This window comes from Variovorax paradoxus, from assembly GCF_022009635.1.
GTDB lineage: Bacteria > Pseudomonadota > Gammaproteobacteria > Burkholderiales > Burkholderiaceae_C > Variovorax.
The window spans coordinates 4,099,227-4,326,325 of record NZ_CP091716.1; the positions used below are offsets into that span (position 1 = coordinate 4,099,227).

At 67.0% G+C, this 227,099-nt stretch carries 192 protein-coding genes, 3 pseudogenes and 1 riboswitch (2 of these 196 cut by a window edge); of the genes and pseudogenes, 74 read left to right on the forward strand and 121 right to left on the reverse strand.

Annotated features, from left to right (window positions below):
• The 4 genes and pseudogenes from L3V85_RS19025 to L3V85_RS19040 form a co-directional block, all read right to left on the reverse strand.
• Positions 1-183 carry the 5' end (the start) of an NAD(P)-dependent oxidoreductase gene (locus L3V85_RS19025; protein WP_237674300.1) on the reverse strand. 819 nt of this gene lie to the left of the window's left edge, so 183 of the gene's 1,002 nt are visible here — the first part of the coding sequence; the start codon lies at positions 181-183; the stop codon falls past the left edge of the window.
• A 34-nt stretch (positions 184-217) separates the two neighbouring features.
• On the reverse strand, positions 218-1,267 hold the full coding sequence (locus tag L3V85_RS19030; RefSeq protein WP_237674301.1) for a LacI family DNA-binding transcriptional regulator: 1,050 nt from the start codon (positions 1,265-1,267) through the stop codon (positions 218-220).
• A 42-nt stretch (positions 1,268-1,309) separates the two neighbouring features.
• Positions 1,310-3,187, reverse strand: coding sequence for a TRAP transporter large permease subunit (locus tag L3V85_RS19035; RefSeq protein WP_414080236.1), 1,878 nt, complete (start codon positions 3,185-3,187; stop codon positions 1,310-1,312).
• A 27-nt stretch (positions 3,188-3,214) separates the two neighbouring features.
• Positions 3,215-3,988: pseudogene (locus L3V85_RS19040) on the reverse strand (TRAP transporter substrate-binding protein); the annotation flags it as partial.
• A gap of 156 nt (positions 3,989-4,144) precedes the next feature.
• On the opposite strand from L3V85_RS19040, the gene L3V85_RS19045 reads away from it, so the two are divergent.
• A complete protein-coding gene (locus L3V85_RS19045) occupies positions 4,145-5,872 on the forward strand; it encodes an IS1634 family transposase (RefSeq protein ID WP_237674302.1) in 1,728 nt (575 codons plus the stop codon).
• A gap of 37 nt (positions 5,873-5,909) precedes the next feature.
• On the opposite strand, the gene L3V85_RS19050 is transcribed toward L3V85_RS19045, so the two are convergent.
• Complete coding sequence (locus L3V85_RS19050; RefSeq protein WP_237674303.1) at positions 5,910-6,206, reverse strand: hypothetical protein; 297 nt, start codon at positions 6,204-6,206, stop codon at positions 5,910-5,912.
• Between the two features lie 175 nt (positions 6,207-6,381).
• Between L3V85_RS19050 and L3V85_RS19055 the strand changes: the two genes are divergently transcribed.
• Entirely contained in the window at positions 6,382-6,909 is a 528-nt protein-coding gene (locus L3V85_RS19055; protein WP_237674304.1) for an HD domain-containing protein, read from the forward strand.
• Positions 6,910-6,912: 3 nt separating this feature from the next.
• On the opposite strand, the gene L3V85_RS19060 is transcribed toward L3V85_RS19055, so the two are convergent.
• The 13 genes from L3V85_RS19060 to L3V85_RS19120 all read right to left on the reverse strand — a co-directional run bounded on the left by L3V85_RS19060 (position 6,913) and on the right by L3V85_RS19120 (position 21,920).
• Positions 6,913-7,737, reverse strand: coding sequence for a M15 family metallopeptidase (locus L3V85_RS19060; RefSeq protein ID WP_237674305.1), 825 nt, complete (start codon positions 7,735-7,737; stop codon positions 6,913-6,915).
• Between the two features lie 15 nt (positions 7,738-7,752).
• Positions 7,753-8,631: a glycoside hydrolase domain-containing protein gene (locus tag L3V85_RS19065; protein WP_237674306.1), complete on the reverse strand. Its 879-nt coding sequence runs from the start codon at positions 8,629-8,631 to the stop codon at positions 7,753-7,755.
• Positions 8,632-9,274: 643 nt separating this feature from the next.
• Entirely contained in the window at positions 9,275-10,750 is a 1,476-nt protein-coding gene (locus L3V85_RS19070; RefSeq protein WP_414080237.1) for a flavin-containing monooxygenase, read from the reverse strand.
• Between the two features lie 10 nt (positions 10,751-10,760).
• A complete protein-coding gene (locus tag L3V85_RS19075; protein ID WP_237674308.1) occupies positions 10,761-12,341 on the reverse strand; it encodes an MFS transporter in 1,581 nt (526 codons plus the stop codon).
• Positions 12,342-12,478: 137 nt separating this feature from the next.
• The gene (locus tag L3V85_RS19080) at positions 12,479-13,108 is read right to left on the reverse strand and encodes a PqiC family protein (RefSeq protein ID WP_237674309.1); all 630 of its coding nucleotides are present in this window, start codon (positions 13,106-13,108) and stop codon (positions 12,479-12,481) included.
• Positions 13,105-14,751 carry an intermembrane transport protein PqiB gene (locus L3V85_RS19085; protein WP_237674310.1) on the reverse strand — a complete coding sequence of 549 codons (1,647 nt, stop codon included), beginning with the start codon at positions 14,749-14,751 and terminating at the stop codon, positions 13,105-13,107. The genes L3V85_RS19080 and L3V85_RS19085 overlap by 4 nt, the downstream gene beginning before the upstream one ends.
• Complete coding sequence (locus tag L3V85_RS19090; RefSeq protein WP_237674311.1) at positions 14,748-15,494, reverse strand: paraquat-inducible protein A; 747 nt, start codon at positions 15,492-15,494, stop codon at positions 14,748-14,750. Before L3V85_RS19090 ends, L3V85_RS19085 begins: the two co-directional genes overlap by 4 nt.
• Positions 15,491-16,138 carry a paraquat-inducible protein A gene (locus L3V85_RS19095; protein WP_237674312.1) on the reverse strand — a complete coding sequence of 216 codons (648 nt, stop codon included), beginning with the start codon at positions 16,136-16,138 and terminating at the stop codon, positions 15,491-15,493. The genes L3V85_RS19090 and L3V85_RS19095 overlap by 4 nt, the downstream gene beginning before the upstream one ends.
• 20 nt (positions 16,139-16,158) lie before the next feature.
• The gene (locus L3V85_RS19100) at positions 16,159-17,616 is read right to left on the reverse strand and encodes an MFS transporter (RefSeq protein WP_237674313.1); all 1,458 of its coding nucleotides are present in this window, start codon (positions 17,614-17,616) and stop codon (positions 16,159-16,161) included.
• A 3-nt stretch (positions 17,617-17,619) separates the two neighbouring features.
• On the reverse strand, positions 17,620-18,834 hold the full coding sequence (locus L3V85_RS19105; RefSeq protein WP_237674314.1) for a multidrug effflux MFS transporter: 1,215 nt from the start codon (positions 18,832-18,834) through the stop codon (positions 17,620-17,622).
• A 61-nt stretch (positions 18,835-18,895) separates the two neighbouring features.
• A complete protein-coding gene (locus L3V85_RS19110) occupies positions 18,896-20,227 on the reverse strand; it encodes an LLM class flavin-dependent oxidoreductase (protein ID WP_237674315.1) in 1,332 nt (443 codons plus the stop codon).
• A 3-nt stretch (positions 20,228-20,230) separates the two neighbouring features.
• Positions 20,231-21,091, reverse strand: coding sequence for a CmcJ/NvfI family oxidoreductase (locus L3V85_RS19115; protein ID WP_237674316.1), 861 nt, complete (start codon positions 21,089-21,091; stop codon positions 20,231-20,233).
• Between the two features lie 31 nt (positions 21,092-21,122).
• Positions 21,123-21,920 (reverse strand): SDR family NAD(P)-dependent oxidoreductase, encoded by a 798-nt coding sequence (locus tag L3V85_RS19120; RefSeq protein WP_237674317.1) that lies wholly within the window; start codon positions 21,918-21,920, stop codon positions 21,123-21,125.
• A 198-nt stretch (positions 21,921-22,118) separates the two neighbouring features.
• Here L3V85_RS19120 and L3V85_RS19125 point away from each other — a divergent pair.
• From L3V85_RS19125 to L3V85_RS19135, 3 genes and pseudogenes are all read left to right on the forward strand, one after another.
• Positions 22,119-24,004: pseudogene (locus L3V85_RS19125) on the forward strand (M48 family metallopeptidase).
• A gap of 52 nt (positions 24,005-24,056) precedes the next feature.
• Positions 24,057-25,355 carry an MFS transporter gene (locus L3V85_RS19130; protein ID WP_237674318.1) on the forward strand — a complete coding sequence of 433 codons (1,299 nt, stop codon included), beginning with the start codon at positions 24,057-24,059 and terminating at the stop codon, positions 25,353-25,355.
• A 31-nt stretch (positions 25,356-25,386) separates the two neighbouring features.
• Positions 25,387-25,764: a VOC family protein gene (locus tag L3V85_RS19135; protein WP_272933830.1), complete on the forward strand. Its 378-nt coding sequence runs from the start codon at positions 25,387-25,389 to the stop codon at positions 25,762-25,764.
• 31 nt (positions 25,765-25,795) lie between these two features.
• Here L3V85_RS19135 and L3V85_RS19140 read toward each other — a convergent pair whose 3' ends face one another.
• Positions 25,796-26,419 carry a pyridoxamine 5'-phosphate oxidase family protein gene (locus L3V85_RS19140; RefSeq protein ID WP_237674319.1) on the reverse strand — a complete coding sequence of 208 codons (624 nt, stop codon included), beginning with the start codon at positions 26,417-26,419 and terminating at the stop codon, positions 25,796-25,798.
• Between the two features lie 45 nt (positions 26,420-26,464).
• Positions 26,465-27,631, reverse strand: a complete 1,167-nt coding sequence (locus tag L3V85_RS19145) for an MFS transporter (protein ID WP_237674320.1) — start codon at positions 27,629-27,631, stop codon at positions 26,465-26,467.
• A 78-nt stretch (positions 27,632-27,709) separates the two neighbouring features.
• Here L3V85_RS19145 and gcvA point away from each other — a divergent pair, with 78 nt between their 5' ends.
• Together gcvA and L3V85_RS19155 are read left to right on the forward strand one after the other, a co-directional pair.
• On the forward strand, positions 27,710-28,606 hold the full coding sequence (gcvA, locus tag L3V85_RS19150) for a transcriptional regulator GcvA (RefSeq protein ID WP_237680603.1): 897 nt from the start codon (positions 27,710-27,712) through the stop codon (positions 28,604-28,606).
• A gap of 75 nt (positions 28,607-28,681) precedes the next feature.
• Positions 28,682-29,932, forward strand: a complete 1,251-nt coding sequence (locus tag L3V85_RS19155; RefSeq protein WP_237674321.1) for an MFS transporter — start codon at positions 28,682-28,684, stop codon at positions 29,930-29,932.
• Positions 29,933-29,941: 9 nt separating this feature from the next.
• Here L3V85_RS19155 and L3V85_RS19160 read toward each other — a convergent pair whose 3' ends face one another.
• The 4 genes from L3V85_RS19160 to L3V85_RS19175 all read right to left on the reverse strand — a co-directional run bounded on the left by L3V85_RS19160 (position 29,942) and on the right by L3V85_RS19175 (position 35,557).
• A complete protein-coding gene (locus L3V85_RS19160; protein ID WP_237674322.1) occupies positions 29,942-30,478 on the reverse strand; it encodes a methylated-DNA--[protein]-cysteine S-methyltransferase in 537 nt (178 codons plus the stop codon).
• A gap of 2 nt (positions 30,479-30,480) precedes the next feature.
• On the reverse strand, positions 30,481-31,707 hold the full coding sequence (locus L3V85_RS19165; RefSeq protein WP_237674323.1) for a YbfB/YjiJ family MFS transporter: 1,227 nt from the start codon (positions 31,705-31,707) through the stop codon (positions 30,481-30,483).
• 64 nt (positions 31,708-31,771) lie between these two features.
• Entirely contained in the window at positions 31,772-34,849 is a 3,078-nt protein-coding gene (locus tag L3V85_RS19170; protein WP_237674324.1) for an FAD-binding and (Fe-S)-binding domain-containing protein, read from the reverse strand.
• Positions 34,850-34,864: 15 nt separating this feature from the next.
• Positions 34,865-35,557: a GntR family transcriptional regulator gene (locus tag L3V85_RS19175; RefSeq protein WP_237674325.1), complete on the reverse strand. Its 693-nt coding sequence runs from the start codon at positions 35,555-35,557 to the stop codon at positions 34,865-34,867.
• 122 nt (positions 35,558-35,679) lie between these two features.
• On the opposite strand from L3V85_RS19175, the gene L3V85_RS19180 reads away from it, so the two are divergent.
• The 3 genes from L3V85_RS19180 to L3V85_RS19190 all read left to right on the forward strand — a co-directional run bounded on the left by L3V85_RS19180 (position 35,680) and on the right by L3V85_RS19190 (position 38,906).
• A complete protein-coding gene (locus L3V85_RS19180) occupies positions 35,680-36,921 on the forward strand; it encodes a pyridoxal-phosphate-dependent aminotransferase family protein (RefSeq protein WP_237674326.1) in 1,242 nt (413 codons plus the stop codon).
• A gap of 85 nt (positions 36,922-37,006) precedes the next feature.
• Positions 37,007-37,984, forward strand: coding sequence for a Bug family tripartite tricarboxylate transporter substrate binding protein (locus L3V85_RS19185; RefSeq protein ID WP_237674327.1), 978 nt, complete (start codon positions 37,007-37,009; stop codon positions 37,982-37,984).
• A gap of 151 nt (positions 37,985-38,135) precedes the next feature.
• A complete protein-coding gene (locus L3V85_RS19190) occupies positions 38,136-38,906 on the forward strand; it encodes a fumarylacetoacetate hydrolase family protein (protein WP_237674328.1) in 771 nt (256 codons plus the stop codon).
• Here L3V85_RS19190 and L3V85_RS19195 read toward each other — a convergent pair.
• On the reverse strand, positions 38,855-39,817 hold the full coding sequence (locus tag L3V85_RS19195; RefSeq protein WP_237674329.1) for a LysR substrate-binding domain-containing protein: 963 nt from the start codon (positions 39,815-39,817) through the stop codon (positions 38,855-38,857). The genes L3V85_RS19190 and L3V85_RS19195 overlap by 52 nt on opposite strands.
• Positions 39,818-39,911: 94 nt before the next feature.
• Between L3V85_RS19195 and L3V85_RS19200 the strand changes: the two genes are divergently transcribed.
• The 3 genes from L3V85_RS19200 (at position 39,912) to L3V85_RS19210 (ending at position 43,452) form a co-directional block, all read left to right on the forward strand.
• A complete protein-coding gene (locus L3V85_RS19200) occupies positions 39,912-41,102 on the forward strand; it encodes an MFS transporter (RefSeq protein ID WP_237674330.1) in 1,191 nt (396 codons plus the stop codon).
• Between the two features lie 72 nt (positions 41,103-41,174).
• Positions 41,175-41,699 (forward strand): GNAT family N-acetyltransferase, encoded by a 525-nt coding sequence (locus tag L3V85_RS19205; protein WP_237674331.1) that lies wholly within the window; start codon positions 41,175-41,177, stop codon positions 41,697-41,699.
• A gap of 28 nt (positions 41,700-41,727) precedes the next feature.
• Positions 41,728-43,452, forward strand: coding sequence for a sensor domain-containing diguanylate cyclase (locus tag L3V85_RS19210; RefSeq protein WP_237674332.1), 1,725 nt, complete (start codon positions 41,728-41,730; stop codon positions 43,450-43,452).
• An 18-nt stretch (positions 43,453-43,470) separates the two neighbouring features.
• On the opposite strand, the gene L3V85_RS19215 is transcribed toward L3V85_RS19210, so the two are convergent.
• Entirely contained in the window at positions 43,471-46,206 is a 2,736-nt protein-coding gene (locus L3V85_RS19215; protein ID WP_237674333.1) for a sensor domain-containing diguanylate cyclase, read from the reverse strand.
• Between the two features lie 161 nt (positions 46,207-46,367).
• On the reverse strand, positions 46,368-46,694 hold the full coding sequence (locus tag L3V85_RS19220) for a metalloregulator ArsR/SmtB family transcription factor (RefSeq protein ID WP_237674334.1): 327 nt from the start codon (positions 46,692-46,694) through the stop codon (positions 46,368-46,370).
• Positions 46,695-46,788: 94 nt separating this feature from the next.
• Here L3V85_RS19220 and L3V85_RS19225 point away from each other — a divergent pair, with 94 nt between their 5' ends.
• Entirely contained in the window at positions 46,789-47,172 is a 384-nt protein-coding gene (locus tag L3V85_RS19225) for a thiol-disulfide oxidoreductase DCC family protein (RefSeq protein ID WP_237674335.1), read from the forward strand.
• Positions 47,173-47,186: 14 nt separating this feature from the next.
• Complete coding sequence (ubiG, locus tag L3V85_RS19230; protein ID WP_237674336.1) at positions 47,187-47,891, forward strand: bifunctional 2-polyprenyl-6-hydroxyphenol methylase/3-demethylubiquinol 3-O-methyltransferase UbiG; 705 nt, start codon at positions 47,187-47,189, stop codon at positions 47,889-47,891.
• A gap of 14 nt (positions 47,892-47,905) precedes the next feature.
• Here ubiG and L3V85_RS19235 read toward each other — a convergent pair whose 3' ends face one another.
• The gene (locus L3V85_RS19235; protein WP_237674337.1) at positions 47,906-48,592 is read right to left on the reverse strand and encodes an FMN-dependent NADH-azoreductase; all 687 of its coding nucleotides are present in this window, start codon (positions 48,590-48,592) and stop codon (positions 47,906-47,908) included.
• 104 nt (positions 48,593-48,696) lie between these two features.
• On the opposite strand from L3V85_RS19235, the gene L3V85_RS19240 reads away from it, so the two are divergent.
• On the forward strand, positions 48,697-49,692 hold the full coding sequence (locus tag L3V85_RS19240; RefSeq protein WP_237674338.1) for a LysR substrate-binding domain-containing protein: 996 nt from the start codon (positions 48,697-48,699) through the stop codon (positions 49,690-49,692).
• A 28-nt stretch (positions 49,693-49,720) separates the two neighbouring features.
• Here L3V85_RS19240 and L3V85_RS19245 read toward each other — a convergent pair whose 3' ends face one another.
• From L3V85_RS19245 to L3V85_RS19255, 3 genes are all read right to left on the reverse strand, one after another.
• The gene (locus L3V85_RS19245; protein WP_237674339.1) at positions 49,721-49,924 is read right to left on the reverse strand and encodes a hypothetical protein; all 204 of its coding nucleotides are present in this window, start codon (positions 49,922-49,924) and stop codon (positions 49,721-49,723) included.
• Between the two features lie 172 nt (positions 49,925-50,096).
• Entirely contained in the window at positions 50,097-50,666 is a 570-nt protein-coding gene (gene mntP, locus L3V85_RS19250; protein WP_237674340.1) for a manganese efflux pump MntP, read from the reverse strand.
• 12 nt (positions 50,667-50,678) lie between these two features.
• A riboswitch (yybP-ykoY riboswitch) is annotated at positions 50,679-50,852 on the reverse strand.
• 343 nt (positions 50,853-51,195) lie between these two features.
• Positions 51,196-52,101 (reverse strand): LysR substrate-binding domain-containing protein, encoded by a 906-nt coding sequence (locus tag L3V85_RS19255; RefSeq protein WP_237674341.1) that lies wholly within the window; start codon positions 52,099-52,101, stop codon positions 51,196-51,198.
• A gap of 138 nt (positions 52,102-52,239) precedes the next feature.
• On the opposite strand from L3V85_RS19255, the gene L3V85_RS19260 reads away from it, so the two are divergent.
• On the forward strand, positions 52,240-52,911 hold the full coding sequence (locus tag L3V85_RS19260; RefSeq protein WP_237674342.1) for an FMN-dependent NADH-azoreductase: 672 nt from the start codon (positions 52,240-52,242) through the stop codon (positions 52,909-52,911).
• A gap of 14 nt (positions 52,912-52,925) precedes the next feature.
• Here L3V85_RS19260 and L3V85_RS19265 read toward each other — a convergent pair whose 3' ends face one another.
• The 21 genes from L3V85_RS19265 to L3V85_RS19365 form a co-directional block, all read right to left on the reverse strand.
• Entirely contained in the window at positions 52,926-53,831 is a 906-nt protein-coding gene (locus L3V85_RS19265) for an SDR family oxidoreductase (RefSeq protein WP_237674343.1), read from the reverse strand.
• Between the two features lie 110 nt (positions 53,832-53,941).
• Positions 53,942-54,880 carry a glutathione S-transferase family protein gene (locus tag L3V85_RS19270; protein WP_237674344.1) on the reverse strand — a complete coding sequence of 313 codons (939 nt, stop codon included), beginning with the start codon at positions 54,878-54,880 and terminating at the stop codon, positions 53,942-53,944.
• Between the two features lie 47 nt (positions 54,881-54,927).
• On the reverse strand, positions 54,928-56,568 hold the full coding sequence (locus tag L3V85_RS19275; protein WP_237674345.1) for an isovaleryl-CoA dehydrogenase: 1,641 nt from the start codon (positions 56,566-56,568) through the stop codon (positions 54,928-54,930).
• A gap of 98 nt (positions 56,569-56,666) precedes the next feature.
• Positions 56,667-57,683, reverse strand: coding sequence for an NADP-dependent oxidoreductase (locus L3V85_RS19280; RefSeq protein ID WP_237674346.1), 1,017 nt, complete (start codon positions 57,681-57,683; stop codon positions 56,667-56,669).
• A 24-nt stretch (positions 57,684-57,707) separates the two neighbouring features.
• A complete protein-coding gene (locus L3V85_RS19285) occupies positions 57,708-58,172 on the reverse strand; it encodes a PaaI family thioesterase (RefSeq protein ID WP_237674347.1) in 465 nt (154 codons plus the stop codon).
• Positions 58,173-58,181: 9 nt separating this feature from the next.
• The gene (locus L3V85_RS19290) at positions 58,182-58,979 is read right to left on the reverse strand and encodes an SDR family oxidoreductase (protein ID WP_237674348.1); all 798 of its coding nucleotides are present in this window, start codon (positions 58,977-58,979) and stop codon (positions 58,182-58,184) included.
• 28 nt (positions 58,980-59,007) lie between these two features.
• A complete protein-coding gene (locus tag L3V85_RS19295; protein WP_237674349.1) occupies positions 59,008-59,310 on the reverse strand; it encodes a Dabb family protein in 303 nt (100 codons plus the stop codon).
• A gap of 15 nt (positions 59,311-59,325) precedes the next feature.
• The gene (locus L3V85_RS19300; protein ID WP_237674350.1) at positions 59,326-59,577 is read right to left on the reverse strand and encodes a hypothetical protein; all 252 of its coding nucleotides are present in this window, start codon (positions 59,575-59,577) and stop codon (positions 59,326-59,328) included.
• Positions 59,577-61,430: an acyl-CoA dehydrogenase gene (locus L3V85_RS19305; RefSeq protein ID WP_237674351.1), complete on the reverse strand. Its 1,854-nt coding sequence runs from the start codon at positions 61,428-61,430 to the stop codon at positions 59,577-59,579. The genes L3V85_RS19300 and L3V85_RS19305 overlap by 1 nt, the downstream gene beginning before the upstream one ends.
• 139 nt (positions 61,431-61,569) lie before the next feature.
• Positions 61,570-62,745 (reverse strand): acetyl-CoA C-acyltransferase, encoded by a 1,176-nt coding sequence (locus L3V85_RS19310; protein WP_237674352.1) that lies wholly within the window; start codon positions 62,743-62,745, stop codon positions 61,570-61,572.
• A 46-nt stretch (positions 62,746-62,791) separates the two neighbouring features.
• Positions 62,792-64,267 carry a M20 family peptidase gene (locus tag L3V85_RS19315; RefSeq protein WP_237674353.1) on the reverse strand — a complete coding sequence of 492 codons (1,476 nt, stop codon included), beginning with the start codon at positions 64,265-64,267 and terminating at the stop codon, positions 62,792-62,794.
• Between the two features lie 31 nt (positions 64,268-64,298).
• Entirely contained in the window at positions 64,299-66,404 is a 2,106-nt protein-coding gene (locus tag L3V85_RS19320; RefSeq protein ID WP_237674354.1) for a 3-hydroxyacyl-CoA dehydrogenase NAD-binding domain-containing protein, read from the reverse strand.
• Positions 66,405-66,554: 150 nt separating this feature from the next.
• Positions 66,555-67,250 (reverse strand): ABC transporter ATP-binding protein, encoded by a 696-nt coding sequence (locus tag L3V85_RS19325; protein WP_198085045.1) that lies wholly within the window; start codon positions 67,248-67,250, stop codon positions 66,555-66,557.
• A 1-nt stretch (position 67,251) separates the two neighbouring features.
• Complete coding sequence (locus L3V85_RS19330; RefSeq protein WP_237674355.1) at positions 67,252-68,022, reverse strand: ABC transporter ATP-binding protein; 771 nt, start codon at positions 68,020-68,022, stop codon at positions 67,252-67,254.
• Entirely contained in the window at positions 68,019-69,347 is a 1,329-nt protein-coding gene (locus tag L3V85_RS19335) for a branched-chain amino acid ABC transporter permease (protein WP_237674356.1), read from the reverse strand. The genes L3V85_RS19330 and L3V85_RS19335 overlap by 4 nt, the downstream gene beginning before the upstream one ends.
• 4 nt (positions 69,348-69,351) lie before the next feature.
• Positions 69,352-70,305: a branched-chain amino acid ABC transporter permease gene (locus L3V85_RS19340; RefSeq protein WP_237674357.1), complete on the reverse strand. Its 954-nt coding sequence runs from the start codon at positions 70,303-70,305 to the stop codon at positions 69,352-69,354.
• A gap of 80 nt (positions 70,306-70,385) precedes the next feature.
• Positions 70,386-71,618: a branched-chain amino acid ABC transporter substrate-binding protein gene (locus tag L3V85_RS19345; RefSeq protein WP_237674358.1), complete on the reverse strand. Its 1,233-nt coding sequence runs from the start codon at positions 71,616-71,618 to the stop codon at positions 70,386-70,388.
• A gap of 218 nt (positions 71,619-71,836) precedes the next feature.
• Complete coding sequence (locus L3V85_RS19350; RefSeq protein WP_237674359.1) at positions 71,837-73,066, reverse strand: branched-chain amino acid ABC transporter substrate-binding protein; 1,230 nt, start codon at positions 73,064-73,066, stop codon at positions 71,837-71,839.
• A 142-nt stretch (positions 73,067-73,208) separates the two neighbouring features.
• Complete coding sequence (locus L3V85_RS19355) at positions 73,209-74,852, reverse strand: 3-(methylthio)propionyl-CoA ligase (RefSeq protein WP_237674360.1); 1,644 nt, start codon at positions 74,850-74,852, stop codon at positions 73,209-73,211.
• Positions 74,853-74,966: 114 nt separating this feature from the next.
• Entirely contained in the window at positions 74,967-76,853 is a 1,887-nt protein-coding gene (locus L3V85_RS19360; protein WP_237674361.1) for a CocE/NonD family hydrolase, read from the reverse strand.
• Between the two features lie 46 nt (positions 76,854-76,899).
• Positions 76,900-78,732 (reverse strand): carboxylesterase/lipase family protein, encoded by a 1,833-nt coding sequence (locus L3V85_RS19365; RefSeq protein WP_237674362.1) that lies wholly within the window; start codon positions 78,730-78,732, stop codon positions 76,900-76,902.
• A 149-nt stretch (positions 78,733-78,881) separates the two neighbouring features.
• Here L3V85_RS19365 and L3V85_RS19370 point away from each other — a divergent pair, with 149 nt between their 5' ends.
• The 6 genes from L3V85_RS19370 (at position 78,882) to L3V85_RS19395 (ending at position 83,684) form a co-directional block, all read left to right on the forward strand.
• Complete coding sequence (locus L3V85_RS19370; RefSeq protein ID WP_237680604.1) at positions 78,882-79,961, forward strand: AraC family transcriptional regulator; 1,080 nt, start codon at positions 78,882-78,884, stop codon at positions 79,959-79,961.
• Positions 79,962-80,021: 60 nt separating this feature from the next.
• Entirely contained in the window at positions 80,022-81,503 is a 1,482-nt protein-coding gene (locus L3V85_RS19375; RefSeq protein WP_237674363.1) for a protein adenylyltransferase SelO, read from the forward strand.
• A complete protein-coding gene (gene msrB / locus L3V85_RS19380) occupies positions 81,500-81,916 on the forward strand; it encodes a peptide-methionine (R)-S-oxide reductase MsrB (protein WP_237674364.1) in 417 nt (138 codons plus the stop codon). The genes L3V85_RS19375 and msrB overlap by 4 nt, the downstream gene beginning before the upstream one ends.
• Positions 81,917-81,926: 10 nt before the next feature.
• A complete protein-coding gene (locus tag L3V85_RS19385; RefSeq protein WP_237674365.1) occupies positions 81,927-82,469 on the forward strand; it encodes a septation protein A in 543 nt (180 codons plus the stop codon).
• Positions 82,466-82,759: a BolA family protein gene (locus L3V85_RS19390; RefSeq protein ID WP_237674366.1), complete on the forward strand. Its 294-nt coding sequence runs from the start codon at positions 82,466-82,468 to the stop codon at positions 82,757-82,759. Before L3V85_RS19385 ends, L3V85_RS19390 begins: the two co-directional genes overlap by 4 nt.
• Positions 82,760-82,898: 139 nt before the next feature.
• Complete coding sequence (locus L3V85_RS19395) at positions 82,899-83,684, forward strand: peptidylprolyl isomerase (protein WP_237674367.1); 786 nt, start codon at positions 82,899-82,901, stop codon at positions 83,682-83,684.
• 63 nt (positions 83,685-83,747) lie between these two features.
• On the opposite strand, the gene L3V85_RS19400 is transcribed toward L3V85_RS19395, so the two are convergent.
• Together L3V85_RS19400 and purL are read right to left on the reverse strand one after the other, a co-directional pair.
• On the reverse strand, positions 83,748-84,059 hold the full coding sequence (locus L3V85_RS19400) for a hypothetical protein (protein WP_237674368.1): 312 nt from the start codon (positions 84,057-84,059) through the stop codon (positions 83,748-83,750).
• A 5-nt stretch (positions 84,060-84,064) separates the two neighbouring features.
• Positions 84,065-88,033, reverse strand: a complete 3,969-nt coding sequence (gene purL / locus L3V85_RS19405) for a phosphoribosylformylglycinamidine synthase (RefSeq protein WP_237680605.1) — start codon at positions 88,031-88,033, stop codon at positions 84,065-84,067.
• A 155-nt stretch (positions 88,034-88,188) separates the two neighbouring features.
• Here purL and map point away from each other — a divergent pair, with 155 nt between their 5' ends.
• The 11 genes and pseudogenes from map (at position 88,189) to L3V85_RS19460 (ending at position 106,949) form a co-directional block, all read left to right on the forward strand.
• Positions 88,189-89,013, forward strand: a complete 825-nt coding sequence (map, locus tag L3V85_RS19410) for a type I methionyl aminopeptidase (protein ID WP_237674369.1) — start codon at positions 88,189-88,191, stop codon at positions 89,011-89,013.
• A 22-nt stretch (positions 89,014-89,035) separates the two neighbouring features.
• On the forward strand, positions 89,036-91,642 hold the full coding sequence (locus L3V85_RS19415; RefSeq protein WP_237674370.1) for a [protein-PII] uridylyltransferase: 2,607 nt from the start codon (positions 89,036-89,038) through the stop codon (positions 91,640-91,642).
• 93 nt (positions 91,643-91,735) lie between these two features.
• Positions 91,736-92,773 carry a GGDEF domain-containing protein gene (locus tag L3V85_RS19420; RefSeq protein ID WP_237674371.1) on the forward strand — a complete coding sequence of 346 codons (1,038 nt, stop codon included), beginning with the start codon at positions 91,736-91,738 and terminating at the stop codon, positions 92,771-92,773.
• Positions 92,774-94,861 (forward strand): sensor domain-containing diguanylate cyclase, encoded by a 2,088-nt coding sequence (locus L3V85_RS19425; RefSeq protein ID WP_237674372.1) that lies wholly within the window; start codon positions 92,774-92,776, stop codon positions 94,859-94,861.
• 200 nt (positions 94,862-95,061) lie between these two features.
• Positions 95,062-95,535 (forward strand): cellulose biosynthesis protein BcsD, encoded by a 474-nt coding sequence (bcsD, locus tag L3V85_RS19430; protein WP_237674373.1) that lies wholly within the window; start codon positions 95,062-95,064, stop codon positions 95,533-95,535.
• A complete protein-coding gene (gene bcsR, locus L3V85_RS19435) occupies positions 95,532-96,029 on the forward strand; it encodes a BcsR/BcsP family cellulose biosynthesis protein (RefSeq protein WP_237674374.1) in 498 nt (165 codons plus the stop codon). Before bcsD ends, bcsR begins: the two co-directional genes overlap by 4 nt.
• Before the next feature lie 2 nt (positions 96,030-96,031).
• Positions 96,032-96,829, forward strand: a complete 798-nt coding sequence (gene bcsQ / locus L3V85_RS19440) for a cellulose biosynthesis protein BcsQ (protein WP_237674375.1) — start codon at positions 96,032-96,034, stop codon at positions 96,827-96,829.
• Positions 96,826-98,991, forward strand: a pseudogene (bcsA, locus tag L3V85_RS19445) (UDP-forming cellulose synthase catalytic subunit). Before bcsQ ends, bcsA begins: the two are co-directional and overlap by 4 nt.
• Complete coding sequence (gene bcsB / locus L3V85_RS19450; RefSeq protein WP_237674376.1) at positions 98,988-101,327, forward strand: cellulose biosynthesis cyclic di-GMP-binding regulatory protein BcsB; 2,340 nt, start codon at positions 98,988-98,990, stop codon at positions 101,325-101,327. Before bcsA ends, bcsB begins: the two are co-directional and overlap by 4 nt.
• 7 nt (positions 101,328-101,334) lie before the next feature.
• Positions 101,335-102,642, forward strand: a complete 1,308-nt coding sequence (gene bcsZ / locus L3V85_RS19455) for a cellulose synthase complex periplasmic endoglucanase BcsZ (protein ID WP_237674377.1) — start codon at positions 101,335-101,337, stop codon at positions 102,640-102,642.
• On the forward strand, positions 102,618-106,949 hold the full coding sequence (locus L3V85_RS19460; RefSeq protein WP_237674378.1) for a cellulose synthase subunit BcsC-related outer membrane protein: 4,332 nt from the start codon (positions 102,618-102,620) through the stop codon (positions 106,947-106,949). The genes bcsZ and L3V85_RS19460 overlap by 25 nt, the downstream gene beginning before the upstream one ends.
• A 58-nt stretch (positions 106,950-107,007) precedes the next feature.
• On the opposite strand, the gene L3V85_RS19465 is transcribed toward L3V85_RS19460, so the two are convergent.
• Both L3V85_RS19465 and L3V85_RS19470 read right to left on the reverse strand, forming a co-directional pair.
• A complete protein-coding gene (locus L3V85_RS19465; RefSeq protein ID WP_237674379.1) occupies positions 107,008-108,321 on the reverse strand; it encodes a putative bifunctional diguanylate cyclase/phosphodiesterase in 1,314 nt (437 codons plus the stop codon).
• A 222-nt stretch (positions 108,322-108,543) separates the two neighbouring features.
• Complete coding sequence (locus L3V85_RS19470) at positions 108,544-108,879, reverse strand: hypothetical protein (protein ID WP_237674380.1); 336 nt, start codon at positions 108,877-108,879, stop codon at positions 108,544-108,546.
• 160 nt (positions 108,880-109,039) lie between these two features.
• On the opposite strand from L3V85_RS19470, the gene L3V85_RS19475 reads away from it, so the two are divergent.
• The 3 genes from L3V85_RS19475 to L3V85_RS19485 are packed head-to-tail and all read left to right on the forward strand — an operon-like array spanning position 109,040 to position 111,772.
• On the forward strand, positions 109,040-109,717 hold the full coding sequence (locus L3V85_RS19475) for an HAD family hydrolase (RefSeq protein WP_237674381.1): 678 nt from the start codon (positions 109,040-109,042) through the stop codon (positions 109,715-109,717).
• Positions 109,714-111,369, forward strand: coding sequence for a phosphoglucomutase (alpha-D-glucose-1,6-bisphosphate-dependent) (gene pgm, locus L3V85_RS19480; RefSeq protein ID WP_237674382.1), 1,656 nt, complete (start codon positions 109,714-109,716; stop codon positions 111,367-111,369). Before L3V85_RS19475 ends, pgm begins: the two co-directional genes overlap by 4 nt.
• A 4-nt stretch (positions 111,370-111,373) precedes the next feature.
• On the forward strand, positions 111,374-111,772 hold the full coding sequence (locus tag L3V85_RS19485; protein ID WP_237674383.1) for a PPC domain-containing DNA-binding protein: 399 nt from the start codon (positions 111,374-111,376) through the stop codon (positions 111,770-111,772).
• Between the two features lie 6 nt (positions 111,773-111,778).
• Here L3V85_RS19485 and L3V85_RS19490 read toward each other — a convergent pair whose 3' ends face one another.
• The 5 genes from L3V85_RS19490 to L3V85_RS19505 all read right to left on the reverse strand — a co-directional run bounded on the left by L3V85_RS19490 (position 111,779) and on the right by L3V85_RS19505 (position 116,641).
• Complete coding sequence (locus L3V85_RS19490) at positions 111,779-113,143, reverse strand: homoserine dehydrogenase (protein ID WP_237674384.1); 1,365 nt, start codon at positions 113,141-113,143, stop codon at positions 111,779-111,781.
• Positions 113,144-113,249: 106 nt separating this feature from the next.
• A complete protein-coding gene (locus L3V85_RS37355) occupies positions 113,250-113,375 on the reverse strand; it encodes a hypothetical protein (RefSeq protein WP_272933840.1) in 126 nt (41 codons plus the stop codon).
• Positions 113,376-113,413: 38 nt separating this feature from the next.
• The gene (locus L3V85_RS19495) at positions 113,414-114,469 is read right to left on the reverse strand and encodes an amino acid ABC transporter permease (RefSeq protein ID WP_237674385.1); all 1,056 of its coding nucleotides are present in this window, start codon (positions 114,467-114,469) and stop codon (positions 113,414-113,416) included.
• A complete protein-coding gene (locus L3V85_RS19500; protein WP_237674386.1) occupies positions 114,466-115,479 on the reverse strand; it encodes an amino acid ABC transporter permease in 1,014 nt (337 codons plus the stop codon). Before L3V85_RS19500 ends, L3V85_RS19495 begins: the two co-directional genes overlap by 4 nt.
• Before the next feature lie 127 nt (positions 115,480-115,606).
• On the reverse strand, positions 115,607-116,641 hold the full coding sequence (locus tag L3V85_RS19505) for an amino acid ABC transporter substrate-binding protein (RefSeq protein WP_237680606.1): 1,035 nt from the start codon (positions 116,639-116,641) through the stop codon (positions 115,607-115,609).
• 153 nt (positions 116,642-116,794) lie between these two features.
• Here L3V85_RS19505 and L3V85_RS19510 point away from each other — a divergent pair, with 153 nt between their 5' ends.
• Entirely contained in the window at positions 116,795-117,190 is a 396-nt protein-coding gene (locus L3V85_RS19510) for a DoxX family protein (RefSeq protein WP_093240394.1), read from the forward strand.
• 3 nt (positions 117,191-117,193) lie between these two features.
• On the opposite strand, the gene def is transcribed toward L3V85_RS19510, so the two are convergent.
• The 5 genes from def to smc form a co-directional block, all read right to left on the reverse strand.
• Positions 117,194-117,733, reverse strand: coding sequence for a peptide deformylase (def, locus tag L3V85_RS19515; protein WP_237674387.1), 540 nt, complete (start codon positions 117,731-117,733; stop codon positions 117,194-117,196).
• Between the two features lie 49 nt (positions 117,734-117,782).
• A complete protein-coding gene (locus tag L3V85_RS19520; RefSeq protein ID WP_237674388.1) occupies positions 117,783-118,199 on the reverse strand; it encodes a hypothetical protein in 417 nt (138 codons plus the stop codon).
• A gap of 113 nt (positions 118,200-118,312) precedes the next feature.
• A complete protein-coding gene (gene ligA, locus L3V85_RS19525; RefSeq protein ID WP_237674389.1) occupies positions 118,313-120,397 on the reverse strand; it encodes an NAD-dependent DNA ligase LigA in 2,085 nt (694 codons plus the stop codon).
• A 22-nt stretch (positions 120,398-120,419) separates the two neighbouring features.
• Positions 120,420-121,523, reverse strand: coding sequence for a cell division protein ZipA C-terminal FtsZ-binding domain-containing protein (locus tag L3V85_RS19530; protein ID WP_237674390.1), 1,104 nt, complete (start codon positions 121,521-121,523; stop codon positions 120,420-120,422).
• Between the two features lie 16 nt (positions 121,524-121,539).
• A complete protein-coding gene (smc, locus tag L3V85_RS19535) occupies positions 121,540-125,055 on the reverse strand; it encodes a chromosome segregation protein SMC (protein ID WP_237674391.1) in 3,516 nt (1,171 codons plus the stop codon).
• A gap of 114 nt (positions 125,056-125,169) precedes the next feature.
• On the opposite strand from smc, the gene L3V85_RS19540 reads away from it, so the two are divergent.
• Both L3V85_RS19540 and L3V85_RS19545 read left to right on the forward strand, forming a co-directional pair.
• Positions 125,170-125,928: a hypothetical protein gene (locus L3V85_RS19540; protein ID WP_237674392.1), complete on the forward strand. Its 759-nt coding sequence runs from the start codon at positions 125,170-125,172 to the stop codon at positions 125,926-125,928.
• 117 nt (positions 125,929-126,045) lie between these two features.
• On the forward strand, positions 126,046-126,738 hold the full coding sequence (locus L3V85_RS19545; protein WP_237674393.1) for a mobilization protein: 693 nt from the start codon (positions 126,046-126,048) through the stop codon (positions 126,736-126,738).
• A 21-nt stretch (positions 126,739-126,759) separates the two neighbouring features.
• On the opposite strand, the gene L3V85_RS19550 is transcribed toward L3V85_RS19545, so the two are convergent.
• The 11 genes from L3V85_RS19550 to L3V85_RS19600 form a co-directional block, all read right to left on the reverse strand.
• Positions 126,760-128,205: an efflux transporter outer membrane subunit gene (locus L3V85_RS19550; protein WP_414080140.1), complete on the reverse strand. Its 1,446-nt coding sequence runs from the start codon at positions 128,203-128,205 to the stop codon at positions 126,760-126,762.
• Positions 128,162-130,171 (reverse strand): macrolide ABC transporter ATP-binding protein/permease MacB, encoded by a 2,010-nt coding sequence (gene macB / locus L3V85_RS19555; protein WP_237674395.1) that lies wholly within the window; start codon positions 130,169-130,171, stop codon positions 128,162-128,164. Before macB ends, L3V85_RS19550 begins: the two co-directional genes overlap by 44 nt.
• The gene (gene macA / locus L3V85_RS19560; RefSeq protein ID WP_237674396.1) at positions 130,168-131,325 is read right to left on the reverse strand and encodes a macrolide transporter subunit MacA; all 1,158 of its coding nucleotides are present in this window, start codon (positions 131,323-131,325) and stop codon (positions 130,168-130,170) included. Before macA ends, macB begins: the two co-directional genes overlap by 4 nt.
• A 211-nt stretch (positions 131,326-131,536) precedes the next feature.
• Entirely contained in the window at positions 131,537-132,040 is a 504-nt protein-coding gene (locus L3V85_RS19565) for a disulfide bond formation protein B (RefSeq protein WP_237674397.1), read from the reverse strand.
• Positions 132,037-133,134: a sulfate/molybdate ABC transporter ATP-binding protein gene (locus L3V85_RS19570; RefSeq protein ID WP_237674398.1), complete on the reverse strand. Its 1,098-nt coding sequence runs from the start codon at positions 133,132-133,134 to the stop codon at positions 132,037-132,039. Before L3V85_RS19570 ends, L3V85_RS19565 begins: the two co-directional genes overlap by 4 nt.
• 19 nt (positions 133,135-133,153) lie before the next feature.
• Complete coding sequence (gene cysW / locus L3V85_RS19575; protein ID WP_237674399.1) at positions 133,154-134,056, reverse strand: sulfate ABC transporter permease subunit CysW; 903 nt, start codon at positions 134,054-134,056, stop codon at positions 133,154-133,156.
• Between the two features lies 1 nt (position 134,057).
• Positions 134,058-134,945, reverse strand: a complete 888-nt coding sequence (cysT, locus tag L3V85_RS19580; protein ID WP_106934391.1) for a sulfate ABC transporter permease subunit CysT — start codon at positions 134,943-134,945, stop codon at positions 134,058-134,060.
• Positions 134,946-135,962: a sulfate ABC transporter substrate-binding protein gene (locus tag L3V85_RS19585; RefSeq protein WP_237674400.1), complete on the reverse strand. Its 1,017-nt coding sequence runs from the start codon at positions 135,960-135,962 to the stop codon at positions 134,946-134,948.
• A complete protein-coding gene (locus tag L3V85_RS19590) occupies positions 135,959-136,534 on the reverse strand; it encodes an RBBP9/YdeN family alpha/beta hydrolase (protein ID WP_237674401.1) in 576 nt (191 codons plus the stop codon). The genes L3V85_RS19585 and L3V85_RS19590 overlap by 4 nt, the downstream gene beginning before the upstream one ends.
• A gap of 21 nt (positions 136,535-136,555) precedes the next feature.
• Complete coding sequence (locus tag L3V85_RS19595; protein WP_237674402.1) at positions 136,556-137,197, reverse strand: peroxiredoxin; 642 nt, start codon at positions 137,195-137,197, stop codon at positions 136,556-136,558.
• A gap of 114 nt (positions 137,198-137,311) precedes the next feature.
• Positions 137,312-138,226 carry a LysR family transcriptional regulator gene (locus L3V85_RS19600; protein ID WP_237674403.1) on the reverse strand — a complete coding sequence of 305 codons (915 nt, stop codon included), beginning with the start codon at positions 138,224-138,226 and terminating at the stop codon, positions 137,312-137,314.
• A gap of 134 nt (positions 138,227-138,360) precedes the next feature.
• Here L3V85_RS19600 and L3V85_RS19605 point away from each other — a divergent pair, with 134 nt between their 5' ends.
• Entirely contained in the window at positions 138,361-139,008 is a 648-nt protein-coding gene (locus tag L3V85_RS19605; RefSeq protein WP_237674404.1) for an FMN-dependent NADH-azoreductase, read from the forward strand.
• A 68-nt stretch (positions 139,009-139,076) separates the two neighbouring features.
• On the opposite strand, the gene L3V85_RS19610 is transcribed toward L3V85_RS19605, so the two are convergent.
• The 4 genes from L3V85_RS19610 to L3V85_RS19625 are packed head-to-tail and all read right to left on the reverse strand — an operon-like array spanning position 139,077 to position 141,953.
• Positions 139,077-139,631 carry an NADPH-dependent FMN reductase gene (locus L3V85_RS19610; protein WP_237674405.1) on the reverse strand — a complete coding sequence of 185 codons (555 nt, stop codon included), beginning with the start codon at positions 139,629-139,631 and terminating at the stop codon, positions 139,077-139,079.
• A 45-nt stretch (positions 139,632-139,676) separates the two neighbouring features.
• Positions 139,677-140,408, reverse strand: a complete 732-nt coding sequence (locus L3V85_RS19615; protein ID WP_237674406.1) for an amino acid ABC transporter permease — start codon at positions 140,406-140,408, stop codon at positions 139,677-139,679.
• Positions 140,399-141,106, reverse strand: a complete 708-nt coding sequence (locus tag L3V85_RS19620; RefSeq protein ID WP_337250089.1) for an amino acid ABC transporter permease — start codon at positions 141,104-141,106, stop codon at positions 140,399-140,401. Before L3V85_RS19620 ends, L3V85_RS19615 begins: the two co-directional genes overlap by 10 nt.
• Before the next feature lie 13 nt (positions 141,107-141,119).
• Positions 141,120-141,953: an ABC transporter substrate-binding protein gene (locus L3V85_RS19625; protein WP_237674407.1), complete on the reverse strand. Its 834-nt coding sequence runs from the start codon at positions 141,951-141,953 to the stop codon at positions 141,120-141,122.
• A gap of 171 nt (positions 141,954-142,124) precedes the next feature.
• Between L3V85_RS19625 and L3V85_RS19630 the strand changes: the two genes are divergently transcribed.
• From L3V85_RS19630 to L3V85_RS19650, 5 genes are all read left to right on the forward strand, one after another.
• Positions 142,125-143,096, forward strand: a complete 972-nt coding sequence (locus tag L3V85_RS19630) for an aliphatic sulfonate ABC transporter substrate-binding protein (RefSeq protein WP_237674408.1) — start codon at positions 142,125-142,127, stop codon at positions 143,094-143,096.
• Between the two features lie 22 nt (positions 143,097-143,118).
• Positions 143,119-144,342: an N-methyl-L-tryptophan oxidase gene (gene solA, locus L3V85_RS19635; protein WP_237674409.1), complete on the forward strand. Its 1,224-nt coding sequence runs from the start codon at positions 143,119-143,121 to the stop codon at positions 144,340-144,342.
• A gap of 72 nt (positions 144,343-144,414) precedes the next feature.
• The gene (gene panE, locus L3V85_RS19640) at positions 144,415-145,347 is read left to right on the forward strand and encodes a 2-dehydropantoate 2-reductase (RefSeq protein WP_237674410.1); all 933 of its coding nucleotides are present in this window, start codon (positions 144,415-144,417) and stop codon (positions 145,345-145,347) included.
• A gap of 4 nt (positions 145,348-145,351) precedes the next feature.
• Entirely contained in the window at positions 145,352-146,047 is a 696-nt protein-coding gene (locus L3V85_RS19645) for an Asp/Glu/hydantoin racemase (RefSeq protein WP_237674411.1), read from the forward strand.
• 72 nt (positions 146,048-146,119) lie between these two features.
• Positions 146,120-146,353 carry a hypothetical protein gene (locus L3V85_RS19650; RefSeq protein WP_237674412.1) on the forward strand — a complete coding sequence of 78 codons (234 nt, stop codon included), beginning with the start codon at positions 146,120-146,122 and terminating at the stop codon, positions 146,351-146,353.
• A gap of 788 nt (positions 146,354-147,141) precedes the next feature.
• On the opposite strand, the gene L3V85_RS19655 is transcribed toward L3V85_RS19650, so the two are convergent.
• The 3 genes from L3V85_RS19655 to L3V85_RS19665 are packed head-to-tail and all read right to left on the reverse strand — an operon-like array spanning position 147,142 to position 164,127.
• Positions 147,142-147,996: a hypothetical protein gene (locus L3V85_RS19655; protein ID WP_237674413.1), complete on the reverse strand. Its 855-nt coding sequence runs from the start codon at positions 147,994-147,996 to the stop codon at positions 147,142-147,144.
• Entirely contained in the window at positions 147,959-148,990 is a 1,032-nt protein-coding gene (locus L3V85_RS19660) for a hypothetical protein (protein WP_237680723.1), read from the reverse strand. Before L3V85_RS19660 ends, L3V85_RS19655 begins: the two co-directional genes overlap by 38 nt.
• A complete protein-coding gene (locus L3V85_RS19665; RefSeq protein ID WP_237674414.1) occupies positions 148,969-164,127 on the reverse strand; it encodes an Ig-like domain repeat protein in 15,159 nt (5,052 codons plus the stop codon). The genes L3V85_RS19660 and L3V85_RS19665 overlap by 22 nt, the downstream gene beginning before the upstream one ends.
• Here L3V85_RS19665 and L3V85_RS19670 point away from each other — a divergent pair, their 5' ends adjacent.
• The gene (locus L3V85_RS19670; RefSeq protein WP_237674415.1) at positions 164,128-164,520 is read left to right on the forward strand and encodes a hypothetical protein; all 393 of its coding nucleotides are present in this window, start codon (positions 164,128-164,130) and stop codon (positions 164,518-164,520) included.
• Here the strand turns inward: L3V85_RS19670 and L3V85_RS19675 are convergent.
• A complete protein-coding gene (locus L3V85_RS19675; RefSeq protein WP_237674416.1) occupies positions 164,517-165,875 on the reverse strand; it encodes an NAD(P)/FAD-dependent oxidoreductase in 1,359 nt (452 codons plus the stop codon). The genes L3V85_RS19670 and L3V85_RS19675 overlap by 4 nt on opposite strands.
• A 117-nt stretch (positions 165,876-165,992) precedes the next feature.
• On the opposite strand from L3V85_RS19675, the gene L3V85_RS19680 reads away from it, so the two are divergent.
• Positions 165,993-166,997 carry an alpha/beta hydrolase family protein gene (locus tag L3V85_RS19680; RefSeq protein WP_237674417.1) on the forward strand — a complete coding sequence of 335 codons (1,005 nt, stop codon included), beginning with the start codon at positions 165,993-165,995 and terminating at the stop codon, positions 166,995-166,997.
• A 4-nt stretch (positions 166,998-167,001) separates the two neighbouring features.
• On the opposite strand, the gene L3V85_RS19685 is transcribed toward L3V85_RS19680, so the two are convergent.
• The 20 genes from L3V85_RS19685 to L3V85_RS19780 all read right to left on the reverse strand — a co-directional run bounded on the left by L3V85_RS19685 (position 167,002) and on the right by L3V85_RS19780 (position 183,680).
• A complete protein-coding gene (locus L3V85_RS19685) occupies positions 167,002-168,807 on the reverse strand; it encodes a family 2A encapsulin nanocompartment cargo protein cysteine desulfurase (protein WP_237680608.1) in 1,806 nt (601 codons plus the stop codon).
• 66 nt (positions 168,808-168,873) lie between these two features.
• A complete protein-coding gene (locus tag L3V85_RS19690) occupies positions 168,874-169,806 on the reverse strand; it encodes a family 2A encapsulin nanocompartment shell protein (RefSeq protein ID WP_106934382.1) in 933 nt (310 codons plus the stop codon).
• Positions 169,807-169,870: 64 nt separating this feature from the next.
• Positions 169,871-170,140, reverse strand: coding sequence for a helix-turn-helix domain-containing protein (locus L3V85_RS19695; RefSeq protein ID WP_081269389.1), 270 nt, complete (start codon positions 170,138-170,140; stop codon positions 169,871-169,873).
• Complete coding sequence (gene epsC, locus L3V85_RS19700) at positions 170,137-171,054, reverse strand: serine O-acetyltransferase EpsC (RefSeq protein WP_237674418.1); 918 nt, start codon at positions 171,052-171,054, stop codon at positions 170,137-170,139. The genes L3V85_RS19695 and epsC overlap by 4 nt, the downstream gene beginning before the upstream one ends.
• A gap of 52 nt (positions 171,055-171,106) precedes the next feature.
• Positions 171,107-171,592, reverse strand: a complete 486-nt coding sequence (locus L3V85_RS19705; protein ID WP_237674419.1) for a rhodanese-like domain-containing protein — start codon at positions 171,590-171,592, stop codon at positions 171,107-171,109.
• A gap of 284 nt (positions 171,593-171,876) precedes the next feature.
• Positions 171,877-172,440 (reverse strand): hypothetical protein, encoded by a 564-nt coding sequence (locus L3V85_RS19710; protein WP_237674420.1) that lies wholly within the window; start codon positions 172,438-172,440, stop codon positions 171,877-171,879.
• A 43-nt stretch (positions 172,441-172,483) separates the two neighbouring features.
• Positions 172,484-173,044 carry a hypothetical protein gene (locus L3V85_RS19715; RefSeq protein WP_237674421.1) on the reverse strand — a complete coding sequence of 187 codons (561 nt, stop codon included), beginning with the start codon at positions 173,042-173,044 and terminating at the stop codon, positions 172,484-172,486.
• Between the two features lie 43 nt (positions 173,045-173,087).
• On the reverse strand, positions 173,088-173,654 hold the full coding sequence (locus tag L3V85_RS19720; protein WP_237674422.1) for a hypothetical protein: 567 nt from the start codon (positions 173,652-173,654) through the stop codon (positions 173,088-173,090).
• Positions 173,651-174,316 carry a peptidoglycan recognition protein family protein gene (locus L3V85_RS19725; protein WP_237674423.1) on the reverse strand — a complete coding sequence of 222 codons (666 nt, stop codon included), beginning with the start codon at positions 174,314-174,316 and terminating at the stop codon, positions 173,651-173,653. Before L3V85_RS19725 ends, L3V85_RS19720 begins: the two co-directional genes overlap by 4 nt.
• Positions 174,317-174,597: 281 nt before the next feature.
• Positions 174,598-174,813, reverse strand: coding sequence for a TOBE domain-containing protein (locus tag L3V85_RS19730; RefSeq protein ID WP_007829250.1), 216 nt, complete (start codon positions 174,811-174,813; stop codon positions 174,598-174,600).
• 75 nt (positions 174,814-174,888) lie between these two features.
• Positions 174,889-175,485 carry a malonic semialdehyde reductase gene (locus L3V85_RS19735; RefSeq protein ID WP_237674424.1) on the reverse strand — a complete coding sequence of 199 codons (597 nt, stop codon included), beginning with the start codon at positions 175,483-175,485 and terminating at the stop codon, positions 174,889-174,891.
• 17 nt (positions 175,486-175,502) lie between these two features.
• Positions 175,503-176,789: an O-acetylhomoserine aminocarboxypropyltransferase/cysteine synthase family protein gene (locus L3V85_RS19740; RefSeq protein WP_237674425.1), complete on the reverse strand. Its 1,287-nt coding sequence runs from the start codon at positions 176,787-176,789 to the stop codon at positions 175,503-175,505.
• 37 nt (positions 176,790-176,826) lie between these two features.
• Positions 176,827-177,660 (reverse strand): ATP-binding cassette domain-containing protein, encoded by an 834-nt coding sequence (locus tag L3V85_RS19745; RefSeq protein ID WP_237674426.1) that lies wholly within the window; start codon positions 177,658-177,660, stop codon positions 176,827-176,829.
• A gap of 5 nt (positions 177,661-177,665) precedes the next feature.
• Entirely contained in the window at positions 177,666-178,640 is a 975-nt protein-coding gene (locus L3V85_RS19750; RefSeq protein WP_237674427.1) for an aliphatic sulfonate ABC transporter substrate-binding protein, read from the reverse strand.
• 10 nt (positions 178,641-178,650) lie between these two features.
• Complete coding sequence (gene ssuC, locus L3V85_RS19755) at positions 178,651-179,496, reverse strand: aliphatic sulfonate ABC transporter permease SsuC (RefSeq protein WP_237674428.1); 846 nt, start codon at positions 179,494-179,496, stop codon at positions 178,651-178,653.
• Between the two features lie 13 nt (positions 179,497-179,509).
• Positions 179,510-180,679, reverse strand: coding sequence for an FMNH2-dependent alkanesulfonate monooxygenase (ssuD, locus tag L3V85_RS19760; RefSeq protein ID WP_237674429.1), 1,170 nt, complete (start codon positions 180,677-180,679; stop codon positions 179,510-179,512).
• A complete protein-coding gene (locus L3V85_RS19765; RefSeq protein WP_237674430.1) occupies positions 180,679-181,635 on the reverse strand; it encodes a sulfonate ABC transporter substrate-binding protein in 957 nt (318 codons plus the stop codon). The genes ssuD and L3V85_RS19765 overlap by 1 nt, the downstream gene beginning before the upstream one ends.
• Positions 181,636-181,666: 31 nt before the next feature.
• On the reverse strand, positions 181,667-181,804 hold the full coding sequence (locus tag L3V85_RS19770; protein ID WP_237674431.1) for a hypothetical protein: 138 nt from the start codon (positions 181,802-181,804) through the stop codon (positions 181,667-181,669).
• A 123-nt stretch (positions 181,805-181,927) separates the two neighbouring features.
• Positions 181,928-182,512, reverse strand: coding sequence for an NADPH-dependent FMN reductase (ssuE, locus tag L3V85_RS19775; protein ID WP_106934376.1), 585 nt, complete (start codon positions 182,510-182,512; stop codon positions 181,928-181,930).
• A 127-nt stretch (positions 182,513-182,639) separates the two neighbouring features.
• Positions 182,640-183,680 carry a sulfate ABC transporter substrate-binding protein gene (locus tag L3V85_RS19780; RefSeq protein ID WP_272933862.1) on the reverse strand — a complete coding sequence of 347 codons (1,041 nt, stop codon included), beginning with the start codon at positions 183,678-183,680 and terminating at the stop codon, positions 182,640-182,642.
• A 137-nt stretch (positions 183,681-183,817) separates the two neighbouring features.
• On the opposite strand from L3V85_RS19780, the gene L3V85_RS19785 reads away from it, so the two are divergent.
• Positions 183,818-184,090 carry an oxidative damage protection protein gene (locus tag L3V85_RS19785; protein WP_012748083.1) on the forward strand — a complete coding sequence of 91 codons (273 nt, stop codon included), beginning with the start codon at positions 183,818-183,820 and terminating at the stop codon, positions 184,088-184,090.
• A gap of 7 nt (positions 184,091-184,097) precedes the next feature.
• On the forward strand, positions 184,098-185,939 hold the full coding sequence (mnmC, locus tag L3V85_RS19790; RefSeq protein WP_237674432.1) for an FAD-dependent 5-carboxymethylaminomethyl-2-thiouridine(34) oxidoreductase MnmC: 1,842 nt from the start codon (positions 184,098-184,100) through the stop codon (positions 185,937-185,939).
• A gap of 22 nt (positions 185,940-185,961) precedes the next feature.
• Here the strand turns inward: mnmC and L3V85_RS19795 are convergent, their stop codons facing one another.
• The gene (locus tag L3V85_RS19795) at positions 185,962-186,294 is read right to left on the reverse strand and encodes an antibiotic biosynthesis monooxygenase family protein (protein WP_237674433.1); all 333 of its coding nucleotides are present in this window, start codon (positions 186,292-186,294) and stop codon (positions 185,962-185,964) included.
• A gap of 122 nt (positions 186,295-186,416) precedes the next feature.
• Here L3V85_RS19795 and L3V85_RS19800 point away from each other — a divergent pair, with 122 nt between their 5' ends.
• Together L3V85_RS19800 and L3V85_RS19805 are read left to right on the forward strand one after the other, a co-directional pair.
• Positions 186,417-187,316 carry a transglutaminase family protein gene (locus L3V85_RS19800; protein WP_237674434.1) on the forward strand — a complete coding sequence of 300 codons (900 nt, stop codon included), beginning with the start codon at positions 186,417-186,419 and terminating at the stop codon, positions 187,314-187,316.
• A gap of 195 nt (positions 187,317-187,511) precedes the next feature.
• A complete protein-coding gene (locus L3V85_RS19805; RefSeq protein ID WP_237674435.1) occupies positions 187,512-189,035 on the forward strand; it encodes an alpha/beta hydrolase family protein in 1,524 nt (507 codons plus the stop codon).
• 44 nt (positions 189,036-189,079) lie between these two features.
• On the opposite strand, the gene L3V85_RS19810 is transcribed toward L3V85_RS19805, so the two are convergent.
• From L3V85_RS19810 to L3V85_RS19825, 4 genes are all read right to left on the reverse strand, one after another.
• On the reverse strand, positions 189,080-190,291 hold the full coding sequence (locus L3V85_RS19810; RefSeq protein WP_237674436.1) for a glycerophosphodiester phosphodiesterase: 1,212 nt from the start codon (positions 190,289-190,291) through the stop codon (positions 189,080-189,082).
• 139 nt (positions 190,292-190,430) lie between these two features.
• Positions 190,431-191,393, reverse strand: a complete 963-nt coding sequence (locus tag L3V85_RS19815; RefSeq protein ID WP_272933863.1) for a crotonase/enoyl-CoA hydratase family protein — start codon at positions 191,391-191,393, stop codon at positions 190,431-190,433.
• A 39-nt stretch (positions 191,394-191,432) separates the two neighbouring features.
• Positions 191,433-192,929: a sensor histidine kinase gene (locus tag L3V85_RS19820; protein WP_237680610.1), complete on the reverse strand. Its 1,497-nt coding sequence runs from the start codon at positions 192,927-192,929 to the stop codon at positions 191,433-191,435.
• Positions 192,929-193,654 (reverse strand): response regulator transcription factor, encoded by a 726-nt coding sequence (locus tag L3V85_RS19825; RefSeq protein WP_237674438.1) that lies wholly within the window; start codon positions 193,652-193,654, stop codon positions 192,929-192,931. The genes L3V85_RS19820 and L3V85_RS19825 overlap by 1 nt, the downstream gene beginning before the upstream one ends.
• Positions 193,655-193,752: 98 nt before the next feature.
• Here L3V85_RS19825 and L3V85_RS19830 point away from each other — a divergent pair, with 98 nt between their 5' ends.
• From L3V85_RS19830 to msrA, 4 genes are all read left to right on the forward strand, one after another.
• Positions 193,753-194,409 carry a cytochrome b/b6 domain-containing protein gene (locus L3V85_RS19830; protein WP_237674439.1) on the forward strand — a complete coding sequence of 219 codons (657 nt, stop codon included), beginning with the start codon at positions 193,753-193,755 and terminating at the stop codon, positions 194,407-194,409.
• Positions 194,410-194,416: 7 nt separating this feature from the next.
• Positions 194,417-195,208, forward strand: a complete 792-nt coding sequence (locus L3V85_RS19835; protein WP_237674440.1) for a molybdopterin-dependent oxidoreductase — start codon at positions 194,417-194,419, stop codon at positions 195,206-195,208.
• A 104-nt stretch (positions 195,209-195,312) separates the two neighbouring features.
• Entirely contained in the window at positions 195,313-195,579 is a 267-nt protein-coding gene (locus L3V85_RS19840; RefSeq protein WP_237674441.1) for a pentapeptide MXKDX repeat protein, read from the forward strand.
• Positions 195,580-195,681: 102 nt separating this feature from the next.
• The gene (gene msrA / locus L3V85_RS19845; RefSeq protein WP_237674442.1) at positions 195,682-196,383 is read left to right on the forward strand and encodes a peptide-methionine (S)-S-oxide reductase MsrA; all 702 of its coding nucleotides are present in this window, start codon (positions 195,682-195,684) and stop codon (positions 196,381-196,383) included.
• Here msrA and L3V85_RS19850 read toward each other — a convergent pair.
• The 6 genes from L3V85_RS19850 to L3V85_RS19875 all read right to left on the reverse strand — a co-directional run bounded on the left by L3V85_RS19850 (position 196,380) and on the right by L3V85_RS19875 (position 202,241).
• Positions 196,380-197,024, reverse strand: coding sequence for a hypothetical protein (locus L3V85_RS19850; protein WP_237674443.1), 645 nt, complete (start codon positions 197,022-197,024; stop codon positions 196,380-196,382). The two genes, msrA and L3V85_RS19850, sit on opposite strands and share 4 nt — an antisense overlap.
• Positions 197,025-197,055: 31 nt before the next feature.
• Positions 197,056-197,841: a DUF899 domain-containing protein gene (locus L3V85_RS19855; protein ID WP_237674444.1), complete on the reverse strand. Its 786-nt coding sequence runs from the start codon at positions 197,839-197,841 to the stop codon at positions 197,056-197,058.
• A gap of 34 nt (positions 197,842-197,875) precedes the next feature.
• Positions 197,876-198,541, reverse strand: a complete 666-nt coding sequence (locus L3V85_RS19860) for a glutaminyl-peptide cyclotransferase (protein WP_237674445.1) — start codon at positions 198,539-198,541, stop codon at positions 197,876-197,878.
• A 43-nt stretch (positions 198,542-198,584) separates the two neighbouring features.
• Positions 198,585-199,805: a helix-turn-helix domain-containing protein gene (locus L3V85_RS19865; protein WP_237674446.1), complete on the reverse strand. Its 1,221-nt coding sequence runs from the start codon at positions 199,803-199,805 to the stop codon at positions 198,585-198,587.
• A 34-nt stretch (positions 199,806-199,839) separates the two neighbouring features.
• Positions 199,840-201,138, reverse strand: a complete 1,299-nt coding sequence (locus L3V85_RS19870) for an acetyl-CoA hydrolase/transferase family protein (RefSeq protein ID WP_237674447.1) — start codon at positions 201,136-201,138, stop codon at positions 199,840-199,842.
• A 65-nt stretch (positions 201,139-201,203) separates the two neighbouring features.
• Positions 201,204-202,241 (reverse strand): class I fructose-bisphosphate aldolase, encoded by a 1,038-nt coding sequence (locus tag L3V85_RS19875; protein WP_237674448.1) that lies wholly within the window; start codon positions 202,239-202,241, stop codon positions 201,204-201,206.
• A 173-nt stretch (positions 202,242-202,414) separates the two neighbouring features.
• Here L3V85_RS19875 and L3V85_RS19880 point away from each other — a divergent pair, with 173 nt between their 5' ends.
• Together L3V85_RS19880 and L3V85_RS19885 are read left to right on the forward strand one after the other, a co-directional pair.
• Entirely contained in the window at positions 202,415-202,972 is a 558-nt protein-coding gene (locus tag L3V85_RS19880) for a DUF2844 domain-containing protein (RefSeq protein ID WP_237674449.1), read from the forward strand.
• A 34-nt stretch (positions 202,973-203,006) separates the two neighbouring features.
• Positions 203,007-204,338 carry a DUF3443 family protein gene (locus L3V85_RS19885; protein ID WP_237674450.1) on the forward strand — a complete coding sequence of 444 codons (1,332 nt, stop codon included), beginning with the start codon at positions 203,007-203,009 and terminating at the stop codon, positions 204,336-204,338.
• A gap of 10 nt (positions 204,339-204,348) precedes the next feature.
• On the opposite strand, the gene L3V85_RS19890 is transcribed toward L3V85_RS19885, so the two are convergent.
• A complete protein-coding gene (locus L3V85_RS19890) occupies positions 204,349-205,521 on the reverse strand; it encodes an NAD(P)/FAD-dependent oxidoreductase (RefSeq protein ID WP_237674451.1) in 1,173 nt (390 codons plus the stop codon).
• A gap of 149 nt (positions 205,522-205,670) precedes the next feature.
• Between L3V85_RS19890 and L3V85_RS19895 the strand changes: the two genes are divergently transcribed.
• Positions 205,671-206,564: a LysR substrate-binding domain-containing protein gene (locus L3V85_RS19895; protein ID WP_237674452.1), complete on the forward strand. Its 894-nt coding sequence runs from the start codon at positions 205,671-205,673 to the stop codon at positions 206,562-206,564.
• A 15-nt stretch (positions 206,565-206,579) separates the two neighbouring features.
• Here the strand turns inward: L3V85_RS19895 and L3V85_RS19900 are convergent, their stop codons facing one another.
• On the reverse strand, positions 206,580-207,608 hold the full coding sequence (locus L3V85_RS19900; protein ID WP_237674453.1) for an aldo/keto reductase: 1,029 nt from the start codon (positions 207,606-207,608) through the stop codon (positions 206,580-206,582).
• A gap of 192 nt (positions 207,609-207,800) precedes the next feature.
• Between L3V85_RS19900 and L3V85_RS19905 the strand changes: the two genes are divergently transcribed.
• Both L3V85_RS19905 and L3V85_RS19910 read left to right on the forward strand, forming a co-directional pair.
• The gene (locus L3V85_RS19905; protein ID WP_237674454.1) at positions 207,801-208,724 is read left to right on the forward strand and encodes a methylglyoxal synthase; all 924 of its coding nucleotides are present in this window, start codon (positions 207,801-207,803) and stop codon (positions 208,722-208,724) included.
• A 9-nt stretch (positions 208,725-208,733) separates the two neighbouring features.
• Complete coding sequence (locus L3V85_RS19910) at positions 208,734-209,186, forward strand: GNAT family N-acetyltransferase (RefSeq protein WP_237674455.1); 453 nt, start codon at positions 208,734-208,736, stop codon at positions 209,184-209,186.
• On the opposite strand, the gene L3V85_RS19915 is transcribed toward L3V85_RS19910, so the two are convergent.
• Entirely contained in the window at positions 209,164-209,640 is a 477-nt protein-coding gene (locus L3V85_RS19915) for a helix-turn-helix domain-containing protein (protein WP_237674456.1), read from the reverse strand. The two genes, L3V85_RS19910 and L3V85_RS19915, sit on opposite strands and share 23 nt — an antisense overlap.
• A gap of 73 nt (positions 209,641-209,713) precedes the next feature.
• Between L3V85_RS19915 and L3V85_RS19920 the strand changes: the two genes are divergently transcribed.
• A complete protein-coding gene (locus L3V85_RS19920; protein WP_237674457.1) occupies positions 209,714-210,586 on the forward strand; it encodes a class I SAM-dependent methyltransferase in 873 nt (290 codons plus the stop codon).
• 166 nt (positions 210,587-210,752) lie between these two features.
• Here L3V85_RS19920 and L3V85_RS19925 read toward each other — a convergent pair whose 3' ends face one another.
• Positions 210,753-211,907: an acyltransferase family protein gene (locus L3V85_RS19925; protein ID WP_237674458.1), complete on the reverse strand. Its 1,155-nt coding sequence runs from the start codon at positions 211,905-211,907 to the stop codon at positions 210,753-210,755.
• A 207-nt stretch (positions 211,908-212,114) separates the two neighbouring features.
• Between L3V85_RS19925 and L3V85_RS19930 the strand changes: the two genes are divergently transcribed.
• The 8 genes from L3V85_RS19930 to L3V85_RS19965 all read left to right on the forward strand — a co-directional run bounded on the left by L3V85_RS19930 (position 212,115) and on the right by L3V85_RS19965 (position 221,484).
• Entirely contained in the window at positions 212,115-213,116 is a 1,002-nt protein-coding gene (locus L3V85_RS19930) for a MurR/RpiR family transcriptional regulator (protein WP_237674459.1), read from the forward strand.
• Positions 213,113-214,084, forward strand: coding sequence for an isoaspartyl peptidase/L-asparaginase family protein (locus tag L3V85_RS19935; RefSeq protein WP_237674460.1), 972 nt, complete (start codon positions 213,113-213,115; stop codon positions 214,082-214,084). Before L3V85_RS19930 ends, L3V85_RS19935 begins: the two co-directional genes overlap by 4 nt.
• Before the next feature lie 35 nt (positions 214,085-214,119).
• On the forward strand, positions 214,120-215,997 hold the full coding sequence (locus tag L3V85_RS19940; RefSeq protein ID WP_237674461.1) for a dipeptide ABC transporter ATP-binding protein: 1,878 nt from the start codon (positions 214,120-214,122) through the stop codon (positions 215,995-215,997).
• A 73-nt stretch (positions 215,998-216,070) separates the two neighbouring features.
• A complete protein-coding gene (gene gsiB, locus L3V85_RS19945) occupies positions 216,071-217,624 on the forward strand; it encodes a glutathione ABC transporter substrate-binding protein GsiB (RefSeq protein WP_237674462.1) in 1,554 nt (517 codons plus the stop codon).
• Between the two features lie 58 nt (positions 217,625-217,682).
• Positions 217,683-218,603 carry a glutathione ABC transporter permease GsiC gene (gene gsiC, locus L3V85_RS19950; protein WP_237674463.1) on the forward strand — a complete coding sequence of 307 codons (921 nt, stop codon included), beginning with the start codon at positions 217,683-217,685 and terminating at the stop codon, positions 218,601-218,603.
• Positions 218,604-218,613: 10 nt separating this feature from the next.
• Positions 218,614-219,540, forward strand: coding sequence for a glutathione ABC transporter permease GsiD (gsiD, locus tag L3V85_RS19955; protein ID WP_237674464.1), 927 nt, complete (start codon positions 218,614-218,616; stop codon positions 219,538-219,540).
• 19 nt (positions 219,541-219,559) lie between these two features.
• Positions 219,560-220,642 (forward strand): P1 family peptidase, encoded by a 1,083-nt coding sequence (locus L3V85_RS19960; protein ID WP_237674465.1) that lies wholly within the window; start codon positions 219,560-219,562, stop codon positions 220,640-220,642.
• Positions 220,643-220,665: 23 nt separating this feature from the next.
• A complete protein-coding gene (locus L3V85_RS19965) occupies positions 220,666-221,484 on the forward strand; it encodes a M55 family metallopeptidase (protein WP_237674466.1) in 819 nt (272 codons plus the stop codon).
• Positions 221,485-221,499: 15 nt separating this feature from the next.
• On the opposite strand, the gene L3V85_RS19970 is transcribed toward L3V85_RS19965, so the two are convergent.
• Entirely contained in the window at positions 221,500-223,437 is a 1,938-nt protein-coding gene (locus L3V85_RS19970; RefSeq protein WP_237674467.1) for a sensor histidine kinase, read from the reverse strand.
• A gap of 206 nt (positions 223,438-223,643) precedes the next feature.
• Between L3V85_RS19970 and L3V85_RS19975 the strand changes: the two genes are divergently transcribed.
• From L3V85_RS19975 to L3V85_RS19990, 4 genes are all read left to right on the forward strand, one after another.
• Entirely contained in the window at positions 223,644-224,336 is a 693-nt protein-coding gene (locus tag L3V85_RS19975) for a response regulator transcription factor (protein ID WP_237674468.1), read from the forward strand.
• Positions 224,337-224,403: 67 nt separating this feature from the next.
• Positions 224,404-224,772 (forward strand): hypothetical protein, encoded by a 369-nt coding sequence (locus L3V85_RS19980; RefSeq protein WP_237674469.1) that lies wholly within the window; start codon positions 224,404-224,406, stop codon positions 224,770-224,772.
• 222 nt (positions 224,773-224,994) lie between these two features.
• Positions 224,995-226,773, forward strand: coding sequence for a nitrite/sulfite reductase (locus L3V85_RS19985; RefSeq protein ID WP_237674470.1), 1,779 nt, complete (start codon positions 224,995-224,997; stop codon positions 226,771-226,773).
• Positions 226,770-227,099: the 5' portion of a DUF934 domain-containing protein gene (locus tag L3V85_RS19990; RefSeq protein WP_237674471.1), read on the forward strand. 66 nt of this gene lie beyond the right edge of the window; 330 of the gene's 396 nt are visible here — the first part of the coding sequence; the start codon lies at positions 226,770-226,772; its stop codon lies off the right edge, out of view. Before L3V85_RS19985 ends, L3V85_RS19990 begins: the two co-directional genes overlap by 4 nt.

A 227,099-nucleotide genomic window follows, 5' to 3' on the forward strand; every position in this document is an offset into this window, starting at 1 on the left:
CGTCTGGCGGTAGGAAATGATGGCGTCGCAGTCTTGCGCCAGCTCCGCGAGCCGGGCGGACGACAGGTCGGTGTCGGTGGGGTTGAAGCGCACCTGCGCGATGGCCCGCAGGGCCGCGGCCGCGCGGTCGCCGAAATAGTGGGCAAGTTTGCTCTGCGGATGGCTGACGAAAACCGTGGTCATGAAGAAGAGAAAAGAGCTTTGATCAGAAGAGAAATCAGCCGCGCGGCGGCGCCACCGAATCGCGCGCCACCAGCGTCGGCGCGAAGATGAATTCCTGGGTCGGCATCGACGGGTCCGACAGCCGGCTCATCACCCGCTCGACCATCACCTGCGCCATCTCGGGCACCGGCACGCGCACCGAGGTCATGGCCGGGTGCATGAGCGTGGAAAGGAACACGTTGTCGATGCCGACCACCGACACGTCCTGCGGCACCGACAGCCCCGCATCGCGGAAACCGGCCATCAGGCCGAAGGCCAGGAGGTCGTTCACGCCGATCACGCCGGTCGGTCGCATGGCGGACGCAGCCAGCTGGCCGGCCTGCATGCGGCCCAGTTCGCTCATCATCGAATCGCCGTACTCGTCGACCGGCAGTCCTTCGACGACCTGCGCGCTGCCCTCCAGGCCCGCGCCCCGCGCAGCGGCCAGGAAGCCGGCGATCTTTTCGCTGCGGCTCATGGTGCGGCCCGACGGCGTGACGAAGGCCAGCCGCCTGTGCCCCTGCTCGATCAGGTGCTGCGTCGCGATGCGCGACGACTCGAAGCTGTCGACCGTCACGTGGTCGATCACCGAGGCCCCGCCCGATGCGTCGGGCGTGGCGCGCCGGTCGTAGCTCACCACCACCAGCCCACGGCTGGCCGCGGCCTCCACGTGCTGCTCGTCGACCAGCGACGAGATGATGATGACCCCGCGCACGCCGTGCGCCATCAGGTCTTCGAAGAAGTGGGCTTCCTTGTCGGCATCGCGGTAGGTGTTGCCGATCATGATGCGAAAGCCGTAGCGCTCCTGTGCCAGCGTCTCGACCTCGCGGGCGATGAAGCCGTACATCGGGTTGGCCATCGACGGCACCAGGAGGCCGATGAGCGGCGTGTACCCGGTCTTGAGCTGCCGCGCCGAGGTGTTGGGCCGGTACTTGAGTTCGCGGATCGCCGCCTCGACGCGTGCGAGCGTCTCCTTGGCCATGCGGTCGCTGCGCCCGTTCAGCACATTCGACACGGTGCTGGTCGAAACGCCCGCCCGCTGGGCCACATCGCTGATTCTGCTCACGGAGTCTCCGGTCTTTGTCTGTTCTGCTTCACTGGAATTCGCTCACATCCCCATGCGCATCGGCAGCCACGTGGAGAAGGCCGGCACCAACACCAGCACCACGAGGGTAACGAACAACACGGCCAGGTATTTGAGCATCGGCCGGGCGACGTCCTTCACCTGCGTGCCGGTGATGGCGCAGGTGGCGAACAGGCCCAGCCCGACCGGCGGCGCGAACAGGCCGAAGCCCATGGCGATCACCATCACCGTGCCGAAGTGCAGCGGGTTCACCCCCAGCTGCGAGGCGATGGGCGTGAGCAGCGGCCCGAAGATGATGAGCGCCGGCGCGCCTTCGAGGATGGCGCCGAACACGATCATGATGAGCACCGACAGCATCACGAACATCGTGCTGCCGTACGAATGCGCAAAGCCGATCATGAACTCCGACAGGTACTGCGGAATCTGCTGGATCGTGAGCGCGAACGACAGGCTCGACGCCGCCGCCACGATGAACAGAATGCCGCCCGCCATCGACGCGGAACGCACGAAGAGCCGCGCCACCGACTTCACCGTCAGCTCGCGAAAGGCCAGCCAGCCCACCACCAGCGCATAGATCACCGCGAACGAAGACACCTCGGTCGAGGTGGCGACGCCCGAGGTCACGCCCTTGCCGATCATCGCCACCATCACCAGCGCCACCAGTGCGCCGCCGAGCAGGCGAAACATGGGCGTGCGCACGTCGAAGGCTTCGTCGGGGTTGATCTTGGTGCCCACGTAGATGGTCACCGCCGCCAGCGACACCGCCAGCACCACGGCCGGCACCAGCCCCGCCATGAACAAGCCGGCAATCGAGATGTTGGCCACGAAGCCCATGATGATCATGTTGATGCAGGGCGGAATGGTCTCGGCCATCACCGCGGTGCAGGCCAGCAGGCCGGCCGTCTCGTTCGGGTCCTGCTTGGTCTTGCGCACCGCCGGCATGATGATGCCGCCCACCGCAGCGATGTCGGCCAGCTTGGAGCCCGATACGCCCGAGAAGAACGCGGTGGCCGTGATGGTGATGAGCCCCAGCCCGCCGCGCAGCCGCCCGAACATGCGCAGCAGCAGCTCGATGAGCCGCGACGACATGCCGTTGGCCTCCATCAGCAGCCCGGCCAGCACGAAGAACGGAATCGCCAGCAGCACATAGTGGTCGGTGCCCGCCATCACCTGCTGCGAATACACCAGCATCGGCAGCGACGGGTCGGCCATGAAGAACACCAGCGACGAAAGCGCGAGCACGAAGGCAATCGGCATGCCCAGCGCCATTCCGCCGAAGAAGCCGGCCGCGAGCAGCGCCCAGGGCGCAATGGCGTGCGCGCTCATCAGCGTGTTCCAGGCGACCACCGCCGCCGTCAGCGCGATGCCGATGCCCAGCGTGGACCACACCATGCGCGACGGCCCGTTCACCGCGTTGGCCAGCCCGAACAGCGTCATGAACAGGCTGCCGATAGCCACCGGATACACGTAGATCCACTGCGGCAGGCCGATGGAGGTGGTCATGTTGTACGAGTCCAGCAGCAGCTCGCACGAAGAGGCGAAGAGGCTGGCCGACACGCCGACCACGATCCAGTTGCCGAACTGGATCAGCGCCGGCTGCCAGCGCGCCGGCAGCATGCCGCGGAACAGGTCGACGCCCACGTGCTGGCTGCGCGCCAGCACCGTGGCCGCGCCGAAGAACACCTGGATCACCATCAGCGCGCGCGCCACCTCCTCCGCCCAGTCGAAGGGGTCGTGCAGGAAATAGCGGAACACGACCGAGACGAACACCACCACCACGTCGACCGCCAGCACCGCGCCGGCCACGTATTCGGTCATGCGCATCAGCCAGGCCAGCCAGCGGCCGGCGGCGTGGGTGGCGTCGAAGCCCAGGGCGGGCTGCACGGGGTGCACGGGTTGCATCGGCAACGAAATGCTCGACATGACCGCTCAGGCCCGCGTGGCGTTGATGGACGCGAACAGCGGCCCGGTCTCCGGGTACTGTTTGGCAAAGCCGGCCCAGAGCTTCGTCTCCATTTCCTTGCGGACCTGGTCGCGCTCGCTCTTCGCCATCGGCGTGAAAGTGATGCCGGTCTTCTTCAGGTCGTCGATGGCCTGCTGGCTGCGCTCGTTGCCGATCTGCCGCTGCTGCAGCGTGGAGTCGGCCGCGGCCTTGAGGAAGGCCGGGCGCAGCGCGGCGGGCACGCGGTCCATCGCGCGCTTGCCGGCCACGCAGACCATCGGGCTGAACAGGTGCTCGGTCATCCAGCAGTGCTTGACCACCTCGTTGAGCTTGTTGGCCAGCACCGTGCCCGCGTCGTGCTCGAAGCCGTCGACCACGCCTGTCTGCGCCGCCATGTAGAGCTCGCCGAAGGAAATGGGCGTGGGGATCGCGCCCATGATCTTGAAAGTCTCGATGAACGCCGGCGTGGGCAGCACCCGCAGCTTGACGTTCCTGATGTCCGCCAGCGACTTGACTGGCTGCTTGGTGTACACGTTGCGCGCGCCGTAGTGCGCACCCCAGGTGATGATCTGGCAACCGGTGCTCCTGGCGAGCATGTCGTTGAGCTTGGCGCCCACGCCCGCGTCGATGGCGCGCGCCACGTGGTCGTAGCTGTCGAACAGGTAGCCCAGGTCGAGCATGCCGAGCTGCGGCGTCACGGTGGCCCAGATCGACGAGCCGGTGAGCATCATGTCGATGGAGCCCACCTTCACCTGTTGCACCCGAGTTCGACACCAAACCGCCGTTTTCCGATGTTTTCGCGGACCGGTGCCATATGAATCAAGCACTTAGCTGAGGCGTTTTGATTTTTATGTAGTGGCAATGTTTTATTGCTGATGTGTTGGCAATTGCCCGTATTTTTTTGCTACACTTCTTCTATGTTCATCAAGCTCACCCGCTCAGGCGGCCACACCTACGCCCAGTTGGTGGAGTCCTTCCGAGACGAACACGGCAAACCCCGCCAGCGCACGCTGGCCACCATCGGGCGGGTGGACGAAACAGATGGACAAGTCGACTCACTGCTGGGCGGTCTGCTTCGCGCCAAGGGTCGCTCACTGAGTGAGACATCCGTTCCCCAGGTGCGTTTTGAATCCGCACTGGCCCTGGGCGATGTCTGGGCGCTGGATCAACTCTGGCACGAGTTGGGTTTCGATGGCTTGGCTGCTGTCTTTCGCCGCGCACGCTTTACCAACCCCATCGAGCATGCCCTGCGGGTGATGGTCTTTAACCGGCTGTGCGACCCCGACTCCAAGCTCGGGGTGCTGCGCTGGCTGCAAACCGTCAGCATGCCGGGTATCGATGCAGAGGCACTCACCCACCAGCAACTGCTGCGCAGCATGGATGCGCTCATGGACCACCAGGACGCGGTGGATGAATGCGTGGCGGGCCTTTTGCGCCCGCTGATTGATGAGGATCTGTCGGTGGTGTTCTACGACCTGACCACCATCCGCGCCCAAGGACTGAGCCAGCAAGAGGGTGACGTGCGCCGCTATGGGATGTCCAAGGAAGGCATGGTGGTGCGCCAATTCATGCTCGGCGTGGTGCAAACAGCCGACGGCATGCCTATCTATCACGAGGTGTTTGCGGGCAACACAGCCGAGGCACCGACGTTGGAGCCGACCTTGAAGAAGGTGATGGCGCGTTACCCGCACATCCGCCGCCTGGTGGTGGTGGCTGACCGTGGGCTGCTTTCGCTGGACAACATAGAGGCCTTGTCCGAGTTGCGCTTGTCGGGTGGGGCCAGCGGATCAACCGATCAAGCGCTGGAGTTCATCCTGGCAGTGCCGGGGCGGCGCTATGGCGAGTTCGCAGACATACTGGAGCCGATCAACGCCCGAGCCCGAGCCCGCGCATCAGAGCAAGAAACGACAGAAGAGACTATCGATGAGGCGCAATGGCAGGGTCTTCGTCTGGTGGCGGCCCATAACCCGCAGCAGGCGGCCGAGCAGACTGCCAGTCGTCAGGCGCGCATTGACCAATTGCGCCAGCGCGCCGACCAGCTGGTGGGCAAGCTCGATTCGCAAGATGCAGGCAAGGCACACCGGGGTAGAAAGCTGTCTGATGCGGGTGTGACGGCACGCTTCTTCCATGAGGTGAGCGAGGCGCACCTCAAGCGCATCATCAAGGTCGATTTGCATGCCGATCTGTTCACGTATGACATCGACCAGGCAGCTCTGGCCCGCGCCCAGGCGATGGATGGCAAGCTGCTGCTGGTGACCAACGTGGCGGACTTGACACCCAAAGAGGTGGTGCAGCGCTACAAGGCACTGGCAGACATCGAACGGGGATTTCGGGTGCTGAAGTCGGAGATCGAGATTGCGCCGGTGTTCCACCGCCTGCCCGAGCGCATCAAGGCGCATGCGAGCATTTGCATGCTGGCCCTGATCCTGTACCGCGTGATGCGCCAGCGCCTGAAGATGAGTGGCAGCGATTTGTCACCGGAGGCTGCCCTGGCGGACTTGCGGCGAATTCAGCGCCACCGTGTGAGCATCAACAATGCCGCGCCCATTGCGGGCGTCTCTTCCATCGTCCAACGCCAGACCGATGTGCTGGCCGCACTGAAGATCAAAAAACCCCAGCAAGACACCCAATTGAGCCTGCTGTAGTGGCAGCCGAGAGTCTTGGCCCATACAAATCAAGCACTTAGCGCGGTTGGTGTCGAACTCGGGGTTGCACCACGTCGCTTTCCTTGCCGAGCTGGTTGTTCGGAAAGTAGTCGATGCGGATCTGCTCGCCCACCGCCTTCTTCAGGTTGGCCTGCATCAGCTGCGACCACGCGAAGTGCGAGGAATTGAGGTCCGCCACGTGCGAGGACGACAGGCGCAGCGCCACCGTCTTTTCCTGTGCGAAGGCGTACGGCGAGAACCCGCCCGTCGTCGCTGCCGCGAGCGACAGGGCGGACGATGACTGGACGAAGCGGCGGCGTGAAATCGAGGTCATTTTCTTGTCTCCTGGATGGGGTCGGGTCGTGTGCCCGTCTTTTGGTGGAACGATTTACTGTATCGATACACAAGAACGCCGGCAATGCCGTTCCGATAGGTGTTTTCCTTCGTAAACGAGGTAAAGAGCGCCGGCCCGGCCGCAAGGGCAGAATGGAAAAACCAAAGGACGCCGCATGACCACCACCCACTCGCCGACACCCGAAGCCGCCCGCGCCTATGCCGTCGAGATGCACGGCGACCAGAAATACGGCGTGCATCCGTACGTGCACCACCTCGACGCCGTCGCCACCCTGCTGCGGCCGTACGGAGAGCAGGCACGGGTCGTCGGCTTCCTGCACGACGTGGTGGAAGACACCGAGGCCACGGTGGCCGACGTGCGTTCGCGCTTCGGCGACCTCGTCGCCCGCTGCGTGGCGCTACTGACCGATGCGCCCGGCGCCAACCGCAAGGAGCGCAAGGCCAAGACCTACGCGGCGCTGGCGCAGGTAACGGGCGATGAAGAACTGGCCCTGGTGGTGAAGGCCGCCGACCGGCTGGCCAACGTGCGCGCCTGCGTGGCTGACGGCCATCGCACGCTGTGGGACACCTATCACGGCGAGCACCCGACCTTCAGGGCGGCTGCGTTCAGGAAGGGGCAATGCGATCCGTTGTGGGTGGAACTGGACGCCCTGCTCTCGCCGGCCTCCGCTCCGGCCGGGTGACACTCAGGGCAGTTGCGCCAGTTCGAAGTGCATGCCATCCGGAGTGCCACTGAAATGGCCGCCCCAGAAGAAGCCCAACCCGTTGGCAATCTGCACGAGTTCGCGAACCGATCCGCGCGCACCCACACCAGGCGGGACATGTCCGCGCGGGTTCTCCGTGGCATTCAGGTCGATCGCGGTACCCCACGCATGATTTGACAGATTCGCCGGGATCGGGTCGGACAGTCCCCGGCGCAGCCGCGCGTTGAACGCGCCTGCGCACGTCAATACCCTGTCCATCAAGCCTGCGTCTTCCCATCGGGAGAACAGGGCCAGGAAGGCAGCCGCGGCCTTGCGGTGGCAACGGATGGTGCCGACCTCGCGCCGGACGTAGTGACTGCTTGCCGCGAAGAGCCCTTTGTCCAGCTGTGGAACATGGAGCTGGACGATGTTCTCCTTCACCCAATCTCCAAGGATCTCGATGTCTTCCGGGCTCCTTGCCGTGGGCGCGTGCCGAAACTCGAACTCACCGAAGAGACGGGTCGTCAGCGCCGCGCTCGGTTGTGGCGGAAGTTCCGCGCGTGGAGGCCACCGCGTCCCCTGCTCCGCGCCCGCGATGATCGGCCCCAGCAGCACCAGCCCCTTGTGCGCCAAGGCGTCGAACGTATCGGCATCAACAAAACCGGTAGGGCCAAGACCCAGGTTCGACTGGAACTTGAGAAGCGCTGTACGGGTATTGGGACCGAAGAGCCCGTCCGGAGAAAGCTCCGCGCCTTGCAGCGACACGAGAAACTCCTGAAGACGCCGAACATCGGCACCTTCGTCGCGGTAATGAAGTTCGTAGTTCATGGTATCTCCCGCATCTCAATCGACCGACTCAAGGAACGCTGCGTGCACAGCCCCGTCCGCCACGCCGTTTCCGTTGATGTCCACGATGGCCCACTCGCCCACGCGCGAAAGAACTTCGACAATGGTTCCCACGGCCAGCAGGCGTTGCACGTCGAAGTCGGTTCCCGGACCACCGCGCAGACGAAGCCCGGAAGTCGCATTCACTCGGAAGCGATTGCCAACGCTGGTCGCAATGCCACCGACGGCCAGCGCAGGCCGAACGGTGTCCAGGTCGTCGAATTGGCCGATGTCATGTGCGTTCCCCTGAACGTCGTCGATATCCACGCCGATCCCGCACAACATGCTGGGCAGTTGCTGGAATAGCGTCCACTTGTTGGTGGCCTTGAAAGCCTTGCTTTCATGGTGGCCCGTGGATTGCGACAGCCACGTGCGTTGGCAAAGATGCTCCGTCAGCAATCCGTCGAGCACAAGGCCGTTGCCATAGGCACCGATGCTGAATTTCTTGGTGAACGTGCCACTCTCGTTCACTTCCTGAATGCCTCTGAAGTGGGGCACGATACGGTCCTTGAATTGCCGCGCGTCGCAATCGAAGTCGACCGCGAAGTAGATGCTCGAACCTGCGGGCTGGCCGATCGTCTCGATGGCATATCTGAAGGCATAGGCCGCATCCTGTCTTCCCTGTGCCGCCGAGAACGAATCGACGCTGGCGCCGCCCGCCTGATGGACGACGGCAATGGATGCACCGGCAGCGATGATGGCTTCGGCCTCTGCCCGGGTCAGGCGTTTCTCGGGCTGCCCGGTTGTTCGAGCGTAGTAGCGAATGATTGTGTTGACGCCGTTTTCTCGGAGACAACCAAGTGCCCTGTTGGTCCTTCGATTCGTGTCGATGATCATTGAAGTCCTTCGGTGGTGAGGTGAATGAATTGCAGACGGGTACTCATGTGGGGCAACGATTGCCCGGTACCGTCATGCTTCCCGGGATCGGATGAATTCCGTGCTTTTCGATCAATGGCTCGACGACCTCGCGCCGAAACGATTCAAGGGCCGCGGCCGAATCCGCCCCAGTCCGCGAAATCTCGATCACGCTCTGCCCGCTCCGCAAGTGCCACTCTTCGGCCCGGAGCTTTCCGGGTTCCGCTTTGCGTTTGAGGCTGAGTCTTGTGGTGATGCTTTCGCAACGCCTGAACTTGGCGCGAAGCGCGGGAGGAACGGTCGGCGGTGCTGGCGACGGATGGCCATCGCACTGAAAGCATCCGACGGTGCTGCGACCTCCGCGGCATAACTGATCTTGAGCCACCCTTGGTGGGATTCCAACGAATCGAGTTTTGGGCGCCCTCGTCATCCGCGACTGCCACCGCGGCGGCCGAGTTGAGCACACTCGTTCCGCAAGCCAGCGTGATGATCCATCTGGTTCGTTGCTTCAAGTCGGCCTCCGTCCTTGGTGCGAGCCATTCTAGGAAGCACTTTTTTCTTCCGCATCCCTCGGACGACGTATTGCGAACCGGCCCGGATTGGCGCAGTAGTTGTGCGAAAGCCGCTAGGTTCCGCGAGACTTCTCGAACATCATCACCCCGTCATCCACCCTGCCGAAGCGCAGGCTCATCAGGTCGCGCGCGTAGTTCTGGTACAGCCGCCACGGTGCGCGCGAGCCCTGCTTCGGAAACTTGCCGATCGAGCGCTGCACGTAGCCTGAAGAAAAATCGAGCCATGGTTCGGCCGCCAGCGCGGGATCGGTATTGCGCGGCATGCACTGGCGCCAGCCGTGCTTGTCCATGTGGTTGAGCAGCCGGCAGACGTACTCGCAGGTCAAGTCGCACTTCAAGGTCCACGAGGCATTCGTGTAGCCGAACGACGACGCGAGGTTGGGCACCTCGCTGTACATCATTCCCTTGTAGTTGAAGGCTGCGGCCAGGTCGACGGGGACGCCGTCGACATCGAGCGCGATGCCGCCGAGCACCTGCAGGTCGAGCCCGGTGGCGGTGACGACGATGTCGGCCTCCAGCTCCTTGCCGGACTCCAGCCGGATGCCGCCCGGCGTGAAACGGTCGATGCGGTCCGTGACCATCGACGCGCGGCCCGCATTGAGGGCAGCGAACAGGTCGCCATCGGGCACGAGGCATATCCGCTGGTCCCAGGGGTTGTAGCGCGGCGTGAAGTGCGTGGCGATGTCGTAGCGCGGCCCCAGCGCCTGGCGCACGCCGCCCAGGATCATCTTCTTGACGCGCTCGGGCTTTCGCCGCGCGAGGCGGAAGAAAAACATGCTCAGCAGCACGTTCTTCCATCGCGTGATGCCGTAGGCCAGCCGATCCGGCAAATGGCGCCGCAACCGGTTGGCAATGAGGTCTTCGGCCGGGCGCGAGACAACGTAGGTGGGCGAGCGCTGCAGCAGCGTGACATGCGCGGCGGTCTTTGCCAGCGCGGGCACCAGCGTCATCGCGGTGGCGCCGCTGCCGATCACGATCACGCGCTTGCCCGCCCAATCCAGGTCGTCGGGCCAGTGCTGCGGATGGACGATGCGGCCGGTGTAGTCGGCCGTGCCCGCGAACTCGGGCGTGTAGCCGGCCGCGTAGTTGTAGTAGCCGCTGCACATGAAGAGGAAGTTGCAGCTCATGCGAAGCGGCTCGCGCCCGGGGCCGTGCTCGATGTCCACCTGCCAGCATGCATCGGGCGTCGACCACGAGGCGTGCACCACGCGATGCCCGAAGCGGATCTTCTTGTCGATGCCATGCGCCTGCGCGGTCTCGCGCACGTACTTCAGGATCGACGGGCCATCGGCAATCGCCTTGGCCTGGGTCCACGGCCGGAACGAATAGCCCAGCGTGTACATGTCGGAGTCCGAGCGGATGCCCGGGTAGCGAAACAGGTCCCAGGTGCCGCCGCTGCGCTCGCGCCCTTCGAGGATCGCGTAGCTGCGGCCGGGGCAACTGGCCTGCAGGTGATAGCCGGCGCCGATGCCGGAGAGGCCGGCGCCGACGATCAAGACATCGACGTGTTCTTCTTGCAGCACCGGAATGTCTCCTTGTTCAAGGTTCCGTGCGACGGATCATCACCCAGGCACTCGCCGCGCTCAACAGCGCCAACCCCGAGCCCAGCAGCATCACCCACCGGAACCCCGCCACGAACGACTCCGCCACGGCCCGCTTGAGCGCCGCCGCCGTGGCCGCGTCCACACCCGGCGGCAGCGTCGCGCCCGCCAGCTTGCTGCGTTCTCCTTCGAGGAACGCCGACACCTGCGCCGACGCACCCAGCTCGCGCAACTGGTCCGCCAGCGTCACGTCGAAGACGCTGGCCATGACCGCGCCGAACACCGCTATCGCCAGCACCGCGGCCGCGCGCGACACCGCGTTGTTCACGCCCGAAGCCACCCCGGCCATCTCCGGCCCGACCGCGTTCATGACGGTGGTGGTGAGTGGCGCGACGGTTACCGCCATGCCAAGGCCCAGCACCACCACGGCGGGCAGGAAGCCGCTCCAATAGCTCGCGCCGACGCCCGGCACCGCGAACAGCGCGAAGCCAACCGCGGCGATGGAAGGCCCGGCGACCAGCGGAATGCGCGACCCGAAGCGGTCGACCAGCTGCCCCGCCCAGCCCGAGAGCGCGAACATGATGAAGATGAACGGCAGCAGCGCCGCGCCCGCCACCGTGGCCGAGTAGCCTTGCACCTGGATCAGGTTGAGCGGAAAGAAATACAGCCCGCCGCCCAGCGCCGCGTAAAGCAGCAACGTGAGCAGGTTGGCGCCGCTGAAGTTGCCGATGCGCAGCAGCCCGAGCGGCAGCATCGGCGAGCGCACCCGACGCTCGGCGACGAAGAAGCCCGCGCTGCCCAGCACGCCGATGGCCAGCGCGGCCAGCACCGCCGGTGCGCGCCAGCCCTGCGTCGGCGCCTCGATGAAGGCATAGACGATGCCGCCCAGCCCGGCGGTGGCCAGCAACGCGCCCCACACGTCGAGCCCGCCGGCGGCCGAGGCGCCACGGCTTTCCGGCACGTGACGCCACACGATCCACAGCACCAGCAGCGCCATCGGCAGGTTGATGAGAAAGGCCCAGGTCCACGAGAAGTGATCGACCAGGAAGCCGCCGAGCACAGGCCCTACCGCCGCCGTGATGCCGCTGAAGCCCGACCAGGTGCCGATGGCCTTGCCGCGTTCCTTTTCAGGAAAGGCGGCGCTGATGAGCGCGAGGCTGCCCGGCACCAGCAGCGCGCCACCGATGCCCTGCACCGCCCGCGCCGCGATGAGCTGCTGCACGCTGCCCGCGAGCGCACAGGCCACGGAAGACAGGGCGAAGAGCCCGACACCGATCGCGAAGATACGGCGCCGGCCGTAAAGGTCGCCCAGAGCGCCGCCCACCAAAAGCAGCGCGGCCAGCAGCAAGGCATAGGACTCGACCACCCACTGTGCCTGGAAGGCGGTGGCATGCAGGTCGGACTGGATGGCCGGCAGCGCGACATTGACCACGGTGCCGTCGATGAACGCCATGCTGGAGCCGACGATGGCGGCGGCCAGCACCCAGGGCTTGGAGGCTTCGGGGCAGGCGCTTTCCTGCGCTCCGGCGCCGTGCAGGATCAGCGTGTCGTCGCAGGGCGCCTTGCCGATCTGTGCCATGGGGTCTCCTTTCTTGCTCCCTCCCCCGCTGGGGGAAGGTTGGGATGGGGCTGCTCCGGCACGATACGCCATGTTGTTCCGGCGCCGTCGTGCCCCCACCCCTGCCCTCCCCCAGAGGGGGAGGGAGAAAGGCATCGTCAGGTCGCGCAGGTGGTGGCTGACGGATTCGCGCGCGCCGCGTCCACGCTGCGCGCCATGGCCGCGGCGGCGGCTGCGGTCACGCGCTGCGCACCGCGCGCCACCGCGTCCATGCCGCTGCCCACGGCCTCGCCGAGGTTCAGCTGGCACACCAGCGTGCGCGCCTCGTCCGAGCGCCGCAGGGTCCAGCTGAAGCCGGCGTCCACACGCCCGCCGTCGACGGCGTCGAACTGCTGCAGCTGCACCGCGATGCGCCACACCGGCTGCGATGTCTGCCGGCCGCCCTTGGTCACGTCGAGCGCGCCGAGCCGCCCGGCGATGCCGCTGGCCAGCGCGTCGCGCAGCTCGTTCTCGAAGGACGAGGCCCAGCGGTGCTGCTCCAGCACCTCGACCTGCACGCTGCCGTTGGGCTGGCGCACCACCATCTGCGGGCGCGCGAAGCGCTCGGGCACGGCCACCGGCGCCAGCTCGATGTACAGCGGCGCGGCGCCGCCCAGCGTCGAGGGCGCGGCATCGGCGGCGGCCACCGGGCTTGCCAGCGTGTAGTAGTTGTCGGGCTTGCTGGCACAGCCTGCAAGCAGGGCCGCCAGTGCGGGCGCCAACGCGATGAATGCAAGTTTCAGCTTCATTTCTTGTCGTCCGGTTTGCCGCGCAGCAGCGATTCTGGGTGGCGCTCGAGGTAGTCGGTCAGCACGCGCACCGAGCCGGCCGCGCGCGTCAGTTCGCGCAGCGTCTGGCGCATGTCCTGCTGCAGCGGCGAGTCGTCGGCCAGCGTGCGCTCGGCCGTGTTGACGGTCTTGCGCACGTCCTTCATGGCCGCCGCCAGCTCGGGCGTGACGTCGCTGTTGATGCGGTTCACGGTCTGCTCCGTGGCGGTGAGCGTCTTGTTGAGCGTGGCGAGCGTGGTGCGCAGGTCGCCCGCGATCTGCTCGTAGGGCACCTTGTTGAGCTTGGTCGCGATTTCCTGCACCTGCGACTGGATCTCGTCGAGGCTGTTGGCCACCGTGGGCAGCTCGATCGGGTTCTTCGTCACATCGATCTTGGCCGCGGGCGCCTTCGGGAAGAAGTCGAGCGCCACGTAGACCTGGCCGGTCAGCAGATTGCCGTTGCGCAACTGGGCGCGCAGCCCCTTTTCCGCCAGGAAGCGCAAGCGCTCCTGCTGGGTGGAGCGCGACTCTGTGGCCTCGGCACTGCCGCTGCGGCGGCGCAGACGGTCGGGGTAGACCTGCACCAGCACCGGCATGCGGAACTCGCGCTCGGCGCGGTCGAATTCGACGCCGATCGACTTGACCTCGCCGATCACCACGCCGCGGAAGTCGACCGGCGCGCCCGGCGTCAGGCCGCGCAGCGACTGATTGAAGTACATCAGCAGCGTCTGCGAGGGGCCGTCGGGCTCCTTCATGGCCGTGGCCTCGTCCTGCGCCAGCGTGAACGAGGCGTTGGCCTTGGCCAGCGGGCCCATCGCGTCCTCGGGCGCCTGGAAGGCGATGCCGCCCAGCAGGATGGTCGCGAGCGACTGCGTGCGCAGCGTGAAGCCGCTGGCGCTGAGCTGCGCGTCGATGCCGCTGGCCTGCCAGAAGCGCGTGTTCATGCCGACGAACTTGTCGTACGGCGCATTGACGAACACGCGGATCGTCACGCCGCGCCCGTCGCCGTCGAGCTCGTAGGCCGCCACCTGCCCGACCTTGACGCGCCGGAAGTACACGGGCGAGCCCACGTCGAGCGAGCCCACGTCGTTGGCGCGCAGAAGAAACTGCTGGCCCGAGTCGTCGCGCGTGACGATGGGCGGCGTTTCGAGCCCGGTGAATTCACCCGAGGTTTCTTTCGACACGCCCGCGTCGGCGCCGATGTACGCGCCCGACAGCAAGGTGTTCAGCCCCGAGATGCCCGAGGTGTCCAGGCGCGGGCGCACCACCCAGAAGCGCGAGTCCGAAGCGGTGAAGCTCTCGGCGTCCTTGTTGAACTGCACCAGCACCCGTACGTGCGAGCGGTCGCGCGCCAGCCGCAGGTGCGTGACGAGGCCGATCTGCACGTCCTTGTACTTGACGGCGGTCTTGCCGGCCTCCAGGCCCTCGGCGGTCTTGAAGGTCAGCACCACTTCGGGGCCGCGCTCCATCAGGATGCGCGCCACCAGCGTGATGCCGACCAGCGCCGCGACGATCGGAATCAGCCAGATCAGCGACGGCAGCCACTCGCGCCGCCGCACCACGCGCGGCCTGGGAAGCGCCGGTGACGGCGCCGGTTTGTCTTGCGGTTGCTCTGGTTCACTCATGCTGGTTTCTCGTCCCTGTTGCCATGTGGTTCCTGCGGAACTTCCCGGCCCTCGGCGAGGGCCTGTTCTTCCTTGCTGTCCCAGGTGAGCTTCGGATCGAAGCTCAGCGAGGCCAGCATCGTGAGCACCACCACCGAGCCGAAGGCCGCGATGCCCACGCCCGCGGTGATGACCGCGAAGCCCTGGATCTGCACCAGCCCGGTCAGCAGCGACACCACGAACACGTCGAGCATCGACCAGCGGCCGATGACCTCGATGATGTGATAAAGCCTTGCCCGCTCGCGCCGGCGCCATGTGCTGCCGCGCTGCGCCGCCACCACCAGCACGAAAAGCACCGCCAGCTTGAACAGCGGCACCAGGAAGCTGGCAATGAAGACGATGGCCGCGAGCCCGTAGGCGCCCGACACCCAGAAATAGATCACCCCGCTCAGGATGGTGTCGTACTGCGCGCCGAACAGCGTGCGCGTGATCATCACCGGCAGCAGGTTGGCCGGTATGTACATCATGCAGGCCGCGATCAGGAAGGCCCAGGTGCGGGTCAGGCTCTGCGGCTTGCGCGTATGCAGCCGGGTGCCGCAGCGGCCGCAGGCCTCGCCCTCCTCCGCGCCCTTCCAGACCGCGCCGCAATGCCGGCAGGCCAGCAGGCCGAGCGAGGCGGCGGTGGCGACCGGCGCACCTTCGTCGTCGTGGTCGTCATGGGCGTGCTCGTCGCGAGGGGCCCTGCGCACAGGAAACAGCTTCATGCGGACGCCCCGCCCTCGTCCGTGTCCGCATCGGCCGCCTTCGGCTGGAAGGTCATTTCCCAGAACGCGCCAGGGTTGAACGACAGCACCGCCGTCAGCATGACCGTGAGCGCCACGAAGGCCCAGAGCGCCGGCCCCGGCACCACCGTCGCCATGCTCGAGAGCTTGACGATGGCCACCAGCACGCCCAGCAGGAACACTTCGATCATTCCCCAGGGCCGCAGCGACTGCATCGCCCGCACCAGCAGCGCGAAGCCCACGGGCCGATGCTCGCGGCTCAGCGGCACCAGCAGGTAGGCCAGGATGCACAGCTGCAGGAAGGGAAAAAGAATGGTCGTGGCCAGCACCAGCAGCGCCACCACCGACATGCCCTCGGCGCTCAGCGCCACCACCGCGCCGGCCAGCGTGGTCTGGCTGCGCAGGCCCTGCAGCTCGATCTCGACGATGGGAAACAGGTTGGCAATGGCGAACATGATCAGGCAGGCCACCGTCAGTGGAAGGATGCGGGCCTGCTGCTGGCCCGGGTGCCGGGCCAGTTCGGTGCCGCAGCGCGGGCAATGCGCCACGTCGCGGGGGTGCAGCGGCGCGCGGCTGTAGATCGCGTCGCAGCCGGGGCAGACCACCGTGTCAGGTACTTCCTTCATAGGTCAGCACCCTAACTCATTCAGCCGCCCGGTTTTGTCGTCTTGAGGCGCAAGCTGCTGAAGACCGCCGCCACCGCCGCGCAGCAGGCCGCCAGCACCAGCGCCACCACCGGGCCGTGGCCGCCGTGCGGGCTCCAGAGGCTGAAGACCGCCGCCAGCACCACGGCGCCCAGCGTCTGCCCGGTCAGCCGGGCGGTGCCCAGCATGCCGCTGGCCGCACCGCTGCGGTGCGCCGGCGGCGAAGTCACGATGGTGTGGTTGTTGGGCGACTGGAACAGCCCGAAGCCCAGCCCGCACAGCGCCATGCGCCAGGCGATGTCGGCATTGCCCGGGTGCGCCGGCAGCGCCGCCAGCAGTGCCAGCCCGCTGGCCAGCAGGGCCAGGCCGATGCCGCCCAGCAGCCCGTCGGGATAGCGGCCGATCAGCCGCCCGGCAATGGGCGCCATGACCACGATGCCCAGCGGCCACGCCGTGATGAGCAGGCCGGCCTCGATGTGGCTGCGGCCATAGGCGTCGAGCAGCAGGAACGGCAGCGCGATGTAGGCCAGCATCTGCGCGCAGAAGGCGGCCACGGAAGTGCCCATCGACAGCGCGAACACCGGAATGCGCAGCAGGTCGATCGGGAAAAGCGGCACCGCCTGCTTGCGTTGCCGCCGCAGGTAGACGAAGCCCACCGCCAGCCCGGCCAGCAGGATGCCCCAGGCCGAGGCCTGCGAGCCGCCGGCGCCCTGCACCGGGCCTTCGCGCACGCCCAGCCGGTCCACGCCCAGGAAGACCAGCGAGAACATCAGCACGTTGAGCCCCACGTCCACCGGCGAGAAGCGCAGCCCGGCGGCCGGTGCCACCCGGTTGAACGGCAGCGCCCGCATGCCCAGCGCGAAGGTGACGATGCCCAGCGGCACGTTGATGGCGAAGAGCCACGGCCACGAAGCCACCGAAAGAATGGCCGCCGCCACCGAAGGCCCCGCCACCGACGACGTGGCGACCACCAGCGAATTCAGCGCCATGCCCTTGCCCAGTTGCGACGAGGGATACGTCAGCCGCACCAGCGCCGCGTTCACGCTCATGATGCCGGCCGCGCCCAGCCCCTGGAAGGCACGCGCCGCCGTCAGCGTGGCCAGCGAATTGGCGAAGGTGGCGGCCAGCGACGACAGCGTGAACACCGCCAGCCCCACGAGGTACACCCGCCGGTAGCCGACCAGGTCGCCCAGCGAAGCCAGCGGCAGCAGCATGACCAGCGTGGCGATCTGGTACGCATTGACCACCCAGATCGCCTGCGACGGGCTGGCCTGCAGCTCGCGCGCGATGCCCGGCAGCGCCAGGTTGACGATGGTGCCGTCGAGCACCGAAACGATCAGCCCGAGGATGATGACCAGCATCGCCCAGCGCCGCTCGCGCGGAGCCAGACCGTCGATGGGCACAGGCCCCGGTATGCCTTCGCCTGCCGGAAGCGCAGTGCCTGCGCGCACGGTGTTCATCGCTCAGGCCTGTTGCGCCCGCGCGGCGGGCTCGGAGCGCACGCCGCCCAGCGTGAGCCAGGTCAGCACGAGCGCGATCAGCGCGCCGGCGGCCATGCCGGCCACCATCGGCAGCGGACGGCCGTCGGTAAAGAGGCCCACCACCGCCATGGCCAGCGCGCCCGTCAGCATCTGCAGCGTGCCGAGCAGCGCCGAGGCGGTACCCGCGATGGCGCCGTGCATCTCGAGCGCCAGCACGCCGGTGGTCGGAATCACCAGCCCCATGAAGCCCGAGGCGATGAAGTAGAGAACGATGAGCACCCAGATGTTGTCGCCGCCCGTCGCGAAGTAAATGAACATCGCGACCATCGCCACGCCGCAGCAGACCACGCCGAACTTCACCAGGTTGACCAGCCCGTAGCGCTCGCCCAGCGAGCCGGTGAACTGCGACGCCGCGATGAAGGCCGCGGCGTTCACGCCGAAGGCCACGCTGTACATGGCGGGCGACAGGCCGTAGTGGTCGATCATCACGAAGGACGAATTGGCCAGGTAGGTGAAGAAGCCCGCCATCGCGAAGCTGCCGATGAACACGAGGCCGAGGTAGTGACGGTCGCGCAGCAGCAGCCAGTAGGCCGCGAGCGCGCTGCCCAGGCTGCTTTCCACGCGCTCGGAGGCCGGGCGCGTCTCGTCGAGCAGCTTGACCATCATGGCCAGCCCCGCCACCGCGGCGATGGTCACGGCCCAGAACACGCCGCGCCAGCCGGCGAATGCGATGACCGCGCTGCCCGCCAGCGGCGCAAGGATCGGCGACACGCTGAACACCAGCATCAGCAGCGACATCAGCCGCGCTGCGTCGGTGCCGGTGTGCAGGTCGCGCACCACGGCGCGCGGAATCGCCATGCCGGCGGCGGCGCCCAGGCCCTGCACGAAGCGCAGCACGATCAGCGTCTGGATGTCGGTGGCAACGGCGCAGCCCACGCTCGCCAGCGCAAACAGCACCAGCCCGGCATACAGCGGCGGCTTGCGCCCGACCATGTCGGAGATCGGGCCGTACAGAAGCTGGCCCGCGCCCAGCGAGAGGAAGAACGCCGTGAGGCTCATCTGCACCGCGCCGATGTCGGCATGCAGGCTCTGGCCGATGGCCGGCAGCGCCGGCAGGTACATGTCGATGGCGAAAGGCCCGATGGCCGAGAGCAGGCCCAGCAGCAGGGCCATCTTGAAGAAAGGAGAAGAACGCATTGACCCGATTGTCGCCAAGCCCGCCAATCGCTGCCGGCGTGGGGTCTGCGCTCAGGCGGTGCTAATTCTGGGCAAAGAATCGGTTCGCCGGGCGCGGCAGGCCGAGGTTCTCGCGCAAGGTACGACCTTCGTACTCACGCCGGAAGATGCCGCGGCGCTGCAGCTCGGGCACCACCTTGTCGACGAAGGCATCGAGCCCGCCGGGCAGCCACGGGAACATGACGTTGAAGCCGTCGCTGCCTTCGGCGTCGAGCCATTCCTGCATTTCGTCGGCAATGCTCTCCGGCGTGCCGACGAAGGCCAGCCCGCCGTAGCCGCCCAGGCGCTGGGCCAGCTGACGCACCGTGAGGTTCTCGCGCCGCGCCAGGTCGATCACGCGCTCGCGCCCGCTCTGGCTGGCGTTGGTCTCGGGCACATCGGGCAGGGGCGCGTCGGGGTCGAACTTCGAGGCATCGTGGCCGAGCGCGATGGACAGCGATGCGATGGCGCTGTCGTAGTGCACCAGGCTGTCGAGCCTGGCGCGGATGGCCCGGGCCTCTTCCACCGTGTCGCCGACCACCACGAAGGCGCCGGGCAGGATCTTCAGATGGTCGCGGTCGCGGCCGATCTTCCGCATGCGGCCCTTCACGTCCGCGTAGAAGCGTTTGGCGTTGTCCAGCGTGCCGGGCGCCGAGAACACCACCTCGGCGGTCTCCGCCGCGAGCTGCCTGCCCGGCTCCGACGCGCCGGCCTGCACGATCACCGGCCAGCCCTGCACCGGACGCGCGATATGCAGCGGGCCGCGCACGGACAGGTGCTTGCCCTTGTGGTTCAGCACGTGCAGCCGCTCGGGGTCGAAGAAACGGCCGCTCTCCGCATTGCGCTCGAAAGCGTCGTCGGCCCAGCTGTCCCACAGGCCCGTAACCACGTCGTAGAACTCGCGGGCGCGGGCATAGCGCTCGTCGTGCGCCATGTGGTCGTCGCGGCCGAAGTTCAGCGCGGCGTCGGGGTTGGAAGTGGTGACGATGTTCCAGCCCGCGCGCCCTTCGCTCAGGTGGTCGAGCGAGGCGAAACGGCGCGCGATGTGAAAAGGCTCGTCGAAGGTGGTCGAGGCCGTGGCCACCAGCCCGATGTGCTGCGTATGCTGCGCCAGCGCCGACAGCAGCGTGAACGGCTCGAACGACGTCACGGTGTGGCTGCGCTGCAGCGCCTCGATCGGCATGTTCAGCACGGCCAGGTGGTCGGCCATGAAGAAGGCGTCGAAGCGGCCGCGCTCCAGCGTCTGTGCCAGCTGCTTGATGCGCGCGAAGTTGAAGTTGGCGTCGGGCCACGCGCCCGGGTAGCGCCAGGCGCCCGTGTGGATGCTCACCGGGCGCATGAAGGCGCCCAGCCGCAGTTGCTTGCCGGTGCTCATCGACTACTTGCCGGCGGGCCAGAACACGAGCGCGCGCAGCTCGATGCTGCGGCGCGGCGGCGCCTCGGGCGCGCCGGTCGGGTCTTCGAAGGCGGTGTGCGCGGTGTAGCGCGCGGTGCCGTCCTCGCGCGAGTCGTAGATCTTCAGCAGCAGCGCCTCGTCGGGCCGCAGCCGGGGGAACCAGTACCAGCGGTGCTCGGGGTTGTAGGTGAAGGAATAGGTCTCGCCGACCTTGTCGGGGTAGACCAGATCGCTCGGCACCATGTCTTGCGGCGAGATGGAGCGCGCATCGCACAGCGCGAGCGGCAGCCGCTCCACCGTGGCCAGCGGGCGCCAGAGGTTGATGATTGCGAAGCGGTGCTTCAGGCGCTCGGCCGCTTCGTCGGGCGGCAGGTGGTCGCGCACGCGGCGCGGCGCGGACACGAAGGTCTGGTCGTTGTGCACCCGGCGCACCGGCTCGCGCAGCTCGGCCGTTCGGCGCGAGCCCTGGGCGCTGTCGCGCACGGTGTGATCGAACACCACGATCTTCTCGGCACCCGTGATGTCGCGCAGCAGCGCCTCGGACTCGCGGTAGTAGATGTCGCGGATGGTGGCGTCATGCGAGAAGTCGGCCACCGCGCTGCGGTGCGAGATCTGCGTGAAGCCGCTGCGGTCCAGCGACAGTTCATTCAGCGCCACCAGCGGGCGGCCGTCGCGGATGGCCACGCGGCGCGGCTCCAGCGTGCCCGTGACCCATGGCGTGCCGGGCGGCGGCTCGAAGGTGTAGCTGACGGGGCGGCCCTCGCCCGCCTTGAGGTAATTGAGTTCGGCCTCCACCGACGGAAGCGTGGCGGCCAGCAACTGGCTGTTCGATCCGACGCTCATTCGGCCCGGCTCCCGTTGTTTGTTGCCTTGATCAAAACGGCTCCTTGAAGGGGCGCAGGTCGAGTTCCTGCGTCCATGCGCTGCGGTGCTGCACATGCAGCTGCCAGTAACTTTCGGCGATGGCCTCGAGCTGCAGCAGCCCGTCGCCGCCGGCCTGCGCCACGCGCTGCGGCGCGCCGGTGCGCAGCCGCTCGCCGTCGATGCCGCCGTCGATCACCACATGCGCCACGTGCACGCCCTGCGGGCCGAACTCGCGCGCCAGGCTCTGGCTCAGCGAACGCAAGGCGGCCTTGGCCGCGGCAAAGGCCGCGAACGGCGGCTTGCCGCGCAGCGCTGCCGTGGCGCCGGTGAACAGCAGCGTGCCGCGCCCGCGCGAGCCATCGGCCTCGAAGCTGTTGGCCAGCAGGCCGCGCAGGGCCTCGTGCCCGAAGATGAAACCGCCCAGCGCGCTGGTGCGCCAGGCCTGCGTGAACTGCTCGACCGACAGCTCCAGCGTCGGCGCGCGCACCGCGCTCGCCGCATTGAAGATGGCCACGGTGAGCGGCCCCAGCGCCCTCGCCTTCTGCGCGATGCCGTGGATCTCGGCCTCGCTTGCCACGTCGCCCGCGAACGCATGCGCGCGCCCGCCCGACGCCGCGATTTCCGCGGCCACCGCATCGAGCTGGGACTGGGTGCGCCCGGTCAGCGCGACGATGAAGCCTTCAGCCGCGAAGCGCCGCGCCAATGCGGCACCCAGGCCGGCGCTGGCGCCGACACCGGCGATCCAGGCAACCGGCGGCGGATCGGTTCGCGACGAAGAAACGGAGGGAGTGACGGAGGTGACAGCCATGAGCGAGCACGAAGGCTATACCTGCGCCCCGGGGCGTGGAAGTATTCAAAAGCGATAACCTTATTCGGTAGCTGGTCGGTGGCGCGGGCCGCTTGACGCATGCGGCGCTTCACTCCATGCGCCGCGCCCGCTACCCTATCGGCTTCCCGGACCGCTTCATAACGAAACACAGCAATCGCTTTCCAGGAGAAGTTACCGATGGCTCTTGCCCGCACGATCCGCACCGATCTCTTGCGCGTGTTCGCCCTGACGCTGGTGTCGCTCTTCGCCATTCCGGCCGCGACGCTGGTCTTCACCGAATATGCCCTGCGCTCGCAGGACAGCACCTTCCTGCAGTCGATAGAAAAGCGCATCGCCGGCGACGCCCGGCTCTCGCCCGAGGACAAGGCCGAGGCCACCGCCTTCTACCGCTCGCATCCGCTCTCCAAGGCCTGCGACGCCACCGCCCCCGAAGACAGGAACTTCCACGACAAGGTCTGCAGCCCCTATTCGATGCAGTGGCAGTTCCACTGGGCCGACCGCGCGGCAGCGTGGACCATCGCGCTCGGCGCGGCGCTGCTGGCCGCGGCGCTGGTGCTGGGCGCGCTGGCCTTCGCGAATCGAGGCCTGCGCTATGCCAGCTTCGTCGCGGGCTGGCGGCTGATGACGGTGTCCAGCGCCATCGAAGTCGTGCTGCAGGGCGCGATGCTCGTGTGGCTGTCGTTCTGGCTCACCGCCTACTTCTGGCACAGCTACTACATCAAGCTGATCGCCATCGCAGGCATCGCCGCGGCTGCAGCAGTGTTCTATGCCGTCTACACGCTGTTCAAGAAGCTGCCCTCGGACAACGAGATCGAAGGCGAGCTGATCGCCGAAGCCGACGCGCCGCGCCTGTGGGAGCGCATCCGTCAGCTGGCCGGCCGCGTACAGACCGCACCGCCCGACCAGATCATCGCGGGCATCGACACCAACTTCTTCGTGACCGAGGCGCCCTGCGAAGTGCGCGGGCAAACACTGCACGGCCGCACGCTGTTCGTGAGCATTCCGCTGCTGCGCGTGCTCGACCAGAGGCCGACGCGGTGCTCGCGCACGAGCTGGCCCACCTGGGCGGCGGCGACACCCGCAGCAGCGCGGCGCTCGGCCCCAAGCTGCTGCAGTTCGACCAGTACACTTGGAAGATGCGCGGCGCCGGCCTGACCATCGTGGCGCACTACCTGCTGCGCCTGTACCGCATGATCTTCGCGTTTGCCCTCGCACGCGACAGCCGCGAACGCGAGCACAAGGCCGACCGCGTGGCCGCGGGCCTCACGGCGCCGAGCGCCATCGTGCAGTCGCTGATCAAGATTTCCGCCTACGCCAGCTACCGCAACGACGTCGAGCGCGAACTCTTTGCCCAGAACCGCCAGCACGACGGCGCACTGGGCATCGCAGGCTTCGTGGCGGCCGGGCTGCCGCCGTACGCAGGCTCGGACGCCTTCATCGAGGCCATGAAGACGGCCGGCGTTCCGCATCCTTACGACAGCCATCCGCCGCTGCTGGAGCGCATGCGCAACGTGGGCCACCATGTGCCCGAGAGCGCCTACGGCGCCATCGTCGCTACGGCCCCGCAAGCCTCATGGGCCGACTTCATCGAGACCGCCACCGCCATCGAGCAGCGCATGTGGAGCGAGTACGAGCAGCGCTTCGTGCAGAACCACGAACTCAGCCTCGCCTACCGCTACGAGCCGGCCACCGAAGAAGAGCGCGAGGTGGTGCTGCGCCACTTTCCACCGATCGGCTTCGCGCTGAAGAACGGCAACCGCATCGACGTCAGCTACGCCGGCCTGCATCCGAGCGCCGAGGGTGCCGCGCCGATTCCGTGGGACGAGGTCAAGGGCCTGACCTACAAGGACAGCAGCTTCGGCGACACCCTGATCGTCACCCACCACGACAAGCGCACACTCGGCGGCGCGCGCACCACCAAGGTCAAGCTGGGCGGGCTGGGCAAGCAGAAAGAACACTTCAAGGCCGCGGCCGGCCACTACTGGCAACGGCACCAGGTCATGAGAGCGCAACAGCAACAACAACAGCAGCAACCGCAGCAGGAGCAATCAACACAGCCATAACACCGAAGCGGCAGCCTCCACAAAACCAATCCACACAACACCGGAGACAACCATGAACCCCGTCGAACAGAGAACCATCTCGAAGATCAGCTGGCGGCTCTTGCCGCTGCTGATGATCAGCTACTTCATCGCCTACCTCGACCGCGTGAACCTCGGCTTTGCCGGCGCCGCCATGTCGAAGGACCTGGGCTTCACCGCGGCCGTGTTCGGCAGCGCGGCCGGCATCTTCTTCCTGGCGTACTTCCTGTTCGAGGTGCCCAGCAACATGGCGCTCGAACGCTTCGGCGCGCGTCGCTGGATCGCTCGCATCATGTTCAGCTGGGGCATCCTGTCGGCGGCGCAGGCCTGGGTGGGCGGCGCGACCAGCTTCAACATCGTGCGCTTCCTGCTGGGCATTGCCGAGGCCGGGTTCTTCCCGGGCGTGATCTTCTACATCACGCTGTGGTTTCCGGCGGCGTACCGCGCGCGCATCGTGGGTTGGTTCATGTTCGCGATTCCGATCTCGACCGTGATCGGCTCGCCCATCTCGGGCTACATCCTGAACATGGACGGCGTCGGCGGCATGCACGGCTGGCAGTGGCTGTTCATCCTGGAGGCGCTGCCCTCGCTGGTGCTGACCTTCTTCGTGCTGATGTACCTGCCCGACGGCCCCAAGGACGCCAAGTGGCTCACCGACGAAGAGCGCACCTGGCTGCAGCGCACGCTGGACGCCGAGCGCCAGAACCGCGAGTCGATCAACAAGATCTCGTGGAAGCAGTCGCTGCTGAACCCGCGCGTGATCGGGCTGGGCTTCGTCTACATGGGCATCACCGTGCCGCTGTACGGCCTGAGCTTCTTCCTGCCGCAGATCATCAAGGGCTTCGGCGGGCTGAGCAACGTGCAGATCGGCTTCATCAATGCGTTCCCGTACCTGGTCGGCGCCGTCGCCATGCTGTTCTGGACGCGCGCCTCCGATGCGCGCAAGGAGCGCAAGTGGTTCCTGCTGATTCCGCTGGCCTGCATCTTCGTGGGCCTGGTGCTGGCGGCGCAGACCAGCTCGCCGGTGCCCAAGATGGCCGCCGTGACGCTGGCCGCCTTCGGCATCTTCAGCGCGCTGCCCACCTTCTGGACCCTGCCCACCGCCATCCTGAGCGGCACCGCCGCCGCGGCCGGCATTGCGTGGATCAATTCCATCGGCAACCTCGGCGGCTACATCGGCCCGACGATCTTCGGCGCGCTGAAGGACAGGATGGGCAACGACATCTACGCGGTGATCTTCCTCGCGCTGTTGTCGGTGGTGGCCTTCGTGCTGGTGCTGATCATCGGCCACGATGCGCGCACCGAGCAGGCGGTGGCGCCGGGCCGGGCCTGAGCGCGGAAGCGCAAGGGCACAATCCTCGCCCGTGACTTCCACCACACGGCCGCTCCACACCATCCTCCTGTACGCCCGCGACATGCGGGCGACGGCCGGGTTCTATTGCACGCACTTCGGGTTCGAGTCGACGCTCGAAGTCGTGGAGGGTCTGATCGAACTCCGGTCGACGAGCGGCGGTGCGAACCTGTTGATCCACCAGGCGGCAAAGAGCGTGAAGCTCGGGCAGGTCGGCGTGAAGCTGATGTTCGATGTCGAAGACATCGAAGCCTTCAAGCAGAAAAGCACGGCAAGCGGGCTGGCCTTCGGCCCCACGCATACGGCCAACGGCTACGCGTTCGCCAACGCGAAAGACCCGGACGGCAATCCGGTGGCCATTTCGAGCCGGGCGTTTCGCGCCGCGAGCTGATCCGGCCGGGCCCGGGAGCCCGGCCCGTTCTTCAGTAGAGCGTGGCCTTCTGCCTTGCGGGCAGTTCCCTGTCGTAGGTCTCGCCGTCGAATTGCGCTTCGGTCAGTGCCGACAGAATGGCACCCGGCGTCGGCACGCTGCGCTTCGCATCCGCCTGTACCGGCTCCCAGAGCTTCGAGCGCTGGATCGCACGCGCGCATTGAAAGAACACCGTCTCCACCCGAACCTCGATCACGCATTGCGGTGGCTTGCCTTCCATCGCGAGGCTGGCCAACAACTTCGGCTCGACCGTGATGCGCGCCCTGCCGTTCACCCGCAGCGTCTCGCCCACGCCGGGAATCAGGAACAGCAGCCCGACGCGCGGGTCGGCCACGATGTTGCGCAGGCTGTCGATGCGGTTGTTGCCGCGCCGCTCGGGCATCAACAGCGTCTTGTCGTCCCGCACCACGACGAAGCCCGGCGGGTCGCCGCGCGGCGAGGCGTCCAGGCCTCCTGGACCGACCGTGGAAAGCACTGCGAAGGGAGACGCCTCGATCAACGCCCGGTAGGCCGGGTGCAGGTACGGCACCTCTTTCTTCAGCGAGGCTTCGCCAGGCTGGCCGAACAGGGCTTCGAGCTGCGCCACGGTTTCGATGGCGTGCGGCGACGTTGTCATTGCAATGGCTCCAGGAGATGGAAAAAAAGAATGCAGGATTGTTGTTCAGCCCGCCGTGCGCGTCGCATCCGCGGCCATGGGCGATGAGTTCCAGCCGCAGGCCAGCGCGGCCAGCGCCAGCAGCAGTGCGGCGATGCCGTAGATCCATGGCGGCGAAGCCACCGGCAGCAGCAGCCCCGCGATCAGCGGCCCGGTGCCGGCGCCGATGTCGCGCCAGACAGAGCGCGCGGCCAGCGCCTGCACACGCTCCGGCCCGGGTGTGCGCCGGGCCACGATGGGCGGCAGCAGCGGCAGTTGCAAGGCGCGCAGCACCACGATCAGCGCCGCGCAGCTCCACAGCCAGCCGAGGCCGAAGCCCACCAGCGCGATCGCGGTGAGGAGCGACAGGCTCACCAGCAGCCGCTCAGCGCCCCAGCGCTCCGCCATGTGGCCGCCGACCGGGCTCAGCAGAATCTCCGCCAGGTAGCGCAGCGCCATCAGCACGCCGGCCACGATCACCGCGCCGCCCGGCATCAGGTCCTTGCCGAGGTAGGACAGGCCGACGATGAAGAGCCCGTCCAGCGTCAGCCCCTCCATGAACGACCAGCTGTCGAGGCTGTTGGGCCGCTTGAAGCGCCGCGTGGGCTTGCCCACCGGATGCGGCGCCGAAGGCAACCGCCGCGTGACCAGGCAGGCGAGCAAAGAGAACACTGCGAGGATGCCGAAGATCGCGCGCGGGCCCACCCAGTGCGCGAGCAAAGCGCCCAGCGGCAGCGCCAGCACCGGCCCCATTGCGATGAAGGCACGCGAACGCCCGTTGCGCCGCGCCGCGCCGACCGGGTCGGCCGTGGCCAGCGCCTGCGTCGACAGGTTGAGCGCCGCGAAGCACAGGCCCCACATCAGCCGCAGCGGCAGCAGCGCCCAGAAACCAGAAAGCGTGGTGTAGCCGAGGGCACAGACCGCGGCCGCCACGACGGCCAGCGTGCAGGTGGGCCGGTCGCCGTTGCGCGCGTAGAAGCGGGCGACGAAGCCGTAGCCCGCGATGCGCACCAGCCGGTTGGCGGCGAGCAGCATGCCGGCCTCGGCCAGCGTCACGCCGAACTGGTCGGCATACATCGGCAGCAGCAGGTAGAGCACCACGTCGGCCGGCAGCGAAAGGCCGAGCGCCATCGCCGCATGGCGGGAATTCAGGTCGGTGGAAGTGGGGGCGGAAGCGGGTTGAGTGCTGGACATCGAGCGCCGATGGTGCGCCGCACCACGCATGCCTGACAAACGACATAAACGACCGCCATGCGTGAGAAAATCGCACGCATGCCGTCTCGCGAGCCTCCCCTCAACGCCGTGCGCGCCTTTGCCGCGGCCGCCCGCCACCTGAGCTTCACGCGCGCGGCGCTCGAACTGCACGTCACGCACAGCGCGGTGAGCCGGCAGATCAAGAGCCTGGAGGAGTTCCTGGGCGTCGAGCTGTTCGAGCGGCGCATCCGCCAGGTGGCGCTGACGGCCGAGGGGCAGCAGTTCTTCGCCGAGGTCGAGCCGGCGCTGGCGCAGATCGGCGCCGCGGCGCGGGCGCTGCAGGCACAGGGCACGGCGCGCGCGGTGCGCATCAACGTGCGCCCTTCCTTCGCGGTGCGCTGGCTCATTCCGCGCCTGCCCTCCTTCGTCGAGCAATACCCCGACATCGAGCCTCAGGTGGTCACCAGCACGGTGATGCCCGAGCAGGCGGTTGACAGCTTCGACATCGCGGTGCGCCGCGGGCGCGAAGGCTGGCCGCCGTCCATCAAGGTGCGGCCCTTCCTGAAGGACGAAGTGCTGGTGGTCGGTGCGCCGTCTCTCTTCAAGACCCATCCGCTGCCCGACTTGCGCTCGCTGGCGGCGCACGTGCTGCTGTCGGCCAAGACACGCAAGGACGACTGGGATGCCTGGAAGAAGCAGTTCGGCGCGCCGCGCGCAAGGCCCGCGGGCCGGCTGCAGTTCGACCACCTGCACTTCGTGCTGCAGGCGGCGGTCGACGGCCTGGGCATCGCGCTGGCGCCGACCTCGCTGGTGTCGCACGACCTGGCCTCGGGCCGGCTGCAATCGCCACTGCCGGCGCTGCGCATGACGCTGGATCGCTACTACTACGGCCTGTCGCCAGACGCCGCGCCGGAAGCGGCGTACGTGGCGGAATGGTTCGAGCGGATGCAGGCCGGAGCGGCGAAAGCGACTTGAGAGGCAGCGCACGGCGCTGATGCTCGTGTCCGGAAGCGGCCAGCGCCATTGGTTCGCCGATCGCACGATGGGGGCATGACCTCCACGACAACACCAACACCGACGACACCGCTTCCCCGCGCCTTCCTGAATCTCGCGTGGTCCAACCTGGCCGCGCAGTCCGCCGAGCAACTGAGCCTTGCGGCCGTGCCGCTGGTCGCCGTGCTCGCGCTCCAGGCCGGTCCTGGAGAAATCGGCTTTCTCGCCGCGATCCAGACCCTGCCCTTCCTGCTGGTCTCCATGCCGCTGGGCCTGCTGGCCGATCGCATGTCGCGGCGGCGCCTGATGGTGTGGGCCGAGGGGCTGCGGGCGGTATCGCTGCTGATGCTGCTCGCGCTGGTGTTCTGGTCCAAGCTCGGCATCGCGTGGCTCGCGGTGCTCGGCTTTCTCGGCGCCGTGGGCACTGTCGGTTTCAGCGTCGCGGCGCCTGCGCTGGTGCCGGCCCTCGTGCCGCGCGATGCGCTGGCCGTGGCCAACGAGCGGCTGGAGCTTGCGCGCAGTGCTGCGTTCACGGGAGGGCCCGCGCTCGCTGGCGCGCTTGTCGCGTGGGCGGGCGCATCGGCGGCCTTCGTGCTCGCTGCCGTGCTTTCGGTCTCGGCCGTCGGCCTGCTGCTGAGCCTGCGCGAGGCGCCGCTCGCGCACGTCGCATCGCGGCGCAATCCGCTGCTCGACGTGAGGGACGGCGCGCGCTTCGTCTGGCGGCATGAACTGCTGCGACCGATGCTGATGACCGGCGCGGTATTCAACATCTCGTGGTTCGTGCTGCAGGCGGCCTATGTGCCCTATGCGGTGCGCGTGCTCGGGCTCGGCGCGCAGGCGGTCGGCTTCACGTTGGCGATGTACGGCGCGGGCATGGTGTTCGGCGCGTTGCTGACGGCGCGGGTGGTGGCGCGCATGCCGTTCGGGCGCGCCATCCAGATCGGCCCGGCGGCGGCGGTCGTTGCCGGCGCGCTGATGGCCGGGACGCTTGTCGTGCCCAGCGCGGCACTGGCTTCGCTGTCGTTCTTTCTCTTCGGCGCGGGTCCGATGGTCTGGGTCATCACCTCGGCCACGCTGCGCCAGAGCGTTGCGCCGCCGGCCATGCTGGGCCGCGTATCGGCGGTGTTCCTGACGATCAACACCGGCGCGCGGCCGATCGGCGCGGCGCTCGGAGGGCTGGTCGGTGCAACGCAGGGCGAGTCGGCTTGCCTGCTGCTGGCGCTCGCGGGCTTCGCGCTGCAGGCGGGGATCATCTTCGCCTCGCGCATCGCGACCTTGCGACGGCTGCCGGCGCTTGCCGCCACCTGAGCCTGAGCGCTAGAACAAGGACGCCAACCCGTTGGGCCGCGCATCCTCGATGGCGAGCATGCGCAGCTTGGTCAGCGCGCCGCCGCCGGCCGAGAAGCCGCCGGGCTTGTTGCCGGCCGCCAGCACACGGTGGCAGGGCACCACCGGCGCGAAGGGGTTGAGGCCCATGGCCTGCCCCACCGCGCGCGAGAGGCTCTTGTCGCCGAGTTCTTCCGCGATCTCGCCGTAGGTGCGCGTCTGCCCGGGTGGAATGCGCCGCGCGATGGCGTAGATGCGCTGGTGAAATTCCGACACGCCGCGCATGTCGAGTTCGATGTGGCCCAGGTCGTCATGCACGCCTTGCAGCAGGCCCTGGATGGCCGAGATGGCGCGTTGTGCCGCCTCGTCGGGCTGCTCTTCATGAAGATCGGGAAAGCGCCGCTTCATGCGTGCTCGCGTGGCGGGCTCGCCGTCGTCCGCGGGCAGTTGCACGCCGACCAGCCCTTGCGGTCCCCAGGCCAGGGCGCACATGCCGATGGAGGTCTCGAACAGGGCAAAGCCGCTCATCGTCAAGCCTCCTGCAGCGAATGCTGGCGCGACGCCAGCACGGCCGCCGCCCACAGCGTGATCGCCGAAGCAACGAGGCCGCGCGCCAGGCCGCCAGGGCCGTCCGAGATCCACCCCGTCACGGTCGGCCCGACGATCTGCCCCGCCGCGAAGACGATGGTGAACATGCTGATGCCCTGCGCCCAGCACGCGGGCGGCAGGTTGTGGCGCACCAGCGCGGTGGTCGACGCCACCACCGACAGGAACACACCGCCGAACAGCACACCCGACACCAGCGCCACCGGCGCCGAGGGGCTCAGCACCGGCAGCAGCGTGGCCACGCCGAGCAGCCCGTTCAGCAATGCCTGCGGCTGGCCGCCACGATAGCGATCGAGCAGCCCGGCCCACAGCCGCGAGGAAGCCACGCAAGCGACACCCAGCAGGGCATAGAACAAGGTGATGAAGCCGGCGCTGGCGCCCTGCTCCCGCAGCAGCGCGATCACGAAAGTCATGTAGCCGATGTAGCCCATGCCGAACAGCGCGTAGCCCGCCAGCGCCCAGCCGAAGCGGTGCAGCGCGACCGGCGGTGCGCTGGTAGTTGTTGCGGTTGGCGATGCAGCGTGCGCCGCGGGTCTGTCCGGCATCGCGCGGCCGGCCCAGGCCAGCAGGCAGGTGGCGGCCGCGCTCGCGATGGCCAATGCCCACCACGCCCAGGCCCAGCCGTGCGGCACGTCGGCAGCAGCGCGCAGCACCTGCGGCACCAGCAGCGCCGACAACGCAATACCGAACCCGGTGCCGCCGTAGTAGATGCCGAGCAGCAGGCCGCCACGCGAAGACCCGGCCTCGCCGAGCCGCGCGGCCAGCAGGCCGCCCGCCACGAACACCCAGGCACTGGCGATGCCCGCCAGCAGGCGTTGCAACAACAGCGCCGGCGCCGCGGTCACGAAACCGCTGCCCGCCATGAAGACGCTCGCCAGCACCGCACCGACCAGCAGCAGCCGCGTCACGCCGAAGCGGCGCATCAACACCGGCGTGATCAGCGCGCCGATCAGGTAACCCACCGCGTTGGCCGTGTTCATGCCGCCGGCCAGCGCGTAGCTCCAGCCGAGGTCGGCGCGCATCGGCGGCAGCAGCAGCCCGTAGGAAAAACGCGTGATGCCGAGCGACACGGCCGCGCCCATCGAGAGCGCGAATGCGAGCCGGAGCGCGGGTTGTGCCGGAACGGCGGTGGAAGTGAGCGAAGTCGACATCGGAAGCGAGGGGGTGCCGCGCATTTTGCGGCACCCTGCCCGATCCTGCTGCTGGGGGCTCCCCTCAGGCCGTGCCGGCGACAGGGTCGCCGTGCGGCAGGTGGCGCTCCAGCAATACGGCCACATGCACCGCCTCGCGACGGGCGCCGTCTTCTATCTGGTGGCGGCAGCTGGTGCCGTCGGCCACGACGATCGCATCAGGCCTGGCGCGAATGGCGGGCAACAGGCTCGCCTCGGCCATCTGCATCGAGACCTCGAAGTGGCTGGCCTCGTAGCCGAAGCTGCCGGCCATGCCGCAGCAGGAGCTTTCGATCAGCTCCGGTTGCGCGCCGGGAATCAGCTTCAGCACCTCCATCACCGGGCTCACCGCGCCGAAGGCTTTCTGGTGGCAATGGCCGTGCAGCAGGATGGGCGCTTCGGCCGGGCGCAGCGCCAGTTCGAAGCGGCCGAGCTTCACTTCACGCGCAATGAATTCCTCGAACAGCAGCGCGTGCTTCGCCACCAACTCGGCCTTCTCGCCGAAGCCCATCACCAGCGTTTCGTCGCGCAGGGTGAGCAGGCACGAAGGCTCCAGGCCGACGATGGGCACGCCGGCTCGCGCCAGCGGCACGAGCGTATCGATCAGCGCCTCGGCCTTTGCCTTGGCCTCTTCGACCATGCCGCTGGCCAGGAAGGTGCGGCCGCAGCAGTGGTGCCCGCCGCGCTTTTCGACGGTGTGCAGCAGGTAGCCCGCGGCCTGCAGCACGCGCGCCGCGGCGAAGGCATTCTCGCTCTCGAAGGTGCCGTTGAAGGTGTCGACGAACAGCACCGCCGCCTTGCCGCCGCGCCGCGCGACGGCCAGCACCGCGTCGCGGTCGGCGAACAGGCCGGGCTCGTTGTCCTTGGCGCGCCAGAAGGTGTCGCTGCGCCATGCGGGCAGCGAGCGCTTCGCGGAAAAGCCCAGCAGCTTTTCGCCGATCCATGCGGCGCCGGGCACGCTGTTGCGCAGGTTCAGCAGCCACGGCAGGCGGCTGGCCCTGTGGGCGTAGTCGGGCAGCCTGGCCACGAGCTTGTCTTTCAATGTGTGGCCGTGGCGCTTCTTGTAGTGGTCGAGGAACTCGACCTTCATCTTCGCCATGTCCACGCCCGTGGGGCAGTCGCGCTTGCAACCCTTGCAGCCGACGCACAGGTCCATGGTCTCGTGCATGGCCTCGCTGGTGAAGGCGTCGGGGCCGAGCTGGCCCGAGAGCGCCAGGCGCAGCGTGTTGGCGCGGCCGCGCGTCAAGTGCTGCTCGTCGCGCGTCGCGCGGTAGCTGGGGCACATGGTGCCGGCGTCGAACTTGCGGCAGTGCCCGTTGTTGTTGCACATCTCCACGGCCTTGGCGAGGCCGCCGGTGCTGTCGCCGCCGGTGCCGGGTGCGCTCGTCACCTCGGTCACGGGGTCGGCGTTGACGTTCCATGCGGACCAGTCGAGCACCGGCTTGAGCTCGATGCGGCGGTACGGCTTCGGCGCGGTGGGCGGCGCGAAGCGGAACAGCGAGCCGTCGTCCATGCGCGGCGTGTCGATGATCTTGCCGGGGTTGAACAGGTCCAGCGGGTCGAGCTTGCGCTTGATGGCGCGAAAGGCCTCGTTGATGGCCGGGCCGAACTGCCATTCGATCCATTCGCCGCGGCACAGGCCGTCGCCGTGTTCGCCGCTGAAGGCGCCCTTGTACTTGCGCACCAGCGCGCTCGCCTCTTCGGCAATGGCGCGCATCTTGGCGGCGCCGTCCGCGCGCATGTCGAGAATCGGACGCACATGCAGCGTGCCGACCGAGGCATGGGCGTACCAGGTGCCCCTGCTGCCGTACTTCGCGAACACTTCGGTCAGCGCGTCGGTGTATTCGGCCAGGTGCTCGAGCGGCACGGCGCAGTCCTCGATGAAGCTCACCGGCTTGCCGTCGCCCTTGAGGCTCATCATGATGTTCAGGCCGGCCTTGCGCACCTCCCACAGGTTTTTCTGGCGCGCGTCGTCAGGCATCTCGACCACGCTGCCCGGCAGGCCGAGATCGCCCATCAGCTCGACCAGTTGCTTGAGTCGCGGCAGCAACGCGGCCTTGTCGGCCCCCGAGAACTCCACCAGCAGGATGGCGGCCGGCTTGCCGATGAGCGCCGTTTCCACCGTGGGCCTGAAGGCCGGGTTCGCGAGGCTCAGCTCGATCATGGTGCGGTCGACCAGCTCCACCGCCGTCGGCCCGAGCTTCACGATGTGCTGCGCCGCATCCATTGCCGCGTGGAAGGTCGGGAAGTTGACGATGCCCAGCACCTTGGCGCGCGGCAGCGGCGCGAGCTTGAGTTTCAGGCTGCGGGTGTAGGCCAGCGTGCCTTCGGAGCCGATCAGCAGATGCGCCAGGTTCACGCTGCCGTCCGCCGTGTACGGCCGCTCGCTCTGGTTGTCGAAGATGTCGAGGTTGTAGCCCGCCACGCGGCGCATCACCTTGGGCCAGTGCTCGGCCATCTGCTCGCGCTGCTGCCTGGCCAGCCCGCGCACGAACTGCGCGATGCCCGCCGCACGCACGCCCAGCGACCCCACCGGACCGAAGTCGACCAGCTCGCCGTTCGACAGCCATGCGCTTGCACCCAGCACGTTGTGCACCATGTTGCCGTAGGCAATGGAACGCGAGCCGCAGGAGTTGTTGCCCGCCATGCCGCCCAGCGTGGCCTGCGCGCTGGTCGACACGTCCACCGGATACCACAGGCCGTGCGGCTTGAGCTGCGCGTTCAGGTGGTCGAGCACGAGGCCGGGCTGGACCGTGGCCGTGCCCTCTTCCACGTTCAGGTCGAGCACGCGCCTGAAGTGCTTGCTGTTGTCGATGACCAGCGCCGCGCCCGTGGTCTGCCCGCACTGGCTGGTGCCGCCGCCGCGCGCGAGCACCGGCACCTTCAGGTCGCGCGCGATGTCGATGGCGGTGGCGATGTCGCGCTCGCTCCTGGGCACGAAGGCTCCCACGGGCGTGATCTGGTAGATCGACGCGTCTGTGGCGTAGCGCCCGCGCGAACCGTCGTCGAACAGCACCTCGCCCTGCGTGTCGGCGCGCAGCCGGCGCGCGAGCAGCTCGCAGGTGTCGTTGGGCGGAAGAACGGTTCCGGCTGGCTGCATGTGGCTGGCGGGATCGATGCGCATGGTGTTTTTTTCCGGTCAGCGTGACTTGGCCGAGGGATAGATTTCGCCGGCGCGCAGCAGCTCGAGCACGGTGTCGCGCTTGCGCAGCACGTGCGCCACGAGCACCTTGCGCATGGCGGCGGCGTCGCGCGCGGCCAGCGCGTCGATCATCTGCTCGTGCTCCTCCACGGCATGCTTCCACTTCGCCTCGTTCTGGTTGGTGCGAAAGCGCAGCGACTGCACGCGTGCATTGATGGAGCGGTAGGTGTTCGACAGCACCGGGTTGGCGGCCGCGTCGTTGATGGCGGTGTGGATGCGCGCGTTCAGGCGGTAGTAGCCCGACAGGTCGCGGCGCGCGAAGCAGGCCATCATTTCGTAGTGCAGCGCGCGCACCTCGGCCAGTTCTTCGTCGGTGATGCGCTTGGCCGCCAGCTCGCCGGACATGCCTTCGAGCATGGCCAGCACCTCGAAGGTGTCGAGCACGTCGGCCTCGGTGAGCTTCACCGCCACCGCGCCGCGGTTGGGCAGCAGGTCGACCAGCCCTTCGGCAGCGAGCAGCTTGATGGCCTCGCGCAGCGGCGTGCGCGACACGTTCAGCTGCAGGCACAGCTCGCGTTCGTTGAGCTTGGCGCCGGGCGCGATGTGCCCCTCCACCAGCATGGTCCGCAGCCGCGAGGCCACTTGGTCATGCAGCGCGAGGCGCGAGATTTCGATGATTTCCGCAGTCATGGTTTTTCCCTTTGATTGCATTTTGAATGCAAAAAATCGGCACCACAACCTGGATAGATCAGGGTAAACCATCAAGCAAAAATGCATTTTGAATGCAAAACTGAAAAGCGAAAGGACAGTCCATGCTGCAACTCGACATCCATCCCACCGGCCGCCACTTCCTCCAGATTCCCGGCCCGAGCCCCGTGCCCGACCGCATCCTGCGGGCCATGAGCCTGCCCACCATCGACCACCGCGGGCCCGAGTTCGGCACGCTGGGGCTGAAGGTGCTGGGCGGCATCAAGCAGATCTTCAAGACGAAGCACCCGGTCGCCATCTACCCCGCATCGGGCACTGGCGCGTGGGAAGCCGCGCTCGCCAACACGCTGAGCTCCGGCGACCACGTGCTGATGTACGAAACCGGCCACTTCGCCTCGCTGTGGCAGAAGATGGCCACGCGCCTGGGCCTGTCGACCGAGTTCCTCGCGTGGTCGGGCACCGACGCGCAACTGCCGAACGCACCGAGCTGGCGCCGCGGCGTGCAGGCCGAGCTGATCGAAGCGCGCCTGCGCAAGGACACCGAAAAGAAGATCAAGGCCGTGTGCGTGGTGCACAACGAGACCTCCACCGGCGTCACTTCCGACATCGCCTCGGTGCGCAAGGCCATCGACGCGGCGGGCCACCCGGCCCTGCTGATGGTCGACAGCATCTCCGGCCTTGCCAGCGCCGACTACCGCCATGACGAATGGGGCGTGGACGTGTGCGTCAGCGGCTCGCAGAAGGGCCTGATGCTGCCGCCGGGCATCAGCTTCAACGCGCTGTCGCCGCGTGCGCTCGAGGTCTCGAAGACCGCGAAGCTGCCCAAGGCCTTCTGGGCCTGGGACGAGATCGTCGAGATGAACAAGGACGGCTACTGGCCCTACACGCCCAACACCAACCTGCTCTACGGCCTGTCGGAGTCGCTGGACATGATCCTCGGCGAAGGGCTGGACAACGTGTTCGCGCGCCACCAGCGCTGGGCCGCCGGCGTGCGCGCCGCGGTCCATGCCTGGGGCCTGCCGATCCAGTGCGCCGACCCGGCCGTCTACTCGCCGGTGCTCACCGGCGTGATCACGCCCGAAGGCGTGGACGCCGACGCGTTGCGCCGGCTGATCCACCAGCGCTTCGACCTTTCGCTGGGCACGGGCCTGGGCAAGCTCAAGGGCCGCATGTTCCGCATGGGCCACCTGGGCGACAGCAACGACCTGACGCTGGTGGCCATGGTCGCCGGCGTCGAGATGGGCATGAAGCTCGCGGGCATCAAGCTGGCCGGCAGCGGCGTGCACGCGGCCATGGACCACTTCGCGAACCACACGGCACCGGCCGCGCTGCAGAAAGCCGCATAGGCACGCAGCACTGCCGGTGCCGCACCGGCAGCAACAGGCGCCCCCGGCGCGCATCGGATTCCTACCTACGACGGAGACAAAGAAGATGCAAAGACGTTCCCTCATCCAGGCCGCCGGCGCGGCCGCCGCCACGCTGGGCGTGCCCCGGCTCTTCGCGCAGGAGTGGCCTTCGGGCCCGGTGCGCATCGTGGTCGGTTTTCCGCCGGGCGGCGGCACCGACGCCCTGGCCCGCGTGGTCGCGCAGAAGCTCACCATCATGTGGGGCCAGCAGGTCATCGTGGAGAACAAGGGCGGCGTGGCGGGCGTGCTCGCGGCCGACTACGTGGCGCAGCAGCCGGCCGACGGCAGCACGCTTCTCATGGCGCACATCAACAGCCACGCGCTGGCGCCCAGCCTGCAGCCCAAGCTGCGCTACAACGTCGAGCGCGACTTCGTGCCGATCGTGCTCGTGGGCGTCACGCCCAACCTGCTGATCGCCAACCCGGGGCAGAAGGCACTGAGCGTGAAGGACATCGTGGCCACCTGCAAGGCGGCGCCCGGCACCATCAGCTTCGGCTCCGCAGGCGCGGGCTCGGCGCAGCACCTGGCGCTGGAGATGTTCAAGCTGCAGGGCGGCGTCGATGCGCTGCATGTGCCGTACAAGGGCAGCGGCCCGCTGCTGGCGGATCTGATGGGCGGGCAGATCCAGTACAGCTTCGAGACCATGACCGCCGCCACGCCGCATGTAAAGAACGGCCGCGTCATCGCGGTCGCGCAGACGCGCACCAAGCGCGCCAAGGGGCACCCGAGCGTGCCGACGATGCAGGAGCAAGGCTTCCAGGGCTTCGAGGCGACCACCTGGTACGGGCTCGCGGGGCCGGGCAAGCTGCCGGCTTCCATCGCGCAGAAGGTCAATCGCGATGTGAACACCGTCTTGGCGATGCCCGATGTGCAGGAACGGCTCGACACCTACGGCGCCGAAGACGGCGGCGGCTCGCAGGACAAGTTCAAGCAGTTCATCAGCACCGAGATCGCGAAGTGGGCCAAGGTGGTGAAGGACGGCAACGTCCACGTCGAAAGCTGAAGAACCGATCTCGCCCCCAGGCTTCGCGCACTTCGTGTCGCTGCGCCAACCCCCTCCCGGGGGCAACACCTGAGGCCCGGCAAAGCCGGCTCCTCGGTGTTCCACGAAAGGTCGGCATCCCCGGCCACGTTTTGCTGAGAAGATCCGGAAGATGAACCCATCCCAGACCGCTCTTACCGATGCCCTCGTCGCCGCGCGCCGCGGCAATCGCACCCTCGACGCCACGCCCTGGCTCGACGCGCTCGAAACCGCCGACCAGGCCTATGAAGTGCAGGACGCCGTGGCCGCGGCGCTCGGCTGGTTCGGCTCGGCGGCCGTGCCCGGCACCTGGAAGTCGGGCGGCGGCTCGCGCAACGCGACGCTCACGCATGCACCGCTGCCTCCCGCCGGCGTGCGCCCCAGCCCGGCGGACTTCAGCGACCTCGTGTTCCACACGCCCGGCATCGAGGCGGAAATCGCGCTGCGCCTCGGCCAGGACGTCACGCCCGCACAAGCGGCGAAGCTCGACCACGGCAACGCCGCGTCGGTCGTCGATGCCATGGCCGTGTCGGTCGAGATCGTCGACGCCCGCTGGCAGGACCTGCCCTCCACGCCCGCCCTGCTGCGCCTGGCCGACTCGCAGGTACACGGCGCGCTGGTGGTCGGCGAATGGAAGCCGTATGCGGCGCTCGATTGGTCTTTGCAGCGCTGCGAGACCAAGGTCGGCGATGCGGACCTGGTGGTGCGCACGGGCACGCATCCGCTGGCCGACCCCACGTGGCTGCTGCCGATCTGGCTGCGCCACCTCACACGGAACGGCCACACGGTGCCGGCCGGCACGGTCGTCACTACCGGCTCGTGGGTCGGCGTGCTGCCCTGCCGGCGCGGCGATCAGGTAATGGCCGAGTTCCCCGGCGTCGGCGCAGTCCGCTTGAGCGTGTAGCGCCCGCCGCCCACGCCGGAGCACGCGACCAGGAAGTCCAGCACAGCGCGCACTCGGGCCGGCAGCGTGCCGGCCTTGCCGATGTACACCGCGTGGATCGGCTCCACCTCGCAGGGGTTGAACTCCTGCAGCAGCGGCACCAGCCGGCCGGCGTCGATGTCATGCTGTATGTGATACAGCGACAGGCGCGCCACGCCCGCCCCTGCGATGGCCAGTTGCCGCAAGGTCTCGCCATCGCCGGCACGCACCGGGCCGGCAACCGGTAGCCACTGCGTTCGACCATCGACGCGCAGCGGCCAGTCGGGAGAATTGCGGCGGTAGCTCCAGCCCAGCCGGTTGTGCGCTTCCAGTTCCTGCGGCGTGCGCGGCGTGCCGTATTTCGCGAGGTAGGACGGCGCGGCCACGATCGACTGGCTGGTCTCGCCGAGCCGCCGGGCCACCAGGTCGGACGACGGCAGTTGGCCCCACCGGATGGCGATGTCGGCGCGCTCGTCCATCAGGTCGACGATGCGGTCGGTCAGCGCGATGTCCAGCGTGATCTGCGGATGCATCTCCAGCAGGCGCGGCACCAGCGGCACCAGCTTGTGCTGCCCGAAAGACACGCTCGCGTTGATGCTCACCCGCCCGCGCGGTGCGGCGCCGGCAGCGGCGCAGCGCTCGGCCTCGTCCATGTCGGCGAGAACGCGCAGGCTGCGCTCGTAGAACTCCGTGCCCTCGGGCGTGAGCTGCAGCTTGCGGGTGGAGCGGTGCACCAGCTGGATGCCCAGGCGCAGTTCCATGCGGGAGATGAGCTTGCTCACGGCCGAAGGGGTCATGCCCAGCAGCCGCGCAGCCGCCGAGAAACCACCCGACTCCACCACCTGGACGAAGGCTTCCATCTCGCCGGAACGGTTGACTTCGATGCGCGGCATGGCGGGCTCCTATTTCTGTGATTTCAACTCACAAATCCTTGTACCGGCGGCATTCTAGTCATCGAGACTGTTTGTCTCCACAGTACAGGGCATCATGCCAATCGCTCTACTTGCCCTCACCGCCGGTGCCTTCGGAATAGGCACCACCGAGTTCGTCATCATGGGCCTGCTGCTGCAGGTCTCGACGGACCTGAATGTTTCCATCACGGCCGCCGGCCTGCTGATCTCGGGCTATGCGCTCGGGGTCGCGGTCGGCGCTCCCGTGCTCACCATCGCCACGCGCAAGCTGCCCCGCAAGACGGTGCTGCTGGCGCTGATGGCGATCTTCACGCTCGGCAACCTGGCCTGCGCGGTCGCGCCCAACTACGAAATGCTGATGGCGGCGCGGGTGATCACCTCGCTGGCACACGGCACCTTCTTCGGCGTCGGCTCGGTGGTGGCCACCGGCCTGGTGGCGCCCGAGCGCCGCGCCTCGGCCATCGCGATCATGTTCACCGGCCTGACCGCCGCCACGCTGCTGGGCGTGCCGGCCGGCGCATGGCTGGGCCTGCACCTGGGCTGGCGCGCCGCGTTCTGGGCGGTGGCCGTGCTGGGCGTGCTGGCCTTCGCGGTGCTCGCCGTGTTCGTGCCGCGCAGCCGCACCGACGCACCTCTTGCTCCTTTGCGCGAAGAGCTCGCGGTTCTCGTGCGCCCGCAGGTGCTGCTGGGACTTGCCATGACGGTGCTGGGCTTTGCCGGCGTGCTGGCCGTCTTCACCTACATCCAGCCGCTGCTGACGCAGGTCACGGGGCTGTCGGAATCGGCCGTGTCGCCGGTGCTGCTGGTGTTCGGCGGCGGGCTGGCCGTCGGCAACATCCTGGGCGGCAAGCTGGCCGACCGCGCGACCATGCCGGCCGTGCTGGGCACACTGGCCGTTCTGGCGGTGGTGTTGGGCGTCATGCATTGGGTCATCGGCACGCCGTGGATGGCGGTGGCCTTCGTCGGCCTGCTGGGCGTGGCCTCGTTCGCCACGGTCGCGCCGATGCAGCTGCGGGTGCTCGAGAAGGCCTCGGGCGCGGGCCAGAACCTGGCGTCGAGCCTCAACATCGCGGCCTTCAACCTGGGCAATGCGCTAGGCGCCTGGGTCGGCGGCGTGGTGATCGCACAGGGGCCGGGGCTGCGCGCACTGGGTTGGGTGGCCGCGCTGCTCACGCTGGTGGGGCTGGCTATCGCGCTGTGGAGCCGAGCGCTGGACCGGCGCGAACCGCGCCTCCCGCTGGGCGATTGCGCTTCACAAACAGCCTGATCTTTCTTTCTCTTCGCAGGATTTACGGGAAGGCAGAATCCAGGGAAGCCAACGCCCCGTATCTCCTGCGCAATGCCCCTTTCCCTCCAAGTCCGCCCCGCCGTTGCGACCGACGCACACGCGCTGGCGGCCTTGGCCATCCAGGTCTGGCTGGACACCTACGCCACCGATGGCGTGAATGACCTGCTGGGGCGGCATGTGCTCGACGCGTTCACGCCGTCGGGCTTTGCCGCTTTGGCGCAGGACCAGGCGGCCGCGCTGCTCGTCGCGCAGAACGGTGCGCACCTCGTGGGTTATGCGCTGCTGCGCTTCGATGCCGCGCAGCCGCTCGCGCCGGCCCCGGCCAGCCATACGAAACTGTGTACGCTCTACGTGCAGGAACGCTTCACCCGGGCCGGCGTCGGCACGGCGCTGCTGGCGCAGGCACGCGCCACGGTCAGGGAGCGCACCGGCGCCGATGCGGTGTGGCTCGCCGTCAACACCCGTAACGGACGCGCCTGCCGCTTTTACGAAAAACACGGCTTCAGTATCAAGGGACAGACCTGGTTCGTCCTGGGCGAAGACCGCCACGAGAACCACGTACTCGCCCTGCCCTGAACACAGGCGACCCCAAACGCACACATCGATGTCCCCAGCCCACTCCGCGAACGACGACAACCACGAACCGCCCTCACCGGCGCGCCGCAAAGGCTGGCTTCGCAGTTTTCGCACGCAGGTGGCACTGGGATTCGGCGGGCTCGCCGCAGTGTTGGCCGTCACGCTCTCGCTGGTGCTGGGATCGATGTTCGCGCGCAAGAGCGAGGCCGACGAATCGGCTGTGCTGCGCACCATTGCCCGGAATGCATCCAAGGCGCTAGCGGACGGCCTCACGTCGCGCACGCGCGAGATCGAATTGCTCGCAGCCTCCACCACGCTCTGGAAAGACGGCCTCGGTGCCGAGCGCGTGATCCAGACCATCTCGCGCACCCAGGCGCTCACGCCGTACAGCGCGTGGATCGGCGTGGTCTCGCCCGACGGCGTGGTGCAGGCATCCACCGGCAAGCTGCTGCTCGGCGCCAACGTCGCCGAACGGCCGTGGTTCCAGGAAGGCCTGCGCGGCACGCACGTCGGCGACGTGCATGCCGCAAAGCTGCTCGCGGCGCTGCTGCCCAAGGGAAGCGACGGCGGTCCGCAGCGTTTTGTCGATTTCGCGGCGCCCATCAAGCGCGAAGGGCAGTTGATCGGCGTGCTGGGCATGCACGGCAGTTGGGAATGGACACGCAGCGTGGTCGAGTCGCTCTTTCCGGACGACGCCGTGGCGCGCCGCCTCGAGGTGTTCGTGCTGGACGCGAAGGATCAGGTGATCTACGCGTCGGACGCCAGCTTCGACCGCTCGGCCGACCTAGGCGTGCAGCCGGCCGCCACGGGTGGCTCCGGCGTCAAGTTCGCGCGCGAATCGACGGGCGGCGAGTTCCTGATGGCCACCGCCTCGGTCGGGGCGACCGACGGCAAGATCGACCTCGGCTGGACAGTGGTGGCACGCGAGCCCGCCGACGTGGCACGTGCCGCGGCACGCGACGGCGTCAAGAGGTCGCTGATGCTGGGCGTGCTCGGCGCCGCGTTGGCCTTCGTGCTCGGCTGGTTGCTGGCGCAGCGGCTCACGCGGCCGTTGCGGCAGATCGCGTCGGTGGCGCGGGACATCGGCGCCGGCCGGCTCGACACCAGCATCCCGACCACGGCCGGCAGCTCGGAGGTCAAGCAGCTGTCGCTGGCGCTCGCGGGCATGACAGCCAAGCTGGTCAGCGCCAACGCCGAACTCGAGCAGCGCGTGAAAGAGCGCACCGCCGCCCTGGAAACCGCCAACGCCGAGCTCGACCGGCAGGCGCGCTTCGACGCCCTGACCGGCCTGCTCAACCGCCACGGCATGGAAGAGCGGCTACAGCAGGCGCTGGCCGTGTCAAACCCCGACACCGCGCCGCTCGGCATCGTGATGATCGACATCGACCACTTCAAGTCGGTCAACGACCGCTTCGGTCATGCCACCGGCGATTTGGTGCTGAAGGCGGTGGCCGGGCTCATGAAGAGCCGGCTGCGCAAGTCGGACATTGCCGCGCGGCTGGGCGGCGAGGAGTTCGTGCTGATGCTGCCCGGCGCCAATGCCGCCGAGGCGATGCAGACGGCCACGGATCTGGTGCGGCTCGTGGGCGAGGCCTTCATCGATCCGGTGGGCCACATCACCATCAGCTGCGGCGTGTCGCAGATGCTGCGCGAGGACGACAGCGTGGCCAGCGCGTTGCGCCGCGCGGACAAGGCGCTCTACGCGGCTAAGTCGCTAGGCAGGAACCGCGCGATGGCGCCGCCACTGTCCTGACGACCACGGATTTCTTCTTCAGTGCGCCTCGGCCTCGGTGCCGGGCAAGAGCTTCAAGCCCACGAAGAACTCGAACCGATTGCGCCCCGCCGCCTTCGCGCTGTACAGAGCGGCATCGGCGCGCGCCAGCAATTCCTCCGCCGTCACGAATGAATCGGCGGCCCGGTGGAATGCGATGCCGATGCTGGTCGTGACTTCGATCTGCCGGCCATCGACCTCAAAGGGCGGCTTGTTGATGCGCTCCGTGATCTTGGCCGCGACGATGGCCACCGCGTCCTGACTGCCGAGGTTCTCGAGCACCAGCACGAACTCGTCGCCCGCAAGCCGGGCCACCATGTCGGTACCGCGCACGCTGCCCTGCAGCCGCCGCGCGTATTCGACCAGCACGGCGTCGCCCACCGCGTGGCCGAGGGTGTCGTTGATGCCCTTGAAGTGGTCGATGTCCAGGAACATCAGCGCGAGCGAATTGCCGGTGAAGCGCCCGCGCAGCACCGCGTCGGGCAGGTATTCGTTGAAGGCCAGCCGGTTCGGCAGGTTGGTGAGCGTGTCGAGCCGCGCCAGCTCGATGAGCTTGTGCTCCACCACCTTCAGCGCGGTGATGTCCAGCGCCAGCGAGAAGATGCCGTGCGTCAGCCCGTCGGCCCGCACGTCGGGCACGTAGATCACCTGGGTGATGCGCTCGAAGCCCTTGCGCTGGGTGCGCGCCTCGAACTCCACCCTCTCGCCCGCCAGTGCGCGGGCGATCATCGGCTGGCGCGAGAGGTACACCTCGCGGCCGGCCACGTCCTGCACATGGCGCCCCAGCACCTGCGTCGGATCGAGGCCGAGCCATTCGCGGCTGGTGGCGTTGGCGAAGGTGATCTTTTCCTCGCGGTCGATGTAGGTGATCAGCGCCGGCATGCTGTCGGTGATGGCGCGCAGCCGCAGCTCGCTTTCTGCCTGGCGCAGTTCGGCTTCCTTGAGCGCCGTGATGTTGAAGCTCATGAGGTAGAAGCCCACCACCTCGCCGCGCGGGTTCTTGTCGGGAATGAGGTTGACCTGGAAGAAGCCTTCCTTGCCGTGCATCGGCGCGCGCACCGAGAAACGCACCTTCTTGCCCGAGAACATCACCGGCAGGTAAGGCTTGTGCTGCGCGTACATGCCTTCGCCGATGGCCGAGCGCAAGGTCGTCCCCACCAGCGAGCCGTCGCCCACGCCCGCCATCTGCCGCGCCCGGATGTTGCCGAACAGGCAGTTCTGGTTGCGGTCGAAATAGCCGACCAGCGCGGGGATGCTGTCGGTCACGTCGCGCAGGCGCTTCTCTTGTTCGGTCAGCGCCTTGTGGATGGTCACTTCCTCCGTGATGTCGAAGGTCATGGAGAACACACCGCGCACCACGCCATTGGCATCGATGTCTGGAATGTAGTGGGCCTTGAAGGTGCGGTTGCCGATGCCCAGCGCGGCGTCGCCGGCCTTCTCGACAATGACGGCCTCGCCGGCCAGCGCGCGCGAGATGTGCGACTCCACCAGCGCGAAATCGCGCGGGCCGCGCACCTCGGGCATCGATCGGCCGACCAGCGGCGCGTTGTTGTGCAGCGCGCGGACGTGCGCGTTGACGAAGGTGTAGCGCATCGACGCATCGATGTGCGAGACCATCGCGGGAATGTTGTCGGCAATGGTGCGCACCTGCGCTTCGCTGTGCGCCAGGCTCTGCTCGCTTTCGCGGCGCTGCTTCATCAGCTCGTCGAAGGTGCGGGCCAGGTCGCCGATTTCGTCGTGCGCGTACTGCATCGGCGCCTCGAGCTCGTCGGGCGACTGCTGCGCCACCTCCATGTGGCGGTGAAGCTCGGCCAGCGGCCGCAGCTGCCGGCGCACCACGCCGAGCGCCAGCGCGCCGGCGGTCAGCGCGAGCAGCAAGGCGCCGATCCATGCGGCCCGCTCGATGGTGTCGACGCGGGCGAAGGCCTCCGCGCTCGGGTACATGGAGCCGACGATCCAGTTCGTCTGCTCGGTGCGGTCGAAAGCGTAGAGGCCGGGCACGCCGCCCTCATCGACGCCCTCGCTCGTGCCCTCGAAACCCGCGATGGCGCGCAACACCTGCGGGCTGGCCCCGCCGTCGGCCTGCACGTGATTCAGGATTCGCGAAGTGCGCGGATGGTCGATCACGATGCCGTCGGTGGTCGTGATGAACAGGTAGCCCGTCTTGCCGATCTTGACCTCGGCCAGCGCGCCCAGGATGTTGCGGTCCTTGAGGTTGATGGCGCCGGAAATGACATACCGCACCTGCCCGGCGCTGTCGAGCACCGGCTCTGTGATCGCCACCTGCGCCAGCCCGTTCAGGCGGTTGCGGTAGGGCTGCGAAATGATGCCGGTCTTCGACGCCACCGTCTGACGGAAGTAGGAGCGGTCCTTGATGTTCACGCTGCCGAGCGGCACCGCGCCACTCTGGTTGGCCACCAGGTTGCCTTCCATGTCGATGAACGCGACGTTGTCGAAGGCTTGCTTGAGCGCGGCATGCTTCTCCAGGAAGCCCTGAAGCAGTTCGGCGTCCTTGAAGTCCTGCGCCACCACGCTGTCGCCGAAGGTCTGCAGCAGGATGCGGCGGCTGCTCAGCTTCTGGTCGATGGCGTCCGCGACGGCGGACACCCGCGCAAGCTGCTCGCCGGCAATGGAGGCGCGCAGGCTGGTCTTGACGAAGTGCAGCGCGCAGGTCGCGATCGTGAAGGTAGCGGTGAGAACCACCGCCGCAACGCCGAGGCTGAGGCGTGTATGCAAACCGAAGCGCAATTTCGAAGGGCCCGAGGAATTCATTATTGGTCTTGTGCAAGCTGCCGAAGCGCGGGCAGCGGGTGTCTCCGGTGACAGTATCGGGGCGTTCCGCGTGCGGCGATAGAGCTTGCGCGCCACACCTGTTCACCCCGCATGGTTCCGGGGCCTCAGGCTTTCGGCACGGGGGTCGTGCGGCGGTCGGCCAGTGCGCGGCTCTCTTTCTTCAGTGCCTTGGAAACCGGGCAGACCGACTGCACGAACCCCGTCAGCGTGTTGGCCAGGCTTTCGCGCTGCAGGCTGTAGAAAACGAACTGCCCGCGCTTCTCGGCCCTGACCAGCCCTGCCCCCTCGAGGATCTTCAGGTGCTTGGACAGCGACGGCTTGGACATCTCGAAGCGCGCGGCGATGTCGCCGGCCGAAAGCTCCGCTTCCGACAGGTACGCCAGGATCTTGCGCCGGGGCGTAGACGCAAGCGCTCCGAATACTTTTTCCATCGACCGATTTTACGCGCCGGGCAGTCGGTTCTCTAATTAGTTATTTAGGCATTTAGCTAAATGAGTGACACAATCCAGCCATTCAGGAGCCGACATGTCCGAACACACAGAAGCCGCCATCCCCACGGTCGTCTACTACAACAGCGCGTGCCCGGTCTGCGATGCCGGTGTATGCGCCATGCGCGAGCGCACGCCCGCCGCGGCGGTGAAATGGGTCGACGTGCACGCCCACCCGGAAGTGCTCCAGCCGCTGGGCCTGCAGCTGGAAGACGTGCGGGAGCGCCTGCATCTCGTCGATGGGTCCGGTGCGACACGCATCGGCGCCGACGCCATCGCGGGCGTGCTGGCGCTGTCGCCGCGATGGCGCTGGCTTGCTCGCCCGCTGCAGTGGCCCGGGCTGCAAACGCTTGGCGCCTGGATCTACGACCGCTTCGCGCACCGGCTCTATCGCTGGAACCGTGCGCGCGGCCACTGGTAACCGAGGAGAAACCCATGCGCACCGCAAACTTCGACCCCGCCGAACTGGCCAAATTCCAGGCCCTGGCCGACCGCTGGTGGGACCCGCGATCGGAATTCCGGCCGTTGCACGAGATCAACCCCCTGCGCCTCGAATGGATCGACCGGCTGGCGGGCCTTCAGGGCCGCAAGGCGCTCGACGTCGGATGCGGCGGCGGCATCCTCGCTGAAGCGATGGCCGGCCGCGGCGCCGATGTGCTGGGCATCGACCTGGCGGACAAGCCGCTCAAGGTGGCGGCGATCCACGCGCAGAAGAGCGCCGCCACGGTGGCCTATCGCGCCATCTCCGCCGAGGACCTGGCCGACGAATGCGAAGGCGCGTTCGACGTCGTCACCTGCATGGAAATGCTCGAGCACGTGCCCTCGCCGAATGCCGTGATCGACGCCTGCGCGCGCATGGCGAAACCGGGCGGCTGGGTGTTTTTCTCGACCATCAACCGCACGCCCTGGGCATGGCTGATTGCCATCTTCGGCGCGGAGCAGGTGCTGCGGATCCTGCCGCGCGGCACGCATGACTATGCAAAGCTCATTCGTCCGGACGAGCTCAAGCGCGCGGCGGCCAAGGCGGGGTTGGCGCTGCAGGACCAGCGTGGGCTTGGGTACAACCCTCTCACACGCAGCTTCAGGCTGCATGGATCGCTGCGCGTGGGTTACCTGCTGGCGATGCGAAAGGCCGGCTGAACCGCAACGGCGCTTCATGCCGGGGGGTGCGAGCGCAGCAACGCGTCGACCAGCGCATCCACACGCGCCTGCGCCAGTCGCAGCGACTGCTCGAGCTGCTCGCCGCCGAACTCGTCCGACTCCACGGCCGCTTCGCGCACATCGGTGATGCCGATGTATTCGAAGGCCGAACGCACGCTGTTCTCCGTGTGGTTGTGGTGCGCCACGCGGCCGCCCGCGTCGTAGCCGTGATCGCCGCGCGCGCCTAGCAACACCGCGCGCTTGCCCGCCTCCGCCAGCATCGGCCAATAAGGCACCGCGCCACGCGAACGGTCGAAGCCGAAGGTGCGGCCCACGCGCACGATGTTGTCGATCCATGCCTTGAACTGCGACGGCACGCTGAAGTTGTACATCGGCAGGCCCACCACGATGAGGTCGGCGGCAAGCAGTTGGTCGACCAGCCGATCGCTCTCGGCGAGCACGCCGGCCATCCACGGCTCGCGCGCGGCCGGTGGCGTGAAGGCGGCATGGATCCACCGGCTGTCGACATGCGCCGGCGGCTGCCGTCCGACATCGAGATAGTCGATGTGGTCATCGGGCCGCGACCGGCGCCAACGTTCCACGAAACGTGCGGAAAGACGCCGCGTGTGCGAGCCGTGGGCGTCGATGTCGGAGCGGCCCGGACGCGCGCTGGCGTCGATATGAAGAAGATTCAGTGACATGGATGGATGAACGGATGTATCTTGTGGAGCGCGGTCGGAATGACTGCGCAGGCCTCCAATCTAGGTTTGGAAGGCCTCCATCACAAACGATCGTTTCTCTTCGAATGAACGAGATTGGCTCATCCATCCGCACCGCCCGCCGGCTGCCGCCACTGCTGTCGCTTCGCGCCTTCGAGGCCGCGGCGGCGCACCTGAGCTTCCAGCGCGCGGCACTCGAGCTCTCGGTCACACCCTCGGCCATCAGCCATCAGGTGCGCGCGCTCGAAGACACGCTGGGCCAACCCTTGTTCCGCCGCCTCACACGGCAACTCGCGCTGACACCCGCGGGCCAGCGGCTCTTCGACGACCTTCGCATGGGCTTCGACGTGCTCGAGGCCGGCATCGACAAGCTGCGTCGCCCCGCCGCGTCGCAACAGGTCACGCTGACCACCAACACCGCCTTTGCAGCGCGCTGGGTGTTGCCACGCATGGCCGCGTTCCGCAAGGCCTGCCCCGGCATCGAATTGCGGCTGCACGCGAGCGATACGCTGGTCGACCTCGCACGCGGCGACGCCGACATCGCGGTGCGCTCCGGCAGCGGCAATTGGCCGGGACTCACGGCGCACGAACTGATGCCGGAGCGCTATGCGCCGATGTGCAGCCCGATGCTGAGGCTCGAGCGCGTGGCGGATCTGCCGAAGCAGCAGTTGATTCATTGCAGCTGGCAGCCACATGCGCTGGCGCCAGCCCTGTGGCCGCGCTGGTTCAAGGAAGCAGGCGTCGCGCCCCGGCATGGACGCTCGACGAAGGCACCGTCGGGCCTGTCGTTCTCCGACGAAACGCATGCAATGCTCGCAGCGCTCGGCGGACACGGTGTCGCGCTGCTGAGCCTGACGCTCTCCGCGGAAGAACTGCGCAACGGCGCGCTGGTGCGGCCGTTCGGGCCAGCGCTCGACACGGGGAGCTACTTTCTTGCGACCGCAAACGGAAGGGAGCACGAACCGGCGGTTCGCGCGGTGTGGGAGTGGATCGTGTCGCAGGCCCAAGGCCCGAATGCACCTGGCCCGAACATTGAAACAGGAGACGCCAAACGCGAAAAAGCCTCCCGAAGAAGGCCTTGACTGACGACTTGGCCGGCGCGCGGCGACGTCAGCGCTCGGTCTTGCTCAAGAGCGTTGGTACGACATATCCGTCGCGATAGACGCCTTCGATGATTCCCTCCACATGATCGGTCGAATGCGCCGCCACGAACTTCTCTTCCGCCTGCCTATACACGACGATGGTGCAGGCCGAGCGCTTGCTGAGAATGCGGGCAACGCCGGTGGCTTGGCGAAGAGTCGGGTACGTCTCCATGGAGATCCTTGTCTGTCTTATTCCTTGGATAGTAGTCTTTAGGTACTCAAGATCTACTCGGAGCTTCTCCCGAGCCGTGCAGACAAGCGATTTGAATTAGCCTGGATTCGTGATTTATTTGCATTTTCATGCAAACCTCTGGCGGATGCCAGTACCCGGCATCACATCGGCTTCAGGCCAGCCCGTTCAGATGCTCGTAGAGGATGAAGAACCCGATCCCGATCAGCAGCACCCCGCCGACGATCTCCGCGCGCTTGCCGACAACAGCGCCCAGCACGCGCCCCACCATCACGCCGAGCGTCACCATCGTCAGCGTGGCCAGCCCGATGGCCAGCGCGGTCCAGGCGATGTTGACGTTGATGAAGGCGAGGCCCACGCCCACCGCCATCGCGTCGATGCTCGTCGCGAAACCGGTGATGGCCAGTGTCCAGAAGGAGTTGCGGTTCGGCTTGTCTTCCACCGCGTCGGGTGTGCCGCAACCCTCCCAGATCATGCGCAGGCCCAGCACGCTGAGCAGCGTGACCGCGATCCAGTGATCCCATCGTTCGACGTAGCTCGCGGCGGCCAGGCCGGCGGCCCAGCCGATGACGGGCGTTATCGCCTCGATGACACCGAAGATGACGCCTGTGCGCAGGGCTTCGCGCCAGGAAGGTTTGCGCAGCGCAGCGCCTTTGCCGACAGCAGCGGCGAAAGCATCCGTCGACATGGCGAATGCAAGAATGATCGTGGAGGCAATGTTCATTTTGGAAGTAGCAAGCAAGGCCGGTTCAAGACGCCGCGGCGCACGAACCCGCCGGCCAAAGCCGCGTCCGTACACCGCTGGTCTCGCCAACCTTTCGGCTGCTCACGCCACGTTCCGCAGGGTGCGAATCGAGTATGTTGACGTGAGCGCTTCCGAAGTCCGGAAGCAGGCTACTCCCCAAGGGAGCCGTGATTCTAGATGCCTGCCTGCAAGGCCCCCGTGACAGCGCCTGCGCTGGGTGTAGGGCTTTGCGGCTTACCCATGCCACGCGTTTCTGGTAGCCCGTGAATGCCGCGCTTAAGCGCCACATAAGTTTCGGCCGACACAATCACCCGCGGTAGCCCACTCTTTCCTCCCTCCCTCCTCCAGGGCTACCCTTCAACCCGCTCAGGCGGGTTTTTCTTTGGCCGGACGCGACGCGAGGACCATAATTCCTCCAGCCATCTGGGGTGCATTCTTCCAAGGTGTGTGCGCCATGTGGTCAGACGGCCGGAATGCGCATGCATCCTGGCCGTCGCCTTTTTGCGCGTCATGGCGCGGCTCCATCTGGCCGCGGCAGTCCCCTCACCCACTCGAACACCGCCGCCACTGCCGGCTCCGACCGCCGCGCCTCGGGGCAGACAAGATAGAACGGCAACCCGGGCAGCTCCGGGCCGAAGGGTTTCACCAGGTTGCCCGCGCGCAGTTCGTCCGCGATCAGCGCGAGGCTCATCAGCGCCACGCCTTGCCCCTGCAGCGCAGCCGACACGGTGTGCGTCTCGTCCGAGAACACCGGCCCCGCTGACACGTCAAGGCCAGCCACCTGCGCCGCCTGCTGCCATTCCATCCACGTGCCCGGCTGGTTCCTGCTGCCGGGCACCGTGAAATGCAGCAGCGTGTGCCGCGCCAGGTCGCCCCGCTTTTTCAGCTTGAGCGCGGGACTGCATGCCGGCGCGAAGACGTTGTCGAACAGCTTCTCGGCCACCATGCCGGGCCACCGTCCGTGCCCGTAGCGGATGGCGACGTCGGCCGTCACGCCGTCCAGCGCCACCGCCTCGTGCGATGCATGAATGCGCAGATCCAGCTTCGGATGCAACGCCCGCAAGGCACCGACCCCCGGCAGCAGCCAGCGCGCGGCAACGGCCGGCATGGCCGACAGCGTGATCGCCTGCCGCTGCGGCGGCGCCCGCAGCCGCGCCACCGCATTCGCCATTGCATTGAACGACTCGCCCAGCACCGCCTGCAGCTCTCGGCCCTGCGGCGTGAGCACCAGTTGCCTGGGCTGGCGGATGAAGAGCGCGACCCCGAGCGAGTCTTCCAGCTGCCGCACCTGATGGCTGATGGCGGTAGGCGTGACCGACAGCTCATGGGCCGCGAGCTTGGCGCTGCAATGCCGCGCGGCCGCTTCGAAGGCGCGCAGCGATGCCAGTGGCGGGAGTTGGCGAAGGTTGGTCATGGATGAATTAATTTTTCAGCAGTGCAAAAAACTCATCGTTTGTCTCAGCTAGTGCGCCTGAATAGATTCAGAACCGTGCCACACAAAAGCTGAATCTACTTCATCCATTCCACACTTCAACCCATAGAGAACCGCATCATGACCACACTGCTCCACCTCGACGCCAGCGCCCGCTCCGGCCTTTCGGGCACGCATGTTCACGGCTCGCACTCGCGCCGCCTGAGCCGGCATTTCGTGTCTGCCTGGCACGCAACACGGCCGGACGATGAAGTGATCTACCGCGACATCGGCGCAACGCCGCCGGGCCATGTCACCGGTGAATGGATCGCGGCAGGCTACACCCCTGCGGCCGAGCGCGAGCCGTGGATGCATGCGGCGCTCGCGGAGAGCGACACGTTGATCGCAGAAATCCGCCGCGCCGACCTGCTGGTGATCGGCGTGCCCATGTACAACTTCGGAATGCCGGCACCGCTGAAGTCATGGATCGACAACATCGTGCGCATCGGCGCGACCTTCGACTTCGACCGCAGCCGCGAGAACCCATACGTGCCCTTGCTGGCCGAGCGCCTTCGCCGCACGGTACTGCTCACCTCATGCGGCAGCAGCGGCTACGGGCCCGACGGCTTCCAGGCGGGATTGGACTTTCTGACGCCCGGCATCACCGCCCCGCTGGCACTGCTGGGGCTTACCGAAACGCACAGCGTCGGCATCGAGCACGCCGAAGACCACGGCGACCTGCTCGACCGGTCGATCGCCGCCGCGCTCGCCCGCGTCGAAACGCTGGTGGACGAACTGCAGGCGGCGGCCTGAAGAGGCTTGAAGAATCAGGCCGAGCGCAGTTGCTCGCGCAGCTTCTGCCCGATCTCCGGGCGCTCGAGGAACGGGTCGGCCGGATTCGTGACCGACACGATGTTCTCCATGCGGCTGCGCACGTTGCCCAGCGCCTTCGGGTGGCTGAACACGTAGAACTGGTTGTCGCTGATGGCTTCGAACACCTTGGCCGCAACTTCAGCCGCCGTGATCTTGCCGCTGCTCACCGCCTTGTTGCTCATGGCCTGGCCGATGAGCTGGCTCTTGGTGAGCTCGCTGTCCTTCGGCGCATTAGGGCGGTTGCGCTCGCTGCTCGTGATGCCGGTGGGCACGAAGTACGGGCACAGCAGGCTCGCGCCGATCTGGTCGGTGACGAGGTTCAGGTCCTGGTACATCGTCTCCGTCAGGCTCACGACGGCCGCCTTGGCTGCGTTGTAGATGCCCATGTTGGGCGGCGTGAGCAAGCCGGCCATGCTGGCGGTGTTGGTGATGTGACCGCGGTAGCTCGGGTCTTTCGCCGCGGCTTCCAGCATCATCGGCGTGAACAGGCGCACGCCGTGGATCACGCCCCAGAGGTCGACACCCAGCACCCATTCCCAGTCGGCCACGGTGTTCTCCCACACCAGGCCTCCGGCGCCCACGCCCGCGTTGTTGAACACGAAGTGCGGCGCGCCGAAGCGTTCCTTCACGGCGGCGGCCAGCGCTTCCATTTGCGCCGCATCGGACACGTCGACCTTGCGCGCCAGCACCTGCACACCGGCGGCTTCCATCTCGGCCTTCGCCTTGTCCAGGGCATCCTGCTGCACGTCGACCAGCACGAGGTTCATGCCGCGCGCAGCGCCGATGCGTGCGCATTCCAGTCCGAAGCCCGAACCCGCGCCGGTGAGAACGGCGGTCTTGCCCTTGAAGTCCTGAATCATTTGCCGGTGTCCTTCTTTTGTTGAATGTCTCTGACGTTGAAGGCGCTATTGAAATACGGAAAACGCGCGGGCGCAGTCACGAAGGTGCCCGCCCGCCACCTCGGGTTCGGTCAGGCGTCCACCTTCTTCAGCACATAGCCGATGCGCGGAAAGTGCACATGCACCGTTCCCACGCGCTCGCCGGTTCGCTCCAGCGTGTAGTGCGTGCGCGTGGCCGCGACCAGCGTGCCGGGCGTCTCTTCGAGGCCGAAGCTCTCGGCGCGGATGGTGACGGCGCTGCCCAACGGAATGCCGTGGTCGTCCTGGAAGGTGCTGTCGGTCAGCAGGGTGTGCGGCGTGGCGGCCTTGGCCGCGGCGATGGCTTCGTCGCTGGTGAACTTCTCGGGCGCGCCGTGACCGATGGCGGCCATGCGGTCCATCCAGTCGACCACCGCGGGCGTGAGGTCGAGGATGGTTCGCACCGACTCGATGCGGCGCGTGTACCAGAGCGGGTGGTAGGCGGAGAAGTCGGCGATGCTGGGCACCTCGCCCAGCAAGAACGGCTTGTCGTCCAGCATGTCCGACAGGCGGCGCAGGTACGACTTGTAGGCGCTGGTGGCGTCGGCCGGGCGCAGGCGGGTCATGTTGCCGGCGCTCATCTTGCCGCGGTCTTCGCCGAAGGCCTTGGCGGCTTCGGGCGGTGCCTTGGCGAACACTTCGGCCGCGCCCCTGGGCTGCAGGTTCCAGGCCATCGCGGCCCAGAACAGCGTGGTGTCGGCCCACTGCGCGAGGATGCGCGACAGGCCCTTCTCGGGCTCGGGGTAGAGCGTGGGTTCGGGCTGCAGGTGCTCCAGTACGTCGGCGATGAGCGCGCTGTCGCAGTACATGTCGGCGCCGATCTGCAGGAACGGGGTCTTGCGGTAGCCGCCAGTGAGCGTTTCCACGTCGGGCTTGGGCATGATCGGCGGAATGAAGACCGACTTCCACGGCAGCTTCTTCGCACCGAGGATCAGCCGCACCTTCTCCGAGAACGGCGAGGTGGTGTAGTGATGAAGGATCAGGTCGGCCATGGGTTGTTTCCTGTGGGTTGCTTGTCGTTGTCGTGGGTCCGGCGCGCTCAACGGGGCTGCGCGCGCTGGATGATCGAATCGAAATCGGTGCCGGCGCCCAGCGTGCCGAAGGCGTTGCCCCAGTCGCCGCCCAGGCGCGATGCGCAGAAGGCGCCGACCACCGCCGCGGGTGCCGTCTGCGCGAGCAGCGATGCTTGCACGGCCAGCGCCACGTCCTGTGCCAGACGGCGCGCCTCGAGCTCGGAAGCCATCGCCTCGATGCGCGCGGGCAGCGCATCGGCAAGACGGTCGAGCGCGGCATGCTGGCCACGCGCGGGTGCCAGTTCCTTTTCCAGCGCGGCGACCGCATCGCCCTTGCGCAGGCCGCGCAGCAGGTCGAGCGCCATGATGTTGCCCGCGCCCTCCCAGATGGAGTTGAGCGGCATCTCGCGGTAGATGCGGGCCATGATGCCTTCGCCGCCCTCTTCCACGTAGCCGTTGCCGCCGAGGCACTCCATGGCTTCCTGCGCGAAATGGCTGCCGCGCTTGCAGATCCAGAACTTGGCGACCGGCGTGAGCAAGCGGGCCATCAGGCGTTCGTGCTCGTCCTCCTGATGGTCGAAGGCCCTGGCGAGGCGAATGGCCAGCGCCGTGGCGGCTTCGCTTTCGAGCGCGAGATCGGCCAGAACGTTCTTCATGAGCGGCTGCTCGATCAAGGGCTTGCCGAAAGCATTGCGCTGCGCCGCATGGTTGAGCGCGATGCCCAACGACTGGCGCATCAGCCCGCTGGTACCCAGCGCGCAGTCGAGCCGGGTCATCGTTCCCATCTCCAGGATCTGCGGAATGCCGCGCCCCTCCTCACCCACGAGCCACGCACTGGCACCCTGGAACTCGACCTCGGAACTGGCGTTGGCCTTGTTGCCGAGCTTGTCCTTCAGACGCTGGATCTGGATGGCGTTGCGCGAGCCATCAGGCAGCACGCGCGGCAGGAAGAAGCAACTGAGCCCGGCCGGCGCTTGCGCCAGCACCAGGAAGGCATCGCACATCGGCGCGGAGAAAAACCATTTGTGGCCGGTGATCGCGTAGCGTTCGCCCCAGGCGTCGCTGCCGTCGCGCACGGCGCGCGTGGTGTTGGCTCGCACGTCGGAGCCGCCCTGCTTCTCGGTCATGCCCATGCCCATGGTCACGCCGGGTTTGTCGCCAAGGCACTTGAGGGCCGGGTCGTACCAGAGGCTGCCGAGCTTCGGGCCCCAGTCGGCATACACGCCGGCATTGCCACGCAGCGCGGGCGTGACCGCGTAGGTCATCGAGATGGGGCAAAGGATCGACGGCTCCAGCTCGGTGAAGAGCATGAAGCCCGCCGCGCGCAGCACGTGCGGCGAGGCCGAGGTGCCGGTCCATGGCGTGCCGTGCAGGCCCGCGCCCACGGCGGCGGTCATGAGCGCGTGGTAGCTCGGATGGAACTCCACCTCGTCGATGCGCCGCCCGAAGCGGTCGTGCGTGTGCAGCTCGGGCGTGTGGATGTTGGCCAGCCGCGCATGCGCCTGCATGCCGGCCGAGCCGAGGGTTGCGCCCAGCTCATGCAGCTGCGTGGTCTGCAGCGGAGGCGCATTGAACTTCAGCGCATCGCGCAGGGGCCGGTTGGTGTCGAAGAGGTTGTAGTCCACCAGCGGCGTGGGCTGGTTGAAGACCTCGTGCGTCGAGTTCATTCGAATACCTCCGTGCTTCGCACTGCGGTGCGCGCTTGCTTGGGGCGGCCCGGCGCGGCGCGCATGACCGGCCTCCTTGCCGTGCGTGTTCAGCTCATTCAGATCAGCTTGACGAGTTGCTTGCCGAAGTTCTTGCCCTTGAGCAGGCCCAAAAAGGCTTCAGGAGCGGATTCGATACCTTGCGCGATCGACTCGCGCGGCTTGAGCTTGCCGGTGCCCACCAGCGTGCCCAGTTCGGTGAGCGCCTCTGGCCACACTTCCATGTGCTCGCTGACGATGAAGCCTTCGATCTTCATGCGGTTGATGAGGATCAGCGCAGGGTTTGCCAGCGGCAGCGGCTGGCCGTCGTAGCCCGCGATCATGCCGCACAGCGCCACGCGGGCGAAGGCGTTGGCGCGCAGCAGCACCGCGTCGAAGATGTAGCCGCCGACGTTCTCGAAGTAGCCGTCGATGCCGTTCGGGCAGGCTTCCTTGAGCGCGGCGCTCATCGACTTGACGTCGGGGTGCTGGCGGTAGTCGATGCAGGCGTCGAAGCCCAGTTCTTCGGTCACGTACTTGCACTTCTCGGCGCCGCCGGCAATGCCGACCACGCGGCAGCCGCGCGCCTTGGCCAGCGCGCCGAAGGCGCTGCCCACCGCGCCGCTGGCTGCGGTGATGACCACGGTTTCACCGGCCTTGGGCGCGATGATCTTCACCAGCCCGTACCAGGCCGTGACGCCCGGCATGCCGACCGCGCCCAGGTAGTGCGACAGCGGCACATGCGTGGTGTCGACCTTCTTCAGCGCGCCGGGCTGCGAGGCGTCGACCACGCTGTATTCCTGCCAGCCGCCGAAGCCGACCACCTTGTCGCCGACGGCGTACTTGGGGTGCTTGCTCTCGACCACTTCGCCGACCGTGCCGCCCTGCATCGTCTGGCCCAGCGGCTGCGGCTGCGCGTAGCTCTTGGAGTCGTTCATGCGCCCGCGCATGTACGGGTCCAGGCTCATGTAGTGGTGGCGCACCAGCACCTGGTTGTCCTTGAGCGCCGGGGTCTCGGCGGTCACGAGCTTGAAGTTGCCGGCCACGGCCTCGCCGTCGGGGCGGTTGTCGAGGTGGATCTGCTTGTTGGTGGGCATGGATATCTCCGGTGTTGGGGTCAGTCAGTCTGTCGACGGCGGGCGCATCGCGTTGGCGCTCGCGGGGCCGGTAGGCAGGCGGCGCTTCACGTACTTGAAGGTGCCCGTGGCGTGGGCGCACACGCGCTCTTGCTCGTCGTAGATTTTGGCTTCCGTGAAAGCCAGCGTCGCCGTCCGGTGAATGAGCGTGCCGCGCGCATGCAGCGGCCCCACGGAAGGCTGCATGAAGCTGGTCTTCATCTCGATGGTGACCACGCCGGTCTCGGGCGAAACGCTGCGCGCGGCCGCCGCCATGGTGATGTCGAGCAGCGTCATGCAGGCGCCGCCGTGCGTCACGTCGAAGGTGTTCAGGTGCTCCGGCTTGGCGGTGTAGACGATCTCGGACTCGCCGCCTTCGAACTTCGTGAGCTCGAAGCCCAGGTGGCGCGCAAAGGGAATCTGGCTCGTGTACGAGCGGATGTTGATGTCGTCGGATTCAGGAATTGTCATTTCGGTTTTTCAGGCCGCGCCGAGCACCACGCTCACGCCGCCGTCCACCGCCAGCCACTGGCCGGTGATGTGCTTGCCGGCATCGCTCGCGTACAGCAGCGTCAGGCCCTTCAGGTCTTCGTCGTCGCCCAGGCGGCCCAGCGGGGCCTGCGCGGCCATCTTTTCCTCGCCCAGCGACTTGATCAGGCCGGCGGCCATCTTCGTCATGAAGAAGCCGGGGCAGATCGCGTTCACGTTGATGTTGTACTTGCCCCATTCGGCCGCCAGCGTGCGGGTGAAGCCGATGACCGCGGTCTTCGAGGTGTTGTAGGCCAGCGTCTGCATCTCGGGCGGGTTGCCGTTCAGGCCGGCGATCGACGCGATGTTGATGATGCGCCCCGACTTCTTCGGGATCATGTACCCGTTGGCGATCTGCTGCGACAGGATGAAGTAGCCGCGCACGTTGAGGTTCATCACCTTGTCCCAGGCCTCGACCGGGTGGTTCTCGGCCGGCGAACCCCAGCTCGCGCCGGCGTTGTTGATGAGGATGTCGACCGCGCCCATGCGCTGCAGCGTCTCGTCGGCCAGGCGGCGGGTGTCTTCTTCCTTCGAGCAGTCGGCGGCGATCCAGCGCGCGTCGATGCCTGCGGCCTGCAGCTCGGCCGCGGCCTGCTCCAGGTCGTCGGCCTTGCGCGAACTCAGCATGATCTTCGCCCCGGCCTCGCCCAGCGCGTGGGCCATCTGCAGGCCCAGGCCGCGCGAGCCGCCGGTGATGAGCGCGGTCTTGCCGGTGAGGTCGAAGAGTTTCTGGACGGTGCGGGCGGTCATGGGTTGTCTCCGGGGTTCGGTTTTTGAATCAGATTTCGTAGTCCATGCACTGGCGGGCTTCACGCACGGCGCCGATGAACGGCTTCAGGGCCACATGCTGCGGATGGTCCGCATAGGCCGCGAGCGCGGCGGCGTCGGTGAATTCCGAGTTCAGGATCAGGTCGTAGGTGGCTTCCAGGCCCGGCTGGGCAATGACCACTTCGAAGCGATGGGTGCCGGGCGACAGCTTGGCGCAGGCGTCGAGCAGCGCCTTGGCCTTGCGCAGGTTGGTCGCCTTGTCGGCGCCCTCGGCGTGTTCCTTGAACTTCCACATCACGATGTGCTTGAGCATGGCGGTGTCCTCGGGTTATTTGTTGCTCAGCCGCGAGCGCACGTAGATGAGCACGAAGCCCACCAGCGAAACCAGCCCGCCGGGAACGGCGATCGACCAGCCCAGGGCAGCGTCGGTGCGGCCGGTGGAAATGCCCAGGATGACGAGGAACAGGCCGCCGTAGATCAGGATCCAGATCCACTTCTCCAGGCGCGCATGCGGCTTGGGCGGCTTCGGGGTGTTGGCTGGGGTGTTGGGGGTGGAATTCGGCGGATTGTTGGTGGCCATCAGAAGGCGTCCTCGGGCAAAGCGGTACAGGTCGGGTCGCGGGTTTCGACCACATTGAGCCAGGCACCGATTTTCGGCAGCTCGTAGTGGAAGAAATAGTCCGTGGCGCCGATCTTGCCAGCTGTTACCGCCCTCGCCTTTTCACCATCTTTCTCCAGGGCCCTTCGGGCCACGTCCAGCCAGATCCACGCCAGCACCGTGTGGCCGAAGGCCTGCATGTAGGGCACCGCGTTGGCCAGCGCATCCGCGGGGTCGCCGGTGAACCAGGCGGCCTCGGTGGCGCTGCCGATGCGCTGCAGCGCGGCGCCCAGCGCCTTGGCATGGGCCGCCAGCGCCGGCACCTTGGCGGCGCTGGCGATGGTGGCGGTCATGCGCCCGGCCAGCAACTGCAGGCCGCGGCCCTTTTCCATCAGCACCTTGCGCCCCAGCAGGTCGGCCGCCTGGATGCCGTGGGTGCCCTCGTGGATCATGTTCAGGCGGTTGTCGCGCCAGTACTGCTCCACCGGAAAGTCGCGCGTGTAGCCGTAGCCGCCGTGCACCTGGATGGCGAGCGAATTGGCCTCCAGGCACCATTCGCTGGGCCAGCTCTTGGCGATGGGCGTGAGCACCTCCAGCAGCAGCCGCGCGTCGTCGGCGGCCTGGGCATCGCCGGTCTTCTGCTCGTCGACCAGCCGGGCGCAGTACAGCTCCAGCGCCAGCGCGCCTTCGCAGTAAGCCTTCTGGGCCAGCAGCATGCGGCGCACGTCGGCGTGCTCGATGATGCGCACCTGCGGCGCGGCCGAGTCCTTGGCGACGGCGGTGCCGGCGGCCTGGGGCTTCTTGACCAGGCGGCCCTGCGGCCGGGTCTTCGCGTATTCGAGCGAGGCGTGGTAGCCGGCCATGCCCAGCATGGTGGCGGCGGTGCCGACGCCGATGCGCGCCTCGTTCATCATGTGGAACATGCAGTGCAGGCCCTTGCCGGGCTCGCCGACCAGGTAGCCCACGGCGCCAGCCTTGCCGTCGACCGGGTACTTGCCCTCGCCGAAGTTCAGCAGCGTGTTGGTGGTGCCGCGCCAGCCCAGCTTGTGGTTCAGGCCCGCCAGCGCCACGTCGTTGCGCTGGCCGGTGAGCTTGCCCTTGGTGTCGACCATGCGCTTGGGCACGATGAACAGCGAAATGCCGCGCGTGCCCGGCACCAGCTTGCCGTTCTCGTCGGGGATCTTGGCCAGCACGATGTGCACGATGTTCTCGGTCAGCTCATGGTCGCCGGCCGAGATCCACATCTTGTTGCCCGTGAGGCGGTAGCGCGGCCCCAGCGGGTCATCCTGGAAGCCTTCGCCGTCGGGCACGGCGCGCGTGGCCACGTCGCTCAGCGACGAGCCGGCCTGCGGCTCCGACAGGCACATGGTGCCGGCCCAGCGGCCGGAAAACTCGTTCTTGGCGAACACGTTCTTCTGCATGTCGGTGCCGTGCACCATCAGCAGGTTGGCGTTGCCGCTGGTGAGCATGTTCGAGCCGATGCTCACCGAGGCCATGGCGAAGAAGCTGTTGGCCGCCGCCTGCATCGTGTAGGGCAGCTGCATGCCGCCGATGTCGTAGTCCTGCGCGGCGCTCATCATTCCCGACTCGACGAAGGCCTTGTGCGCATCGTGCGTGGCCTGCGGCAGGATGACCTTCTCGCCGTCGAAGTGCGGCTCCTGCGTGTCCACCGTGCGGTTGAACGGCGCGTACTTCTCGCGCGCGATGCGCTCGCAGATGTCGAGCACCGCGTCGAAGGTCTCGCGCGAGTGGTCGGCAAAGCGATCGCGCTGGTTGAGCGACTCGGCGTCGAGCCAGTCGTAGAGCAGGAAGTCGAGGGTGGAACGCAGGCTCATGGTCGGATTTCGGTGGATGTCATGAGACCGCGGCGTTCCTTCTCAGGAACACCGCGGAACCGGCTTCGCCGGGCCGCCGGTGTTGCCCCCGGAAGGGGGTGGGCGAAGCGACACGAAGTGCGCGAAGCCTGGGGGAGAGTCAGATGATTTCGAACACGCCCGCGGCACCCATGCCGCCGCCGATGCACATCGTGACCACGACCTTCTTGGCGCCGCGGCGCTTGCCTTCGATGAGCGCGTGGCCGGTGAGGCGCTGGCCGCTCACGCCATAGGGGTGGCCCACGGCGATGGCGCCGCCGTCCACGTTCAGGCGGTCGGCCGGAATGCCCAGCTTGTCGCGGCAGTAGATGACCTGCACGGCGAAGGCTTCGTTCAGTTCCCACAGGTCGATGTCGTTCACCGTGAGGCCCAGGCGCTTGAGCACCTTGGGAATCGCGAAGACGGGGCCGATGCCCATTTCGTCGGGCTCGCAGCCGGCCACGGCGAAGCCGAGGAAACGGCCCAGGGGCTTCAGGCCCTTCTGCTCGGCGTACTTCTCGTCGACCACCACGCAGGCACCGCCGCCGTCGGAGAACTGGCTGGCATTGCCGGCCGAGATCAGGCCGCCGGGAATGGCCGAGCGGATGCCGCTGATGCCTTCCTTGGTGGTGCCGGGGCGGATGCCTTCGTCGTTCTCGACGGTGACTTCCTTGGTGCGCAGGCCCATCACGGGGTCAGCCACGCCAGCCAGCACGGTGATGGGGGCGATCTCGTCCTTGAAGCGGCCGGCTTCCAGCGCGGCGGTGGCCTTCTGCTGGCTGGCGGCGCCGTATTCGTCCATGGCGTCGCGGCCGATGTTGTAACGCTTGGCGACCTGCTCGGCCGTCTGCAGCATGTTCCAGTAGATCTCGGGCTTGTGCTTCACGAGCCAGGGGTCGGCCAGCATGTGCTTGTTGGCTTCGTTCTGCACGCACGAGATGCTCTCGACGCCGCCGGCCACGTACACATCGCCTTCGCCCGCGATGATGCGCTGAGCGGCGGTGGCGATGGTCTGCAGGCCCGACGAGCAGAAGCGGTTGATGGTCATGCCCGACGTGGTGATCGGCAGGCCGGCGCGCAGCGCGATCTGACGCGCGATGTTGGAGCCGGTGGCGCCTTCGGGCGTGGCGCAACCCATGATGACGTCGTCCACCGAAGCGGGATCGATGCCGGCGCGCTGCACGGCGTGCTGAACCGCATGGCCGCCCAGGGTGGCGCCGTGCGTCATGTTGAAGGCACCCTTCCAGCTCTTCGCGAGCGGCGTGCGGGCGGTGGAAACGATGACGGCGCTGGTCATGGTGAGGTCCTTTGAAGCAGATGGAAGGGAAAAGAGGTGGTGGTCGTCATTGCGCCGGAGCAGCGTTGGTGTTGCTCAGGAGCTGGTGATAGAAGCCGATCATCTCGCCGTAGTTGGCGATGGCCAGGCGTTCGTTGTTGCCGTGGATGCGCGCCAGGTCTTCGCCCTTCAGCCGGAACGGCGAGAAGCGGAAGACGGCATCGCTCACGAGGCTGAAGTGACGCGAGTCGGTCGCGGCGGTCATGAGGCCGGGGGCCACCACCGCGTCGGGGAAGCTCTGGCGCACCGCCTGCTGAATCGCGCGGTAGCCGGTGCTGTCGGTCGGCGACACGGGCGAAGGCTCGGCGTTGCCGGGGTACTGCTTGATCTTGATGTCGTCGTTGGCCAGTTGCTTGCGCAGGTGCGCCTCGACGCTGGCGAGCGTGTCGCCCGGCAGGATGCGGAAGTTGACGGCGGCCTCGGCACGGCCGGGCAGCACGTTGTCTTTATTGCCGGCGCGAACGATGGTCAGCGCGGTGGTCGTGCGCAGCATGGCGTTGCTGCTCGGGCTCTTCTCGAGAATGCCGCGCACCACGGGCTCGGTGAGCCACAGGTTCGAGAGCATCACGCGGTTCACGCCGCTCATCTCGGGCGCGAGCGTGCCGAACATCTGGCCGGCAATGCCCTTGATGCCGCCGGGCATCGGGTTGGCCTCGAGCCGCGCGAGCGCCGCGCTCATGCTGCCGATGGCGCTGTGCTGCGGCGGCATCGACGAATGGCCGGGCGCCGTGTCGAGCGACAGGAAGAAGGTGCCGTAGCCCTTCTCCGCCAGGCCGATGAGCGCTGCCGGCTTGCTCAGCCCAGGCAGTACGCCGTCGAGCACCAGCAGGCCTTCGTCGAGCACCCAGTCCAGGCGCACGTTGCGCGACTTGAGCAGCTCGGCGATGGGCAGCGCGCCGCGCAGGCCGCTCACTTCCTCGTCGTCGCCCATCACGAGGTAGACGGTCTGCTTCGGCTTGAAGCCTGCGCCGATGAGCAGCTCGATGGCTTCCATCTGCGCGAAAAGATTGCTCTTGTTGTCGAGCGTGCCGCGGCCCCAGACGTAGCCGTCCTTGATCTCGCCGGCGAAGGGGTCGACCGTCCAGGCTTTCTCTGTGCCCGGGGCGATGGGCACCATGTCCTGGTGCGCCATCAGCGCGATGGGCTTGGCCTGCGGATCGGTGCCGGCCCATGTGTAGAGCAGCGCCTTGTTGCCCACCACCTCTTTCTTGAGCGTGGCGTGCACCTTGGGAAACTGCTGCTCCAGGTAGGCATGCAGCTTGTCGAACTCGGCCGCGTTGACGGCCGGGTCGTCCATGCCCGACACCGTGCGGAACGTGATCGCCGTCGACAGCCGTTTGGCTGCCGCCTGCAGATCGATGTCCAGCTTGGGTGCGGGCGCCACCGCCAACTGCTGCGACGGCGTGGTCCAGGTCTTGACCGCCACGGCCGCCACCAGCAGCACGATGGCCAGCAGCAGCCCGAGGAAGATGCGTTTCAACATTGGCGGTCGGTGTCCTGTCTTTGCGTTGCCGTCAGCTGAACTGCTTGCCTTCGGCCACCAGCTTCTGGATCAGCGGCGCGGGCTGCCAGAACTCGGCGTCGTCGCGCGGGTTCTTGGCAAAGCGCTTCATCGTCTCGGCCACGTTGTACAGGCCGACCTGCGACGCGTAGTGCATCGGGCCGCCGCGCCAGATCGGGAAGCCGTAGCCGGTGAGGTACACCATGTCGATGTCGCCCGACTTGGAAGCGATGCCGTCTTCCAGGATGTGCGCGCCTTCGTTCACCAGTGCGTACACCAGGCGCTGCACGATTTCCTCGTCGGAGATCTTGCGCGGCGTGATGCCCAGTTCCTTGCGGTGGTCCTCGATCATCTTGTTGACCAGGTCCGAAGGAATGGCGTCGCGCTTGCCGGCCTGGTAGTCGTACCACCCTGCCCCGGTCTTCTGGCCGAAGCGGCCCAGTTCGCACAGCTTGTCTGCAGTGCGGCTGTACTTCATGTCGGCGCGCTCGACGGCGCGGCGCTTGCGAATGGCCCAGCCGATGTCGTTGCCGGCCAGGTCGCCCATGCGGAACGGGCCCATGGCAAAGCCGAACTTCTCGATGGCTTTGTCGACCTGCTGCGGCGTGGCGCCTTCGTCCAGCAGGAAGCCGGCCTGGCGGCTGTACTGCTCGATCATGCGGTTGCCGATGAAGCCGTCGCACACGCCCGAGACCACTGCCGTTTTCTTGATCTTCTTGCCGATGGCCATGACCGTGGCCAGCACGTCCTTGGCGGTGGCCTTGCCGCGCACCACTTCGAGCAGCTTCATCACGTTGGCGGGGCTGAAGAAGTGCATGCCGACCACGTCCTGCGGACGGTCGGTGAAGGCGGCGATCTTGTCGACGTCGAGCGTCGAGGTGTTCGAGGCCAGGATCGCGCCCTTCTTGGCGACGCGGTCGAGTTCCTTGAACACTTTCTCCTTCACGCCGAGTTCTTCGAACACGGCTTCGATGATCAGGTCGGCGTCCTTCAGGTCGTCGTAGCTCAGCGTGGTGCTCAGGAGCGCCATGCGCTGTTCGTACTTGTCCTGCTTGAGCTTGCCCTTCTTGACCTGGGCTTCGTAGTTCTTCTTGATGGTGGCAACGCCGCGGTCGAGCGCTTCCTGCTTCATCTCGAGGATCTTGACGGGGATGCCCGCGTTCAGGAAGTTCATCGAGATGCCGCCGCCCATGGTGCCGGCGCCGATGACGCCCACGGCCTTGATCTCGCGCTTGGGCGTGTCTTCGGGCACGTCGGGAATCTTGCTCGCGGCGCGCTCGGCCATGAACAGGTGGCGCAGCGCCAGCGATTCGGGCGTGAACATCAGCGCGGTGAAGATGCGGCGTTCTTCGGCCATGCCGGCGTCGAACTTCAGCTTGGTGGCGGCCTGCACGGCGTCCACGCATTGCAGCGGCGCGGGGTAGTTCTTCGACATGCCGCCGACCATGTTCTTGGCGAACTGGAAGTAGGCATCGCCTTGCGGGTGCTTGCACGGCAGGTTGCGCACCAGCGGCAGCGCTTCACCGGTCTTGCCGGCCACGCTCTTGGCGAAGGCAACGGCCTCGTCGAACACGGATTCGGGCGAAGCGGCCAGCTTGTCGAACAGCTTCTGGCCCGGCAGGCTCGCGAGCAGTTCGCTCTTCACTGCCTCGCCGCTGACGATCATGTTCAGCGCGGTCTCGACACCGATCACGCGCGGCAGACGCTGCGTGCCGCCAGCACCGGGGATCAGGCCCAGCTTGACTTCGGGCAGCGCGACGCTGGTGCCGGGAGCGGCCACGCGGTAGTGGCAGCCCAGGGCCAGTTCGAGGCCGCCGCCCATGCACACCGAATGGATGGCAGCGACGACGGGCTTGGCCGAGGCTTCGAGCGCGAGGATCACGCTCAGCAGGTTGGGCTCCTGCAGCGCCTTGGGCGTGCCGAATTCCTTGATGTCCGCGCCGCCCGAGAACGCCTTGCCGGCGCCGGTGATGACGATGGCCTTGACGGCGTCGTCGGCATTGGCCTTGGCCAGGCCATCGGTGATGCCGATGCGGGTCGAGAAACCGAGACCGTTGACCGGAGGGTTGGTCATGGTGATCACGGCGACATCGCCGAGCACTTTGTATTCAGCCGTCATGCTGCGTTCCTTGGTGTGTGAAGAAAAAGAAGAAAAAGCACGAGTGTTCTTTTTCGAGGGGATTCTAGGCGTTTCGCGAGGCCAAACAATGGCACGCAGTCGCTGTAGAGACAAGAGGATCCGGGGCTAGGCCCGGATCCCCTGGGGGTATCAAACTTCCAGCCACTCTTTGCGAGTGGTGGCATCGGCGCGCAGGCTGTCCGGGGTGCCATCGAACACAATGCTGCCGTGGCCCATGACGAGCGCGCGGTCCGAGATCTGCATGGCGATGGTGAGCTTCTGCTCGATCAGCAGCACCGAGATGCCCTTGTCCTTCAGAGTGCGCAGGTACTGCCCCACCAGCTCGACGATCTTGGGCGCGAGGCCTTCGGTCGGCTCGTCGATGATGATCAGGTCAGGGTCGCCCATCAGCGTGCGGCACAGCGTGAGCATCTGCTGCTCGCCGCCCGAGAGCACGCCGGCCTCGGTGTGCTGGCGCTCCTTCAGACGCGGGAACATGGCGTACATGTCCTCGAAGTTCCAGCGGCTGCCCTTGCCCGAGCCCTTTTGCCCCAGCAGCAGGTTCTGGTGCACCGTGAGCTTGGGAAAGATGTCGCGGTTCTCGGGCACGTAGCCGATGCCGAAGTGCGCGATCTCATAAGCCTTGCGGCGCAGGATGTCCTGCCCTTTCCAGTGCAGGCCGCCTTCGGCATGCACCAGGCCCATGATGGCCTTGGCGGTGGTCGAGCGGCCCGAGCCGTTGCGGCCCAGCAGCGCGACGATCTCGCCGGGGTTCACGTCGAAGGAAACGCCATGCAGCACATGGCTCTTGCCGTAGTAGGCGTGGATGTCTTTGAGCTTCAGCATGTCAATGTCCCGCCCCTTGTGCGTCGGCAACGGAAGAGCCCAGGTAGGCCTCCTGCACGCGCGCATTCGCGCGAACGGCGGCCGGCGTGTCGAAGGCGATCACTTCGCCATACACCACCACCGCGATCTTGTCGGCCAGGCCGAAGACCACGCCCATGTCGTGCTCCACCGTCAGCAGCGTCTTGCCGACCGTGACGTGCTTGATGAGCGAGATGAAATGCGAAGTCTCCGTCTTGCTCATGCCGGCCGTGGGTTCGTCCAGCAGGATCACGCTGGCGCCGCCCGCGATGGTCACGCCGATTTCCAGCGCGCGCTGCTCGGCATAGGTGAGGTTCACCGCATGCACGTCGCGCTTCTTCTCCAGCCCGATCTGGCGGATGAGCTCTTCGGTGCGCTCGTTGGCGTCGTCCAGGTTCGACAGAAAGCGCAGGAAGGTGTACTTGTAGCCCAGGCTCCAGAGCACGCCGCAGCGCAGGTTCTCGAACACGCTGAGCTTCGGGAAGATGTTGGTGATCTGGAAGCTGCGCGACAGGCCCATGCGGTTGATCTCGTACGGCTTCATGCCGTCGATGCGCTGGCCGTTGAGCAGCACTTCGCCGCTGGTGGGCGTGAGCCGCCCGCTGATCAGGTTGAACAGCGTGGACTTGCCCGCGCCATTCGGCCCGATGATGGCGATGCGCTCGCCGGCGTTCACCGCCAGGTCGACCCCGCGGATGATGTCGGTCTTGCCGAAGCTCTTGCGCAGGCCCTTGAGTTCGAGTGAATAGGTCATGCCGTCTCCCGCCGCTTGATCTCGGCTTCGATTTCTTCCTGCGCCTGGCCCCAGGCCTTCGCGAATCGCCTGCGGAACACCTCGAAGATGCCCAGGCCCACAGCCAGCAGCGCCACGGCGACGATCCAGCTCGTGGCCGACGAGGTGTCCAGCTGAAGGCCCGCGAACGGCACCAGCGGGCCGAGCGCCGCGTTCAGCTGCATGTGATAGATCATCTCGACGATGGCCGCCGCGCCCGCGAGCATCACGCCCGCGCCGATGAACAGGCCCACGTACAGCAGGTAGAAGCGCTTGATCTTGCCGAACAGCGCCACGCGCACGTTCATCATGATCAGGCTGGCCACGCCGCCGGGCGCGAACATCACCATCAGCAGGAACACCAGGCCCACGTACAGCAACCAGGCCTTGCTCAGCTCCGACAGCAGCACCAGCGCGAACACCAGCAGCGCCGCGCCGATGATCGGCCCGAAGAAGAAGGTGGCGCCGCCCAGGAAGGTGAACAGCAGGTAGCTGCCCGAGCGCAGCCCGTTCAGGCTGTCGGCCGCGTTCACGATCTCGAAGTTGATGGCCGCCAGCCCGCCGCCGATGCCCGCGAAGAAGCCCGCGATGATGAAGGCGAAGTAGCGCACGCGCTGGGTGTTGTAGCCGATGAACTCCACGCGCTCCGGGTTGTCTCGCACCGCGTTCAGCATGCGGCCGAGCGGCGTGCCGGTGAAGGCGAACATCAGCCCGGTGCAGATGAAGCAGTACACGGCGATCAGGTAATACACCTGGTTCTGCGGCCCGAAGTTGATGCCGAAGAACGAGGCGCCGTACACGCGGTTGGTGGTGATGCCGCCCTCGCCGCCGAAGAAGCTCGGGAACATCAGCGCCATCGCGGCCACCAGCTCGCCCAGGCCCAGCGTGATCATCGCGAAGGTGGTGCCCGACTTCTTGGTCGACACGTAGCCGAACACCATGGCGAAGAACATGCCGCCCAAGCCGCCCACGAGCGGAATCAGCACCAGCGGGATCGGCAGCTTGCCGGCGCTGGCGAAGTTCATGGCATGGATGGCGATGAACGAGCCCAGGCCCACGTACACCGCGTGCCCGAAACTGAGCATGCCGCCCTGCCCCAGCAGGATGTTGTAGCTCAGGCAGATGATGATCAGGTAGCCGATCTGCGACAGCATGGTCAGGGCCAGGCTGCTGGTGAAGATCATCGGCGCCACGATCAGCAGCAGCGCGAAGAACGACCAGATGAGAATGCGGCCGATGTTCAGCGGCTTGAACCGGTAGTAGCGCACCGGTGTGGAGGTCGAAGCGGTTGTCGTTGCAGTATTCATGGCGTCAGTCCTCCCGGGTTCCGAGAAGACCCTTGGGCCTGAAGATGAGGATCAGCACCAGGAACAGGTACGGAAGAATGGGCGCGACCTGCGAGATGGTGAGCTTGAGCAGCTCGTAGCCGAAGGTCTGGTCGGTCACCGCCACGCCCAGCGCCTGCAGGCCGGTCGCGAGCGACTGGTCCATGGCCACGGCGAAGGTCTGCACGATGCCGATGATGAGCGAGGCCAGGAACGCGCCCGCCAGCGAGCCCATGCCGCCGACCACCACCACCACGAAGATGATGGAGCCGACCGAGCCCGCCATCGCCGGCTCGGTGACGTAGGTGTTGCCGCCGACCACGCCCGCCAGCCCCGCCAGCGCGGCGCCGCCGCCGAACACCAGCATGAACACGCGCGGCACGTTGTGGCCCAGCGCCTCGACCATGTCGGGGTGCTTCAGCGCCGCCTGGATGACCAGCCCGATGCGGGTGCGCGTGAGCAGCAGCCACACCGATACCAGCATCAGCACCGCCACCAGCATGATGAACGAGCGCGACTTGGGGAACTGCGTGCCGTAGAGCGAGAACAGCGGGCCCTGCAGTGCCGTCGGCAGGCCGTACGGCACCGTCGAGCGGCCCCACACCAGCTGCACGATTTCGAGAATGAGGTACGAAAGGCCGAAGGTCACCAGCAGCTCGGGCACGTGGCCGAACTTGTGGACGCGGCGCAGGCAGTAGCGCTCGAAGGCCGCGCCCAGCGCAAAGACCAGCAGCGGCGCGATGACGAGCGCCGGCCAGAAGCCCAGGATGCCCGAGATCGTGAAGGCGAAGTACGCGCCCAGCATGTAGAAACTGGCGTGCGCGAAATTGAGCACACCCATCATGCTGAAGATCAGCGTGAGGCCGGAGCTCAGCATGAACAACAGCAAGCCGTAGCTCACGCCGTTGAGCAGCGAGATGACGAAGAATTCGACGTTCATCGGTCTTTCGTGTCAGGTGAAAAAAGAAAAAGGCCCGAGTGTTGAAGTCGGGCCTCGACCGCGTTGGCGCGTTCCCGAAATCAGGAGGGACGCTTCATCTGGCAGCTGGTGGGCGTGCTGGCCACGTAGGCGTCGTAGTACTTCACGGGTGCCAACGTGTAGCCGGTGTTCTCCGGGCTGTAGGGGTACTTGGCGCTGGCCTTCTCCCACTTGGCGATGTACAGGCCTTGCTGCAGCTGGTGGTCGGTCTTGCGCAGTTCGACGTCACCGTTGAAGCTCTTGAACTTCATGCCTTCCATGGCGGCCGCCACCTTGACGGGGTCGGTCGACTTGGTCTTCACGAAGGCTTCGGTCAACGCCTGGAACACGGTGTAGACGTCGGTGGTGTAGAGGTCGTCGTTGAACTTCTTCTTGAAGTCCTCGGCGTACTTCTGCATGTCGCCGCCCATGTTGTAGTGGGCGTAGCCGACCTGGTAGACCTTGCCGTCGGACGCCGCGCCCATGGCGGTCGGCGTGCCGGTGGTCACGGCGTAGTAGGTGTAGAACTTGACATTGAGGCCCGAGTCGTTCGCGGCCTTGATGAGCAGCGCGAGGTCGGAGCCCCAGTTGCCGGTGATGACGGTGTCGGCACCCGAAGCCTTGATCTTCGCGATGTACGGCGCGAAGTCGCGCACCTGCGCGAGCGGGTGCAGGTCGTCGCCGACGATCTGGATGTCGGGGCGCTTGTGCTTCAGGTCTTCCTTGGCGTACTTGGAGACCTGCTGGCCGTGCGCGTAGTTCTGGCCGATGATGTAGACCTTCTTGATGTCCGGCTGGTCCTTCATGTAGGTGGTCAGCGCTTCCATCTTCATCGACGTGTCGGCGTCGAAGCGGTACTGCCAGTAGCTGCACTTGGCATTGGTCAGCTCGGGGTCGACCGCGGCGTAGTTCAGGTACAGCGCTTCCTTGCCGGGATTGCGCGCGTTGTTCTTCTCGAGCGCATCGATGATGGCCAGCGCCGGGCCGGAGCCGTTGCCCTGCACGATGTATCGCGCGCCCTGGTCGAGGGCCGAGCGCAGCGCGCTGGTGGTCTCTTGCGGGCTGAGCTTGTTGTCGATGCCGATGATCTCGAACTTCACGCCGGCGGCGTTCTTCTTGTTGAACTCTTCGGCGAAGAACTGGAACGTCTTGAGCTGGTTCGTTCCGACCGCGGCCATGAGGCCCGACAGCGGATCGAGCCATGCGATCTTGACGGTTTCACCCTTCTGGGCGAGGGCACCGGTAGCGGTGGCCGCAATGACGGCTGCGGCAGCGATTTTCAGAGCGAACTTCAATCTATATCTCCTGGTCAAACCGAATCAGAACCGAATCAAAACGCTGTACGAGCGTACAAGCGATTGCAGCCCCTCCCCTCAGGGAATGCCCGTAAGAGGGGGCTGGCAAAGTGCCGTTTCTATCGCGCATGCGACAGCGCGGCATCCCGAATTGCTACCCGCGGGTAGACCGCTGCTACCGGCGGGTAGGAAAAGGCGCGAAGCTTTGCCGCGGCGCCTCAGGGGCGCTTCATCTGGCAAGTGGTGGGCGTGCTCGCCACGTACGACTCGTAGTACTTCACGGGCACGTTCGTGTAGCCGGTGTTCTCGGCGTCGTAGGGGTACTTGGCGCTGGCCTTTTCCCAGCGCGAGATGTACAGGCCCTGCTGCAACTGGTGGTCGGACTTGCGCATCTCGACCTCGCCGTTGAAGCTCTTGATCTTCATGCCTTCCAGGGCGGCGGCCACCTTGACCGGATCGGTCGACTTGGTCTTGGCGAAGGCGGCGTCGAGCAGCGCGAACACGTGGTAGATCGAGGCCTGCGTCAGGTCGTCGTTCATGCGCTTCTTGTAGCCGTTGAGCAGCTGCTGGATCTCGCCGCCCATGTTGTAGTGGGCGTAGGCCACGGTGTAGACCTTGCCGTCCGAAGTGGCCCCCATGGCCGTGGGGGTACCGGCGCCGGGCGCGTAGTAGGTCAGGAACTTGACGTTCAGGCCCGAGTCGTTCGCGGCCTTGATGAGCAGCGACAGGTCGGAGCCCCAATTGCCGGTGATGACCGTGTCGGCACCCGAGGCCTTGATCTTGGCGATGTACGGGGAGAAGTCGCGCACCTGCGCCAGCGGGTGCAGGTCCTCGCCCACGATCTGGATGTCGGGGCGCTTGACCTTCAGGTCTTCCTTGGCGTACTTGGCCACCTGCACGCCGTGCGCGTAGTTCTGGCCGAGCAGGTAGACCTTCTTGATGTCGGCCTGGTCCTTCATCCAGGTGGTCAGCGCCTCCATCTTCATTGAGGTGTCGGCGTCGACCCGGAAGTGCCAGTAGCTGCACTTGCTGTTGGTCAGGTCGGGGTCGACCGCCGCGTAGTTCATGTAGAGCAACTCCTTGCCGGGGTTGCGCGAGTTGTTCTTCTCGATGGCATCGATGATGGCCAGCGCCGGGCCGGAGCCGTTGCCCTGCATGATGTAGCGGGCGCCCTGGTCCTGCGCGGAGCGCAGCGCGGCGGTGGTTTCCTGCGGGCTGAGCTTGTTGTCGATGCCGATGACTTCGAACTTCACACCCGACTGGTTCTTCTTGTTGAACTCCTCGGCAAGGAATTGCGTGGTCTTGAGCTGGTTGGTGCCGACCGCGGCCATGAGGCCGGACAGCGGGTCGAGCCAGGCGATCTTGACGGTCTCGCCCTTTTGCGCGAATGCGGCGGTAAAGCTCACCAACATAGCGCAGGCAGCTACTGACTTGATAGCAAATTGCATGAGGAGTCTCCAGTTTTGATAGGCGGAATCGCAGCGTACAAGCGCCCTTTTTTTCGCCGCACAGGGATTGCCCGGAAGGAAAGCCGCCGGGGCGGCTTTCCTATCGCGTGCGCGACAGTGCGGCAGGGCTTTGCCTGTGGTTTCAGAGTGTCGGAAGCTTGTAGTCCTTGAGCAGTTCGCGAAGACGGGTCTTCAGGATCTTTCCGGTGGCGCCCAGCGGAATGGCCTCGACGAACACCACGTCGTCGGGGATCTGCCACTTGGCGGTCTTGCCTTCGTAGAACTTCAGCAGTTCCTCGCGGGTGACTTCGGCGCCGGGCTTCTTCACCACGGCGATGATCGGGCGCTCGTCCCACTTGGGGTGGAACACGCCGATGCAGGCGGCCATGGCCACCGCCGGGTGCGCGACCGCGATGTTCTCGATGTCGATGGAGCTGATCCACTCGCCGCCGGACTTGATCACGTCCTTGCTGCGGTCGGTGATCTGCAGGTAGCCGTCGGCGTCGATGGTGGCGACGTCGCCGGTCGGGAACCAGCCGCGGCCCTGCGCGTCGGCGATGAGCGGGTCGCCGCCCTCGCCCTTGAAGTATTCCTTCACCACCCACGGGCCCTTGACCAGCAGGTCGCCGTAGGCCTTGCCGTCCCATGGCAGCTCGTTGCCGTCGCCGTCGACGATCTTCATGTCGACGCCGAAGATCGCGCGGCCCTGCTTCATGCGGATCTGCAGTTGCGCATCGGCCGGCAGCGACAGGTGCTTGTTCTTGAGCGTGCAGAGCGTGCCCAGCGGGCTCATCTCGGTCATGCCCCAGGCGTGCAGCACCTCGACGTTGTACTTCTCCTGGAACGCCGTGATCATGGCCGGCGGGCAGGCCGAGCCGCCGATGACGGTGCGGTTCAGCTTGCTGAACTTCAGGCCGTTGGTCTGCATGTGGCCCAGCATCATCTGCCACACGGTGGGCACGCCGGCCGCGAAGGTCACGCCCTCGGATTCGATCAGCTCGTACACCGACTTGCCGTCGAGCGACGGGCCCGGAAACACCAGCTTGCAGCCTACCAGCGCGGCCGAGTACGGAATGCCCCAGGCGTTGACGTGGAACATCGGCACCACCGGCAACACCGAGTCTTGCGCGGAGATGCGCATGACGTCGGGCAATGCGGCGGCGTAGGCATGCAGCATCGTCGAGCGATGGCTGTAGAGCGCGGCCTTCGGGTTGCCCGTGGTGCCGCTCGTGTAGCACATGCTCGAGGCCGAGTTCTCGTCGAAGGTGGGCCAGTCGTAGTCGGTGGATTGCTGGCCCAGCCAGGTTTCATAGCTCACGAGATTGGGCACGCCGCTGTCGGCCGGCAGCTTGTCGGCGTCGCACAGCGCCACCCACTTGCGGATCATCGGGCAGCGCGCATGCACCGCCTGCACCAGCGGCAGGAAGCTCAGGTCGAAGCACAGGATCTGGTCTTCGGCATGGTTGGCGATCCACGCGATCTGGTCGGGGTGCAGGCGCGGGTTGATGGTGTGCAGCACGCGGCCGCTGCCGCTCACGCCGTAGTACAGCTCCAGGTGGCGGTAGCCGTTCCAGGCCAGCGTGGCGACGCGGTCGCTGAACAGCAATTGCTCGCCGTCCAGCGCATTGGCCACCTGCCGGGCACGCGATGCGATACCGCCCCACGTCGTGCGGTGAATATCGCCCTCGACCCGGCGCGAGACGATCTCGCCGTCGCCGTTGTGGCGCTCGGCGAACTCGATCAGCGACGAGATCAAAAGCGGTTGGTCTTGCATCAAACCCAGCATCTACGGACTCCTATGTGAAATGACTTCATGAAAACTTGCGCACGAGAGATTCACGCAAGCTTCGGCCACTTGCACAATGACACAAACCCGCACTGCACGATTGAACGGAGCGGCTCAAGTGGGGTCCTTGGGCGCCGCCGGCCCCACGCCCGCGGGCACCGCGCCGATCGCCGGGCGGCACGGCTGGCGGATCGTCCGGTCGCAGCTGGGCAGATCCTTCGCATGGGCATACGGCGTGTAGCCCAGGACGATGCTCGACGGACGCGTCGCGTCGTGCCAGACCTTGTTGGTCGAGGGCGTCGGGTCGTTGCCGAACAGCCAGAACCCGGTCTGCGAAGGCGTGTCGATGGTCACTCGGATGCTCGAGCCGGCGCGGAACACATGCGCGAACTTCTGGATCTCGACGCGCACCGAATTGGGTTGTCCGGCCAGCAGCGGTGCATCGGTGTCGCGGGCAAAGTCGCCAAAGGGACGCAGCACCGTGGAGCGCGCGCTGTCCAGCGAGCGCTTGGAGGCCCGCAGCCAGCCGCGCTGCACGAACATTTCCTTGCCGTCGGGCCGCACTTCGGACACCGTGACCTGCAGGTCCGTGTTGCCGTTCGCCGCGGTCGCCTCGATGAACAGGTCGGCCGAGCCTTCGCCGTAGAAGCTCAGGTCTTCGGGCAGCGCCGCGGTGGTGAAGGTGAGTTGCCCGTCGGTGTCGGCCACGGCCTGCCAGCCTTCGGCCGCGGGGTTGTTCACCACCGGGCTCTTCACCGGGTAGTCGTAGCTGGACGCCGCGCTGCCCGCTGAAGGCGCCGCGCTGCCCAGCACCCCACCCTGCTGCAGGTAAAGGCGCATCGGCTTGACCTTGACCGGCAGGCGGTCGAACTCGGCCACCGCCATCTGCTTCAGCTTGGCCGCGCCGTTGACGGCCTTCTGGTCGGTCTGCTGCATCTCCTGCAGCAGGCGCACATGCGGTTCCTTCTCGAAGCCGTTGTTCTCGCCCTTCACGAAATGCGCGAGAAAGCGCTTCAGCGTGCCGTCGATGTAGTCGGAGGTCACGTTGGTGTGGTGGTCGCCGTTGGCGCTGATGAGCCACATCTTCTCGGGCGCCATGGTGTCTTCGTAGTAGCCGGAGCGCGGGCCGATCTGCTCGTCCTGCCACGACTGCGTGCCCAGCGCGGGGATGTCGATCTTGGCGGTCTCCAGCGCCGCGCTGCGCTTGACGTACAGGCCGTCGGCGTAGGGGTTCTCGAGCCACTTGGTCAGGTCGAGGTCGGGGCGCTTGATCTTCTCGATGTTGTCGGCCACGGTCTTGGCGCACTCGGTGTCGCCGTCGAGCTTGGCCGCGAGGTCGGCCGCCTTCTTCCAGGTCGTCGGGAAGCCGCCCCACCACTGCGACGGAAAGCCGATGTTCTTGATGCCGCCGGGGTAGCCCACGTCGCGGTACGGGTCGCCCACGTTCTTGCTGGGCGTGATCGCCAGCAGGCCCTTGGGCCGGTGCGCCGCCACCCACAGCTGGTTGTAGCCCGAGTACGAGTAGCCGACCATGCCGATCTTTCCGTTCGACCACGGCTGCTTGCCGGCCCATTCGATCGCGAAGGCCCCGGCCGCGCCGGTGCTGGCGTCGAAGACCTGGTCTTCACCGGTCGAGCAGCCGGTGCCCGGCACGTTCAGGCCCATGACGGCATAGCCCTCGGATAGCCAGAGCTGGCCGATGTTCGGGGCAGAGCCCGAAGAGTAGCCGTCGTACTCCACCAGCAGCGGGAAGCTGCCGGTGGCACTGGGCAGCAGCAGCGAGTAGCGCATCTTGTTGCCGTCGGGCAGCGTGATGTAGCCCCACTTGCGGACCGGGCCGGCATCGGGCGTGCTCGGCGGCGGCGCGGGCGTTTCGGCCGCCTGTGGGAAGAACACGAACCCGCTGCCGGACGAGCCGCCGCCGCATGCGGCAATGCCTGCCGCGGTGGCCAGCAGCGATGCCGCGAGGCGCCATCGGCGGGAAGGTTTCAAAGCGATCATCCTCTTGTCTCCGTTATCGTTTTTGGTTGATTGATTGGCTTGCCGGTCAGGGCGCGGCCGTGATGCTGGTGGCGGTGAGCGTCGCGTCCAGCAGCAGGCTCGACGGCCAGGGCGCCCAGGTCACGCCGAGCTCGGGGGTGTTCGGATCGCCCTTGCGCATGAAGGCGCCCACGCTCGCCATGACGGCGTTCGACAGCGCAAGGCGCCCCTTCTCGTTGGCCTTGCCGCCGATCACGTTCGACAGCACCGACGGGCCGAAATTGCCGAACACGAAAGGCAGGTCGAAGGCGTGCGCCGCGCCATACACGTCACCCCAGGGCGCGGCTTCGCGGGCCCAGTCGAGGCGGTAGTGCCAGATGTTGGACTGGCGCGTCTTCAGCGTGTCGAGCAGGTTGTCGCGGTTGGCCTCGAACATGCCCTTGGTGATGAGCGCGGTGGCCGCGTTGTAGCCCGTGCCCAGCTTGTCTACCGGGAGGTAGAACGGATCGATGATGTCTTCCACCTTGAGCGTGGGTGCCGCATCGGGGTCGAAGTTGAACATCATCGAGAAGCGCTGGGGGTCCTTGACGATCCAGCCCGCCTTCGGGAAGCCGATCGAGCCGAGCTGCGAGGCGAAGAGCTTGCCCTCGTCGCGCGTGTTGCCCGCGAGCATCGGGACCTTCACGTACTTGTCGGCGGCGATGGCGCCGATGGGATCCACCGGGAGCACCGTGCCGTCCGGAATGGGCGCGACGGAGCCCTGCCCCGCCGCGACCGCCGTGGTCAGCATCTTGCCGCCATCCTGCGCGCGCAGGTAGTCGGCAATCTGCGTCGGCGTGCGTGTGGCGATGTAGGCCTTGGCGGCCGTCGTGTCGGCCGCGGTGCCGTCGGCCACCAGCAGCGCCGCCAGGATGGCCTCGCCCTGCGCCAGCGAAGCCGACGCCGGCGACAGCGAAGGCAGCGTGCCGGGCGGCAGGTTGCTCGCGAGCGAGATGCCGCCGCTCATTTCGAAGGCCTTGTGGAACAGGCCCTTGGCCATCGGCGAAGTCATGACCGACAGCAGGTTGGTGGCTCCGGCCGACTCGCCCGACAGCGTGACGTTGCCCGGGTCGCCGCCGAAGTTGCCCACGTTGTCGCGGATGAACCGCAACGCGGCCATGTTGTCGAGCAGCGCGAAGTTGCCCGAGTCGTCACCCGCCGTGCCGCCCGGACGCAACTGCGGCATGTTCAGGAAACCCAGGATGCCCAGGCGATAGCTGGCGGTGATGACCACCGCATTGGCGGTCTTGGCCAGCTTCGCGCCGTCGTACAGCGGGTCGGCCGTGTAACCCGAAATATTGCTGCCGCCATGAATGAACAGCAGCACGGGCAGATTCTTCTCGTCCGTCGCCGGGCGCCAGATGTTCACGAACAGGCAGTCCTCGCTGCCGAGGGGCTGGCCCAGCGTGGTGCCGATGGTGGCGTCATAGGTGTTGTTGGCGCCGGGCCCGAACATGCGGCCGGTCTGCAGGCAGGCGTTGCCGAATTTCTTGGCCGAGCGGATGCCGCTCCAGGCCTCGGGCGCCGCCGGCGCGCGCCAGCGCAGCGCGCCGACCGGCGGCTGGGCGAACGGCACGCCTTTCCAGAACCAGGTGCCGGAATTGGCGCTATCGTCCACGCCCTCGACCTTGCCGGCCGCGGTCAGGCGCACCATCGGGCCGTCGGCCGCGGGGGGAGCCGGCGCCGGTGCGGGAGGCGGCGCGGCGGGCAGCAAGGCGATGCCGGGGCCCGACGATCCGCCGCCGCAGGCCGAGAGGGCCGCGAGCGCCGCCGCCGCGGCAAATGCTGTGACCGCCCTGGTCACCACGGTCCTGTTTCCTGCCGCCAGCCCCTGGTCCTGCGCGGTTGTCTCTGTATTCATGTTTTGTCTCCACACCGGGTTAATCGGAATTCCTCGTGCGATGTCCGGCCCCCATACTTCCGGGCCACCGGGCACAAAAAAATTCTAGAAACCGGTGCCGTTTTCATCGCTATCGCAAGGACGCCAATCGAATGACTTCAGGAGCCGCCATGCCGCTGCGCCAGCGCGGCCTTCAGCGCCGTGCCATTGGCATGGCGAAGCCGGAACTGCGCACCAGTTCCGCCGCATGGCTAGAAGGCGTGCTCTCCATGTTCGAGGCCGAGGGGCTGGACGTGCCCTCGCTGCTGAACGAGGCCGGCTTCGACCCCGATTCGCTGCACAGGCAGAACGCACGCATCCCGGTCGACGAGATCACCGTGCTGTGGCAGTTCGCGGTGGCCCGCGCCGGCCGGCCCACGCTGGGCCTGCACCGCGACCTGGCCTCCACGCACAGCAAGCTGGGCACCGTGGGACATGCCATGGCCTGCAGCCCCGACCTCCAGGGCGCGCTCACGCGGGTGGCGCGCTACATGGCGGTGATCTCGGACGCGACCGCCTTCTCGCTGCAACCCGAAGCGCGCGGCTGCTGGATGGTCATGAAGCACACCGGCGGCAAGCTGCCGATTCCGCGCCAGCGCGTCGAGTACGCACTGCTGACCGTGCTGATGCAGTGCCAGTGGCTCGCGCGGCGCGAGCTGCAGCCGCTGGCCATGGAATTCGTCTACCCCGCGCCGCCCGACGCCCGGCTGCACCGCGAGGCCTTCGGCTGCGAGGTGCGCTTCAACGCCTCCGCCAACCGCCTGCTGCTGTCCGACGCCGACATGACAACGCCGCTGCCCACCTATCACCAGACGCTCGGGGAGATGCAGGAGCACCTGCTGGACGACCAGCTCACCCTGCTGGGCCAGACCACGACCAGCAGCCTGGTGTGCGCCGAAATCGCTCGCCGGCTTCCGCATGGCGAGCCGCGCCGGCAGGACGTGGCCTCGGACCTTGGGCTGGCCGAGCGCACGCTGCAGCGGCGGCTGCAGGAGGAGTCGGTGTCTTTCCAGGCCCTTCTCGACCGCACCCGCCGCGAGCTCGCGCAGGAGTATCTGGCCGAAGACCGCCATACGCTGACCGACGTGGCCGACATGCTGGGCTTCGTGGACACGAGCAACTTCTTCCGCGCCTGCAAGCGCTGGTTCGGCGTGCCGCCGGCGCAGTACCGGGCACGCATCTGGGACGGCCCGGCGGCCCTCGCGGCCTGAACGCCCAACCCCGATGGCCCCCGCGGCAAGGGGTTTCGCGCTCTGCCGGACAATCCGCGCATGAGCTTGCTTGCTGAAGACATCCCGGTCGCCGACCTGGGACTGCGCTGGAAACCCGGCTTTTCGAACCTGGGCCCCGCGTTTCTCACCGAACTGCGGCCGACGCCCCTGCCCGATCCCTACTGGGTGGGGCGCAGCGAGGCAGTCGCGCGCGAACTCGGACTGCCGCCCGCCTGGCATGAATCGGGCGACACGCTGGCCGCGCTGACGGGCAGCATGCCCATTGCCGGCACCCGGCCTTTCGCCACGGTCTACAGCGGCCACCAGTTCGGCGTGTGGGCCGGGCAGCTCGGCGACGGGCGCGCCATCATGATCGGCGAGACCGACGGCGGACTCGAGGTGCAGCTGAAAGGCGCGGGGCGCACGCCCTACTCGCGCGGCGGCGACGGCCGCGCGGTGCTGCGCTCCAGCATCCGCGAATTCCTCTGCAGCGAGGCCATGCACGGTCTGGGCATTCCGACCACGCGCGCCCTCTGCGTGACCGGCTCCGACGCCCGCGTGCGCCGCGAGGAACTCGAAAGCGCGGCGGTGGTGACCCGCGTGGCGCCCAGTTTCGTGCGCTTTGGCCACTTCGAACACTTTGCCGCCAACCAGCGCGAAGACGAACTGCGCGCGCTGGCCGACTACGTCATCGACCGCTGCTACCCGGCCTGCCGCAACACCGACCGCTTCAACGGCAACGCGTACGCCGCGTTCCTCGAAACCGTGAGCGAGCGCACCGCCGCCCTGCTCGCGCAATGGCAGGCCGTGGGCTTCTGCCACGGGGTGATGAACACCGACAACATGAGCATCCTGGGGCTCACCATCGACTACGGGCCGTTCCAGTTCCTCGACGGTTTCGATCCGCGCCACATCTGCAACCACAGCGACACCAGCGGGCGCTACGCGTTCAACCAGCAGCCCAACGTCGCTTACTGGAACCTGTTCTGCCTCGCGCAGGCGCTGCTGCCGCTGATCGGCGACCAGGAAATAGCGGTGGCCGCGCTGGAGTCGTACAAGAGCGTGTTTCCCCGGGAGTTCGAGGGCCGCATGCGCGCCAAACTGGGCCTGGCGGATGCGGCCGAGGGCGACCGCCCCCTCGTCGAAGGCGTGCTCAAGCTGCTGGCCGCGGGCAAGGTCGACTACACGATCTTCTGGCGCCGCCTGTCGAACTACATGGCCGACGGCAATGTCGAGCCGGTGCGCGACCTGTTCCTGGACCGCGCGGGCTTCGACGCCTGGCTGCTATCATTTTCAGAGCGCCATGCGGCGTCCGACCGGGCGCAGGCGGCCGGGCTGATGCTTCGGTCGAATCCCAAGTTCGTGCTGCGGAACCACCTCGGGCAGCAAGCCATCGAAGCAAGTCAGCAAAAAGACAACTCAGGTGTGGCAACCTTGCTGGCTCTGCTCGAGACCCCATTTGAAGAACATCCCGGTGCCGACGCTTATGCCGGCTTCCCGCCCGACTGGGCCTCCACGATCGAAATCAGCTGCTCATCATGACCGCTCCCGTACAGAAAACCGACGCCGAATGGAAAGCCCTGCTCGCTGAAAAAGGCGCCGAACCCGCCGCCTTCGAAGTGACGCGCCACGCCGCCACCGAACGCCCCTTCACCGGCAAGTACGAAGCCCACTGGGACGACGGCACCTACCACTGCGTGTGCTGCGGCGCCAAGCTGTTCGAGTCGTCGACCAAGTTCGACGCCGGCTGCGGCTGGCCCAGCTTCTCCGAGGAAGCGGTGCCCGGCGCCATCAGGAACATCATCGACCGATCGCACGGCATGGTCCGCACCGAGAACGTCTGCGCCAATTGCGGAGCCCACCTGGGCCATGTGTTCCCCGACGGCCCGACAGAGACCGGCCTGCGCTATTGCATGAACTCGGCTTCGCTCGATTTCCAGAAAAAGGCCGACTGAGCCGCTCCGAATGAAACTGATCCTCGACTTCTTCCCGATCCTGCTGTTCTTCGGCGCCTACAAGCTCGGCGACATCTACACGGCCACCGGCGTGCTGATGGCCGCCACCGTGGTGCAGATGGCCATCATCTACGCCATGGAACGCAAACTGCAGGCCATGCAGAAGGCCACGCTGGTGCTGATCCTGCTGTTCGGCACGCTCACCCTGGCGCTGCACGACGACCGCTTCATCAAGTGGAAGCCGACGGTGCTGTACGGCGCGATGGCGCTGGCGCTGGCCGTGGCGCTCTGGGCGCTGAAGAAGAACTTCCTGAAGATGCTGCTGGGCCAGCAGCTCGAGCTGCCCGAGCGCATCTGGGGCCGGCTGAACGTGGCGTGGATCGGCTATTGCCTGTTCATGGCCATCATCAACGGTTACGTGGCGGCGTACTTCACGACCGAGGCCTGGGTCAACTTCAAGCTCTGGGGCTATGTGTTCCCCATCGTCTTCCTGGTGGCGCAGGGCCTGTACATCGCGCCGCACCTGAAGAACGACGACAAGCCGACGGCATGACGAGCACCACTACCGCTACCACTGCCGCACCGCTGCCCACGGCCGCCGCTCTCGAGGCCGCGCTGCGCGAAGCGCTGGCCCCCACGCAGCTCGAAGTGATCGACGAAAGCGCCGCCCACGCCGGCCATGCGGGCGCCAATGCGGAAGGCCGCGGCACCCATTTCCGGGTCCGCATCGCCTCCCCGAAGTTCGAGGGAAAGCCCCGCGTGGCGCGGCATCGGCTTGTGTATGATGCCCTCCAAGTTTTTATCGCACAGGGTCTGCACGCCATCGCCATCGAGGTGCTCTGAGTCGTTCAACGGATAGCGCGCCGCATCTGCTGCGGTTGCAGCGGTTTCCGCATCACCCCCTCTTTCCTTCCCTATCCCTGCTTTCTTTCCCGCGCCTTTTCCTACACGCGCATTTCCTTTCCAGCTCGATATTCATTCCATGAAAAAACAAATCTTGCAGGCCGTCGCGGCCGCAGTGCTGCTCGGTGCCATCCCCATGGCGGCTCTCGCGCAGAACGCAGCCATCGTGAACGGCAAGCCGGTGCCCAAGGCCCGCATGGACGTTCTGGCACAACAGCTGGCAGCCGCCGGCCGCCCGGTGACGCCTGAAATGCAAGGCCAGCTGCGCGAGGAAATCGTGGCGCGCGAAGTGTTCATGCAGGAAGCCCAGAAGCAAGGCCTGGACGCCAGCGAGGACTACAAGAACCAGCTCGAACTCGCCCGCCAAGCCATCCTGATCCGCGCGCTGTTCGACAACTACCGCAAGACCAACCCGATCTCCGACGCCGACGTGAAGGCCGAGTACGACAAGTTCGTCGCGGCCAACGGCGGCAAGGAATACAAGGCGCGTCACATCCTGGTCGAAACCGAAGACCAGGCCAAGAAGATCCTGGCCGACCTGAAGAAGGGTGCCAAGTTCGAAGACATCGCCAAGAAGCAGAGCAAGGACCCGGGATCGGGCGCCAACGGCGGCGACCTCGACTGGGCCAACCCCGCGAGCTTCGTGCCCGAGTTCTCGGAAGCCATGATCAAGCTCAAGAAGGGCGAGACCACCCCCGCCCCGATCAAGACCCAGTTCGGCTGGCACATCATCCGCGTCGACGACATTCGCCAGGCTCAACTCCCGAAGCTGGAAGAAGTGAAGCCGCAGATCACGCAGCAACTGCAACAGCAGCGCCTGCAGAAGTACCAGGAAGACCTGCGCGCGAAAGCCAAGGTCGAATAATCGATCCGAGCAAAAAGAAAGCGGCCTTCGGGCCGCTTTTTTATTGCCGTCTTTTCTTCAGGCTCAGATCGCCCAGGTGCCGAAGTTGTCGCCCGGGCCATCGAGTGCCGCGAACGCCTGCCAGGCCGCGCCGGCATCCGCGCCCTGCACCGCGCGGCCCAGCGCATCGAGCGTGCGATAGATCTTCTTCGATGCGACGAAGTGCGCGGCATTGAGCGCCTCTAGCTGCGGCAGCAGCGTGCGCAGGATCTCCGTGCGCGCCGACGAAGCCGCTGCCTCGTCTTCGCGCCACGCGAGCAACTGCTTGCGAATCAGATCCTCGATCCGCGCCGCTTCCAGCACGTGCCGGCTTCGCGGGTGATCGAGGTCGAGCATCGGCTTCAGCCCACCCAGCGGCGCGCGTTGCGCCAGATCTGCATCCAGGGGCTCAGCTCGCTCCTATCGCCCGAGGTCCAGCTCATCTGGATGTTGCGGAACACGCGCTCCGGATGCGGCATCACCGCGGTGAAGCGGCCGTCAGGCGTCGTGACCGAGGTCAGGCCGCCCGTGCTGCCGTTCGGGTTGAACGGGTACTGCTCGGTCGGCTGGCCGTGGTTGTCCACGAAGCGCATCGCACCAATGGCCTTGGCCGCGTCGCCGCGGTGCTTGAAGTTGGCATAGCCCTCGCCATGTGCCACCGCGATCGGCAGGCGGCTGCCGGCCATGCCCGCGAAGAAGATGCTGGGCGATTCGAGCACTTCGACCATCGACAGGCGCGCCTCGAAGCGCTCGCTCTGATTGGTGGTGAAGCGCGGCCAGGCTTCGGCACCCGGAATGATGTCGGCCAGTTCGGCGAACATCTGGCAGCCGTTGCACACGCCCAGGCCGAAGGTGTCGGCACGGCCGAAGAAGGTCTTGAACTGCTCGGCCAGCTTCGGGTTGAAGGTGATGCTGCGCGCCCAGCCGATGCCGGCGCCCAGCGTGTCGCCATAACTGAAGCCGCCGCAGGCGACCACGCCCTTGAAGTTGGCCAGATCCGCCCTGCCCGTCTGCAGGTCGGTCATGTGGACGTCGAAGGCCTCGAAGCCGGCTTCGGTGAAGGCGTAGGCCATCTCGACGTGCGAGTTCACGCCCTGCTCGCGCAGGATCGCGACCTTGGGGCGCGACTGCAGGATGGCCGGAGCAACTGGTGCGTTGTTCGGCAGGAACACGTGCATGCCCGGATCGCTCGGCACGCCGGCTGCCGCGTGCTCGGCATCGGCGCAGGCGGGGTTGTCGCGTTCGCGGGCGATCTTCCAGCTGACCGAGTCCCACACCTGGTGCAGGTCGTGCAGGCTCGCGCTGAACACCGACTTGGCGTCGCGCCAGATTTCGAGCTTGCCCTTGCCCGCATCCATCGGCGAGCTGGCCGGGCGCGTCTTGCCGACGAAGTGGCTGTGCGTGCTGAGGCCGTGGGCGCGCAGCACTTGCATGACATCGTTGCGCTCGGCGGTGCGCACCTGCAGCACCATGCCCAGCTCTTCGTTGAACAGCGCCTTGAGCGTGAGTTCTTCGCGCCGCGCGCTGACCTGCTGCGCCCAGTTCTTGGCGTCGCCGGTTTCCATGCGGCTGTCGGAGATGCCGTCGCCTTCGGTGACCAGCATGTCGACGTTCAGCGCCACGCCGACGTGGCCGGCAAAGGCCATTTCGCAGGCCGTGGCGAACAGGCCGCCGTCGCTGCGGTCGTGCATCGCGAGGATCTTGCCGTCGGCGCGAAGCGCATTCACCGCATTGACCAGCGCCACGAGCTGCGCCGGGTCGTCGAGGTCGGGCACGGTGTCGCCGCTCTGGTTCAGCGTTTGCGACAGGATGCTGCCGGCCATGCGGTGCTTGCCCTGGCCCAGGTCGATCAGCACCAGCGTGGTGTCGGCCTCTTCGGCATCGAGCTGCGGCGTGAGCGTGCCGCGCACGTCCGCCAGCGAAGCGAAGGCGGTCACGATCAGGCTCACCGGCGAGGTGACCTTTCGGGCTTCGCCGTTGTCCTTCCACTGCGTGCGCATCGACAGCGAATCCTTGCCGACCGGAATCGACACGCCCAGCGCCGGGCACAGCTCCAGGCCCACGGCCTTGACGGTTTCGTACAGCGCGGCGTCTTCGCCGGGCTCGCCGCAGGCGGCCATCCAGTTGGCCGACAGCTTGACGCGCGAGAGTTCGATGGGCGCGGCCAGCAGGTTGGTGATGGCTTCGGCCACGGCCATGCGGCCGGAAGCCGGCGCGTCGAGCGCGGCCAGCGGCGTGCGCTCGCCCATGCTCATGGCTTCGCCGGCAAAGCCCTTGTAGTCGGCCAGCGTCACGGCGCAGTCGGCCACGGGCACCTGCCACGGGCCGACCATCTGGTCGCGGTGGCTCAGGCCGCCCACGGTGCGGTCGCCGATGGTGATGAGGAAGCGCTTCGAGGCCACGGTCGGGTGCGCGAGCACGTCGATGGCGGCCTTCTGCAGGTCGACGCCCGTGAGGTCGAGCGGCTTGAAGGTGCGCGCCACGGTCTTCACGTCGCGGTGCATCTTGGGCGGCTTGCCGAGGAGCACGTCCATGGGCATGTCGACCGGCTGCACGGCGGCGCCTTCGTCGGCCACCAGCAGCTGGCGCTCTTCGGTCGCCACGCCGACCACCGAGAACGGGCAGCGCTCGCGCTCGCAGAAGGCCTTGAACTGTTCGAGCGATTCCGGCGCGATGGCCAGCACGTAGCGCTCCTGGCTTTCGTTGCACCAGATTTCCTTCGGCGCCATGCCCGACTCTTCGAGCGGCACGGCACGCAGGTCGAAGCGCGCGCCGCGGCCGGCGTCGTTGGTCAGCTCGGGGAAGGCGTTGCTCAGGCCGCCCGCGCCCACGTCGTGGATCGCGAGGATCGGGTTGGCCGCGCCCTGCTGCCAGCAGTGGTTGATGACCTCCTGCGCACGGCGCTCGATCTCGGGGTTGCCGCGCTGCACCGAGTCGAAATCGAGCTCGGCCGCGTTGGCGCCGGTGGCCATCGAGCTGGCGGCGCTGCCGCCCATGCCGATGCGCATGCCGGGGCCGCCGAGCTGGATCAGCAGCGAACCGGCCGGAAACTGGATTTTCTTGGTCTGTGTGGCATCGATGCTGCCGAGGCCGCCCGCGATCATGATGGGCTTGTGGTAGCCGCGCTGGACGGTGTCGAGGTCGCTCGCCACGGTCTGCTCATATTCGCGGAAGTAGCCCAGCAGGTTGGGACGGCCGAATTCGTTGTTGAACGCGGCACCGCCCAGCGGGCCCTCGGTCATGATCTGCAGCGGGCTGGCGATGTGCTCGGGCTTGCCGTAGTGGCCGTCTTCAGGCCACAGCTTCGACACGGTGAAGCCGGTCAGGCCGGCCTTCGGCTTGGAGCCGCGGCCGGTGGCGCCTTCGTCGCGGATCTCGCCGCCAGCGCCGGTGGATGCACCGGGGAACGGCGAAATGGCGGTCGGGTGGTTGTGCGTCTCGACCTTCATCAGCACATGGCTGAGGGCGCTATCTTTTTGATAGCTCTGCGAGCCGTTGGCGGGAATGAAGCGCTCGATGGTCGCGCCTTCCATCACCGAGGCGTTGTCGGCATAGGCGATGACCGTGTGCTGCGGGTTCTGCTTCTCGGTGTGGCGGATCATCGAGAACAGGCTCTGCGGCTGGGCCTTGCCGTCGATGGTGAAGTTGGCGTTGAAGATCTTGTGGCGGCAGTGCTCGCTGTTGGCCTGCGCGAACATCATGAGCTCGACGTCGCTGGGGTTGCGACCCAGGCGGGTGAAGGCGTCGACCAGGTAATCGATTTCGTCCTCGGCCAGCGCAAGGCCGAAGCCGGTGTTCGCGGCCACCAGCGCCGCGCGGCCGCCGGCCTGCACGTCGACCTGCGCCATCGGCTGTGCGGGCAGCTCGCTGAACAGGCTGGCGGCCTGCTCGACCGTGGCCAGCACCGATTCGGTCATGCGGTCATGCAGCGGGCCGGCCGCGGCGGCCAGTTGGTCGCCTTCCAGCACGGGGGCCTTGCCGATCAGCGGCGCCTTGAGCTTCAGGTGATATTGCGTGACGCGCTCGACCCGGCGCAGGGCCAGGCCGCAGTTGTGGGCGATGTCGGTGGCCTTGGAGGCCCAGGGCGACACGGTGCCCAGACGCGGGGTGACGACCACCGAGGTACCCGCCTTGGCCGGCGCCTCGAAGGGCTCGCCGTAGGTCAGCAGCGCGGCAAAGCGCTCGCGGTCGGCCGTGCCGAGCGCCGCATCGGTCACGACCAGGTGCACGAAACGGGCCGAAATGCCCTCGATGCGCGGCTCGATGGCCTGCAGCTTCGGCAGCAGCTGCCGTGCGCGGAAGTCGCTGAGCGCGCTGCCGCCCTCGAACATGGTTACGACAGGAAGGGCTTGAGGTGCGGGCTGCGTCACGGTCGATGGGGCCTCGGGGGCCGCGTTGGGAATCAAGGAATAAAGGCGAATGACCGCTGACTGGGGTCATCCGCGTTAACCCGGGATTTTAGCCGGGCCGATGGGATAATTCGGGGATGAGCATTAACTACAAAGACGCTGCGGGCATCGAAGCCATGCGGGTCGCCTGCCGCCTTGCCTCCGAGGTGCTGGACTACCTCACACCCCTCATCAAGCCCGGCATCACGACCAACGACGTCGATCGGCTCGCCGCCGAATACATGGTCAAGCAGGGCACCACCTCCGCCACGGTGGGCTACATGGGCGCCAGCAGCGTCCCGTTCCCGAAGTCGCTCTGCACCTCGGTGAACCACGTGGTGTGCCACGGCATTCCCAACGACAAGCCCCTGAAGAAGGGCGACATCATGAATGTCGACGTGACCGTCATCAAGGACGGCTGGTTCGGCGACAACAGCCGCATGTACGTGATCGGCGACACCTCCATCGCCGCCAAGCGCCTGTGCAACATCACCTTCGAGGCCATGTGGCACGGCATCCTGCAGGTGCGCCCCGGCGCGCACCTGGGCGACGTGGGCCATGCAATCCAGAAATTCGCCGAAGGCCAGGGCTTCTCGGTGGTGCGCGAGTTCTGCGGCCACGGCGTGGGCCAGCGCTTCCACGAAGAACCCCAGGTGCTGCACTACGGCCGCCCGGGCACGCTGGAAGAGCTCAAGCCCGGCATGATCTTCACCATCGAGCCGATGATCAACGCCGGCAAGCGCGACGTGAAGGAAGACTTCAAGGGCGGCCAGTACGACGGCTGGACCATCGTCACGCGCGACCATTCGCTGTCGGCCCAGTGGGAGCACACGGTGCTCGTCACCGAGACCGGCTACGAAGTGCTGACGCTCTCCGCCGGCAGCCCTCCGCTGCCCTCCTTCGTCACCTCGACCAAAACCTGACGCGCGCACGCGTTCCCCGGCCGTGATCGAAGCAGCCAAGATCGACGTGGCGACGCTGCGCGAAGCCTATCGCGCGAAGAAGCTCGCGCTGTTCGACACCCTGCGCTTCGCGCGCGCGCCCACGCGCAGCGTGCACACGGTGCTGCGCCAGCTCGCGGCGCTGGCCGACGAGACGCTCTGCACACTGTGGCGCGAAGCCGATTTCGGCGATGCGCTCGCGCTGGCCGCCGTGGGCGGCTTCGGGCGTGGCGAGCTCTTTCCGTACTCCGACGTCGACGTGCTGCTGCTCCTGCCGCCCGAAGGCCACGAGAACGCCGTCGACCCGGCCCGCATCGAGGCCTTCATCGGCCATTGCTGGGATGCCGGCCTCGAGATCGGCTCCAGCGTGCGCACCGTCGACGAGTGCCTGGCCGAGGCCGAGAAGGACGTCACCGTCCAGACCTCGCTGCTCGAGGCCCGGCTGATCGCCGGCGACAAGAAGCTCTTCACCGCCTTTCGCCGCCGCTTTGCCCGCGCCATCGATCCGCAGGCCTTCTTCGTGGCCAAGTCGCAGGAAATGCGGCACCGCCACCAGAAGTTCGACAACACGCCCTATGCGCTGGAGCCGAACTGCAAGGAATCGCCCGGCGGCCTGCGCGACCTGCAGACCATCCTCTGGATGACCAAGGCCGCCGGCTACGGCAGCCGCTGGGACGACCTGGCCAAGAACGGCCTGGCCACCTCCTTCGAGGCCCAGCAGATCAAGCGCAACGAGGCGCTGCTTTCGCTCATCCGCGCCCGGCTGCACGTGATTGCCAACCGCCGGGAAGACCGGCTGGTGTTCGACCTGCAGACCGCCGTGGCGGCCAGCTTCGGCTATGAGAGCGAGTCGCAGCGCAAGTCGAGCGAAGCGCTCATGCGGCGCTACTACTGGGCCGCCAAGGCGGTGTCGCAGCTCAACCAGATCCTGCTGCTCAACATTTCAGAGCGCCTGCAGCCCAGCGACGAGCGGCACACGCCGATCAACGAGCGCTTCTACGAGCGCGCCGGCCTGATCGAGATCGCCAGCGACGACCTGTACGAGCGCGAGCCGCACGCGGTGCTCGAGACCTTCCTGCTCTACCAGAAGACCATCGGCGTGAAGGGCCTGTCGGCGCGCACGCTGCGCGCCCTGTACAACGCGCGCCATGTGATGGACAGCAAGTTCCGCAACGACCCGGTCAACCACGAGACCTTCATGCGGATCCTGCTGCAGCCCTACGGCATCACGCATGCGTTCCGGCTGATGAACCAGACCTCTGTGCTGGGGCGCTACCTGCGGGTGTTCCGCAGCATCGTGGGGCAGATGCAGCACGACCTGTTCCATGTGTACACGGTCGACCAGCACATCCTGATGGTGCTGCGCAACGTGCGGCGCTTTTTCATTGCCGAGCATGCGCACGAGTACCCGTTCTGCTCGCAGCTGGCGGCCGGCTGGGACAAGCCCTGGATCCTGTACGTGGCGGCCCTCTTCCACGACATCGCCAAGGGCCGCGGCGGCGACCACTCCACGCTGGGTGCGCGCGACGTGCAGCGCTTCTGCAAGCAGCACGGCATTGCCCGCGAAGACGCCAAGCTCATCGAATTCCTGGTGGCCGAGCATCTGGTGATGAGCCAGGTCGCGCAGAAGCAGGACCTGAGCGACCCCGAGGTCATCGGCGCCTTCGCCAAGCGAGTGGGCAACGAGCGCTATCTCACGGCGCTGTACCTGCTGACCATCGCCGACATCCGCGGCACCTCGCCGCGCGTGTGGAATGCCTGGAAAGGCAAGCTGCTCGAGGACCTGTACCGCTACACCCTGCGCGCGCTGGGCGGCCGCATGCCCGACCCGGACGCCGAGGTCGAGGCGCGCAAGCGCGAGGCGCTGGTGCAACTGGCCCTGCACGCCCAGCGCTTCGAGGCGCACAAGGCGCTGTGGGACACACTCGACGTCGGCTACTTCATGCGCCACGACGCCACCGAGATCGCCTGGCATGCCAAGCAGCTCTCGCGCTTCGTGCCGCCCAAGGGCGTGCCGATCGACCCGAAGGCGCCGCCCATCGTGCGCGCGCACCTGTCGCCGGTGGGCGAAGGCCTGCAGGTCGTGGTCTACACGCCCGACCAGCCCGATCTTTTTGCGCGCATCTGCGGCTATTTCGACCAATCGTCGTTCAGCATCCTGGATGCCAAGGTGCACACCACGAGCAACGGCTATGCGCTCGACACCTTCCAGGTGGTGACGACCTTCCTGCCCGACCACTACCGCGACCTGATCAGCATGGTCGAGTCGGGCCTGGGGCAGACGCTCACCGAGGCCGGCGCCCTGCCCCAGCCCAGCATGGGCCGGGTGTCGCGCCGGGTGCGCAGCTTCCCGATCAAGCCGCGCATCAGCCTGCTGCCCGACGACAAGGCCCAGCGCTGGCTGCTCAACATCTCGGCCAGCGACCGGGCCGGCCTGCTGTATTCGGTGGCCCGGGTGCTGGCGCGCCACCACCTGAACCTGCAGCTCGCCAAGGTGACGACGCTCGGCGAACGGGTGGAAGACACCTTCCTCATCAGCGGTCCGGAGCTGCAGGGACAGAAAACCCAGCTCGCCATCGAAACCGAACTGATGGAAGTGCTGGCATCCTGAGTTGTCCGATTTCCGGACGCCGCCACGGGTTTTGCGCCACATTCGTGCAACGAAAGACTCAAGCTGTCGCGCATCGCCGTCAAAATAACGGCCATGGATTCACTGATTGAACAGCTTTCGGACTCGGTCGCCTCGGCAAAGACGCTGGAAGACCTGGCCCGCCCGATGCTCGAGATGCTCGAAGTGGTCACCGGCCTGGAGTCGACCTACCTCACGACCATCGACCTCGAAAAGGGCCTGCAGCACATACTTTTCGCCCGGAATGTCAAGGAAATGACCATTCCCGAGGGCATTTCCGTCCCCTGGTCCGACACGCTCTGTCGCCGGGCCCTCGAAGAAGGCCGCACCTTCACCGACGACGTGGCCGACTGCTGGGGCGACTCCGATGCCGCCCGCGATCTCGGCATCCGCACCTACGTGAGCACGCCGGTCAGGACCGAGAACGGCGGCCTCTTCGGCACCCTGTGCGCCGCCAGCGCCGTGAAGCTGCCGCTGTCGCCCCATGCGGAACCGGTGCTGCGGCTCTTCGCGAAGCTGATCGCCCAGCAGGTCGAGCGCGAGCTGCTCTTCATCAAGCTCAAGCGGGCCAACGCCGAACTGGCCGCCTACGCCTCGACCGACACTCTCACCGGGCTGCCCAACCGCCGCACGCTGATCGACGCCCTGCGCCGGCTGCTCGCCCAGTGCGAACGCGAAGGCCGCAGCACGCTGGTCGGGTTCATCGACATGGACGGCTTCAAGAAAATCAACGACACGCATGGCCATGACGTGGGGGACGAGTTCCTGTCGGCCATGGCCGGCCGGCTGTCGGCCTCGCTGCGGGCCAGCGACGTGCTGGCGCGCTTCGGCGGCGACGAGTTCGTGGTGATCGGCGCCGGCCCCACTTTCGACGAATCGCCGCGCACCGCGGCGCGCGCGCTGGCCGACCGGCTGGGCGAAAGTACCATCGGCGACCTGCGGCTGACCCGCGGCACCACCATCGAGTACGGCGGTGCCAGCGTCGGCGTGGTGGCCATCGATCCGCGCACTGTCTCCGCGGAAGAGGCCCTGAAGCTGGCGGACACCGCCATGTACAACGTCAAACGGGAGCGCCGGGCCACGGCCATCCCCAGGGAAGCGCAGTCCGACTGAATGAATACCGACCGGCTGGTACGCCTCGAAAGGGCCTTGGGTTCGCTCAAGGCCCGGATCACGATGGGGGGGATTTTCGCGCTGGTGCTTGGCATCGGCCTGATCACGACCATCATCGTGGGGCGGACCGAGCGCGACCTGCTGGAATCGCAGCGCCAGCGCGAGCTGAACGAGTCGGTGCGCACCGCCGCCCTGCTGGGCCATAACGTGATCCAGCTGCAGCGGGTGCTCGAGTCGGTGGCCGGCGCGCTCGACGAATCGACGATGCAGGACCCGGCGGCGCTGAAGGCGTTCATGCAGAGCAAGCCGGTGATGCGCAACTTCTTCGCCAACGTCTACATCGCCACGCCCGACGGCAAGGTGCGCGTGATGAGCGACGAAAGAGGCGTATCGCAACCGGCGCTGAACATCAGCGACCGCCCCTATTTCAGCCGCCTGCTCACCGAAGGCCGGCCGATGGTCTCCGAGCCATTGCTGGGCTCGCTGACGGGCGAACCCATCGTCGCCGTCACCCAGCCGGTGCGCGGCGCTCACGGCATCTACGCCGTGCTGGGCGGCACGCTGCGCCTGTCGAGCCGCGACCTGCTCGACGGGCTGGTCGACACGCAGGAAAGCGATGCCAGCGCATTGGTGGTGCTGACGGACGCGCAGGGCCGGGTGCTGGCGCACCCCGACCGCAAGAAGCTGATGGACTCGATTGCCGACGAACCCCGGCTGGCCCAGGCCTTCAAGGCCTGGCAGGCGGCGGGCAGCCCGGTCGAGCCGCAGGGCCTGTTGCTGCCCCAGGCCCGCGAGATCGCCAGCGCCGCCGGCGTGTCCGGTCCCGACTGGATGGTGTGGCGCGTGCGCCCCGAGGCCGAGGTGCTGGCACCGGTCAAGGCGGCGCGCCGGCTGGCGCTGGTCTGGGCCTTCACGCTGGTGGGCGTGCTGTCTGCCGGCATTTTCATGAGCCTGTGGCTGTTGCTGCGGCCGCTGACCATGCTGGAGCGGCGCGCGCAACACATGTTCGACGACGCCATGCGTCCTGAAGACGGCTGGCCCACGGGCGACGGCGAAATCGGCCAGCTCGGCCAGGTGCTGCGCCGCGTGGGCGTGCAGCGTGCCGAGCTCGAACGGCTGAACGGCGAGATGTTCAGCAAGCTGCGCTCGGTGATGCGGGCGGCGCCCATCGGCATCGCCTTCATTCGCGACCGCCGCTTCGAGCTGGTGAGCGACGAGCTGTGCCGCCTGCTGTCGTACCGCGAAGACGAGTTGCTGGGCAAGCCGGTGGACCTGATCGTGGTGCCCGAGGAAGACCAGCCCGCCCTCGCCGCGCTGGAGAAAGAAGCCTTCGCCAGCAGCAATTCGTATGTCGGCGAGGCCCGCATGCAGCGCGGCGACGGCTCGCGCTTCTGGGCACGGCTGCGCAGCCGGCCGGTGGACCCGGAGCACACCGATTTCGGCTCGATCTGGACGGTGCTCAACATCGAGGAGCAGCGCAATGCGCGCAAGGCGCTCGAATGGTCCGCCGCCCATGACGGGCTGACCGGCCTGGCCAACCGCCAGCGCTTCGACCAGCATGCGCAGCGGCTGATCGAAAACCGGCCGGCTTCGCTGCCGGCGGCGCTGGTGTTCATCGACCTGGACCACTTCAAGCAGGTGAACGACACCGGCGGCCACCTGTCGGGCGACGCCATGCTGCGCGCGGCGGCTGCGGCCATCATGTCGCGGGTGCGCTCCGGCGACCTGGCGGCACGCATCGGCGGCGACGAGTTCGCGCTGCTGCTCGAGCAGTGCACGCACGAGGCGGCGGTGCGGGTGGCGGAAGACATCGTGGCGTCGATCTCGGCGATTGCGCTGCCCTGGCTGTCGGGCAGCCTGCATGTCGGCGCCAGCATCGGCGTGGCCAGCCTGTCGCAGGACATCGGCTCGGTCGATGCCTGGGTCGATGCGGCCGATGCCGCGTGCTACGCCGCCAAGGCGGCCGGCCGCGGCGTGGTGCGCGCGGGGCGGCCGCCGCGCGTGCCGCATGCGCCCCAGGTGCCTCGAGGCGGCAGCCCGCCGGCCATGCCCGTTGCACCCGCCACGCCGGACAGCATCGAAGACTAGTGCTCGCCCCAGTTGCGGGCGCCGGTTGAATCCGGAACGCGTCTTGCGTCGTACCGAAGGGGTCGATGCACGGGTTTCGTGCGTTCGCTCCGTCTCGCCCACCCGACCCGTCCCCGAATTCAGACAGTTCTGGGTCGATGGTGTGTCGATAAGTTCACATTTGTTGTCAACGGTTAATTGATCCAAGAGAATGCTCGGACATGGAAACAGCCGCGACGTTTATTCAGTACTACGAGAGAAATTCATGCAGTTCGCAATGGCTGGAATTCAACCGCGGCATGGCCGCCGAGTTGAGCGCCGGCCTGCCTCCGGAAGATCTGCGGCAGCTGTTTTTTCGCATCGGCCAACGTCTCGCGCATGCGCTTCCCATTCCCCCGTGTAGCACGCTCGGCGAACTCGAAGCCGAGTTCAACGCGCGCTGGGACAGCATCGACTGGGGTTTCAGCACCCTGAGCGAAGACGCCGACTGCCTCTTCATCACCCACGCCTGCAGCCCGATCGCCACGGCCTTCGGACCCGAAGCCACGGACTGGAGCGTCGGCTTCTTCGAAGGCATCTACCAGGCCTGGTTCGATTCGCAGCGCATGCCGTCGTCGCTGCGGGTGCAGGCATTTCCGCCGGACGCGCAGGCCGGCCACCGTATCGACCTGCGTCTGTCGAAGGCGCAAGCATGAGCCAGGACGAACCGACCCCGGAAGACATCGCCGGCCTGTTCCGCAAGTTCGGTGGGGATGCCCACGACTACAAGGAATTCGCTCCGCCGGAAGCAGAAGAAGAGGCGCCGCGCGCCTGGCCGCTGCTGACGGGCGCGAAGATCGAGCGCCCGGCCGCCCCGGCCCCTGCGCCCTTCGTGGCCGCGCCCGTCCAAGCCGTGCCCCCGCCGCCGTTCGCCGCTGCGCCGCAACCCAGGGTCGAGCCGGTGCTTCGCCCCCTGCCCCCGATCCCGGCGCCCGCCCCGTTGGCCGCTCCGGCGCCAGCGCCATCAGCGCCGCTCCTCGCGCGCACGCCGTTCGCTCCGCCTCGGGCTCAGCCGCCGGTGGCACAGCAGCCCGCCACTGGCAACGAGACCGCGCCGACCCCGCTTTCGCAGTTGTTCGCACGGCTGGCGGCGCCGCAGCCGCCCGCCGCCCCGCCGGGCCCCATGTCGCGCTGGCGAAGGCCGACGTGACGATGGTTGTCATCCCCGTCATCTCCTCCAAGGGCGGTGTAGGCAAGACCACCATCGCCGCCAACCTGTGCACCGCGCTCGCCTCGCGCGGGCAGCAGGTGCTCGCCATCGACCTCGATCCGCAGAACGCCCTGCGCTTTCACATCGCCAGCGACCCGCATGCCTGCGACACCGGACTGGTCGAGGCCGCCACCGGCATGATGCCGTGGGCGCGCGCGATCCGTGCCGCGCACGGCGGCGTGATGCTGCTGCCCTTCGGCGACGTCGATGACGAGCGCCAGATCACCTTCGAGCACCAGCTCTCCCGCCATCCGCTGTGGCTGGCCGAGACGCTGGCGCGTTTTTCGCTGCCCGACGGCACGCTGGTGCTGCTCGACACGCCGCCCGGCCCCACGGTCTACCTGCAGCAGGCGCTGCGCGCGGCCAACATCTGCGTGATCCCGGTGCTGGCAGATGCCGGCTCGTTCGCCACGCTGCCGATCATCGAGCGCCTGGTCGACAAGTACTGCCGCCCGCGTGCCGACTACGCCGGCAGCGCCTACGTGGTCAACCAGGTCGACCCCGGCAAACGGCTGAACCACGACGTCTTCGAAATGCTGCGCCAGCGGCTGCGGCCCGAACTGCTCGGCATGCTGCACCTCGACCAGTCGGTGCCCGAGGCACTGGCGTCGGCGGTGCCGGTGCACCGCTACGCGCCCATGAGCCAGGCGACCCAAGACATTGCCTCCTGCGCCGAGCACCTGCTCGAGCGAATCGCCGCTGCCCGGCAGGCGCCCCGTTCCATGGAATCGACACGATGAACAGCGCCCCCCCTTCCGCGCCGCCGCCACCCCGGCCAGCCCCCGCGCTCCTGCGCCTGCTGCCGGTGCGCATCATCGGCTGGCTGGTCGCACTGGCGATCCTGCCTGCGCTGATCATCACGCCGATGACCTTCCAGCAGCAGATCGTGCTGTCGGTGGGCATCTTCGTGGCCGCGCTGATCACCAATCGCATCAAGGGCCGCTTCGCGAGCCTGGTGCTGATCTTCATGTCTGTCATCGTGTCCTCGCGCTACACCTACTGGCGCGTGACCGAGACCATGTTCATGGACAACCCGGTCGACTTGGTGCTGGGCATCGGGCTGCTGATGGCCGAGCTGTACGCCTTCGTGGTGCTGCTGCTGGGCTATGTGCAGACCGCCTGGCCGCTGGAGCGCAAGCCGGTGCCGCTGCCGGAAGACCCGGCCGAGTGGCCGACCATCGACCTGTTCATTCCCACGTACAACGAGGCGTTGTCGGTGGTGCGCTCCACCGTGCTGGCCGCGCAGTCCATCGACTGGCCGCGCGACAAGATCAAGATCTTCGTGCTCGACGACGGCCGGCGCGAGGAATTCCGCGTGTTCTGCGAGGACGTGGGCGTGACCCACGTCACCCGCGACAACAATCGCCATGCCAAGGCCGGCAACATCAATGCCGCGCTGAAGAACACCACGGGCGAGTTCGTCGCCATCTTCGACTGCGACCACATTCCCACGCGCTCGTTCATGCAGATCGCCATGGGCTGGTTCGGGCGCGACCCGAAGCTGGGCATGGTGCAGCTGCCTCACTATTTCTTCTCGGCCGACCCCTTCGAGCGCAACCTCGACACCTTCGGCACGGTGCCGAACGAAGGCGAACTGTTCTACGGCCTGATCCAGGACGGCAACGACCTCTGGAACGCCACCTTCTTCTGCGGCTCGTGCGCGGTCCTGCGCCGCACCATCGTGGAAGAAGTGGGCGGCATCGCGGTGGAAACCGTGACCGAGGACGCCCACACCGCGCTCAAGATGCACCGCCGCGGCTACAGCACCGCGTAGTACCTGGCGCTGCCGCAGGCCGCGGGCCTGGCGACCGAAAGCCTGTCGGGCCACGTGGGCCAGCGGATTCGCTGGGCACGGGGCATGGCGCAGATCTTCCGCATCGACAACCCGCTGTTCGGCCGCGGCCTGCACTGGGCCCAGCGCCTGTGCTATGTGAACGCGATGCTGCACTTCCTGTACGGCCTGCCGCGCCTCATCTACCTGACGGCGCCGCTGGCGTACCTGTACTTCGGCGCGAGCGTGATCCACGCCTCGGCGTCGATGATCTTCGCCTTCGCGCTGCCGCACATCCTGCACGCCAACCTGACCAACAGCCGCATCCAGGGCCGCTTTCGCTACCTGCTGTGGAACGAGGTCTACGAGGCGGTGCTGGCCTGGTACATCTTCCGCCCGACGCTGGTGGCGCTGATCAACCCCAAGCTCGGCAGCTTCAACGTGACGGCCAAGGGCGGCCTGATCCAGCAGGAGTACTTCGACACCACCATCGCCAAGGCGAGCCTGGTGCTGCTGGCGCTGAACTTCGTGGGCGTGTGCCTGGGCGCGTGGCGCCTGACCTGGGTCGATCCGCAGAACATCGCCACCGTGTGGCTGAACTTGGCCTGGACCGTCTACAACCTGATGATTCTGGGCGCCTGCGTGGCGGCGGCCAACGAGTCGCGCCAGCTGCGCGGCGCGCACCGCGTGGAACTCAACCTGCCGGCCACGCTGTACTTTGCCGACGGCCGCTCGCTGCGCTGCAACACCTTCGACTTCTCCAGCGGCGGCCTGGGCGTGGAACTGCCCAGCGACCTGAAGCTCGACCTGGAAACCCCGGTCGAGGTGGCGCTGTACCGCAACGACCAGGAATCGCGCTTTGCGTCCACGGTGCGTTTCAGCAGCGGCAGGCGGGTGGGCCTGCGCTTCGCGCCGATGAGCTTCGCGCAGGAACGCGCGCTGGTGCAGTGCACGACCGCGCGCGCCGACATCTGGGCCGCCCGATGGGGCAACCACCCGCGCGTGCCGATCTACCGCGTGCTCGGCCACCTGATCAGCATCAGCGGCACCGGCTTCAGAGACATGTTCAGCCATTACTACCGCGCCACCGTTTCCAGGTTGCGTCCCGCCAAAGCGAAGGAATCCACGTGACGATTTCCCAGTTCGCGCATCGTCGCGTCGTACCCAGCGCCATGGTGGCGATCGCACTTGCGACCCTTTCCGTGACCGGCGGCACATCGGCACAACCCAGGCCGCCCGTGGCCCCCGCCCCCGCCGCCCCGGCACCCGTGCTGCCGGGCGCGCCAGCGACCGTCGCGCCGGCAGCCGCCGTCAACGCCACGCCCATCGCCGGCGCGGTGCGCGAGCTCAACCTCACGCAACTGGGCATCGACTACGCGATTCAGCTGCGCGGCATCAGCGGCACCGTGGGCATTCCGTTCAACGTGCGCGCCGACGAGCTGGTCACGGCCGCGTCGTTCAAGCTGAACTACGCCTATTCGCCCTCCCTGATTCCCGAGCTTTCGCACCTGAAGGTGACGGTCAACGACGTGCTGGTGGCCACGCTGCCGGTGAACCGCGCCGACGCGGGCAAGCCCCAGACGGCCGACATTCCGATCGACCGGCGCCTGATCACCGAGTTCAACCGCATCAACGTCGAGCTGATCGGCCACTACACGCGCGAGTGCGAAGACCCGGCGCACACCAGCCTGTGGGCGCGCGTCGATGCGTCCAGCACGCTGAAGCTCACGGTCTCGCCGCTCAAGCTCACGAATGACCTGGCGGCGCTGCCGCAGCCCTTCTTCGACCGCCGCGACGTGCGGCGCGCCCGCATTCCCTTCGTCTTCGGCGGCGCCGACACGGCGCCGATGCTCGAGGCCGCGGGCGTGCTGTCTTCGTGGTTCGGCTCCCTGGCCGACTACCGTGGCGCGACCTTCCCTGTGTCGCACGGCGATCTGCCGGCGGGCCACGCGGTGGTGTTCGTCACGCCCGAATCGAACATTCCCGGCCTCACGCTGCCTTCCATCCAGGGCCCTTCGCTGGCCGTGGTCGACAACCCGCAGGACGCCTCCGGCAAGCTGCTGCTGGTGATGGGCCGCAACCCGGCCGACATCCGCACCGCCGCCGCCGCGCTGGCACTGAACAGCAAGGCTTTCGCGGGCGCGCAGGCGGCCGTCACCGCCTTCCAGGAACCGCCGGTGCGCAAGCCTTATGACGCGCCACGCTGGGTGCCGAGCGACCGTGCGCTGCAACTGGGCGAACTGGCCACGGCCGGCGAGCTGTCGGTGACGGGCTACAACCCCGACGTGGTCCGCGTGAACCTGCAGCTGCCGCCCGACCTGTTCACCTGGCGCAGCCGCGGCATTCCGCTCGACTTGCAGTACCGCTACACGCCGCGCGTGCGGCCCGACCAGTCGACGCTGAACGTCAACGTCAACGACAACTTCGTGGGCGGCCTGCCGCTGCGCTCGGCCAACCCGGCCGGCGACCGCTGGTGGAACCCGCTGGCCGTGAAGCTGATGCCCGACGGCACGCTGGCCGAGCACAAGGAAGTCATCCTGCCACCGCTGGCCATGGGCCCGCGCAGCCAGCTGCGCCTGCACTATTACTTCGAACCCGTGGGCGGGCGCTGCGTGCCGCAGCTGGACAACGTGCGCGGCGCGATCGACCCGACCTCGAAGATCGACGTGTCGGGCTTCCCGCACTTCATCGCGATGCCCGAACTCGCGGCCTACGCCAACGGCGGCTTCCCGTTCTCGCGCATGGCCGACCTGTCGGACACCGCGGTCGTCCTGCCGGACCAGCCCAGCGACACCGACACCGAGACTTATCTCGGTCTGTTGGGCCAGATCGGCCGCTCCACCGGCTACCCCGCGCTGCGCGTGAAGGTGGGCCGCTCGGCCGAGGCCGGCCAATGGGCCGACAAGGACCTGCTGGTGATCGGCAATCTGCAGAGCCAGCCGCTGTTCACGCAGTGGGCCGACAAGATGCCGCTCAAGCGCAACGGCAACGCGCCCGAGCTCAAGCTGAACAGCTGGATCGACAACGCCATCGACTTCGTGATCGGCGCGCGCACCCGCGAAGACTTGCCGGGCAGCATGCAGATCGCGGTGAGCGACGACGGCCGCGACGCGGTGCTGGCGGGCTTCGAGTCGCCGCTGCGCAGCGGTCGCAGCGTGATCGCCGCCATCACCAACCCCGATTCGAAGGAAGCGCTGCTCAACGCGCTGATGACGCCCGACCTGCTCAAGCGCGTGCAGGGCAGCATGACCATCGTGCGCGACACGCAGGTCAACAGCGTGCTGGGCGGCGACACCTATTACGTCGGCCGCCTGCCGCCGCTGACCTGGCTGCAATGGAACCTGTCGCGCAGCCCGCTGATCCTGGCGGCGCTGGTCATCGTGCTGGCCCTGCTGGGCGCGGCGGTGTCGTATGCGGGCCTGCAGATCCGGGCGCGCCGCCGCCTGTCGGTCAACAAGTCCAAGTAACTCGCCCATGCGACGTTCGCCGACTTCCCGCCCCCCCGACAGCCCCCTGGCGGGCCGCCGCAGCCTGCTGGCGGCCGCCGGGCTCGCGCTCGCGCTGCCGAAGATGGCGAGTGCAGCGCCTGCCGCAACCACCGTGGCACAGGCGCCCGCTCCCGCCCCTGCGCCGGCACCCGCATCGAATGCAGCCGCGACACCTGCAGCAGCCACCTGCCACCCGGCCACCGACTGGGCGGCCTTCGCGGCGCGCCACATCCAGCCCGACGGCCGGGTGATCGACTTCAACACCGCGCAGCAGCAATCGACCTCCGAAGGACAGTCGTACGCGCTGTTCTTCGCGCTCGTGCACAACGACCGCGACATCTTCGCCCGCGTGCTGGCCTGGACCGAAGCCAACCTTGCCGGCGGCAGCCTCGCCAAGCAGCTGCCGGCCTGGCAATGGGGCCGCAAGCCCGAAGGCGGCTGGGGCGTGCTCGACGCGAATGCGGCATCGGACTCCGACCTGTGGATCTCCTACGCGCTGATGGAAGCCGGCCGCCTCTGGAACGACAACCGCTACCGCACGCTCGGCCGCAGCCTGCTCGCGATGGTGGTGCGAGACGAAGTGATCTCGCTGCCCGGGCTCGGCCGCATGCTGCTTCCCTGGCCCAAGTCGGTGGCGAGCGGGCCGCAGTGGCGGCTCAACCCGAGCTACATGCCGCTGCAGCTGCTGCGCTACTTCCAGCAAGCCGACCCGACCGGGCCCTGGCATGAGGTCACCGACAACACGCTGCGCATGTTCGGCGGCGTCACGCCCAAGGGCTTCGCGCCCGACTGGTGCGCCTGGTCGCAGGACGCGCGCGCCTTCGTGGCCGATCCGCAGAAGGGCGTCACCGGCAGCTACGACGCGATTCGCGTCTACCTCTGGGCGGGCATGCTGTCCGACAAGGACCCGGCCCGCAAGATGCTGCTGGCGCAACTGCGCGGCCCCCGGCTGCTGCTGGCCGACAAGCAACCCGTGCCCGAATACGTCGACACCGTGACCGGCGTCGTGCGCGGCATGGCGCCGCTGGGTTTTTCCGGCGCGCTGCTGCCCTACCTCAAGGCGCTGGACGAGACCGACGCGCTCGCCACGCAGGTCGCCCGCGTGCCCGGCGGACGCGCCGCCCTGCCACCGACGGCGACCACCTCCGCCGCCGCGCCGGCGCCCTTGCCTTACTACGAGCAAGTGCTGCTGCTGTTCGGCCAGGCGTGGCTCGACGGCCGCTATGAATTCGGCCGCAACGGCCAACTGCAAACATCATGGAGAACGCTATGCCGTCCCAATCGACCGGCCTGAAGCCGAAGCGTCCCCCCTCCTTCCGCACCCAGCAATGGCTGGCCTGCATCGGCATGCTCGCCGCACTGGGCACCGGCGGCCAGGCCTTCGCGCAAGCCGACGCCAACGCGGCGCTCATCGAACAGGGCAACTACTGGCAGGCCCAGGGCCGCGCCGACCTGGCCGAAGAGAGCTGGAAGAAGCTCTTGAGCGTCAACCCGCAATCGGCCGACGCGATGTACGGCATGGCGCAGGTCGAGCTGTCGCGCAATAACGCCGAGCAAGTCCGCACCTGGACCGCCCGCCTGCGCACCGCGCACCCCAACGATCCTCGCGTGGCGCGCCTGCAGCAGCAGGCCCAGCAGCCCGGCCAGCAAGGCGGCACGCTGCAGCGTGCCCGCGCCGCCGCGCGCGCCGGACGTTCCGGAGAGGCGGTCGAGCTGTACCGCAGCCTGTTCGACAACCGGCCGCCGCCGGAGGCCGTGGCGCTGGAGTACTACCAGGCGCTGGCCGGCACGCCGCAGGGCGTCAACGAAGGCCTCAAGGGCCTCGAGCAACTGGTGAAGGACCATCCGGACAACACCAGCTACCGGCTCGCGCTCGCGCAGCAGAAAACCTACAGCGAGCCGACGCGCCGCGCGGGCATTCGCGAGCTGGTCGAGCTGACCAAGCAGCCCGCGGTGGCCACTGCAGCACGTGCTGCCTGGCGGCAGGCGCTGATCTGGCTCGACGCACGCGCGCCCGACATTCCGCTCTACCAGGACTACCTGAGCAACAACCAGAGCGACGCCGCCGTGGCCGCGCGCCTGGAGACGCTCACCACCGCCAAGACGGCCGCGGCGAACGCACCCGACATTCCGGTCGGTGAAGGCTTCAAGGCGCTGGAGCGCGGCGACGCCGGCACCGCCGAGCAACGCTTCCAGCAGGCGCTGCGCACCAAGGCCGACGACACCGAGGCCCTGGGCGGCCTGGGCCTGGTGCGGATGCGCCAGGAGCGCTTCGGCGAAGCGCAGGAACTGCTGGAGCGCGCGGTTCGCGCCGGCGCAACCAAATGGAATTCGGCACTGCAAAGCGCCAATTACTGGGTGCTGGTCGGGCAGGCACGCGCCGCCCAGGGCAAGAACGACCTGCGCGGCGCGCAGTCGCTGTACGAACGCGCGGTGCGTATCGACCCGCGCGAACCCGTGGGCCAGAACGCCTTGGCCGACCTGCGCGCCGCCGCCGGCGACTTTGCGCAGGCCGAGCAAGGCTACAAGCGGGTGCTCGAAAGCCGCCCGCAGAACACACAGGCGCTGCGCGGGCTGATCTCGGTGTACGGCCAGACCGGCCGTCCCGACGAAGCGCTGGCGCTGTCGCGCCGCCTCACGCCCGAGCAGGCCACGCAGATGGGCGGCCTGCGCGACATCCAGGTCGAGCAGGCGCGCAACCGCGCCCGCCAGCAGGCCGATGCCGGCGACGCGGCCGGCGCCCAGCGCACGCTCGAAGACGCGATGCTCGCGGCGCCCGACAGCCCGTGGGTGCGCCTCGACCTCGCGAACATCTACCGCAAGCAGGGCATGGTCTCCGAAGCGCGCGGCGTGATGGAAGGGCTGCTGATGTCGCAGCCCGACATGCCCGACGCGCTGTACGCCAGCGCCCTGCTCGCTTCCGAAACCGGCGATTCGGCGGCCGGCATCCAGTACCTGGAGCGCATTCCCGCCGGCTCGCGCACCCGCGACATGGCCGCGCTGCAACGGCGCCTGTGGGCGCAGTCGCAGGCCGCCCGGGCACTGGCGCTCGCGCGTCAGGGCCAGGTCGATGCCGCGCGCGGCGTGCTGGCCCAGGCCGAATCGGCGCTGAGCGCCGACATGCCGGCAGAACTCTGGGGCCAACTGGCAGGCGCCTATGCCGAGATCGGCGACGCGCCGCGTGCGCTGGCCATGAGCCGCCAGCTGCTCGCGCGTTCGCCCACGCCGAGCATCGGCGACCGGCTGCTGTACGCGTCGGTGCTGCTCAAGACGAAGCAGGACATCGAACTGTCGGCCGTGCTGCGCCAGCTTGCCGGCGTCAACATGACGGCCAGCCAGCGCAACGACTTCGACAGCCTGCGCATCGCCTTCGCGCTGCGCCAGACCGACGCGCTGCGCGAAGCCGGCAACCTCGAGGCCGCCTACAACGCGATGGCCCCGGTGCTGGCCGAGCGCCCGAACGATCCGCAGGCGATGGCCGCGCTGGCCCGCCTGTACTCGGCGGCACGCGACGAAGGCCAGGCGCTGGCTCTGTACCAGCGCATCCTGCAGCGCAACCCGACCGACCTCGACACGCTGCTGGCCGCCGCCGCCAGCGCCAGCGCACAGCGCGAGCACGGCGAGGCCGAGAACTACGTGATGGCCGCGCTGAAGCAGGCGCCCGACCAGTCGCGCGTGCTGGCCGCCGCCGGCCGCGTTTACCGCAACGCCGGCGAAAGCCGCAAGGCCGAGCAGTACCTGCGCGCGGCGGTCGAAGCCGAGCGGCAGGTTGCCTCGACTGGCTTCGCCGGGCCGGGCGGCATGGCGTCGCAGATGCCGCCCGCCAACCCGTTCGCGGGCATGACCGGCGGTGCGCCGAGCGCGGCCGTGCCGACGGGTTATCCGCCGGCGGCCGGAGGCAATCCGTTCGCGCAGGCACGCTCGCAGCCGGTGTCTTATCCGGTCGCGGCGAATTCGGCTTATCCGGCCTACCCTGCGGCTGCATACCCTGCCGGCGCCTATCCCGCCGCCTACCCGGCTGCCCCGATGGCGGCAGCACCGGGTGCGCTGCCGTGGGGCGCCGCGCCCGCCGCAACATCGAATACCAAGGGCCGCACCACCGCCGCCACGCGCACCGCGCGCAACAGCAAGGCCGCCAACAACACGCCGCAGGCTTCGGCGTATGTGGCGCAGCCGGGCGGGCAGCCGGTCTACATTCCGCAGGCGCAGCCTGCCGGGTATCCGCAGCAGCAGGCCGGCTATCCCGCGCCGGGCTATCCGCCGGCCGCGTATCCATCGGCCAACGCGGCCTATGCGCAGGCCAATACGCCGCCGCGCAGCGAGCCGAGCTGGAACGCACCGCTGCGCACGGCCCCCGCGCCGGCGAACTCGCTGCAGTCGGAACTGCAGGACCTGGAGTCGCAGCGCGCAGTGAGCCTCACCGCGGGCACCGTCTTCCGCAACCGCGCGGGCGAAGCTGGCCTGAGCCAGCTCTCCGACTTCCAGCTGCCGATCCAGGCGCGCTTCCCGGTCGGCGAAGGCAAGATCGTCGTCGGCGTCACGCCCACGGTGGTCGATGCCGGCACGCCCTCTTCAACCTACTCGACCGCCAGCCGCTTCGGCGGCGGCCCGACGGCCTTCTACAACTCGATCGCCAGCCAGACCACGCCGGGCCAGCAGAACGCCGCGGGCGTGGGGCTGAACGTGGGCTACGAGGGCAAGAACTTCGAAGGCGGCATCGGCACCACGCCGCTGGGCTTTCCCACCACCAACGTGGTCGGCAACGCGACCTTCAAGGGCAGCTTCGGCGACTCCTGGAACTACAAGGCCGACATCTCCCGCCGCGCGGTGACCGACAGCGTGCTGTCCTTCGCCGGCGCCAAGGATGGCCGCACCGGCGACCGCTGGGGCGGTGTGGTGGCCACCGGCGTGCGCGGCGACATCGGCTACGACGACGGCACCTACGGCATCTACAGCTATCTGGCGGCGCACAGCCTCACCGGCAAGAACGTGGCGAGCAACTCGCGCGTGGAAACCGGCGGCGGCGCCTACCTGCACCTGCTGGACAGCCCGGGCTCCAAGCTCACGCTGGGCATGAACATCGGGCTCATGGGCTACCAGAAGAACCTGAGCTACTACACCTTCGGGCAAGGCGGCTACTTCAGCCCGCAGAGCTTCGTGAGCGTGGCCTTCCCGGTCGACTGGACCGGCCGCGCCAGCCGCTTCTCGTGGCGCGTGAACGCGTCGCTGGGCGTGCAGTCGTTCACCCAGAAATCGTCGCCCTACTTCCCGACCGATCCCTCGCGCAACGCCGACGCGCAGCGCGTGGCGGACGGCGCCCTGGCACTGGGCCTGAGCAGCGCGGTGTACAACGGCATGTACCCGAGCAGCTCGAAGACCGGCCTGGCCTACAACTTCGGCGCGGTGCTCGAGTACCAGTTGGCGCCGAAGATGTTCCTGGGCGGCGCGCTGGGCTTCAACAACGCGCAGAACTACCGCCAGTTCACCGGCAGCATGTACCTGCGCTATGTGTTCGGCGGTTCCAACAACCTGGGCGTGCCGAGCCTGGGCGGCGGAACCTCGCTGAGCCCGATGGTCTCGCCCTACACGCCGCTGCTGTAAGAGAAAGAAGAAAGCCAGCAGGCCCCGCGCGGGGCCTGCTGGCTTTCTGCACTTCGGTTCAGGCCGCGGGTGGGTCCTGCGGGGGTGGGGTCGTGGCGGGTGCCGCGAGCGCCGGTTCGTCCGGCGTGCTGGTGTCGCGGCCCCACAGGGGTGCGCTCTCGTAGGCGGCGACCCATTTCACGATGTCCTTGGCGGCCATCGGCATGGCGATGCCGTAGCCCTGGGCCAGCGTGCAGCCCATGGCGAGCAGCGCCTCGCCCTGCTTCACCGTTTCGACGCCCTCGGCCACGGCCGTGAGCCCCAGCGCATGCAGCAGCGCCAGGATGCCCTGCACGATGGCCCGGTCCTGCGCGTTGTCGAGCATGCCGCGCACGAAGGACTGGTCGATCTTCACGGCCGACACCGGCAGTTGGCGCAGGTAGGTCAGCGACGAATAGCCGGTGCCGAAGTCGTCGATGGTCACGCCCACGCCCAGCGCCTTGCAGGCCTCGACGAACAGCGCCACGTTGGCGAACTGGCTGATGGCAGTGGTCTCGAGAATCTCCAGCTCGAGCATGCCCGCGCCCAGCTTGGGAAACTGCGAGAGGTGGCGTGCGAGGCGATCGACGAAGTCCCAGCGCATCATGTGGCGCGGCGCCACGTTCACGCTGACCGACACCTGCAGACCCGCCAGGCGCCACTGGTGCGCCTGCCACAGCGCGGTGGCGATGGCCCAGTCGCCGACCTGCTCGACCAGTGCGTCGTCTTCGATGAGCGGCACGAACTGGATCGGCGGCAGCAGGCCGCGCTCCGGATGCTGCCAGCGGATGAGCGCCTCGACGCCGACGACCTCGCCGCGGCGCATGTCGACCTTCGGCTGGTAGACCAGGAAGAACTCGCCCTGCAGCAGCCCCTCTTGAATGCGCTGGCGCTCGCGCACCACCTGCTCGTCGGCGCGTGCCTGCGGAGCGTCGAAGTAATGGACTTTGCCGTCGGCGGCGCGCTTGGCGAAGAAGGCCGCGTGCTGCGCCTGGCGCAATGCGATCTCGGGCGGCGGGCCATTGCTGTCGAGCATCATCGCGCCGATGCTGGCGTCGATGCTGGCTGTCTGGTCGCGCCAGGTCCAGGGCTCGGCCAGCGCGTTCTGGATGCGTTCGAGCACCTGCGCGCATTGCGAGGTGCCCAGGCCGGCGAACACCGCCGCGAACTCGTCACCGCCCACGCGGGCCATGACGCTTTCGCGCGGCAGCTGTGCCTTGATGCGGCGCGCGACCTCTTCGAGCGCCGCATTGCCGGCAACCATGCCGAGGCGGTCGTTGAGCTCGGCGAAACGATCGACGTCGAGATAGCAGACGGCCGCGAGGCGCTTGCCCGCACGTGCCCAGTCGTCCATCAGGGGACGCAGCACTTCATCTGGCGGCAGGCGTGCTGAACCGTCGTAATGCGACGGCAGAGAGACGGGGGGTTGCTTGATCGACAAAAGACTGTGGCTCCGGAAAGTCGCGAGCTATTGTTCTCCCAATTCTGGCCGTTCGGCGCTTTGGAGCGCGGATTTGTGACAGCCGCTGTGTGCGCACAACACATGTGCATGCAAAAAAGGGCTTTCTCTTCGCGCCTAACCGCAATATGCACCCACCACGCGGCCTGCGGCCTCCACCTGGATGTTGAGCCGCGTGGCGTCCTGGGCCGGATCGGGGGAATCGGCGGGCAGCACGGTACGGGCCATCCGGGCACCGGCACGCTGGCGCATTTCCTCGATCAGCAAAGGGGAAACACGCAGTCCGAGGCCGAAGCGCGCGGCGCCGGCCTGGCAGGTCTCGGGCGGCGGCGCGAAGCCGGGCGGCTCGGGCACTTCGGAGGTCAGCGGCCGGTCGGCAGGAGGTGACTGGCAGCCGGCAAGCGCGAGCACGAGGGTGGCCAGGGCGAGGTAGCGGCCGTTCGTCATATGCATTCATTTCCTCCGGGAATCGAGTCGGGAGCCTGTTCTGCGGCAGAGGTTAAGCCAGCGGGCCGCAAGGCATCAACTAATTCGCATGGCCATGGCCGGGCCTTGGCCGCCAGGCGTATGCTGGATGCGACGCGCGCAGCCCCGGCCATCGGCCGCACACCTCATGACACAGCCTCCCGCCACCGTTTTCCTGATCGACGTCGACAACACCCTGCTCGACAACGACCGCGTCATCGCCGACCTTCGCGCCCATCTCGAGGAGAACTTCGGCGCCGAAAGCTCCGCCCGCTACTGGGACGCGCTGGAGGCGCTGCGCGCCGAGCTCGGCTATGTCGACTACCTGGGCGCGCTGCAGCGCTACCGTGCCGAGGAAAGCCGCCGCGGCATGAGCGACTCGCGCCTGCTGCTGATGTCGGGCTTCCTGATCGACTACCCCTTCGCCGACCGCCTCTATCCCGGCGCGCTCGATGCGCTGAAGCACCTGCGCCGGCACGGCCCCACGGTGATACTGTCCGACGGCGACGTGGTGTTCCAGCCGCGCAAGGTGCAGCGCTCGGGCCTGTGGGACGCCACCGAAGGCCGCGTGCTGATCTACGTGCACAAGGAAGAAATGCTCGACGCCGTCGCGCAAAGCCACCCCGCCAGGCATTACGTGATGATCGACGACAAGCTGCGCATTCTCTCGGCCATGAAGGCCGTCTGGGGGCCCCGTCTGACGACGGTCTTCGTGCGGCAGGGGCACTATGCGCTGGATGCGCAGGCCATTGCCGCCTACGCTCCCGCCGACATCACCATCGAACGCATCGGCGACCTGATCAACTTCGACTTTCCATCGACATGAGCCAAGCCACCAATCCCCTCGCGGGCCAGCCCGCCCCGCTCGACCTGCTGGTCAATGTGCCGCGCCTGATCTCGGCCTACTACACCGGCCGGCCCGATCCGTCCGTGCCGGCCCAGCGGGTGGCCTTCGGCACCTCGGGCCATCGCGGCTCGTCGTTCGACAACGCGTTCAACGAATGGCATGTGCTGGCCATCAGCCAGGCGATCTGCGACTACCGCAGGCAAAAAGGCATCGACGGCCCGCTGTTCCTGGGCATCGACACGCATGCGCTGTCGACGCCGGCGTTCAACAGCGCGGTGGAAGTGCTGGCCGCCAACGGCGTCGAGCTGATGATCTCGAAGGACGACGAATACACGCCCACGCCGGCCGTCTCGCACGCCATCCTGGTCTACAACCGCGGGCGCACCGAAGGTCTGGCCGACGGCATCGTCATCACGCCTTCGCACAACCCGCCCGAAAGCGGCGGCTTCAAGTACAACCCGCCCAACGGCGGACCGGCCGGCACCGACATCACTTCGGCCGTCGAGGCCGCGGCCAACAAGATGCTGGCCAACAACCTCGAAGGCGTGAAGCGCCTGCCGCTCGCACAAGCACTGCGCGCCGACACCACGCACCGGCATGACTACCTGAACACCTATGTCGAAGACCTGGCGCAGGTGCTCGACATGGACGCCATCCGCGGCGTGGCCATCGATCTTGGCGTCGATCCGCTGGGCGGTGCGGGCGTGCACTACTGGCCGGCAATCGCCGAGCGCTACAAGCTGAACCGCCTGAACGTGCTGAGCCAGGAGGTCGACCCCACCTTCCGATTCATGTCGCTCGACTGGGACGGCCGCATCCGCATGGACCCGTCGTCGCCCGATGCGATGCACAAGCTCATCGCGCTGAAGGACCGCTTCGGCATCGCCTTCGCCTGCGACACCGACCACGACCGTCACGGCGTGGTCTCGGGCAGCACTGGGCTGATGCAGCCGAACAGCTACCTCGCGGTGATGATCGACTACCTCTACACGCACCGCCCGCAATGGCCGGCGCAGGCGGCCGTCGGCAAGACGGTGGTGAGCAGCCAGATGATCGATCGCGTCACCGCGCGGCTCGGGCGCAAGCTGTACGAGGTGCCCGTGGGCTTCAAGTGGTTCGTCGACGGACTGGTCGATGCGTCGCTGGCCTTCGGCGGCGAGGAAAGCGCGGGCGCAACCTTCCTGCGCAAGGACGGCTCGGTGTGGACCACCGACAAGGACGGCATGGTGCCCGCCCTGCTCTCCGCCGAGATTGCGGCGCGCACCGGCCGCGACCCCGGCGAGCGCTATGCCGAGCTGACGCAGGCGCTGGGCCAGCCGGTGTCGGACCGCGTGGACGCTGCGGCCACGGTCGAGCAGAAGAAGCGGCTCTCAAACCTGTCTCCCGCGCAGATCAAGTCGACCGAGCTGGCGGGCGACAAGATTGTCGACGTGCTGAGCCATGCGCCGGGCAACGGCGCGGCCATCGGCGGCGTGAAGGTGGTGACCGCGAACGGCTGGTTCGCGGCGCGGCCCTCGGGCACGGAGAACATCTACAAGATCTACGGCGAGAGCTTCAAGGGCCCGGATCATCTGGCGCGCATTCTCGAAGAAGCGCAGCAGGTGGTCGATGGAGCGCTGTCGGGCGGTTGAGCGCATGCGGACGCTGGTGCTGCGGCTGAATCCGGGCGACGACCTGCGCGCGTCGCTCGACGCGGCGCTAAAGAAAGGCGGCGACGACGCGGCCTTCGTGGTCTCGGGCATCGGCAGCCTGCGTGGCGCGAGCATCCGGTTCGCGGGCGCGGAGAACGCCGCGCGCATCGAAGGCGATCTGGAAATCCTCACGCTGGCGGGCAGCCTGTCGCCGGACGGCTCGCACCTGCACATCAGCGTGTCGGATGCCGATGGGCGCGTCTTCGGCGGGCACGCGGCGCCGGGGTGCACCGTGCGCACGACCGCCGAGGTGCTGGTTGCGTGGCTGCCCGAGTGGCATTTCAGCCGGACGCACGACGCGACGACGGGCTATGCCGAGCTCGCGCCGCGCCTCAAGACCTGAAAAGGCTCACTCGGCGAGCTCTTCCACCCGCAGCGTCGTCACGGCTCCGGCCACCGCCGCGTGTTCCTGCAGCGCGTGCACCGCGAGGTCCAACGTGCCCTGCGTCACCTGCCCGGTCAGCACCAGCACCTGGGGCCCCGCGCCAGCGGACTCGGCCGCCAGCGCGACCTGACGCACCGGCACCTTCTGCTCTGCAAGGCAGGCCGTGACCGCCTGGATCTGGCTCACGGCGTGCACCGGCACGCGCAGGTAGTGCAAGGTGTCGACCGCGGCGCGCGGCAGCACCGTCAAGGCGTTCGTCGCATGCGCATGGACGCCCAGGTGCGGCACGTGCTGGGCGGCATCGACGCCGTCGAGCCGCGCCACGTCCACGAGGTCGGCGATCACGGCCGATCCCGTCTGCTCCGAACCTGCGCCGGCGCCGTAGTACATCGTGAGGCCCGCCGCATCGCTCTTGACCATGACCGCGTTCATCGATCCCTTCACATGCGCCATCAGGTGATCGGCGGGCACGAGCACGGGCTGCACGCGCAGCTCGACGCCCGACGCCTGCCGGCGCGCCACGCCCAGCAGCTTGATGCAAAAGCCGAGTTGCTCGGCGCAGGCCACGTCGATGCCCTGCAGGCCGGTGATGCCCTCGACCTGCGCGTCGGCAAAGCGCAGCGGCATGCCGAATGCGTTGGCCGCGAGCAGGGTCAGCTTGTGGGCGGCGTCGATGCCTTCGATGTCGAAGGTCGGGTCGGCTTCGGCATAGCCCAGCGCCTGGGCCTGCGCGAGCGCGGCGGCAAAGTCCAGGCCCTCGTCGCGCATCTTGCTGAGGATGAAATTGGTGGTGCCGTTGATGATGCCCGCCACCCATTCAATGCGGTTGCCCGCGAGCCCTTCGCGCAGCGCCTTGATGATGGGAATGCTCACGGCCACCGCGCCTTCGTAGGCGACGACCACGCCTTGCTCGCGCGCGGCCGCGAAGATCTCGGTGCCATGCACGGCCAGCAGGGCCTTGTTGGCCGTCACCACGTGCTTGCCGTGCGCGATGGCGGCCAGCACCCAGTCGCGCGCGGGGCCGGTGCCGCCGGCCACTTCCACCACCACGTCGACATCGGGGTGCGTGGCCACGTGCATCGCGTCGGCCGTGAGCGCAACGCCCTCGCCCACGATACCAACGGCCCGCGCCAGGTTGCGCGCCGCGACGATCACGAGCTCGATCGAACGGCCGGCCCGCGCCGCGATGTCGGCCCGGTTGCGCGCCAGCACGCGGAAGGTGCCGGAGCCCACGGTGCCGATGCCGATCATCCCCACGCGCAGGGTACGAATGGCCGCGGGACGGCGGCTGTGCAAGGGCTCGAGGGATTCAACGGGATCGCGGTACATGGACATCTCCAGACGAAAAAACAAAACCCAGCTGCCAGAGCTGGGTTCATTCGTTCGGGGAGAGAGCGATACACCAGGTGGCTGCCGGAACGGCCACCTGCGCGTGTCAGGTGACCGCGGTGGTAATGGTGGTAATCATTCGAGCAACAACCATCGCCTGCGCGGAGGCAGGCGGCATCATGCGAGCCATCAGGGCTGCGTTGGATGCGGGGTTGAGGTTGAGGCTCGACATGAAGGCCAGGAGTGTACCGCAGCTGGCCGACGCCCGGCTCAGGGCGCCGCCGACAGGCGCTTTTCGAGCCACACGCTGTAGCGCGAGAGCCCGAAGCACAGCACCCAGTACACGGCCGCGATGAAAAGGTAGCCCTCGAGGTAGAAAGGCCGCCACGTCGGGTCGCCGCCCAGTGCCAGCCCCAGCGCACCGGTCAACTCGAACAGGCCGACCACGGTGACCAGCGAAGTGTCTTTCAGCGTGCCGACCACGCTGTTGGTCAGCGCCGGCACCACCAGGCGCAGCGCCTGCGGCAGCACGATGTCGCGCTGCACCGGCCAGCGGCCGAAGCCCAGCGCCATCGCCACTTCGGTCTGCCCGCGCGGCACCGCCTGCAGGCCACCGCGGATGATCTCGGCCAGATAGGCGGCCACGAACAGCGTGAGGCCCGCGAGCACGCGCACCAGCACGTCGGGCTGCCAGCCGGCCGGCCACAACAGCGGCAGCAGGAACGAGGCCATGAACAGCACCGAGATCAGCGGCACGCCCCGCACCAGCTCGATGTAGCTCGCGCTCAGCGTGCGCACCACCGGCCAGCCCGAGCGGCGACCCAATGCCAGCAGCAACGCGAGTGGAAAGGCCAGCGCCAGTCCCACGACGGCGAGCCCGATGGTCAAAGGCAGGCCGCCCCATCGGCTGGTCGGCACGCCGCTCAGCCCCAGCACGCCGCCGCGCATCAGCAGCACGAACAGCAGCAGCGCGACAATCCACAGCGGCGCCAGCCACCAACGCCAGCTGCGCGGCCAGGCGCTGAGCACGGTGACGGCCGACAGCACGACCACCGCGACCGCCGGCCGCCATTGCTCTTCATACGGAAAGCGCCCGAAAAGCATCGGCCGCCACTTCTCGGCCACCACACCCCAGCAGGCGCCGTGCTGCACCGCGCGGCAGGCCTCGGCATCGGGACGGAACACCGCATGCACCACGCCCCATTCGACGACATGGAAGCCGCCCCACGCCAGCAGCGCAAGCAGCAGCACCGTCGCCAGCGCACGCAGCGGCGAACCCCAGAGTTCGCTGCGCCACGCGATGGGGCCTTGCGCGACATTCCTCATCGCCACCCTCGCAGCGCGACGCGCGCGTTGTAGCGGTTCATTCCGAAGGAAATCAGCAGCGAGAGCAGCAGGTAGACCGCCATGATGATGGCAATGCACTCGAAGGCGCGGCCATTGGAGCCGATGGTGGTGTTGGCCACCGACACCAGCTCCGGATAGCCGACGGCCACCGCGAGCGAAGAGTTCTTGGTCAGGCTCAGCAGCTGATTGGTCAGCGAAGGCACGATCACCCGCAACGCCTGCGGCAGGATCACGATGCGCAACTGCTGCCCCGAAGAAAGACCCAGTGCCTGCCCCGCCAGCACCTGGCCCTGTGAAACCGAGAGGATGCCGGCGCGCACGATTTCCGCCACGAACGCCGCCGAATAGAAAGTCAGCCCGGCAACGATGGTCACGTACTCCGGGCTCAGCGCGGCACCGCCGCTCACGCCGAAATTACCGCGCTCCGGCCACTCGAAATGCGTAGGCCACCAGCCGCCCTCGGCCGCCACGGGCCAAGGCACGCTCAAGCCGCCCTTGCTGAGCCACACGCCCGGCAGCAGGTGCACGGGCTCGGTCGGATCGGGCAGCAGGTTCGCCATCGCGAAGGCCAGCATCAGCAGTTGCACCAGCAGCGGCACATTGCGCAGCAGCTCCACATACGCGGTGCAGATGCCGCGCAGCAGCACATGCGGCGCGAGCCTGCCGATACCGATCAGCGTGCCGAGCACCACCGAGAAAATGGCCGCCGGCACCGCCGCGCGCACCGTGTTGATCAGGCCCGCGAGAAAGGCGCGCCAGAACGGCTGGCTGGCATCGAAATCGAGCCAGCCCTCGCTGATGGAAAAGCCCGCGGGCTCGGTCAGGAAATCGAAGCCCGAGCGAACGCCGCGCGCGCGGAGCACCTCGAGCGCGTGGTGCACCACCCAGACGGCACCGGCCACCACGGCCAGCACCAGCAGCACCTGCACCGCCCAGGCCAGCCAGACGCCGCGGCGCGACGAGGCAACGGCATCTCTGCGCATTGCCATCAGCTCGCGGACCTGCTGCGATCAAATGCCAGGAACACCGCGGAACCGGCTTCGCCGGGCCGCAGGTGTTGCCCCCGGCGAGGGGGGTGGCGCAGCGACACGAAGTGCGCGAAGCCTGGGGGAGGCATCACCTGACCGGGGGTGCGTAGATCAGGCCGCCCTTGCTCCAGAGGTTGTTGGAGCCGCGCGGCAGCTTCAGCACAGACTTGGGCCCGACGTTGCGCTCGAACATCTCGCCGTAGTTGCCCACGGCCTTGATGGCGCGGAAAGACCATTCCTTGTCCAGGCCCAGCAGCTTGCCGAGGTCTTCACCGGTGCCGACCAGGCGTTGCTGCGCCGGGTCCTTGCTGTTGGCCTTGAGCTCGTCGGCGTTGGCCTGCGTGACACCGGCCTCCTCGGCCTCGATGAGCGCGTTGGGCACCCACTTGGCGATGGCGAACCACTCGTCGTCGCCGCGGCGCACCAGCGGTGCCAGCGGCTCCTTGGAGATCAACTCGGGCAGGATGACGTAGTCGTCGGGGTTGGGCGCCTCCTTGTTGCGCAGGCCGGCCAGTGCCGAGGCGTCGGTCGTGAAGGCCTGGCAGCGGCCGGAGAAGAAGGCCTTGAAAGAAGCCTCGAAGCTCTCGAACACCACGGTCTTGACCGGGATGCCCTGCGCGCGGAAGTAGTCCGACACGTTCTTCTCGTTGGTGGTGCCCGACTGCGTGCAGATGGTGGCGTTCTTGAGCTGCTTGGCGCTCGTCACCTTGAGCTTCTTGGGCACCAGGAAGCCCTGGCCGTCGTAGTAGGTGATGGTGGTGAAGTTGAAGCCCAGCGAGGCGTCGCGCGTGAGCGTCCAGGTGGTGTTGCGCGCGAGGATGTCGATTTCGCCGGCCTGCAGGGCCGAGAAGCGCTGCTGCGAATTGAGCGGCACGAAGTCGACCTTCTTGCCGTCGCCGAGCACGGCCGCGGCGATGGCGCGGCAGGTGTCGACATCGAGGCCCGACCAGTTGCCCTGCGTGTCCGGTGCCGAGAAACCCGCCACCCCGTTGGTCACGCCGCATTTGACGGTGCCGCGCTGCTTGACCGCGTCGAGCGTCTTGCCAGCGAAGGCCGGCGCGGCTGCGGCGAAAGCGATGACGGAGGCGGCGGCAAGCAGCGCCGGGCGGAATCGGGTGTTCATCATTGGTGTTCTCCTCAACAGTAAGCAAAAGGCAGTGTACGGGGCGTTACCGGACTCTGCCAAAGAACTCCGGGTTGGATACATATGCCGCCGCGCGCAGCCCAGGTTCACTACCATACGGCCCTCGAATCACTTCACCTGGAACCTACTCAAATGGTCAAATCCGACGACACCGGCAAGTTCATCCTGCGCGTTTCGCTCGGCGTCCTGATCCTGCTGCACGGCATTGCCAAGCTGCAGGGCGGCGTCGGCTTCATCTCGGGCATGCTGGCCCAGCACGGGCTGCCCGGCGCGCTGGCCTATCTCGTCTACATCGGTGAAGTGGTGGCGCCGGTGCTGCTGATCATCGGCCTGTACACGCGCCCTGCCGCCTGGATCGTGGCCATCAACATGCTGGTGGCTTTTGCGCTGGTCCACATGAAGGACCTGACCGCGCTCGGCAAGCAAGGCGGCTGGGCGCTGGAACTGCAAGGCATGTTCCTCTTCGCGGCGCTCGCCCTCGCCTTCATGGGCGGCGGACGCTTCGCGCTGAGCAGCAAATACAACTAGGCTTCAATCGTCGTCATCGGCATCGAGGCCTGGAAACAGGACCTCGGTGTAGCCGAAGCGCGAGAAATCGCGCACCCGCATCGGGTACAGCTTGCCCAGCAGGTGGTCGACCTCGTGCTGCACCACGCGTGCATGAAAGCCGGTGGCAACCCGGTCGATCGGGTCGCCGTAAGGATCGAAGCCGGTATAGCGGATGTTGGCAAAGCGCGGCACCACGCCGCGCAGGCCCGGCACCGACAGGCACCCTTCCCAGCCCTCTTCTTCCTCGTCGTTCAGCGGCGTGATGACGGGGTTCAGCAGCACCGTGCGGGGCACGGGCGGTGCGTCAGGATAGCGGGGGTTGACGACATCGGTGCCGAAGATCACGAGCTGCTGGTCGACGCCTATCTGCGGCGCCGCGAGACCCGCGCCGTTGACCGCATGCATGGTTTCGAACATGTCGCGCACCAGCAGGTGCAGTTCGTCGGTGTCGAAGGCGGCGACCGGCTGCGCGATGCGCAGCAGCCGGGGGTCGCCCATTTTCAGGATTTCGCGGATGGCCATGGCGGGATTATCGCGACAGGCCCGCGACCTTGGCCCGCCACGGGATCAATCACGGAGGCGTCGTACCCTTCTGGTCCGGCGACGTCCACAGGTGGGCGTTGGGGTTCGGCCGGGTCGCTCCCGGAGGCAGCACCGCGGGCGGCACCACGCCTGGGCGACCACCGCCCCACGCAGGCGGCGGCGGGCGCCCGGCACCTGGGTAGGGATAACCCGGACGCACTGCAGGATAGGCAGGCCGGTTGTAGTACGGACGGTCGCGATAGTAGGGACGGCGACCATCGTAATAAGCACCACCGTTGATGTAGACCGGCGCCGGCGCCACCACCACGGGCGAAGGCTCGCTGTAGTAAGGCCCCGACGAGTAGCCGCCCCCGTAATAGGGGTCGCCCGGCACGCCCACACAGCCGGTCAGCAGCGCGACGCCGCCGAGCGCAATGCAGGCACCAAGAACACGAATTTTTTGCATGAGGGACTCTCCTTGTGGCCTTTCAGTTTTCTTTCAACGCCAGGTTGTAGCCCCTGTTGACTGCGCTCGGATGAAGTCAGGTAACGACCGGTAAGGAGAACCTGAAGCTCCCCTTAATCCACCGCTCCCTTCGCCAGGATTTCCAGCATACGCGCCTCGTCGATCACCTCGACCCCGATTTCCCTGGCTTTGTCGAGCTTGCTGCCGGCGTCTTCGCCCGCAACGAGGTAGTGGGTTTTCTTGCTGACGGAGCCGGCCACCTTGGCTCCGGCTGCTTCCAATTTATCCTTCGCTTCGTCCCTGCCCAGCGTAGGAAGGGTACCGGTGATGACGAAGGTCAGGCCCGCCAACGGCTTGGGCGCACGGGCCTCGGGCTCGCCCTCTTCCCATGTCAGGCCGCAGGCGCGCAGTTGCTCGACCACCTCGCGGTTGTGCGGCTGGTCGAAGAAGGTGCGCAGGCTCTGGGCGACCACCGGACCGACGTCGTTCACCTCGAGCAACTGCTCTTCGGTCGCGTCCATGATGCCGTCCAGCTTGCCGAAGTGCTTGGCCAGGTCTTTCGCGGTGCTCTCGCCCACATGGCGAATGCCCAGGCCGAACAGGAAGCGCGGCAGCGTGGTCTTCTTCGACGCCTCGAGCGCATCGACCAGGTTCTTGGCCGATTTCTCCGCCATGCGGTCCAGGCCCGCCAGCGTGGTGAAGCCCAGCTTGTAGAGGTCGGGCAAGGTGCGGATCAGGTTCGCGTCGACCAGTTGCTCCACCAGCTTGTCGCCCAGCCCGTCGACGTCGACCGCGCGCCGCGCCGCGAAATGCAGGATCGCTTCCTTGCGCTGCGCCGCGCAGAACAAGCCGCCGGTGCAGCGGTAGTCGACCTCGCCTTCCTCGCGCACGGCTTCCGAACCGCACACCGGGCACTTGTGCGGCATGGTGAACAGCGGGCCGCGCTGATCGTCGGGCTTGGCAAGGCTCTCGGGCACCACGCCGACCACTTCGGGAATCACGTCGCCGGCGCGGCGCACGATGACGGTGTCGCCCACGCGCACGTCCTTGCGGCGGGCTTCGTCCTCGTTATGCAGCGTGGCGTTGGTCACGGTCACGCCGCCGACGAATACCGGCGCCAGCTTGGCCACCGGCGTCAGCTTGCCGGTGCGACCGACCTGGATTTCGATGCCGAGCACCTCGGTCAACTGCTCCTGCGCCGGGTACTTGTGGGCCACGGCCCAGCGCGGCTCGCGGGTGACGAAGCCCAGCTGCCGCTGCAGCTCGATGCTGTCGACCTTGTAGACCACGCCGTCGATGTCGTAGGGCAAGGCGTCGCGCTGGCGGCCGATGTTCTCGTGGAAAGCGATCAGCTCGATGGCGCCGGTGGCCCGCGCCGTCTGCTGGGCGACCGGGAAGCCCCAGGCCTTGAACTGCGCCAGCCAGTCGAACTGGGTCGGGCAATCGGGGCCGCCTTCGCTTGCCGGCGTGACTTCGCCCAGCCCATAGGCAAAGAAGCTCAAGGGCCGCGCCGCGGCAATCGCCGGGTCGAGCTGGCGCACCGCGCCCGCCGCCGCGTTGCGCGGATTGACGAACACCTTCTCGTTCTTCTGCCCGGCCGCGATCTTCTCGCGCTGGCGCTCGTTGAGCGCGTCGAAGTCGGCACGCTTCATGTAGACCTCGCCGCGCACTTCGACCACGGGTGGCGCCTTGCCGTTCAGGCGCAGCGGAATCTCGCGCACCGTGCGGATGTTCTGCGTGACCTCTTCGCCGACCTCGCCGTCGCCGCGGGTCGCGGCCTGCACCAGCACGCCGTTTTCGTAGCGCAGGTTCATGGCCAGGCCGTCGAACTTGAGTTCGCAGACATACGCCACCTGCGGTCCGTCCTCGGCCAAACCGAGTTCCTTGCGCACCCGCGCATCGAAGGCGCTGGCGCCGCCGGGCGTGATGTCGGTCTCGGTGCGGATCGACAGCATCGGCACCTTGTGGCGCACCTTGGTGAAGCCGTCGAGCACCTTGCCGCCCACCCGCTGTGTCGGCGAGTCGGGCGTGCGCAGGTCGGGGTATTCGGCCTCGATGGCCTGCAGGCGCTGGAACAGCTTGTCGTACTCGGCGTCCGGCAGTTCGGGCGCGTCAAGCACGTAATACAGGTTGGCGTGCCGGTGGAGCTGTTCGCTCAGTGCGGCGGCTTCGCGTGCCGCTTCGTCGCGCGATGTCATGGGTGTCTCCGGAAAGTCCGAATTAGCTGAAGAGGCGGCGCGCCAGCGGCGATCCCGCCGCGAGGTCGCGCCCGTCGAGCGTGTCGTAGAGCTGCTCGAGGTCGTTGCCGATCACGTCCATGGTCTCTTCGCGCAGCAGTTGGCCGTCGCTGTCGGTGACCACGCCGTCCATCTCGCGCGCGAGCGTGGCGGCGGCTTCGCGCATGCGGCGGAACGGCTCTTCGGCGCGATCGACCTGCGGAACGTCCAGGCTCAGGCTCAGCTCGCGAATGGCCGACTGGGCCGGATCGTCTGCCAGCGCCGCCTGCGTGTCGAAGGCCAGCCCCAGGATGGGCGGCAGCCCGACCTCGCCCGTCGGCAGCACCATGCGCCCCGGGATGATGCCGGCCACGAAGCCCAGCCGCGCCGCGTTCTGCTGCACGTAGCCGGGGCTCCATGCGGCATGCAGCGCGCGCAGCACGAAGCCCAGTTGCGCATCGTGCGCGCTGGCGAACTGGTCGAGCTCACGGGCGCGCGCCACTTCGTCGAGCATTTCAGGAAACTCGGGCGCCCCGTTGACGGCATCGGCAAAGGCCTGCGCCTTGACCACGAATTCGGAGTACTCGATCTCGTTGAGCGCGCCGGTGCGGTTGGCCAGCTGCACGCCGACCTGGAACGCCCTGTAGCGCTGCCCCGGCACGGGCGGCTCCCACTGGCCGTTGTGTTCGTTGAGGCCCTCGATGGCCACCGGCTTGCTGCCCGCGCGCCGCGTCGGCGGCATGGCGGCGATGGCGGCGTCGCCCGAGGCCAGGCCGTCGAGCGAGATAGGCGCGATCACGTCGATCAGCGGGTCGAGCCCGCCGCGGCGCTCGCCGGTCGGCACGGGCATGCCGCTGGGCGCCGGCAGGTCGGGGTCGAACAGCGGCTCATGGCGGTCGCTGCCCGGCACCTGGTTCGGATCGACATGCAGCGTCGGCTCCAGGCCGTCGGCCGAGCCGGACATCGCGCGTTCCGCATCGGCCAGCGCGATGTCGACCGCGTCGGGCTGGCGCGGCGCATTGCGGCGCGACATCAGCGTGTTGTAGGCAACGACGGCCGCGAGAACGAGGCCGCCGAGGATGGTCAGGGCGAGAGTGAGGCTGCTCATCGGTGTGCCGCCCGGCTCAGGCCGCAGCCACCATGGAAGCCGCCGCCTCCATGTCGACCGCCACGATGCGCGACACGCCCTGCTCCTGCATCGTCACGCCGATCAGTTGCTCGGCCATTTCCATGGCGATCTTGTTGTGGCTGATGAAGAGGAACTGGGTTTCACGGCTCATGGCGGTGACGAGTTTGGCATAGCGCTCGGTGTTCGCGTCGTCCAGCGGCGCGTCCACTTCGTCCAGCAGGCAGAAAGGCGCCGGGTTCAGCTGGAAGATGGCAAACACCAGCGCAATGGCCGTGAGCGCCTTCTCGCCGCCCGAGAGCAGGTGGATGGTCTGGTTCTTCTTGCCGGGCGGCTGCGCCATCACCTGCACGCCCGAGTCGAGGATCTCGTCGCCGGTCATCATCAGCTTGGCATTGCCGCCGCCGAACAGCTCGGGGAACATGCGGCTGAAGTGGTCGTTGACGATCTTGAAGGTGCCCCCGAGCAGGTCGCGCGTTTCGGCGTCGATCTTGCGGATGGCGTCTTCGAGCGTGCCGATGGCTTCATTCAGGTCGGCCGATTGGGCATCGAGGAAGATCTTGCGCTCGCTGGCGATAGCCAGTTCGTCGAGCGCGGCCAGGTTCACCGCGCCGAGCGCGACCACTTCGCGGTTGAGGCGGTCGATTTCGCTCTGCAGGCCGGTCAGGCGCACCTTGTCGGTCTCGATCGACTGCTCGATGGCCTCGAGGTCGGCGCCGGCGTCGTCCAGCAACTGCTGGTATTGCTCCACGCCCAGGCGCGCGGCCTGTTCCTTGAGCTGGAATTCGGTGATGCGCTGGCGCAGCGGATCGAGTTCGCGCTCCAGCTGCAGGCGGCGCTCGTCGCTGGCACGCAGCTTGAGCGTGAGGTCGTCGTACTGGCTGCGTGCCGAGCCCAGCGCGGCTTCGCGTTCGAGCTTGAGCGCAAGTGCGTCCTGCAGGCCGGCCTGCGCGGCGGCGTCGGACAGGCGGCTCAGCTCTGCGCGTGCGCGCTCGTCTTCGTCGGTCAGCGACACGACTTGCTGCGCCGCGGTTTCGATGGAGCGGTTGAGTTCGCCGCGGCGCGCTTCGAGCGTGCGCTGCGAGAAGGTCGCTTCCTGCGCCTGGCGCTCCAGGCTGCGGTGCTGCTCGCGGCTGGCGTTCAGCGCGCGGCCGGCTTCGATCACGCGCTCGTCCAGTTCCGCATGGCGTTCCTGGCTGTCGGCCAGTTGCATGTCGAGTTCTTCGAAGCGGCCTTCGGCCGAAATGCGGCGCTCCTGCAGTTCCTCGAGCTGCGCATCGACTTCGCCGAGGTCGGCGGCCAGCTGCTGGCTGCGGGCGCGGGTCTGCTCGGCCAGCTGCGTCATGCGCAGGGTCTCGACCTGCAGCTCGTGCGCGCGCGACTGGGTCTCGGCGGCTTCGCGCCGGGCGGTCACGAGGCGCTGCGCGGCGTCGGCATAGGCGGCTTCGGCGCGGACCAGCGCGGTGCGCGCTTCTTCGTTGATGAGCGTCTGGGCGCGCAGCTGGCGCTCCAGGTTTTCCATTTCCTGCTGGCGGGCCAGCATGCCGGCCTGCTCGGAATCGGGTGCGTAGAAGTTGACGCTGTGCGAAGACACGGCATGGCCGCTCTTCACGTAGATCACCTCGCCGGGCTGTAGCGTTGCGCGCTGGGCCAGTGCCTCTTCGAAGCTGTCGGCGGTGTAGCAGCCGTGCAGCCAGCCGGTCAGCAGGGCTTGCTGGCCGGCGTCGTTCAGGCGCAGCAGGCTCGAAAGGCGCGGCAACGCGGCGGCGCTCTCCGGCACGCCGGCGGCGGGCGGGCTGTAGAAGGCGAGCTTGGCGGGCGGCGCGTCGTTGCCGAAGGCGCGCACCATGTCCAGGCGGCTGACTTCCAGCGCGCCCAGGCGCTCGCGCAACGCGGCTTCGAGGGCGCTTTCCCAGCCCTGTTCGATATGGATGCGGCTCCACAGGCCCTGCAGGCCGTCGAGGCCGTGCTTGGCCAGCCACGGGGCGAGCTTGCCGTCGGTCTTGACCTTCTCCTGCAGCGCGCGCAGCGCATCGAGGCGGGCCGAGAACTCGGCGTGGCGGGCACCCTCGGTGTTGACCGCCTGCTGCCTGGCCCGGCGGTCGTCGTCGAGCTGGGGCACCGTTTCCTGCAGCTCCTGCAGGCGCGCGTCGGACTCGCTCGCGGCTTCCTGCGCGGCGGCATGCTGCTCCTGCATGTCGAGCAGGCGGGCTTCGTCGGGCGCGGCCAGCGCGTTCTGGTCGGCGCGCAGGCGTTCGCTGCGCTGCGTGAGCTGGCGGCTCTGTTCTTCGATGTTGCGCTGGTCGGCGGCCAGCACCTGGATTTGCTGCTGCACCTGCGACACGGTCGTGCGCTGGGCGTTGGCCTGGTCCTGCGCGCGCTGCACGGCCTCTTCGAGCTCCGGCATGCGCGCGTCGTGTTCCTCCAGCTGGGCGGCGAGCAAGATGGCCTGCTCTTCGGCATCGACACCCGCGCCGGCCAGCGTTTCGATCTCGGCTTCGGCTTCTTCGCGGCGGCGGCCCCACTGGCCCATCTGCTCGCGCAGCTGCACCAGGCGCTGCTCGACGCGCTGGCGGCCTTCGACCACGAAGCGGATCTCGCCCTCGAGCCGGCCGACTTCGGCGCTGGCCTCGTAGAGCTTGCCCTGGGCCTGGTTCACCTGGTCGCCGGCGCCGTAGTGGGCCTGGCGCACGGTTTCGAGTTCGGACTCGATGCGGCGCAGGTCGGCGGTGCGCGATTCGAGGTCGTTGATCGCCTTTTCGGAGTCGGCCTTGATCTTGGCCTGGTCGGCGTTGCTTTCGCTGCGCTTGAGGAACCACAGCTGGTGCTGCTTCTTCGTGGCGTCGCCCTGCAGCAGGTTGTAGCGCGCGGCCACTTCGGCCTGCTTCTCGAGCTTCTCGAGGTTGGCGTTGAGTTCGCGCAGGATGTCTTCCACCCGCGTGAGGTTCTCGCGCGTGTCGCCCAGGCGGTTCTCGGTCTCGCGGCGGCGTTCCTTGTACTTGGAGACGCCGGCGGCCTCTTCGAGGAACAGGCGCAGTTCTTCGGGCTTGGACTCGATGATCCGGCTGATCGTGCCCTGCCCGATGATGGCGTAGGCGCGCGGGCCCAGGCCGGTGCCCAGGAACACGTCCTGCACGTCGCGGCGGCGCACCGGCTGGTTGTTGATGTAGTAGCTGCTGGTGCCGTCGCGGGTAAGCACGCGGCGCACCGCGATTTCGCCGAACTGGTTCCATTGGCCGCCGGCACGGTGGTCGGCGTTGTCGAACACCAGTTCCACGCTCGATCGGCTGGCCTGCTTGCGGGTGGTCGTGCCGTTGAAGATCACGTCCTGCATCGACTCGCCGCGCAGCTCCGACGCGCGCGACTCGCCGAGCACCCAGCGCACCGCATCCATGATGTTCGACTTGCCGCAACCGTTGGGCCCGACGACGCCCACCAGTTGGCCCGGCAGCAGGAAGTTGGTGGGTTCGGCGAACGACTTGAAGCCCGAGAGCTTGATGGAATTAAGACGCACGACTTGTCGGCCTGCCTTGGCTGTAGCGCCAAGGTATTGATTTGTAAGGAAAATTGCACGGGCCTGCAGCTTGCAGCAGGCCGCCGCCCCAGCCGTGGATGATAACGTCAGGGCATGAGCGATTCCCCGGTTTCAACCCTTGCGGCGCGAGGCGCCTGGCTGCTGGCGGGCACGGCCATCCTGATCGGCGCGGCCGGCTGCTCGTCGGTGCGTTCCACAGAGCGCGCGGAGCCCTACGCGAGCCAGGAATGGATGCAGTCCGGCGCCAACCGCATTGCCAATCTTTCGCTGCGCGACAACCTCCAGTCGGTCCGGCGCGTGCAGTCCACCCTCTACAAGCGCAACCCGCGCGAATGGCGCAAGTCGGCGCCCAGCATGGAAGAAGCCACCCAGCGTGCCTGGGACGCCGTGCTCAAGGGCCCGCCGCTTCCCGAGCTGCACGGCGCCAGCGGCATCGACGCAATCCGGCTGGCCTTCGACACCGGGCCGCAGGGCTACCAGGGCGACCGGGTGGCGGCGCTGGTGTACGGCTGGGCGTCCATGCTCAAGCAGGCCAACGGCGACACCTGGGACCAGACCATGATCGACGGCGTGAACGCCGAAAACAGCTTCCGCGCCGCGCGCAACTTCGAGATCTCGCTCTGGCTGATCTCCTCCAAGACCGGCCCCGACGGCCAGCCTCTGCTGCTGGCCACCGAGATCAGCGAGCGCGGCCGCAACCTCGTGGCCGACCGCGAGCTGTCGAAGGTGGTGGCCCGGCTCGACCTGCTGGCCGCGCAGGCCGACGAGAAATACCGCCGCGCCGCGCTCGACTTCGGCCAGAACTGGATCATGGGCGTGGTCATGCCCTTCTTCACGCTCGTGCCCAAGTGAGGCGCAAGCCACCGGCCACGGGCAGGCACGGCGCGTGCAAGCAGCGAAACCGCAAGGCGAGGCCCCTAGAATGAAATCGCCCTTCACCCCTCAACCCTTCAGAGGCAGCAGCAGTACATGAGCTCCATCAATTTCATCGGCGGCGAAAAAGGCGGTGTCGGCAAGTCGGTCACGGCACGCGTGCTGGCCCAGTACTTCATCGACCACAGCCGGCCCTTCACCGGCTTCGACACCGATCGCTCGCACAGCTCGTTCACCCGCTTCTACGAAGGCTTCGCGTCGCCCGTGGTGGTCGACAGCTTCGAAGGCCTGGACACCGTGGTGAACGGCTTCGAGACCAATCCCCAGCAAAGCGTGATCGTCGACCTCGCGGCCCAGACGCTGGCGCCGCTGTCGCGCTGGATCAAGGAATCGGACCTGTTCGACGTGTTCGCCGAAATCGGCGTCACCGTCAACTTCTGGCATGTGCTCGACGACGGCAAGGATTCGACCGACCTGCTCGGCAGCCTGATCGACACCTTCGGCAACCGCCCCAACTACATCGTGGTGCAGAACTACGGACGCGGCAGCGACTTCGGGATGCTGCTGGCCTCGCAGTCGCTTTCGAAGGCCACGGCCAACGGCGCGCGCGTGATTGCCCTGCCCCGCCTGCACGAGGCGAGCATGCGCAAGATCGATGCACAGAACACCAGCTTCTGGAAGGCCGTGAACGACCGCGAAGGCTCGCACGCGCTGGGTCTGCTGGAGCGGCAACGCGTGAAGTCGTGGCTGGCCACGGTCTACGCGGCCTTCGACACGCTGCCGCTCTGAGCCCCCAGCGGGGCCGGTGCGCTAAGACGCAACCGCCGCCCCGCCTCCCAGGGCCTTGTAGAGCGTCATCGTCGCGTTGAACTGGTTCAGCCGGTTCAACGCCAGCGAAACCTCGGCGGTGCGGCGCCGGTCTTTCGCATCGAGCACCGGCTGAAGCGCTGTCGCCCCGGCCCGATACCGCACTTCCGACAGCTTCTCGGCCCGCTGCGCTTCCTGAAGGGCCAGCGCCAGCTTGATGCTTTCGTCGCGCAGTTGCGTTCGCGACGACAACGCGTTCTCTACCTCTGAGAGCGCCGTATAGAGCGACTGCCTGAACCCCACCACCGCTTCTTCATACTGCGTCTGCGACACGCCGACCGTCAGCCGCGCCGTGTTCCATTGCAGGAACGGCAGCGCCAGCCCCGCGCCGAGGGTGGCGACCGGGTTCTTCAGCAGATCGCCCAATGCCGTGCTCGACGTGCCGAGCGAGCCTGTCAGGCTCAGCGTCGGATAGAAGCCGGTGCGCGTGGCGTCGACATTCGCCAGTGCGCCGCGCAAGCGCAGTTCCGCCGCATGCAGATCGGGCCTTCGGCCCAGCAGGCTGGCGGGCACGCCCGCATCGATGGCGGGCAGCGCGGTATCCGGCAACCGCGTGGGCTCGTTTGCCAGCGCTTCGGGTGGCCTGTCGAAGAGGATCGCCAACGCATTGCGCGCCTCGACACGCTGCTGCAGCAACTGCGTGTGCGCCGCCTCCTGCGTCGCCAGGTTCTGGCCGGCCTGCGCCACGTCCAGCCCCGACACGGCACCCGCCGCGTACTTGGTGCGCACCAGCGCCAAGATGCGCCGGCCGTCCTCGATGCCCGCTTCGCTCAGGGCGATGCGCTGGTTCAGGTAGCCGGTCTGCCAATAGAGCCCCGCCGTCGTGCCGACCAGCGCGAGCGCGGCGGCCTGGCGGTCGGACACCGTGGCCTTCAACTCCCAGTCGGCGGCGCTGCGCAGCGCCGATAGCCGGCCCCACAGGTCGAGTTCGTAGCTCAGCGTGACCAGCGAACTCGATGCGGAACCTGCCACGCCGCCGCGCTTCAGGTCGTAGCCACGGCTCGTGTTGAGCTGCCCCACCACGCCCGGCGTGAGATTGGTGTTGGCCAGGCCCGCCTGCAACTGCGCGCGCTGCACGCGTATGCCCGCCACGGCCAGGTCGTTGTTCGTGCGCAGCGCGTTGTCGATCAGCGTGTCCAGTTGCGGGTCCTGAAAGGCGGCCCACCACTGCTCGGAAGGCATCGCGGCGGCATTCGCCACAGCGACGGGCGAAGGCTGTTGCTGCTGCCACGCCGAGGGCACGTTCAATGGCCGCTGCTCGCGCTGCTCAGGCTGGAACAGCGCGCACCCGCCGAGCGTCAACGCCACGGCAGCGGCCGCCACGCCCCGATGAAGAAAGCGCGCGCTACTCACGAGCCAGCGCCTCGATCGGGTCCAGCCGCGCGGCATTTCGCGCCGGCAGGTAGCCGAACAGCACGCCGATCAGCGACGCGCACAGGAATGCCGACACCACGGCCCCCATCGAAAAGATCATTTGCCATTGCTTGACGAAAAGCGAAAACAGAAAGCTGATGCCGTAGGACAGCGTCACGCCGATCAGGCCGCCCACCAGGCACACCAGCACCGCCTCGGTCAGGAACTGCTGCAGCACGTCGCTCTGGCGCGCGCCCACGGCCATGCGAATGCCGATCTCGCGGGTGCGCTCGGTCACCGACACCAGCATGATGTTCATCACGCCGATGCCGCCCACCACCAGCGAGATCACGGCAATGAGCGACAGCAGCAGCGTGAGCGACTGGCTCGTGCGCTCGGCCGTCTTCACGATGCTGTCCATGTTGAAGGTGAAGAAATCCTTGCTGCCGTGGCGCATGGTGAGCAGCTTGACCACGCTGTCCTCGGCCGCCTTGGTCGGCTGGTCGTCGCGGATGCGCACGGTGATGCTGTCGAAGTGCTGCTGCCCGAAGAGCCGGCTCGCGCCGGTGCTGTAGGGCAGCCAGATGTTGAGCGACTTGTTCTCGCCGAACATGTTCTTCTTTTCCTGCGACACGCCGATCACGGTGCACGGCAGGTTGCCCACCAGGATGATCTTGCCCAGCGGATCGGTGCCCTCGGGAAACAGCTTGCGCCGCGTGTTCTGGTCGATCACCACCACCTGCGACTGATGCCGCACATCGCTGGCCGTGAAGGCCGCGCCGCTCGCCATCTGGATGTCGCGCACCCGGAAGAAGCTGTCGCTGACGCCGTTCACCGAGCCGTTGATGTCGACGCTGCGGTAGCGCAGCCGCAGGTTGCGCGAGGTCGAGGGCGTCACGCTGTGTACGTAGGGCTGCGCCGCCAACGCGTCGAGGTCGGAGGGTGTCAACGTACGTATGCTCGCGGCCTTGTCGTCCCCGAAATCGCTGCCCGGGTACACGTCGAGCGTGTTGGTGCCGATCGCCTTGATGTCCGACAGCACGAAGCGCTTGGCGCCCTCCCCGATGGCCACGATCGACACCACCGAAGTGATGCCGATGATGATGCCCAGCATGGTCAGCGCGGTTCGCATGCGGTGCGCCATCATCGAGCGCCACGCCATGCGGAAGGCCTCGGCAAAGCGGGCCCAACCGGTGCTGAAACGCGCGATGCCGAGCTTGGGCCGGGTCATCGCGCCGCCCGGGGCCGCGGAGGCGTCGGCCTGCGCCGACTGTTCGGGTGCCGCGACTGTCGGCACGTTCGGCCGGTCGCGCACGATCACGCCGTCGGCGATCTCGATGATGCGTTCGGTACAGCTCGCCACCTGCATGTCGTGCGTCACGATGATGACCGTGTGGCCCTGCGCATGCAGCTCGCGCAGAATGCCGATCACCTCCTGCCCGCTCTTGCTGTCGAGCGCGCCGGTCGGCTCGTCGGCCAGGATCACCTGCCCGCCGTTCATGAGCGCGCGCGCGATGCTCACGCGCTGCTGCTGGCCGCCCGAGAGTTGGCTGGGCCGGTGCTCCGTGCGATCACCCAGGCCCAGCCGCGTCAGCAACTGGCGGGCACGCGTGTCGCGCGCCTCGCTGTCGGTGCCGGCGTACACGGCGGGTACCTCGACGTTGCCGGTGGCCGTCAGGTGCTGCATCAGGTGGTAGCGCTGGAAGATGAAGCCGAAGTGCTCGCGCCGCAGCTCGGCCAGCGCGTCGCTGTCGAGCGTGCCCACGTCCTTGCCCGACACCAGGTAGATGCCGGTGCTCGGCCGGTCGAGGCAGCCCAGGATGTTCATCAGCGTCGACTTGCCCGACCCCGACGCGCCGACGATGGCCAGCATCTCGCCGTTGCCGATGTCCAGGTCGACGTTCTTCAGCACCTGCACTTCCTGCTCGCCCGAAGGAAAGCTTCGGCCGATGCCGCGCAGGGACAGCAGCGGCTGCTCTGCCTGTTGCGGCTGCTGCGTCATTGAGCCTTGCCCCGGGGACCGCCGCCGTCGGGCCTGTCGGCCAGAGCCGATGCGTCGCCGGTGATGACCTTGTCGCCCTCCTTCAGGCCTTCGAGCACCTGCGCCTGGAAGTTGTTGCTGATGCCGACGCGCACCATGCGCTTCTCGACGCTCTGGTCGGCCTTGAGCACGCGCACTTCCTGGCGGCCGTCCTTGTCGCGCGTGCCGAGCGCCGTCAGCGGCACCACCAGCGCCTGCTTGGCCTCGCCCAGCATGATCGCGACCTGCGCCGTCATGTCGACGCGCAGCGTGCGGTCGGGGTTGGGCACGTCGAACAATGCGTTGAAGAACACGGCGTTGTTGATCTTCTCGGGCGACGGCTGCACCGCGCGCAGCGTGCCGTAGTAGCGCTTGTCGGGGTCGCCCAGGATGGTGAAGTACACCGGCTGGCCCGCCTTCACGCGCACCACGTCGGCTTCTGACACCTGGGCCTTCACGGTCATGGTCGACAGGTCGGCCAGCTTCATCAGCGTGGGCACCTGGAACGAGGCCACCACGGTCTGGCCTTCGAGCGTGCTGATGGACACCACGTCGCCGTCGATGGGCGCGACGATGCGCGTGTACGACAGGTTGGTCTGCGCCGAGGCCAGCGCCAGCCGCTGCTGGCGGATCTGCGCGTCGAGCGACACGCCGTCGGCACGCAGAGCGCGCAGCTCGGCGTCGGCGCTTTCCATGTCCTGCTTCGCGGCGGCGTCCTGGGCCAGCATTTCCTGCTGGCGCGTCCAGCTGAGCTGGGCCTGCCTGATGCGCACTTCCTTCGCGAGCTTCTGCGCCTGCAGGTTGTCGAGCTTGGCCTGCTCCTGCGCCAGCGTGTTCTGCGAGATGACGGGATCGATCTCCGCGAGCCAGTCGCCCTTCTTCACGGTCTGCCCCAGCACCACCTTCAGCGACTTGAGCTGGCCGCTGACCTGCGCCCCCACTTCCACCTGCTTGAGCGCCTGCAGCACGCCGGTGGCGAGCACCGCGTTCTCGAGATCGGTGCGCTGCACCGAGGCGGTGAGGTATTCGGGCTTCCTGGCGGGGCTCAGGCCGACGAAGGCAACGAGGCCCAGCACCACGAGAACGAGAATTCCGATGAAGTATTTGCGCGACCGCCGGGGTTGGGTATTGGGCATTCGAGAAAAGGTTGGGGGCGCCGAATGCCAGGTTTCTTCAATGAAAATTCAGCGCCGGAAAAGAGGAACCTTGGGGCTCCGCCTCATCCTAGCGGCGTTTACTGAAGAAACTTTAAAGGCCCGCAGGGCCCTTGGGGCGAAGCGCCCGCCAACGACAAAGACGCCGCTCTCGCGAGGCGGCGTCTTTTTTGCTTGGTTGCGGAAGCTGCGCTCAGCGCGCGCGGCGCGAGCGCACCAGCAGCACGATCAGCATCAGCGACAGAACCGTGAACGCGATGAACGACCAGTTCGCCAGCGTCAGGCCGAACAGCGACCAGTCGATCTTCGAGCAGTCGCCGCCGCCGCGGAAGATCATCGGCAGCGCGCGCTTGAGCGGGAAGGTCTCGATCATCCCGTAGAGGTCGCGTCCGCAGGACACGACTTCAGGCGGATACCACTGCAGCCAGCTTTGCGAGGCCGCCGTGTAGGCACCGCCCACCGCGGCCACCAGTGCGAGCAGGCCGCCCACGAAGCGCAGGCCGACGCTGCGGAAAACCCCGGCCAGGCCGGTGAAGAGAGCCACCAGCACCAGCGCATACCGCTGCACGATGCACATGGGACAAGGCTCGAGCCCCACCACGTGTTGCAGATAGAGCCCGAAGGCCAGCATGAGAACGCAGGCCAGGCAGATCAGCCCATACGCGCGGCGCGGCGCGCCGAAGTACCAATCGATCAAGGAGATACCCAATCTTCTTCTACGAACACCCTGGCCTTGCGCGGGTTGGCGACGACGGTGTCGCCTTCCTTCAAGCCCAGGTCACGGAACTGTTGCGCAGGGAGTTGCGCTTCGATGATGGTTCCGGAGCCCGGATTATCTGGATTCGATTCGGTGGGCTCAAGTTCCAGCCGCGCGATGGGTCCGACGACGATGGCGCGCGCCAGCGTGGCGACGATGCCCGAAGCGCCGGCCACGTAGCGTGTCACATCGATGTCATGCGGGCGCACGTAGGCGCGCGCCTTGGCATCGCGCGCGCCGCTGTGCTCGGGCGAATCGAGGCGCATGCCGTCGAGCTGCACCGCGCCGTTGTCGGCCCGGCCGTGGAACAGGTTCACGTCGCCCAGGAAGCCGTAGACGAAGGGGCTGGCCGGCTGGTCCCACACCTCCTGCGGCGAGCCGACCTGCTCGATCTGTCCCTTGTTGATGACCACCACGCGGTCGGCCACTTCGAGTGCTTCTTCCTGGTCGTGCGTGACGAAGATCGAGGTGACGTGAAGCTCGTCGTGCAACCGGCGCAGCCAGCGACGCAGTTCCTTGCGCACCTTGGCGTCGAGCGCGCCGAAGGGCTCGTCCAGCAGCAGCACCTTGGGCTCCACGGCCAGCGCGCGGGCCAGCGCGATGCGCTGGCGCTGGCCGCCCGAGAGCTGCGAGGGGTAGCGGTCGGCCAGCCAGTCGAGCTGCACCAGCTTGAGCAGGTCGGTCACCTTGGCCTTGATCTGCGCGTCGCTCGGGCGCTCCTTGCGCGGCTTCACGCGCAGGCCGAAGGCCACGTTCTCGAACACGGTCATGTGGCGGAACAGCGCGTAGTGCTGGAACACGAAGCCCACCTGCCGCTCGCGCACGTGCACGTCGGTGGTGTCTTCGCCCGAGAACAAAATGCTGCCGCTGTCGGCCGTCTCCAGCCCCGCGATGATGCGCAGCAGCGTGGTCTTGCCGCAGCCCGAGGGGCCGAGCAGCGCGACGAGTTCGCCCGATTCGACGTCGAGGTTCACGTCGCGCAGCGCGCGGAAGTCGCCGAACTGCTTGCTGATGTTGCGGATTTCGATGCTCATGATTTCTTCTCTCTCAGGCTCAGGCCGCCGTGGTTTCAGGGGGCCGTTCCGGGGGCAGCTCGGCAATGGCTTTCATCTCGCGCTCGTGGCGCCATTCGATGACCGACTTGATCACCAGCGTGACCAGCGCCAGGATGGCCAGCAGCGAAGCCACGGCAAACGCGGCCACCGACTGGTATTCGTTGTAGAGCACTTCCACATGCAGCGGCATGGTGTTGGTCTGCCCGCGAATGTGGCCCGACACCACCGACACCGCGCCGAACTCGCCCATGGCGCGCGCGTTGCACAGGATCACGCCGTACAGCAGGCCCCACTTGATGTTGGGCAGCGTCACGCGCCAGAAGGTCTGCCAGCCGGTCGCGCCCAGCACGATGGCGGCCTGCTCCTCGTCGGTGCCCTGCGCCTGCATCAGCGGAATGAGCTCGCGCGCGATGAACGGAAAGGTCACGAACACGGTGGCCAGCACGATGCCGGGCACGGCGAAGATGATCTTGATGTCGTGGTCGGCGAGCCACGGGCCGATCCAGCCCTGCGCGCCGAACACCAGCACATAGATCAGGCCCGCAACCACCGGCGACACCGCGAACGGCAGATCGATCAACGTGGTGAGAAAGGCCTTGCCGCGGAACTCGAACTTGGCCACGGCCCAGGCCGCGGCCACGCCGAACACCAGGTTCAGCGGCACCGCGATGGCGGCCGTGATCAGCGTGAGGCGGATCGCGCTCCAGGCGTCGGGCTCTTTCAGCGCGTCGAGGTAGGCCGTGACGCCCTTGCGCAGCGCCTCGGTTGCCACGGCGGCCAGCGGCAGCACGAGGAACAGGAACATGAAACCGAGCGCAATGCCGATCAGCGTCCAGCGCACCCAGGCGGATTCGGTGGTGCCGGCCTGCGCGCGGCGAATGACTTTGGAAGGTGCGCTCATGTCAGGCTCCCGCGCGGCGACGCTGCCAGGCTTGCAGGCCGTTGATGACCAGCAGCAGCACGAACGAAATGACCAGCATCACCAGCGCGACCGCGGTGGCGCCCGCGTAGTCGTACTGCTCCAGCTTGCCGATGATGATGAGCGGCGTGATCTCCGAGATCATCGGCATGTTGCCGGCGATGAAGATCACCGAGCCGTATTCGCCGATGGCGCGCGCGAAGGCCATCGCAAAGCCGGTGAGCAACGCGGGCGCGATCGACGGAAAGATCACCTTGGTGAAGGTCTGCAGCCGCGTCGCGCCGAGCGAGGTGGCGGCTTCTTCGAGTTCTTTCTCGGCGTCTTCCAGCACCGGCTGCACCGTGCGCACCACGAACGGCAGCCCGATGAAGATCAGCGCAATGACAATGCCCGCCGGCGTGAACGCCAGCTTGATGCCGTGCGGCTCGAGCAGTTGCCCGATCCAGCCGTTGCCCGCGAGCAGCGCGGTCAGCGAAATGCCGGCCACCGCCGTCGGCAGCGCGAAAGGCAGATCGACCAGCGCATCGACGATGCGCTTGCCCGGAAACTTGTAGCGCACCAGCACCCAGGCCACCAGCAGGCCGAACACCGCATTGACGATGGCGGCGAACAGCGAGGCGCCGAAGGTCAGCCGGTACGAGGCCATCACGCGCGGCGCCGTCACGGCCACCCAGAATTGGTCCCAGGTCAGCGTGAAGGTCTTGAAGACCAGCGCCGACAGCGGGATCAGCACGATCAGGCTCAGATACAGGATCGAGAAGCCCAGCGTGATGTGGAAACCCGGCAGCACGCGCTTGGCGCCGCCTGCCCGGTTGGCACGCGAAAAAGGCGCTCCCGCGGACGGGAGCGCCGAAGGAACAGCGCCGCTCATTTACTTCGCGCCGGGCGTATAGAGCTTGTCGAACTGGCCGCCGTCGTTGAAGTGCACCTTCTGCGCTTCACCCAGGCTTCCGAACAGTTCCTGCACCGTGAACAGCTGCAGCGGCTTGAAGGTCGCGGCGTACTTCTTGAGCACGGTCTGCGAGCGCGGGCGCAGCGCGTGCTTGGCGGCGATTTCCTGTGCTTCTTCGGAGTAGAGCCAGTCGAGGTAGGCCTTGGCCAGTTCGCCGGTGCCCTTCTTGTTGACGGTGCGCTCGACCACGGCCACCGGGTTCTCGGCCACGATGCTGATCGACGGGTACACCGAATCGACCTTGCCTGAACCGAATTCACGGTCGATAGACACCACTTCCGATTCGAAGGTGATCAGCGCGTCGCCGATGTTGCGCTGCAGGAAGGCGGTGGTCGCGTCGCGCCCGCCGCGTGCCAGCACCGGTACGTTCTTGAACAGCTTGCCGACGAACTCGGCGGCCTGGGCGTCGGTGCCGCCCTTCTTCTTGATGTAGCCCCATGCCGCCAGGTAGGCGTAGCGGCCGTTGCCGCCGGTCTTGGGGTTGACGATCACGACCTGCACGCCGGGCTTGACCAGGTCGTCCCAGTCCTTGATGCCCTTGGGGTTGCCGTTGCGCACCAGGAACAGCATGGTCGACGTGGTCGGCGATGCGTTCTCGGGGAATTTCTTGGTCCAGTCCTTGGCGACCACGCCGGCGTTGGCCAGGAAGTCGATGTCGGTCGAGGTGTTCATCGTCACCACGTCGGCATCGAGGCCGTCCGCCACCGCGCGGGCCTGCGCGCTGGAGCCGCCGTGCGACTGGTCGATCTTGACGTCCTTGCCGGTGGCCTTCTTGTAGTGCGCCACGAAGGCCGCGTTGTAGTCCTTGTAGAACTCGCGGGCCACGTCGTACGAGGCGTTCAGCAGCGACGTGCCCTGGGCGAAGGCGCTGCTGCCGGCGAGTGCGGAGGACGCCAGCGCGAGCACGGCGACGAAGGTCTTGATTCTGGAAGTCATGTGATTGCCAAAGTTTCTGAAAATTCACGGCCCGCCGACCAGGCGGCGGGCTCGTCGGTCAAGGACTGGAGCAAGGCAAGGCCCAGCGGCCAGTCCCCGTGTCCCGAGTCGATGTTGATGTGGCCCGCATTCTGCATGCGGACGAACTCGCTGCCCCAGGCGCGCGAATATGCACCAGCCAGGCGGATCGGGCAAAACGGGTCATTGCTGCTGGCCACCACGATGCTGCGATACGGCAGCGCCGCATACGGCACGGGGGCGAAGTCGGACAGCACCGCGCGGCGCTCGGGGTCGGCCGGCGCCACCAGCAACGCGCCCTGGATGCGTGCCGCGGCCTCTGCCGGCAGGTGCGCCGTGGCGATGCAGCCCAGGCTGTGCGCGGCGATCACCACCGGGCCGTCGCTCTCGAGCACCAGCCTGGCCAGCGTGGAGACCCAGGCATCGCGCTTGGGCGAGGCCCAGTCGTCCTGCACCACCCGCGCCGCGCCCGGAATGCGCTCTTCCCACAGGCTCTGCCAATGGCCGGGCCCGGAGTCGCGCCAGCCGGGCACGATGACAACACGGGTCTGCATGACGACGCTGCCCCGTCCTGCTTACTTGTTGGGCTGCGGCGTGATGCGCAGGTAAGGCTTGACGGCCTTGAAGCCCTTGGGGAAGCGCTCGGCGAGTTCGGCCGGGTCCTGGATGCTCGGCACGATGACGACGTCGTCGCCGTCCTTCCAGTTCACGGGCGTGGCGACCTTGTGGCTGTCGGTGAGTTGCAGCGAATCGATCACGCGCAGGATCTCGTCGAAGTTGCGGCCGGTCGACGCCGGGTAGGTGATGGTCGTGCGAATGATCTTCTTGGGGTCGATGATGTAGACGCTGCGCACCGTGGCCGTGGTCGAGGCGTTCGGGTGGATCAGGTCGTACAGGTCGGCCACCTTGCGGTCCGCGTCCGCGATGATGGGGAAGTTCACCGTGGTGTTCTGCGTCTCGTTGATGTCGCCGATCCATTCCTTGTGCTTGGTGGCCGGATCGACGCTCAGCGCGATGGGCTTGACGCCGCGCTTGGCGAACTCGCCCGACAGCGCCGCGGTCTTGCCCAGTTCGGTGGTGCACACGGGCGTGAAGTCGGCCGGGTGCGAGAAGAACACGACCCACGAGTCGCCGGCCCACTGGTAGAAGTCGATGGGGCCTTCGCTGGAATCCTGGGTGAAATTGGGGGCGGTGTCGCCGAGTCGCAGAGTTGCCATGGTCGCTCCTGGATGGGATGGGAGCCTCGGATTGTGCGAATCATTGCTTCAATGCCAAACGAATATCTGCTTGTTTGGATATGACGTTTTTCGCATAACGCCCTGCCTTGGGGCTCAGAACATGCGCATGTCGACGCTCTGCAGGTGCTCCGTCAGGAAGTCGATCAGCCGCCGCACCGCCGGCACCAGCGCCCGCCGCGCCGGAAACACCATGTGCGCCACCACGGGCGACGGCCCCCACTCAGGCAGCACCCGCACGAGCCGGCCGGCGTCGACATCGGCCCGGCACATGTAGTCGGGCAGCATGGTCGCGCCGACACCGCCCAGCGCGCCGAACTGCAGCGTCGCCAGGTCGTCCGCCACGTAGCGCGGAATGTGCGAATGCACCCAGGTCTGGCCGCCCGGGCCTTCCAGCCGCCAGTCGCTGCGGCCTTCGCCGTTGACCGACATGGCCGCCGTCGGCAGCTTCACCAGATCGGCCGGCGTGTTCACCGGACCGTGGAGCGCCAGCAGCTCCGGGCTGGCGATCAGCACGCCGCGGCTGTAGCCGAAGGTCTTGGCCACCAGCACGGTGCTGTCCTCGATCTCGGGGCGCACGCGCAGCGCGATGTCGATGCCCTCCTCGATCAGGTCTACCGGCCGGTTGATCACGCGCATGTCGATGCGCACCGCCGGGTAGCGCGCCATGAAGACCGGCATCAGCTGTGCCAGCCCGCTGTGCGAGATGGTCACCGGGCAGCTCAGCCGCACCAGCCCGCTGGGCTCGGTCTGCACCTGCGCCACCGCCTCGGCGGCGGCCTGCGCCGCGTCGCGCATGGCGGAGGCGTGGCGCAGGTAGATCTCGCCGGCCGGCGTGAGCGACAGCCGCCGCGTGCTGCGCTGCATCAGTTGCACGCCCAGCCGCTCTTCCAGGTCGGCCACGCGGCGCGACAGGCGCGACTTGGGAATGCCCAGCGCCCGGCTGGCGGCGGCAAAGCCGCCCCGCTCGGCCACTTCAGCGAAGAAAACCATGTCGTTGAGGTCTTGCATGCCGCCCATTGTCCTGCAAACAGAACGAACTAGGCCAATTTTGGCCACTTATCAGCCACTGCATCCAAAAATAGAATTCTCACATCGCCGGCCAACTTGAGTGCCGACAGCCCCAAGAAAGTGATTGACTGATCATGAAGCTGCTCCACATCGACTCCAGCATCCTCGCCGCCAACTCCACCTCGCGCCTGCTCTCGGCCGAGACCGTGGCCGCCTGGCGCGCCGCCCACCCCGACACCACCGTCGAGTACCTCGACCTGGCCGTCGACACCCCCTCGCACTTCAGCGCCGATTCGCTCGGCATCAAGACCGGCGTGCAAGCCCAGCCGACCGAAGCGCAGCAGCGCGAGAACGACCTGTCCGAAAAGCTCGTGAGCCAGTTCCTGGCCGCGGACGTGGTCGTCATCGGCACGCCGTTCTACAACTTCTCGATCCCGACCCAGCTCAAGGCCTGGATCGACCGCCTCGCGCAAGTCGGCCGCACCTTCAAGTACACCGACAAGGGCCCGGTCGGCCTGGCAGGCGGCAAGACTGTCATCGTGGCTTCGACCCGCGGCGGCGTCTACTCGACCTCCGAAGGCGGCCAGGCCATGGAACACCAGGAGAGCTACCTCAAGGTGATCTTCGGCTTCTTCGGCATCACCGACGTGCGCTTCGTGCGCGCCGAAGGCGTGGCCATGGGCGACGGTGCCAAGGCCACCGCCCTGGCCTCGGCCCGCGCCGACATCCTGGTGGCGACCGGCGAGGCCGCCAACCAGAAGGACGTGGCGCAAGTCGCCTGATCCATCGGCCCCGCGCCATGAAAAAAAGCCGCCTTCACGGGCGGCTTTTTCGTTGGCGCGCGCGGCGCTCAGGCCGAGTGGTTCTTGACCCAGGCCACGTACTTGTCCATCCAGCCCTGCAGGAACTTCTTGGTGCCTTCGTTGCCGATGTGGCCCTTGTCGTCGAACAGGTCTTCCTTGGCCTGCAGGAACACTTCGGGCGCGCCCAGGGTGGGCACGTCGAGGTAGGCCAGGATGTTGCGCAGGTGCTGCTGCGCCAGCGCGGTGCCGATGGCGCCGACCGACACGCCGACCACGCCCGCCGGCTTGCCGGCCCAGGCGCTCTGGCCGTAGGGGCGCGAGGCATGGTCGATGGCGTTCTTCAGCACGCCGGGGATGGAACGGTTGTATTCGGGCGTGACGAACAGCAGGCCCTGGGCCGCCGCGATCTCGGTCTTCAGACGCTTCACCGGGGCCGCCTGGTTGCCGTCGTCGTCCTGGTTGTAGGCCGGCAGGTCGTCGATGCGCAGATGCTCGAAGGTGACATCGGCCGGAGCGAGATGCGCCAGCGCGAGGGCCAGCTTCTGGTTGTACGAATCCTTGCGAAGGCTGCCGACGAGAACGGCGATGCGGATCTGTGCCATGGATGGAACTCCTGTGAAATGAGGGCGTCGTTTTGACGAAGGCGATTATGCGAACCGCTCAAGACCTTTTCCAGAAAAGTTCTTGGGCCCCCGCGCCCTCGCCTGCGCCCGCCGCACCGCCATGTTCGCCAGCCGGTCGAGCCCGGTGCACAGCAGCCAGTAGATCGCGCCCACCAGCATGAAGATTTCCGCCGGGTAGACCATGGTGCGCGCGTTGACCTGCGACGCCACGAACGACAACTCGCCCACGCCGACGATATAGGCCAGCGAGCTGTCCTTCACCAGCGTGACCCACTGGTTCACGAACGACGGCAGCATCATGCGCAGCGCCTGCGGCAGCACGATGAAGCGCAGCGTGCCCCAGCGCGTGAGCCCGAGCGACAGCCCCGCCGCCCACTGCCCTTGCCCCACGCCCCGGATGCCCGCGTTCACCGCGTGCGCCAGGTAGGCCCCGCCCACCAGCGACAGCGCGCACATCACCGACAGCACGCCCGGCACGCTGATGCCCAGTGCGAACGGCAGCAGGAAGTAGGTCCAGAAAATCAGCATCAGCACCGGAATCGCACGAAAGAACGCCAGCGCCAGCGTGAGCACGGCCCTTGCCCAGCCCCGCGCGCTGGCCAGCCCGATGCCCCAGGCCAGCCCGAGCACCGCCGACGCCACGGCCGATCCGACGCTGAGCAGCACCGTCAGCGCCGCGCCGCCCAACGGGCCTTGCGGAAACGCGCCCCACAGCAGGTACGGCAGGCTGTCCCACAGCGTCTCGATCATCGCCATGCGGGCCTCCCCTGGCGGCGTGCCGTCCATGCCGCCAGCAGCTCGATCGCGCCGATGGTCGCGATGTACAGCAGCGTCGCGAAGCCGAAGGCCTGGAAAGTCTTGAAGGTCTCGGCCTCCACCTGCCGCGAGGCGTACGACAGCTCGACCAGCCCCACCGCCATCGCAAGCGAGGTGTTCTTGACGATGTTCATGTACTGCCCCAGCAGCGGCGGCAGCGCGATGCGCAGGGCCTGCGGCAGCACCACCTGCGACATCACCTGCGCGCGCGTGAAGCCCAGCGCGGAAGCCGCCAGAGCCTGCCCGGCGGGCACGCCGCGAATGCCGGAGCGGATGTCTTCGCCCACATAGGCCGCCGCGTAGAGCGTGAGCCCGACCAGCGCCGACAGCAGCTCGAAAGACAGCACGTGTCCGGCATAGACCCATTCGCGCACCGCTTCGGGCAGCACCGCCGGCGCGCCGAAGTACCAGAAGAAAAGCTGCACCAGCAGCGGCGTGTTGCGGAACAGCGAGACATACGCGCCGGTCGCGCGCAGCAGCGCCGGCCGGCTCGACGAGCGTCCGGCGGCAATGAAGACGCCGAGCACCGTGGCGCCCGCCGACACCAGCAGCGAAACCCACAGCGTCGTCAGCCAGCCATCGAGCAGCCAGCCCAGGTAACGGGGCGCGAGCAGTTGCTCGCGCAACAGGTCGATCAAGGCTGCATCGGCCTCAGTTGGCCGCCACGCGCTGGTCGCCGATCTTCAGCAGGCGCGGCAGGGGCGCCTTGCTGTTGGGGCCGAACCAGGTGTCGTAGATGGCCAGCGCGCGACCGTTCTTTTCGCTGTCGACCAGCCAGGTGTTCAGCGCCTCGAGCAATCGCGCCTCTCCCTTGGGCACGGCGGCGCCAAGATATTCCTTCGATACGGTGATCGGCGGGATCTCGTATTTTTCCTTGTCGGGAATCGCGTTCCACTGCGCCGTGAGCTTCACGCCGTCGTTGGTGATGGCCTGCACGTTGCCGTTGCGCAGCGCGGCCAGCGCGAAGGGCGAATCGTCATACAGCACCACCTTGGCGTCGGGGTAGTTCTTGCGCAGGTTCGACTCCATGGTCGTGCCCTTCTCGGTGCCGATGCGGATGTCCTTGATCTGCGCGGCGTCCTTCAGCACGCCCTTCTTTGCAAGGAACTGCTGGCCCACCAGGAAGTACGGCGTGGTGAAGTCGACGGCCTTGGCGCGCTCGTCGGTGATGGTGAAGCTCGCGAACACCACGTCGACCTTGCCCGATGTCAGCAGCGGAATGCGGTTGGCCGGGTTGGTCGGCACCAGCTCGATCTTCACGCCCAGGCTTTTGGCGAACTCTGTCGCCAGGTCGATGTCGTGGCCCACCTGCTTCTTGCTGGCCGGGTCGATGTAGCCGAACGGCGGGTTGCCGTCGAACGCGGCCACGCGCAGCACGCCGGCCTTCCTGACGTCGTCGAGCCGGTCGGCCCACGCGGCGCCGCCGAGGGTGAAGGAGCCGATGGCCAGCGCCAGGCTCGTCACGATGAATTTGTTGCGGCTCATGCCTGCCCTCCGGAAATATGAAAAGCCGCGACTCTAGGCAGCGCCGCCGCCCGCGCCAACGAAGCAATTTCCGCTTGCATATGCCCCACCGACTTGCGCATGAGCAAATGAAAAAACATTCGTGGCACAGCGTCGCCGCGCCTCCTACAGTCGCGGACTTTTGCCTGCGCCATGCACCACATCCCTTCGCTCTCCCGCCGCCGGCTCCTGCAGGCCGGCGGTGCCGCCGCCATCGCCGCTACGGCCGCCCCTCTGTTCGCTCAAACCCGCACGCAGACGCTTCGCATCGGCTACCAGAAGTTCAACACGCTCAACATCCTCAAGGGCACCGGCCAGCTCGAGAAGGCGCTGGCGCCTGCGGGCGTGAAGGTCGAATGGAGCGAGTTCCTCGGCGGCAGCCAGCTGTCGGAAGCGCTGGCCGCCGGCGCCATCGACTTCGGCCATGCCTCGGACGGCATCGGCGTGTTCCAGCAGGCCAGCGGCAAGGGCCTGGCCTACCTCGCCGCGGAAAGCCCCTACCCCGGCGGCGTCGGCTTCCTGGTGCCGCGCGATTCGCCGATCCGCGGCGTGCGCGACCTCAAGGGCAAGAAGGTGGTCACCGGTCGCGGCTACAACACGCAGTACGTGCTGATCCGCGCGCTCGAGGCGGCGGGCCTGCGCTACGAGGACATCGAACCGGTCTACATCCTCACCGCCTCCGACACCATCGCCGCCTACCAGTCGGGCAGCGTCGCGGCCATCGGCCTGTGGGACCCGTTCCTGGCCGCCGCGCAGCTGGCCACCGACTCGCGCCTGCTGTTCGACGGCGCGGGCCTGAGCGGCAACCGCACCTACCATTTCGCGCAGCCCGGCTTCGCGCGCGCCAACCAGGAAGTGCTGCGCACCGTGTTCGCCGAACTGCGCAAGGCCAACGAATGGGCGCAGGCTCACCCGGCCGAGGTGGTGGCCACGCTGGCGCCGCAGCTCAAGGTCGAGCCCAAGGTGCTGGCGCTGGCGACCGAACGGCGGCAATATGGCGTGGTCGCGCTCACGCCCGCCATCGCCCGAGAACAGCAGGGACTGGCCGACGTGTTCGCGCAACTCAAGCTCATTCCCAAGCCCATCGAGGTGAAGGACGCCTTCCTCGACCTGAACCTCGTCTGAAGCTCCACCCGCACACCTTCACGTGACACAGTCCTCCCACTACGACGTCATCGTCGTCGGCCTTGGCGCCCTGGGCGCCGCGACGCTCTACCAACTCTCGCAGCGCGGCGCGCGCGTGCTCGGCATCGACCAGTTCGCGCCACCGCACGACCTGGGCTCCTCGCACGGCGATTCGCGCATCACCCGGCTGGCCATCGGCGAAGGCGACGACTACGTGCCTTTCGTGCAGCGCTCGCATGCCATCTGGCGTGAGCTCGAGGCGCGCACCGGCAAGCCGCTGATGACAACCACCAGCGGCCTCGTGCTGGCGCCGCGCGACCGCGTGGCCGAGCACCACGGCAAGTCCGACTTCGTGCGCCGCACCATCGCCTGCGCGGAGCGCTTCGGCATCGCGCATGAGGTGCTCGATGCGGCCGGCATCCGCGCGCGCTTTCCGCAGTTCAACCTGCAGGGCGACGAGATCGGCTATCACGAGCGCGACGCCGGCTTCGTGCGGCCCGAAGACGCCATCGGCGCGCAACTGGCCGTGGCCCGCGCCTCGGGCGCGCAGACGCGCACCGGCGAGCGCGTGCGCGCCGTCGAGCCCGTGGGCAACGGCGACACCGTGCGCGTGCGCACGGACACCGCCAGCTTCACCGCCGACCGCGTCGTGGTCTCGGCCGGCGCATGGCTGCCCGAGTTCCTGGGCGAACAGGCGCGCGCCGACTGGCAGGCGTGGCAAGGCGACTTCTCGGTGCACCGCCAGGTGATGCACTGGTTCGACGCAGGCAACGCCGCCGCCGACTTCGCGCCCGGCCGCTTCCCCATCTTCATCTGGATGTTCGGCGACGCGCCGGAAGACTACATGTACGGCTTCCCAGCCTCCGACCCGGCGCAGCCCGCGCTCAAGGTCGCGACCGAGCAGTACGTGGCATCGACCACGCCGGACGCCATCGACCGCACCGTGAGCCCCGAAGAAAGCGCCGCCATGTACCGCGACCGCGTGGCGGGCCGCTTTCCGCAGATCCACGGGCGCGCGCTCAAGGCCCGCGCCTGCATGTACACCGTGACGCCCGACCGCCGCTTCGTGATCGACACGCTCGACGGCCTGCCCAACGTGCTCGTCGCCTCGGCGTGCTCGGGCCACGGCTTCAAGCATTCGGCCGGGCTGGGCGACGCCATCGCCGACCATGTACTGGGCCGCGAGAGCGCGCTCGACCTGCGCCCCTTTTCCCGCCAGCGGCTGCTGGACAACGCGCCGGCCTGAGGCGGCGCGGCGCAATCCCGGGCATCATCGCCGTCGATCTTTTTGGTTCGACTGATTCAGGAGCGATACGCGATGAGATTTCTGGTGGTGGGTGCCGGCGCACTCGGTGGTTATTTCGGCGGCCGTCTGCTGGAGGCGGGACGCGACGTCACCTTCCTGCTGCGCCCGCGCCGCGCGGCGCAGCTCGCCAAGACCGGGCTGGTGGTGCAGAGCCCGTTCGGCAACCTGCAGCTTCCCGCGCCCAGGCATGTGCTGGCGGACGGCATCGACGGGCCCTACGACGTGGTCATCGCCGGCAGCAAGGCCTATGACCTCGAATCGACCATGGACTCGTTCGCCCCCGCGGTCGGGCCGAACACGGTGATCCTTCCGCTGCTCAACGGCATGAAGCACATCGACACCCTGGCCGCGCGCTTCGGCGAAGAGCGGGTGCTGGGCGGGCTTTGCATGATCTCCGCCACGCTGGACGACGAAGGCCGCGTGCTGCACCTGAACGACACGCACGGCCTGAGCTACGGCGAGCGCGCCGGCGGCCGCTCGGCGCGCGTCGACGCCATCGCAGCGCAATTCGCCGGCGCGAAGTTCGACGGCAACGCGAGCGAGACCATCTCGCAGGACATGTGGGAGAAGTGGGTCTTCATCGCCTCGGCGGCGGGCCTCACCAGCCTGATGCGCGCCTCCATCGGCGACATCATGGCGGCGGGCGGCGAAGACGTGGCGCTGTCGATCTTCGGCGAATGCTGCGCCATCGCCGAACACAACGGCTTCGCGCCGCGCCCGGCGGCCGTGCAGCGCGGCCGCGCCATCATGACCGCCGCCGGCTCGCCGATGACGGCATCGATGTACAAGGACATCGTGCGCGGTGCGCAAGTGGAAGCCGATCACATCGTCGGCGACCTGCTGGGCCGCGCGGCGCCGGGGCATGCCGCGACGCCTTCGGTGCTGCGCACGGCGTATGTCCATCTCAAGGCCTATGAGGCCCAGCGCGCCCGCGCGGCGGGCTGACGCGGTGCCGCACGCCATCGCCTTCCTTCACACGGCGCGGGCCCACGTTCCGACCTTCGAACGGCTGCTGGGCGAAGCCGCGCCGGGCATGCCTGCCCGCCATGTGGTGCGCGAAGACCTGCTTGCCGATGCACGCGCCTTCGGCGTTTCCAACGCGGCGTTGGTCGCCCGTGTTCATACAGCCATGCAGGAAGCCGCTTCAGCCGGCGCCAGGGTCGTGGCGTGCACCTGCTCGACCATCGGTGGCATCGCCGAAGACACGCCGACGCACGGCCGATTCCGGGCCCTTCGCATCGACCGCGCCATGGCCGACCGCGCCGTGCGCACCGGTCCGCGCGTGCTGGTCGCCGCCGCGCTCGAGAGCACGCTGGCGCCGACCGTCGACCTGGTGCTGTCCGCGGCTTCGGACGCGGGTGTGCGGGTTGAGCCGGAGCAATTGCTGATCGCCGATGCATGGCCCCATTTCGAAGCCGGCGACATCGCCCGCTATGCGGACACAGTGGCCGCCGCCATTCGCAAGGCGGCCAGCTCGGCCGATGTGGTGGTGCTGGCCCAGGCCTCGATGGCGCCTGCTGCGACGCTGCTCGCCGACCTGAGCATCGAGGTACTCAGCAGCCCCGCGCCGGGCGTGGCGAATGTTGCGGCTGCGGCTGCGGCTGCGGCTGCGGCTGCGGCTGCGGCTGCGGCTGCCGGACGCTAATGCTCGTCAACGATCTCACCGCTCAAATCTGAAACCGCATGGCTCAACAAGATATCACTTAGTTGCTTCTCGATGCCCCTCCTCGGCAAGCGCATTGACGACCCCATCGCCATCCGGCTTGCGGAAGCCCTTGGCAATAAGTCATTCAAGAACGTCACACCAGTCGACGGTGCGAGTCTCGGCAGTGACAAGCTCGGCATCAAAGTCGGGGCCAGCGCAAGCCGATCCCATTTCGACCGGATCGCACCGAGGTATGCGGAAAGGCTGCGGCCATGGCACCACGGGAAGATTCGCTCGATGGCTTGATTGGCCGGATGAATTGAGCACCGCGTAGGCCAAAGCGTGCCGGCTCATCCGCTGGATCACATGCACCACGCCTGACGGCCTCATTTAGGCCTCCACCCAAGGCTCACTGCCCTTGCCGGTAACGGCCAGCAGGCGTCTGGCCACTTGGTCATACCAGCCGTCGTCCACGTTCGTGAAAAATGCCGTCCGCCGAGGGAGCCGTAGAGGTCAGGATGACTTCCGAAGACTGAATGCTCTTAGACCCACTGGCGTTCATATGCCTCGACAACTGCACGGTCCGCTCCAGTCACTCGCTGGCAGCCGAGTCGACGCTGCCGCGTTCCGAATGCGACGATGCCCCTTGATTGGGGGCAACTCGATAAGGAGATCGATCCGGTCGCGCTGCAAAGCATTAGCCAAATGCTCGACGCACACTTCATAGAGTATCCTAATTTTTAGGCGATAGCGTTATTAAAAACAAGTTCATCATCCAAAATCCACTCACAAAAATTATTACCAAACCGAGCAAGCCAATGATAAACATCCTAGGCGTTCTATGCGATCGACTACGAAGCAATAGCACCAAGAGGTTTGGCAGGCATACAAAAATCACAGAAAATGCCAGGACCTGAAGAACAAGCGCCGCATTAGCCATTAAACTCAAGAACGCTCGAAAATGCTGCCTCAAAAAAGACACTTGATCTAGCGCAAAGATCAACAGGCAAACAATAAAAAATATATATTCCGCAAATTCCAAACCTCGATATGACTTTTTCATTTCAAATCTCATCTTCATGAAACGCAAAAAATCAATCTCTTATTTTTACCAAAAAATCACTTTGGCGCCCAGCTTGCCAAGTTATTTTCAAAGGAAGTAACCCTACTAAGTTGAACTCCCTTGCCAAACCTTGCTTATGAAATGCAGCCATAAAATCGTCTTTAACATCCACCCCAAAGGAGGTAAATTCTTGCCCGTTATTCCAATTATAAGGATCAAAGTAATGTAAATCAAAATTCATTGAAAAACTATTTCCAGTTCTTACCACGGTGGCATTTGACCATCCAGAAAAAGTGCCGCTTGCACGCATCCAATTCTCATCACCCGAGAACCGCCTTTGCTCCATGCGCTGAGAAGAAAATGAAAGCGGGATGCCCTCAACAGCATTATCGGAGGCAAAATTCATTGCGGCATTTTGCTGCGACAGATAAAAATCTCTCCCTGCGTCAGTTGTCTCAACAATTCGCTGCAAATTTACCCTGTAATCAAGCCCGGTGTTTCCGAAATAGTGCCTCAGATGATCTGCAGCATCCGGATAAATAAGTCTTGCATAAGGAAGTATGGTCTGCTCTACAAATCCCTTTTTAAAATAAGAAGAGATTTCAGGTGTCTCGGATCCCCACTGCCCACTGCCAAGATCTACTCTCTTTTTTGGGCCAGAAGATCCTAAAACAAAAGCGGGAGCAATATCATCCGAATCCCCCGCGCTTGTCACTACACGGGCCGTGCCACGGTCTCGAGGAAAAGGCATCAATTCATTTTTATCTTTTTTTCCATCAACCACCCGAGCCCACTCCCCTTGCTTAAGAACATCGTCTATAAACCCAACTTTAATAAGCGAAAAATTATCAGCCCCCCCCTGATTTCCAATAAATTCCATAGCCATCGGAAAATTCCTCTGCGCTCCATTTCGGAATGGCCGAATGTGCGCCGACCGCGCTATCTACGCCCTCGATTTCGAGGCGTTTTGCCGCCACACCGATACTCATCTGCATATCATCGTTCCACGCTTGAACGGTCGATGTCGAAACGCTGAGTCCGAGACCTCCGCCCAGCTTAAGACCGCCCCCAGCAGGCGGCGCGGTACCAAACAAGTCGATCTGGCTTGGTGGTCCGTTACGCGTCTCCACCGGCCCCAGCGTCTGTGCCCAGAAGTCGTCGCGAAGCTTTTCTTCTGGGCCCACATAGGTCGAGGAACTGCTGCTATTGGCTGCGGCCAGACTATCGCCCAACGCATTGCCAACTGTCACAGCCGCCCCCACCGCGTCTCCTATGACGCCCGGCAGGGCCCTGCCAATGCTTCCTCCGCGCACCGCCGCACTCATCAGGCCGCCGGCCATGGTGCCGACCAGGCGCTGCCCTGCCAGATCCCAGTTAGCGCCCTTGGCCCAGTCACCGGCCGATGCCGACACAAACCCTGAGGCTGCGCTGGCGGCCACGCCCCTCCAGTCAAAGCCCTTTTGCAGCCCGGTGGCGATGTTCAGCCCTTGACTGGCGATGTTGCCGATGGCAATGCGCCCGGCAGCCGCTAGGTCCCCCCCGTTGCCCGCGAGCCATGCGCCCGCACCGCCGCCGCTGAGCCAACTCGCCACACCCGCGCCGACCCCCGCGCCAAGCGCTCCCAGTGCCACGCCCCTCCAGCTGAAGGAGTCCTGCGCCCCGATGGCGATACCCACGGCCTGGCTGGCGATGGAGCCAGCCGCACCTCCGATGATCGCGGCACCAATCGAGCCGCCCATCAGTGCGCTACCGCCTGCGGTCATGATTCCGCCCAGTCCCGCGCTACTCAGAGCAGCACCGATACCACCTTGTGCGGCACCTATTGCAATCGACGCGACTCCTGCCGTGAAGACGGTCGCTACCACAGCGATGATCGCCACGATGACTGTGCCCAGCCCTCCGCATCCCCCCCCTTGCCCTTGGGCGCCGGCAGCGGATCAGGCAGCGTCGGGCTCGTGTCCCCCATCGCCTTGCCCGGGTCGTACGGCCGGAACGTACTGCTGGTGTTGTGCAGGTTAGTGACCTTGTTGGGCACCTGCAGCACCGTGTTCTCCACCAGCGCAGCCGATGGCTGGCCGTCCAGCCCGTTGGCCTCGGCCAGCAGGTACCACAGCGTCGCATCGCCCCACAGCGCCCGAGCGACCCCCTCCAGCGTGTCGCCCTCGCGCACCGTGTAGCTGCCCGGCGCCGGGCCCGGGAAGCCCGCGTTGATCGGCTGGTAGTTCTCGTCGAAGTCCGCCGAGTTCGTGGGCGTGAACTTGCGGTACTTGTCGTCAGGGCTTTGCGTTGCCGAGCTGCGCGCGAGCTGCTGGGCGTAGTCTTCGCGCTCCACGCCGTCGTTGCCCACGTTGCCCACGCGCTTGCCGTCGAAGTAGAAGTAGCGGTGGTCGCGGCTCTTGCTCGCGCCGCTCACGTTGCCGTCGGCCCCGATCTTGCCGCCGATGAGCTCCTGGCGCTGCAGCACCTGGCCTTCCGCATTGGTCCAGTACGAGAAGCTGCGCGGCGTGGTCGCGTTCAGGTCCGTGGCCGTCTTCAGATGCCCGTTGACGTCGTAGCCGAACACCGAATAACCAGGCGGCTGGGGCCGCTTGGGGTCGTAGCCCGTGCTCACGGGATCGAGCGTGATCGAGGTCTGCTTGGCGCTGTCCCACCAGTCGTAGGCATAGTTGCTGATCATGCGGGTGATGACGACAGCGGGATCCTGGGCACTGGGGTTGAAGTTGTTGAAGGCGTTGGTCAGCGAATCCACCTTCGACAGCGTGCCGTCCTGCATCAAGGTGTAGGCCGTCGTCGTGTCGGACCACTTTCTGCCATTCGTTCCCTCGGTCAGCCGCCGTTCCACTTCCACGGTGAGCTGGTTGTCCTTGTTCCAAGTGCGATCCTTCTGCGAGCTGAGCGTCTGGTCCGCGTACAGTTCCTCGTAGCGTGTCACCCGTCCGGCCAGATCGTTGGTGCGCCGGCTGCGAAGCACGCCGTTCATCTTCATCGCGGTCAGGTGCCCCGTGCCGTCGTAGTCATAGTCCTCGCGGTGCCCGTCGCGCGCATAGATGGCCGCCTTGCGCTGGCCGGCGTTGTCGTACTCGATCGTCACGCCGTCGCCCGACGCGCCACGCCAGATCTGCCCGTTGACCATCTGGCCCATGGTGGTGGTGAAGCGGTTCATGCCGTCGTAGGCGTACCAGTAGTCCTGTACATCCTTTCTCTGGTCCACGACGTTGATGTAGGTGCTGAGCACGCGCCGACGGTTGCCATTGGCGTCGTATTCGTAGTTGATCATGTAGCGCGCATCGTCGATCGTCTTGACCCGGTTATAGGCGTCATAGGACACGCGCGACCACTGGAACACCACATTGCCTGTAATGGCCTTCAAGCCCTCGAAAATGCGATTGCCGTTGTTGTCGTACTCGAAGATGCTCTCGGTCGACACACCCGCATCGCTCACCTTGCGCAGGTAACCGTTGTCGTAGTAGCTGTAGGCGATGTTCTGGCCCGAGTTGCCGGTCTGCGTGGCGATCAGGCCTGACCAGTTGTAGCCGTAGGTGAACTGATGTCCGCCCAGGTCCTGCTTCCACATCGTGCGTCCGAACACGTCGTTCTTCAGCGTCTGCGTCCTGCCGTTGGCGTCCGTCGTGGTATTCGTCCAACCGCCGGTGTTCACTCCGCCTGCCGAACCGATGCTGTTGTCGTAGGTGTAGCCATAGTTGACGGTGGCGCCCTCCGCCGAGATGTAGCGCGTCACGCGGCCCATGCTGTCGTAGTAGGTCCGCACACGATAGTCCAGCGCATTCACCTGCGCGATGCGCTGACCGAGAATGTCGTACTCATAAGCATCGACGGCCACGCTTCCGTTGGCGTTGACGGGCCGCTCAACGCGCTTGAGGCGGTTGTTGAAATCGTACTCGTTGCGGGTAACGCGGCCGATCTCGTCCGTCACGGTGCGCAGGTTGCCGAAGACGTCGTAGGCCTTGCGTACGACCGCGGAGGTTCCAGCGGTCGCGCCGGGGTGCCACTCGGCCACGGCCTGCCCCGCGGCATTGATCTGCACGGTGCTCTGGTTGCCGTTGGCATCGCGTTTGCCGACGAACTGCCCGTTGAGGTCGTAGCTGTAGTGCTCCGTAGGCCTGATCGCTTGCCTCTGGCCGTTGGCCAGCGTGACATCGACGACCGGCCCGATCTTGTCAATCAGCAGGCCCAGGGTGTTGTAACGCAGGTCGTTGACATTTTCCTTGCCGTCGATCTCCTTGACGACGCGTCCGAAGGCGTCGTGCTCCTGACGGCGCTGGATCACCCAGCTGTGGTTGATGATGTCCTGGCCTGGCAGGTTGGGAATGGCCCAGCGCACATCGCTGTTTGCGGTGGTGTTGTTCAGCCGAAAGTAGCCCTCCCCGTTACCGATCATCGCCCCCGAGGCGTTGTACACGTCATACAGGAACTCGTACTCCTTGTCCGGGTTCAGACCGTTTGCGGTCGCATCCCACTTGAAGGCGGTACCGATCTTCACTCGCGTGGCTGCGACCTCGGTGAAGTCCTTGTCGGTAGCGCCCTTGTCGCGGTAGCGTAGCTTCATGCTCCGGCCTTCGGATATCTCCGGATCGAAGGTCATCACTTGGTGCTTGAGGTTGCCGGTCAGCCTGGCCTTGGTGCCAATTTTGCTGAGCGCGCCGATCGTGGCCTCGCCGGTGATGTCGGTCATGATGAATCCGTCGGCATCGCGCGCCACGGCATGCAGCCTGTAGCTATAGAGACTGCGTTTATCCGGAATGAGGTTGGCGGCATCCCACACCCATTGGGCGATATCGCCCGCGCGTTCGCGCGGGATGGTGATGGAGCCCTTCAAGCCCCCCGGGCTGAGCGGCTCGTAGTCGATCTGCAGGGTCTGGGCGTCGATTGGAATGTCGCGAAAGGTGATGCTCGAAGGCAGTGCCGCCAGGGGGCGCATGTCGTAGTACGACACGCCCGGGTTGACGGTTCCCTTCAGCCTGTCGACCACCACATTGCGGCCCATGTCCAACACCTCGATGATGACGTCGCTGGTACCGCCATCGAACTGAACTTCAAAGCGCCCCGTGGCACCGGCGGGCCAATACGTCCTTTGCGAATACTCGCCTTCGCTGCCATTGGGCCTTTGCAGAACCCGGATGGCGTGACCGTTGATCCTCATGCCTGTGAAGTGCGCCACGTTGTCGGTCGTAAAAACCGGCTGGGCTGCCGCCACGGACGATGAAGACTGGCGCGTGGCCGGGTCGTATTGGATTGATTGGCGACGCACGACCGTGCCGTCCGGCTGGGTCACGACCAGCAACAGCTCCGTCGGTCCGCCCAAGCTCTCCAGGCGCGTGAAGTACGAGCCGTCGATGGCGACGTTGTTCAGGCTGGAGCCGCCCTGCCCGGCCTTGAAGATCGGCAAAGATTGCGAGAACGGACTGTTCGAGTCACGCGGACGGCTATACAGTTGGATCGTGTCGGTGTCGCGCGCCTCGCTCGCAGTCAGGCGCATGAAGGTGCCGCTGAGCGTTTGATCCTGAGTAGGCCAGGGCAATTGCCGAATTGTTCCTGTCGATACGACGACATCCAGACCGCTGCTCTGCACCGTGGCGATGACCCGGATGGGCATCAGACCGCTGTAGGCCAGACCGCGATGCATATACATGCTGACGACCGGGAACGGCGGTGTGTTGTACATCGGATGCACGACCTGCGGCCATGTCGTCACCCTGCCAAGGAATTGAGTCGTGCCCGCGACCTCGATGCGCCACGTCATAGCGCCGTAGATATTTTCGATGTTGGAGGTCCAGTCGCCAGCCGAACCGATCAGGAGGTCCGTCACCCCGACGACCACATCAGAAACGTGCCTCGGGTTGCCCGGTATTCCGGCTTCCCCGTTGGTGATCGGGCGGATGTTGCCCCCTAAGATCGGCATGCCCAGCACGCTGACCGCGCCCGTGGCCGACCCGTCAGAGGGCCCTGCGATCCAAGTAGAGTTGGCTTCCGCCAGCGCTGGCGCCACATCGATGTCCAGCCCGCCGAACTTGCCCGAATCCACGTTGATGGGCGCGGCGAACATCTTCAGGTTTGGCCGCGCCGCGTCCATTTTGGGCTGCATCACGCTCACGACGCGATTGTCCTTGTCGTAGGACGTAATGGTGATCAGGATGTCCGGATTGGGATGGCTGCCGTCGCCCGCCATCTGGTCCCATGTCATCGCGCGCAGGTCCACACGTTGCGATTCCAGTTGCAACGTGGCATTGCCGGCCAGGTCGTACATCCATGCCTTGTTGACGCCGCCCTTCGAATTGGTGCGCCACAGGCGCCCGGCCTTGTCGTAGTCGTAGTACTCCTGCGCCTGGCCCTGGGCATTGCCACTGCCGGTGCGCTTGCTGGCCAACTCGCCCCAGGCGTTGTAGGTGAGCGTGATCGTGTTGGCCGCATCGAAGACCGGCATGTCGGCAGCGTCGCGGCCACCGGTGAAGCGACGCGCCTCGCGGTTGGCCGCGTCGTAGGCGATGCTGACGATATCGCGCGAGACCGCGCCGTCCGCGTCTACCCGGTCCGTCATCTGGGCCGTCGTATTGCCGTTGGCGTCGCGCCCGTAGGTGACGGTCTCGCCCTTGGCGGTGGTCATGGACGTGCGCACGCCGGTAGCGTCGTAACCGTAGCGCACGATCTCGTCGTCGCTCTCCACGGCGTTGTCTGTGCCACGCCGGATCTCACGGCGCACATTGCCCAAGCCGTTGAGTTCGTAGTCGGTGACCTGGCGCACCGCATTGCCGTTGAAGTCGGCCGCACCCGGACGCTGCACGCTCAGCAACCGCCCTATCGTGTCATAGCGCATTTCGCTGCGCTGACCTTGCGCATCGATGGTGGCGGTCTTGTTGCCCATCGCGTTGTACTCGGTACGCTGGGTGGCGCTGGTGGCGCCTTCGCTGAGCGCGCCGTTGGCCGCAACTCTGCCATAGGCCACGTTCAGCCTGGACTCACTGCGCACGCGCGCATTGCGGTCGTAGCTGTATTCGGTGATCTGGTCGTTCAGACCAGGAGTGAACTTCTGCAGGACTGCATCTACCGAGGTGCTCTCGCTGAGACTGCCCAGCACGATTTCCTTCGCAAAGCGGGTTTCGCGCAGCACGGCGCCGTTTGCATCTCGCTCCCAACGCACACCGAAGCCCATGGCATCGACTTGCAGCAACTTCTGGCCCAGCCTGTCGTACCAGGTGAGGGTGGCCGCATCCTTGCCGTTGTGTTCGCGCACCACGTTGCCGTTGGCGTCGTAGAAACTGCGGTTGACCAGATCGCTCGTGACCGCCATGTTGTACTGGTGGCCCGAAGCGTCATAGTTGCCGGACTGGATGCCAGCGATGGTGCTGCTGAGCACCCGGTTGTTGGCATCGACCTGGTAAGTGGTCAGGCGCACGTTGGCTGCGTTCACCGGTGTGGGCAGTGCATCGCCCACCGGCAAGATCAGTGCATCGCCGTACACGCGCTGTGCCATGACATTGCCGGTCGCGTCATAACTCCAAGTGCTGAGCGTGCCGGTAGCACTGACTTCGGCCACCTTGCGGTTGGTTCCGTCGAACCAGGTGCGCGTGCGCCCGCCGTTGGGCTCAACCACGGCAATGAGGTTGCCGCTGGCGTCGTAGCTCCGGGTGCGCGTGGGCGCGATGGTGCTCCAGCCCTGGCCGTCCACGTAGATGCGCACCTGCGCCTGACGCTGCTCGACCTCGCGGTTCAGCCCGTCGTAGCTGAACTGCGTGACACGCTGCTCGGGCAGGCCGACCGCCTCGGTCGTGGTGGCCCTGTTGCCGAAGGCATCGTAGGCGTACTGGTTGCGCACCGCCACCGACTGGCCGGCGGCGTTCCTGCTCGTGATGGGCAGCGTCTCGCTGGCCACTCGCCCGAGCTGGTCGTAGGTGTAGGCAGTGAGGCCGCCGAGCTTGTTGGTAAGCGTCTCGCGCTGGCCCAGGGCGTTGTAGGTATAGCGCTCTGCATTCGACTGGGCGTCGATGGTCCTGGTGAGGCGCCCGGATGCGTCGTATTCGAAGCGCGTGAGTGCGTCGCTGGGGTTGGCGCCCGGAAGCGCAGGCGGCTGCGCGATCTTGTAGGTGCCGCTCACGCGGTTGAAGTGGCGCTTGACGCTCAGCGTGTGGCCGAGCGCGTCGTAGGTGGTCGCGGTGGCATAGCCCTCGGGGTCGACGCTCAGCGTCACGCGCCCAGCGGCGTCGAAGTAGTAGAAAGCCGAGTTGCCACGCGGATCGGTGATCCTCACGACGCGGCCGTTGGCGTCATAGTCGGAGCGCGTGACGCCGCCAAGAGCATCGGTCACGCTGAGCTTATGGCCGGCCGCGTCGTAGTCGATGGTCGTCGTATAGCGCGCTGCAAGCGCCTGTCGCTGGGCTTGACTCAGGTCGGAGGCCTTCAGGGCGCCACCCGCAGCATTGACGTACTTCAGCTGCAGTCGCTGGGTGAGCGCCCAGGCGCTGTCGCTTTGCGAGAGCTCGACGCCGCGCGCATCGATGGTGCGGGTCAACCGGCCGATGCCATCGAAGACATACTGAGTAGTGGCGGCCTCTGGCTGCCCCAGGGCCTCGGTCTGGCTCGTTCGGTTACCAGCGGCGTCGTAGCCGTAGGCGGTGATCTGAAGCGGACGGCCGGACACAGAGGCCAGTGCGATGGCCGCATCGAGTTTCGCCTTCTGGGTGTTCGGCGTTGACGCAGGCACAGCGACGGGATAGCGCACGACGTAGGACGGCCGACCTTGGGCGTCGTACTGGCGCTGCACGGCGTAGCCCAGCGCGTCGATGGTGAGTGTCTCACGGCCCATGGCATCGTAGAAGATGCGTGTGTGTTGGTCGCGCGCGGTATCGGCCTTGGGAACGGGCGCTGTGTCGGGCGCCCACTTGTTCATGTCGACAGTGTTGGCCCAGGCCGTGCGCTCGGAAACGCTGCCGTTGCCGTCGCGCTTGAATGTGACGACACTGCCCATCGCATCGACCGTGGCGCTAAGGCGGCCGCCCTGGTCGTAGACATTGAATTGCTGTTGGTCTTGGCCCGGGGTCTGACTGGCCAGCGCTTGCAACTGGGCCACAGTGGGCGCGGCGCCTAGTCCTTTTGTGCTGACGGGCCTTGCATAGCGCGTGGTCAGCGTGATGCGGCCCGCGCCGTCGTAGCTGTTCTTCTCCAACTGGCCCAGCGGACCCAGGGTATAGACCAGGCGCCCGGCGCTATCATAGGCAAAGCGCGTGACCTGACTCTGTGTTTTGGCTGCGATGAGCACCGGTGTCGCGGTGGTCGGTGTAATGTTGCTGGCGACGTCCGTCTGCTCGAGTTGGTAGCCTGTTACGCGAAGAGGACGAGGATCGTTCGAGGTGAATTTGACGACCCCGAAGTACGCCATCTCGCCCGACGCCACGCCGGTTGTTGCCACACGATATTGCTTGCCGCCCAGATGCTGCACGGTATACGCGAGCGGATCGGCCATGCGCCCCAGCGAAGCGAAGGCAAACGAGTTCGCGGCGTCCCGCGCGTTTGTACTCCCAAAAGATGGCGGCAAACCGTCTTCCATCTCCACGACCACGGACATTGTGTAAGTCGCACCGAGTGTCAATGACTGGTGCAACTTATAGGCGCCCGCATACCCTTCGCGCGGATCGACCCCGATCCTGAGCGCGCCTGCGAAACCCTCCATCTGCGATGCTCTAACGGCACCGATCCAGTTCTCCGTATCACGCAATCCATTGGCGAATTCGCTGTGCGTGAAGAGGTTGGTTCCTGCCGGCTGGTCGTTGATATAGGCGCGGCTGATGATGTTGCCGCTCTTGTCGTAGTTTTGCGACGTGACCTTGCCCACCCCGTCGGTGTGCAAGAGCTGTCGACCGGCACGGTCGTAGACATAGGTGTCGTGCGGGTCTCTGGCGGGCTCTGCCACCAACGCGACGGCGGCGGCCAGCGCATCGGTGGTGGCAGCCGTCGCCGCGGGCACTCGCTTGCTGTAGGCAAAGCGTTCGGTGACGTTGCCGCTGGCATCGAAGACTTGCCGCACCACCGCGCCGGTGCCGTCGATGCTGTGGGTCTTTCGCCCGAGGGCGTCGTAGACGCTGCGCGAGCGCTGGTCGTGCGCGTCGTCGGCCACGACCGGTGGGTCGATGGCGCCGTGCCACTTGCCAAGTTCGATACGCTGTGCATAGGCGCGGCTCTCGACCACGTTGCCAGCGTCGTCGTACCGATACTCGACCACCGCGCCCGTGGCGTCCACGGCAAAGCGCAGCCGGCCATCGCGGTCGTAGCGCCGGCTCTGCGTGGCGGCCAGGCCCAGCGTGGGCAGCGCCGCCTGCATAGCCGACAAGCTCGGGGCGGTACCGTTCCAGGCAGCCACGGGCACGAACGCGGCATATGTGGTCTGGCTGCTCAGGCGGCCTTCGGCGTCGTAGCCGCTTTGCTGGACGCCGCCCATCGCGTCGATGGTGAAGGCCAGCCGTTTGGCCTGGTCGTAGATGAAAAGCGTGGCATTGCCGCTGGCATCCACCGCCTTGATGACGTTGCCCTCGGCGTCGTAGGCATAGCTGCGCGTGAGGTTCAGCCCCAACGGATCGACCTGCTCCTTGATGCGCCGGCCGGCGCCGTCATAGGTGTAGCGCGTCAGGCGCCCATCGGGGCCATGGACGCTAAGGGCGGTGCCATCGCTGTCGTGGGTGTAGACGGTCTCCAACTTCAGGCCGACATATGCGCCGTTGGAAGGGTCGAGGGTCTGGCGTACGACCTGGCCGTTCAGGTCGTACGCCGTGGTGGTGACGGTGCCGCCAGGATCTGTCACGCTGATCGTCTGGCCCTTGGCGTCGTAGAGGTAGCTGGTGACGAGGGTCAGGCCCCCCGGATCGACCGTGCGCGTGAGAAGCCTGCTGACAGCGTCGTAGCCGTAGGTCGTGACGGTGCCCCTGGCGTCGGTGGTGCTGAGCTTCAGGCCGATCTTGTCGTAGGTGGTGCTGGTGCCGACGCCTTCGGGCGCCTGGGTCCGCAGCAGGTTGCCGCTCTTGTCGTAGCTGTAGGTGGTGGTGTTGCCGCGGCCATCGGTGACGCTGGTGGTCTGGCCCTGGCGGTTGTGCAAGGTGGTGACCGAGACACCCTCGGGGGTGGTCACGGTGACGCTGCGGTTGGCCACGCTGTAGGCGTAGCTGGTGACGTTGTTCAACGCATCGCGCTGGGTGAGCACGCGATCGAAGGCGTCGTAGGTGGTGGTGCGCGTGGCACCGGTGGCGTCGGTGGTGGCAACGACACGCCCGAGCCGGTCGTAGCGCAGGCTGGCGGTGTTGCCGTTGCCGTCGATGCGCGTGTCCGGGCGGCCGAAGGCGTCGTAGCCGGTGCGCCGGGTGAGGCCCGCGCCAGTGGCGTCCGACGTGGTCGAGACCTGCAGGCCGCGCCGGTCGAAGGTGACGGTGTTGGTGATAACCTGGCCGCTCAGGCGCGTCCGGCTGCTGGCGATGGCTTCGCGAAACGCGTTGTAGGCGTAGCTGGTGACGCCGCCCATCGCGTCGGTGCTGCTGGTCAGGGTGCCGCTGGCGTTGTAGGTCTTCAGGACATGGGTGTCCTTGGCGGGGTCGGCCATCGTGGCCAGTAGTGCCTTCAGCGCATCGGTGTTCAGTCCGCCGGGCGTGGCCGTTCCAAGGGGCGTGAGGTCGATCCGACTGCCGTAGACGATCTGCTCGGACACCTGGCCGTAGGCGTTGTAGCGGCTCTCGGTGACTTCGCCCAGGGCGTTGACGGTGTAGGCCAGCCGCCCGAAGGCGTCGTAGAAGAACAGGGTGCGGTGGCCGTTGGCATCGGTGGTGCCGGTGCGCCGGCCGGCGGCGTCGTAGGCGTGCGTCGATCCGTTGGCGCTCCAGCTGGCCAGCGGCGCGTTCAGGGCGACGGCATCGCTGCCGCGGCCGTCGAGTTCGGCGATGAGGTGGCCCTGGATGTCGTAGCGCAGGCGCTGGATGCGCTCGTCGGGCGTGCCCGCCGCGGTGGTGGTCTGCACGAGGCGCCCGGCCACGTCGTAGGTGAAGGTGGTGACCGTGCCCTCGGCATTGGTGCGACTGAGCAGTTGGTTGGCCGCGCTCCAGGTCTGGGTGATGCTCTGGTCCTGGGCGCTCGGGTCCGGGCGCACGCTGGCGAGGGTGGCGTTCGCGCTGCCCGGGTTCCTGGCCAAGCTGGCGTAGCGGCGGGTCTGGGTGACGTTGCCGCGTGCGTCGTACACGGTCTCGGTGAGGTAGCCCTCGCCATCGACCTGCCCGACGGCCTGGCCGCGGGCGTTGTAGAAGGTGTAGGTGCGGATGTCGCCGTCGCTGGCCGCGGGGCGCACACCGGCCAGGTCGCCGCTGGCGCGCGCGATGGCCACCGCCATCAGGCGTGCCGAGACGCTGGCGAAGTTGGCCGCGCGGTTGGCGTAGCGGATGCTCTGCACCTGCTCACCGGCTGCGTTGTACTTGTACTCGGTGAGGTAGCCCTCGGCGTCCAGGGTGCCCTGCACTTGCCCGTTGCGGTTGAGCAGTTGCGTGACGGTGCGGTCCTGCGTGATGTCCAGGCCCACCAGCACCCGGGGGGTGTCGGGTGTGCCTTCGACGGTCTGGGTGAAGGTGATCGCGCCGTCGGCGTTGGCTTCGTCGCCTGAGTACGCAGCACTGAAGGTATGAGTGCCGGCAGGAATTGGAACGCCGCGCAACGTGGCCGTGCCGTCCGCCGTGACCGCCACCGTGCCCAGCAGCGTCATGCCGCTGTAGAAACTCACCAAGCCCGTGGCAGCGGTCTTGCCCACAACTCGCACCGACAGCGCGCCGTCCTTGGCGATTACGGGCGTTGTGAGATTGGTCAATACAACCGGCGAGCCTGCGACCTGCACCCACGAATCAGCGGTTGTTTGCGATGCCAAGTAGTTGTCGTCACCTGCATAGCTCGCCGTGAATTTGGCCGTTCCCACAGGCAAACTGCCGATGGACAGCGTGGCCACACCGTTCATCAGCGTGCCTGTACCAATGGCGATGCCGTTGCGACAGAAGGTCACTGCGCCGTTGGCGCGCGGAATGTTCGGGCTGTTGGGAGTAGCTTGAATTGCCGCCGTCAAAGTCACGGATTCACCCGCTCCGACAGACTGCTTAGAAGAGAAAAGATTGACCTGCGATTTTGTCCGCGTGATTGCGATGGATTGACTGCTCCTTTGACCAATAAAAATGGGCAAGTCATCTGTTTGCTCAACCACAAGACTGATAACAGTCAGATCATGCAGGCCCTTAGCCAGGTTAACAGGAAGCCTCGCAGTATCAGGATCCGCGAGCCCTCTAGCCTCTAAATAATGATTTACCGTAGAAGTTAGAATTTGGCCGTCAAAATAAAAACGATCATCCCAAACACCCTCCCCTTTTACCGTAATGGCGGGATTAAATCCCGCAAAGGATTCACTCACTCCAATCGACTGATTAATTTGCTGCGAAACGGTAAATGCAGTGTAGGCGTCTCTTTCCGGATTTAGGGATGGCGACAAATTCAACTTCAATGAGAGAATACAACTCTGAAATTTAGAATCCCCTGTATACGCTATATTGAGAATGCCACCGGCCTTGATCAACGCTGAGCGCTCCACCCAGATATTCGTAGTACCCTCTGCATTGACAAAGTAACCCGTGCCTAAACCTACGGAGTTCCCCCCAAATATGTAAAGCGCCCCAGTCGCACCATAGCCGACACCAGCGACATGCAGCCGGACATTCAGTAGGTTGGTTGTTGGCAACCAGGGATCTACGCTAACGATCAAGCTCGTGGGGGATCTCTTGTTAGCGCTTGCGGCATAGTCCACATTTCCGGCATAAGCTACTGTGAACGGCCCTGTAGCACCAAGCTGATTGACCTTGAACGTTGCCCTGCCATCGACCAATGTTGAAATGCCCAGCACAGACTGACCCGAATAAAAAGTGACGGACCCAGTCGGCAAATATGTCGAGCCAGCAGGAACGGTAATCCGAGCAGTCAGCGTCGAACTGCCATCCACGTTTTTGCTGGACGTTAGCGTCGCCTCGGTCGGTATAGGTTTTGCACTGAATATTCGAGGTGTCGAAACCGTTGGTGCGTGCAAGATATCACCAGAGTATTCGGCACGAAGTGTTTGCATGCCTTCGGGCAAATCATTAACTACAAGATTTCCGAAGCCATTTGATAAAACTATCGATCCTATAATTTTGTTTCCGGCATAGAAAGTGATTTGTCCGGAAGGCATCAACCAACCCCAGTCTCCTGCAGAGTCCGGCATTTTCACGTCTACCGAAAGGATGACCGAACGAGAGCCCGCTGAAGGGTTGCGCTGAACTCCCAGCGTAGCGGTAGTCAGTATGGGCGTAATTGTTTTCTTGACGGCCTTGGATACGCTCGCCGGTCTCAAATCATCACCCGAATACGCCACTCGCAAATTATGTGTGCCAATGGACATCCGGTCTGTGGCTAACGTCGCTTTTCCATCAACAACAACTGCGCTACCGATGACTGTCTCGCCATCGAAAAAGGTCACCATGCCTCTAAGGCCAGCGCCGTCTACAGAGGCGGTCAAGACTGCAATGAGACCATAAGACGTTGACTCGGCGTTGTTGACGCTCAGTGAAATGCCTCCGAGCGTGGAGGGATCCACCCCCAGATCGATGTTGGCCCCCTTGAGCAGCGGAGCCACATCGATCGGCTTGGCCAACTGCGTCACGGCCAGGATGCGCGAGGCCCCGTCATAGGTCGTCTGCGTCACATAACCCAGCGCATCCACCTGCCAGGTCAAGCGGCCGACGTTGTCGTAGAAGCGCCAGACCCTCTGATCCTGCGCCGCAGTTGCCGGCCGCAGGGTCGCCAGGCTGGTCGTCGTGTTGTCCGCCGCCCATGCGGTCGTGGGCTTGCCCGCGCCATCGAGCAGTTGCGCCAGCTTCTGCGCAGTCAGCTTCGTGGCGTAGGCCACGCTCTGGCGCAACTGCCCGCTGGCGTTGTAGACATACTCGACCAGCGCACCCGTCGCATCGATCTCGGCGATCTTGCGGTTGGCCTCGTCGTACAGCATCCACTTGCGCACGCCCGTGGGGTCCTGCGTCATCAGCAGGTTGCCGTTCTTGTCGTACGCGTAGGTGGTGGTGCCCAGCACGCCGCTGCCGGCGCTTTGCTGCGTGACGCTCACCAAGCGCCCGGCCTTGTCGTACGCCGAGATGCTCACCAGACCGCTGGCGACGGTGACGCTGGTCCTGCCGCCGGCATCGTCGTAGCTGGTGACGGTGGTGTTGGCCGTGACGCCGTCCAGCGACGGCGCGGACACCGACAGCACGCGCCCCAGCCCGTCGTAGACGTAGGTGGTCGTGCCGCCGCCGCTGGGCTCGATCTTCTGGAGCAGGTTGCCGTGCTGGTCGTACACGTACTGCGTCCTGGCCGCCGTTGCCGTCGTCCCCGCCCCCGTGGCATCGACTTCGCCATACGTGGTGGCGCTGCTGAGCGAGCCTCGCGCGTCATAGGCGTAGTCCACGCGCTCCGTGCGGCTCGGATCCTGGCCGCCCAGCCAGGCGAGCATCTGCGCCTGCGTGGGCACGTCCGTGGTGCCCAGGGTGGAGACCCCGTAGGCACTGCCCACGTAGCGGATGGTGCTGATGCGCTGGCCGTAGCTGTCGTAGCGGTGCTCGGTGACGTTGCCCTGCGCCGTGACCACGAAGCGCAGTTGCAGCGCGTTGCCCGGTGCATAGACGTAGCGGGTGGTCTCGGGCAGCGCCGCATCCTTGCTGAAGACGCCTCGGCTGACGGACGCGTCGGCGTAGATGGTGTCGCTCAGCAGCTGGTTCGCGCTGTTGTAGGTCCGGGTGTGGGTGTTGCCCGCCGAGTCGACCTCCTTCAGCAGGTTGCCGTTGGCGTCGTATTCATAGGCGAGCTCGCGGCCCTCCCCGTCGGTCATCCCCGTCACGTTGCCCGCAGCGTCGTAGCGGTAGCTGACCTGCGACAGGCCCGCGGCGTTGCCGGCGGTGACGCCCTGGCGCACCTGCAGCAGATTGCCGTCGGCGTCGTACAGGAAGGTGCTGCGCGCGCCCTGCGGGTCCGTCACGGTGGTCGTGCTGCTGGCGCTGTCGTAGGCAAAGCGGGTGATCTGCCCCAGGGCGTCCGTGACGGTGGCAACCTTGTAGCTGCTCCCGGACAGCACGTAGGTGAAGGCCAGGGCGGTGCCGTCGCTCTGCGTCACCGAGGCCACGCGCTTGCTGGTGCCGTCGTAGTTGTAGGTCGTGACGTAGGTCTTGCCGTCGGCAACGCTGTTGTCCTCCGGGCTCAGGTCGACGGTGACGCTGGACAGCCGGTTGGCGCCATCGTATGCATAGCGCACCCGCGTGAGCGTCGCGCCGCCGGTGGCGACCGTACGGACCTGGGTGAGGTTCGTGCCGGTGTAGTCGAAATAGGTGGCCTCGCCATTGGCGTCGACCACGCTCTTGAGCGTGCCGTTCGCGTTGTAGCTGTAGCTGACGGTGTTGCCGTTGGGGTCTACGGCAAAAAGAAGTCGCCCCTGCCCGCTCGCGTCGTAGCGCTCCACCAGACCGCTGCTGCCATCGGTCCAGACATAGCGGGCGTTGGCCGCGTCGTAGGCGATCGTGTCGAACGCCCCGGCGCCTGCGCTGCTCACATACAGGTTCCGGGATGCGCTCCAGGCGTAGACCGCGGTGGCGCCGTCTCTGTCCGTGCGCGCCAGGGTGCTACCAGCAGTGCCAGCGGTGCCCGTGAGCACAACCTTCTGTCCGTGCGCGCCGACGCGCCAGTTGTCGCCGTTGTCGTCGTCGAACAGCCCCTGGCTGTTGTAGGTGCGCACAGTGGCAATGTCCAGCCCCCGGCCCACCAGCCTGTCGTCGAGGTCCTGCAGCACCAGGTTGCCGTTGGCCACGTTGACATAGGCCGACTCGCCGTTGCGCCCCTGCTGCGCCGACCCCACCCCGCCTCGCCCACCCAGCGTGGCCAGCGACCCCAGACTCAGACCCAGGCTATTCCCACTGACGATTGCAACCATTTGACGGCCTCGTTTGTTGTTCCGCGCCGCCTCCACATCAAGGGGCGCTCAGAACAACTCATCCAGCTCGAACGCAATGTGTTTAGCCAGACGATCGAAAGGCCGAAGAGCAACCAAGGTCAATTGCACAAAGTCATCAAAATGTCGCTGCAGAGAGATGGGCGATTTCGCAACGATCGCCCCAAATTGCCGCCGAACGGCTTCTCGCTAAACAATATGGACAAATCGTGGATAGCTTCGTTGAGCCGCAAGCACAAGCTATGGCTCGCATGCCTGCCAAGCAACGGCAATGAGCCGCGCAGTAAAGTCCGAACAAGCCCAGAGGGTGTCAACGAACCGGACTCGTGCTCAGCACGCCTTGCGCTGGGCTGGCACTGCGGTAGCAGCGGTTAGTCCGACTTGAGAATAGTCTCACCCTTCAACATCCCCATGTCGCGGGTGTTGAAGCGGTGGCGCTTCCAGCCCGCCCAGGTACGGCGGAAGTTGGCAATGGAAATGCCGTAATACAGCACCTTGAACATGCGCAGCGCGTTCCACATCGGCGTGCCGTTGTAGATGTCGCCGGCCAGCAGCGACATCAGCGCCTCCTTCACCCGGAACGGGTTGCCGGGGTACATGAACATGTCGCGGATGGTGGGGTTGGTCACGCGGTAGATGAACCACGAATACTCGCGCGGTCCCTTGCGCATCATGGCCTCGAAGCCCTGGCGCGCCGCCGCCAGTTCGGCCGGCTGGTCGAGCGCGGTCGCCACCAGCTTGGCACCGTCGAAGGCGCTGTGCATGGCCAGGTACACGCCCGACGAGAACATCGGGTCGATGAAGGTGAAGGCGTCGCCCAGCATCAGGTAACGGTCGCCGGTGGCGTGCGTGCTGGAGTAAGAGAAATTGCCCGTGGCATGCACCGCGTCGTCGACCAGCGTGGCGTTTTTCAGCCGGTCTTGCAGCACCGGACACAGCGCGATGGTGTCGTAGAAAAAGTCTTTCAACGGCTTCTCGCGCGTCTTCAGGTAGTACGGCCAGCAGACCGCGCCCACGCTGGTGGTGCCGTCTGCCAGCGGAATGAACCAGAACCAGCCGTGCGGAAACCAGCAGATGCTGATGTTGCCTTCCTTCTTGCCTTCCAGCCGCTCGGCGTTGGTGAAGTGGCCGAACACGGCCGTGCTGTTGTGGTCGGGGTTCTTCTGCTTGCAGCGGAATTTGTTGGCCAGCAGGGTGTCGCGTCCGGTCGCGTCGACCACGAAGCGGGCGCGCCAGTTGCGCTTCGCGCCGTCGTCCATCTCGGCCCTGACGGTGGCGCCGTCGGCGTCGAAGGCCACGTCGCGTACCTTGCAGCCTTCGATGGCCTGCGCGCCACGCTCGGCCGCATTGCGGAACAGCAGCTCGTCGAGCTCGGACCGGCGCACCTGCCAGGCCGAATCGAGCGACTTGTCCCAGCCCTCGGCAAAGTCCACGTAGCTGCGATGCTCGTGCTCGGGCGAAACGAACTCGATGCCGAACTTGGGCATGCCGATCTTCTCGACCTGCTCTCGCACGCCCAGCTTCTCGAACAGTTCGACGTTCGCGGGCAGCAGCGATTCGCCGATGTGAAAGCGCGGGTGCTGCGCCTTTTCCAGCAGCACCACCTTGCGGCCCTGCTGGGCCAGCAAGGCTGCGACGGTCGAGCCGGCGGGGCCGCCGCCGACAACCATCACGTCGCAGGATTCATCGGCCGCCGAAGGCGTGGGGGAAGAAGCTTGAGGCAGGGACATGCGGTGGCAAGCATCACGAGTGTTAACAATCGCCAAGCATAGCGCGCCATTCGTGAACCGGGCAAAGATCGCAAAGTCTGCTAAGCAGCCTGCGAAACGGCGCAACACACTGCGGCGATGCATCTCTCACGTCTTCTCCGCTCCATCGTCTGCTCCTTCGGCCTCGCGGCCACGTTCGCGCAGGCCGCCGGCTTCAGCACCATCGAGATTCCCGCCGACCGCGAGGGCCCGGCGATACGCGGCGCCGTATGGACGCCCTGCGCCACACCGGCCGGAGACATCCAGCTCGGCCGCACCACGATCCGCGCCGTGCGGGACTGCCCGCTCGCGCCAGGGGCCCAGCTCCCGCTGATCGTGCTGTCGCACGGGTACGGAGGCTCCTACCTCGGCCACCACGACACCGCGCAGGCGCTGGCCGACGCGGGCTTCGTGGTCGCCGCCATCAGCCATTCGAGCGACAACTTCCAGATTCGCGGCGGCCCGGACGACAAGATCTCGGCCCTCGCGACGCGAACGACCGACATCAAGCGGCTGATCGACCACATGCTCCAGCAATGGCCCGCGCATGACCGGATCGCGGCCGACAGGATCGGCTTCTACGGATTCTCCAGGGGCGGCTACACAGGCCTCGTGCTCGCCGGCGCGCGCCCCGATTTCGAGCGCCTGCCGCCCCTGCCCTCGTCCCCCTGCGCCAAGGACCTGCAAAGCCCGGCGTGCACGCTGATGCGGCAGAGATTTCAGGAGCTGCTTGCTTCGCCACTGGCCCATGACGCCCGCATCAAGGTGGCGGTGATTGCCGACCCGCTCAGCACGGTCTTCGACGCCGAGGGCCTGAAGGACGTGAAGACCCCGATCCTGCTCTGGGCCTCGGCCTACGGCGGCGACGGCGTCACGCCCGCAAGCGTGGCGGCGGTGCGCCGCAATCTGCCCGTGGCGCCCGAATGGCGGGTGGCCGAGAAAGCCGAGCACTTCGGCTTTCTGGCGCCGTGCTCGCCGGCGCAGATCGAAGCGAAGTCCGAAATCTGCCGCGATGCGCCCGGCTTCGATCGCACGGCATTCCATGCGACCTTCAACGCCGAGGTGACGGCCTTCTTCAACCGCCACCTCGCGCCGAAGCCCTGACGCGCTACCCCGCGCGGCGCTGCCCGGCCAGCCGCCGCACCACCGCCACCAGACGGTCGATCTCGTCGAAGGTGTTGTAGAACGCCAGCGAAGGCCGCACGGTCGTTTCCACGCCGAAGCGCCGCAGGATCGGCTGCGCGCAATGGTGGCCGGTGCGCACCGCGATGCCTTCGTCGTTCAGCGCATGGCCCACCTCTTCAGTGGTGTAGCCGTCGAGCACGAAGGACATCACGCTGGCCTTGTCGGCTGCCGTGCCGATCAGCCGCACACCGGGAATCGCGCCGAGCTGCGCCATGCCGTACACCAGCAGGTCGTGCTCGTAGCGGGCGATGTTCTCGATGCCGATTTTGTTGACGTAGTCGATCGCCGCGCCCAGGCCCACCGCGTCGGCGATGTTGCCGGTGCCGGCCTCGAACTTGTTCGGGATCGGCTGGAATACGGTCTTCTCGAAGGTCACATCGGCAATCATGTTGCCGCCGCCCTGCCACGGAGGCATGTCCTCGAGCACCTCGCGCTTGCCCCAAACCACGCCGATGCCGGTCGGGCCGAACACCTTGTGGCCGGAGAACATGAAGAAGTCGGCGCCGATGTCCTGCACGTCCACTCGCATGTGCGAGACCGACTGCGCGCCGTCGACCAGCGCCTTCGCGCCCGCGCGGTGCGCCAGCTCGACGATCTCCTTCACCGGCACCACCGTGCCCAGCGCGTTCGAGACCTGCGTGACGGCGACGATCTTCGTACGGTCGTTGAGCAGCTTGCGGTATTCGTCGAGCAGCACCTGGCCCGAGTCGTCCACCGGAATCACTCGCAGCTTCGCGCCCTTGGCGGCGGCGAGCTGCTGCCACGGCACGATGTTGGCGTGGTGCTCGAGGTTCGACACGACGATCTCGTCGCCCTCGCCCACATGCTGGCCGCCCCAGCTCTTGGCCACGAGGTTGATGGCCTCGGTGGTGCCGCGCACGAAGACCACTTCCTCGACCTCGGGCGCATTGATGAACTTGCGAACGCGTTCCCGCGCGCCCTCGTAGGCATCGGTCGCGCGCGCGGCCAGTTCGTGCGCCGCGCGGTGGATGTTCGAGTTCTCGTGCGCGTAGAAGTAGGCGATGCGGTCGATGACCGACTGCGGCTTGTGCGTGGTGGCCGCGTTGTCGAACCACACGAGCTGCTTGCCGTTCACCCGCTCCTGCAGCACCGGGAAGTCGCGCCGAACCGCGTGCACGTCGAACGGTGGATGCTGGCCGCTGCCGGCCAGCGGCACCGCGTCGGGGCCTCGCGGATCGGGCTTGGCCGGCGTGACGAAGCCGCTGGGCAGCCGCACTGCATCGACGAAATAGAACTGAGGGTTGCTCCCTCGCGCCTCCGGGGAGAGGGTTGGGGTGAGGGGCAGGACCTGCGCGGGCGCGGACACTGCGGGAACCGCGCCGGCCGGAGGATGCCCGAAGCTGTTGCTCAGGAAATAGAACGGCGACGCGTCCGCCTGCGGTGCCGAAGGCGCATTCACCTGCTGCGGCACGCCCAGCACCGAGCCGCCCGAGCGCGGCTCGAAGGCCGGCGCCACCGACAGCACGCTGTCCGGCACGCCATTGCCCGCCACCGCATGCGGCAGCAGAGCGGGCGCACGGTTGGCAAGCGAAGGCAGTTGCGTAGGCGATGCCGGCACCAGATTGGCGCCCGGAATCTGCCCCTGCGGAATCGGCGTGCCAGGCACGCTCGGGCCGAAGCCCGCCGGGCTCACCAGCGGCGAGCCTGGCGGCGCGACGTTGGCGGGAAACTGCGCGCCCGGCACCTCGGAGAACATGGCGCTGGCCATGCGCGCAAGGATGGCCGGATCGAACGGCGCCTCGCCCGGAATCGATGGAGTGCTGCTCACAGCGGCTTACTTGTAGGTGTCGGGATAGTCGTGGTACTTGCCGATCTCGACATCGTCGAGCACCGCCAGCGCGTCGGTGGTCAGCACCGCGAGCGAGCAGTACAGCGAGATCAGGTAAGACGCGATCGCATGGTTGTTGATGCCCATGAAGCGCACCGACAGCCCCGGCCCCTGCTCGCCCGACAGGCCCGGCTGGAAGAGGCCCACCACGCCCTGGCGCTTGTCGCCCACGCGCAGCAGCAGGATCTTGCTCTTGCCGTCGGCCACCGGCACCTTGTTCGACGGGATCAGCGGAATGCCGCGCCAGGTGATGAACTGCGAGCCGAACAGGCTCACCGTGGGCGGAGGCGTGCCGCGGCGCGTCGCTTCGCGGCCGAATGCGGCAATGGCCAGCGGGTGCGTGAGGAAGAAGGCAGGCTCCTTCCACACCTTGGTCAGCAGCTCGTCCAGGTCGTCGGGCGTGGGCGCGCCGGTCAGCGGAAAGATGCGCTGCTCTTCCGTCACCTGGGCCAGCAGGCCGTAGTCGGGGTTGTTGATGAGCTCGCTCTCCTGGTTCTCCTTGATCGTCTCGATCGTCAGGCGCAGCTGCTCCTTGATCTGGTCGTGCGGGCTGCTGTAGAGGTCGGAGATGCGGGTGTGCACATCGAGCACGGTGCTCACGGCATTGAGGTAGTGCTCGCGCGGATTCTCTTCGTAGTCCACGAAGGTGCGCGGCAGCTGATTTTCTTCTTCGCGCGAGGTGCAGGTGACCTTGATCGACTCGGGGTTCTTGACCTTGTTGACGCGGTAGATGCCCGCCTCCACCGGCACCCATTGCAGCAGGTGCGTCAGCCAGCGCGGGCTGATGGTCTCGAGCTGGGGAACTGTCTTGGTGGCATTGGCTAGCTGTCTTGCGGCGTTGTCGCCAAGGGCGGTCGTACCACCAACTGTTGCGCTCATGGATCAGGGCTCCGTGGGTTGAGAAAAAAGTGGCCGCCAGTGTCCGGCGGCCACGGGTTTTCCCTCAACAGGCTATAGCCGCCAAGTTGATCCTTCGCGCAAGGCGCGATTGCTCCAGCTGCTCGCAGCGCATGAGCAGACCGACCATGTTGATGCCCAGCGCGGTGGCCAGCTTCTGTGCCGTGACGATGGACGGTATGACGCGCCCGCGCTCGATCTCGCCCACGTAGGAGCGGTTCAGATCGGAACGCTCCGCCAGTTCTTCCTGAGACCAGCCCTTGCCTTCGCGCAGCTGGCGGATGGTGACTCCGAAGTCTTCGACGAATGCTTTCATGCCGCGCCACCTGCCTTCGGTGCGTTCTGCAGGCTGGCCTGCGTGACGCTCGCGCCCGCGGGCACGTCGTCGGTGATCCACACATTGCCGCCGATGACCGCGCCCTTGCCGAGCGTGACGCGCCCGAGGATGGTCGCGCCGGCGTAGATGACCACGTCGTCCTCCACCACCGGATGCCGCGGCAGGCCCTTCTGAAGGTTGCCTTCGGTGTCGGTCGGGAAACGCTTGGCGCCGAGAGTGACCGCCTGGTAGAGCCGCACGCGCTTGCCGATGACCGCCGTCTCGCCGATCACCACGCCCGTGCCGTGGTCGATGAAGAAGCCCGCGTCGATCTGCGCGCCCGGATGGATGTCGATGCCGGTCTGCCCGTGCGCCAACTCGGCCACGATGCGCGCCAGGAGCGGCAGGCCGAGCTTGTACAGCTCGTGCGCGAGGCGATGGTGAATCATCGCCAGCACGCCCGGATAGCACAGCAAAACCTCGTCGACGCTGCGCGCCGCGGGGTCACCCTGGTAGGCCGCGAGGACGTCGCTGTCGAGCAGGCGGCGCAGACCCGGCAACGCGGTGGCAAAGCGGCGTACGGCGTCCGTGGCCGCGTCGTCGATCTCGCTGGCGGGACGTGGTTCGTGGCGCGCATTGAAGTTCAGCTCCAGCCGCGCCTGCTGCAGCAGCGCCTGCAGAGCGGCATCGAGCGTATGGCCGACGTAGAAATCCTCGCTCTCGTGGCGCAGGTCCGGCGGCCCGAGCCGCATCGGAAAGAGCGCGCCCTTCAGCGACTCGACGATCTGCGCGAGCGCGTCACGCGACGGGAACTCGCGCGCGCCGGGCTCGCGCGAGCGGCGCTGCGAATCGCGCCATTCGTCGCGCACACCATGCAGCGCTCGGACGATGTCGCTCACTTCGAAATGGGCCATGTGTTGGTGTTTCTTTTCAAGTAGATGTCGGTCGTCGGCCGAAGCCGCTGATTCAGTCCTGCACCCACGGCAGGCCGTGAAAGCGCCAGCCGTCGGAGCCGCCGCGGTGTTGATGCGCGTCGATCTCGCCTTCGAAGCCTTCGAGCACATTGAACACCCGCGTGAAGCCCGCCTTGGCAGCCGCTTCGGCGGCCAGGGCGGAACGCTTGCCGCTGCGGCACAGCAGCAGCGCCACGGCGTCCTTGCCGCCGTCCTTGGCCAGTTTGGCTTCGAGTTCGCGCACGAAGCGCGGATTGCGCGTGAGCGCCGTCCCTGTGGCCCAGGCCACGTGCAGGCTCTCGGGCACATGGCCGACGAACTTGCGCTCCTCGCCGGAGCGTACGTCGACCAGCACGGCTTGGCCCTTCTGCACCAGTTCCCAGGCGATCGGAGGCGTCACGCCGCCGGCATAGGGCCAGTTGCTCTCGGCGGCCTTGGCGCGCGCCTGTTCGAGTGCTTCAGGCAGGACCACGAGTTCTTCTTCAACTTCCACTGACATGCTGTGAGGCTCCTGTTGTGCGTTGCATGCGCCTTGATGGCGATAACCACCACTGTAGAAGCCGCGGGCCGAAGCTCAAACAACCGAAAAGTCGATTCCTAACAACCAGCCGTTGTATAGGCTGGGGACTAGTGGAGATTGTGCGGGGGTGCACGTGCGGGAGGAAGGAAGCTGTTTGCAGCTTCTAATGCGCTGGTCGAGTAAGGACTCTGCGGCTTGAGGCAAGCCAAAAGAAAACCCGCCGCAGCGGGTTGTGGATGAAGGACTTCAGGCTGATGAGAGTATCAGGGCCTGTCACGCTCCGCCCGCGCCCTCCTCAGCCAGACCTCCGCTTCGCCTGGAGGAATCTGCCCTTCCGCTGCCAGCCTCTTGAGCCTTCGCTCATCAGCGCGATTCAACGCTTCCTTGAGAAGAGCCATCTTGCGTTCTCCGCACGGACGGCATTCGTAGAAGCCCGGCGGGCTGGCAGTGGGGTTCATCTTTTCGTCGAACTCTCCCGTGCTGATTCGCCCGGTGGGCTCGATGCCCATGGCGAGGACTCTGCCGTTCTTGAACGTAACAAGGGCACTCCCCTTGCATCCGGTGGTTCCCATGTTCTCGGGGTCGTAGGACTTCCACGAAATCCTGCGCATGTACCTGAGGGCATACCGCACATCTTCCTCTTTCAGAACGACATCGTCGCAATTCAGAAAGTCTTTGTCCTCCCAAGCGCTTCGGTGCGAAGGATGCGTGACTTCCACCTTTTTGACATAGCTAACGGGATATCGCCAGTCGGCGGCCTGCGCCGGTAATGCCGCTGCAGCAGCGGTCAGTGCCGCCGCAGCCGCAAGGACGTTGGTCTTCTTCATTTTCTTGAGTTGACGGTCAATAGCTCTCGCCGAACGGCAAGCATCAAGGCTTATCGCGACTGGCTCGCAGCACTTTCAGCGTGCGCTCTGCCTCGCCAGGGGCCATCCGTCCTTCCGCTTCTAACCTCTTGAGCCTTCGCTCATCCGCGCGGTTCAGGGCATCTTTCAGAAGAGCCATCTTTCGCTCCCTGCAGGGTCTGCATTCGTAGAAGCTCGTCGGACTCCCCGCGAGCTTCATTTTTGCGTCGTACTCAAGGGCAAGAGCGCGCCCATTGGGTTCGATACCCATGGCGAGGATCTTCCCGTTCTTGAACGTGACGAAGGCGCTCCCTTCGCACCCTGTGGTATCGGTTCTTTCCGGGTCGTAGGCTCTCCATGAAACTCGACGCATGTGTCGCAAGGCATAGAGGACGTCCTCTTCTGTCAAAACGACGTCGTCGCAATTCAGGAAGTCCTTGTTCTCCCAAGCGCTTCGATGCGAAGGGTGCGTGACTTCCACCTTCTTGACATAGTTAATAGGATATCGACGGTCGGCCGCCTTCGTCGGTAATACCACTGCAGCAGCGGTCAGTGCCGCCGCCGCAAGGACGTTGGTCCTGTTCATTTTCTTGAGTTGATGGTCAATAGCTCTTGTCGAACGGCAAGCATCAAGGCTTGTCGCGACTGGCTCGCAACACTTTCAGCCTGCGCTCTGCCTCGCCAGGGGTCATCTGTCCTTCCGCCTCCAGCCTCTTGAGTCTTCGCTCATCCGCGCGGTTCAGGGCATCTTTCAGAAGAGCCATCTTTCGCACCTTGCACGGGTAGCATTCGTAGAAGCTCGTGGAACCCGCAACAACCTTCATCTTTGAGTCGTACTCCAAAGTGCCGATGCGCCCAGTGGGCTCGATGCCCATGGCGAGCACTCGCCCATTCTTGAACGTCACGAGCGCCTCGCCTTCGCATCCCGTGGCATCTACCTTCTCGGGGTCGTAGCCCTTCCACGAAACTCTTCGCATATGCCGCAAGGCATAGCGAACGTCCTCTTCCGTCAATACGACGTCACCGCAATCCAGGAAGTCTTTGTTCTCCCAGGCAATATTTCGCGTTGAAGGCTCCGTCACCTCCATCTTGTGCACATAAGAGATCGGATATCGCCTATCGGCTGCTTGCGCCGGAAGCACTGCAGTCACTGCGAGCAGTACAGCTGCAACCGTGAGGATGTCTGTCTTGTTCATGGTGTTGGCTCGGGAAGTTTCCAGTTCGCGCCCTGCGCTTCCGTTCTGTTCTTGCTGCTAACCACTGGATGGCGGAACACCTCTGTCGGGCTGATCTTTATCGAGTCTACGAGTACGTTGACGAGCCACGCTAGGGATTGATTCTGAGCCGCAGTCGGTGCGTCGAATACGCTGTGCTCGCCTCTTATCTTTTCGATTGACCAATCGACCTCTTTTCGAGATGGTTTGAACCCTGTCGGCATCCTCGCCCTGCCAACCATCTCGATCCCAATAGCCTCCATGTTGCTCGGGTAACGGTTGAAGGGCGTTTTGAGCATTTCGATTCGATGCATCTCCGTCGGGCCAGCCCTGGAGGGAAAGTCGGCCAGGGTGCATTTCTGTATCGCCAAACATCGCGCCTTCAGCGGCCCCACGTGATTCGTACGCTGATAAATCGCCGCCGTCTGATAGATCGTTCCATCCTTGTCGATGAGAAAGTGCGCGCCGTTGGCACCCGGCTGCCTGTAGCTGTTCAATGAAGACGCCGAGGTATCGGCGTCCGTCTGGTGCACCACGATTCCCGTGATGGCTCCCGTTCTTCTTCCTCTTTCGATCCGTGTGCTGCGAGCATGCCTGACTCGCGCGTGACTGATCATTCCATGCTCATCCATTTCCACTCGCATGCGGTGACTCCCTGAAGATTTCCGTTTGGTTTTTCGACTCTTCGCGAGATGCGGCCGCATGCCGGTTCAAGGCATGGACCACGATCTCGCGGCGCATGCTATGGCGGGGTCTTCAAGGCAGATGCACGGTTTTCAAAGATTGATCGAATTCCTGACATTCAGCACATTCGATTTCCGGGCACTTGTAAATCACTAAAAGCAACTGCAAACAATCAGTCCCGTAAACGAAAAAACCCGGCGCCAATACGGCGCCGGGTCTTCTCGGAAAGCCCGAAGGTCTGTCAGAGCTTGGCGATGGAGACTTCCGTCGACTTCACGAGCGCGACGACGTCGGAGCCCACCTTCAGTTGCAGCTCATCGACCGAGCGCGTGGTGATGACCGAGGTCACGATGCCCCAGGCGGTTTCGACATCGACTTCGGAGACGACGTCGCCGCGGATGATTTCGCGGACCTTGCCCTTGAACTGGTTGCGTACGTTGATGGCTTGAATGGACATGATGGGTTCTCTTTCGGGTTGAGGAAATTCGTTCAGGAAAAGCACGAGCAATGAAATGAAATGAAGCGGCCGCCGTCAGACGATCTCGGCCACTTCATCGAACGCCAGCCGGGGGCCGCGCTCGAAGGTGCCGGCATGGTCCGCCACGCCAAGGTTCACCAGGAAGTTGGCCTTGTAGCGGCCATCTGGGAAGAAGGCCTTGTCGACCAGCTCGGCGTTGAATCCCGATTGCGGTCCCGCGTCGAGGCCGAGCGAGCGCGCCGCCAGGATCAGGTAAGCGCCCTGCAGGCTGCTGTTGCGGAAGGCCGTGGCCTGCGCGGCTTCGGCGCTCTTCTCGAAGAGCGGCTTGGCGTTGTAGGCCGGGAACTGCGTGGGCAGGTGCTCGTAGAAGCGCGTGTCGTGCGCCACGATCACCGTCACGCCGGCCGCCAGCGTCTGCGCGGTGTTGCCCGCCGACACCGCCGGCTTCAGCTTGGCCTTGGCCTCTTCGCTGCGCACGAACACGTAGCGCGCCGGCTGGGCATTGAAGGCGGTCGGGCCCCACTTCACGAGGTCGTAGAGCCTGTGGATCAGTTCGTCGGTCACAGGCACGGGCTTGAACGCGTGCACGGTGCGGGCCTTGCGGAACAGCTGGTCCAGCGCGGCTTCGGGGATGGTGTTGAGTGTTGTCATGGTTCTATCTGCAATGTTCAGGACGCTGCTGCCAGAGCAACATCGAGGTCGGCGATCAGGTCGTCGATGTGCTCGATGCCTACCGACAGGCGCACGGTGTCTTCCGTCACGCCGGCGCGTGCCAGTTCTTCGGGCGACAGCTGCCGGTGCGTGGTCGATGCCGGGTGGGTGGCCAGCGAACGCACGTCGCCGATGTTCACCAGCCGCGTGAAGAGCTTCAGCGCATCGAGGAATTTCGCCCCGCCCTCGCGGCCGCTGCCGATGCCGAATGTCAGCACCCCGCTGGCCTTGCCGCCGAGGTACTTCTTCGCGAGTGCGTGGTCGGGGTGATCTTCGAGTGCCGCGTAGTTGACCCACTTCACCGCCTTGTGCGCCTTCAGGTGCTGCGCCACCTTGAGCGCGTTGTCGCTGATGCGGTCCACGCGCAGCGCCAGCGTCTCGATGCCCTGCAGGATCAGGAAAGCGTTGAACGGGGAGATGGCCGCGCCCGTGTTGCGCAGCGGCACCACGCGCGCGCGGCCGATGTAGGCGGCCGGGCCCAGCGCCTCGGTGTAGACCACGCCGTGGTAGCTCACGTCGGGCTCGTTCAGCCGCTTGAAGCGCTGCTTGTGCTCGGCCCACGGGAACTTGCCCGAATCGACGATGGCGCCGCCGATGCTGGTGCCGTGGCCGCCCAGGTACTTGGTGAGCGAATGCACCACGATGTCGGCGCCGTGCTCGATGGGCCGGCTCAGGTAAGGCGACGGCACCGTGTTGTCGACGATCAGCGGCACGCCGTGGCGGTGCGCGATCTCGGCGATGGCCGCGATGTCGGTCACGTTGCCCGCCGGGTTGCCCAGCGATTCGACGAACACCGCCTTGGTCCTGTCGTCGAACAGCTTCTCGAAGCTCGCCGGGTCGCGGTGGTCCGCGAAGCGCGTGGTGATGCCGAACTGCGGCAGCGTGTGCGCGAACAGGTTGTAGGTGCCGCCGTAGAGCGCCGTGCTGCTGACGATGTTGTCGCCCGCCTCCGCGATGGTCTGGATCGCGTAGGTCACGGCCGCCTGGCCGGAGGCCAGCGCCAGCGCGGCGATGCCGCCTTCGAGCGCGGCCACGCGCTGCTCCAGCACGTCCTGCGTCGGGTTGTTGATGCGGGTGTAGATGTTGCCCGGCACCTTCAGGTCGAACAGGTCGGCGCCATGCTGAGCGCTGTCGAAGGCGTAGGCCACCGTCTGGTAGATGGGAGGCGCGACCGCGCGGGTGGTCGGGTCGGGCGAATAGCCGGCGTGCACCGACAGGGTTTCGAATTTCCAGTTCTGCGACATGCGACTACCTTTCAAATGGGCTGATGGATGAAGAAGCTCAGATCGCCCAGCGCAATGCGTGCGCGGGTGTGCCAAGCCAGCTGGCGTCGGTGCTCTCGGGCGCGGTGTCTTCCGGCTTCTGCAGCACCCTGTCGAGGATTCGTTTCTCTATCGCGGCAAAAGCCGGGTCGCCCTGCGAGCGCGGGCGGGCCAGCGCGATGTTCTCGTCAAGCGCGATACGCCCGTCCTCGATGAGGATCACGCGGTCGGCCAGCGCGACGGCCTCCTGCACGTCGTGCGTCACCAGCAGCGCGGTGAAGCGGTGGCGCTGCCACAGGTTCTCGATGAGGCGGTGCATCTCGATGCGCGTGAGCGCGTCGAGCGCTCCCAGCGGTTCGTCGAGCAGCAGCAGGCGCGGGTGGTGAACCAGCGCGCGCGCCAGTGCCACGCGCTGGCGTTGGCCGCCCGACAGGCGCGCCGGCCATTCGTTCTCGCGATCGGCCAGGCCGACCTGCGCCAGCACTTCCTTGCCGCGCGCCTTGGCGTCGTTCGGCAGGCCCAGCGTCACGTTGTCGAGCACGCGGCGCCAGGGCAGCAGGCGTGCCTCCTGGAACATGATCCGGGTGTCGTCGTGCAGGCCATGCACTTCCTTGCCGTCGGTGTACAGCCCGCCGGAGCTCGGCTCCTCGAGCCCCGCGATGAGCCGCAGCAGCGTGCTCTTTCCGCAGCCGCTGCGCCCGACGATGGCGATGAACTGGCCGGGTTCGATGGCCAGCCGCGTGTTGCGCAGCACTTCGCGCGCGCCGTAGCGCTTGTGCAGGCCGCGCGCCTCCAGGCGAACGCCGCCAGGGATGATGGCCTGGGGTTGGATGTCTTTCAGGACGGCACTCATGGGCTTCAGGCTCCGGGTTTGAACAGCGCCACGTTCAGCGCGTCGATTTTTCGGGGCAACAGCTTCTCGGCGAAGAAGGCATCGGCAATGCGCTGCTGTTCGGTCAGGCCTTCGGCCACCACCGGCCGCACCGCATAGCTGCGGCGGCCGTTGGCCTGCTCGATGGTCGCGGCGTCCAGGCCCCACACGGGCGCGAGCAGCGTCGCCGCGTCCTTCGGGTTCTGCTTGACCCACTTGCCGGTCTTCTCGAGCTCGGCATAAACCACGCGCAGCACATCGGGCCGCGCCTTCGCGAACTTGGTGCTGGCAAGGTAGTAACGCTGGTAAGACGCGATGCCAGCGCCATCGGCCAGCACGCGCACCTTCGACTGGCGCTGCGCCGCGGCCAGGAACGGGTCCCACACCACCCATGCGTCGATCGCGCCCTTCTCGAAAGCGGCACGGCCGTCGGCGGGCGTGAGGTAGGCGGGCTCGATGTCCCTGAAAGACAGGCCTGCCTTGTCGAGCGCGGCGATCAGCAGGTAGTGCGCGCCGGCCGCCTTGGCGAAGCCGACCTTCTTTCCCTTCAGATCGGCCACGGTCTTGATCGGCGAGTCTTCGCGCACCACGATGGCCTGGGCCGCGGGCGACGGTGCTTCCTGCGCGATGAAAGTCAGGTCGGCACCGGCAGCCTGCGCGAACACCGGCACGGTGTCGGCCACGTCGGCGCTGATGTCGAGGTTGTCGAGGTTCAGCGCCTCGAGCAGCGGAAGGCCGCTGGTGAACTCATGCCAGCTCAGCGTGGCGTTCAGCGGCGCGAGCTGCTTTTCGAGCACGCCTTGTGCCTTCAGCACGGCGATCAGCGTGGAAGACTTCTGGTAGCCCAGCCGCACCGTGACGGGCCGCGAGCCGGCGCCCTGCGCGAGCACCGCGCCCGAGCCCAGAGCGGCCAGCGTCGCGATGGCCGTGCGTCGCGAAATGGAAGATGAATGCGTCGTCATGCCTCTGCCCTCACTTCGCCTTGCGCTGGTAGCCCGGATGCCACCGCAGCCACCACTGCTCCAGGCCGCGCGCGAACAGGTCGGCCAGCTTGCCGAGCAACGCGTACAGCAGGATGCCTACCAGCACGATGTCGGTCTGCAGGAACTCGCGGGCGTTCATCGTCAGGTAGCCGATGCCGGCCTGCGCCGAGATGGTCTCGGCCACGATCAGGATCACCCACATCAGGCCCAGCGAGAAGCGCAGCCCCACGAGAATGGACGACAGCGCGCCCGGCAGGATCACCTCGCGGTACAGCTGCCAGCGCGACAGGCCGTAGGTGCGCCCCATCTCGATGAGCTGCGGATCGACGTTGCGGATGCCGTGGAAGGTGTTCAGGTAGATCGGAAAGAACACCGACACCGAGATCAGGAACAGCTTGGCCGACTCGTCGATGCCGAACCACAGGATGACCAGCGGAATCAACGCCAGAGCGGGAATGTTGCGCACCATCTGGATGGTCGAGTCGAGCAGCGTCTCGGCGAACTTCACCGATCCCGTCAGCAGGCCCAGCGCCAGCCCTGCCCCGCCGCCGATGGCCAGGCCCGCCAGCGCGCGGCCGGCGCTCACCTTCACATGCGTCCACAGCTCGCCCGACACCGTGAGGTTCCACGCAGCCTTGACCATATCCACCGGCGCCGGCAGCACGCGCGTGCTGAGCCAGCCCAGCGAAGATGCGATCTGCCAGAACACGATGAGCCCCACGGGCACCAGCCACGGCACCAGCCGCTTCGCGACGTTGACCGCAAAGGACTTGAACACGTTGCCCTGGCTTTCGGCTGGCGCGACGGCCGGCAGTTCCTGTACTTGTTCGGTCATGGCATGAAGTCCTTCAGCTTTGGGAAACGAGGCGCGAGGGCGCGTCGAGATTGGCGACGACTTCACCGAAGGGGCCACTGAGCGAACCACCGGCCAGCTGCGTCTTCGCCTTGCGCGACAGCAGCGGGAACACCAGCTCCGCGAAGCGATAGGCCTCCTCGAGGTGCGGGTAGCCCGAGAGAATGAACTTGTCGAGGCCGAGCGCCGCGTATTCCTCGATGCGCGCGGCGACGGTCTTGGCATCGCCCACCAGTGCCGTGCCCGCACCGCCGCGCACCAGACCTACGCCGGCCCAGAGGTTCGGCGCGATCTCCAGATCGGCGCGCGAACGCTTCGCGCCGCCCGCATGCAGCGCGGCCATGCGGCGCTGGCCTTCGGAATCCATGCGCGCGAAGGCGGCCTGCGCGCGGATCACGGTCTCGTCGTCGACGCGGCTGATGAGCTCTTCGGCGGCCTTCCAGGCGGCGTCTTCGGTCTCGCGCACGATCACGTGCAGGCGGATGCCGAACTCGACCTTGCGGCCCTTGCGTTCGGCTCGCGCGCGCACGTCGGCGATCTTCTTCGCGACTTCCGCGGGCGGCTCGCCCCAGGTGAGATAGGCGTCGACCTGCTCCGCAGCCAGCTCGTGCGCGGGGGCGGAGGAGCCGCCGAACCACACGGGTGGATAGGGCTTCTGCACCGGCGGATACAGCAGCTTTGCGCCCTTCACGCTCAGGTGCTTGCCCTCGTAGTCGAAGGCCTGCCCGTCGTGGCTGCGCGCGATGATCTCGCGCCAGATGCGGATGAACTCGGCCGACTGCTCGTAGCGCGCCGCGTGGTCGAGGTACACGCCGTCGCCCTCCAGCTCGGCCTGGTCACCGCCGGTCACCAGGTTCACCAGCAGGCGCCCGCCGGAGAGCCGGTCGAAGGTCGCGGCCATGCGCGCGGCCAGGCTGGGCTGGTGCAGGCCGGGTCGCACCGCGACCAGGAACTTGAGCTTCTTCGTCGAGCCGATCAGGCTTGACGCGATGACCCACGGGTCTTCGCATGAACGGCCCGTGGGAATGAGCACGCCCTCGTAGCCCAGGTTGTCGGCCGCGCCGGCGATCTGCTGCAGATAGGCCAGGTCGATGGGGCGCGCGCCCTCGCCGGTGCCGAGGTAGCGGCTGTCGCCGTGCGTGGGAAGGAACCAGAAGATCTGCATCACGCGATCCCCGCGCCGGCGGCTTCGAGCACGTTGATCTTCTTCGGGATCAGCTTGAGGTCGAAGAAGGTGTCGGCGATCTTCTGCTGCTCCGCCAGGATGGCCTTGGTGATGGGCGTCGTGCCGTAGGCCGAGCGGTTCACCGACAGCTCGGCCACCGGCTTGGGCAGGCCCCAGAGCGCGGCGAGCTCGCCGGCCAGTTCGGCCTTGTTGGCGGCGCCCCAGACGTCGATCTTGTTGAGCTCTTCGATGGCGATGGCCAGCACGTCGGCGTTCTTCGCGACGTAGTCGAGCGACGAGAAGTAGTAGGCGCGGTTGCCCACCACGCCGGTGGCGTCGGCCAGGATGCGCGCGTCGAGCGACTTCTCGGCCGCGGCCAGGAACGGGTCCCAGATGACCCATGCGTCGACCGAGCCCTTCTCGAAGGCGGCGCGCGCATCGGCCGGCGGCAGGTACACAAGGTTCAGATCGGCGTAAGACAGGCCGTGCTTCTCGAACAGCTTGACGATGAAGTAGTGGACGTTCGAGCCCTTGTTGAGCGCGATCTTCTTGCCCTTCAGTTCGGCCACGGTCTTGATGGCCGAGGCCTTGGGCACCAGCACCGCTTCCGATTGCGGACGCACCACGGTCGCCCCCACGTAGGCCAGCGGCGCGCCGGCGGCCTGCGCGAAGATGGGCGGCGCTTCGCCCACGTCGCCGAAATCGATGGAGCCGACGTTCAGCGCCTCGAGCTGTACCGGGCCGGCCGTGAACTCGGTCCACTTCACGCTCACGCCCAGCGGCGCCAGGCGCTTTTCGAGCGTGCCACGGCCCTTGAGCAGCGTGAGGTAGCCCTTCTGGTTGCCGATACGGAACTGGCGCGCGGGCGCCTGTGCCAGCGCGGCGAAGGACGGCAGCGCGACGGCGGCGGCAACGCCCTGGATCAGGCGGCGGCGGGGTGCGGAAATCAGTGTCATGGGAAAGCTCTCGATGGGGTTGGCCGCGCGCTCACGCAGCGGCGATGAAGCTGACGATCAGCGCGATGGCGCTGACGACGATGGCGCTCACGGCCAGGTCGCCCAGCGCGCGCCACAGCGAGCGCGGCGTCGTGTCGAGCACGGAGTCTTCGGTGGCAACGGGGTTCATGCGTGGATTCCTTGGTGTTGCAAAACGTCGGGCAAAAGCTCTCCCGCACCGCGCACAGGCGGTTTTTAAAAAGCGAGATCAGGGATGAGGCCGAAGAAGCCGGGCTCGCGCGGAGCCCCGGCCTCAGACGCTACATCGCACGCGTGAGAAAGGCACCGGCTCGAAGCCGTGGGTCGGCGGCAGCTTCAGGCCTTCGGTGGCAAGCACTTCGACGGCCTCGTTGAGCCGCTCGGCCAGATCGTGGTGCACTTGGTAGGCGTTTTCGGGCGTCAGCGTGATCTGCGAATCGCTGGCATACACGCCCGGCAGGATGTGGCGCGCCGACAGCGACTGCAGCACGGGTCGCAGCGCGTAGTCGAGCGCGAGCATGTGGTGCGGGCTGCCACCGGTTGCCAGCGGCAGCACCGTCTTGCCCTTGAGGGCGTTCTGCGAAAGCAGATCGAGAAAGACCTTGAGCACGCCGCTGTAGGCGGCCTTGTAGACCGGCGTGGCCACCACGACCACACGAGCCTCTGCCACCTTGGCGATCGCGTTGACGATGGCCGGATGGTTCCACTCGGCCAGCAGCAGCGCCTGCGCCGGCAGGTCGCGAATGGCGAGCCGCTCGATCCGCGCATGGCGCTGGGCCAGCCGCTCACCGACCGCTTCGAGCAAGGCGGTGGAACGGGACGGGGCCGAGGGGCTGCCGGCAATCAGGAGAACGGACACGGGAGACTTTCGTTCGATAAAGAGGAGCGCGAATTCGCGAGGCCGCCGCGCACGGCCACCCGAAGCGGCCGGCCCGCCCCCGGCAGGGGGTGGGCGAAGCGACACGAAGTGCGCGCAGCCTGGGGGGTTACTTTTGCTTCGGGGCGTAGATCTGGTCGAAGGAGCCGCCATCGGCAAAGTGCTCCTTGTCGGCCTTCGTCCAGCCGCCGAAGGCCTGGTCGATGGTCACCAGCGTGAGCTTGGGGAACTGCTTGTCGTACTTGGCCTTGGCCTTCTCCGAAGTCGGGCGGTAGAAGTTGCGGCCCGCGATGTCCTGGCCTTCGTCGGAATACAGGTACTTCAGGTATTCCTCGGCCACGGCGCGCGTACCCTTCTTGTCGACGACCTTGTCGACCACCGCCACGCTGGGCTCGGCCAGGATGGAGATGGAAGGCACCACGATCTCGAACTTCTCGGGGCCGAATTCCTTCAGCGCCAGGAAGGCTTCGTTCTCCCAGGCCAGCAGCACGTCGCCCACGCCGCGCTGCACGAAGGTGATGGTCGCACCGCGCGCGCCGGTGTCGAGCACCGGCACGTTCTTGAACAGGTTGCCGATGTATTCCTTGGCCTTGGCGTCGCCGCCGTACTTGCGCTTGGCGAACTCCCAGGCGGCCAGGTAGTTCCAGCGGGCGCCGCCCGAGGTCTTGGGGTTGGGGGTGATCACCTGCACGCCGGGCTTGACCAGGTCGTCCCAGTCCTTCAGGCCCTTGGGGTTGCCCTTCTTCACCAGGAACACGATGGTCGAGGTGTAGGGGGCCGAGTTGTGCGGCAGGCGCTTTTGCCAGTCGGGCTTGACCAGGCCGCCATGCGTGACGAGCGCATCGATGTCGCCGCCCAGGGCCAGCGTGGCCACGTCGGCGTCGATGCCGTCGATGATCGAGCGGGCCTGCTTGCCCGAACCGCCGTGCGACTGCTTGACCGTCACGTCCTGGCCGGTCTTGGCCTTCCAGTACTTGGCGAAGGCCTGGTTGTAGTCCACGTACAGCTCGCGGGTCGGGTCATACGACACGTTCAGCAGCGTCACGGGACCCGCGCCGCCTTGGGCGAACGTCGGCAATGCCGACAGGGCCATGGCACCGGCCACGCCGGCACCCAGGGAAAGCTTGATAAAGTCGCGGCGAAGGCTCATGGTGTCTTGCTCTAAAAAGGCATATCAATGAAGCTGCGTATTCTCAATACGACATATAGAAACTGGAACGACCAAGTTTTCAGTTCTAAATAGCGAAATCAACTAAGCAACCGCTTTCCCCACCAGAGGCAACAGAAATGGCACGCATGGTTCAGTGCATCAAGCTCGGCAAAGAGGCCGAAGGGCTCGACTTCCCGCCCTATCCCGGAGAACTGGGCAAGCGCCTGTGGGAGAACGTCAGCAAGGAGGCCTGGGCCGCCTGGCTCAAGCAGCAGACGATGCTGGTCAATGAAAACAGGCTGAACCTGGCCGACCTGCGCGCCCGCCAGTACCTGGCGCGCCAGATGGAAAAGCACTTCTTTGGCGAAGGCGCCGACGTGGCGCAAGGCTACGTCCCCCCGTCGAACTGACCCCGCCTTGGCGGCCGAGCCCGTCACCTGGCGCGCCGACGGCGTGCCGCGCAGCGAACGCTTCGACGACATCTATCACACAGAAACCGGCGCACTGGCGCAATCGCGCCATGTGTTCCTGGGCGGCTGCGGCCTGCCCGAGGCCTGGGCCGGACAGCCGCAATGGCTGATTCTCGAAACCGGCTTCGGGCTGGGCCTCAACTTCCTGACAACCTGGCAGGCGTGGCGCGCGGACCCCGAGCGGCCGCGCATGCTGCACTTCGTCTCGGTCGAGGCGCATCCGGTCGCGCCCGGCGATCTGCTGCGCGGGGCCGGGGCCTACCCTGAGCTTGCGGCGCTGGCCGGGGAACTGGCCGCGCAGTGGCACGGGCTGCTGCCCGGCTTTCACCGGCTGAGCTTCGACGACGGCCGGGTACTGCTCACGCTGTGCATCGGCGACGTGCAGCCGATGCTTCGCGCGCAGCGCTTCGAGGCCGACAGCATCTTCCTCGACGGCTTCAGCCCGCAGCAGAACCCGGACATGTGGTCGGCAGACACGCTGAAGGCCGTCTCGCGCTTTGCACGGCAGGGCACCCGCATCGCCACCTGGACCATCGCGCGGGCCATCCGCGATGCGCTCCAGCAATACGGCTTCGCGGTCGAGAAATACAAGGGCCTGCCGCCCAAGCGCGATTGCCTGCGCGGCGTGTTCGCGCCCGCCTGGACGGTGCGCCGCCGGGAGCCGCCGCCCGAACGCATCGACGCACCCGGGCACTGCGCCGTCATTGGCGCAGGCCTGGCCGGCGCGGCGGTGGCGGCGAGCCTGGCGCGGCGTGGCTGGCGGGTCACTGTGCTCGATGCGGCCGATTGGCCGGCCTCGGGCGCCTCGGGCCTGCCCGTGGGCATGCTCGCGCCGCATGTGTCGCCCGACGACGCGCTGCTGTCGCGGCTCACGCGCGCCGGCATTCGCGTCACCTGGACGGAACTCGAAAGGCTGCTGGAGGACGGCCGCGACTGGCGCGCCAGCGGCGTGCTCGAGCGCAGGCCCGACGGCGACGTGCGCGTGCCTGCCGGATGGGGCGCCAGCGGTCCCAACGAATCCTGGCCCGCGAGCGCCGGACAACTGGCCAGCACTGGACTGCCCGGCGACACCCCGGCTCTCTGGCATTCGCGCGCGGCCTGGGTGCGGCCGCACCGGCTGATCGCCGCGTGGCTGCGCCAGCCGGGCGTCGAGTTTCGCGGCGGTTGTCGCGTGGCGCGGGTAGAACTGGAACCCGGCGGCTGGCAGCTCTTAGACCCGGCCGGCCAGTCGTTGGCCGAGGCCGACCGCGTCGTCATCTGCGCCGGCCATGAATCGGGCCGCTTCGCACCAGCGCTTCCGCTGCAACCCGTGCGCGGCCAAGTCGCCTGGGGCGCCATGCCCGGCAGCACCGCCCTGCCCCCCACCCCGATCAACGGCGACGGCCACCTGATCGCCCATGTCCCCGATGGCCCGGGCACCCAGATCTGGCTGGCCGGCGCCACCTTCGACCGCGACAGCACCGACCTCGCGCCGACAGCCACCGATGCCGATGCGAACCGCGAGCGACTGGCGCGGCTCCACCCTGCGTCCGCCGCCGCACTGGCGCCGTCGTTCTCGAGCGGCGATGTCGAAAGCTGGGTCGGCATCCGCTGCGCGTCGGGCGACCGTCGCCCGCTGGTCGGCCCGCTCGAAGGCTCCGCCACGGGCCTCTGGGCCTGCACCGCACTGGGCTCGCGCGGCCTGAGCTTCGCCGCGCTGTGCGCCGAACTGCTGGCCGCGCAATGGCATGCGGAGCCGCTACCGTTGCCCGCCACGCTGGCCAAGGCTTTGGGAACGCAGCGCCTCTGAGGCGCCCCATTCGGGCTGCTCGTCAGCCAGGCTGCCCCAGAGGCGCCAGCAGGTGGTCGATGCGGCTGTCCCCATACGTGCGCAGCACCTCGGCGATCACCACCTTGTACCCATCGAGCCAATTCGCCTGCGCCGCCTTCGCCTGCTGGTGCACGGGGTGGCGGATCAGCGCCTGCAGGCTGTCCAGCGAATCCCAGTAGTAGACGTTCGACACCAGCCCGTTGCCGGTGTTCTCCCACGTCTCCTCGCCCAGGTAGCCGGGCAGCGACTTCGCGGCGGCGGCGATGGTCTGGTCGAGACGATGGAACTCGTCGTCGAACTGCTTCTTGGCGAAGATGAAAGTGGCGGAGTACATGGCGAGTCGAGACCTCCCGGCAAGTCGACAAAAGCCCGTCAAGGCGCGGGCGGGCGCCGATTCTGCGGCAAGTGCCCGCCGCATTCCACCTCTTGCCGCACGAAGGCCCCAGAATGCATCGCATGGCCACCCAATACGACATCACGCACACCACCGTCTACCGCTACAACAAGCCGGTCACGTTCGGCCTGCACCGCGTGATGTTCCGCCCGCGCGACAGCCACGACCTGCGTGTGCTGGCCACCGACCTGCAGGTGAGCCCCGAAGCTTTCACGCGGCTGATTCAAGACCCGCACTCCAACTCCGTCGCGCTGGTGCAGCCGATGGGCGAGGCGACCGAGTTGCGCATCGTGTGCTCCTTCACCATCGAGCATGTGCCGGCCCAGCAGGACCAGCTCGCGCTCGACCCCGCCGCCGAATTCTTGCCCTTCGCCTATTCGGTGCAGGAGCGGCTGGACCTCGAGCACTACCTGCGCCCGCACCACGACGACGACACGCAGGGCACGCTGATCCGCTGGGCCCACCAGTTCCTGCACACCGACAAGCCCAACAGCACCCGCGAAGTGCTCACGCGCATGAACGCGCACATCGGCCAGAGCCTCGAATACAAGGCGCGCGACGAGGAAGGCACGCAGACGCCGCTGGCCACGCTGGCGCTGGGCAGCGGCAGTTGCCGCGACTATGCGCTGCTGATGATGGAAGCCGCGCGGCGCCTTGGCATCGCCACGCGCTTCGTCTCGGGCTACATCTACGACGCCGCGCTCGACACCGCGGCGCAGACCCAGGGCGAATCGATGACCGGCGCTGGCACCACGCATGCCTGGCTGCAGGCCTACCTGCCGGGCATCGGCTGGATGGCCTTCGACCCCACCAACAACCTGATGGGCAGCGGCCAGCTGATCCGCGTCGGCGTCACGCGCGACCCGGCCCAGGCGGCGCCGATCTCAGGCAGCTGGTACGGCGACGCCGAGGCTTACGAAGGCCTCGAGGCGACGGTGGTGGTCACGCGCCGCAAGGACTGAGGCACCCCGCCGACGCGGTGGTTGCTGTCGCGCATGCGATAGCCGTTGCGGGAAATCCCTCGGCAATACATTTCGCAACACATCTACGCTGCGCCGCCGGCCAGCGAAATAGCACGGTCGTTCTGAACGATCGCGGGTGCAGCGCCGCGTCGGCTTTTTCTTCCAAGAACTCACAAGAACGGAGAGAGACACCCCATGCATTCAGCACGCCTGACACTTCTTGCCCTGGCAGCCAGCCTCGCCGTCGCATCCTGCGGCGGTGGAGGTGGCGGCGGCAACAGCCTCGGCTTCATTCCCACCCCCGCGCCTGCGCCCGCCGCGGCGCCGCCGCCCGCGCCGGCACCCGCGCCCGTCGCTGAAGAAACCCGTCTGCAGGACGGCCGTAACTCGTTCGCGCCGGCGGATCCCTCGGCCACCACCTTCGCCGCGCTCGCTGCGGACGGGAGCGATACGGTCGACAACAGCACCACCAGCCGCTGGGCCGGCATGCTGGGCGGCGCCCAGTACAACGTCGAGGTGCCCGCCAACTGGAACGGCCAGCTCGTGATGTACGCGCACGGCTATGCCGGCGAAGGCAACCTGTTGCAAGCAGGCTCGCCGACGATCCGCCGCTATCTGATCCAGAACGGCTATGCCTGGGCGGCCTCCAGCTACAGCAAGAACTACTACGACGTGCGCGCCGGCGTGGAAGACACCAACGCCCTCGCCCTGCAGTTCAACGCCATCGCCAAGGCCAATGGCCGCAACCTGGCCGCGCCGTCCAAGATCTTCATCACCGGCCATTCGATGGGCGGCCACATCACGGCGGCGGCCATCGAGGACGAGACCTATGCCACGGCCAACCACAAGGTGAAGTACAACGGCGCGGTGCCGATGTGCGGCGTGGTGGGCGACACGGAGTTGTTCGACTATTTCGCCGCCGCGCAGGTGACCGCGCAGGCGCTGGCGGGCAAGGCCAGCTATCCCACGCCGAAATGGGCTGACATCGCGACGCAGGTCACGCCGACACTCTTCTCGACTTTCTCGGCCACGACCATCGTGCGAAACGGCGCTGTGGGAGACCAGTACGCCTCGGTGCTCGAAAACTTGACCGGCGGCCCGCGACCTCTTTTCGACTTCTCCTTGCAGAACGGCCGCTCGTTCCAGGCGGTCTGGGGTGTGTTCGGCAGCGATGGCACGGTCAACGGCATCCTCAACAAGAGCACGCTGGACACCAACCGCTTCGTCTACAAGATCGACGGCGACACCGACGCATCCGACGCACTCAACGCGCTGGCCCAGAAGCTCACGGCCGCGCCGGACGCGAACCGCCTGCGCACCGACGGCCTGCGCTGGATTCCCAAGGTCAACGGCGAGTTCAAGATCCCGGTGGTCACGCTGCACACGCTGGGCGACCTGTACGTGCCGTTCAGCATGGAACAGATCTACAACAAGCGCGTGGCAGCCAAGGGCAACAGCCAGTGGCTGGTGCAGCGCGCGATCCGCGGCATCACGCATTGCGACTTCACCATCAAGGAGCAGGAAGAAGCCTTCATCGCCATGATCAACTGGGAAAAGGACAACACCGCGAAGCCTGCCGGCGACGACGTTCTCACCCCTGCCACGATCAAGGATTCGAAGTACGGCTGCAACTTCACCCGCAACTCGGTGGGCGTGGACGACAACCCGAGCGTGACCGGCGTGCGCCCGTTCCTGCCGTCCTGCTCGCCACCGGTCTGAGTCCGGCCCGCGGGCGGCACCGCCGCCCGCATCTGCTGCGCGCCCTACTTGCGCTGCGCAGCGAGAAACGCCTTCACCGCCGGCACCGCTGTGGCGGGGCTGTCGGCAAAGAGGCCGTCGATGCCGACGTCCAGGAAAGCCTTGATTTCCCCCGCGGTATCGCCGTATGCGATCGGGTTGGTCTTCGGCTCTTTCTTGAGGCTGTCCGGCAGGAAGTTGTTTTCGGGCCTGAAGGTCCAGACGTGAACCTGCAGCTTCTTGTCGTGCGCGTCCTTCACGAGCGAGGTCGGCGTGCCGAGCTTGCCGTCGACCACCGGGATCACGCTCGCCTTGTCCGCGCCGATGCCCTGCGCATAGGTCGCGATCTCGGCCAGGCCCGCGGGCTTCTTGAGGTCGGCATAGGTCCGCTTGTCGCCCAGAACCTCCAGATCGTAGGGCGCGCCCTCCGAGTAGACGAGCTGGATGATCCGCACCTTGCTGCTCAGGCGGATGTCCTTCAGGTTGCCGGTTTCGAAGGACTGCACGAACACCGGCGCATCGGCCTTGTTCAGATCGTGCTTCTGCAGCGTGTCGATCAGCTTCTTCTCGAGCGGCAGGCCGATCGAGCGGAAGTAGGTCGGATGCTTGGTCTCGGGATAGATGCCGATCACGCGGCCCTTGGCCACCGATTGCGTCTTGGCGAGCTGGATCACCTCGTCGAGCGTGGGCACCTGGAACTGGTCGTTGTACGACACGTTGGCCGGTCGCACCTTCGGAATGCGCTCGCGAGCCTTCAGCTCCTTCAGTTCGGCCAGCGTGAAGTCCTCGGTGAACCAGCCGGTCATCGTACGGCCGTCGATGGTCTTGGTGGCCTTGCGGCTGGCGAACTTGGGCACGTCGGCCACGTTGGTGGTGGCCTCGAGCACGTTGCCCGAGGCGTCCACGATGGCGATGGCGTTCTCGTGGCGGGCAACCAGTTCGCCGTCCTTGGTGGGCACGAGGTCGGGCTCGATGAAGTCTGCCCCGTCGTCGATGGCCTGCTGGTATGACGCCAGCGTGTGTTCGGGCCGAAGCGCCGAAGCACCGCGGTGCGCGATGACGAGCACGGGGGCCGCTTCCACGGGCGCGGGCGCCGGGGCCGGCGCCGGAGCCGGCGGCGCAGGAGCCGGCAAGACCGGCAGCAGCGGCGTCATGTCGTTGCCGCCACCGCCGCATGCCGCCACGAAAGCGCACGCACAAGCCGCCAGAGCGGTCCTGGAAAAAGTAAATAACTGCATTTAAGTTCCTCCCTTTTGTTCATATCGATGTAAATTTACACGCCTTTTGCCGTCAAACAGGTTGGCAACAGGCGCGCCGGATCATCGAGGGAGGAAATGTCGGTCGCGTGACATGCGTCACGCGACGGCGTGCACCGGCTCAGCCGCGCGCGGCCAGCTTCGCTTCGAGTTCCGCGATGCGCGCGCGGGCTTCATCGCCTTCCGGAATCGGCCGCCCGCTGTCGCGCCACCGCACGGCACTCTTGAAGCCTTCAGCCTCCGCCTGCCGCCGGAACCACATGCCTTCGGGGTTGTGCCGCGTGATGCCGTCGAACACGGTCGCGAACATCTGGCTCTGCTCCAGCCCCATCGAGTGCCACACCTGGTTGACCACCAGCTTGTGCATCATCAGGTGCGAACGCGGCACGCCCGCGATACGCAGGGCCAGCTTCAGCGTGGCCCCTTCGAGCTGGTCCGCCGGCACCGAGAAATTGGCCAGTCCCCATTCGGCGGCCTGCCTGCCGTCGATGGTGTCGCCGGTGAACATGAGCTGCTTGGCGCGCATGGCGCCGAGCCGGTAGGTCCACATGGCGGTGGTCGGGCAGCCCCACACGCGCGTGGGCATGTAGCCGATGCGCGCGTCGTCGGCCATGGCCAGCAAGTCGCAGCACAGCGCGATGTCGCTGCCGCCGGCCACCGCGTAGCCATGCACCTTGGCGATGGTTGGCTTGCGGCTGCGCCACAGGGCCATGAAGTCGTCGGTGTTGCCCTTCATGGCAACGTAGTCGAGCATCGGGTCCCACGGCGTCTTCTCCTGCCGGCAGGGGTGGTCGCCCTGCCCTTCGCGACCATGGCCTTCGGCATAGTCGCCGAGGTCGTAGCCGGCGCAGAAGGCACGGCCCGCGCCCTCGACGACGATCACATGCACCTCGTCGTCGGCTTCTGCCCACTCGACCGCGCGGCGTATCTCCGACGGCGTGGTCTCGCCGATGGCGTTGAGCTTCTCCGGGCGGTTCAGCACCAGGCGCGCGATGCGCGGGTGTTGCGGGTCCTTCTCGATCAGGACAGTGTCGAAAACTGGCATGGTCTCTTGTCTCCTGTGTTTGGGAACGGGTCGCGCCACGCTTGTAGCATCGCCCCCCCGACACAGGCAAACAGCCGCTCAGGCCCCTGCCGCGCTCCCCGCACTGCCCAGTTGGAAGCGGAACACCGCGCCCTTTTCGGGCTGCTGCACCAGGCGAATGTCGCTGCCATGCAGTTGCAGGATGCGCTTGACGATCACCAAACCCAGGCCGCCGCTGCTCGCGCTGTCGGTGCGCGAGCCGCTCATGAACACCGGTCGCATGAAAAGCGACTTCTGCAGCTCGCCCGGAATGCCCGGCCCGGTGTCGCTCACCTGCACCGTCACGCCGGCGTTCTCGGGACGAAGCTGCACCACGATCTCACCGCCCGCCGGGGTGTGGCGGATGGCGTTGTCGAGCAGGTTGGTCAGCACGCGCTCGATCATTCCCAGGTCGGCCGACACCACCGGCAGGCCCGGCGCGATGTCGGGCTTCAGGCGCTGGTGGCGCGCCTCGGCGGCCAGCTCGAACTTCTGGAACACGTCCTGCACCAGGTCGGCGAGCGCGAAGTTTTCCTTCTCGGGCTTGACCACGCCGTATTCGAGCCGCGCCAGCTCGAAAACTTCCTGTGCGAGGCGGCCCACCTTGCGGCTCTGGCCGAGCGCGATCTCCAGATAGCGCCGACGCTCTTCCTCGCTGAGCGAGCCGGCCTTGAGCAGCAGGGTTTCGAGGTAGCCGTGCAGCGAGGTGAGCGGCGTGCGCAGGTCGTGCGAGATGTTGGCGAACAGCTCGCGGCGCTGCTGGTCTTGCAATGTGAGTTCACGCCATTGCTCGGCGATGCGCCGCGTCATCTGCGTGAAGGCCTGGCCCAGTTGCGCGATCTCGTCGGTGCCGCGAGACAGGCGCTCCAGCGTGGGCGTCTCGCTCTCCAGGGAGGCGATGCCCTCGGTCTCGAAGCGCTTCACCGCCGCCGTCAACTCGCGCAGCGGCCGGGTGATGAGACGAAAGGCCGCAAGACCCGCGAGCAGGCCGAGCAGCGCCACCAGCCCCATCGACCACAGCGTGGTGCGCAGCACGTTGTCGGTGGCCACGTTGGCGACCAGCGCATCGTGGTCCTCGCCCTGGAGCACCACGTAGACGTACCCCACGTCGCGCCCGTCCATGCGCAGCGGCGCGGCGCTGAACACCTTGGACGCCGTGAGGCTGCGCGGATCGTCCCCGCCGATGGGCAGCGGCGCGCCCGACAGCAGCTTGCGGATCGGCTCCAGCCCGACCGTGTCGCGCTTCAAGTGTCCCTCTGGCGCGGCCTGCGCCTTGATGCGGCCGTCCAGCCCCAGCAGGTAGACCTCCACGCTCGGGTTGACGGCCATCAGCTTGTCGAACAGGTCTTTCACCGCCGGCTGATTCAGGCCGTCGGGGTTCATGAGTTCGGAGTTCTCGGCGATATGCGCCGCGAGCCCGATCGACAGCCGCTGCACCACTTCCTGCTCGTGGATGCCGTTGGAGCGCATCTGCAGCCACGCCGATGCGCCGCAGCACACCAGCAGCAGCACCGCGAACACGGCCGAAAGCCGCCGCGAGAGCGAACTCCAGAACATCACGCCGAGTCCTCCCCGTTCGCCGTGGCCGACAGCTTGTAGCCCCGCCCCCACACGGTGAGGATGCGCCTGGGCTGCGCCGGATCGGCCTCGACCTTGATGCGCAGCCGGTTGATGTGGGTGTTGACGGTGTGCTCGTAGCCGTCGTGCTGGTAGCCCCAGACCTGGTTGAGCAGGTCGAGCCGCGAGAACACCTTGCCGGGGTTGCGGGCGAAGAAGTACAGCAGATCGAATTCGCGCGGCGTGAGCTCGATGAGCTTGCCGTCCACCCGCACCTCGCGCGCCAGCGGCTCGATGTCGAGGTTGCCCAGCGCCAGGCTGCCCGACTCCATGCGGGCATTGCGGGCCAGCGCATCGGTGCGCCGCAGCAGCGCCTTCACCCGCGCCACCAGCTCCAGCACCGAGAAGGGCTTGGCCAGGTAGTCGTCGGCGCCCAGCTCCAGCCCCAGGATGCGGTGCACCTCGCTGGAACGGGCGCTGATGATGATGATCGGCGTGTAGCGTGTCATGGCGCGGGCACGGCGGCAGATCTCCAGGCCGTCGACGCCGGGCAGCATCAGGTCGAGCACCAGCGCGTCCCAGTTGCCGCGCTCCAGCTCGCGCAGGCCGGCATGGCCGTCGGCCGCATGCTCGACCGCATAGCCTTCGTCGCGCAAGTGCATGCGCAGAAGTTCGGCAATGTGGGCGTCGTCCTCGACGATCAGCACTCGCTTGGCTGTGTCCATGGGGTGGCATTGTCCCGCGATACGGGCTTTGGAGTTATCACGATTAATTGAAGTTTGCGTGATGAATCGGCCATGGGGTGCGCCCAACAATCCGCCCCATGAACAGCACAGCCATCGCCCCTCTTGCCGCCGAGGCCCCCAACGCGCCTGATGCCGATCCCCGCCCCATCCACCCGCTGTGGATGCGCATCACGCACTGGCTCAATGCGCTGGCGGTGCTGGTGCTGGTGACGAGCGGTTGGCGCATCTACGACGCGTCGCCGTTCTTCCCGTTCACCATTCCCACGGTGGTCACGCTCGGCGGCTGGCTGGGCGGCGCGCTGCAGTGGCACTTTGCCGCGATGTGGCTGCTGGTGTTCAACGGCCTGCTGTACCTGGTGCTGAACATCGCCAGCGGCCGGCTGGCCACCAAGTTCTTTCCGGTCACGCCGCGCGGCGTGCTGCATGACGCGCTGGCGGCGCTCAAGGGCAAGCTCTCGCATGCCGATCCGCGCCACTACAACAGCGTGCAGAAGCTGGCCTACCTGTTCGTGATGCTCGACCTGATCGTGATCGTGCTGTCGGGCCTGGTGCTGTGGAAGTCGGTGCAGTTCGCGGTGCTGCGCGACCTGCTGGGCGGCTACGAGTTCGCGCGCCGCATCCATTTCTTCGCGATGGCGGCCATCGTGGCCTTCGTCGTCGTGCACCTGGTGATGGTGGCCCTGGTGCCCCGCACCCTTCTCACCATGCTCCGCGGCCGCGCACCCAAGGCCTGACCCAATCATGAAAATCTTCAAGGCCCCCACCCTGAGCGGCATCGACGGCGACGCCGTGCTGCGCGAAGCCCGCACGCTGATCGAAAAGAAGCTCGACCAGCCCTCGCGCCGCCTCTTCATGCAACGCTCGCTGACGCTGGGCGGCCTGTCTCTGCTCACGGGCTGCAGCATCAGCGACAACGCGCAGGTCGACGCCGCGCTGACGAAGATCTCGCGCTTCAACGACAAGGTGCAGGGCCTGATCTTCAGCCCCACGCAGCTCGCGCCGACCTACACCGAGGCAGAGATCACCCGTCCCTTCCCGTTCAACGCCTACTACGGCGAAGACGAAGTGCGCGAGGTCGACGAAGCCGGCTACAAGCTGGAAGTGACCGGCATGGTCGCCGACAAGCATGCCTGGACGCTGGCCGAGCTGCGCGCCATGCCGCAGGAAGACCAGATTACCCGGCACATCTGCGTGGAGGGCTGGAGCGCCATCGGCCGCTGGGGCGGCGTGCGCTTTGCCGACTTCCTGCGCCGCATCGGCGCCGACACCACCGCCAAGTACGTGGGCTTCAAGTGCGCCGACGACTACTACACCAGCATCGACATGCCCACCGCGCTGCATCCGCAGACGCTGTTGACGCTGACCTACGACGGCCAGCCGCTGCCGCCCAAGTACGGCTTCCCCATGAAGCTGCGCATGCCGACCAAGCTTGGCTACAAGAACCCGAAGCACATCAAGGCGATGTTCGTCACCAACACCTATTCCGGTGGCTACTGGGAAGACCAGGGCTACAACTGGTTCGGAGGGAGCTGAGGGGCTGCCACAGCCGCTCGACTGCCGATGAAAGCGCGAGGCCGTGTTCCCTGGGACCGGGCCGATCTTTTTTGAAAAATGACACCTCAACTGGAAGATTCCAAATGAACAAGCTCACCGCAACCCTGCTCGCCACCTGCATCGCCTTCGCCGGCGCCTCGGCCTTTGCCGCCGACGAAATGTCGAAGGACGGCATGGCCAAGGACTCGATGTCCAAGGACGGCATGAAGAAAGACTCGATGGCGAAGGACTCCATGTCGAAAGACGCCATGAAGAAGGATTCGATGTCGAAGGACAGCATGTCCAAGGACGCCATGAAGAAGGACTCGATGTCGAAAGACAGCATGTCCAAGGACTCGATGTCCAAGTAAGCACCGGGCGCGAACCGCCCGATCCGCCCCGCCATTGACGAAAGGCGGGTTGGGCGTCAATGTCGCGCCATTCAACAGAGGAGCCTCCTGAAAGGAAAGCCAATGAGATCCTTCGCACTGACCGCGGGCACCCTGGCCGCCGCAGCCCTCGTCTGGTATGCCGTGCCCTCGTCCGCCGAGACCTCGCGCCGCGTGCCGGCACCCACGGCCGACATCACCGCCGCCCCCACGGCCAAGACGGAGACCGCCGTGTTCGCGGGCGGCTGCTTCTGGGGCGTGCAAGGCGTGTTCCAGCGCGTCAAGGGCGTGAGCAACGCGGTCTCCGGCTATGCCGGCGGCGACGCCAAGACAGCCCGCTACGAAGAAGTCGGCTCCGGCCGCACCGGCCATGCGGAGTCGGTGCGCATCACCTACGACCCGCAGCAGATCAGCTACGGCAAGCTGCTGCAGATCTACTTCTCGGTGGCGCACGATCCGACCGAGCTGAACCGCCAGGGCCCCGACACCGGCACGCAATACCGCTCGACCGTGTTCGCCGAGAACGCCGACCAGGCGCGCATCGCCAAGGAATACATCGCGCAACTCAACCAGGCCAAGACCTACGGCAAGCCGCTGGCGACCACGGTCGAGATGTCCAAGCCCTTCTTCGCGGCCGAGGACTACCACCAGGACTACCTGACGCTGCACCCGAACCAGCCCTACATCGCGATCAACGACCTGCCCAAGATCGAAGACCTGAAGAAGCTGTTCCCCGAGGTCTACAAGGCGACGCCTTCGCTGGTGAAGGCCGCGAAGGCCGGCTAGCCGCCGCGAAGCGCGATCAGAAGCACGCCCGTGGCGGCCAGCGCGGCCGTCCAGGCGTGGCGCTGGAACCGCTCGCTCATGAGCCGTGGATTCATGGCGATGCCCCGGCACACGCCAGTTGCGATGGCTCCGGTCGTGGCCAGCATCGCGGCCGTGTGCAACCCGACCGCCGCCAGCGCCAGCAGAAGCGAGCCCGAAGCGGTGATCTCGCGCGCAGGGTTGTCCGCGAGGCACAGCGGCATGAGCGCGGGCACCAGCATCAGTCCGGCGCCGTGCGCGGTAGCCATGAGAAAAGACCACAGCGCGATGCCGACATGTCCCGCGCGGATGCCTGACGGCCCATGCATTCCTTTCCGCGCATCGCCCCGCAGCCAGCGACAGGCCGCAACACCCAACAGCAGCGCGCCGGCCGCGCCCTGCACTCGCGCATGTTCCATCGACATGCCCCAGGCGAAGCCCCACGCCACCACCGCGACCGAAACGCCATGCCCTAGAGCGATGGGCAGCAGGGCCCGCCGCGCCTGGGCCCCGTCGCGGGCCTGCACGCCGCATGCGGCGGCGAACATCCAGCCGTTTGCCGGGCTCAGTCCATGAAGGGCTCCGAGGCCGGCAACGGCCAGCCAGGGCCAAAGGCTCGCCATGACATGCCCGATCGGTTCAGGAGCGCCGGGCTCAGCCGCGGTGCGAGCAGCAGGAATCCGCAGCGGCCTTCGCGGCGGGCTCAGGCTCGTAGCGGTCGTGGTGCCGCACCCATTCCATCTTGTGCGGCACGTCGCGCTCGCCGCGGCCCTGCGGCGTGAGGTCCATCAGGCTGTAGGCGCCCATCATCACTTCCACGCCGCGTCCGAAGGTCGAGTACGTATGGAAGACATCGCCCGCGTCGTCCTTGTAGAACACGCTGATGCCGGGCGCCTCCGAGGCCGGGAAAACCCGCTTGCCGTAGTTGTAGTCGACCTCGCCCGCGGCCAGTTCATCGGGCGTGAAGCTGACGTGGAAGTCGTGGTTGAAGTCGCTGCCTTCCGACGACACCCAGTCGAAGCGCCAGCCCATGCGCTCGCGGAAGCGGGCGATCTCGGCCAGCGGCGCGCGCGAGACGGCCACGAAGCTGATGTCGCGATGCGCCAGGTGCACGTTCATGCCGTCGGTATGGTCCGCCATGTACGAGCAGCTCGGGCAGCCCTCGCCCCAACCCGGGCCGAGCATGAAGTGCTGCACCACCAATTGGCGGCGCCCGGCGAACAGGTCTGCCAGCGTGCGCTTGCCCTGGGGCGTGTCGAACACGTAGTTCTTCTGCACGCGCTCCCACGGCAGCGCGCGCCGCTCGCGGGCGATCTGGTCCTGCAGGCGCATCAGTTCCTTCTCGCGCGCCAACAGTGTCTTCCGCTCGGCGAGCCAACGTTCGCCCGGCACGACAGGATGGTTCCGAACGCCTGCCGGCTCCGTAATGGCTGTGTTCATGATTCGTTTCTCCTTGCAAAGTGATGAAGCGCGATCAGGACCGGGCCGCCTTCGGCCGCCGCACGGCGCGGACCTTGCCGCTGTTGCCGCCGCCGCAATAGAAAAGGTCCGCCCCGTCGGACTCCAGGCCGCTCACGCCCATGCCGCGCGGCATTTCGAGCCGCTCCAGCACGGCGCCGCTTTGCGCGTCGATGCGGCGGATGTCGCTCTGGTCGTCTTCCCACGTGCCGTGCCACAGCTCGCCGTCGACCCAGGTGACGCCGGTGACGAAGCGGTTCGACTCGATGGTGCGCACCACCGCGCCGGTCTCGGGGTTGATCTGGTGGATCTTGCGTTCGCGGTATTCGCCCACCCACAGGCTGCCCTCGGCCCAGGTCAGGCCCGAATCGAGCCCCTTGCCCGGCGCCGGAATCGATGCCAGCACCTTGCCGCTGGCGGGGTCGATCTTGTCGATGCGCGCATCGGCGATCTGGTAGAGGTGGGTGCCGTCGAACGCCGTGCCGGCGTCGCAGGCCAGGTCGAGCGTGCGGGTGGCCTCGCCGGTGGCGGGGTCGAAGGCCACCAGCGCGGCGCCGGTGGCGGCCCACACGCGCTGGCCGTCATGGGTGACGCCGGCCACCTTGTCGGAGCCCGCGAAGGGCCCGTATTCACGCACGATCTCTGCCGCGTGCACCGCGGCGCTGCTTGTTCTGTCGCTCATCGTTGGCTCCTTGTGCGCCTGGATTGGCGCGCTGGAGACAACTCTATTCAATAGGCAGCGTGGATGGGAGTAACAAGATCGTCGTGAATCCTGCGAGCGGCGGCGACAGCCACCGGCGCGCCCTGGCCTGTCCGATGGAGCGGACACGGCCCTCTTCCTCCAGTTCGGCCAGCGCGCGCTGCACGGTGCGCTGGCTCGCGCCCACGGCCAGCGCGAGCGCCGAGGTCGACCACGCCGCGCCGTCGGACAGCAGCGCCACCAGCGAGGCCTGCTCGCCGTCGATGGGCGGCGCCAGCACGGCCACCGTGCGGCCGTCGCGCGGCTTGAGGACGAAGCCGCGCGCCGTCGCCTCGATGCCCGCCAGCGACCTGACCAGCGCGCGCAGCCGGCCGATTTCGACGCGCAGGCGGGCGCGATGTGTTTCGTCGGGGCGGCGGGTGCGGAAGGCGCATTCGATCAGCGCCTCGCGGTCGATATCGCCCGGCCAGGCCTCGGCGAGCGCGCGCGCCAGCGAGAACAGCACCGGACGTCGCGCCAGCGGCTGCCAGGCATCTCCCGCGCCCAGCCCGCGGCGGCAGGCGTCGACGACCAGCGCGTCCGACGCCAGCAATGCAGCCACCTCGCCCAGCCGCAGCGTCTGTTCGCCCTCGGCCGACAGGCGCCGCGCCGCGGGGCGGTCGAGTGCCGAGCGCATCTCCGCCACTTCGGCCAGCAGCGCGGGCACGCGCGCTTGCTCGGCGGCTTCCTGTGCGCGAGCCAGTGCCCCTTGTGCCTCACTGATATGCAAAGAGCGCAGCGCCAGTTCGGCCGCGGTGAGTTCGGCCACGGCGGCCAGCGAAGGCGACCGGCCGCGAGCGTCGAGCCTTGCCAGCGCTTCGGCGGCCTCGTCCAGCCGGCCGAGCAGCAGCAGCCGGCGCACGGCTATCAGGCGCGCCTGCAGCGCATTGGCGTGGTCCTCGCGCGCCTCCAGCGTGGCGGCAGCCGCCGCCAGCGCGCGCGGCGAATCGCCGAGGTCGCGCATGGCCATCGCCACCTCGGCCTCGGCGACCACGCAGCGCGCACGCGCCGTTTCCTCATGCGCGCCGAAATCGCGCGCGGCGCGGCGCAGCAGTTCGCGGGCGCGCGGATGCTCGCCGAGCTGGGCCATCGCGATACCGCGCAGCGCCAGCGCCGGCGGGTCTTCGCGCAGGGCCACGCGCTTGAGCGCGCCGAGCACGTCGCCGGCGGCAAGGGCGCGCGCGGAGGCGGCGATCAGCGAATCCATGCCCTGCCCGCCACGCGCAGGCCGCGCCCGGGCCTCACAGCAGATTCGCCCGCTTGGCCTGCTCGGTCAGCTCCGCGCGGAAGTCCGGATGCGCGATGGCGATCAGCTCCTGCGCGCGCTGCTTCGCGGACTTGCCGCGCAGCTGCGCCACGCCGTGCTCGGTGACGACGTAGTTGATGTCGTTCTTGCTGGTGCTCACGTGCGTGCCCGGCGACAGCGAAGGCACGATGCGAGAAATGCTGTCGCCCTTGGCGGTGGAAGGCAGCACGATGAAGGCCTTGCCGCCGCGCGAGCGATTGGCCGCCCGCACGAAGTCCGACTGCCCGCCGGTGCCCGAGTAAGGCGCATGCCCCAGGCTCTCGGAGCCGCACTGGCCCAGCAGGTCGATCTGCATCGTCGCGTTGATGGCCACCAGGTTGTCGTTGAGCCCCGCCAGCGCGGGGTCGTTGGTGAAGTTCACCGGGTGCATTTCCAGCGACGGGTTGCGGTCCATGAAGCGGTAGAGCCTGCTGGAGCCCAGCGCGAAGGTCGCGACCGACTTGCCCGGCAGGTAGTTCTTGCGCCGGTTGGTCACCGCGCCGCTTTCCACCAGCGTGAGGATGCCGTCGCCGATCATCTCGGTGTGGATGCCCAGGTCCTTCTTGCCGGTGAGCTGCATCACCACCGCGTCGGGAATGCCGCCGTAGCCGATCTGCAGCGTCGAGCCGTCGTCGATCAGCCCGGCCACGTGCCTGCCGATGGCTTCCTGCACCGGGCCGATCTTCGGCAGCCCCACTTCCATCACCGGCGCGTCGTTCTCGACCAGCGCCGCGACCTGCGACACATGCACGTGGCAGGCGCCGTAGGCGAAGGGCACGTTCGGGTTCACTTCCAGCACCACCGCGCGCGCTTTCGCGACGGCGGCCATGGTGTAGTCGGCGCCCAGGCTCAGCGAGAAGTAGCCGTGCGCGTCCATCGGCGAAGCCATGGTGAACACCACCTCCGCCGGCACCTGCCCGCGCTCGATCAGCGCCGGAATCTCCGAGAAGTAGTTGGGAATGAAGTCGATCCAGCCCGCCTGCCCGCCCGCGCGCGTGGCGCCGCCGAAGAACAGCGCCACGTGCCGCACATGCTCGACGGTCTCGGAGTCGATGTAGGCGTACTTGCGCATCGCGAGGATCTGCGCGACCTTCACGTCGCGGAAGTCGCGGCGCTGCTCCGACAGGGCCGTGAGCAGTGTCGGCGGCTCGCCCACGCCGGTCGGCACGATGATCATGTCGCCGTTGCGCACCTGCTGGCGCACGGCATCGGCGGCGGAAACGAGCTTGCGCTGGTAGAGGTCCTGGATCGTCATGAAGCTTGGCGAGTTGTCTCTGTTGGTTGTCTGTTGGTGATGTCTGCCGGCGGGCTCGCCACCGCTCAGCGGGGCGCGTCGCGCTTGGTGTCGTAGCCGCCCCGGCGCGCCGCCTGGTTGCAGCGGGCGCGGAACACCAGCGCCTGCTGCGCCTCGGCGACGTTGGCCGCATCGCCCTTCCATGCATCGAGCGCGGGCTGCTGCACGGCGCGCGAGAACGAAAAGGTCAGCGCCCACGGCAGGCGCGACTTGTGCCGGGTGTTCATCGCGTTCAGCCGCGCCGAAGCCAGCTGTGCCGACTGCCCGCCTGAAAGGAACGCAACGCCCGGCACCGCGGCGGGCACGGCGCGCAGCAGGCAGGCCACCGTGGCGTCGGCCACCGCGTCGACCGGGTCCTGCGTGGCCGCCTTCTGGCCGGGCAGCACCATGTTCGGCTTGAGCAGCATGCCCTCGAGCAGCACGCCCTGCGCCAGCAACTGGGCGAAGGTGCGGTGCAGCACTTCTTCGGTCACCTCGGCGCAGCGTACTAGTGAATGGGCACCGTCCATCAGCACTTCGGGCTCGACGATGGGCACGAGTCCCGCCTCCTGGCACAGCGCGGCATAGCGAGCGAGCGCATGGGCGTTGACATCGATGCAGGCTGGTGTGGGCAGGCCCGCACCCTTGCCGTCCGCGATGGCGATCACGCCGCGCCATTTCGCGAAGCGCGCGCCCATGCCGGCGTATTCAGCCAGGCGCTCGCGCAGGCCGTCGAGGCCTTCGGTCACGGTCTCGCCGGGGTGCCCGGCCAGCGGCTTGGCGCCCATGTCGACCTTGATGCCGGGCACGATGCCCGCGTCGGACAGCGCCTGGGCAAAGGGCTTGCCCGCGTTGGTCCGCTGGCGGATCGTCTCGTCGAACAGAATGGCGCCGCTGATGCTGTCGCCCAGGCCCGGCGCGGTGACGATCAGCTCGCGCCAGTCGCGCCGCGCCGCCTCGGTCTGGGGAATGCCCAGCGCGGCGAAGCGCTTGTTGCAGGTGGCGTTGCTCTCGTCCATGGCGAGCAGGCCCTTGTCGCCGGCGACGAGCGCGCGGGCGGTATCGATCAATGTCTGTGCAGTCATGAGTCGTGACACCTCTCTGGCGACCATCCTACGCCCTCCCCGGCCACTCGTTAACACCGCGAACCTGATCGCTGGCCGACTTGGCGTGCCAGCCAATGCGGCGCCCCGGGTCTTTGCCATGCCGACGCGAACGGGCAGTAACCTTCGCGCGTCGGGACGGAAAGGAAATCAGGATGAACAGCGGGTCACAAGAATGTCATGCGCGGCGCACCCATGGAGCCACCCTGCTGGGCGGCCTGGCAATCGCCGCCGCCGCGCTCGGAACGCCCTGCGCGTTCGCGGAACTGGGCGGCGCTCCCCATCTGGGCCCGGACCAGCGGGTCGCCACGCCATCGCGCAAGATTGCCGCTCCTGTAGCCGCCAACACGGCCACGGCGGCAACCACTGCGCCAAGCAACTGGACCATGCGGGAAATCACGCTGCCCGACGGGCTTATCGAGCGTGAGTACCTGAACGCGGACGGCGTCGTCTTCGCGGTCGCGTGGCGCGGTTCCCACCGGCCGGAACTCTCGGTGCTGCTCGGCACGCAATACGCCACGCAGATGTCCGGCAGGGCACGCGAACTGCGCCAGCAAGGCCGAGGCTCCCACGGCTCCACCTCGCAGGCGGGCGAGACATTCGCGGTGCATGCCTCGGCGCACCAGCGCTCCTGGACGGGCATCGCCTGGCTGCCGCGGCTGCTGCCGGCCGGCGTCGATCCGGACACGCTGACCGTCCCGCAAGACTCCTGACCCTTCAACCCTCCTGCGACCAGCCATCATGTCCATGGAACCACGACAAGCAGGCAACCGGCGCGTTGCCGGTGCCAGCAACCTGATTCGCGCGGCGGCGGCCGTGGCGGTATGCGCTGCGAGCCTGCTGGGCCTCGCCGCCTGCGGCGGTGGCGGGGGCGGCGGAGGCGGCGGCGCATTGCCGATCGCGCTGCTGCCGACCGCCACCACCCCGGCGGCGACACCGACCCCTGCGACAACCTCGCAGAACTCGATGTCCCTCACCGTGTCGCGCGGCACGGACACCAGCGGCGTCAACCTTCCGCAGGTCAGCGTTCAACTCTGCGTGCCGGGCACTGGCACCTGCCAGACCATCGACAACGTGCTGATCGACACCGGCTCCGCCGGCGTGCGCATCGCCGCCTCGGCGCTCAATTCGTCGATGCTCGCGGCGCTGCCGCAAGAGTCGGTGAACAGCGCGCCGCTGAATGCCTGCGAGCAATTCCTCGACGGCTACACATGGGGAACCATGCGCACGGCCGACATCACGCTGGGGCCGAAGTCGGCGGCGGCGCAGCCGCTGCAGATCGTGGGCGACACGGCGGCGGGCGCCGTGCCGAGCGCATGCTCGGACAACGGCACGCTGAAGGCGGAGAACACTCCCGCCGACCTGGGAACGAACGGCATCATCGGCGTGGCGGCCTTCCTGCAGGACTGCGGCAACGCGTGCGCGCAGAAGGCGGTCTCCGCCACCTACTACACCTGCCAGCCGGGGGCGCAGTGCCAGAACACGGCGGTGCCGCTCGCCAAGCAGGCCCAGAACATCGTGGCCAACTTCGCGCAGGACAACAACGGCGTGGTGCTCGGGCTGCCCGCGATTTCCTCGGCCGGCCAGGGCGTTACCGTCGGCACGCTCTACTTCGGCGTTGCCACGCAGGCCAACAACGCCATGACCGGCGCGACGGTGCTGCAGACGAACCCGAACACGCTCCGCGTCTCGGCCACCTACAAGAACAACAGCTTTCCCGACAGCTTCCTGGACAGCGGCTCGAACTTCTTCTTCCTGAACGATTCGACGATCGCCCAGTGCGCCAAGGGCAGCACCTTCCAGGGCTTCTATTGCCCGCCGAGTTCGCTGGACCTGAGCGCCAGCTTCACCGCGGCCACCGGCCCCGCGCTGAACCAGAGCTTTGCCATTGCGAACGCGCAGTCGCTGTTCACGAGCAACCCGGGCGCGGTGGCGGTAAACAACGTGGCGGCCGCGAGCATCGGTAGCGCCATCGACTTCGGGCTTCCGTTCTTCTACGGCAGGCTCGTCGCGGTGCTCAACGAGGGGCAGTCCGCGCTGGGCCAGCAAGGGCCGTTCACCGCGCTGGCGTCGCCCTGAATCCAAGCGGCTAGATCACGTTCTTCTCGAGCAGCGGCCTGTTCTCGAGAATGCGCGCGAAAGACACCGCCCCCAGGTCGAGGCTGCGGTAGCCGCCGAAGCGGATCAGCTCCGCCACGCCCCTTCCCGCCGCCGGGCACTGCTGCAGCCCGTGGCCTGAAAAGCCGTTCGCGAAGTAGAGGTTGTCGCAGTCCGGGTGCAGGCCGAGGATGGCGTTGTGGTCGAACACGTTCATCTCGTAGTAGCCGGCCCATGCGCCGGTCATGCGGATGGCCTCGAAGGCCGGCACGCGCTCGGCCAGTGCGGGCCAGATGAAGTCGTCGAAGGCCTCGTACTCGACGTCCAGCGGCTGGTCGTCGACGTCCTGTGCCTCTGGCGGCGCGAAGCCGCAGATGAACTGGCGGCCCTCCGGCCGCAGCCAGATGCCCGAGGTGTCGATGACGAGCGGGCAGCCGGGCAGCGTCTCGGGGCAAGAGAAGCTGAATACGCTGCGACGGCGCCCGCGCACCGGCAGCGCGATGCCGGCCCAGCCCGCGACCGTCGCAGCCCATGCGCCCGCGGCGTTGACGACCACGTCGGCCTCCAGTGTCTCGCCGTTGCCGAGCTGCACGCCGGTCAGCCGCCGGCCGTCGCGGCGCAGCCCCGTGGCATGCGCCTGCACGTAGTGCGCACCCTGCGACACCGCCTTTTTGCGAAAAGCCTGCAGCAGGCTGTAGCCGTCGTACCAGCCTTCACCCGAGAGCCCGAGCGAAGCGAGCGCAATGCCTTCGGTCGACAACCACGGAAAGCGCGCCTTCAGTTCGTCGGGTGCCAGCAGCGCCACGTCGACCGCATGCGCCTTCTGCATCGCATGGTTCTCGCACAGCACCTCCACGCCCGCCGGCGAAGCCAGGTACAGGTAGCCGGGCTCGACAAGGCCGATGTCTGGCACCTCGCTGCCCACCCGCAGGGTCTGGCCAAGCGAGCGCATGAAGTCGATGCCGTAGAGCGACATCTCGATGTTGATTGCGGTGGAAAACTGCTGGCGAATCGAGCTGGCCGACAGGGCCGATGACGCCTGGCGGTACGAGAAATCGCGCTCGACCACGGTGACCTCGAAGGCTTCTTCCTTCGGGTCACGGGTCAGGAAATACGCAATGGCCGAGCCGATGGCCCCGCCGCCGATGATCACCACACGACGCATGAAATGCCTTTCTTGCTGCTCGCCATCAATGGCGCCGCCTCCAGCGTATCCACAAATGCCGCGCGGCGGCACGCAAAATAGCGCCGCGGACACGCCCCCGGCACGGTGGGTGCTTTCGCCGAAAAGACTGAGACAACTGCTGGCAATCGATGAGAAAAGACATTCCCAACCTCGGCGCGCTGCAGGCCTTCGAGGCCTCGGCGCGGCTGGGGAGCTTCACCCGCGCGGCCGCCGAACTCGCGCTGACGCAGAGCGCCGTCGGGCGCCAGGTGGCCATGCTCGAGCAGCGGCTGGGCGTGCCGCTGTTCTCGCGCGTGCGGCGGCGGCTCACGCTGACCGACGTGGGCCGCGAATACGCGGCGCGCATCCGCCGCCACCTCGACCAGATCCGCCGCGACACGCTGGAGATCAGCGCCGGCCACGAGATGGGCTTCGTGCTGGAGCTGGCCGTGGTGCCGACCTTCGCCACGCAGTGGCTCATACCGCGCCTGCCGGAGTTCAGCGAGCTGCATCCGAACATCACCGTCAATCTGTCGGCGCGCTCGCAGCCTTTTTCCTTTCAGGAGAACGCCTACGACGCGGCCATCTACTTCGGCGACCAGTTCTGGCCCAACACGCGCGGCGGGCTGATCTTTGCCGAAGGCGAGATGGTGCCCATCTGCAGCCCCGCCTTCCGCGACGCGAACGGGCCATGGGACGAGGCCGGCTTCGAGCGCTGCCGCCATGTGCACCTGAGCACGCGCGCCCACGCCTGGCGCGACTGGTATGCGCAGCAAGGCTGGGAATACACGGTGCATGCGTCGCGCGGGCCGCGCTACGAGCTGTTCACCATGGTGGTGGCGGCCACGGCCGCCGGCATGGGCGTCGGCTTGGCGCCGCGCATCCTGGTCGAGCATGAACTGAAGACCGGCGAACTCGTGATCCCGGTCGACCGGCATCTGGACGTGCGCCAGGGCTACTACTTCGCCTACCCCGAAGGCCGGCCGGCCTCCGGGGCGCTGGAGCACTTCAAGCGCTGGGTGCTCGGGCTGACGCCCGGATAGCCCAGACAGCCAGGCTCAGACCGCGTTCGGATTGCGCTCCAGGAAGCCCTGCTGGTGCCAGTAGGGATAGGCCCGCGTCGTCGTGCTCGCGGCGTCGAGCTCGGCGACCTGCGCGGGCGTGAGATTCCAGCCCAACGCGCCCAGGTTCTGGCGCAACTGCGCCTCGTCGCGCGCGCCGACCACCACGCTCGACACCGTCGGGCGCTGCAGCAGCCAGTTCAGCGCGACCTGCGGCACGGTCTTGCCGACTTCGGCGCCGACTTTTTCCAGCGCATCGACCACGCGATAGAGCAGCTCGTCAGGCACCGGCGGCCCCATGTCGGCGGTCACGTGCAGGCGGCTGTTGGCCGGCAATGGCTGGCCGCGGCGGATCTTGCCGGTGAGCCGGCCCCAGCCCAGCGGGCTCCACACCACCGCGCCCACGCCCTGGTCCTGCGCGAGAGGCATCAGCTCCCACTCGTAGTCGCGCCCGACCAGCGAGTAGTAGGCCTGGTGCGCCACGTAGCGTGGATAGCCGTAGCGCTCGGACACCGCCAGCGACTTCATCAGGTGCCAGCCCGAGAAGTTCGACGCGCCCACGTAGCGCAGCTTGCCCGCGCGCACCAGGTCGTCGAGCGTGGACAGCGTCTCTTCCACCGGCGTGCTCGCGTCGAAGCCGTGCAGCTGGAACAGGTCGATGTAGTCGGTGCCCAGGCGCTTGAGCGCAGCATCGACCGCCTGCACGAGATGGTGGCGCGACGAGCCCACGTCGTTCGCGCCCTTGCCGCTGCGGAAGGTGGCCTTGGTCGAGATCAGCAACTGGTCGCGCGGGCGGCCCTTGATGGCCTCGCCCAACACCGACTCCGCCGCGCCGGCCGAATAGATGTCGGCGCTGTCGAACATGTTGACGCCTGCGTCGAGGCAGATGTCGATGAGCTTGCGCGCCTCGGCCACGTCGGTGCTGCCCCACGCGCTGAAAAACTCGCCCTTGCCGCCGAAGGTGCCCGTGCCAAAACTCAACACGGGGACCTTGAGGCCTGATTTGCCCAGATGACGGTATTCCAAAGTGCTACTCCTTCAAACAACAAGCGCTGCGACTCGGCAAGCCGACCGGCCTGCCGTTGTGCGGGCATTGTTGGGCGAAGGCCTGAACCCTTGGGACGGTCGGGCTTTGCCGGAATGGGTTAGGAAAAGACCGGCCGGTCACCGTCGCGTGGTCGAATACGGCATGCAGCTCGGTCAACGGTGAACAGACACATGGACGCATCGCAACTTCTTCAGCAGACCCCGGCGCAGGAGCCTCGTGCCGCCGCCAGGCGCTTCGGCCTCGTCGCCAACCGCTTGCACCGGCAGGAAGGCGTCGGCGTATTGGGCCGATGGGCCGAGGCCTGCGAGGCCGGCATCCGCACTCTGAACCTGGGCCTTCTTGCAGTGGGCGGCACGCACGATGCATTGGCGCGCGACGGCCTGCTCGCCGGCCACGCGCCGCTGGTGCGCCTGCCGCACGGTGCCGACGGCGGCCTGATGCGGCTCGTGTCGAGGATCTCCGGCGGCCTGGTGCCCGCCGATGAAATCGACGGCGTGATCTATTTCATCGACCCAGTCGATCCGTCCTCCCTGTACCCTGAGGCACAGGCGTTGAAGCGCCAATGCGTGATTCACGGCAAGCCTTTTCTTGCGACCGCGGCCGGCGCGCGGGAATGGATCGCGATCGAGCTGGCGCTGGCCGGCCATGCCGCCGGCAACGCGTTCGCACCTTGCGCGGAGCAGACCGTCGCGCTCATTGCGCACGACGCCCTGAAGCAGCGCATGGTGGCGTTTGCCGCGCTTCATTTCGATCTTCTTTCCAGCTTCCGGAACCGCGTGGCGACAGGCACGACCGGCGGCCTCTTGAACGAGCTGGCCTGGTCGCGCGGCTGGCCGGCGGACGTGCCGTGGGTCACCCGCTACCAGAGCGGTCCGCTGGGCGGCGACGCGCAGATCGCCGAACTGGTGCTGGACCGCCGCTGCCACAAAGTCATCTTCTTCGAGGACCCGCATGTGGCGCGGCAGCATGAAGCCGACATCCAGTTGCTCGAACGCGCCGTCTGCAGCGCGACCGAGGAAACCACCTGCTTCAATTCACCGGCCATGGCCGAGCGATGGGCGCAGGCGATCAGTACGGCGGTTTCGGCTCAGTAATATCGACCGATGCAGATTTCCCTCGAAAGCCCCGCCCAGCCCGACGTCATCCAGCTCATCGACGACCTCGATGCGTACCAAAAGCCGCTCTACCCGCCCGAGAGCCACCACGGCATCGACATCGCCGCGCTGTCCGCGCCGAACGTGCTGTTCGCTGTCGCGCGCGACGCCGGCGGCAAGGCCGTCGGCTGCGGCGCCATCGTCGTCGGCACTGAATTCGGCGAGCTCAAGCGCATGTTCGTGCGGCCCGAAAACCGGGGACAAGGCATCGCGGCCCGGGTGCTGAATTTTCTGGAGAGCGAAGCGGCGGCCAAGGGCTGCACGACCTTCATGCTGGAGACGGGACCGAGCCAGCCCGAAGCGATCTCGCTCTACGCACGCGCGGGCTACCAGCCGCGAGGCCCCTTCGGCGACTACGGCCCCGACCCGTTCAGCGTCTTCATGCAGAAGGCGCGGGCCTAGTTTTTTCGGCCTTGGGCGCTTTCGGCACGCTCTTTTTCTTCTCTTCGCTCTTTCCACCGATCGCGCCCGAACCCGCTGCCCGCAAGATGCGCCTGAACTTCGGGCACGCCATGTGGCTCGGCGCGGAGCACACGGCGGCATGCCGCAGGCCGTCGCGCATCACGCTGAGGTTGCGGATCGTCCTGTCGAGTTCGTCGGCCTTGGCCGTGAGCATCAGCCTGTCGATCCGCGGCTGCCCGTCGGCGCCGAACATGCGCGCGATCTCGTCCAGCGAGAAGCCCGCCGTGCGCCCCAGCGCAATGAGCGCGAGGCGCTCGAGCACGCCCGCGTCGAACAGGCGGCGCAGGCCGCGCCGGCCGATGGGAACGATCAGCCCCTTTTCGTCGTAGTAGCGCAGTGTCGAGGCCGGCACGCCGGAGCGTTGCGCCACTTCGGTGATGTCCATTTCCTTCATGCTCTTGACCTCAAGTCGACTTGAATTTCAATAATGCAGTTTCCGCCTCTCGAAGGCAAGCAAGGAAACGATCATGGAAATCACCAAGCAGAACGACGACGACGAACAGGCCAGGCTCTGGAACGGCCACGCCGGGCACGCCTGGGTCGATATACAAGCCACGCTCGACCAGATGTTCGCGCCGCTCGCGGAGCTGCTCGTCGAAGCAGCGTCGCAGTTGGCCGCGGGCCGGGTGCTCGACATCGGCTGCGGCACCGGCGCAACCACCCTCGCCCTCGCACGGCTGAAGAACGCGCAGGAAGGCCAGTGCGTCGGCATCGACATCTCGGCGCCGATGATCGATGCGGCGCAAAAGCGGGCCGAAAAAGAAGGCTCGCGCGCCCGCTTCATCTGCGCCGACGCACAGACGCACGCGTTCGAAGCAGCCAGCTTCGACTTGCTGATCTCGCGCATCGGCGTGATGTTCTTCGACGATCCGGTGCGGGCCTTCGCCAACCTGCGGCGCGCCGCGAAGAACGGTGCCGCGCTGCGTTTCATCGCGTGGCGCGCGGCAGCGGAAAACCCGTTCATGACGACCGCCGAGCGCGCGGCGGCGCCGCTGCTGCCGAACCTGCCGCCGCGCAAACCCGGTGCACCGGGGCAGTTCGCCTTTGCGGACTCGGAGCGCATCGAACGCATCCTGCGAGACAGCGGCTGGCAAGGCATCGACATCCGGCCTATCGACGTGGCGTGCACCCTGCCCGAGAAGGATCTGCTGCGATACCTGAGCCAGCTCGGCCCGGTCGGCCTGCAACTGCGACAGGAAGACGAGCAAACGCGCGCACGAGTCATCGCGGCTGTGCGCTCGGCTTTCGAGCCTTATGTGCATGGGGATGAGGTTCGCTTCACCGCGGCCTGCTGGATGGTCGCGGCGCATGCGCCTGTGGGAAGCGGCAATGCGGGATGAAGCGACTGCGAATTGAGGGCGGCGACTCGAACGGGTTGGCGTACCGGGCACCTCTTGCGGGAATCGGCGAGCCTCGCGGCTCCCCGTCCGAGCCGCCAAAACTATGCGGAGCGATTCAGGTTGCAACCCCAACTTCGGCGTGCCTCCGCTGAACAAGGGGCCATCCTCATCCCTCAACCAGCTTCTGCCGCTCCAACAACCTGCGCCGAAGCCACGCATTCATCGGCTCCGAATAAAAACGCGCAATGCCCCACGCCACGGCCACGGACGCCGCGATGAAAAACACCATCGCCGGCAGCTTCCACACCGACGGCATCGCCCCGCGCGCCACGACGCCGCGCATCAGGCCCAGCACGATGATGTGGAAGAGATACAGCTCGTAGCTGTGCCGCCCCAGCCATCGCAGGCCCGCGAGCGCCCTGCTGCGCAGCGCCCATGCAGGCACCTTCTCGTTGCGCGCGCCGACCAGCAGCACGGCGGTTCCGGCGGCGATGGCGGTGAAGCCGAAGACTTCGTTGCCGTGAATCCCGCGCAGGTAGGTCACGGCCACGAGGCAGGCCGCCGCAAGCTGCAGTTGGCGGCCAGCCCATCCGTCGAAGCTGAAGCGCTGCGCGACCAACGCCGCGCAGCAGCCGAATGCCACCGCGTCGAAGCACGCGAGGTAGCCGTACATGAAGTAGATCTCGTCGTCCGCGTGAAAACCGCGGTAGACCGGCCCCACGACGATCGCCAACAGCCATACGGCCACGATGGCCCACTGCCGCTTCAGCCCGAAGCACAGCAGCGGGAACGCGAGGTAGAACACTTCCTCCACCGAGAGCGACCAGTAGATGTTCATCGCGTAGTTGAAGTACCACGCGTGCTGCATCAGCAGGTTGTGCCAGAAGGTCAGCACCGACAGCACCGCCACCGGATAGCCGACCTGCGGCCAACCCGGCTTGGCAACGTTCATGAACGCCGGCTGCCCCAGCATGCCGAACCCGACGATGAGCGCCAGCGCCACCACCAGGCAGGGCACGATGCGCGCGAAGCGGAAGGCGTAGAAGCCGCGCACGTCCACGTTGCCCAGGCTGCCGTAGCGCTTGAGCGTGGTCGAGGTGATGAGGTAGCCCGACACCACGAAGAACATGGTGACGCCGTAGTTGCCGTTGACCGCCACCGACTTGATGAACACCGCCGGCAGCACGGCGGCCAGCGGGCTGTCCAACAGCGAGTACGACAGGTGGAAGTGCAGCAACAGCACCAGCGAGATGGCAATGCCGCGCAGGACGTCGATTCTGAAATTTCGCGGTGGGGCGGCCGGGCCGGCAAGCAACGACATGGGGAAAACACCTAGGAGCAGTACCCCGGCGAGCTTAAACGAGCGCCACCAGAGGGAAAGCGCCGTCGCGGGTGCCTCGCCAAACCCCTTCGCGGCTGGCCCGGTACTTGCAAACGCGATCAGAAATGACAGAAAATTTTCTTGTTTGACTTATATTTGTAAACTGGTTTTCAAAAAAAGCACACTTTCGGGCACGCCGCACCTTTCATGAACAGCACCGTCGACACCCAAGGCACCACCGTGGCGCAGCGCATCGCGCAGGCGCTGCCGCGGCTGACGCGTTCGCACCGGCAAGTGGCCGACTACGTGCTGGAGCATCCCCTGCAGGTCGCGACACTGCCCATCGACGAACTGGCCGCCGTGGTCGGCGTGTCGGTCGCCACGGCCAACCGCTTCGCGCGGGCGCTGGAGTTCGACGGCTACGCCACCTTCCGTGCCGAGCTGGTGCGCGGCTTCGAGCCGCTGGTGGCGCCGGTGGAGCGCATGCGCGGCAACCTCGAGCGCCCGACCACGGTGGCCGAAGTGTTCGCCACCGCGCTCGACGAAAGCCGCCGCAACATCGAAGCCACGCGCCAGACGCTGGACTACGCCGCCTGCGAAGCCGCGGTGGAGCGCATCGGCAAGGCGCGCTCGATCTACATCGCCGGCTTCGGCGCGAGCGCCTGGCTCGCCGGCCTGCTGCAGCATGGGCTGGACGGCAGCTGCAACGACGTGCGCCTGCTCTCCAGCGTGAGCGGCGTGACGCATTCCGCGCGCACGCTGATGCATGCCGGGCCGCAAGACCTGTTCATCGGCCTGACCTTTCCGCGCTACCTGACCGACACCGTGGCGCTGGCACAGATCGCGCGCGGCCAGGGCTGCGCCCTGCTCGCGCTGACCGACCGCCCCAGCTCGCCGCTCGCGCCGCTGGCCGACGTGGCGCTTTACTGCCAGACCGAAACCAGCTACCGCCCCAACTGCGAGACCAGCGTGCTCGCGCTGATCGAGGCCTTGACCAGCGCCGTGGCCCTGCGCGCGCCCGACCCGGTGCAGTCCGCCGGCCGCATCCTGCAGGCCGTGCGCCCGTGGCTGCACGGCGCCAACGGCCTCCCCCGAACGAACGGCACGAACAACAGTACGAGTGGCACCGGCGGCACGAACGCCGCCGGCACGCCCGATGCCGCCGCCCCGAACGGCGCCGGCAACAGAAAGAAGAAAGCCCCCCAATGACCCAGACCCACGTGCCCGTGATCGCCATCCACGGCGGCGCCGGCACCATCAGCGCCGCGACGACCAGCGCCGAACAGGCGCAGGCGTACCACGACGCGCTGAACCGCATCGTGGCCGCCGCGCAGTCGGCGCTGCTCAAGGGCGCGTCCGCGCTCGACGCCGCCTGCCTGGCGGTCGAACTGCTCGAAGACTGCCCGCTCTTCAACGCCGGCCACGGCGCCGTGTTCACGCACGACGAAACCCATGAGCTCGACGCCGCCGTGATGGACGGCGCCACGCTCGCCGCCGGCGCGGTGGCCGGCGTGTGCCATGTACGCCGCCCGGTGCGCGCCGCGCGCGCGGTGCTGGAAGACGGCGCCCACGTGCTGCTGGCCGGCGCGGGCGCCGAGGCCTTCGCGCGCGAACACGGGCTGGAGATGGTCGAGCCCTCGTTCTTCTCGACCGAGGCGCGCCGCGAGCAGCTCTACCGCGTGCGCGGCACCGGCCGCGTGGTGACCGACCATGAAGGCGCGTCCATGACGGCCGCGCCCGCCGCCCCGCTCGACGAAGACAGGAAGCTCGGCACCGTCGGCGCCGTGGCGCTCGACATGCACGGCCACCTGGCCGCCGCCACCTCGACCGGCGGCATGACCAACAAGCGCGTCGGCCGCATCGGCGATTCGCCGCTCATCGGCGCCGGCACCTACGCGGACGACCGCACGGCCGCCGTGTCCTGCACCGGCAGCGGCGAAATGTTCATCCGCGTCGCCGCCGCCTACGACGTGTGCGCGCGCATGGCCTACGCCGGAGCCACGCTCGAAGCCGCCACGCAGGCGGTGGTGCGGCAGTCGCTGCCCGCCATCGGCGGCACCGGCGGCCTGATCGCCGTCGACCGCCACGGCAACCTGAGCCTGGCCTTCAACACCGAAGGCATGTACCGCGGCCACGCGCGCGGCAACGAAGCGCCGCAGACGGCCATCTTCGCCTGACGCCGACGCACGCCACCTTTTTCTCTCGCACTCCCATGTCCACCCCTGCCCTCGCCCTGCCGGACGGCCGCGTCCTCGCCGTCGACGACCTCACCGTGCGCTTCTCGACTTCCGAGCGCACGGTCGATGCGGTCAAGAAACTGTCCTTCCACGTCGACCACGGCGAAACGCTCGCGGTGGTGGGCGAATCGGGTTCGGGCAAGTCGGTCACCTCGCTCGCGCTGATGCGCCTGGTGGAGCATGGCGGCGGCCGCATCCTGGGCGGCAGCATGGCCTTCCGGCGCCGCAACGGCGAAGTGCTCGACCTGGCGCAGGCCCGCGACAGCACGATGCGCGGCATCCGCGGCGCCGACATCGCGATGATCTTCCAGGAGCCGATGACGTCGCTGAACCCGGTGTTCACAGCCGGCGACCAGATCGCCGAGGCCATCCGCATCCACCAGGGCAAGAGCGACTCGGCCGCGCGCGCCGAAGCGCTGCGCATGCTGGAGCTGGTGCGCATTCCGGAAGCGCGCAACGTGCTCGACCGCTTCCCGCACCAGCTGTCGGGCGGCATGCGCCAGCGCGTGATGATCGCGATGGCGCTGTCGTGCAAGCCGCAGCTGCTGATTGCCGACGAGCCGACCACCGCGCTCGACGTGACCATCCAGGCGCAGATCCTCCAGCTCATCCGCGAGCTGCAGAAAGAGATGCGCATGGGCGTGCTCTTCATCACCCACGACATGGGCGTGGTGGCCGAGATTGCCGACCGCGTGCTGGTGATGTACCGCGGCGACAAGGTCGAAGCCGGAAGCTCCGACACCGTGTTCGCCGCGCCGCAGCATCCCTACACCCGCGCGCTGCTGTCGGCCGTGCCCAAGCTGGGCGCCATGCAGGGCACCGACCTGCCGGCCAAGTTCGATCTGCTGCGCACCGAAAGCCCGGCCGATGCGGCCCCGCCGGAACCGGCGACGCCGCAGGACACCGTGCGCGAAGACGCCGGCCCCATTCTTCGTGTGCGCGACCTCGTGACGCGCTTCGACGTGCGCAGCGGCCTCTTCGGCCGCGTGAAGCGCCGCGTGCACGCGGTGGAGAAGATCAGCTTCGACCTGTACCCCGGCGAAACGCTGGCGCTGGTCGGCGAATCGGGCTGCGGCAAGTCGACCACCGGCCGTTCGCTGCTGCGCCTGGTCGAAAGCCAGAGCGGCGCCATCGAGTTCGGCGGCCAGAACATCCGCGAACTGCCCACGCGCGAGCTGCAGGCGCTGCGCCGCAACATCCAGTTCATCTTCCAGGACCCGTTCGCCTCGCTCGACCCGCGCGTGACGGTGGGCTTCTCGATCATGGAGCCGCTGCTGATCCACGGCATTGCCAAGGGCGCCGAGGCGCAGCAGCGCGTCGACTGGCTGCTGCAGAAGGTCGGCCTGCCGCCCGAGGTGGCGCAGCGCTACCCGCACGAGTTCTCGGGCGGCCAGCGCCAGCGCATCGCCATCGCGCGCGCCCTGGCGCTGAACCCCAAGGTGGTGGTGGCCGACGAATCGGTGTCCGCGCTGGACGTGTCCATTCAGGCGCAGATCGTCAACCTGATGCTCGACCTGCAGCGCGAGCTGGGCGTGGCCTTTCTCTTCATTTCGCACGACATGGCGGTGGTGGAGCGCATCAGCCACCGCGTGGCCGTGATGTACCTGGGCCAGATCGTCGAGATCGGCCCGCGCCGCGCGGTGTTCGAAGCGCCGCAGCATGCCTACACCCGCAAGCTGATGGCGGCGGTGCCGGTGGCAGACCCGTCGCGCCGCCACAAGCCGCGCGCGCTGCTCGAGGGCGAGATTCCCAGCCCGATCCGCGCCGTGGGCGACGAGCCCGAAGTGCCGCCGCTGGTGCAGGTCGCGCCGGGCCACTTCGTCGCGCGGCATGCCATCGGCGGCGCCTTCTGATTCCGCATCACCGAATTTTTTCAACCCGCAGGCCCCCTCCTGCTTTTTTCCTCGAACCGACTGGAGTTCTTCCATGAAGCAATCTTCTTCCTCCCTGCGCTGGGCATCCGCGCTGCTGGGCCTGGCCGCGCTGGCCGCTTCGGGCACGGCACTGGCCGCGAAAGACGTGGTGCTGTCGATCGGCTACCAGCCGGAAACGCTGGACCCGTACAACACCAACACCACCATCACCACGGCAGTGACCAAGACCTTCTATGAAGGCCTGTTCCAGTTCGACAAGGACCTGAAGGTGCAGAACGTGCTCGCCGAGAGCTACGACGTGTCGAAGGACGGCCTGGTCTACACCATCAAGCTGCGCACCGGCGTGAAGTTCCACGACGGCACCGACTTCAACGCCGAGGCGGTGAAGGTCACGCTCGACCGCGTGCTCAACCAGGACAACAAGCTGCTGCGCTACAACCAGTTCAACCGCGTGAGCAAGGTCGAGGCGGTGAACCCGACGACCGTGCGCATCACGCTGAAGGAGCCCTTCGGCCCCTTCATCAACTCGCTGGCCCACGCATCGGCCGCGATGATCTCGCCCACCGCGCTGAAGAAGTGGGGCAACAAGGACATCGCCTTCCACCCCGTGGGCACGGGCCCGTTCGAGTTCGTCGAGTGGAAGCAGACCGAAGCCGTCAAGGCCAAGAAGTTCGACAGCTACTGGAAGAAGGGCTTCCCGAAGGTCGACACGGTGCAATGGAAGCCGGTGCTCGAGAACAACACGCGCGCCGCGATGCTGCAGACCGGCGAAGCCGACTTCGCGTTCCCCATTCCCTACGAGCAGGCCGAACTGCTGAAGAAGAGCGACAAGCTCGAAGTGGTGGCCTCGCCCTCGATCATCACGCGCTTCCTGGCATTCAACATGCTGCAGAAGCCCTATGACAACCCGAAGGTGCGCGAAGCCATCGGCTACGCCATCAACAAGGAAGCGCTGGCCAAGGTCGCCTTCGGCGGCTACGCCTTCCCCGCGCAGGGCGTGATGCCCCAGGGCGTGAAGTTCGCCGAGAAGATGGACCCGATTCCCTACGACGTGAAGAAGGCCAAGGCCCTGCTGGCCGAAGCCGGCTACCCGAACGGCTTCGAGTCGGTGCTCTGGAGCGCCTACAACAACACGACCAGCCAGAAGACCATCCAGTTCGTGCAGCAGCAGCTCGCGCAAGTGGGCATCAAGCTGCAGGTGCAGGCGCTCGAAGTGGGCCAGCGCACCGAGCAGGTCGATGCATGGCCGGATCCGAAGACGGCCAAGGTCCGCATGTACTACACCGGCTGGTCGTCGTCGACCGGCGAAGCCGACTGGGGCCTGCGCCCGCTGTTCGCCTCGGAGTCGTGGGCGCCCAAGCTCAACAACATGTCGTTCTACAAGAGCGAAGTGGTGGACAACGCGCTGGCCAAGGCGCTGGTGACGGTGGACGACAAGGAAAAGGCGGCGCTGTACAAGACCGCGCAGGACGAGATCCGCAAGGACCTGCCGCGCGTGCCGCTGGTCACGGAGCAGAACCTGTCGGCCCATTCGAAGCGTCTGTCGGGTGTCTACGTCATGCCTGACGCCAACATCAACATCGACGCGATCGCTGTTTCGAACTGATTGAGCGCGCACCGGGCGGCGGCATGACGCCGCCGCCCGTTCGCGACAACCGCACCCCATGCTGAATTACTTTCTCAAACGACTGTTGGGCCTGATCCCCACGCTGCTCATCGTGGCGGTGCTGGTGTTCCTGTTCGTCCACATGCTGCCCGGCGATCCGGCGCGCCTTGCCGCCGGCCAGGAAGCCGACGAGCAGACCGTGGCCATGGTCCGCGCGGAGCTCGGGCTCGACAAGCCGCTGCCGCAGCAGTTCGTGAACTTCTTCACCCACATGCTGCAAGGCGACTTCGGCACCTCGATCCGCACGCGGCGGCCGGTGTCGGTGGAAATCGGCGAGCGCTTCTTCCCGACGGTGATGCTGACCATCACCAGCATGGTGTGGGCGGTGATCTTCGGCATGGGCATCGGCATCGTCTCGGCGGTGTACCGCAACAAATGGCCGGACCGGCTGGGCATGACGCTCGCCGTGTCGGGCATCTCCTTTCCCGCATTCGCGCTCGGCATGCTGCTGATGCAGATCTTCTCGGTCCAGCTCGGCTGGCTGCCCACGGTGGGCGCGAGCAGCTGGAAACACTACATCCTGCCCTCCATCACGCTCGGCGCGGCCGTGGCCGCCGTGATGGCGCGCTTCACGCGGGCCTCCTTCGTCGAAGTGATCCAGGAAGACTTCGTGCGCACCGCGCGCGCCAAGGGCGTGCGCGAATCCAGCGTGGTGTTCAAGCACACGCTGCGCAACGCGCTGATTCCGGTGGTCACCATGATGGGCCTGCAGTTCGGCTTTTTGCTCGGCGGCTCGATCCTGGTGGAGGCGGTGTTCAACTGGCCCGGCCTCGGCCGCCTGCTGGTCGACGCCGTGCAGATGCGCGACTACCCCGTGATCCAGACGCTGGTGCTGCTGTTCTCGCTCGAATTCATCCTGATCAATCTCGTGGTCGATGTGCTGTACGGCTACATCAACCCGACCATCCGCTACAAGTGAGCAAGCAGCCATGACGCAAGCTTCCGGCGTGCCTGCCGAATCCATCGTTCCACTTTCTCCCGTTGCCGTGGTGCAAGCCGCGGGCAAGGTCCGCACGCCCTGGGGCGAATGCTGGCGCCGCTTCAAGAAGCAGCCCGTGGGCATCGTTGCCGCGGCCTTCGTGCTGCTGCTGGTGTTCGTCGCGGTGTTCGCGCCGTGGATCGTGCCTTTCGACGCGGAGAACTTCTTCGACTACGACATGCTGAACAGCGGCCCCTCGGCCACGCACTGGTTCGGCGTCGACCCGCTGGGCCGCGACATCTTCAGCCGCATCCTGATGGGCGCGCGCATCTCGCTGATGGCGGGCTTTCTCTCGGTGCTGGTGGGCGGCTTCGTGGGCACGGCCTTCGGCCTGCTGGCGGGCTACTACGAAGGCTGGTGGGACCGCATCGTGATGCGTGTATCGGACGTGCTGTTCGCCTTCCCCGGCATCCTGCTGGCGCTGGGCGTGGTGGCCATCCTTGGCAGCAGCATGACCAACGTGGTGGTGGCGGTGTCGGTGTTCAGCGTGCCGGCCTTCGCGCGCCTGGTGCGCGGCAACACGCTGGTGCTCAAGCAGCAGACCTACATCGAGGCCGAGCGCAGCATCGGCGCGTCGGACTGGACCATCATCGTGCGGCACATCCTGCCGGGCACCATCTCGTCGATCGTGGTGTATTTCTCGATGCGCGTGGGCACCTCGATCATCACGGCGGCCAGCCTGTCGTTCCTGGGCATGGGCGCGCAGCCGCCCACGCCCGAGTGGGGCGCCATGCTCAGCGAGGCCCGCGCCGACATGGTGACCTCGCCGCACGTGGCGCTGTTCCCCAGCCTGGCCATCTTCTTCACCGTGCTCGCCTTCAACCTGCTGGGCGACGCACTGCGCGACGCGCTCGATCCCAAGATCGACCGCCAGTAGCCCTTCTTCTTTCGTCCCGATGTCTTCCACGTCTTCGCCTGCGCATCCCGCCGCCCCGCCCTTCATCGGCAACCTGCTCCAGGGCGAGCGCAACTCCATCGCGGACGTGGCCGGCGTCACCGTCGGCCACAGCACCCTGGACGACGGCGGCGTGCAGACCGGCGTGACGGTGATCCGACCGCACGCGGGCGACCCGTTCCGCGACAAGGTGCCGGCCGCCGCGGTGGTGCTCAACGGCTTCGGCAAGAGCGTGGGGCTGGTGCAGTTGGCGGAGCTGGGCGTGCTGGAAACGCCGATCGCGCTGACCAACACCTTCTCGGTCGGCACGGTGGCCACGGCGCAGATACGCCAGTGCGCGGCGGCCAACCCCGAGACCGGTCGCGCACTGCCCACGGTCAATCCGCTGGTGTTCGAATGCAACGACGGCTTTCTCAACGACATCCAGCGGTTGGCGGTGAGCGAGGCCGACTACCTGCACGCGCACAGCAGCGCGGCAGCCGACTTCGCGCAGGGCTCGGTCGGCGCGGGGCGCGGCATGTCGAGCTTCCAGCTCAAGGGCGGCATCGGCAGCGCGTCGCGCCGGGTGTCGGCGCGGGACGGTGGGCTGCACACGGTGGGCACGCTGGTGCTGGCCAACTACGGACGCCAGCCGCAGCTGCTGCTGGCGGGTCATGCCATCGGCGACCGGCTGGCGGCGCTGCAGGCGTCGAGCGGCGTGCCGGCATCGACGGAGCCCGAAAAGGGCTCGATCATCATCGTGGTCGCCACCGACGCACCGCTCGATGCGCGCCAACTGGGCCGGCTGGCGCTGCGCGCGGGCGCCGGGCTGGCGCGCACCGGCTCGGTCTACGGCCACGGCAGCGGCGACATCGTGCTGGCCTTCTCCACCGCGTACACCGTGCCCGGCAGCGCCGAGCGGCCGATGCCGGCCGTGGCGATGCTGCACGACGCATTGCTCGACGGCTTGTTCCAGGCCGCCGCCGACAGCACCGAACAGGCGATCATTCATGCCCTCTGGCAGGCCACGGCCGTGACGGGGCGCGACGGCAACCACCGCGCCGCGCTCGGCGAGCTGCTGCCGGCCCTTTCTCTTTCTTTCTGATCCTTGATGATCAAACTGCGCCCATGAAAGTCCTGATCTCCACCGACATCGAAGGCGTTGCCGGCGTCTACCACCCCGAGCAGACCCGCCAGGGCAACCCCGAGTACGAACGCGCGCGCCTGCTGATGACGCAGGAGGCCAACGCCGCCATCGCCGGCGCCTTCGACGCGGGCGCCACCGAAGTGCTGGTGAACGACTCGCACGGCGGCTTTCGCAACATGCCGCCCGACGTGCTGGACGCCCGCGCCCGCGTGGTGCAGGGCAAACCGCGCTACCTGAGCATGGTGGCCGGCGTGGAAGAAGGCGTCGACGCGGTCTGCATGGTGGGCTACCACTCGCGCGCGCAGGGGCGCGGCATCCTCGCGCACACCATCAACAGCTTCGCGTTCGCGGGCATCGCGCTCGGCGGGCAGGAGCTGGGCGAGGCCGGGCTCTACGGCGCGCTGGCCGGCGAATACGGCGCGCCCGTGGTCATGGGCAGCGGCGACGACGTGTTCATCGCCGAGAACCGCCCGCTCTTTCCGCATGCCACTTTCGTCGAGACGAAGAAGGCGTCGGGATTCAGCAGCGGCGTTTCGCTCTCGCCGGAGCAGTCGCGCCGCGCCATCCGCGCCGGCGTCGAAGAAGCGCTGGCCGCGCGCGCGAACGCACGCCCTCTGGTCTTCGAAGGCCCGCAGACGGTGACGCTGCGCTGCCAGACGACCGCGCTGGCCGACCTGTTCTGCCAGTGGCCGAGCTTCGAGCGCGTCGACGGCGTCACGCTGCGCTTCACCGCGCCGACGGTGGAAGCGGCGGTGCGCATGCTGAACTGCTGCTCGGCAATGTCTTCGATGCTGCGCTGAGGCAGCGCCCTTCATTCAGGGAAGCGCGAGGCTGAAGCGCACCTGGCCGTCCTGCCCAGCGCTTTCGAGCCGGGCCTCGCCACGGTGCAGCTCCGCGATCTGGTGCACCAGGTACAGCCCGAGTCCGGCACCTGGCGACTGCGCGGCCTTGCGGCCCCGGAAGTATTTTTCGAACAGCCGCGACACCTCGTCGGGCGGAATCTCGTCGCCGGGGTTGCTCACGCGGATGCGCAAGCCGGTCTCCTCAGCGGGGATCACATCGAGGGCAATGGCCCGGTCCGCCGGCGTGTGGCGGTCGGCATTGGCCAGCAGGTTGCGCAGCGCAACGCGCAGCAGCCCCGGGTCGCACACCAGCTGCCGAGGCAACTGGTGATCCTGCAGCACCACGCGACCGTCCGGCCAGTCGGCGGCCAGGTCTTCGAACAGCTCCATCAGCTCCTCGCGCTCGCACACGCGCGGCTGGAACGGCGTCTGCCCGGCTTCCATGCGGTCGGCCGTCAGGTATTCGTCCACCAGGGCGGTCATGCGCTGCGCGGCGGCGCGCAGGTTCAGGCAGCGCGCCAGGGTTTTCTCGCGCGCGGCGTCGAGGTTCTTCGCGATCTGCTGCGCCGTGGTGTTGATGATGGCCAGCGGCGTGCGGAACTCGTGCGACACCATGGCGACGAAATCGACCTGCGACTGCTTGGCGCGGCGCTCGGTTTCCAGCGCGGCGCGCAGGTCGGCTTCCAGGCGCTGGCGCTGCTCGATCTCGCCGCGCAGGTCGGCGGTGCGCGTGCGCACCTCTTCCTCCAGCCGGTCGTTGTGCCTGCCGACGACCTGCACCAGCCGTTCCTGCGCGGCCTCCTTCTCGCGGCGCAACTGGTCGTAGCGACGGTTCAGCCGCATGCTCATGAGCAGCAGGTGCAGCAGCGTGCCCAGCGCGGTGGCGTTGTTGGTCCACACGTTTGCCGGCAGCCAGCCCAGGTTGCGCACGAAGCTCGCCAGCACGCCAGCGTAGTAGATGCCGAAGATGAGCAGAAAGGCCCGCGCCTGCCCTTCGTCGCGCGGCAGCAGCCAGAGCGCCGAGCCCACAAGCCACAAGATGCAGAGCATGGCCACCGGCTGGATCAGCAGCATGGCCGGGCCGTTGTGCCCGCCCAGCACCAGGGCCGCCGCGACCAGGCAGAGCAAGGTCACCCCGTGCATCACCACGCCGGTGAAGCGCGGCCAGCGAAGGTCGGCGCCCAGCTGCATCACGGCGAACCGGATGCCTATCGCCAGGCCGGCGCAGATGGTCAGGCTCGCCATCGCGTCGGACAGCCGCGAGGGCATGTCGAACAGCTGCTGCGGCAGCCCGGCCGTGAGGAACTCGACCAGCAGCGCATTGGAAACATAGAGCAGATACCAGGCGCTCACCCGCTCGCGCGTCATCTGCCAGAACAGCGAGTGGAAGGCGATCAGCATCAGCCCGAAACCGAAGCCCAGGCCGTAGAAAAGATATTCGCGCCGCGCCGTGCCGGCATAGACCTCGGGCGTGGCGAAGCCGAGGGTGGTCGACATGGCGTTGCGGGTGCGGATGCGCAGCAGCAGCGGCGTGGGGTCGGCGCTTTGCAGCGTCAGCGGCAGTTGCACGTTGCGCGCATCGACGGGCCAGTTCGAGCGACCCATGTCTTCGCCCGACTGCATCGCCAGCTGCCATTGCCCGGATGCGTCCTGGCGGTACAGGCGCACGTCGTCGAGCAACGCGTTGCTGAACTGCGCGAGCCATTGCGCGGGCGCGTCGACGGGCCTCTGCACGCTGAGGCGGAGCCAGAGGATGTCGCTGGTGTAGCCCGCGTTCACCGCGCCGGGCAAGGGCTTCCAGGCCGAATCGGCCGCGGCCTCGTCGGCGCTCAAGCGGCCTTCGGGGTCGCGCAGCACGGACAGATGGCCGTGGCTGTCGACGCCGGCAAGAGGGCTCAGCTTGAGCGGCATGGTCCCGGCAGCGGCGGGATTGAAAAAGCCCAACATCGCAGCAAGGCAACCGCACATCCACAGGCACCGGGCAAGCCATTTCATCGGGCCGCATTATCTCTGTCACCGCACCTACAATCCGCGCGCTTTTCATGAGGTCCCCGAGGCATTCGCAAACGCTCAGAAATGCTCAGATTCGCGATGCCGCCTGCCCCTACCCTGCCCCCATGCGTGACGTGATCCTGCTCGAAGACGAAGCCGTGCTGCGCGAGGAGCTGAGCGAGTTCCTCGCCGGCAACGGCTACCGCGTCGACGCCGAGGCTTCGCTGGAAGGCTTCAGGCGCAGCTACGACCCGGCGCGCCACGGTATCGCGCTGGTAGACCTGGGGCTGCCCGACGGCGACGGGCTGGTGCTGATCCGCGAATTGCGCGAACGCGGCGAGCGGCTGGGCATCGTGGTGCTGACCGCGCGCGGCGGTGCCCGCGACCGCGTGACGGGGCTGGACATCGGCGCGGACTACTACCTTTCCAAGACCTCTGACCTGGACGAGCTCGCAGCCACGCTGGCCGCGCTGTCCCGGCGCCTGGGCGACTCGCCCGCCGCGGTGCCGGCCGATGCCTGGGTGCTGGAACTGGGGCCGCGCCGACTGTCGCCGCCGGGATTCGCGCCGATCGCGCTGTCGGAGCAAGACCTGACGGTGCTGCACGAGCTGATGCGCAGCGCCGGCGAAATCGCCAGCCGCCAGCAGATCGTGCAGGCCCTGGGCGAGCATTACCTGAGCTACGACCAGCGCCGCCTCGACACGCAGATCCGCCGGCTGCGGCGCAAGGTCAGCGAGGCCACCGGGCTGGCGCTGCCGATCAACACGGCGCGCAATGCCGGCTACCGCTTCCATGCCAGGGCGTTGATCCGGCGCTAAGCCAACAGCGGCCGGGCCGCCGCTCAGAAACGCTCAGTTTCGCTCCGCCGGCCGGCACTACCCTGCCGTGCAGGCAGCGACTTGGGGCAAAGGCATGGGCACGGACGAAGGCACGGGCAGTCTCGCCTCCACCACACACTACGTGGTTCATGTGGAAGGCGACGACATCACGGTGAGGGACGTCATGGTCGCGGCCGACATCTACCGCTTGCGCCTGGAGGAACACATCGGCGGCAGCCCGCTGCGGGTGGTCCAGTGTTTCGAGGCCTGGTCGAAGGAACTGCGCGAGGGCGCCGAACTGCTCGATGCGGCAGAGGCCGGGCTCGCCAGGGCATGGTGCGAGGCCCACGAGAAGGCCGACCGCTCGGCAAGGCCGCTGCTGAGTTCGCCGGCAACGCAAAGCTTCGACTTCAGGCCGAGAAACCGCGCCTCCTAGAATTCCGCCGCCGCGCGCCCGCCGTACAGGCCCTCGCGCCTTATCCGGAATAAGCATCCAACCGTCCCGCAACCCGCATGGATGCTGGTGAATAAGCTTATCCGCATAAGGCGCGAACCAAAAAATAGTTTGTTTCCATAAGGCTCGCTTCCAGAATCTCGGCTTCTTGCTGGGGCGCCCCGTTGTACGTGCGGCACCGCACTTCTTCAAGACACACGCACGATGTACCAATACACAGAATTCGATCGCCAGTTCGTCCATCAACGAGCCGCCCAGTTCCGCGACCAGCTCGAGCGCTGGCAGAAGGGCCGCCTCCACGAAGACGAGTTCCGCCCGCTGCGGCTGCAAAACGGCTGGTACGTCCAGCGCTACGCGCCGATGCTGCGCGTGGCCGTGCCCTACGGCGAGCTTTCCAGCCGCCAGATCCGCGTGCTGGCCCGCATCGCCCGCGAGTACGACGAGCCCGAAGCCGAGGTCTACCGCAAGGCCATCGAGACGCAGGGCCTGCTGGGCAGCCAGAAGCTGCCGACCCACTACGCCCACTTCTCGACGCGCCAGAACGTCCAGTTCAACTGGATTCCGCTGGCCAAGTCGGCCGACGTGATGGACCTGCTGGCTTCGGTCGACATGCACGGCATCCAGACCAGCGGCAACTGCATCCGCAACATCACGAGCGACGAGCGCGCCGGCATCGCCATCGACGAGATCGCCGATCCGCGCCCCTACGCCGAAATCATGCGCCAGTGGAGCACGCTGCACCCCGAGTTCGCTTTCCTGCCGCGCAAGTTCAAGATCGCCATCACCGGCGCCACGGAAGACCGCGCGGCCACCGGCTGGCATGACGTGGGCCTGCACATCGTGAAGAACGAAGCCGGCGAAATCGGCTTTCGCGTGCAGGTGGGCGGCGGCATGGGCCGCACGCCCATCGTGGGCACGGTGCTGCGCGAGTTCCTGCCGTGGCAGCAGATCATGAATTACCTGGAGGCGGTGATCCGGGTCTACAACCGCTATGGCCGCCGCGACAACATCTACAAGGCGCGCATCAAGATCCTGGTGAAGGCCGAAGGCCAGCGCTACATCGACGACGTGGACGCCGAGTACAAGCAGATCCTCGAGCACGACGGCGCGCCGCACACCATCACGCAGGCCGAATTCGACCGCGTGGCCGCCTCCTTCGTGCCGCCGACGCTGGCCACTCGCGTGCTGCAGAGCGCCGAGAAGACCGACGCCGAGCTGCGCACCCACGCCGCCGACGACGTGCAGTTCGCCCGCTGGCTCGCCCGCAACGTGGCGCCGCACAAGAACCCCGCGCTGCGCGCCGTCACGCTGTCGTTCAAGCGCCTGAAGCAGGCGCCCGGCGACGCCTCGGCCGACCAGCTCGACACGCTCGCCGAGCTGGCCGACCGCTTCTCGGCCGGCGAAGCCCGCGTGACGCACGACCAGAACGTGGTGCTGCCCTGGGTGCATGCCGAAGACCTGCACGCGCTGTGGCTCGCCGCCCGCGCCGCCGGCCTTGCCAGCGCCAACGTGCACCTCTTGACCGACATGATCGCCTGCCCCGGCGGCGACTTCTGCGCGCTGGCCAATGCGCGCTCCATTCCCATCGCCGAAGCCATCACCGAGCGCTACCAGGACCTGGACGAGCTCGACGACCTGGGCGAGATCGACCTGCACATCAGCGGCTGCATCAACTCGTGCGGCCACCACCACAGCGGCCACATCGGCATCCTGGGCGTCGACAAGGACGGCAAGGAGTGGTACCAGGTCACGCTCGGCGGCTCCGACGGCTCCGCGCTCAGCGGCGCGTCGCAGGCCGGCAAGGTGGTCGGCCCCTCGTTCTCGGCGGCCGAAGTGCCGGGCGTGATCGAGGCCGTGCTCACCACGTACCGCGACACCCGCGAAAGCGGCGAGAACTTCATCGACACCCTGCGCCGCGTCGGCCCCGATCCGTTCAAGGCCGCCGCCAACGGTGCGCGTTTCAAGGTGGAGGAAGCAGCATGAAGAAGACCCTGAACATCCTTTCGGCAGAAGAACACATCGACGACGGCGACCCGAAGGTGCTGCAACTGGCCAACGACGCCGACCCGCTCGCCATCGAGGTGTGCCTGGCGGACATCGAGCGCATCGACCTGAACTTCCCGAAGTTCACCGACGGCCGCGCCTACAGCCAGGCCTTCCTGCTGCGCCGCCGCCTGGGCTTCACCGGCGACATCCGCGCCACGGGCGACGTGCTGATCGACCAGCTGGTGCAGATGGAGCGCACCGGCTTTTCCAGCGCCGTGCTCAAGGAAGGCGTGGACGCCTCCGACGCGCAGCGCCAGTTCGAC

What these genes read in the sequence shown, in the direction of transcription:
- L3V85_RS19035 (WP_414080236.1), bottom strand. Translation starts at nt 3,187, where the DNA reads ATGCAACCCGTGCACCCCGTGCAGCCCGCCCTGGGCTTCGACGCCACC.
- L3V85_RS19045 (WP_237674302.1), top strand. Translation starts at nt 4,145, where the DNA reads ATGTTCATCAAGCTCACCCGCTCAGGCGGCCACACCTACGCCCAGTTG.
- L3V85_RS19050 (WP_237674303.1), bottom strand. Translation starts at nt 6,206, where the DNA reads ATGACCTCGATTTCACGCCGCCGCTTCGTCCAGTCATCGTCCGCCCTG.
- L3V85_RS19055 (WP_237674304.1), top strand. Translation starts at nt 6,382, where the DNA reads ATGACCACCACCCACTCGCCGACACCCGAAGCCGCCCGCGCCTATGCC.
- L3V85_RS19060 (WP_237674305.1), bottom strand. Translation starts at nt 7,737, where the DNA reads ATGAACTACGAACTTCATTACCGCGACGAAGGTGCCGATGTTCGGCGT.
- L3V85_RS19065 (WP_237674306.1), bottom strand. Translation starts at nt 8,631, where the DNA reads ATGATCATCGACACGAATCGAAGGACCAACAGGGCACTTGGTTGTCTC.
- L3V85_RS19075 (WP_237674308.1), bottom strand. Translation starts at nt 12,341, where the DNA reads ATGGCACAGATCGGCAAGGCGCCCTGCGACGACACGCTGATCCTGCAC.
- L3V85_RS19080 (WP_237674309.1), bottom strand. Translation starts at nt 13,108, where the DNA reads ATGAAGCTGAAACTTGCATTCATCGCGTTGGCGCCCGCACTGGCGGCC.
- L3V85_RS19085 (WP_237674310.1), bottom strand. Translation starts at nt 14,751, where the DNA reads ATGAGTGAACCAGAGCAACCGCAAGACAAACCGGCGCCGTCACCGGCG.
- L3V85_RS19090 (WP_237674311.1), bottom strand. Translation starts at nt 15,494, where the DNA reads ATGAAGCTGTTTCCTGTGCGCAGGGCCCCTCGCGACGAGCACGCCCAT.
- L3V85_RS19095 (WP_237674312.1), bottom strand. Translation starts at nt 16,138, where the DNA reads ATGAAGGAAGTACCTGACACGGTGGTCTGCCCCGGCTGCGACGCGATC.
- L3V85_RS19100 (WP_237674313.1), bottom strand. Translation starts at nt 17,616, where the DNA reads ATGAACACCGTGCGCGCAGGCACTGCGCTTCCGGCAGGCGAAGGCATA.
- L3V85_RS19105 (WP_237674314.1), bottom strand. Translation starts at nt 18,834, where the DNA reads ATGCGTTCTTCTCCTTTCTTCAAGATGGCCCTGCTGCTGGGCCTGCTC.
- L3V85_RS19110 (WP_237674315.1), bottom strand. Translation starts at nt 20,227, where the DNA reads ATGAGCACCGGCAAGCAACTGCGGCTGGGCGCCTTCATGCGCCCGGTG.
- L3V85_RS19115 (WP_237674316.1), bottom strand. Translation starts at nt 21,091, where the DNA reads ATGAGCGTCGGATCGAACAGCCAGTTGCTGGCCGCCACGCTTCCGTCG.
- L3V85_RS19120 (WP_237674317.1), bottom strand. Translation starts at nt 21,920, where the DNA reads ATGGCTGTCACCTCCGTCACTCCCTCCGTTTCTTCGTCGCGAACCGAT.
- L3V85_RS19130 (WP_237674318.1), top strand. Translation starts at nt 24,057, where the DNA reads ATGAACCCCGTCGAACAGAGAACCATCTCGAAGATCAGCTGGCGGCTC.
- L3V85_RS19140 (WP_237674319.1), bottom strand. Translation starts at nt 26,419, where the DNA reads ATGACAACGTCGCCGCACGCCATCGAAACCGTGGCGCAGCTCGAAGCC.
- L3V85_RS19145 (WP_237674320.1), bottom strand. Translation starts at nt 27,631, where the DNA reads ATGTCCAGCACTCAACCCGCTTCCGCCCCCACTTCCACCGACCTGAAT.
- gcvA (WP_237680603.1), top strand. Translation starts at nt 27,710, where the DNA reads ATGCCGTCTCGCGAGCCTCCCCTCAACGCCGTGCGCGCCTTTGCCGCG.
- L3V85_RS19155 (WP_237674321.1), top strand. Translation starts at nt 28,682, where the DNA reads ATGACCTCCACGACAACACCAACACCGACGACACCGCTTCCCCGCGCC.
- L3V85_RS19160 (WP_237674322.1), bottom strand. Translation starts at nt 30,478, where the DNA reads ATGAGCGGCTTTGCCCTGTTCGAGACCTCCATCGGCATGTGCGCCCTG.
- L3V85_RS19165 (WP_237674323.1), bottom strand. Translation starts at nt 31,707, where the DNA reads ATGTCGACTTCGCTCACTTCCACCGCCGTTCCGGCACAACCCGCGCTC.
- L3V85_RS19170 (WP_237674324.1), bottom strand. Translation starts at nt 34,849, where the DNA reads ATGCGCATCGATCCCGCCAGCCACATGCAGCCAGCCGGAACCGTTCTT.
- L3V85_RS19175 (WP_237674325.1), bottom strand. Translation starts at nt 35,557, where the DNA reads ATGACTGCGGAAATCATCGAAATCTCGCGCCTCGCGCTGCATGACCAA.
- L3V85_RS19180 (WP_237674326.1), top strand. Translation starts at nt 35,680, where the DNA reads ATGCTGCAACTCGACATCCATCCCACCGGCCGCCACTTCCTCCAGATT.
- L3V85_RS19185 (WP_237674327.1), top strand. Translation starts at nt 37,007, where the DNA reads ATGCAAAGACGTTCCCTCATCCAGGCCGCCGGCGCGGCCGCCGCCACG.
- L3V85_RS19190 (WP_237674328.1), top strand. Translation starts at nt 38,136, where the DNA reads ATGAACCCATCCCAGACCGCTCTTACCGATGCCCTCGTCGCCGCGCGC.
- L3V85_RS19195 (WP_237674329.1), bottom strand. Translation starts at nt 39,817, where the DNA reads ATGCCGCGCATCGAAGTCAACCGTTCCGGCGAGATGGAAGCCTTCGTC.
- L3V85_RS19200 (WP_237674330.1), top strand. Translation starts at nt 39,912, where the DNA reads ATGCCAATCGCTCTACTTGCCCTCACCGCCGGTGCCTTCGGAATAGGC.
- L3V85_RS19205 (WP_237674331.1), top strand. Translation starts at nt 41,175, where the DNA reads ATGCCCCTTTCCCTCCAAGTCCGCCCCGCCGTTGCGACCGACGCACAC.
- L3V85_RS19210 (WP_237674332.1), top strand. Translation starts at nt 41,728, where the DNA reads ATGTCCCCAGCCCACTCCGCGAACGACGACAACCACGAACCGCCCTCA.
- L3V85_RS19220 (WP_237674334.1), bottom strand. Translation starts at nt 46,694, where the DNA reads ATGGAAAAAGTATTCGGAGCGCTTGCGTCTACGCCCCGGCGCAAGATC.
- L3V85_RS19225 (WP_237674335.1), top strand. Translation starts at nt 46,789, where the DNA reads ATGTCCGAACACACAGAAGCCGCCATCCCCACGGTCGTCTACTACAAC.
- ubiG (WP_237674336.1), top strand. Translation starts at nt 47,187, where the DNA reads ATGCGCACCGCAAACTTCGACCCCGCCGAACTGGCCAAATTCCAGGCC.
- L3V85_RS19235 (WP_237674337.1), bottom strand. Translation starts at nt 48,592, where the DNA reads ATGTCACTGAATCTTCTTCATATCGACGCCAGCGCGCGTCCGGGCCGC.
- L3V85_RS19240 (WP_237674338.1), top strand. Translation starts at nt 48,697, where the DNA reads ATGAACGAGATTGGCTCATCCATCCGCACCGCCCGCCGGCTGCCGCCA.
- L3V85_RS19245 (WP_237674339.1), bottom strand. Translation starts at nt 49,924, where the DNA reads ATGGAGACGTACCCGACTCTTCGCCAAGCCACCGGCGTTGCCCGCATT.
- mntP (WP_237674340.1), bottom strand. Translation starts at nt 50,666, where the DNA reads ATGAACATTGCCTCCACGATCATTCTTGCATTCGCCATGTCGACGGAT.
- L3V85_RS19255 (WP_237674341.1), bottom strand. Translation starts at nt 52,101, where the DNA reads ATGACCAACCTTCGCCAACTCCCGCCACTGGCATCGCTGCGCGCCTTC.
- L3V85_RS19260 (WP_237674342.1), top strand. Translation starts at nt 52,240, where the DNA reads ATGACCACACTGCTCCACCTCGACGCCAGCGCCCGCTCCGGCCTTTCG.
- L3V85_RS19265 (WP_237674343.1), bottom strand. Translation starts at nt 53,831, where the DNA reads ATGATTCAGGACTTCAAGGGCAAGACCGCCGTTCTCACCGGCGCGGGT.
- L3V85_RS19270 (WP_237674344.1), bottom strand. Translation starts at nt 54,880, where the DNA reads ATGGCCGACCTGATCCTTCATCACTACACCACCTCGCCGTTCTCGGAG.
- L3V85_RS19275 (WP_237674345.1), bottom strand. Translation starts at nt 56,568, where the DNA reads ATGAACTCGACGCACGAGGTCTTCAACCAGCCCACGCCGCTGGTGGAC.
- L3V85_RS19280 (WP_237674346.1), bottom strand. Translation starts at nt 57,683, where the DNA reads ATGCCCACCAACAAGCAGATCCACCTCGACAACCGCCCCGACGGCGAG.
- L3V85_RS19285 (WP_237674347.1), bottom strand. Translation starts at nt 58,172, where the DNA reads ATGACAATTCCTGAATCCGACGACATCAACATCCGCTCGTACACGAGC.
- L3V85_RS19290 (WP_237674348.1), bottom strand. Translation starts at nt 58,979, where the DNA reads ATGACCGCCCGCACCGTCCAGAAACTCTTCGACCTCACCGGCAAGACC.
- L3V85_RS19295 (WP_237674349.1), bottom strand. Translation starts at nt 59,310, where the DNA reads ATGCTCAAGCACATCGTGATGTGGAAGTTCAAGGAACACGCCGAGGGC.
- L3V85_RS19300 (WP_237674350.1), bottom strand. Translation starts at nt 59,577, where the DNA reads ATGGCCACCAACAATCCGCCGAATTCCACCCCCAACACCCCAGCCAAC.
- L3V85_RS19305 (WP_237674351.1), bottom strand. Translation starts at nt 61,430, where the DNA reads ATGAGCCTGCGTTCCACCCTCGACTTCCTGCTCTACGACTGGCTCGAC.
- L3V85_RS19310 (WP_237674352.1), bottom strand. Translation starts at nt 62,745, where the DNA reads ATGACCAGCGCCGTCATCGTTTCCACCGCCCGCACGCCGCTCGCGAAG.
- L3V85_RS19315 (WP_237674353.1), bottom strand. Translation starts at nt 64,267, where the DNA reads ATGTTGAAACGCATCTTCCTCGGGCTGCTGCTGGCCATCGTGCTGCTG.
- L3V85_RS19320 (WP_237674354.1), bottom strand. Translation starts at nt 66,404, where the DNA reads ATGACGGCTGAATACAAAGTGCTCGGCGATGTCGCCGTGATCACCATG.
- L3V85_RS19325 (WP_198085045.1), bottom strand. Translation starts at nt 67,250, where the DNA reads ATGCTGAAGCTCAAAGACATCCACGCCTACTACGGCAAGAGCCATGTG.
- L3V85_RS19330 (WP_237674355.1), bottom strand. Translation starts at nt 68,022, where the DNA reads ATGACCTATTCACTCGAACTCAAGGGCCTGCGCAAGAGCTTCGGCAAG.
- L3V85_RS19335 (WP_237674356.1), bottom strand. Translation starts at nt 69,347, where the DNA reads ATGAATACTGCAACGACAACCGCTTCGACCTCCACACCGGTGCGCTAC.
- L3V85_RS19340 (WP_237674357.1), bottom strand. Translation starts at nt 70,305, where the DNA reads ATGAACGTCGAATTCTTCGTCATCTCGCTGCTCAACGGCGTGAGCTAC.
- L3V85_RS19350 (WP_237674359.1), bottom strand. Translation starts at nt 73,066, where the DNA reads ATGCAATTTGCTATCAAGTCAGTAGCTGCCTGCGCTATGTTGGTGAGC.
- L3V85_RS19355 (WP_237674360.1), bottom strand. Translation starts at nt 74,852, where the DNA reads ATGCTGGGTTTGATGCAAGACCAACCGCTTTTGATCTCGTCGCTGATC.
- L3V85_RS19360 (WP_237674361.1), bottom strand. Translation starts at nt 76,853, where the DNA reads ATGATCGCTTTGAAACCTTCCCGCCGATGGCGCCTCGCGGCATCGCTG.
- L3V85_RS19365 (WP_237674362.1), bottom strand. Translation starts at nt 78,732, where the DNA reads ATGAATACAGAGACAACCGCGCAGGACCAGGGGCTGGCGGCAGGAAAC.
- L3V85_RS19370 (WP_237680604.1), top strand. Translation starts at nt 78,882, where the DNA reads ATGCCGCTGCGCCAGCGCGGCCTTCAGCGCCGTGCCATTGGCATGGCG.
- L3V85_RS19375 (WP_237674363.1), top strand. Translation starts at nt 80,022, where the DNA reads ATGAGCTTGCTTGCTGAAGACATCCCGGTCGCCGACCTGGGACTGCGC.
- msrB (WP_237674364.1), top strand. Translation starts at nt 81,500, where the DNA reads ATGACCGCTCCCGTACAGAAAACCGACGCCGAATGGAAAGCCCTGCTC.
- L3V85_RS19385 (WP_237674365.1), top strand. Translation starts at nt 81,927, where the DNA reads ATGAAACTGATCCTCGACTTCTTCCCGATCCTGCTGTTCTTCGGCGCC.
- L3V85_RS19390 (WP_237674366.1), top strand. Translation starts at nt 82,466, where the DNA reads ATGACGAGCACCACTACCGCTACCACTGCCGCACCGCTGCCCACGGCC.
- L3V85_RS19395 (WP_237674367.1), top strand. Translation starts at nt 82,899, where the DNA reads ATGAAAAAACAAATCTTGCAGGCCGTCGCGGCCGCAGTGCTGCTCGGT.
- L3V85_RS19400 (WP_237674368.1), bottom strand. Translation starts at nt 84,059, where the DNA reads ATGCTCGACCTCGATCACCCGCGAAGCCGGCACGTGCTGGAAGCGGCG.
- purL (WP_237680605.1), bottom strand. Translation starts at nt 88,033, where the DNA reads ATGTTCGAGGGCGGCAGCGCGCTCAGCGACTTCCGCGCACGGCAGCTG.
- map (WP_237674369.1), top strand. Translation starts at nt 88,189, where the DNA reads ATGAGCATTAACTACAAAGACGCTGCGGGCATCGAAGCCATGCGGGTC.
- L3V85_RS19420 (WP_237674371.1), top strand. Translation starts at nt 91,736, where the DNA reads ATGGATTCACTGATTGAACAGCTTTCGGACTCGGTCGCCTCGGCAAAG.
- L3V85_RS19425 (WP_237674372.1), top strand. Translation starts at nt 92,774, where the DNA reads ATGAATACCGACCGGCTGGTACGCCTCGAAAGGGCCTTGGGTTCGCTC.
- bcsD (WP_237674373.1), top strand. Translation starts at nt 95,062, where the DNA reads ATGGAAACAGCCGCGACGTTTATTCAGTACTACGAGAGAAATTCATGC.
- bcsR (WP_237674374.1), top strand. Translation starts at nt 95,532, where the DNA reads ATGAGCCAGGACGAACCGACCCCGGAAGACATCGCCGGCCTGTTCCGC.
- bcsQ (WP_237674375.1), top strand. Translation starts at nt 96,032, where the DNA reads ATGGTTGTCATCCCCGTCATCTCCTCCAAGGGCGGTGTAGGCAAGACC.
- bcsZ (WP_237674377.1), top strand. Translation starts at nt 101,335, where the DNA reads ATGCGACGTTCGCCGACTTCCCGCCCCCCCGACAGCCCCCTGGCGGGC.
- L3V85_RS19460 (WP_237674378.1), top strand. Translation starts at nt 102,618, where the DNA reads ATGCCGTCCCAATCGACCGGCCTGAAGCCGAAGCGTCCCCCCTCCTTC.
- L3V85_RS19465 (WP_237674379.1), bottom strand. Translation starts at nt 108,321, where the DNA reads ATGGACGACTGGGCACGTGCGGGCAAGCGCCTCGCGGCCGTCTGCTAT.
- L3V85_RS19470 (WP_237674380.1), bottom strand. Translation starts at nt 108,879, where the DNA reads ATGCATATGACGAACGGCCGCTACCTCGCCCTGGCCACCCTCGTGCTC.
- L3V85_RS19475 (WP_237674381.1), top strand. Translation starts at nt 109,040, where the DNA reads ATGACACAGCCTCCCGCCACCGTTTTCCTGATCGACGTCGACAACACC.
- pgm (WP_237674382.1), top strand. Translation starts at nt 109,714, where the DNA reads ATGAGCCAAGCCACCAATCCCCTCGCGGGCCAGCCCGCCCCGCTCGAC.
- L3V85_RS19485 (WP_237674383.1), top strand. Translation starts at nt 111,374, where the DNA reads ATGCGGACGCTGGTGCTGCGGCTGAATCCGGGCGACGACCTGCGCGCG.
- L3V85_RS19490 (WP_237674384.1), bottom strand. Translation starts at nt 113,143, where the DNA reads ATGTACCGCGATCCCGTTGAATCCCTCGAGCCCTTGCACAGCCGCCGT.
- L3V85_RS37355 (WP_272933840.1), bottom strand. Translation starts at nt 113,375, where the DNA reads ATGTCGAGCCTCAACCTCAACCCCGCATCCAACGCAGCCCTGATGGCT.
- L3V85_RS19495 (WP_237674385.1), bottom strand. Translation starts at nt 114,469, where the DNA reads ATGAGGAATGTCGCGCAAGGCCCCATCGCGTGGCGCAGCGAACTCTGG.
- L3V85_RS19500 (WP_237674386.1), bottom strand. Translation starts at nt 115,479, where the DNA reads ATGGCAATGCGCAGAGATGCCGTTGCCTCGTCGCGCCGCGGCGTCTGG.
- L3V85_RS19505 (WP_237680606.1), bottom strand. Translation starts at nt 116,641, where the DNA reads ATGAACACCCGATTCCGCCCGGCGCTGCTTGCCGCCGCCTCCGTCATC.
- L3V85_RS19510 (WP_093240394.1), top strand. Translation starts at nt 116,795, where the DNA reads ATGGTCAAATCCGACGACACCGGCAAGTTCATCCTGCGCGTTTCGCTC.
- def (WP_237674387.1), bottom strand. Translation starts at nt 117,733, where the DNA reads ATGGCCATCCGCGAAATCCTGAAAATGGGCGACCCCCGGCTGCTGCGC.
- L3V85_RS19520 (WP_237674388.1), bottom strand. Translation starts at nt 118,199, where the DNA reads ATGCAAAAAATTCGTGTTCTTGGTGCCTGCATTGCGCTCGGCGGCGTC.
- ligA (WP_237674389.1), bottom strand. Translation starts at nt 120,397, where the DNA reads ATGACATCGCGCGACGAAGCGGCACGCGAAGCCGCCGCACTGAGCGAA.
- L3V85_RS19530 (WP_237674390.1), bottom strand. Translation starts at nt 121,523, where the DNA reads ATGAGCAGCCTCACTCTCGCCCTGACCATCCTCGGCGGCCTCGTTCTC.
- L3V85_RS19540 (WP_237674392.1), top strand. Translation starts at nt 125,170, where the DNA reads ATGAGCGATTCCCCGGTTTCAACCCTTGCGGCGCGAGGCGCCTGGCTG.
- L3V85_RS19545 (WP_237674393.1), top strand. Translation starts at nt 126,046, where the DNA reads ATGAGCTCCATCAATTTCATCGGCGGCGAAAAAGGCGGTGTCGGCAAG.
- L3V85_RS19550 (WP_414080140.1), bottom strand. Translation starts at nt 128,205, where the DNA reads ATGCCGCGCGGCTGGACCCGATCGAGGCGCTGGCTCGTGAGTAGCGCG.
- macB (WP_237674395.1), bottom strand. Translation starts at nt 130,171, where the DNA reads ATGACGCAGCAGCCGCAACAGGCAGAGCAGCCGCTGCTGTCCCTGCGC.
- macA (WP_237674396.1), bottom strand. Translation starts at nt 131,325, where the DNA reads ATGCCCAATACCCAACCCCGGCGGTCGCGCAAATACTTCATCGGAATT.
- L3V85_RS19570 (WP_237674398.1), bottom strand. Translation starts at nt 133,134, where the DNA reads ATGAGCATCGAAATCCGCAACATCAGCAAGCAGTTCGGCGACTTCCGC.
- cysW (WP_237674399.1), bottom strand. Translation starts at nt 134,056, where the DNA reads ATGAGCGCACCTTCCAAAGTCATTCGCCGCGCGCAGGCCGGCACCACC.
- cysT (WP_106934391.1), bottom strand. Translation starts at nt 134,945, where the DNA reads ATGAGCGGCGCTGTTCCTTCGGCGCTCCCGTCCGCGGGAGCGCCTTTT.
- L3V85_RS19585 (WP_237674400.1), bottom strand. Translation starts at nt 135,962, where the DNA reads ATGACTTCCAGAATCAAGACCTTCGTCGCCGTGCTCGCGCTGGCGTCC.
- L3V85_RS19590 (WP_237674401.1), bottom strand. Translation starts at nt 136,534, where the DNA reads ATGCAGACCCGTGTTGTCATCGTGCCCGGCTGGCGCGACTCCGGGCCC.
- L3V85_RS19595 (WP_237674402.1), bottom strand. Translation starts at nt 137,197, where the DNA reads ATGGCAACTCTGCGACTCGGCGACACCGCCCCCAATTTCACCCAGGAT.
- L3V85_RS19600 (WP_237674403.1), bottom strand. Translation starts at nt 138,226, where the DNA reads ATGCAAGACCTCAACGACATGGTTTTCTTCGCTGAAGTGGCCGAGCGG.
- L3V85_RS19605 (WP_237674404.1), top strand. Translation starts at nt 138,361, where the DNA reads ATGAAGCTGCTCCACATCGACTCCAGCATCCTCGCCGCCAACTCCACC.
- L3V85_RS19610 (WP_237674405.1), bottom strand. Translation starts at nt 139,631, where the DNA reads ATGGCACAGATCCGCATCGCCGTTCTCGTCGGCAGCCTTCGCAAGGAT.
- L3V85_RS19615 (WP_237674406.1), bottom strand. Translation starts at nt 140,408, where the DNA reads ATGGCGATGATCGAGACGCTGTGGGACAGCCTGCCGTACCTGCTGTGG.
- L3V85_RS19625 (WP_237674407.1), bottom strand. Translation starts at nt 141,953, where the DNA reads ATGAGCCGCAACAAATTCATCGTGACGAGCCTGGCGCTGGCCATCGGC.
- L3V85_RS19630 (WP_237674408.1), top strand. Translation starts at nt 142,125, where the DNA reads ATGCACCACATCCCTTCGCTCTCCCGCCGCCGGCTCCTGCAGGCCGGC.
- panE (WP_237674410.1), top strand. Translation starts at nt 144,415, where the DNA reads ATGAGATTTCTGGTGGTGGGTGCCGGCGCACTCGGTGGTTATTTCGGC.
- L3V85_RS19650 (WP_237674412.1), top strand. Translation starts at nt 146,120, where the DNA reads ATGCCCCTCCTCGGCAAGCGCATTGACGACCCCATCGCCATCCGGCTT.
- L3V85_RS19655 (WP_237674413.1), bottom strand. Translation starts at nt 147,996, where the DNA reads ATGGCTATGGAATTTATTGGAAATCAGGGGGGGGCTGATAATTTTTCG.
- L3V85_RS19665 (WP_237674414.1), bottom strand. Translation starts at nt 164,127, where the DNA reads ATGGTTGCAATCGTCAGTGGGAATAGCCTGGGTCTGAGTCTGGGGTCG.
- L3V85_RS19675 (WP_237674416.1), bottom strand. Translation starts at nt 165,875, where the DNA reads ATGTCCCTGCCTCAAGCTTCTTCCCCCACGCCTTCGGCGGCCGATGAA.
- L3V85_RS19680 (WP_237674417.1), top strand. Translation starts at nt 165,993, where the DNA reads ATGCATCTCTCACGTCTTCTCCGCTCCATCGTCTGCTCCTTCGGCCTC.
- L3V85_RS19685 (WP_237680608.1), bottom strand. Translation starts at nt 168,807, where the DNA reads ATGGCCAGCGCCATGTTCTCCGAGGTGCCGGGCGCGCAGTTTCCCGCC.
- L3V85_RS19690 (WP_106934382.1), bottom strand. Translation starts at nt 169,806, where the DNA reads ATGAGCGCAACAGTTGGTGGTACGACCGCCCTTGGCGACAACGCCGCA.
- L3V85_RS19695 (WP_081269389.1), bottom strand. Translation starts at nt 170,140, where the DNA reads ATGAAAGCATTCGTCGAAGACTTCGGAGTCACCATCCGCCAGCTGCGC.
- epsC (WP_237674418.1), bottom strand. Translation starts at nt 171,054, where the DNA reads ATGGCCCATTTCGAAGTGAGCGACATCGTCCGAGCGCTGCATGGTGTG.
- L3V85_RS19705 (WP_237674419.1), bottom strand. Translation starts at nt 171,592, where the DNA reads ATGTCAGTGGAAGTTGAAGAAGAACTCGTGGTCCTGCCTGAAGCACTC.
- L3V85_RS19710 (WP_237674420.1), bottom strand. Translation starts at nt 172,440, where the DNA reads ATGAAGAAGACCAACGTCCTTGCGGCTGCGGCGGCACTGACCGCTGCT.
- L3V85_RS19715 (WP_237674421.1), bottom strand. Translation starts at nt 173,044, where the DNA reads ATGAACAGGACCAACGTCCTTGCGGCGGCGGCACTGACCGCTGCTGCA.
- L3V85_RS19720 (WP_237674422.1), bottom strand. Translation starts at nt 173,654, where the DNA reads ATGAACAAGACAGACATCCTCACGGTTGCAGCTGTACTGCTCGCAGTG.
- L3V85_RS19725 (WP_237674423.1), bottom strand. Translation starts at nt 174,316, where the DNA reads ATGCGAGTGGAAATGGATGAGCATGGAATGATCAGTCACGCGCGAGTC.
- L3V85_RS19730 (WP_007829250.1), bottom strand. Translation starts at nt 174,813, where the DNA reads ATGTCCATTCAAGCCATCAACGTACGCAACCAGTTCAAGGGCAAGGTC.
- L3V85_RS19735 (WP_237674424.1), bottom strand. Translation starts at nt 175,485, where the DNA reads ATGACAACACTCAACACCATCCCCGAAGCCGCGCTGGACCAGCTGTTC.
- L3V85_RS19740 (WP_237674425.1), bottom strand. Translation starts at nt 176,789, where the DNA reads ATGTCGCAGAACTGGAAATTCGAAACCCTGTCGGTGCACGCCGGCTAT.
- L3V85_RS19745 (WP_237674426.1), bottom strand. Translation starts at nt 177,660, where the DNA reads ATGAGTGCCGTCCTGAAAGACATCCAACCCCAGGCCATCATCCCTGGC.
- L3V85_RS19750 (WP_237674427.1), bottom strand. Translation starts at nt 178,640, where the DNA reads ATGACGACGCATTCATCTTCCATTTCGCGACGCACGGCCATCGCGACG.
- ssuC (WP_237674428.1), bottom strand. Translation starts at nt 179,496, where the DNA reads ATGACCGAACAAGTACAGGAACTGCCGGCCGTCGCGCCAGCCGAAAGC.
- ssuD (WP_237674429.1), bottom strand. Translation starts at nt 180,679, where the DNA reads ATGCAGATCTTCTGGTTCCTTCCCACGCACGGCGACAGCCGCTACCTC.
- L3V85_RS19765 (WP_237674430.1), bottom strand. Translation starts at nt 181,635, where the DNA reads ATGACACTGATTTCCGCACCCCGCCGCCGCCTGATCCAGGGCGTTGCC.
- L3V85_RS19770 (WP_237674431.1), bottom strand. Translation starts at nt 181,804, where the DNA reads ATGAACCCCGTTGCCACCGAAGACTCCGTGCTCGACACGACGCCGCGC.
- L3V85_RS19780 (WP_272933862.1), bottom strand. Translation starts at nt 183,680, where the DNA reads ATGAGCCTTCGCCGCGACTTTATCAAGCTTTCCCTGGGTGCCGGCGTG.
- L3V85_RS19785 (WP_012748083.1), top strand. Translation starts at nt 183,818, where the DNA reads ATGGCACGCATGGTTCAGTGCATCAAGCTCGGCAAAGAGGCCGAAGGG.
- L3V85_RS19795 (WP_237674433.1), bottom strand. Translation starts at nt 186,294, where the DNA reads ATGTACTCCGCCACTTTCATCTTCGCCAAGAAGCAGTTCGACGACGAG.
- L3V85_RS19800 (WP_237674434.1), top strand. Translation starts at nt 186,417, where the DNA reads ATGGCCACCCAATACGACATCACGCACACCACCGTCTACCGCTACAAC.
- L3V85_RS19805 (WP_237674435.1), top strand. Translation starts at nt 187,512, where the DNA reads ATGCATTCAGCACGCCTGACACTTCTTGCCCTGGCAGCCAGCCTCGCC.
- L3V85_RS19810 (WP_237674436.1), bottom strand. Translation starts at nt 190,291, where the DNA reads ATGCAGTTATTTACTTTTTCCAGGACCGCTCTGGCGGCTTGTGCGTGC.
- L3V85_RS19820 (WP_237680610.1), bottom strand. Translation starts at nt 192,929, where the DNA reads ATGTTCTGGAGTTCGCTCTCGCGGCGGCTTTCGGCCGTGTTCGCGGTG.
- L3V85_RS19825 (WP_237674438.1), bottom strand. Translation starts at nt 193,654, where the DNA reads ATGGACACAGCCAAGCGAGTGCTGATCGTCGAGGACGACGCCCACATT.
- L3V85_RS19830 (WP_237674439.1), top strand. Translation starts at nt 193,753, where the DNA reads ATGAACAGCACAGCCATCGCCCCTCTTGCCGCCGAGGCCCCCAACGCG.
- L3V85_RS19835 (WP_237674440.1), top strand. Translation starts at nt 194,417, where the DNA reads ATGAAAATCTTCAAGGCCCCCACCCTGAGCGGCATCGACGGCGACGCC.
- L3V85_RS19840 (WP_237674441.1), top strand. Translation starts at nt 195,313, where the DNA reads ATGAACAAGCTCACCGCAACCCTGCTCGCCACCTGCATCGCCTTCGCC.
- msrA (WP_237674442.1), top strand. Translation starts at nt 195,682, where the DNA reads ATGAGATCCTTCGCACTGACCGCGGGCACCCTGGCCGCCGCAGCCCTC.
- L3V85_RS19850 (WP_237674443.1), bottom strand. Translation starts at nt 197,024, where the DNA reads ATGGCGAGCCTTTGGCCCTGGCTGGCCGTTGCCGGCCTCGGAGCCCTT.
- L3V85_RS19855 (WP_237674444.1), bottom strand. Translation starts at nt 197,841, where the DNA reads ATGAACACAGCCATTACGGAGCCGGCAGGCGTTCGGAACCATCCTGTC.
- L3V85_RS19860 (WP_237674445.1), bottom strand. Translation starts at nt 198,541, where the DNA reads ATGAGCGACAGAACAAGCAGCGCCGCGGTGCACGCGGCAGAGATCGTG.
- L3V85_RS19865 (WP_237674446.1), bottom strand. Translation starts at nt 199,805, where the DNA reads ATGGATTCGCTGATCGCCGCCTCCGCGCGCGCCCTTGCCGCCGGCGAC.
- L3V85_RS19870 (WP_237674447.1), bottom strand. Translation starts at nt 201,138, where the DNA reads ATGACGATCCAGGACCTCTACCAGCGCAAGCTCGTTTCCGCCGCCGAT.
- L3V85_RS19875 (WP_237674448.1), bottom strand. Translation starts at nt 202,241, where the DNA reads ATGACTGCACAGACATTGATCGATACCGCCCGCGCGCTCGTCGCCGGC.
- L3V85_RS19880 (WP_237674449.1), top strand. Translation starts at nt 202,415, where the DNA reads ATGAACAGCGGGTCACAAGAATGTCATGCGCGGCGCACCCATGGAGCC.
- L3V85_RS19885 (WP_237674450.1), top strand. Translation starts at nt 203,007, where the DNA reads ATGGAACCACGACAAGCAGGCAACCGGCGCGTTGCCGGTGCCAGCAAC.
- L3V85_RS19890 (WP_237674451.1), bottom strand. Translation starts at nt 205,521, where the DNA reads ATGCGTCGTGTGGTGATCATCGGCGGCGGGGCCATCGGCTCGGCCATT.
- L3V85_RS19895 (WP_237674452.1), top strand. Translation starts at nt 205,671, where the DNA reads ATGAGAAAAGACATTCCCAACCTCGGCGCGCTGCAGGCCTTCGAGGCC.
- L3V85_RS19905 (WP_237674454.1), top strand. Translation starts at nt 207,801, where the DNA reads ATGGACGCATCGCAACTTCTTCAGCAGACCCCGGCGCAGGAGCCTCGT.
- L3V85_RS19910 (WP_237674455.1), top strand. Translation starts at nt 208,734, where the DNA reads ATGCAGATTTCCCTCGAAAGCCCCGCCCAGCCCGACGTCATCCAGCTC.
- L3V85_RS19915 (WP_237674456.1), bottom strand. Translation starts at nt 209,640, where the DNA reads ATGAAGGAAATGGACATCACCGAAGTGGCGCAACGCTCCGGCGTGCCG.
- L3V85_RS19920 (WP_237674457.1), top strand. Translation starts at nt 209,714, where the DNA reads ATGGAAATCACCAAGCAGAACGACGACGACGAACAGGCCAGGCTCTGG.
- L3V85_RS19925 (WP_237674458.1), bottom strand. Translation starts at nt 211,907, where the DNA reads ATGTCGTTGCTTGCCGGCCCGGCCGCCCCACCGCGAAATTTCAGAATC.
- L3V85_RS19930 (WP_237674459.1), top strand. Translation starts at nt 212,115, where the DNA reads ATGAACAGCACCGTCGACACCCAAGGCACCACCGTGGCGCAGCGCATC.
- L3V85_RS19935 (WP_237674460.1), top strand. Translation starts at nt 213,113, where the DNA reads ATGACCCAGACCCACGTGCCCGTGATCGCCATCCACGGCGGCGCCGGC.
- L3V85_RS19940 (WP_237674461.1), top strand. Translation starts at nt 214,120, where the DNA reads ATGTCCACCCCTGCCCTCGCCCTGCCGGACGGCCGCGTCCTCGCCGTC.
- gsiB (WP_237674462.1), top strand. Translation starts at nt 216,071, where the DNA reads ATGAAGCAATCTTCTTCCTCCCTGCGCTGGGCATCCGCGCTGCTGGGC.
- gsiC (WP_237674463.1), top strand. Translation starts at nt 217,683, where the DNA reads ATGCTGAATTACTTTCTCAAACGACTGTTGGGCCTGATCCCCACGCTG.
- gsiD (WP_237674464.1), top strand. Translation starts at nt 218,614, where the DNA reads ATGACGCAAGCTTCCGGCGTGCCTGCCGAATCCATCGTTCCACTTTCT.
- L3V85_RS19960 (WP_237674465.1), top strand. Translation starts at nt 219,560, where the DNA reads ATGTCTTCCACGTCTTCGCCTGCGCATCCCGCCGCCCCGCCCTTCATC.
- L3V85_RS19965 (WP_237674466.1), top strand. Translation starts at nt 220,666, where the DNA reads ATGAAAGTCCTGATCTCCACCGACATCGAAGGCGTTGCCGGCGTCTAC.
- L3V85_RS19970 (WP_237674467.1), bottom strand. Translation starts at nt 223,437, where the DNA reads ATGCCGCTCAAGCTGAGCCCTCTTGCCGGCGTCGACAGCCACGGCCAT.
- L3V85_RS19975 (WP_237674468.1), top strand. Translation starts at nt 223,644, where the DNA reads ATGCGTGACGTGATCCTGCTCGAAGACGAAGCCGTGCTGCGCGAGGAG.
- L3V85_RS19985 (WP_237674470.1), top strand. Translation starts at nt 224,995, where the DNA reads ATGTACCAATACACAGAATTCGATCGCCAGTTCGTCCATCAACGAGCC.